Source organism: Thioalkalivibrio sp. ALE23, from assembly GCF_000378545.1.
Classification (GTDB): Bacteria; Pseudomonadota; Gammaproteobacteria; order Ectothiorhodospirales; family Ectothiorhodospiraceae; genus Thioalkalivibrio.
Genome location: NZ_KB900032.1, coordinates 1 through 228,216, shown reverse-complemented (window position 1 = coordinate 228,216; position 228,216 = coordinate 1). Strand labels below are relative to the sequence as shown.

210 protein-coding genes, 5 tRNA genes, 1 pseudogene and 1 riboswitch (1 of these 217 only partly in view) are annotated in these 228,216 nt (G+C 67.9%); of the genes and pseudogenes, 108 read left to right on the top strand and 108 right to left on the bottom strand.

Annotated elements, in window-relative coordinates:
* The 3 genes from coaBC to argB all read left to right on the top strand — a co-directional run.
* Positions 1-645, top strand: the 3' portion of a protein-coding gene (coaBC, locus tag F573_RS0104740) for a bifunctional phosphopantothenoylcysteine decarboxylase/phosphopantothenate--cysteine ligase CoaBC (protein WP_019021643.1). Its footprint begins 633 nt before the window's first position; only the last 645 of its 1,278 coding nucleotides appear in the window; its start codon lies beyond the left edge, outside the window; its stop codon occupies positions 643-645.
* Between the two features lie 3 nt (positions 646-648).
* A complete protein-coding gene (dut, locus tag F573_RS0104735; RefSeq protein WP_018946659.1) occupies positions 649-1,110 on the top strand; it encodes a dUTP diphosphatase in 462 nt (153 codons plus the stop codon).
* A 73-nt stretch (positions 1,111-1,183) separates the two neighbouring features.
* The gene (gene argB / locus F573_RS0104730) at positions 1,184-2,047 is read left to right on the top strand and encodes an acetylglutamate kinase (protein WP_019021642.1); all 864 of its coding nucleotides are present in this window, start codon (positions 1,184-1,186) and stop codon (positions 2,045-2,047) included.
* A 37-nt stretch (positions 2,048-2,084) separates the two neighbouring features.
* Here argB and F573_RS0104725 read toward each other — a convergent pair whose 3' ends face one another.
* The gene (locus F573_RS0104725) at positions 2,085-2,735 is read right to left on the bottom strand and encodes a DUF4124 domain-containing protein (RefSeq protein ID WP_019021641.1); all 651 of its coding nucleotides are present in this window, start codon (positions 2,733-2,735) and stop codon (positions 2,085-2,087) included.
* A gap of 16 nt (positions 2,736-2,751) precedes the next feature.
* Between F573_RS0104725 and F573_RS0104720 the strand changes: the two genes are divergently transcribed.
* Positions 2,752-3,513: a sulfite exporter TauE/SafE family protein gene (locus F573_RS0104720; protein ID WP_019021640.1), complete on the top strand. Its 762-nt coding sequence runs from the start codon at positions 2,752-2,754 to the stop codon at positions 3,511-3,513.
* Positions 3,514-3,515: 2 nt separating this feature from the next.
* On the opposite strand, the gene F573_RS0104715 is transcribed toward F573_RS0104720, so the two are convergent.
* The 3 genes from F573_RS0104715 to F573_RS0104705 all read right to left on the bottom strand — a co-directional run bounded on the left by F573_RS0104715 (position 3,516) and on the right by F573_RS0104705 (position 8,370).
* Positions 3,516-5,696 carry an HAD-IIB family hydrolase gene (locus F573_RS0104715; protein ID WP_019021639.1) on the bottom strand — a complete coding sequence of 727 codons (2,181 nt, stop codon included), beginning with the start codon at positions 5,694-5,696 and terminating at the stop codon, positions 3,516-3,518.
* Complete coding sequence (locus F573_RS0104710) at positions 5,693-7,090, bottom strand: glycoside hydrolase 100 family protein (protein ID WP_019021638.1); 1,398 nt, start codon at positions 7,088-7,090, stop codon at positions 5,693-5,695. Before F573_RS0104710 ends, F573_RS0104715 begins: the two co-directional genes overlap by 4 nt.
* A 191-nt stretch (positions 7,091-7,281) precedes the next feature.
* Positions 7,282-8,370: an EAL domain-containing protein gene (locus F573_RS0104705; protein WP_019021637.1), complete on the bottom strand. Its 1,089-nt coding sequence runs from the start codon at positions 8,368-8,370 to the stop codon at positions 7,282-7,284.
* Between the two features lie 77 nt (positions 8,371-8,447).
* Between F573_RS0104705 and msrB the strand changes: the two genes are divergently transcribed.
* Complete coding sequence (msrB, locus tag F573_RS0104700) at positions 8,448-8,873, top strand: peptide-methionine (R)-S-oxide reductase MsrB (RefSeq protein ID WP_019021636.1); 426 nt, start codon at positions 8,448-8,450, stop codon at positions 8,871-8,873.
* A 44-nt stretch (positions 8,874-8,917) separates the two neighbouring features.
* Entirely contained in the window at positions 8,918-9,802 is an 885-nt protein-coding gene (locus tag F573_RS0104695) for a rhodanese-like domain-containing protein (RefSeq protein ID WP_018869153.1), read from the top strand.
* Between the two features lie 339 nt (positions 9,803-10,141).
* Here the strand turns inward: F573_RS0104695 and F573_RS0104690 are convergent, their stop codons facing one another.
* From F573_RS0104690 to F573_RS0104670, 5 genes are all read right to left on the bottom strand, one after another.
* Entirely contained in the window at positions 10,142-13,273 is a 3,132-nt protein-coding gene (locus F573_RS0104690) for an efflux RND transporter permease subunit (RefSeq protein WP_019021634.1), read from the bottom strand.
* Entirely contained in the window at positions 13,270-14,343 is a 1,074-nt protein-coding gene (locus tag F573_RS0104685; protein ID WP_019021633.1) for an efflux RND transporter periplasmic adaptor subunit, read from the bottom strand. The genes F573_RS0104690 and F573_RS0104685 overlap by 4 nt, the downstream gene beginning before the upstream one ends.
* Before the next feature lie 81 nt (positions 14,344-14,424).
* Complete coding sequence (locus tag F573_RS0104680) at positions 14,425-15,438, bottom strand: glutathione S-transferase family protein (protein WP_019021632.1); 1,014 nt, start codon at positions 15,436-15,438, stop codon at positions 14,425-14,427.
* 120 nt (positions 15,439-15,558) lie between these two features.
* A complete protein-coding gene (locus F573_RS0104675; protein ID WP_019021631.1) occupies positions 15,559-16,194 on the bottom strand; it encodes a TMEM165/GDT1 family protein in 636 nt (211 codons plus the stop codon).
* A gap of 116 nt (positions 16,195-16,310) precedes the next feature.
* Positions 16,311-16,410: riboswitch (yybP-ykoY riboswitch) on the bottom strand.
* Between the two features lie 50 nt (positions 16,411-16,460).
* The gene (locus F573_RS0104670; protein WP_019021630.1) at positions 16,461-16,868 is read right to left on the bottom strand and encodes a hypothetical protein; all 408 of its coding nucleotides are present in this window, start codon (positions 16,866-16,868) and stop codon (positions 16,461-16,463) included.
* A 152-nt stretch (positions 16,869-17,020) separates the two neighbouring features.
* On the opposite strand from F573_RS0104670, the gene gshA reads away from it, so the two are divergent.
* From gshA to fliL, 4 genes are all read left to right on the top strand, one after another.
* The gene (gene gshA, locus F573_RS0104665) at positions 17,021-18,607 is read left to right on the top strand and encodes a glutamate--cysteine ligase (protein WP_019021629.1); all 1,587 of its coding nucleotides are present in this window, start codon (positions 17,021-17,023) and stop codon (positions 18,605-18,607) included.
* Positions 18,608-18,682: 75 nt separating this feature from the next.
* Positions 18,683-19,855, top strand: coding sequence for a PLP-dependent aspartate aminotransferase family protein (locus F573_RS0104660; protein WP_019021628.1), 1,173 nt, complete (start codon positions 18,683-18,685; stop codon positions 19,853-19,855).
* A gap of 106 nt (positions 19,856-19,961) precedes the next feature.
* A complete protein-coding gene (locus F573_RS0104655) occupies positions 19,962-20,792 on the top strand; it encodes a M90 family metallopeptidase (protein WP_051075368.1) in 831 nt (276 codons plus the stop codon).
* Positions 20,789-21,211: a flagellar basal body-associated protein FliL gene (gene fliL, locus F573_RS0104650; protein WP_018869132.1), complete on the top strand. Its 423-nt coding sequence runs from the start codon at positions 20,789-20,791 to the stop codon at positions 21,209-21,211. Before F573_RS0104655 ends, fliL begins: the two co-directional genes overlap by 4 nt.
* Before the next feature lie 223 nt (positions 21,212-21,434).
* On the opposite strand, the gene F573_RS0104645 is transcribed toward fliL, so the two are convergent.
* Positions 21,435-21,731, bottom strand: coding sequence for a hypothetical protein (locus tag F573_RS0104645; RefSeq protein ID WP_018869131.1), 297 nt, complete (start codon positions 21,729-21,731; stop codon positions 21,435-21,437).
* Positions 21,732-21,805: 74 nt separating this feature from the next.
* The gene (locus F573_RS0104640) at positions 21,806-23,767 is read right to left on the bottom strand and encodes an ABC-F family ATP-binding cassette domain-containing protein (RefSeq protein ID WP_019021626.1); all 1,962 of its coding nucleotides are present in this window, start codon (positions 23,765-23,767) and stop codon (positions 21,806-21,808) included.
* 280 nt (positions 23,768-24,047) lie between these two features.
* On the opposite strand from F573_RS0104640, the gene F573_RS0104635 reads away from it, so the two are divergent.
* Complete coding sequence (locus tag F573_RS0104635) at positions 24,048-24,965, top strand: GGDEF domain-containing protein (RefSeq protein ID WP_019021625.1); 918 nt, start codon at positions 24,048-24,050, stop codon at positions 24,963-24,965.
* Between the two features lie 15 nt (positions 24,966-24,980).
* Here the strand turns inward: F573_RS0104635 and F573_RS0104630 are convergent, their stop codons facing one another.
* Together F573_RS0104630 and F573_RS0104625 are read right to left on the bottom strand one after the other, a co-directional pair.
* The gene (locus tag F573_RS0104630; RefSeq protein ID WP_019021624.1) at positions 24,981-25,925 is read right to left on the bottom strand and encodes a hydrogen peroxide-inducible genes activator; all 945 of its coding nucleotides are present in this window, start codon (positions 25,923-25,925) and stop codon (positions 24,981-24,983) included.
* Positions 25,912-26,259 carry a DUF3301 domain-containing protein gene (locus F573_RS0104625; RefSeq protein WP_018869127.1) on the bottom strand — a complete coding sequence of 116 codons (348 nt, stop codon included), beginning with the start codon at positions 26,257-26,259 and terminating at the stop codon, positions 25,912-25,914. The genes F573_RS0104630 and F573_RS0104625 overlap by 14 nt, the downstream gene beginning before the upstream one ends.
* A 115-nt stretch (positions 26,260-26,374) precedes the next feature.
* On the opposite strand from F573_RS0104625, the gene F573_RS0104620 reads away from it, so the two are divergent.
* From F573_RS0104620 to F573_RS0104605, 4 genes are all read left to right on the top strand, one after another.
* Positions 26,375-27,208, top strand: a complete 834-nt coding sequence (locus F573_RS0104620) for an inositol monophosphatase family protein (RefSeq protein WP_019021623.1) — start codon at positions 26,375-26,377, stop codon at positions 27,206-27,208.
* A complete protein-coding gene (locus F573_RS0104615; RefSeq protein ID WP_019021622.1) occupies positions 27,205-28,617 on the top strand; it encodes an adenylate/guanylate cyclase domain-containing protein in 1,413 nt (470 codons plus the stop codon). The genes F573_RS0104620 and F573_RS0104615 overlap by 4 nt, the downstream gene beginning before the upstream one ends.
* Positions 28,614-29,690, top strand: a complete 1,077-nt coding sequence (locus F573_RS0104610; protein WP_019021621.1) for a tetratricopeptide repeat protein — start codon at positions 28,614-28,616, stop codon at positions 29,688-29,690. Before F573_RS0104615 ends, F573_RS0104610 begins: the two co-directional genes overlap by 4 nt.
* A gap of 64 nt (positions 29,691-29,754) precedes the next feature.
* On the top strand, positions 29,755-30,969 hold the full coding sequence (locus F573_RS0104605; protein WP_018869123.1) for a TraB/GumN family protein: 1,215 nt from the start codon (positions 29,755-29,757) through the stop codon (positions 30,967-30,969).
* A 42-nt stretch (positions 30,970-31,011) separates the two neighbouring features.
* Here F573_RS0104605 and F573_RS0104600 read toward each other — a convergent pair whose 3' ends face one another.
* The 4 genes from F573_RS0104600 to F573_RS0104585 all read right to left on the bottom strand — a co-directional run bounded on the left by F573_RS0104600 (position 31,012) and on the right by F573_RS0104585 (position 34,157).
* Complete coding sequence (locus F573_RS0104600) at positions 31,012-32,010, bottom strand: zinc-binding dehydrogenase (protein ID WP_019021620.1); 999 nt, start codon at positions 32,008-32,010, stop codon at positions 31,012-31,014.
* Between the two features lie 30 nt (positions 32,011-32,040).
* Positions 32,041-32,526, bottom strand: a complete 486-nt coding sequence (locus tag F573_RS0104595) for a Slp family lipoprotein (RefSeq protein ID WP_018869121.1) — start codon at positions 32,524-32,526, stop codon at positions 32,041-32,043.
* 47 nt (positions 32,527-32,573) lie between these two features.
* Complete coding sequence (locus tag F573_RS0104590) at positions 32,574-33,200, bottom strand: Slp family lipoprotein (RefSeq protein WP_304412362.1); 627 nt, start codon at positions 33,198-33,200, stop codon at positions 32,574-32,576.
* A gap of 63 nt (positions 33,201-33,263) precedes the next feature.
* Complete coding sequence (locus F573_RS0104585) at positions 33,264-34,157, bottom strand: HDOD domain-containing protein (protein ID WP_018869119.1); 894 nt, start codon at positions 34,155-34,157, stop codon at positions 33,264-33,266.
* Between the two features lie 155 nt (positions 34,158-34,312).
* Here F573_RS0104585 and F573_RS0104580 point away from each other — a divergent pair, with 155 nt between their 5' ends.
* Positions 34,313-35,110, top strand: a complete 798-nt coding sequence (locus F573_RS0104580) for a dienelactone hydrolase family protein (RefSeq protein WP_019021618.1) — start codon at positions 34,313-34,315, stop codon at positions 35,108-35,110.
* A 34-nt stretch (positions 35,111-35,144) separates the two neighbouring features.
* On the opposite strand, the gene F573_RS0104575 is transcribed toward F573_RS0104580, so the two are convergent.
* The 3 genes from F573_RS0104575 to metH form a co-directional block, all read right to left on the bottom strand.
* Complete coding sequence (locus F573_RS0104575) at positions 35,145-36,431, bottom strand: response regulator (protein WP_019021617.1); 1,287 nt, start codon at positions 36,429-36,431, stop codon at positions 35,145-35,147.
* Between the two features lie 158 nt (positions 36,432-36,589).
* Positions 36,590-38,140: a bifunctional GNAT family N-acetyltransferase/carbon-nitrogen hydrolase family protein gene (locus tag F573_RS0104570; protein WP_019021616.1), complete on the bottom strand. Its 1,551-nt coding sequence runs from the start codon at positions 38,138-38,140 to the stop codon at positions 36,590-36,592.
* 174 nt (positions 38,141-38,314) lie between these two features.
* Positions 38,315-42,106 carry a methionine synthase gene (gene metH, locus F573_RS0104565; protein WP_019021615.1) on the bottom strand — a complete coding sequence of 1,264 codons (3,792 nt, stop codon included), beginning with the start codon at positions 42,104-42,106 and terminating at the stop codon, positions 38,315-38,317.
* Between the two features lie 135 nt (positions 42,107-42,241).
* Here metH and F573_RS0104560 point away from each other — a divergent pair, with 135 nt between their 5' ends.
* A complete protein-coding gene (locus F573_RS0104560; protein ID WP_019021614.1) occupies positions 42,242-43,000 on the top strand; it encodes an arginyltransferase in 759 nt (252 codons plus the stop codon).
* Between the two features lie 9 nt (positions 43,001-43,009).
* Here F573_RS0104560 and F573_RS0104555 read toward each other — a convergent pair whose 3' ends face one another.
* Together F573_RS0104555 and F573_RS0104550 are read right to left on the bottom strand one after the other, a co-directional pair.
* Entirely contained in the window at positions 43,010-43,855 is an 846-nt protein-coding gene (locus tag F573_RS0104555) for a methyltransferase domain-containing protein (RefSeq protein ID WP_018869113.1), read from the bottom strand.
* The gene (locus F573_RS0104550) at positions 43,852-44,670 is read right to left on the bottom strand and encodes a class I SAM-dependent methyltransferase (RefSeq protein ID WP_018869112.1); all 819 of its coding nucleotides are present in this window, start codon (positions 44,668-44,670) and stop codon (positions 43,852-43,854) included. Before F573_RS0104550 ends, F573_RS0104555 begins: the two co-directional genes overlap by 4 nt.
* A gap of 487 nt (positions 44,671-45,157) precedes the next feature.
* Here F573_RS0104550 and purH point away from each other — a divergent pair, with 487 nt between their 5' ends.
* The 3 genes from purH to F573_RS0104535 are packed head-to-tail and all read left to right on the top strand — an operon-like array spanning position 45,158 to position 50,598.
* Positions 45,158-46,723, top strand: a complete 1,566-nt coding sequence (gene purH / locus F573_RS0104545) for a bifunctional phosphoribosylaminoimidazolecarboxamide formyltransferase/IMP cyclohydrolase (RefSeq protein ID WP_019021613.1) — start codon at positions 45,158-45,160, stop codon at positions 46,721-46,723.
* A 37-nt stretch (positions 46,724-46,760) separates the two neighbouring features.
* Entirely contained in the window at positions 46,761-48,050 is a 1,290-nt protein-coding gene (gene purD, locus F573_RS0104540) for a phosphoribosylamine--glycine ligase (protein ID WP_026300798.1), read from the top strand.
* A 55-nt stretch (positions 48,051-48,105) separates the two neighbouring features.
* The gene (locus F573_RS0104535; RefSeq protein ID WP_019021611.1) at positions 48,106-50,598 is read left to right on the top strand and encodes a glycogen/starch/alpha-glucan phosphorylase; all 2,493 of its coding nucleotides are present in this window, start codon (positions 48,106-48,108) and stop codon (positions 50,596-50,598) included.
* A 28-nt stretch (positions 50,599-50,626) separates the two neighbouring features.
* Here F573_RS0104535 and rimO read toward each other — a convergent pair whose 3' ends face one another.
* Complete coding sequence (gene rimO / locus F573_RS0104530) at positions 50,627-51,982, bottom strand: 30S ribosomal protein S12 methylthiotransferase RimO (RefSeq protein ID WP_038033190.1); 1,356 nt, start codon at positions 51,980-51,982, stop codon at positions 50,627-50,629.
* Between the two features lie 652 nt (positions 51,983-52,634).
* Between rimO and rpmE the strand changes: the two genes are divergently transcribed.
* From rpmE to F573_RS0104490, 8 genes are all read left to right on the top strand, one after another.
* Positions 52,635-52,838, top strand: a complete 204-nt coding sequence (rpmE, locus tag F573_RS0104525; RefSeq protein WP_018869107.1) for a 50S ribosomal protein L31 — start codon at positions 52,635-52,637, stop codon at positions 52,836-52,838.
* Between the two features lie 211 nt (positions 52,839-53,049).
* Entirely contained in the window at positions 53,050-53,907 is an 858-nt protein-coding gene (locus tag F573_RS0104520; RefSeq protein WP_019021609.1) for a M48 family metallopeptidase, read from the top strand.
* 32 nt (positions 53,908-53,939) lie between these two features.
* Entirely contained in the window at positions 53,940-55,160 is a 1,221-nt protein-coding gene (locus tag F573_RS0104515; RefSeq protein ID WP_019021608.1) for a malic enzyme-like NAD(P)-binding protein, read from the top strand.
* 25 nt (positions 55,161-55,185) lie between these two features.
* Positions 55,186-56,109 carry a malate dehydrogenase gene (gene mdh, locus F573_RS0104510; protein ID WP_019021607.1) on the top strand — a complete coding sequence of 308 codons (924 nt, stop codon included), beginning with the start codon at positions 55,186-55,188 and terminating at the stop codon, positions 56,107-56,109.
* Positions 56,093-57,037, top strand: coding sequence for a 5'-3' exonuclease H3TH domain-containing protein (locus F573_RS0104505; protein ID WP_019021606.1), 945 nt, complete (start codon positions 56,093-56,095; stop codon positions 57,035-57,037). The genes mdh and F573_RS0104505 overlap by 17 nt, the downstream gene beginning before the upstream one ends.
* Entirely contained in the window at positions 57,034-57,699 is a 666-nt protein-coding gene (locus F573_RS0104500) for a DUF1007 family protein (RefSeq protein ID WP_019021605.1), read from the top strand. Before F573_RS0104505 ends, F573_RS0104500 begins: the two co-directional genes overlap by 4 nt.
* A gap of 4 nt (positions 57,700-57,703) precedes the next feature.
* On the top strand, positions 57,704-58,246 hold the full coding sequence (locus F573_RS0104495; protein ID WP_019021604.1) for a pseudouridine synthase: 543 nt from the start codon (positions 57,704-57,706) through the stop codon (positions 58,244-58,246).
* 108 nt (positions 58,247-58,354) lie between these two features.
* A complete protein-coding gene (locus tag F573_RS0104490; protein WP_019021603.1) occupies positions 58,355-60,448 on the top strand; it encodes a transglycosylase SLT domain-containing protein in 2,094 nt (697 codons plus the stop codon).
* 7 nt (positions 60,449-60,455) lie between these two features.
* On the opposite strand, the gene F573_RS0104485 is transcribed toward F573_RS0104490, so the two are convergent.
* A complete protein-coding gene (locus F573_RS0104485; protein WP_018869099.1) occupies positions 60,456-60,839 on the bottom strand; it encodes a group III truncated hemoglobin in 384 nt (127 codons plus the stop codon).
* 71 nt (positions 60,840-60,910) lie between these two features.
* Between F573_RS0104485 and F573_RS0104480 the strand changes: the two genes are divergently transcribed.
* Positions 60,911-61,816, top strand: coding sequence for a fructosamine kinase family protein (locus F573_RS0104480; RefSeq protein WP_019021602.1), 906 nt, complete (start codon positions 60,911-60,913; stop codon positions 61,814-61,816).
* Between the two features lie 6 nt (positions 61,817-61,822).
* On the opposite strand, the gene F573_RS0104475 is transcribed toward F573_RS0104480, so the two are convergent.
* From F573_RS0104475 to F573_RS0104455, 5 genes are all read right to left on the bottom strand, one after another.
* Positions 61,823-62,701 carry an NAD(P)-dependent oxidoreductase gene (locus F573_RS0104475; RefSeq protein ID WP_019021601.1) on the bottom strand — a complete coding sequence of 293 codons (879 nt, stop codon included), beginning with the start codon at positions 62,699-62,701 and terminating at the stop codon, positions 61,823-61,825.
* A 9-nt stretch (positions 62,702-62,710) separates the two neighbouring features.
* Positions 62,711-64,333 (bottom strand): BCCT family transporter, encoded by a 1,623-nt coding sequence (locus F573_RS0104470; RefSeq protein WP_019021600.1) that lies wholly within the window; start codon positions 64,331-64,333, stop codon positions 62,711-62,713.
* A 96-nt stretch (positions 64,334-64,429) separates the two neighbouring features.
* On the bottom strand, positions 64,430-65,080 hold the full coding sequence (rsmD, locus tag F573_RS0104465) for a 16S rRNA (guanine(966)-N(2))-methyltransferase RsmD (protein ID WP_019021599.1): 651 nt from the start codon (positions 65,078-65,080) through the stop codon (positions 64,430-64,432).
* Positions 65,064-66,305, bottom strand: a complete 1,242-nt coding sequence (locus F573_RS0104460; RefSeq protein ID WP_231384392.1) for a pitrilysin family protein — start codon at positions 66,303-66,305, stop codon at positions 65,064-65,066. Before F573_RS0104460 ends, rsmD begins: the two co-directional genes overlap by 17 nt.
* A gap of 53 nt (positions 66,306-66,358) precedes the next feature.
* Positions 66,359-67,756 (bottom strand): pitrilysin family protein, encoded by a 1,398-nt coding sequence (locus tag F573_RS0104455; protein ID WP_038033188.1) that lies wholly within the window; start codon positions 67,754-67,756, stop codon positions 66,359-66,361.
* A gap of 55 nt (positions 67,757-67,811) precedes the next feature.
* On the opposite strand from F573_RS0104455, the gene ftsY reads away from it, so the two are divergent.
* The 4 genes from ftsY (at position 67,812) to rpoH (ending at position 71,440) form a co-directional block, all read left to right on the top strand.
* Complete coding sequence (gene ftsY / locus F573_RS0104450; RefSeq protein ID WP_019021596.1) at positions 67,812-68,816, top strand: signal recognition particle-docking protein FtsY; 1,005 nt, start codon at positions 67,812-67,814, stop codon at positions 68,814-68,816.
* Between the two features lie 7 nt (positions 68,817-68,823).
* On the top strand, positions 68,824-69,501 hold the full coding sequence (ftsE, locus tag F573_RS0104445; protein ID WP_019021595.1) for a cell division ATP-binding protein FtsE: 678 nt from the start codon (positions 68,824-68,826) through the stop codon (positions 69,499-69,501).
* Positions 69,498-70,427: an ABC transporter permease gene (locus F573_RS0104440; protein ID WP_019021594.1), complete on the top strand. Its 930-nt coding sequence runs from the start codon at positions 69,498-69,500 to the stop codon at positions 70,425-70,427. Before ftsE ends, F573_RS0104440 begins: the two co-directional genes overlap by 4 nt.
* 143 nt (positions 70,428-70,570) lie before the next feature.
* Complete coding sequence (gene rpoH, locus F573_RS0104435) at positions 70,571-71,440, top strand: RNA polymerase sigma factor RpoH (protein WP_019021593.1); 870 nt, start codon at positions 70,571-70,573, stop codon at positions 71,438-71,440.
* Between the two features lie 271 nt (positions 71,441-71,711).
* Here rpoH and ccoS read toward each other — a convergent pair whose 3' ends face one another.
* The 10 genes from ccoS to F573_RS0104380 form a co-directional block, all read right to left on the bottom strand.
* A complete protein-coding gene (gene ccoS / locus F573_RS15545) occupies positions 71,712-71,987 on the bottom strand; it encodes a cbb3-type cytochrome oxidase assembly protein CcoS (protein WP_019021592.1) in 276 nt (91 codons plus the stop codon).
* A 53-nt stretch (positions 71,988-72,040) separates the two neighbouring features.
* Positions 72,041-74,530: a heavy metal translocating P-type ATPase gene (locus F573_RS0104420; protein ID WP_019021591.1), complete on the bottom strand. Its 2,490-nt coding sequence runs from the start codon at positions 74,528-74,530 to the stop codon at positions 72,041-72,043.
* 39 nt (positions 74,531-74,569) lie between these two features.
* Positions 74,570-75,397: a FixH family protein gene (locus F573_RS0104415; protein WP_019570138.1), complete on the bottom strand. Its 828-nt coding sequence runs from the start codon at positions 75,395-75,397 to the stop codon at positions 74,570-74,572.
* A gap of 90 nt (positions 75,398-75,487) precedes the next feature.
* Positions 75,488-76,894, bottom strand: coding sequence for a cytochrome c oxidase accessory protein CcoG (gene ccoG / locus F573_RS0104410; protein WP_019021590.1), 1,407 nt, complete (start codon positions 76,892-76,894; stop codon positions 75,488-75,490).
* Between the two features lie 146 nt (positions 76,895-77,040).
* On the bottom strand, positions 77,041-77,970 hold the full coding sequence (gene ccoP, locus F573_RS0104405; RefSeq protein WP_018869083.1) for a cytochrome-c oxidase, cbb3-type subunit III: 930 nt from the start codon (positions 77,968-77,970) through the stop codon (positions 77,041-77,043).
* Complete coding sequence (locus tag F573_RS0104400) at positions 77,967-78,188, bottom strand: cbb3-type cytochrome c oxidase subunit 3 (RefSeq protein ID WP_018869082.1); 222 nt, start codon at positions 78,186-78,188, stop codon at positions 77,967-77,969. Before F573_RS0104400 ends, ccoP begins: the two co-directional genes overlap by 4 nt.
* Positions 78,189-78,212: 24 nt before the next feature.
* The gene (gene ccoO / locus F573_RS0104395) at positions 78,213-78,947 is read right to left on the bottom strand and encodes a cytochrome-c oxidase, cbb3-type subunit II (protein WP_018869081.1); all 735 of its coding nucleotides are present in this window, start codon (positions 78,945-78,947) and stop codon (positions 78,213-78,215) included.
* A 19-nt stretch (positions 78,948-78,966) separates the two neighbouring features.
* Positions 78,967-80,454, bottom strand: a complete 1,488-nt coding sequence (gene ccoN / locus F573_RS0104390) for a cytochrome-c oxidase, cbb3-type subunit I (protein ID WP_024329217.1) — start codon at positions 80,452-80,454, stop codon at positions 78,967-78,969.
* 269 nt (positions 80,455-80,723) lie between these two features.
* Positions 80,724-81,602, bottom strand: a complete 879-nt coding sequence (gene bioC, locus F573_RS0104385; RefSeq protein WP_019021589.1) for a malonyl-ACP O-methyltransferase BioC — start codon at positions 81,600-81,602, stop codon at positions 80,724-80,726.
* Complete coding sequence (locus F573_RS0104380; protein ID WP_019021588.1) at positions 81,599-82,360, bottom strand: alpha/beta fold hydrolase; 762 nt, start codon at positions 82,358-82,360, stop codon at positions 81,599-81,601. The genes bioC and F573_RS0104380 overlap by 4 nt, the downstream gene beginning before the upstream one ends.
* A 72-nt stretch (positions 82,361-82,432) precedes the next feature.
* Here F573_RS0104380 and plsY point away from each other — a divergent pair, with 72 nt between their 5' ends.
* A complete protein-coding gene (gene plsY, locus F573_RS0104375; RefSeq protein WP_019021587.1) occupies positions 82,433-83,077 on the top strand; it encodes a glycerol-3-phosphate 1-O-acyltransferase PlsY in 645 nt (214 codons plus the stop codon).
* An 18-nt stretch (positions 83,078-83,095) separates the two neighbouring features.
* Here plsY and tsaD read toward each other — a convergent pair whose 3' ends face one another.
* Both tsaD and F573_RS0104365 read right to left on the bottom strand, forming a co-directional pair.
* On the bottom strand, positions 83,096-84,115 hold the full coding sequence (tsaD, locus tag F573_RS0104370; protein ID WP_018869076.1) for a tRNA (adenosine(37)-N6)-threonylcarbamoyltransferase complex transferase subunit TsaD: 1,020 nt from the start codon (positions 84,113-84,115) through the stop codon (positions 83,096-83,098).
* A gap of 61 nt (positions 84,116-84,176) precedes the next feature.
* Positions 84,177-85,367: a class I SAM-dependent methyltransferase gene (locus F573_RS0104365; RefSeq protein WP_019021586.1), complete on the bottom strand. Its 1,191-nt coding sequence runs from the start codon at positions 85,365-85,367 to the stop codon at positions 84,177-84,179.
* Positions 85,368-85,460: 93 nt separating this feature from the next.
* On the opposite strand from F573_RS0104365, the gene F573_RS0104360 reads away from it, so the two are divergent.
* The 3 genes from F573_RS0104360 to F573_RS0104350 all read left to right on the top strand — a co-directional run bounded on the left by F573_RS0104360 (position 85,461) and on the right by F573_RS0104350 (position 88,103).
* A complete protein-coding gene (locus F573_RS0104360) occupies positions 85,461-86,183 on the top strand; it encodes a pteridine reductase (protein WP_038033199.1) in 723 nt (240 codons plus the stop codon).
* Between the two features lie 48 nt (positions 86,184-86,231).
* Entirely contained in the window at positions 86,232-86,501 is a 270-nt protein-coding gene (locus tag F573_RS0104355; RefSeq protein ID WP_018869073.1) for an accessory factor UbiK family protein, read from the top strand.
* A 90-nt stretch (positions 86,502-86,591) separates the two neighbouring features.
* Positions 86,592-88,103, top strand: a complete 1,512-nt coding sequence (locus F573_RS0104350; RefSeq protein WP_019021584.1) for a YifB family Mg chelatase-like AAA ATPase — start codon at positions 86,592-86,594, stop codon at positions 88,101-88,103.
* Positions 88,104-88,158: 55 nt separating this feature from the next.
* On the opposite strand, the gene F573_RS0104345 is transcribed toward F573_RS0104350, so the two are convergent.
* Positions 88,159-89,049, bottom strand: coding sequence for a c-type cytochrome (locus F573_RS0104345; protein WP_018869071.1), 891 nt, complete (start codon positions 89,047-89,049; stop codon positions 88,159-88,161).
* Between the two features lie 203 nt (positions 89,050-89,252).
* Between F573_RS0104345 and F573_RS0104340 the strand changes: the two genes are divergently transcribed.
* Positions 89,253-89,329: transfer RNA gene (locus tag F573_RS0104340), tRNA-Arg, on the top strand.
* A gap of 190 nt (positions 89,330-89,519) precedes the next feature.
* Here the strand turns inward: F573_RS0104340 and F573_RS0104335 are convergent.
* The gene (locus F573_RS0104335; protein WP_019021583.1) at positions 89,520-90,590 is read right to left on the bottom strand and encodes an Rpn family recombination-promoting nuclease/putative transposase; all 1,071 of its coding nucleotides are present in this window, start codon (positions 90,588-90,590) and stop codon (positions 89,520-89,522) included.
* 396 nt (positions 90,591-90,986) lie between these two features.
* Between F573_RS0104335 and F573_RS0104330 the strand changes: the two genes are divergently transcribed.
* The 5 genes from F573_RS0104330 (at position 90,987) to F573_RS15490 (ending at position 101,508) form a co-directional block, all read left to right on the top strand.
* Positions 90,987-94,565 carry an EAL domain-containing protein gene (locus tag F573_RS0104330; protein WP_019021582.1) on the top strand — a complete coding sequence of 1,193 codons (3,579 nt, stop codon included), beginning with the start codon at positions 90,987-90,989 and terminating at the stop codon, positions 94,563-94,565.
* Between the two features lie 7 nt (positions 94,566-94,572).
* Positions 94,573-95,544, top strand: coding sequence for an ABC transporter substrate-binding protein (locus F573_RS0104325; protein ID WP_026300795.1), 972 nt, complete (start codon positions 94,573-94,575; stop codon positions 95,542-95,544).
* The gene (locus F573_RS0104320) at positions 95,541-99,413 is read left to right on the top strand and encodes a PAS domain-containing protein (protein WP_019021580.1); all 3,873 of its coding nucleotides are present in this window, start codon (positions 95,541-95,543) and stop codon (positions 99,411-99,413) included. The genes F573_RS0104325 and F573_RS0104320 overlap by 4 nt, the downstream gene beginning before the upstream one ends.
* A gap of 22 nt (positions 99,414-99,435) precedes the next feature.
* Entirely contained in the window at positions 99,436-101,298 is a 1,863-nt protein-coding gene (locus F573_RS0104315; RefSeq protein ID WP_019021579.1) for a diguanylate cyclase domain-containing protein, read from the top strand.
* 75 nt (positions 101,299-101,373) lie between these two features.
* Complete coding sequence (locus tag F573_RS15490) at positions 101,374-101,508, top strand: hypothetical protein (RefSeq protein WP_018869066.1); 135 nt, start codon at positions 101,374-101,376, stop codon at positions 101,506-101,508.
* Positions 101,509-101,636: 128 nt separating this feature from the next.
* Here F573_RS15490 and F573_RS0104305 read toward each other — a convergent pair whose 3' ends face one another.
* From F573_RS0104305 to F573_RS0104295, 3 genes are all read right to left on the bottom strand, one after another.
* Entirely contained in the window at positions 101,637-102,575 is a 939-nt protein-coding gene (locus tag F573_RS0104305) for a DmsC/YnfH family molybdoenzyme membrane anchor subunit (protein ID WP_019021578.1), read from the bottom strand.
* Between the two features lie 26 nt (positions 102,576-102,601).
* Positions 102,602-103,297, bottom strand: a complete 696-nt coding sequence (locus tag F573_RS0104300; protein WP_018869064.1) for a 4Fe-4S dicluster domain-containing protein — start codon at positions 103,295-103,297, stop codon at positions 102,602-102,604.
* 73 nt (positions 103,298-103,370) lie between these two features.
* Positions 103,371-106,280, bottom strand: coding sequence for a molybdopterin oxidoreductase family protein (locus F573_RS0104295; RefSeq protein ID WP_019021577.1), 2,910 nt, complete (start codon positions 106,278-106,280; stop codon positions 103,371-103,373).
* A 223-nt stretch (positions 106,281-106,503) separates the two neighbouring features.
* On the opposite strand from F573_RS0104295, the gene moaA reads away from it, so the two are divergent.
* Entirely contained in the window at positions 106,504-107,493 is a 990-nt protein-coding gene (gene moaA / locus F573_RS0104290) for a GTP 3',8-cyclase MoaA (RefSeq protein WP_019021576.1), read from the top strand.
* A gap of 1 nt (position 107,494) precedes the next feature.
* Here moaA and F573_RS0104285 read toward each other — a convergent pair whose 3' ends face one another.
* On the bottom strand, positions 107,495-108,862 hold the full coding sequence (locus F573_RS0104285) for an NAD-dependent succinate-semialdehyde dehydrogenase (protein ID WP_019021575.1): 1,368 nt from the start codon (positions 108,860-108,862) through the stop codon (positions 107,495-107,497).
* A 116-nt stretch (positions 108,863-108,978) separates the two neighbouring features.
* On the opposite strand from F573_RS0104285, the gene F573_RS0104280 reads away from it, so the two are divergent.
* The 12 genes from F573_RS0104280 (at position 108,979) to F573_RS0104225 (ending at position 122,539) form a co-directional block, all read left to right on the top strand.
* The gene (locus F573_RS0104280; protein ID WP_019021574.1) at positions 108,979-109,932 is read left to right on the top strand and encodes a complex I NDUFA9 subunit family protein; all 954 of its coding nucleotides are present in this window, start codon (positions 108,979-108,981) and stop codon (positions 109,930-109,932) included.
* 16 nt (positions 109,933-109,948) lie between these two features.
* Positions 109,949-111,172: a multifunctional CCA addition/repair protein gene (locus F573_RS0104275; protein WP_019021573.1), complete on the top strand. Its 1,224-nt coding sequence runs from the start codon at positions 109,949-109,951 to the stop codon at positions 111,170-111,172.
* Between the two features lie 73 nt (positions 111,173-111,245).
* Positions 111,246-111,902, top strand: coding sequence for a protein-L-isoaspartate O-methyltransferase (locus tag F573_RS0104270; RefSeq protein WP_019021572.1), 657 nt, complete (start codon positions 111,246-111,248; stop codon positions 111,900-111,902).
* Between the two features lie 94 nt (positions 111,903-111,996).
* Positions 111,997-113,331 (top strand): TolC family outer membrane protein, encoded by a 1,335-nt coding sequence (locus F573_RS0104265; protein WP_019021571.1) that lies wholly within the window; start codon positions 111,997-111,999, stop codon positions 113,329-113,331.
* A complete protein-coding gene (locus F573_RS0104260; RefSeq protein ID WP_019021570.1) occupies positions 113,331-113,912 on the top strand; it encodes an isochorismatase family protein in 582 nt (193 codons plus the stop codon). Before F573_RS0104265 ends, F573_RS0104260 begins: the two co-directional genes overlap by 1 nt.
* A gap of 1 nt (position 113,913) precedes the next feature.
* Positions 113,914-114,060 carry a hypothetical protein gene (locus tag F573_RS15205; RefSeq protein WP_018936963.1) on the top strand — a complete coding sequence of 49 codons (147 nt, stop codon included), beginning with the start codon at positions 113,914-113,916 and terminating at the stop codon, positions 114,058-114,060.
* Positions 114,061-114,075: 15 nt separating this feature from the next.
* The gene (locus F573_RS0104250; RefSeq protein ID WP_019021569.1) at positions 114,076-114,927 is read left to right on the top strand and encodes a hypothetical protein; all 852 of its coding nucleotides are present in this window, start codon (positions 114,076-114,078) and stop codon (positions 114,925-114,927) included.
* On the top strand, positions 114,927-115,997 hold the full coding sequence (locus F573_RS0104245) for a homoserine O-succinyltransferase (RefSeq protein ID WP_019021568.1): 1,071 nt from the start codon (positions 114,927-114,929) through the stop codon (positions 115,995-115,997). Before F573_RS0104250 ends, F573_RS0104245 begins: the two co-directional genes overlap by 1 nt.
* 161 nt (positions 115,998-116,158) lie before the next feature.
* Positions 116,159-117,493: an MFS transporter gene (locus F573_RS0104240; protein WP_019021567.1), complete on the top strand. Its 1,335-nt coding sequence runs from the start codon at positions 116,159-116,161 to the stop codon at positions 117,491-117,493.
* Positions 117,494-117,495: 2 nt separating this feature from the next.
* Complete coding sequence (locus F573_RS0104235; protein ID WP_019021566.1) at positions 117,496-119,427, top strand: ATP-binding cassette domain-containing protein; 1,932 nt, start codon at positions 117,496-117,498, stop codon at positions 119,425-119,427.
* 212 nt (positions 119,428-119,639) lie between these two features.
* Positions 119,640-121,655: a methyl-accepting chemotaxis protein gene (locus F573_RS0104230; RefSeq protein ID WP_019021565.1), complete on the top strand. Its 2,016-nt coding sequence runs from the start codon at positions 119,640-119,642 to the stop codon at positions 121,653-121,655.
* Between the two features lie 113 nt (positions 121,656-121,768).
* The gene (locus F573_RS0104225) at positions 121,769-122,539 is read left to right on the top strand and encodes a rhomboid family intramembrane serine protease (protein WP_019021564.1); all 771 of its coding nucleotides are present in this window, start codon (positions 121,769-121,771) and stop codon (positions 122,537-122,539) included.
* Here the strand turns inward: F573_RS0104225 and F573_RS0104220 are convergent.
* Complete coding sequence (locus F573_RS0104220) at positions 122,536-124,638, bottom strand: TonB-dependent receptor (protein ID WP_231384387.1); 2,103 nt, start codon at positions 124,636-124,638, stop codon at positions 122,536-122,538. The genes F573_RS0104225 and F573_RS0104220 overlap by 4 nt on opposite strands.
* A 25-nt stretch (positions 124,639-124,663) precedes the next feature.
* Here F573_RS0104220 and F573_RS15200 point away from each other — a divergent pair, with 25 nt between their 5' ends.
* A complete protein-coding gene (locus tag F573_RS15200; protein WP_196799370.1) occupies positions 124,664-124,873 on the top strand; it encodes a hypothetical protein in 210 nt (69 codons plus the stop codon).
* Positions 124,874-124,958: 85 nt separating this feature from the next.
* Here F573_RS15200 and F573_RS0104210 read toward each other — a convergent pair whose 3' ends face one another.
* Positions 124,959-126,110, bottom strand: a complete 1,152-nt coding sequence (locus F573_RS0104210) for an OprO/OprP family phosphate-selective porin (protein WP_026300794.1) — start codon at positions 126,108-126,110, stop codon at positions 124,959-124,961.
* Between the two features lie 143 nt (positions 126,111-126,253).
* Between F573_RS0104210 and phnE the strand changes: the two genes are divergently transcribed.
* A complete protein-coding gene (gene phnE, locus F573_RS14185) occupies positions 126,254-126,799 on the top strand; it encodes a phosphonate ABC transporter, permease protein PhnE (protein WP_018869045.1) in 546 nt (181 codons plus the stop codon).
* A gap of 28 nt (positions 126,800-126,827) precedes the next feature.
* Here phnE and F573_RS0104200 read toward each other — a convergent pair whose 3' ends face one another.
* Positions 126,828-127,694, bottom strand: coding sequence for a dienelactone hydrolase family protein (locus F573_RS0104200; RefSeq protein ID WP_019021561.1), 867 nt, complete (start codon positions 127,692-127,694; stop codon positions 126,828-126,830).
* Between the two features lie 173 nt (positions 127,695-127,867).
* Between F573_RS0104200 and rpmB the strand changes: the two genes are divergently transcribed.
* Entirely contained in the window at positions 127,868-128,104 is a 237-nt protein-coding gene (gene rpmB, locus F573_RS0104195; protein WP_024329587.1) for a 50S ribosomal protein L28, read from the top strand.
* A 12-nt stretch (positions 128,105-128,116) separates the two neighbouring features.
* Positions 128,117-128,290, top strand: a complete 174-nt coding sequence (rpmG, locus tag F573_RS0104190) for a 50S ribosomal protein L33 (protein WP_018869042.1) — start codon at positions 128,117-128,119, stop codon at positions 128,288-128,290.
* A gap of 75 nt (positions 128,291-128,365) precedes the next feature.
* Here the strand turns inward: rpmG and F573_RS0104185 are convergent, their stop codons facing one another.
* Positions 128,366-128,572, bottom strand: a complete 207-nt coding sequence (locus F573_RS0104185; protein ID WP_019021560.1) for a hypothetical protein — start codon at positions 128,570-128,572, stop codon at positions 128,366-128,368.
* 71 nt (positions 128,573-128,643) lie between these two features.
* Between F573_RS0104185 and F573_RS0104180 the strand changes: the two genes are divergently transcribed.
* The 3 genes from F573_RS0104180 to mutM are packed head-to-tail and all read left to right on the top strand — an operon-like array spanning position 128,644 to position 131,640.
* Complete coding sequence (locus F573_RS0104180; protein ID WP_019021559.1) at positions 128,644-129,867, top strand: EAL and HDOD domain-containing protein; 1,224 nt, start codon at positions 128,644-128,646, stop codon at positions 129,865-129,867.
* The gene (locus F573_RS0104175; protein ID WP_019021558.1) at positions 129,864-130,820 is read left to right on the top strand and encodes a hypothetical protein; all 957 of its coding nucleotides are present in this window, start codon (positions 129,864-129,866) and stop codon (positions 130,818-130,820) included. The genes F573_RS0104180 and F573_RS0104175 overlap by 4 nt, the downstream gene beginning before the upstream one ends.
* The gene (mutM, locus tag F573_RS0104170; RefSeq protein WP_019021557.1) at positions 130,813-131,640 is read left to right on the top strand and encodes a bifunctional DNA-formamidopyrimidine glycosylase/DNA-(apurinic or apyrimidinic site) lyase; all 828 of its coding nucleotides are present in this window, start codon (positions 130,813-130,815) and stop codon (positions 131,638-131,640) included. Before F573_RS0104175 ends, mutM begins: the two co-directional genes overlap by 8 nt.
* Positions 131,641-131,648: 8 nt before the next feature.
* On the opposite strand, the gene ggt is transcribed toward mutM, so the two are convergent.
* Genes ggt through coaD form a run of 3 tightly spaced genes read right to left on the bottom strand, consistent with a single transcriptional unit; the run spans position 131,649 to position 134,172 of the window.
* Positions 131,649-133,379, bottom strand: coding sequence for a gamma-glutamyltransferase (ggt, locus tag F573_RS0104165; RefSeq protein WP_019021556.1), 1,731 nt, complete (start codon positions 133,377-133,379; stop codon positions 131,649-131,651).
* Between the two features lie 15 nt (positions 133,380-133,394).
* On the bottom strand, positions 133,395-133,646 hold the full coding sequence (locus F573_RS0104160) for a YfhL family 4Fe-4S dicluster ferredoxin (RefSeq protein ID WP_018936946.1): 252 nt from the start codon (positions 133,644-133,646) through the stop codon (positions 133,395-133,397).
* 37 nt (positions 133,647-133,683) lie between these two features.
* On the bottom strand, positions 133,684-134,172 hold the full coding sequence (gene coaD / locus F573_RS0104155) for a pantetheine-phosphate adenylyltransferase (protein ID WP_018869035.1): 489 nt from the start codon (positions 134,170-134,172) through the stop codon (positions 133,684-133,686).
* 148 nt (positions 134,173-134,320) lie between these two features.
* On the opposite strand from coaD, the gene F573_RS0104150 reads away from it, so the two are divergent.
* Positions 134,321-134,548, top strand: a complete 228-nt coding sequence (locus tag F573_RS0104150; RefSeq protein WP_018947121.1) for a hypothetical protein — start codon at positions 134,321-134,323, stop codon at positions 134,546-134,548.
* Positions 134,549-134,736: 188 nt separating this feature from the next.
* Here F573_RS0104150 and F573_RS0104145 read toward each other — a convergent pair whose 3' ends face one another.
* The 7 genes from F573_RS0104145 to F573_RS0104115 form a co-directional block, all read right to left on the bottom strand.
* Positions 134,737-135,486 carry a ThiF family adenylyltransferase gene (locus tag F573_RS0104145; RefSeq protein WP_018869033.1) on the bottom strand — a complete coding sequence of 250 codons (750 nt, stop codon included), beginning with the start codon at positions 135,484-135,486 and terminating at the stop codon, positions 134,737-134,739.
* Positions 135,473-136,264 carry a TatD family hydrolase gene (locus F573_RS0104140; RefSeq protein ID WP_019021555.1) on the bottom strand — a complete coding sequence of 264 codons (792 nt, stop codon included), beginning with the start codon at positions 136,262-136,264 and terminating at the stop codon, positions 135,473-135,475. The genes F573_RS0104145 and F573_RS0104140 overlap by 14 nt, the downstream gene beginning before the upstream one ends.
* A gap of 14 nt (positions 136,265-136,278) precedes the next feature.
* Positions 136,279-137,310 carry an NADP(H)-dependent aldo-keto reductase gene (locus F573_RS0104135; RefSeq protein ID WP_019021554.1) on the bottom strand — a complete coding sequence of 344 codons (1,032 nt, stop codon included), beginning with the start codon at positions 137,308-137,310 and terminating at the stop codon, positions 136,279-136,281.
* A gap of 28 nt (positions 137,311-137,338) precedes the next feature.
* Positions 137,339-138,475, bottom strand: coding sequence for an FIST C-terminal domain-containing protein (locus tag F573_RS0104130; RefSeq protein WP_019021553.1), 1,137 nt, complete (start codon positions 138,473-138,475; stop codon positions 137,339-137,341).
* Positions 138,472-138,933 carry a hypothetical protein gene (locus tag F573_RS0104125; protein ID WP_019021552.1) on the bottom strand — a complete coding sequence of 154 codons (462 nt, stop codon included), beginning with the start codon at positions 138,931-138,933 and terminating at the stop codon, positions 138,472-138,474. Before F573_RS0104125 ends, F573_RS0104130 begins: the two co-directional genes overlap by 4 nt.
* Before the next feature lie 164 nt (positions 138,934-139,097).
* Positions 139,098-139,988 carry a phosphoribulokinase gene (locus tag F573_RS0104120; protein ID WP_019021551.1) on the bottom strand — a complete coding sequence of 297 codons (891 nt, stop codon included), beginning with the start codon at positions 139,986-139,988 and terminating at the stop codon, positions 139,098-139,100.
* A 50-nt stretch (positions 139,989-140,038) separates the two neighbouring features.
* Positions 140,039-141,898, bottom strand: a complete 1,860-nt coding sequence (locus tag F573_RS0104115; RefSeq protein ID WP_019021550.1) for an SLC13 family permease — start codon at positions 141,896-141,898, stop codon at positions 140,039-140,041.
* A 258-nt stretch (positions 141,899-142,156) separates the two neighbouring features.
* Between F573_RS0104115 and F573_RS0104110 the strand changes: the two genes are divergently transcribed.
* Positions 142,157-143,014 (top strand): universal stress protein, encoded by an 858-nt coding sequence (locus F573_RS0104110; RefSeq protein ID WP_019021549.1) that lies wholly within the window; start codon positions 142,157-142,159, stop codon positions 143,012-143,014.
* Between the two features lie 9 nt (positions 143,015-143,023).
* Here the strand turns inward: F573_RS0104110 and trmB are convergent, their stop codons facing one another.
* The 3 genes from trmB to thiS are packed head-to-tail and all read right to left on the bottom strand — an operon-like array spanning position 143,024 to position 144,863.
* A complete protein-coding gene (trmB, locus tag F573_RS0104105) occupies positions 143,024-143,785 on the bottom strand; it encodes a tRNA (guanosine(46)-N7)-methyltransferase TrmB (protein WP_019021548.1) in 762 nt (253 codons plus the stop codon).
* Positions 143,782-144,594, bottom strand: coding sequence for a thiazole synthase (locus F573_RS0104100; RefSeq protein ID WP_019021547.1), 813 nt, complete (start codon positions 144,592-144,594; stop codon positions 143,782-143,784). The genes trmB and F573_RS0104100 overlap by 4 nt, the downstream gene beginning before the upstream one ends.
* A 59-nt stretch (positions 144,595-144,653) precedes the next feature.
* Positions 144,654-144,863: a sulfur carrier protein ThiS gene (gene thiS, locus F573_RS0104095; protein ID WP_018869023.1), complete on the bottom strand. Its 210-nt coding sequence runs from the start codon at positions 144,861-144,863 to the stop codon at positions 144,654-144,656.
* A 65-nt stretch (positions 144,864-144,928) separates the two neighbouring features.
* On the opposite strand from thiS, the gene F573_RS0104090 reads away from it, so the two are divergent.
* The 3 genes from F573_RS0104090 (at position 144,929) to F573_RS0104080 (ending at position 145,745) form a co-directional block, all read left to right on the top strand.
* Positions 144,929-145,002 (top strand) — tRNA-Gly (locus F573_RS0104090).
* 126 nt (positions 145,003-145,128) lie between these two features.
* A complete protein-coding gene (locus tag F573_RS0104085) occupies positions 145,129-145,578 on the top strand; it encodes a Fur family transcriptional regulator (RefSeq protein ID WP_019021546.1) in 450 nt (149 codons plus the stop codon).
* Positions 145,579-145,669: 91 nt separating this feature from the next.
* Positions 145,670-145,745 (top strand) — tRNA-Thr (locus F573_RS0104080).
* 81 nt (positions 145,746-145,826) lie between these two features.
* Here the strand turns inward: F573_RS0104080 and F573_RS0104075 are convergent.
* From F573_RS0104075 to F573_RS0104050, 6 genes are all read right to left on the bottom strand, one after another.
* Positions 145,827-146,243 carry a bacteriohemerythrin gene (locus F573_RS0104075; protein ID WP_019021545.1) on the bottom strand — a complete coding sequence of 139 codons (417 nt, stop codon included), beginning with the start codon at positions 146,241-146,243 and terminating at the stop codon, positions 145,827-145,829.
* 18 nt (positions 146,244-146,261) lie between these two features.
* On the bottom strand, positions 146,262-146,555 hold the full coding sequence (locus F573_RS0104070) for a CC/Se motif family (seleno)protein (protein WP_019021544.1): 294 nt from the start codon (positions 146,553-146,555) through the stop codon (positions 146,262-146,264).
* Positions 146,552-147,643, bottom strand: a complete 1,092-nt coding sequence (gene arsB / locus F573_RS0104065) for an ACR3 family arsenite efflux transporter (protein WP_019021543.1) — start codon at positions 147,641-147,643, stop codon at positions 146,552-146,554. The genes F573_RS0104070 and arsB overlap by 4 nt, the downstream gene beginning before the upstream one ends.
* A 1-nt stretch (position 147,644) precedes the next feature.
* Complete coding sequence (locus tag F573_RS0104060) at positions 147,645-147,971, bottom strand: helix-turn-helix transcriptional regulator (RefSeq protein WP_019021542.1); 327 nt, start codon at positions 147,969-147,971, stop codon at positions 147,645-147,647.
* A gap of 115 nt (positions 147,972-148,086) precedes the next feature.
* Entirely contained in the window at positions 148,087-148,215 is a 129-nt protein-coding gene (locus F573_RS15485) for a hypothetical protein (protein ID WP_255349429.1), read from the bottom strand.
* Positions 148,216-148,358: 143 nt separating this feature from the next.
* The gene (locus F573_RS0104050; RefSeq protein ID WP_019021540.1) at positions 148,359-149,657 is read right to left on the bottom strand and encodes a DEAD/DEAH box helicase; all 1,299 of its coding nucleotides are present in this window, start codon (positions 149,655-149,657) and stop codon (positions 148,359-148,361) included.
* A 117-nt stretch (positions 149,658-149,774) separates the two neighbouring features.
* On the opposite strand from F573_RS0104050, the gene trxA reads away from it, so the two are divergent.
* Positions 149,775-150,101: a thioredoxin TrxA gene (gene trxA, locus F573_RS0104045; protein ID WP_018869015.1), complete on the top strand. Its 327-nt coding sequence runs from the start codon at positions 149,775-149,777 to the stop codon at positions 150,099-150,101.
* A gap of 180 nt (positions 150,102-150,281) precedes the next feature.
* Positions 150,282-151,541, top strand: a complete 1,260-nt coding sequence (rho, locus tag F573_RS0104040; protein ID WP_019021539.1) for a transcription termination factor Rho — start codon at positions 150,282-150,284, stop codon at positions 151,539-151,541.
* A gap of 28 nt (positions 151,542-151,569) precedes the next feature.
* Here the strand turns inward: rho and F573_RS0104035 are convergent, their stop codons facing one another.
* Genes F573_RS0104035 through rph form a run of 5 tightly spaced genes read right to left on the bottom strand, consistent with a single transcriptional unit; the run spans position 151,570 to position 154,560 of the window.
* Positions 151,570-151,818, bottom strand: a complete 249-nt coding sequence (locus F573_RS0104035) for a hypothetical protein (RefSeq protein ID WP_019021538.1) — start codon at positions 151,816-151,818, stop codon at positions 151,570-151,572.
* On the bottom strand, positions 151,818-152,015 hold the full coding sequence (locus tag F573_RS0104030; RefSeq protein WP_018869012.1) for a CPXCG motif-containing cysteine-rich protein: 198 nt from the start codon (positions 152,013-152,015) through the stop codon (positions 151,818-151,820). The genes F573_RS0104035 and F573_RS0104030 overlap by 1 nt, the downstream gene beginning before the upstream one ends.
* Positions 152,012-153,199, bottom strand: a complete 1,188-nt coding sequence (gene hemW, locus F573_RS0104025; protein WP_019021537.1) for a radical SAM family heme chaperone HemW — start codon at positions 153,197-153,199, stop codon at positions 152,012-152,014. Before hemW ends, F573_RS0104030 begins: the two co-directional genes overlap by 4 nt.
* 21 nt (positions 153,200-153,220) lie before the next feature.
* A complete protein-coding gene (gene rdgB, locus F573_RS0104020; protein WP_019021536.1) occupies positions 153,221-153,835 on the bottom strand; it encodes an RdgB/HAM1 family non-canonical purine NTP pyrophosphatase in 615 nt (204 codons plus the stop codon).
* 5 nt (positions 153,836-153,840) lie between these two features.
* Entirely contained in the window at positions 153,841-154,560 is a 720-nt protein-coding gene (rph, locus tag F573_RS0104015; RefSeq protein WP_019021535.1) for a ribonuclease PH, read from the bottom strand.
* Between the two features lie 116 nt (positions 154,561-154,676).
* Between rph and F573_RS0104010 the strand changes: the two genes are divergently transcribed.
* From F573_RS0104010 to F573_RS0104000, 3 genes are all read left to right on the top strand, one after another.
* Entirely contained in the window at positions 154,677-154,898 is a 222-nt protein-coding gene (locus tag F573_RS0104010; RefSeq protein WP_018869008.1) for a DUF2835 family protein, read from the top strand.
* A gap of 241 nt (positions 154,899-155,139) precedes the next feature.
* The gene (locus F573_RS0104005; protein WP_019021534.1) at positions 155,140-155,559 is read left to right on the top strand and encodes an Hsp20/alpha crystallin family protein; all 420 of its coding nucleotides are present in this window, start codon (positions 155,140-155,142) and stop codon (positions 155,557-155,559) included.
* A 203-nt stretch (positions 155,560-155,762) separates the two neighbouring features.
* Positions 155,763-156,689, top strand: a complete 927-nt coding sequence (locus F573_RS0104000) for a DnaJ C-terminal domain-containing protein (protein WP_018869006.1) — start codon at positions 155,763-155,765, stop codon at positions 156,687-156,689.
* Positions 156,690-156,715: 26 nt separating this feature from the next.
* On the opposite strand, the gene F573_RS0103995 is transcribed toward F573_RS0104000, so the two are convergent.
* Positions 156,716-157,150 carry a molybdenum cofactor biosynthesis protein MoaE gene (locus F573_RS0103995; RefSeq protein WP_019021533.1) on the bottom strand — a complete coding sequence of 145 codons (435 nt, stop codon included), beginning with the start codon at positions 157,148-157,150 and terminating at the stop codon, positions 156,716-156,718.
* A gap of 2 nt (positions 157,151-157,152) precedes the next feature.
* Positions 157,153-157,386, bottom strand: coding sequence for a molybdopterin converting factor subunit 1 (gene moaD, locus F573_RS0103990; protein ID WP_019021532.1), 234 nt, complete (start codon positions 157,384-157,386; stop codon positions 157,153-157,155).
* 43 nt (positions 157,387-157,429) lie between these two features.
* Between moaD and moaC the strand changes: the two genes are divergently transcribed.
* From moaC to F573_RS0103965, 5 genes are all read left to right on the top strand, one after another.
* A complete protein-coding gene (gene moaC / locus F573_RS0103985; RefSeq protein ID WP_018869003.1) occupies positions 157,430-157,924 on the top strand; it encodes a cyclic pyranopterin monophosphate synthase MoaC in 495 nt (164 codons plus the stop codon).
* Positions 157,921-160,191 (top strand): AsmA family protein, encoded by a 2,271-nt coding sequence (locus tag F573_RS0103980; RefSeq protein ID WP_019021531.1) that lies wholly within the window; start codon positions 157,921-157,923, stop codon positions 160,189-160,191. Before moaC ends, F573_RS0103980 begins: the two co-directional genes overlap by 4 nt.
* A gap of 97 nt (positions 160,192-160,288) precedes the next feature.
* Complete coding sequence (mutY, locus tag F573_RS0103975) at positions 160,289-161,347, top strand: A/G-specific adenine glycosylase (protein WP_019021530.1); 1,059 nt, start codon at positions 160,289-160,291, stop codon at positions 161,345-161,347.
* Positions 161,331-161,606: an oxidative damage protection protein gene (locus tag F573_RS0103970; RefSeq protein WP_018869000.1), complete on the top strand. Its 276-nt coding sequence runs from the start codon at positions 161,331-161,333 to the stop codon at positions 161,604-161,606. The genes mutY and F573_RS0103970 overlap by 17 nt, the downstream gene beginning before the upstream one ends.
* 93 nt (positions 161,607-161,699) lie before the next feature.
* Positions 161,700-161,775, top strand: a tRNA-Phe gene (locus F573_RS0103965).
* Between the two features lie 73 nt (positions 161,776-161,848).
* Here F573_RS0103965 and F573_RS0103960 read toward each other — a convergent pair.
* From F573_RS0103960 to F573_RS0103950, 3 genes are all read right to left on the bottom strand, one after another.
* The gene (locus F573_RS0103960) at positions 161,849-162,112 is read right to left on the bottom strand and encodes a Txe/YoeB family addiction module toxin (protein WP_019021529.1); all 264 of its coding nucleotides are present in this window, start codon (positions 162,110-162,112) and stop codon (positions 161,849-161,851) included.
* The gene (locus F573_RS0103955) at positions 162,105-162,365 is read right to left on the bottom strand and encodes a type II toxin-antitoxin system Phd/YefM family antitoxin (protein WP_018868998.1); all 261 of its coding nucleotides are present in this window, start codon (positions 162,363-162,365) and stop codon (positions 162,105-162,107) included. The genes F573_RS0103960 and F573_RS0103955 overlap by 8 nt, the downstream gene beginning before the upstream one ends.
* Before the next feature lie 274 nt (positions 162,366-162,639).
* Positions 162,640-163,272, bottom strand: coding sequence for a DUF429 domain-containing protein (locus F573_RS0103950; protein WP_019021528.1), 633 nt, complete (start codon positions 163,270-163,272; stop codon positions 162,640-162,642).
* Between the two features lie 72 nt (positions 163,273-163,344).
* On the opposite strand from F573_RS0103950, the gene def reads away from it, so the two are divergent.
* A complete protein-coding gene (gene def, locus F573_RS0103945; RefSeq protein ID WP_026300793.1) occupies positions 163,345-163,881 on the top strand; it encodes a peptide deformylase in 537 nt (178 codons plus the stop codon).
* A gap of 24 nt (positions 163,882-163,905) precedes the next feature.
* Here def and F573_RS0103940 read toward each other — a convergent pair whose 3' ends face one another.
* Positions 163,906-164,226: a hypothetical protein gene (locus tag F573_RS0103940; protein ID WP_018868995.1), complete on the bottom strand. Its 321-nt coding sequence runs from the start codon at positions 164,224-164,226 to the stop codon at positions 163,906-163,908.
* Positions 164,227-164,583: 357 nt separating this feature from the next.
* Here F573_RS0103940 and F573_RS0103935 point away from each other — a divergent pair, with 357 nt between their 5' ends.
* Positions 164,584-164,835 carry a type II toxin-antitoxin system HicA family toxin gene (locus F573_RS0103935; RefSeq protein WP_019021526.1) on the top strand — a complete coding sequence of 84 codons (252 nt, stop codon included), beginning with the start codon at positions 164,584-164,586 and terminating at the stop codon, positions 164,833-164,835.
* Between the two features lie 10 nt (positions 164,836-164,845).
* Positions 164,846-165,292: a type II toxin-antitoxin system HicB family antitoxin gene (locus F573_RS0103930; protein WP_019021525.1), complete on the top strand. Its 447-nt coding sequence runs from the start codon at positions 164,846-164,848 to the stop codon at positions 165,290-165,292.
* A gap of 35 nt (positions 165,293-165,327) precedes the next feature.
* Here the strand turns inward: F573_RS0103930 and F573_RS14175 are convergent.
* Positions 165,328-167,132 (bottom strand): annotated as a pseudogene (locus F573_RS14175) (DEAD/DEAH box helicase).
* A 272-nt stretch (positions 167,133-167,404) separates the two neighbouring features.
* Here F573_RS14175 and F573_RS0103920 point away from each other — a divergent pair.
* Complete coding sequence (locus F573_RS0103920) at positions 167,405-168,778, top strand: hypothetical protein (RefSeq protein ID WP_019021524.1); 1,374 nt, start codon at positions 167,405-167,407, stop codon at positions 168,776-168,778.
* A 135-nt stretch (positions 168,779-168,913) separates the two neighbouring features.
* Here F573_RS0103920 and F573_RS0103915 read toward each other — a convergent pair whose 3' ends face one another.
* The 3 genes from F573_RS0103915 to F573_RS14775 form a co-directional block, all read right to left on the bottom strand.
* Positions 168,914-170,326: a hypothetical protein gene (locus F573_RS0103915; protein WP_019021523.1), complete on the bottom strand. Its 1,413-nt coding sequence runs from the start codon at positions 170,324-170,326 to the stop codon at positions 168,914-168,916.
* 69 nt (positions 170,327-170,395) lie between these two features.
* Positions 170,396-171,223: a macro domain-containing protein gene (locus F573_RS15015; RefSeq protein WP_155986644.1), complete on the bottom strand. Its 828-nt coding sequence runs from the start codon at positions 171,221-171,223 to the stop codon at positions 170,396-170,398.
* Positions 171,223-171,729, bottom strand: coding sequence for a TIR domain-containing protein (locus F573_RS14775; protein ID WP_081619206.1), 507 nt, complete (start codon positions 171,727-171,729; stop codon positions 171,223-171,225). Before F573_RS14775 ends, F573_RS15015 begins: the two co-directional genes overlap by 1 nt.
* 993 nt (positions 171,730-172,722) lie before the next feature.
* Between F573_RS14775 and F573_RS0103910 the strand changes: the two genes are divergently transcribed.
* The gene (locus F573_RS0103910; RefSeq protein WP_026300792.1) at positions 172,723-173,136 is read left to right on the top strand and encodes a (deoxy)nucleoside triphosphate pyrophosphohydrolase; all 414 of its coding nucleotides are present in this window, start codon (positions 172,723-172,725) and stop codon (positions 173,134-173,136) included.
* The gene (locus tag F573_RS0103905; protein WP_019021521.1) at positions 173,133-176,333 is read left to right on the top strand and encodes a DUF3427 domain-containing protein; all 3,201 of its coding nucleotides are present in this window, start codon (positions 173,133-173,135) and stop codon (positions 176,331-176,333) included. Before F573_RS0103910 ends, F573_RS0103905 begins: the two co-directional genes overlap by 4 nt.
* Before the next feature lie 18 nt (positions 176,334-176,351).
* Here F573_RS0103905 and purU read toward each other — a convergent pair whose 3' ends face one another.
* From purU to F573_RS0103860, 9 genes are all read right to left on the bottom strand, one after another.
* The gene (gene purU / locus F573_RS0103900; RefSeq protein ID WP_019021520.1) at positions 176,352-177,218 is read right to left on the bottom strand and encodes a formyltetrahydrofolate deformylase; all 867 of its coding nucleotides are present in this window, start codon (positions 177,216-177,218) and stop codon (positions 176,352-176,354) included.
* A gap of 179 nt (positions 177,219-177,397) precedes the next feature.
* Positions 177,398-177,763, bottom strand: a complete 366-nt coding sequence (locus tag F573_RS0103895) for a nucleotidyltransferase family protein (protein ID WP_018868987.1) — start codon at positions 177,761-177,763, stop codon at positions 177,398-177,400.
* A gap of 78 nt (positions 177,764-177,841) precedes the next feature.
* A complete protein-coding gene (gene ispH, locus F573_RS0103890; RefSeq protein ID WP_019021519.1) occupies positions 177,842-178,789 on the bottom strand; it encodes a 4-hydroxy-3-methylbut-2-enyl diphosphate reductase in 948 nt (315 codons plus the stop codon).
* A gap of 19 nt (positions 178,790-178,808) precedes the next feature.
* Positions 178,809-179,246, bottom strand: a complete 438-nt coding sequence (locus F573_RS0103885) for a peptidylprolyl isomerase (protein WP_019021518.1) — start codon at positions 179,244-179,246, stop codon at positions 178,809-178,811.
* Between the two features lie 34 nt (positions 179,247-179,280).
* Entirely contained in the window at positions 179,281-179,778 is a 498-nt protein-coding gene (gene lspA / locus F573_RS0103880; protein WP_019021517.1) for a signal peptidase II, read from the bottom strand.
* Positions 179,775-182,618 carry an isoleucine--tRNA ligase gene (ileS, locus tag F573_RS0103875; protein ID WP_019021516.1) on the bottom strand — a complete coding sequence of 948 codons (2,844 nt, stop codon included), beginning with the start codon at positions 182,616-182,618 and terminating at the stop codon, positions 179,775-179,777. The genes lspA and ileS overlap by 4 nt, the downstream gene beginning before the upstream one ends.
* 70 nt (positions 182,619-182,688) lie before the next feature.
* Complete coding sequence (gene ribF, locus F573_RS0103870; RefSeq protein WP_019021515.1) at positions 182,689-183,678, bottom strand: bifunctional riboflavin kinase/FAD synthetase; 990 nt, start codon at positions 183,676-183,678, stop codon at positions 182,689-182,691.
* Positions 183,679-183,729: 51 nt separating this feature from the next.
* Positions 183,730-185,289 (bottom strand): murein biosynthesis integral membrane protein MurJ, encoded by a 1,560-nt coding sequence (gene murJ, locus F573_RS0103865; RefSeq protein ID WP_026300791.1) that lies wholly within the window; start codon positions 185,287-185,289, stop codon positions 183,730-183,732.
* A gap of 119 nt (positions 185,290-185,408) precedes the next feature.
* Positions 185,409-185,939: a DsrE family protein gene (locus tag F573_RS0103860; protein WP_018868980.1), complete on the bottom strand. Its 531-nt coding sequence runs from the start codon at positions 185,937-185,939 to the stop codon at positions 185,409-185,411.
* 194 nt (positions 185,940-186,133) lie between these two features.
* Between F573_RS0103860 and rpsT the strand changes: the two genes are divergently transcribed.
* The gene (gene rpsT, locus F573_RS0103855; RefSeq protein ID WP_026279417.1) at positions 186,134-186,400 is read left to right on the top strand and encodes a 30S ribosomal protein S20; all 267 of its coding nucleotides are present in this window, start codon (positions 186,134-186,136) and stop codon (positions 186,398-186,400) included.
* Positions 186,401-186,503: 103 nt separating this feature from the next.
* Here the strand turns inward: rpsT and proB are convergent, their stop codons facing one another.
* The 4 genes from proB to rplU all read right to left on the bottom strand — a co-directional run bounded on the left by proB (position 186,504) and on the right by rplU (position 189,356).
* Positions 186,504-187,622, bottom strand: a complete 1,119-nt coding sequence (proB, locus tag F573_RS0103850; RefSeq protein ID WP_018947182.1) for a glutamate 5-kinase — start codon at positions 187,620-187,622, stop codon at positions 186,504-186,506.
* Positions 187,619-188,668 carry an Obg family GTPase CgtA gene (gene cgtA, locus F573_RS0103845; protein WP_019021513.1) on the bottom strand — a complete coding sequence of 350 codons (1,050 nt, stop codon included), beginning with the start codon at positions 188,666-188,668 and terminating at the stop codon, positions 187,619-187,621. The genes proB and cgtA overlap by 4 nt, the downstream gene beginning before the upstream one ends.
* Positions 188,669-188,749: 81 nt before the next feature.
* Entirely contained in the window at positions 188,750-189,010 is a 261-nt protein-coding gene (gene rpmA / locus F573_RS0103840; protein WP_018868976.1) for a 50S ribosomal protein L27, read from the bottom strand.
* Positions 189,011-189,044: 34 nt separating this feature from the next.
* Positions 189,045-189,356 (bottom strand): 50S ribosomal protein L21, encoded by a 312-nt coding sequence (gene rplU / locus F573_RS0103835; protein WP_018936343.1) that lies wholly within the window; start codon positions 189,354-189,356, stop codon positions 189,045-189,047.
* Between the two features lie 232 nt (positions 189,357-189,588).
* Here rplU and ispB point away from each other — a divergent pair, with 232 nt between their 5' ends.
* From ispB to recG, 7 genes are all read left to right on the top strand, one after another.
* Positions 189,589-190,557: an octaprenyl diphosphate synthase gene (gene ispB / locus F573_RS0103830; protein WP_026279416.1), complete on the top strand. Its 969-nt coding sequence runs from the start codon at positions 189,589-189,591 to the stop codon at positions 190,555-190,557.
* A gap of 365 nt (positions 190,558-190,922) precedes the next feature.
* Positions 190,923-190,999 (top strand) — tRNA-Pro (locus tag F573_RS0103825).
* Positions 191,000-191,065: 66 nt separating this feature from the next.
* Entirely contained in the window at positions 191,066-191,716 is a 651-nt protein-coding gene (gene gmk, locus F573_RS0103820) for a guanylate kinase (protein ID WP_026300790.1), read from the top strand.
* Between the two features lie 34 nt (positions 191,717-191,750).
* A complete protein-coding gene (rpoZ, locus tag F573_RS0103815; RefSeq protein WP_018947187.1) occupies positions 191,751-192,026 on the top strand; it encodes a DNA-directed RNA polymerase subunit omega in 276 nt (91 codons plus the stop codon).
* A 9-nt stretch (positions 192,027-192,035) separates the two neighbouring features.
* Positions 192,036-194,222 carry a bifunctional GTP diphosphokinase/guanosine-3',5'-bis pyrophosphate 3'-pyrophosphohydrolase gene (gene spoT, locus F573_RS0103810; RefSeq protein ID WP_019021512.1) on the top strand — a complete coding sequence of 729 codons (2,187 nt, stop codon included), beginning with the start codon at positions 192,036-192,038 and terminating at the stop codon, positions 194,220-194,222.
* 52 nt (positions 194,223-194,274) lie between these two features.
* Entirely contained in the window at positions 194,275-194,664 is a 390-nt protein-coding gene (locus F573_RS0103805; protein WP_018868971.1) for a RidA family protein, read from the top strand.
* 25 nt (positions 194,665-194,689) lie between these two features.
* Complete coding sequence (gene recG, locus F573_RS0103800) at positions 194,690-196,753, top strand: ATP-dependent DNA helicase RecG (protein WP_019021511.1); 2,064 nt, start codon at positions 194,690-194,692, stop codon at positions 196,751-196,753.
* 27 nt (positions 196,754-196,780) lie between these two features.
* Here the strand turns inward: recG and F573_RS0103795 are convergent, their stop codons facing one another.
* From F573_RS0103795 to F573_RS0103785, 3 genes are read right to left on the bottom strand one after another with little or no spacing between them, the layout of a single operon-like run.
* A complete protein-coding gene (locus F573_RS0103795; protein ID WP_019021510.1) occupies positions 196,781-198,484 on the bottom strand; it encodes an alpha/beta-hydrolase family protein in 1,704 nt (567 codons plus the stop codon).
* A 6-nt stretch (positions 198,485-198,490) separates the two neighbouring features.
* Positions 198,491-199,393, bottom strand: coding sequence for a lysophospholipid acyltransferase family protein (locus F573_RS0103790; RefSeq protein ID WP_018868968.1), 903 nt, complete (start codon positions 199,391-199,393; stop codon positions 198,491-198,493).
* Complete coding sequence (locus F573_RS0103785; RefSeq protein WP_018868967.1) at positions 199,386-200,198, bottom strand: tRNA 2-thiocytidine(32) synthetase TtcA; 813 nt, start codon at positions 200,196-200,198, stop codon at positions 199,386-199,388. The genes F573_RS0103790 and F573_RS0103785 overlap by 8 nt, the downstream gene beginning before the upstream one ends.
* Before the next feature lie 231 nt (positions 200,199-200,429).
* Here F573_RS0103785 and F573_RS0103780 point away from each other — a divergent pair, with 231 nt between their 5' ends.
* The 3 genes from F573_RS0103780 to dtd are packed head-to-tail and all read left to right on the top strand — an operon-like array spanning position 200,430 to position 202,271.
* The gene (locus F573_RS0103780; RefSeq protein WP_026279414.1) at positions 200,430-200,789 is read left to right on the top strand and encodes a hypothetical protein; all 360 of its coding nucleotides are present in this window, start codon (positions 200,430-200,432) and stop codon (positions 200,787-200,789) included.
* 52 nt (positions 200,790-200,841) lie between these two features.
* Entirely contained in the window at positions 200,842-201,825 is a 984-nt protein-coding gene (pip, locus tag F573_RS0103775; RefSeq protein ID WP_019021509.1) for a prolyl aminopeptidase, read from the top strand.
* On the top strand, positions 201,822-202,271 hold the full coding sequence (dtd, locus tag F573_RS0103770) for a D-aminoacyl-tRNA deacylase (RefSeq protein ID WP_019021508.1): 450 nt from the start codon (positions 201,822-201,824) through the stop codon (positions 202,269-202,271). The genes pip and dtd overlap by 4 nt, the downstream gene beginning before the upstream one ends.
* Positions 202,272-202,284: 13 nt before the next feature.
* Here dtd and odhB read toward each other — a convergent pair whose 3' ends face one another.
* Entirely contained in the window at positions 202,285-203,619 is a 1,335-nt protein-coding gene (odhB, locus tag F573_RS0103765; RefSeq protein ID WP_019021507.1) for a 2-oxoglutarate dehydrogenase complex dihydrolipoyllysine-residue succinyltransferase, read from the bottom strand.
* 35 nt (positions 203,620-203,654) lie between these two features.
* On the bottom strand, positions 203,655-206,489 hold the full coding sequence (locus F573_RS0103760) for a 2-oxoglutarate dehydrogenase E1 component (protein WP_019021506.1): 2,835 nt from the start codon (positions 206,487-206,489) through the stop codon (positions 203,655-203,657).
* Positions 206,490-206,564: 75 nt separating this feature from the next.
* On the opposite strand from F573_RS0103760, the gene uvrD reads away from it, so the two are divergent.
* Positions 206,565-208,760, top strand: coding sequence for a DNA helicase II (gene uvrD / locus F573_RS0103755; protein WP_026300789.1), 2,196 nt, complete (start codon positions 206,565-206,567; stop codon positions 208,758-208,760).
* 6 nt (positions 208,761-208,766) lie between these two features.
* On the opposite strand, the gene pyrE is transcribed toward uvrD, so the two are convergent.
* Complete coding sequence (pyrE, locus tag F573_RS0103750; RefSeq protein ID WP_019021504.1) at positions 208,767-209,402, bottom strand: orotate phosphoribosyltransferase; 636 nt, start codon at positions 209,400-209,402, stop codon at positions 208,767-208,769.
* Positions 209,403-209,503: 101 nt separating this feature from the next.
* Between pyrE and F573_RS0103745 the strand changes: the two genes are divergently transcribed.
* From F573_RS0103745 to F573_RS0103735, 3 genes are all read left to right on the top strand, one after another.
* The gene (locus F573_RS0103745) at positions 209,504-210,277 is read left to right on the top strand and encodes an exodeoxyribonuclease III (protein ID WP_255349428.1); all 774 of its coding nucleotides are present in this window, start codon (positions 209,504-209,506) and stop codon (positions 210,275-210,277) included.
* Positions 210,278-210,316: 39 nt separating this feature from the next.
* Complete coding sequence (locus tag F573_RS0103740; protein WP_019021503.1) at positions 210,317-211,723, top strand: AmpG family muropeptide MFS transporter; 1,407 nt, start codon at positions 210,317-210,319, stop codon at positions 211,721-211,723.
* A 178-nt stretch (positions 211,724-211,901) separates the two neighbouring features.
* Positions 211,902-213,872 carry a M48 family metalloprotease gene (locus F573_RS0103735; RefSeq protein ID WP_019021502.1) on the top strand — a complete coding sequence of 657 codons (1,971 nt, stop codon included), beginning with the start codon at positions 211,902-211,904 and terminating at the stop codon, positions 213,870-213,872.
* Positions 213,873-213,986: 114 nt separating this feature from the next.
* Here F573_RS0103735 and F573_RS0103730 read toward each other — a convergent pair whose 3' ends face one another.
* Complete coding sequence (locus F573_RS0103730; protein ID WP_026300788.1) at positions 213,987-215,000, bottom strand: porin; 1,014 nt, start codon at positions 214,998-215,000, stop codon at positions 213,987-213,989.
* 370 nt (positions 215,001-215,370) lie between these two features.
* On the opposite strand from F573_RS0103730, the gene F573_RS0103720 reads away from it, so the two are divergent.
* The 8 genes from F573_RS0103720 (at position 215,371) to asnB (ending at position 223,157) form a co-directional block, all read left to right on the top strand.
* Positions 215,371-215,886 (top strand): MarR family winged helix-turn-helix transcriptional regulator, encoded by a 516-nt coding sequence (locus tag F573_RS0103720; RefSeq protein ID WP_026300787.1) that lies wholly within the window; start codon positions 215,371-215,373, stop codon positions 215,884-215,886.
* A 5-nt stretch (positions 215,887-215,891) separates the two neighbouring features.
* Complete coding sequence (locus F573_RS0103715; RefSeq protein WP_019021499.1) at positions 215,892-216,320, top strand: fibronectin type III domain-containing protein; 429 nt, start codon at positions 215,892-215,894, stop codon at positions 216,318-216,320.
* A gap of 44 nt (positions 216,321-216,364) precedes the next feature.
* Positions 216,365-217,606 carry a Zn-dependent hydrolase gene (locus F573_RS0103710; RefSeq protein ID WP_018868951.1) on the top strand — a complete coding sequence of 414 codons (1,242 nt, stop codon included), beginning with the start codon at positions 216,365-216,367 and terminating at the stop codon, positions 217,604-217,606.
* A 31-nt stretch (positions 217,607-217,637) separates the two neighbouring features.
* Complete coding sequence (locus F573_RS0103705) at positions 217,638-218,378, top strand: cysteine hydrolase family protein (protein ID WP_019021498.1); 741 nt, start codon at positions 217,638-217,640, stop codon at positions 218,376-218,378.
* Positions 218,375-219,859, top strand: a complete 1,485-nt coding sequence (locus tag F573_RS0103700) for a sodium:solute symporter family protein (protein WP_018868949.1) — start codon at positions 218,375-218,377, stop codon at positions 219,857-219,859. Before F573_RS0103705 ends, F573_RS0103700 begins: the two co-directional genes overlap by 4 nt.
* A complete protein-coding gene (locus F573_RS15480; protein ID WP_018868948.1) occupies positions 219,856-219,978 on the top strand; it encodes a hypothetical protein in 123 nt (40 codons plus the stop codon). Before F573_RS0103700 ends, F573_RS15480 begins: the two co-directional genes overlap by 4 nt.
* A complete protein-coding gene (locus F573_RS0103690) occupies positions 219,966-221,045 on the top strand; it encodes an aspartate carbamoyltransferase (RefSeq protein ID WP_019021497.1) in 1,080 nt (359 codons plus the stop codon). Before F573_RS15480 ends, F573_RS0103690 begins: the two co-directional genes overlap by 13 nt.
* Positions 221,046-221,135: 90 nt before the next feature.
* Complete coding sequence (asnB, locus tag F573_RS0103685; RefSeq protein WP_019021496.1) at positions 221,136-223,157, top strand: asparagine synthase (glutamine-hydrolyzing); 2,022 nt, start codon at positions 221,136-221,138, stop codon at positions 223,155-223,157.
* 188 nt (positions 223,158-223,345) lie between these two features.
* Here asnB and F573_RS0103680 read toward each other — a convergent pair whose 3' ends face one another.
* The 3 genes from F573_RS0103680 to mgtE form a co-directional block, all read right to left on the bottom strand.
* A complete protein-coding gene (locus F573_RS0103680; RefSeq protein ID WP_019021495.1) occupies positions 223,346-224,938 on the bottom strand; it encodes a Na/Pi cotransporter family protein in 1,593 nt (530 codons plus the stop codon).
* Positions 224,939-225,079: 141 nt separating this feature from the next.
* Positions 225,080-225,739 carry a TorF family putative porin gene (locus F573_RS0103675; RefSeq protein WP_018936376.1) on the bottom strand — a complete coding sequence of 220 codons (660 nt, stop codon included), beginning with the start codon at positions 225,737-225,739 and terminating at the stop codon, positions 225,080-225,082.
* A gap of 85 nt (positions 225,740-225,824) precedes the next feature.
* Positions 225,825-227,210: a magnesium transporter gene (gene mgtE, locus F573_RS0103670; protein WP_019021494.1), complete on the bottom strand. Its 1,386-nt coding sequence runs from the start codon at positions 227,208-227,210 to the stop codon at positions 225,825-225,827.
* Between the two features lie 820 nt (positions 227,211-228,030).
* On the opposite strand from mgtE, the gene F573_RS0103665 reads away from it, so the two are divergent.
* A partial coding sequence (locus F573_RS0103665) for a helix-turn-helix domain-containing protein (RefSeq protein WP_196801793.1) occupies positions 228,031-228,216 on the top strand: 186 nt, incomplete at its 3' end.

Below are 228,216 nucleotides of genomic sequence, written 5' to 3'. Positions count from 1 at the left end.
CGCGAACCGGTGGACCCGGTGCGCTACCTCGGCAACCGCAGCTCCGGACGCATGGGGTTTGCCGTGGCCGCCGCCGCGCACGATGCCGGCGCCCGGGTCACCCTGGTGCACGGTCCCTGCGAGCTGGCGGTACCGCCCGGCGTACAGGCCCACGCGGTGGAGACGGCGGCGGAGATGCATGCGGCGGTGCTGGAGGCGCTGGAGGGCACGGAGGTGTTCATCGCCACCGCCGCGGTGGCCGACTACCGGCCCTCCGACCCGGCCGCGCAGAAGCTGAAAAAGACCCGCGAAGACCTGACGCTGGAACTGGAACGCACCCCGGACATCCTCGCCGACGTGGCCCGGCGGGTCGACGAGCTTGCAGCCCGGCCGCTGCTGGTCGGATTCGCCGCCGAGACCGACAACCTGCGGGAATACGCCCGCGACAAGCTCGTCGCCAAGGGCCTGGATCTGGTCGCCGCCAACCGCGTGGACGGCGGCCGGGGTTTCGGCCACGGCGACAACAGCCTGCTGTGCCTGTGGCCCGACGGCGAACGCGAACTGCCACGCCAGCCCAAGGACCGCCTGGCCCGCGAACTGATCACCCTGATCGCCGAGCGCCTGCAGACGCACCCGGCCAACCCCTCTCCGACCCAAGGAAACTGACGCATGCCCGCCCCGGAAATCGATCTGAAGGTCCTTGATCCGCGCATGGGCACGGACTTCCCGCTGCCCGCCCCCGCCACCGAGGGCTCCGCCGGCGTGGATCTGCGCGCCATGCTGGAAGAACCGCTGAACCTGGCCCCGGGCGAAGCCGAGCTGCTGCCCACCGGGCTGGCGGTGCACATCGCCGACCCGGGCTACGCCGGCATGATCCTCCCGCGCTCGGGCCTGGGCCACAAGAAGGGCCTGGTACTGGGCAACCTGGTCGGACTGATCGACGCCGACTACCAGGGCCCGCTGATGGTCTCCGCCTGGAACCGCAGTGATGCACCGATCTCCATCGACGTCGGCGACCGCATCGCGCAGCTGGTCATCGTGCCGGTACTGCAGCCGCGGTTCCGCGTGGTCGATGACTTCGAGCAAAGCGAGCGCGGCGCCGGCGGCTTCGGTTCATCCGGCCAGCGCTGACGCCGTTCGCCCGCACCGCGGCCCCGCGCCGGGTGATAAACTCCGCCCCCGAACGTCAACCGGACCCCCAGCCATGGACACCGACACCGCCCATTCCGTCGCCCATGTCCTGATCGAGGCGCTGCCCTACATCCAGCGTTTCGCAGGCAAGACCATCGTCATCAAGTACGGCGGCAACGCCATGACCGAAGACCACCTGAAGGCGAGCTTCGCGCGCGACATCGTGCTGCTCAAGCAGGTGGGCGTGAACCCGGTGGTGGTCCACGGCGGCGGCCCGCAGATCGGTGAGCTGCTGGATCGCCTCGGCAAGAAATCGGAGTTCGTCGACGGCCTGCGGGTGACCGACCGCGAGACCATGGACGTGGTGCAGATGGTCCTGGGCGGGATCGTCAACCAGGAGATCGTTTCACTGATCAACCGCTACGGCGGTCGCGCGGTGGGCCTGACCGGCAAGGACGGGCAGATGATCCGCGCCACGCCGCTGCGCGGCGAGGACCCCGACGTGGATCTGGGCCATGTCGGTCAGGTGGAAGGCGTGGATCCGGCCATCGTGCATACCCTCGACCACAGCAGCTTCATCCCGGTGATCGCCCCCATCGGCTTCGACCGCGAGGGGCGCGCCTACAACATCAACGCCGATACCGCGGCGGAAAAGCTCGCGGTGGTACTGGATGCGGAGAAGCTGTTCCTGCTGACCAACACCCCCGGGGTGCTGGACGGTACCGGCACGCTGCTGCCGAAGCTCGCCGCGCCGCAGGTGGACGAGATGATCCGTGACGGGACCATCCATGGCGGCATGATCCCCAAGATCCGCTGTGCCCTGGATGCGGTGCGCAGCGGCGTCAACGCCACCCACATCGTCGACGGCCGGGTGGAACACGCAGTCCTGCTGGAGCTGCTGACCGACGAGGGCGTGGGCACCCTGATCAGCCGCTGACCCGCTCCGCGCCCGGGCACGGCACGGTGCGGCGCGCTCAGTCCTCCTCTTCCAGGACCAGTTCGCGGTAGTCTTCGGCGTCCGCGTCGAACTGCGCGTTCATCTCGTCGATACGGGCCTGCTGGCGTTCCTGGTAGGCCCGTTCGCGCTCCAGCCGGCCCTGCACGTCCTCCAGCTCGTCGGCGTAACGTGCCCGCAGGGCGGCGCTGTCCGGATTGCGAGCCTGCTGGCGTTCGATGCGGTCGCGTTCGCGCTCGAGGACCCGCGCCTGACGCTCGCTCATGCGGATATTGTTCTCCAGCGCGGCGATGCGCCGTTCACGCAGGGAGTCGATCTCGGCGAGCGAATCGTAGACGCGCTCCAGCTGACGCTTGCGGGCCGCCTGGTCGAGGGCGGCACCCTCACCCGACTCCTGCGCCTGCTCGGCGCGCCGGCGTTCCTCGGCCGCCGCCTCGCGTTCCTCGGCGGTGGGCGGGGCCGGCACCACCTCGCGCACGAAGCCCTGGCGGTCGTACACTTGCCGCTCGCGGTCGCTGGATTCCGGCCTCGGCTTGTCCGAAAAACGTACCGTGCCGTCATCATCCACCCAGCGATGGATGTCGCCGGCCACCGCCGGTGCCACCGACATGGCCAGCAGCATGGCCAGGGCGCCGAGCAGCACCCCGACAGCCATCCCGTTCCCGTACATTGGTCCGCTTACTCTCATGTCCATCCTCGAGCATCTCGGGCTCGCGCTCGTGGCCCTCATCGCCAACGGCTTCTCCGCGCTGGCGGGCGGCGGCGCGGGGCTCTTGCAGCTCCCGGCCCTGATCTTCCTCGGCCTGCCCTACCCGGTGGCCCTGGCGACTCACAAGATCGCCACGGTGGCCCTGGGGGCGGGCGCCGGCCTGCGACATGTGAAGGAAAGCACATTTTCCCCGGGCCGACTAGGGGTCATCCTGGGGGCCGGCGTACCGGGCGTACTGCTGGGGGCCTGGCTGGTGCTGGAGATCCCGCCACGCGCCGGGGAGATCGCCCTGGGCCTGCTGACCGTCGCCCTGGGGTGGTATTCCTGGCGGCGCCCGCAGCTGGGACAGAAGCGCCGGGTCACCTCCGACAGCCTCAACCACGCCCTGATCGGTGCCGCCGGGCTGTTCGTGATCGGCGCGCTCAACGGCTCGCTGGCCTCCGGCACCGGGCTGATGGTCACGCTGTGGCTGGTGCGCTGGTACGGCATGAGCTACACCGAGGCCGTCGGCTACACCATGGTGCTGGTGGGGCTGGTGTGGAATGGCGCCGGTGCGCTGATGCTGGGCACCTTCGGCACGGTGCAGTGGGACTGGCTGCCGGCGCTGCTCCTCGGCAGCTTCATCGGCGGTTATCTGGGCGCCACGCTGGCGATCCGCTACGGCAACCGCCTGGTCAAACGGGCGTTCGAGGTGGTGACGGTCCTCACCGGCATCGCGCTGCTGCTGCCGGTCCCGTAACCTCAGCAGGTCTGGCCGTTGCCGGGCACGTCGCAGCGGTTGAGCAGATCGAAGTGCTCGATCCCCTCGAGGATGCCGCGCGCATGCGTGGCGCGGGCGAAAAAGATCCGCTTGAAGCCACGCAGGGACTGCAGCTCGGGCTGATGATTGCCCACCACCACCCCCAGCAGGCGCCCGCGCAGCATGTCCTCGTCGTTGCCCGAATCGCCGGCGACCAGTACATGCTCCAGCGGGATGCCCCACTTGTCGGCGAAGTAGCGCACCGCCAGCCCCTTGGATGCCCGCACCGGGAGCAGGTCCAGGAAGCGTTCGTGGGAATAGATCACGTGGGCATGCAGATCGGCCCGGTACAGCCGGGTCTCGATCGCCTCCACGTCGATGCTGCCGGGCGGTTCGACGAAATAGCTGACCTTGTGCGAGCGCTGGTCGATGTCCGGCTGGCGCACCAGCCCGGGCTCGCCGTCCAGTTCCTCGCGCAGGCGATCGGGTTCCCAGCGATGGCTGATATGCCGGGCCCAGCCACGATCCGGGGTCTGTTCGGACCCGTAGTGGATCTCGCTGCCCACCGAGGTGATCCAGACGTCCGGCATCGGCACGCCGTGTTCCTCCAGCACCGCGGCGGCGGAATCGATGCGGCGCCCGGTAGCCACGCCGAAGGCCACCCGCTTGCGGTTGCGCCGGAGCCAGGCGACAAACGCCCGGGTCGCCTTCGTGTCGCCGAGCAGGGTGTTGTCGATGTCGGTGATCACCGCGCGGTCCACGTTCGCCAGGCGACCGGAGACCTGGCGCTGTTCGTGCCGCACCTGACGCACCTCGCGCGACAGCGAGCGCAGCAGGCGCACGTATTTCTCCGCGTGCCCGTCCCAGGAATAGTGCTTGCGCACGCCCTTGAGCCCGTCGCGCGAATAACGCTGCCAGCGCGGGCGGTCGGCGAGGATCGCCTGGATGGAATCGGCGATCCCCTCGGGATCCAGCGGATCGATCAGCAGGCCGTTGTGGCAGCGCGAGACGATCTCGTCGGGGCCGCCGTCGTTGGTGGCGACGATGGGGGCACCGCTGGCCGCCGCCTCGATCAGGGTCAGGCCGAACGGCTCGGTCAGGGCGGGATTCACGAACACCCCGCGGGTAGCCGCCACCAGGCGGTAGAGATCGGGAACATCGTCCGAGCCGTGGTGCTTGGGGTAGGCCACCTTGCCATACAGGTCGTGGCGGTCGATGCGCAGCAGCAGATCCGTGAGGACCTCACGCGCGCCCTTTTCCAGATCGCGGATGTCGTCACGGTTGCCGGCCACGATCAGCAGGTTGGCGTTCTCGCGCAGCCATTCGTTACCGGCATACGCATCCACCAGACTGCGGATATTCTTGCGCTCGTCGGCGCGCGACAGCGCCATGATCAGCGGCCGGTCGGGCTTTTGCAGGAAACGCCGGATCTCGGCCCAGATCGGCGGTTTGCGTGCGCCGCGTTTCGGCGGATGGAAGCGTTCGAGGTCGGTCCCCGGCGGGATCACCTCCATGCGCTCGGGCTGATAGTTGTCGTAGGTGGCGTACTGCTCGTCCACCTCCTGACGCGTGCTGGCGATCACCCGGTGGGCGTGCGCCAGGGCCTCCTCCTCGGCATGGATGCGGGTGGAGATGTTGTAGCGCGCTTCGATGTCGGCATCCGACAGCCCGCCCTCGCGCAGGCGCTCGCGCTTGACCCGCCCGAGCGAGTGCCCGGTCTGCAGCATGGGCACGCCCAGCAGGTTGGAGAGCCGCACCGCGACATGGCCGGCATCGGCATAATGACCGTGGATCACGTCCGGGCGCAGCCCGACCCGCCGGATATGCGCCAGGGCGTTGTCGGCGAAGCAGTCAAGATACGGCCAGAGCTTTTCCTTGCGCAGGTAGCGCTTCGGCCCGCAGTCCAGGCGCACGATATGGGCACCGTCACCCAGATCCTCCACCGGTTCGGCATAGTCGTCGTCGACCCGGCTGTCGACCACCCGCCGGGTCAGCAGGTCTACCCGTCCGACCTGCGGATGCCGCGCCAGGGCACGCGCCAGCTCGACCACGTAGAGGGTCTGCCCGCCGGTGTCGGCATCCCGGCCGAGTTCCAGATTTTCGCCTCGAATGAGGCCATGCACGCTGATCAGAACAAGATAAAGGCCTTCGCCCTGGCGGGACTTGCTCTGAGTCTTCTTCATGGTGTTTCGGGCTCCGGACTGTCGAACAGCGACAGGGTTTCGGGGTTGTCGATCATCGCCTGGGACAGCAGCACCGCGGTGGCCGACCAGGTCTGGCGGTAGTTGGCCCGCCGCCCGATCAGACGGCCGTGGCGACCGTCATAGTATTCGGGCCAGTCGTCGCGATGCAGCCGCTCGGCCGCCACCGCATGCACGCTGCGGGCAAGGTCCGGGCGGCCCACGCGCATCGCCGCCCCGGTAAAGGCCCACAGCAGCGCCGGCCAGTTGCCGCCGTTGTGATACGACCAGGGGGTATTCTTCGGGTCCGACCCGGTCAGCAGGCGCCATTCCTCGCCCATCATCGCGGGGTAGCAGATCTTCACCGGCATGGTGCCGATCAGGTCCTCGAAGCGCTGCTCGAAGGTCTGCATGATCAGCCGCGACTCGTGTTCGTCGGCCAGCCCGAACAGCACCGCCAGCAGGTTGCCGAAACTGAAGAAGCGGAAATCCATGCGCCCCGGACCGAGGTTGCCGACCAGGTAACCACTCTCCGACGGGATCCAGTCCACCAGCCAGTCGGGGATGCTCTCGGGGTAGATGTTCAATGCGTTCTCCGACTCGTGGCCGAAGTGCTCGGTACGGTAGCGATGGATGGCGTTCAGGCGTTCCAGGTCCAGCCAGTAGTAGTGGCGGATGTAGTCCGCCAGCTGCCGGGTACGGATGGCCGACTGCTCGCACAGCTGCTCGGAGTCCGTATCGCAGGGCTCGAGCATCGCCAGCGCGGCCTTGAGCATGCCGTAAAACAGCGCCTGGATCTCCAGCGGATGCCCGTACACCCCCATGCGCCGGTCGATCATGAAACTGCCGTCGGGCACCAGCAGGGTCGGGAAGACCTCGAAGCGGTCCTGCAGACAGATACTGAGGATCAGGCGGATGCCGCGCTGCACGTCGGGCGACTTGATGAACTCGTGGTCGCCGGTGCGGTTCTGGTAGGCACGCGCCAGCAGCACCCACCACATCATTGAATCCACCGGGGCCACCCGGCCAATCGCGCGATCGCCGAAATCCGCGGCCAGGGTCTCGCGCCCCTTCGGATCGGTCACCACGCGGAAGCTGGCCGGCATCACCCGCGGCAGGCGCCGGTGACCCTCGATCTCCTCCTGGGTATCGCGGATGCGCAGGATCAGACCGAGGAAATCGCGCACCACCTCGGGTTCGTCGTGCAGCAGATAGACCAGCCCGGAGGGCACGAAGTCGCGGATGAAGCAGTCGGCATAGTTTTCCGCCGGGGCGCGGCTGTCGAGGCTGGCCACCGTGCCGACGGTGCGCCCCTGATAGCGCACCTCGGCATCGCGCAGCAGCTGGGCGGCCGCTTCCAGCGTCGGATTGCGGGCATCATGCGGCAGAGTCGTCATGTTCCTCAGTTTAGTGAAGGCCGGTCCGATGTGCACATCGGCGCCACCACAACCCGCAGGAGGCCAGCCCCCTGCCGAGCGGACACCCATCGACACCCCGTAGGAGGCCGGCCCTCCGGCCGATGTCGGCGGGAGGTCGGCCTCGGCCGTCGAGGCACCGGATGGGCCTGATCGGCGAGAGGGCTCGCCTCCTACGGCACCTCGGGATCGGGATGTACCGGCGCCGGCGGTTCGGCCGCCGGGCGGGCGAACAGGAACCCCTGGCAGTAGTCGACCCGGTCCTTCAGCCAGCGCCACTCCTCCGGGGTCTCGATGCCCTCGGCCACGATACGAATGTCCAGCTCGCGCGCCAGCTCGATGATCTTGCCGAGGATCTTCTGCTGATATTCGTCGGCGTCGATGCCGCGGACCAGTTCGCGGTCGATCTTCACGAAGTCCGGTCGCAGCTGCGACAGCAGGTTGAGCGACGCATAGCCCGCACCGAGATCGTCCAGGGCGACCCGGAAACCGGCGTTGCGATAGCGATCGATGATGCGCCGCAGGTGTTCGATGTCGGTGATCTGGTCACTCTCGATTACCTCGAACACGAAGCCCGCGGGAGCGGGGACATCCGGCGCGATGCCGCCGATCTCGCGCACGGTCGTTTCGAGGCAGAACGCCGGGTCGTAGATCGCGGTGGGATTGAAGTTGATGAACAGCTGGTCGCGGATGCCGCGTTCGGTCGCACGGCGGATCGCATTGATGCGCGCCGCGCGATCGAGGTGGAACATCATCTCCGCCGCCCGTGCCTGTTCGAACAGGATGTTCGGCGGGATCAACTCCCCCGCCGGCGAGCTGGCCCGCACCAGCGCCTCCCAGGCGAACACCTGATCCGGCCGGGCCGCGTGCACGATGGGCTGGAAATGAAAGTCCAGGGCATCACTGGCGAGGATGGCCGCCAGATCGCGCGCGTTGTGCCGGGCGATCAGCGTGGACAGCAGATGCGTGTCCTGCAGGTGCTCCACGCCGAACTGCTCACCCCCGGGGACGAAGGTCGCGCGGCACCCGTTCTGCTCCGAATGGCTCAGGGCCTCGTCGAGACGCGAAAGGGTCGCCCCCAGGTCGTGCTCCGGATCCACGGCCACCGCCAGTATCCCCGAAGCCGGTTCGCTGCAGGGGAAACGCTCCTCGATCAGCCGCTGGCGCAGAGTGGCACGGGTATGCGCCAGCACCGGCGCGAGGTAGAGAGTCCCCGCACCGGTCGGAAGGACGTTGATGCGTTCACAGTCCGGACAGCTCAATATGATCTCCTCGCCCGTGGCCATTCGCTGGTGGACCCGACTCGCAAGATAACACGAATTACCGCAGAGGCAGTGACATGAGCAACCGCCCGCATCCCGACACCCCTGTCGACGAAGACGAACTGCGCCGGCGCCTCACCCCGGAGCAGTACCGCATCGCCCGCCAGGCGGGCACCGAGCCGCCGTTCACCGGCGAATACCATGACCACAAGGCCTCCGGTCGTTATCACTGCGCGGTGTGCGGCGCGACGCTGTTCGACAGCACGGCGAAATTCGATTCCGGCAGCGGGTGGCCCAGCTACACCGCGCCGGTCACCGCCGAAGCCGTTTCCGAACACCGCGACGCCTCGCTGGGCATGGAGCGGACCGAGGTGCGCTGCGCCACCTGCGACTCGCACCTGGGGCATGTCTTTCCGGACGGTCCGCCGCCCACGGGACTGCGCTACTGCATCAATTCCGCGGTCCTGGCATTCCAGCCACGCGAAGGAAACGGCCCGGAGTAGAAACCACACGCTGAAGTGTCTAGAGTGGGAGCAGTAGACCTTTCATGGAGCAGTTCGCCATGTTTTTCAAGCCCTCTCGCCTTACTCTCGCCCTGTTCTCCGCCGGCCTGCTGGCACTCTCTGGTCAGGCTGCCGCCAGCACCGGAGACACCGCAGAGCCCGGTGACATGGAACTCGATCCCGAGGCCGAGGGGTATGAACCGCCGGGACGCTCCATCTATTTCTACGTGGACGCCCTGGATCTCGAGGAGCTGGCGGCGAAATACGCCCGCGACGAGGTCCACGTCATCGACGTGCGCACGCGCTACGAATACGACACCCTGCGCATCGACGGCGCACGGCACGTGAGCATCGACGACGAGGACTTCGTCGACAAGGTGCTCGAGATCCACGAAGAGGACCCGGACAAGCCGGTCGCCTTCTATTGCCGGGGCCATACCTGCTTCATGAGCTATCAGGCCGTGGAACGCATGAAGGCCGCCGGCTTCGACGACGCCATGGCCATGGATTACGGCATCTTCGACTGGGCCGAGCATTACCCCGAGGACACCGCCCTGTTCGGGGAAGCGCCGATCGAACGGGCCGATCTGATCGACTTCAACGAATTCCGCGAGCGCCTGTTGCCGCCGATGGAGTTCTCCGAGCGCGCGCAGCGCGACAATGCCCGGGTGCTGGACATCCGGCGCCCGTTCGAACAGGACCAGGTCGGTCTGTTCCTCAATTCCGAGACCAACATCCCGGCGGGGGACACCGAAGCCCTGGAGGATTACCTGGAACAGGCCCGCGACTCCGACGCCCCGCTGCTCGTTTATGACATCACCGGGCACGAAATCAAGGCGTTCCAGTACACCCTGGAAGAATACGGGATCGAGGATTACTACTTCATGGAAGGCGGCTTCAAGGGCTTCCAGGAGGAAGTGCTGCAATAGCCCCGCTTCCGGGTAGCGCACCGATCAGGCCATCCGGTGCCCCGACGACCGGGGCCGGTCCACCGCCGACATCGGCCGGAGGGCCGGCCTCCTACCCAACGGGCACCCATCGACACCCCCCTTGTAGGAGGCGAGCCCCCTCGCCGATCCGGCCCAACCGGTGCCCCGACGGCCGGGGGCCGGCCCACCGCCGACATCGGCCAGGGGGCTGGCCTCCTACCAACCGGGCACCCATCGACACCCCCTTGTAGGAGGCGAGCCCCCTCGCCGATCCGGCCCATCCGGTGCCCCGACGGCCGGGGCCGGCCCACCGCCGACATCGGCCGGAGGGCCGGCCTCCTACGGGCGGGTCTCCCCGTCTACATCCCTGACCTCTTCGTCCAGTGACTGCAGCCGCCGCGTGGTGGCCAGCGGGGAGGTGGTTCCGCGGGCGATCAGGTAGTAGGTGGCCGGGATCACGAACAGGGTGAACACGGTCGCGAACAGCACGCCGGAGAACACCGCCACCCCGATCACGAAGCGCGTCTCCTCGCCCGGGCCGGAGGCCAGGATCAGCGGGATGGAACCGGCCACGGTGGTCAGCGCGGTCATCAGCACCGGGCGCAGGCGCAGACGTCCGGCCTCGATCACGGCATCGCGGAACTCGCGGCCACGGTCGCGCAGCTGGTTGGCGAACTCCACGATCAGGATGCCGTTCTTCGCCGCCAGCCCGATCAGCATCACGATCCCGATCTGGCTGTAGATGTTCAGCGTCTGCCCGGTCAGGCTCAGGCCCAGCAACGCGCCCACCACCGCCAGGGGCACGGTGAGCATGATCACGAACGGGTGCACGAAGCTCTCGAACTGGGCCGCCAGCACCAGGAACACCACCAGCAGCGCCAGCGCGAACACGAACAGGATCGCCTCCGAGCCCTCGCGCAGGTCCAGCGACTCGCCCTTGTAGTCGATCTGCGCCTCGTCCGGCAGCACCCGTTCCGCCGCCGCGTCGAGGATGTCCAGCGCCTCGCCCAGGGTCAGGTCGCCGCCCACGCCGCCCTGCAGGGTCACCGCACGGCCCCGGTTGAAGCGCGACAGCGAGGCCGGCCCGGCACGTTCCTCGTAACGCACCACACTGGACAGCGGCACCAGCTCGCCGGATTCGGCGCGCAGGTGGATATTGTCGATGGCCTCGGTGGTGCGCCGCTGGTCGGTCAACCCCTCCAGGATCACGTCGTATTCCTCGCCACGGTCCTGCCAGCGGGTTACCGCGCGGCCACCCAGCAGGATGTCCAGGGTACGCCCGATGTCGCGCATGGAGATGCCCAGATCCCCGGCGCGGTCGCGGTCCACGCTCAGGCTCAGCTGCGGCTGGGTCGGCTCGTAGTCCAGCCGCAGGTTACGCAACCCGTCCACGTCGCGCACCTCGTCCAGCACCACGTTGCCCCATTCCTCCAGGGTGTCGAAATCGGGCCCGGCGATCACGAACTGCACGGGTGGTCCCGGCGCGCCGGTGCTGAGCCCCTGACGCATGAACGCGCGGACCTCCACGCCCGGCATCTCGCCGACGCTGCCCTCGATCCAGTTCATGACCTCGCGCCCGGAGGGTTCGCGGTCGTTCCAGTGCTCGAGGATCACGATCACGAAACCGTCGTTGACCGTTTCCACGCCGCCGAACCCGCGCGGCGTGCGCACCAGGGCGCGCCGGATCGGTCCGCCTTGCTCGCTCATCAGCGGCTGCAGACGCTCTTCCACCTCGGCCATCTGCCGGCTCATGTAGTCGAAACTGGCGCCCTCGGGGCCATCCACCATCACGAAGAACGCACCGCGATCCTCCTCCGGCGCGAATTCTTCGGGGAGGCTGTCGAACAGGTACCAGGCCCCGATCAGCACCCCGCCCAGCAGCGGGACCACCAGCCAGGACACGCGCAGTCCACCGGACAGCAGCTTCCCGTAACCGGTCTCGATGGCACCGAACGCGCGGCCCACCAGACGCGCCGCACCGGTCTCGTCATCGCCCTTGTGCATCAGGCGCCCGGAGAGCACCGGCGCCAGGGTCAGCGCCACGATGCTGGAGAACACCACGGCGATCGCCATCGCGATCGCGAACTCGGCGAACAGCCGCCCGACCATGCCGTCGAGGAAGGCCAGCGGCACGAACACCGCCACCAGCACCGAGGTGGTGGCGACGATCGCGAAACCGACCTGACGTGCCCCGCGCCAGGCGGCCAGCAGCCCGGGCTCGCCGCGCTCGATGCGCCGATGGATGTTCTCCAGCATGACGATGGCATCGTCCACCACCAGCCCGACCGCCAGCACCAGCGCGAGCAGGGTCAGCAGGTTTACCGAGAAGCCGAACAGGTTGATGCCGATGAAGGCCGCGGTCAGGGCCACCGGCACGGTCACCGCCGGGATCAGCGTGGCGCGCCAGCTGCCGAGGAACAGATAGATCACCGCGACCACCGCCAGGGTCGCGACGCCCAGGGTCACGTAGACCTCCTGCAACGCCCCCTCGATGAACACCGATTCGTCGTAGGTGGGGACCAGCGAGGTCCCCTCCGGCAGGCTGCCTTCCAGGTCGGCGGCCAGTGCCTTCACCGCACTGGCGACTTCCAGCACGTTGGCGTTGGACTGGCGGATGATCCCCAGCCCGATCATGTCCTCGCCGTTGCCGCGGAACTCGGTGCGCTCGGTGTCGGCGCCGATGTTGACCGCCGCCACGTCGCCCAGCCGTACCAGCTGACCGTCCGCGCCGCGGCGCAGGACCAGGTTCTCGAAGTCCTCCGGCGAGCGATAGCTGCGTTCCACGCGTATGCGGAATTCGCGCTCGTCGGAATCCAGCCGCCCGGCCGGCAGTTCCACGTTCTCGCGCTCCAGCGCGTCCTGGATCTCGAGCACGGTCAGGTCGCGCGCCGCCAGCGCCTCGCGGTCGATCCACACGCGCATGGCGTAGCTGCGTGCACCGCCCAGACGCACCAGTGCCACGCCGTCCACCACCGACAGGCGGTCGACCAGATTGCGCTCGGCATAGTCCGCCAGCTCCAGCGCGTTCATGCGATCGCTGGAGAGGTTGAGCCAGAGTATGGGGGAGGAATCCGAATCCGCCTTGGTGATGCGCGGCGGTTCGACCTCGTCGGGCAGGTTGCGCTGCGCCCGGCTGACCGCCTCGCGCACGTCGTTGGCGGCGGCGTCGATGTCGCGGTCCAGACCGAATTCGATGGTGATGCGCGAGCGCCCGTCGTCGCTGGAGGACTCCATGTAGCGGATACCCTCCACGCCGGCGATGCGGTCCTCCAGGCGCTGGGTCACCTCGCGCTCGATGATCTCCGCGCTGCCGCCGGGATAGTTGGTGTCCACCGTGACCACCGGCGGGTCGACGTCGGGGTATTCGCGCAGCGGCAGCTGATCCCAGGCAATCAGACCGAAGGTCACCAGCAGCAGGTTGAAGACGATCGCCAGGACCGGCCGGCGATTGGCGACATCGGAGATGATCATCCGTCGTCTCCGGAGTCCAGCACGCGCACGGTCATGCCGTCACGCACCCGCGAAACGCCCTCGGAAACCACCGTGTCGCCGGGTTCGACGCCGTCCAGCACCTCCACCCATCCGGGCGCGCGGCGACCGATGCGGATCCGGTCGCGACTGACCGTTTCATCCTCCTGCAGGCGGAAGACGAAGTGCTGGTCGGCGGTCTGCACCACCGCGCCCTCGGGCACCGCCGGCGCCTGCTGCGGGTCCAGCGCCAGGCGCACCGTGGCCAACATGCCCGGGCGCAGGCGTTGTTCCGGGTTGTCGGCCACCGCGCGCACGTTCAGGGTGCGCGTGGCCGCGTCGATACGGTTGCTCAGTGCGGTCACGTCGGCCGCGAAATCGCCGACCGCGCTGTGCCCGGTGACCGGCATGCCCAGTTCGATGGCCCCGGCAAAGCGCTCCGGCACCGGGAAGTCCAGGCGCACCGTGCGGATGTCATCCAGTTCCACCAGCGCGGTGTCCGGCGTGACCATGGCCCCGGGGCTCACCTCGCGCAGGCCCAGGGTGCCGGTGAAGGGCGCGCGAATGGTGCGGTCCTCGACCTGCGCCGTGGCCGCGGCCAGCGCGGCCCGGGCCTCGGCCAGCCGCGAGGCCTGCTGGTCGACCTCCTGGCGGGTCACGATGCCGTCCTCCACCCGGTCGCGCACCCGCGCCAGCTCGCGGCTGGCCTCCTCGACCCTCACGCGAGCCTCGTCGCGGCGCGCGCGCTCCTCCTCCGCGCGCAGCTCCACCAGAACATCGCCCGCCTCGACGCGATCACCGTCCTCGAACTCCAGTGATTCCACCCGTGCGGTCACCGGCGCACGCACCGTGACCGACTCGCGCGCGGCGACCGTGCCCAGCGCCTCGATCACGGTCTCGAACTCGCGCGGCGCCACCTCGCTGACGCGCACCGGCGTGCGTTCGTCACGCTCGCCGGAGTCCGGCAGGGTCGCGCGCGCGGCCCCGGCATCGTCCTGCTGCTGCAGCCACCACGCCCCGCCCGCCGCCAGGGCGAGGACCAGGATGCCGCCGATGATCCCGCTTGCCTTCACCAATGGACTCCTTTCATCACGCCACCCGCGGGGCAGGGCCGCCCGGCAGGCGGGTGCCTGTACATGACCAACCGACCCGGTTCATTCGCCCGGGTTCCGCAGGGTCCCGGGGAGGGCGCCCAACGGGCGCCCGTGCGCGGCGTCGAGATCGATGACCGGCCCCTTCGGCACGATCCCCGACGGGTTGAGCATCGGATGCGAACCGTAATAGTGCGCCTTGATGTGGTCCATGCGCACGGTCTCGGCCACGCCCGGGCGCTGGTAGAGCATGCGCAGATAGGCCGACAGCGCCGGGAAGTCGCTCAGCCGCTGGCGATTGCACTTGAAGTGGCTGTAGTACACCGGATCGAAACGCACCAGCGTGGTGAACAGTCGCCAGTCGGCCTCGGTCAGGCGGGCGCCGACCAGGAACGGCTGGCGCGCGAGGCGCTCCTCCAGCCAGTCGAGGGTCTCGAACAGGCGGTCGAAGGCGGCATCATAGGCGTGCTGGGTGGTCGCGAAGCCGCAGCGATAGACCCCGTTGTTCACGTTCTCGTACACCCGCTCGTTGACCGCGTGGATCTCCTCGCGCAGGTCTTCCGGGTAGAAATCCAGGGTGTTGCCGGTGATGTGATCGAAGGCGCTGTTGAACATGCGCACCAGATCCAGCGACTCGTTGTTCGCAATGCGGTCGCGCTCGGTGTCGAACAGCACCGGCACGGTCACGATGCCGGTGTAGTGCGGATCGGTACGGGTGTAGAGCTCGTGCATGTAACGCGAGCCGTGCACCCGGTCCCCGGTGCAGCCGTCGCAGTCATCGAACGACCAGCCGGCATCGCCCATGTAGTGGTGCACCACCGACAGCCCGATATGCGGCTCCAGCCCCTTGAGCCGGCGAAGGATCAGCGCGCGATGGGCCCAGGGGCAGGCATACGACACATACAGGTGATAGCGCCCGGATTCGACCGGGTAGCCGCCCTCGCCCAGCGGGCCGGGGCTGCCGTCGGCGGTCACGTAGTTGCGGTACTGCTGATCCTGGCGCACGAACTCGCCGTTCTCGTCGGATTCCTCCTCCAGCCAGCCTTCGCGCAGCTCGCCGTTGATCAGCAGACTCATGGCCATTCCTCCGGATGATTCGTCCGGATGATGATCCCATCGATGCAATCGAATGAAAATCGCGGATTTTCGCGAAAACCCGACGACAAAAACGAACGGTGTCGACCCTCCTCGCCGGAATCACTCGCCGCTCCGGCCGGCGGCCTCCAGCAGGGCGCCGGAGAAGTCCGGCATGCCGAGATCGGGCATCCATCCCAGCGCCTCCAGCAGGGTCCACAGACCGATCAGCAGGAACAGCGCCGCGGCGAACCAGCGCAGCGTGCGCACCGGCATGCGCTCGGCAAAACGCCGCCCCAGCAGCAGCCCGGGCACGGTAATCAGCAGGATCCCCAGGGTCGCACCCAGCACCACCGGCACCAGGCTGCCCGAGGCACCGGCCAGCGCGACTACCGCCAGCTGGGTCTTGTCCGCCATCTCGAACAGGAAGAAGGTGGTCGCAGCGGTGAAGAACAGACTGCGGGCGCAGGGGTTCTCCGGCACCCCGTCCTCGTCGTCCTCCGGGATCAGCACCCAGACCGCCATGGCGAGAAACGCGATCGCGACCAGCCACAGGTGCCAGTCGGTGTCGATCACCGAGAACAGCCACACCCCGGCCACGGCCGACACCAGCTGGTTGGCGAACAGCCCGGCAGCCATGCCCCAGAACACCGGCCACAGGCGGTTGCAGCGCAGGCCGAACAGCGCGGCGAGGAACATCGACCGGTCGCCGATCTCGGCCACGGCCACGGCGAAGACGGAAAGGAGAAAGAGTTCCATGACGGGCGATCCGGGCCGGGCGGGCGATGACCGGTGGCATCGACCCCCGCCGCCCGGCCACGAGCACGCCCGCCGCCGTTACGGCGGGCCGGAGGTCCATGCCACAGGTCTCGTCGGGCCGGATGCGGCTGCCTGCGCCACGGCCCGTGCGGGCCAATGATGTTGACGCAGGCCCCCGTCACGCGCGGACGGGGTGACTACTCCCCTGAGCAGGTGCAGAGTCTATTCACGGCCTTGCGCCCTGTCCAGAAACCGCGCTGCCCGGTTCAACGGTAGAGGCGGACCTCCTGACGCCGGCCTTCCACGCCACGGTTGGCGCAGAACGCCTGCTCCTCGCCGTCGGCGTAGCGCACCTCCATGTTGAAGCCGGCCGCCGGGGGATGGTTGAGCGCCACGTCGCGGCGCTCGCCCGGCCGGATACGACCTTCGCGCATCTCCGTCAGGCTCTGACCGTGGCTGAAACTGAAATGGATCGCCTCGATCATCTCGTCAGTGTCGTTGTGGACCGTGACCAGCAGCATGCCCTCCGGGACCTCCGGCTCGGTGAACAGGTGCATCGCCAGCCCCCCGACGACCAGGCCGACCAGGAACAGCAGGGTGGCCGGGGCGCGCAGGAAATCGATCACGCGGTCACTCAGCTCGCGCGGATCCTCCTCCTCCGGGTTCTTGCTCATGCCGGCCTCCCTCTCTAATATCAGCCAGCTCTAATATGCCGGCAGAGGCGAAAGAAGAGAACCGGCACCCCCGGCCCGGTGACCGGAGCGGCACATTCCGGTATTTTTCGCCCCTTCATCCAGCAAGTTCGATCCAGCAAGGCGGTCCGCACGTGGGAAGCGACGAACGCAATCTGCAGGCTCTGGTGGCGCGACTGGCGGAACGGCTCCCCGCCGGCAGCCTGCATGGCCGCATCGGCCTGGAGAAGGAAACCCTGCGTGTCGGCGCGGACGGCGCGCCGGCGCGCACGCCGCATCCTCCGGCACTGGGTTCGGCGCTGACCCATCCGTACATCACCACCGACTACTCCGAGGCCCTGCTGGAGTTCGTGACCCCGCCGTTCGACGACGTGCGCGAGACCCTCGGCTTCCTCCACGACCTGCAGGCGTTCGCCGCGGCCAGCGTGGGCGACGAGATCCTGTGGTCCACCTCCATGCCCTGCGTAACCGCCGATGACTCGGCGATCCCGGTGGCCGACTACGGGCCCTCCAACGCCGGCCGCATGAAGACCGTCTATCGCCTGGGCCTGGGCCACCGCTACGGGCGCAAGATGCAGGTGATCGCCGGGGTGCATTTCAACTACTCCCCGCGCGAGGAGTTCTGGCCGGCGCTGGCCGAGGTGCTGGGCGAGACCGACACCCGCGAGTTCCGCGACGCGCGCATGATGGGGATGATCCGCAACCTGCTGCGCTTTGGCTGGATGGTACCGTATCTGTTCGGCGCCTCGCCGGCGGTCTGCAACTCGTTTCTCGAGGGACACGGCACCACGCTGGAGGACTTCGACGACGACACCAGCTACCTGCCGCATGCCACCAGCCTGCGCATGGGCGACATCGGCTACACCAACCGCAAGGAGGCGGACACCGGCATCAAGGCGGACTACAACTCGCTGGCCGGGTACGTGGATTCGCTGCGCTGCGCGATCAACACCCCCAGCCCGGAATGGGAGGCACTGGGGGTCAAGGTCGACGGGGAATACCGCCAGCTCAACGCCAACATCCTGCAGATCGAGAACGAATACTACTCCACCGTGCGGCCCAAACAGCCGCTGGAGCGCTTCGAGAAGCCCACCGACGCGCTGGAGGCGCGCGGCATCGAGTACGTGGAGCTGCGTTCGGTCGACATCAACGCCCAGCACCCGCTCGGCGTGGACGAGACCCAGCTGCGCTTTCTCGAGACCTTCGCCCTCGCCTGCCTGCTGCAGCCCAGCCCCGCGTTCGGCCCGGGCGAGCTGGACGCGATCGACGCCAACCTGCTGCAGGTGGCGCATTACGGCCGGCGCCCCGGACTGGAACTCCAGCGTCCGCAGGGCGATACCGCGCTGACAGACTGGGCGCGCGAACTCCTGGCGCTGATGCGCCCGGTGGCCGCCGTGCTCGACCAGGACCGTCCGGGCGACCCCTATCGCCGCGCCCTCAGCGAGCAGTGGGGCAAGGTCGAGCAGGCCGACCTGACCCCGTCGGCGCGCATGCTGGAGGACATGATGGCGCGCGAGGAGGGGTTCCACGTGCACGCCCGGCGCCTGTCGGCCCAGCACCGCGAGGCGTTCCGCTCCAACGGGCCGCTGCCGCGCGCCGACATGCTGGAGGCCCTGGCGCGCCAGAGCCTGGCCGAACAGGCCGAGATCGAGGCCGCCGACACCCTGGACTTCGATACCTTCCTGCAGCGCTATTTCGACGGCACCCTGCGCCACGCCTGACCGACGGTTAGAATGCCCCGGCGCGGCCAGGCGTGCCTGAGCCGAACCACACCCCTCGCGACCGGGAGCCTGTCGATGGCCGAATCCGACGACCGCCGCCTGTCCACCCGCTGCGTCCACGCCGGCGAGATCGGCGATGCCCATGGCAGCGCGCTGACGCCGATCTACCCGACGACCACCTTCAAGTACCGCTCCACCGCGGCAATCCTCGACGTGGTCGAAGGACGCTCCAGCGGGAGCCTGTACACCCGCTACGGCATGAATCCGACCATCCGCAGCGTGGAATCCAAGCTCGCCAGCCTCGAAGGAGCCGAGGCCGCGCTGGTATTCAGTTCGGGCATGGCGGCGGAGACCGCGCTGTTCCTGGCCCTGGGCCGCGAGGGGGTCGTCTGCATCGGAGATGCCTACGGCGGGACCATGGAGCTGCTGGCCGAGCAGCTGCCGCAGCTCGGCATCCGCACGCAGTTCCTGCTGGGCGACGAGCTCGAGCGCCTGGACGCCTGCCTGGAACAGGGCGCCGGACTGGTGTTCCTGGAGACCCCGACCAACCCGGCGCTGGAGGTGTTTCCGATCGGCAAGATCGCCGAGCGGGCGCACGCCCATGGCGCGCTGCTCGCGGTCGACAACACCTTTGCCTCACCGGTGAACCAGAACCCGCTGGCACTGGGGGCGGACCTGGTCAGCCACAGCGCCACCAAGTACCTTGGCGGGCATTCCGACCTGACCGCCGGGGCCCTGATGGGCTCGACGGAGAACATCGGGACCGTGGCTGGCTGGCGCAAGAACCTGGGCTCCACGCCCTCCCCGGAGACCTGCGCGCAGCTGGCCCGCAGCCTGCACACGCTGGTGGTGCGGGTCCGCCACCAGAACGCCGCGGCCCGGGCCATCGCCGAGGCGATGCAGGGCCATCCGAAGGTCGCGCGCGTGCGCTACCCGGGCCTGCCGGAGGATCCCGGCCATGCGCTCGCGTGCGAGCAGATGCACGGCTTCGGCGGCATGCTGACCCTGGAGCTGGATGCCGACACTGACGGTACCAGCGCGGTGGTCGACCGCCTGCGCCTGTTCGCCATCGCCCCCAGTCTGGGCGGCACCGAAAGCCTGGTGACCCAGCCGGTCACCACCACCCATCACGGCGTGTCACCGGAGGAACGCGAACGCCGCGGGATCACCGGTTCGATGGTGCGCCTGTCGGTCGGCCTGGAAGACCCGCAGGACCTGATCGACGACCTCTGCCAGGCCCTGGGGTAACCGCAGGCCGAACCCCGCGCTTTCCCGTGCACTTCCCGGGGTGCGCTTTGCAGCGCGCCCGGGTTCTGGCAGTTTGGTCATTCATCCCTTCGGATCCGCATCCATCGTGAACCTGCCCCTGCCCCGACGCCTGGGAGACTGGCTGCGCAGCCTGGGCCGCCCGCCCCGGGCGGGCGACGGGCGGCGCGTGACCCTGGCGGACACCGAATGGACCGACCTGCGCCGGCGGGTCCCGTTTATCCGCACCCTGAACTCGGCGGAGGCCGAGCGCCTGCGTGAACGCATCGAGGGGCTGCTGGGCAGCAAGGAGTTCGTCGGGATCGACCACGAACCGGAACCCTGGCAATGCCACGTGATCGCCGCCTACGCCGCCCTGCCGGTCCTGGAACTGGGGCTGGAACCCTACCGCGACTGGCATACCGTGCTGATCTACCCCGACACCTTCGTGCCCGATCACGAATGGGTGGACGAGGACGGCATCGTGCACCGGGGGGCGATGCCCCAGGCCGGTGAGGCCTGGGAGCGCGGCCCGGTGATCCTGTCGTGGAATGACGTCCTCGAGCACGGCGCGGTGGTGGTGCACGAGGTGACGCATATCCTGGACGGCGGCAACGGCGACGTGAACGGCTTCCCGCCGCTGCCGCGCGACCGCGACCCGGCCGCCTGGACCGCCGCCTTCAGCGAGGCCTGGGAATGGTTCAATACCCGGGTCGACGCCCCGGGCGTATCCGAGGACGATCTGCCGCTGGATCCCTATGCCGCCACCGCGCCCGAGGAATTCCTCGCGGTGGCCGCCGAGGCCTTCTTCTTCGAGCCCGACCGCCTGCGGCGGGACCTGCCCGCGGTCTACGAGGAAATGGCGGGTTACTTCCGCCAGCAGCCCCATCGCCGCGCAGCGGCGGTCGCGACATCCATCCCCGAACCGAGACCGACATGATGCCCCGATCCGTGAAACAGGCCGCCTCCCGCACCGGGCTCCCGGCCCTGATCCTGCTTGTATTGCTGGCGCTGGCCGCCGTCCCGGCCTCAGCGGAAGACGGCGATTCGCGCTACGTAACCCTGGACAGCCTGGTGGTCAACCTCGAGGACCCCGGCGCGGCCCGTTACCTGCAGACGAACATCCAGCTGGAGACCGCCTCACAGGAAGACGCGGACCGGGTGCGCGACCACATGCCCGCGGTCCGCGACCGGCTGATCCACGTCATGGGCGGACGCGACCCGGCTGAAGTGCGCCGCAGCGACGGCCGCGAAGCGCTGCGCGACGAAGCCGTGGAGGAGCTGCGCGAGCTCATGGAAGAGCTTGCCGGCGCCCCGCTGATCGACGCCCTGTACTTCTCCAACTTCATCATCCAGTAGGAGGCCAGCCCCCTGGCCGATTTCGGCGCCAGCTCCCATCGGCCGGAGGGCCGGCCTCCTACGACTTAATCCGCCCCACCGCGTAGGAGGCCAACCCCCTGGCCGATCACGGCGCCAGCTCCCATCGGCCGGAGGGCCGGCCTCCTGCCGAACGGGCACCCATCCACACCCCGTAGGAGGCCAGCCCCCTGGCCGATCCGGCGCCGGACAACCCCGGCCTCGTTCAATGCGGGCGATGCAGAAACGGCATGTCGCCGCGATCGGTCATGTGCCGGATCAGCGACACGCGACCCGGCTCTTCCTTTTCCAGCTCGTCCGCGCATTCCGAGGGCTGGTGCGTGACCTCGGACAGCAGGACCTCGAGTTCGCGCAGATCCACCTTCGGCCGCTGCAGGTCCTCGGGCTTCGGGTTCTCGACCTGATTCGTCTCCCAGAACATCCGCGGATGCCACATGTGGTTCTGCGCGTCCGGGTGATGGAAGAGTTCGACACAACGGCGATTCAGCTCCTGTGCGTTCATCGCATGACTCCTCGTTTCGTTGCACTCACCCGTTTATATAGACCCGAAAATTTCCGAGTTCAAGGGTCGGCCTTTCACTTCTCCGCCGGGGAGCCTCCGGCATCGGGGCGTGCCGCTTCCAGGGCCTCCATGGCCTCCATCCATTCCCCTTCGTGGTCCTCCAGCCGGCGACGCAGCTCGCCCTGCTCGCGCGTCAGCGCCGCCAGGCGGTCCGCGGCCTCGGCATCACCGGTGTACAGCTCGCCGTCAGCCAGTTCGGCCTCGATCGCGTCCAGCCGCTCCTGCAGGCGCGCGCACTCCGCCTCGGCGCGATCGGCGCGCTGCTGCAGGGGCTTGAGGGCCTCGCGGGCCCGCGCCGCCTCGCGCCGGCGATCCTTCTGCGACAACGCCGGGCCACCCCCGGCTTCATCTCCGGAAGCCACCGCCGCACCACCCGGCCCGGCCGGTTCCGGTCCCGCTTCATCCCGGCTCCGACGCTCCTGGAGTTCACGAGCATAGTCATCGAGATCGCCGTCGAATTCGCTCAGATGACCGTCCTCCACCCGCCAGAAGCGGTCGCAGACCCGCGCCAGGAGCTCGCGGTCGTGGGCCACCACCACCAGTCCCCCGGCGTAGGCCTCCAGCGCCTCGCCCAGCGCCTCGCGCATGTCCAGGTCCAGGTGGTTGGTGGGTTCGTCGAGCAGCAGCAGCGATGGCGCCTGCCACATCAGCTGTGCCAGCACCAGGCGTACGCGCTCGCCCCCGGAGCACTCGCCCACCGGACGGTCGGCCCGCTCCCCGCCGAACCCCAGCCCACCGAGGAAATTGCGCAGGTCCTGTTCCGCAGCGCGCGGATCCTGCCGCTGCAGATGCGCCAGCGGCGAGGCCGCCAGGTCCAGCTGCTCGCGCTGATGCTGGGCGAAATAGCCGATGCGCAGGTCCGGGGCCGGCTGCCTTTCGCCGCTATCCGGCTCCAGCTCGCCGGCCAGCAGGGCCAGCAGCGTCGATTTTCCGGCACCGTTGGGACCGAGGATCCCGACCCGGTCCTCCGGGCGCAACCGCAGGCTGGCCGGATGCAGACGCCGCGACTCGCCATGGCCCACGGTCGCGTGGTCCAGGGCCAGCAGGGGGTCGGGCAGCCGCTGCGGTGACGGGATGTGCAGATGCACCGGGCGCGCCGCGCGGATCACCGCGACGTCCTCCAGTGCCTCCAGCCGCTTGAGTCGGCTCTGGGCCTGGCGCGCCTTGCTGGCCTTGGCACGGAAACGCCGCACGAACTGCTCCAGATGGGCGCGTTCCGCGGCCACCTTCGCCGCGGCCGCCTCGCTCTGCGCCATGGCCTCGGCGCGCCGGGCCTCGGCCTGGGTGTAGCCGCCGCTGTACAGGGTCAGGGCGCCGCGTTCGATATGGGCGATATGCGTGACCACGGCGTCGAGGAAACGCCGGTCGTGGGCGATCACGATCACGGTGCCGGGGTAACGTGCCAGCCAGCCTTCCAGCCAGACGATGGTTTCCACGTCCAGGTGGTTGGTGGGTTCGTCCAGCAGCAGCAGGTCGGAGCGCGTCATCAGGGTGCGCGCTAGCCCCAGGCGCATGCGCCAGCCGCCGGAGAAATCCGACATCGGCCGGTCGCCGTCCGCGTCGGAAAACCCGAGCCCGGCCAGCAGGCGCCGGGCGCGGGCCTCGGCGGTCCAGCCGTCGATCGCATCCAGGCGCGCGTACAGCCGCGCCTGTTCCGCCCCGTCCCCGTCGTGTTCTTCCTCGAGGCGCCGCTGCAGTTCGCGCAGTTCGGCGTCACCGTCCAGCACGTACTCCACCGCCGGGCGCGCGCTGCCCGGAACCTCCTGCGGCAGATGCGCGACCACCCAGTCGTCCGGCTGCTCGATGGATCCGGCATCCAGTGACAGTTCGCCCTGCAGCGCGGCCAGCAGACTGGACTTGCCGGAACCGTTCGCGCCGGTCAGGCCGACCCGCCAGCCGGGGTGCACGGTGAGTTCCGCCCCCTGCAGCAGGATCTGGCGTCCACGTCGCAGTTCAACGTTGTGCATGCGGATCATGGCGGCGCTTCTCCCACGGTGGCCTGTACGCTGCGGCAGCATAGGGAAACGCCGTTCGATGTGCACGTGGCGTGCTGCCACCCTGGATGGCGTCGAAATCCTGCCGCTTTTTGCCGGTCGACCCGGCGGATTTTTTCCGTCCCAACCGGAGAATGTGCCGACAACCCGACACTCCGCCCTCCTCGACTGGCAAAAATCCTTTCGGAAACAGCATTTTGCAAACATGGCACGGTTCTCGCTTCTGCTTCGGCCAGGAATCATCGATCACCGCGAGGCAGCCATGAACAGCGACAACAACGCCACCAATCTGCGTCTGGTCTCCAGTAACGGCGGGGGACCGCAGCGCAGCGCACCGCTGGACGCCCTGGGGTTCGTCCAGACGGTGACCGCCACCCTGGAGCTGGGCGCGGTGATCGACCGTATCAACGAGCATCTGGCCGGCCACCTGGAGCACAGCGGCTGGATCTATACCACGGACGACGGCGAGATCCGTGAAGGCGGCGAACCCGACCGTCATCGGATCGAATACGCCCTCAGCTACAACGGCACCGACCTCGGCTCCCTGGTGCTGATGCGCGGCCGGCGCTTCGACGACCAGGAGCAGGCCCTGGTGGAATCCATCCTCGGCCTGGCCGCTCCGGCCCTGCACAACGCCTGGCGCTTCCGGCGGCTGCGGGCCAACCTGGAACGCGACGAGCTGACCGGCCTGGGCAACCGGCGGGCCTTCGAGATCCAGGGCGAGCAGTGGCTGGCCGACTGTCTGCGCCAGGACCGCCCGCTGTCGCTGCTGGCGGTGGATCTGGACCACTTCAAGCAGCTCAACGACCGCTTCGGCCACACCGTGGGCGACGAGATCCTGCGCGAAGTGGCCCGCGCGCTGCGCGAATCCAGCCGTCAGTCGGACCTGTGCGTGCGCATGGGGGGCGAGGAGTTCCTCGTGATCCTGCCCGGAGCGGACCTGCGCGCCGGCATGGACTGCGCCGAACGGATCCGGCAGGCGATCGGCGGCGTGCGGGTTTGCGCGCGTGGCGAAGAGGACGCCGCCGTCGAAAGCGACGGGGTAGCCGCCGTCACCGCCTCCATCGGCGTGGCCGCACTGGGCCGCCACACGACCCTGCAGAGCCTGTATCAGACCGCCGACGAGGCCCTGTACGCGGCCAAGACCTCGGGACGCGACCGGGTACTGGCCCGACACTGACGGACCGGCAGCGGGTCAGCCGTCGCCGTCTCCCGGCCGGATGAAGTCCACGCAGGTCAGCGGGGTCTGCAGGATCGCCTGACGCAGGGCCTCCACCGCCTCCGGTCGCGGGAACCGGCTGCGCCAGGCCAGCGCCACGCGGCGCGACGGCACGGGCTCTTCGAAACGCCGGACCGCCAGCAGCCGCTGGGCGTAGCGGTCGGCCCCGGCGGCGGTGCACGGCAGGATGGTCACGCCCATCCCGGAGGCCACCATGTGGCGGATGGTCTCCAGCGAGGACCCCTCCAGGTTGCTCGGGGTGCTGCCGTCCGCGGTGACGGTTTTTTGACACTCCGGGCAGCGTTCCAGCACCTGATCGCGGAAGCAGTGTCCCGCACCCAGCAGCAGCAGGGTTTCCTGCGCCATCGCCTGCAGTTCGACCGTCTCCCGCTCCGCCAGCGGATGACTCCCCGGCAGAACGCCGACGAACGGCTCGTCGTACAGCGGCAGGGTCACGATCCCCGGCTCCTCGAACGGCAGCGACACGATGATGACGTCCAGGTCGCCCTGCTTGAGTCGTTCGCGCAGCCGGCTGGTGTAGTTCTCCTCGATCACCAGCGGCATCTGCGGGGCCTGCGCGTGCAGCACCGGGATCAGCTCCGGCAGCAGGTAGGGCGCGATGGTGTAGATCGCCCCGAGGCGCAGCGGGCCCACCAGCGGATCCTGGCTCTGCGCCGCCACGTTGCGCAGCTGCTCCACCTCGGAAAGCACCTGGCGCGCCTGAGCGATCACCCGCTCGCCGGCCGGCGTCACGCTGATCTCGCCGTGGCCGCGTTCGAACAGCATCACGCCCAGTTCGTCCTCCAGCTTGCGCACCGCCACTGACAGCGACGGCTGCGACACGTGACAGGCCTCCGCCGCCCGGCCGAAATGCCGCGCATCGGCCACGGCCACCGCGTAGCGCAACTCACTCAGGGTCATGACTGCCGCCTCCGACTTCATCCACCGTTCGCCCGCCTTCGGGCCAGTCCAGGGTGATACGCTCCAGCGCCGCTCCGCGCAGGATCAGCCAGCCCCGCCGCCGTTCCACGCCGTCGCCGGCAAACTCGAACACGTATTCGCGCCGCAGCACGGGATTGCCCCGATGACGCACGGGCCGCAGCCGTCGCCGCACCACGCTGCTGTCGAGAAACTGTACGCCGGCGCGGTCACAGGCCTGCCGCGCGATGTGCCGCGCGCGCTCGTGCGCCCGCCAGTTGGCGTTCAGGTAGGCCACCAGCGCGGCCAGGGCTAACAGGATCAACACACCGGTCATGGATCGGTATGATACGCATACTGACACCGCAAACGCCCGCCGATCCGCCGGATGTGCCGCCATCCCCGGGTCCCGGCGCCGCACAGACGAGGCCCGGCCCCGTCCAGGAAACCGCATGAACGGCAACAGCATCCCTTTCTCCGCCCTTCTGGAAGGCCTGCGGACCATCGGTCGGGAAGAGCTCCTGCCGCGTTTCGTCAGTGGCACACGGGTGGACTACAAGGCGGACGGATCGGTGATCACCCCGGCCGACCATGCCGCGGATGCCGCGGTGCGCCGTCTGTTGCGGGACTGCGGCATCGACGAACCGGTGCTCAGCGAGGAACAGGACGAACCGGAACAGCAGCGCGTGCTCGACGAAGCCCCGGCGTTCTGGCTTCTGGACCCTCTGGACGGCACCAGCAATTTCGCCACCGGGCTGCCGTTTTTCGCCATCTCTCTGGCACGCATCGAGGGCCAGCGGGTGACCCACGGGGCTACCCTCGACCCGGTGCGCGGCGAACTGTTTTCCGTCACGGAGGACGGCCCGCTGCTGCTGGACGGCAGCGAGCCGGAAACCGCGGCCACCGCTCCACCCGAAATCCGGCGCTGCATCGCCCTGGTCGACTACAAGCGCGTTCCCCGCACCCTGGGACGGGCGCTGCTGGACGCGGCCCCGTTTGCGTCGCAGCGCAACCTCGGCGCCTGCGCCCTGGAATGGGCATGGCTGGCGGCCGGGCGTGCGGATCTGTACCTGCACGGCGGCCAGGCGCTGTGGGACAGTACCGCCGGCACCCTGATGCTGGAACGGGCGGGCGGCGCGATGGCGGACCTGTCCGGCGCACCGGTATTCCGCCGCGATCTGGCCCGGCGCCCGGCGATCGCGGCCCGCGCCCCGCAGCTGCAGGCCGTCTGGCATGCCTGGATCACCGAACAACTGGACCCGCCCGGCTCCGGAGCGTCGGCATGATGCGGCTGTTCCGTCGCGGGGGGCCACCGGAACAGCGGCGCCCCGCGGATTTCACGCCCCGCTATCTGCCGATCGCCTGGAAGATCGTCGCGGTGATCGCCGGGCTCACCCTGACCGGGATCGGCGTGCTGGCGTGGGTGATCCTCAGCCAGGTCAGCACGGTGCTGAACAACCAAATCCAGGCCCAGGCCGAACTGACCGTCGCCCCGGTGGCCCGCACCTCGGGTGAACTGATCCTCGCCGAAGATCACCTCACGCTGGAGACCCTTCTCAACTCGCTGGTCGAGGACGGTCGGGTCGAGCACATCGCCGCCTACGCCATCGACCGCGGCCGGGTCGCCGAGGCCGGGTCTCCGCCGGCCGACGACGCCGACGGGGTCTGGCCGCTGACGGCCGGGGCCGAACCCTACCGGCAGGAAGTGCGATTCCAGGACGTCCAGGTCGGCTACATCGAGGCCCGGATCGACTCGGCACCGATGCAGGAACTGATGCGCAACACCATCAATGCGGGCGTCATCACCGCCGCGATCGTGTTCCTGCTGAGCCTGATCCTCGCCATCGACATCTCCAAGCGCCTGGTGCGCCCGCTGGAACGCCTGGCCGAATCCATGCGCGAACGCATGCAGCCCGGCCCGGACGACCAGGACGACCCGCGGGTGGTGCTGCGGCGCGACGAGATCACCCAGCTGACCGAGGCGTTCAACACCATGGCCCACGACCTGCTGCGCAAGGATCAGGTCGAGGCCGCGCTGCGACGCTATGTCTCCACCGGAGTGGCCGAGGACATCCTCGACAACCTGGACCGCGTGGAGCTGGGCGGCCGCGCGGTCGAGGGCTCGGTGCTGTTCGCCGACATCACCGGCTACACCGCGCTGTCCCAGCAGTGCACCCCGGAGGCACTCGGACGCATGCTCAACGAGTTCTTCGGCCCCATGACCGAGTGCATCGCGGAGCACGGCGGCACGGTGGACAAGTACATGGGAGACTGCACAATGGCGGTCTTCGGCGCGGCCCGGCCCGATCCCGACCATCGCATCACCGCCCTGCGTACCGGCCTGGCACTGCTGGACACCATCGCCGGCATCAATGCGGAGCGCGAGGCACGCGGCGAACGGCGGGTGGAATTCCGCATCGGCCTGTACGCCGGCGAGATGCTGGCGGGCAACATGGGGGCCCGGGAACGCATGCAGTTCACGGTGGTGGGCGAGACGGTCAATCTGGCCGCCCGCCTGGTGACCATCGCGCCCCCCGGGGGCCTCGTCACCACTCGCGATTTCATGGAGCATCCTCACATGAGCCAGCACAACACCGGGAAGCTGGTGCAGGAAGACCTCGGCCAGCATGCCCTCCACGGCCTGAGCGAGCCGGTCGACGTGGTGCGGGTGCACCCCTCGCGGACCACGGCATGATTCGACGCCGGATCCGTTACACCCTGCTCGCGGTGCTGCTGGCGCTCGCCACGCTGCACGGCTGCGCCCTGCTGGAACCGCTCCAGGACCCCGACACGCGCGTCGATCGGCTGGTGGCCGAAGGCGAATATCGCGCGGCACTGGAAACCCTCGACGCGCTGCCCGACGAGGAGCGGGCAGCGCGCAAAGACCGTCGCGAGACCATCGAGGCCCGCGCGGCCGAGGCCGCCGAGAACGCCCTGCGCGAGGCCGGGAACCAGGCGGCCGAAGGTGCCGTGGGGCGGGCCCTGGACATCCTTGAGGAGGCCGATGCCCGACTGCCGGCCAGCGAGGAACGCCAGCGCCGCATCGCCGAGCTGGAACGTGACCGCCGCACCGGTCTCAGCGCCCTGGAGCGCCGCCACCGAGTGATGGAGGCGCAGGCCCTGGCCGAACGCCTGCGACTGCTGGACATCATGCAGCCGCTGGCGCGTGACGACGACACCCTGCCCGAAAACATCGACGATCTGCGCCGCCGTGGCGCCCGCCTCGCCGCCGAGCTCGACCGCGATGCCCGCGACGCCGCCCCCGAGACCGCACTGGAGCGTCTGCGACTGGCGCGCGAACTCGAACCCGACCCGGAACGCGACCGGCGCATCGCCGAGCTGGAAGCCGAGCTCCGGCCGGACCCCGAACCAGTGAATCAGGAAGACAGCACGGCGTTGCTGGATGCACTGGAACGCGCGCTGGACGAGGAGGACCTGATCGCGGCCCGGCAGCATTGCCGCAACATCGCCACCGACCGCCTGGATGACAGCGCTCGCGACCGCCACGATGCCCTGTGCGAACGCTGGGAGGAGCAACGCGACGCACGCACCGCCGAATTGCTGGAACAGGGCAGCGCGCATTACGCCGCCGGCCGCATTCGCGAGGCTCTCGACACCTGGGAACGCGCCCTGGACCTCGACCCCGAACACGCCGGGCTGCGCAGCGCGCGTGAACGCGGCCGGCGCGTGCTGGAGCGTCTGGACTCCCTGCGCGGCCCGGCGGACGGGCCGGAGACCCCGGGTGAGCCGTTGCGGCCCGCCCCGTGAACCGGCAGGCGGCGAACGAGCCTGATAGGATTCGATCACCCGAAAACAGCCCACCGGCCCGAACATGACTCCGAACGTCGAGGACCTGATCGCCAGCGAACCCCATCGCGTACTGCAGCTGGGGGACACCGAGGTCGTGCTGCTGGGCACCGCCCATGTCTCGCGGGCCAGCGCGGACCGGGTACGCAGCCTGATCGACACCGAAAGCTTCGACGCGGTCGCCATCGAGCTGTGTGAAAGCCGCCAGCGCGCGATGCTGGACCCGGATGCACTGGGCCGCATGGATCTGTTCAGCGTGATCCGCCAGGGCCAGGCCCCGATGATCGCCGCGAGTCTCGCGCTGGGGGCCTATCAGCAGCGCCTGGCCGAGCAGTACGGGATCGAGCCGGGCGCGGAGATGCGCGCGGCCATGGACGGCGCCCTGGACCAGGGCGTACCGCTGGCACTGATCGACCGCGATCTGGGCCTGACCCTGCGGCGCACCTACCGGGCCGTGCCGTGGTGGCAGCGCATGGGTCTGGTCGGCGGCCTGCTGGGCAGCGTGCTCAGCCGCGAGAAGATCGACGAGAGCGAGATCGAGCGCCTGAAGGAAGGCGACATGCTGGAGAACACCTTCAGCGAGTTCGCCGAGCAGTCCGAGGCCCTGTACGGCACGCTGATCCACGAACGTGACCTGTACATGGCCGCGCATCTGCGGCGCATGGCCGCCAGCGGCGAGCACCGGCGCATCCTCGCGGTGGTCGGCGCCGGGCACCTGGCCGGCATCGCCGAACAGGTCGGCCAGCAGCAACAGCCGCCGGACGAGATCCTGGACGAACTCGATCAGGCCCCGCCGAAGGCCCGCTGGCCGAAGGTGGTCCCGTGGGTCGTGGTGGGGGTGATCCTCACCGGCTTCGTGATCGGATTCCTGCGCAACCCCGACATCGGGATACAGATGATCATCGACTGGGTGGTCATCAATGGCGGACTGGCCGCGGTGGGAGCGGCGATCGCCCTGGCCCATCCGCTGACCCTGCTGACCGCGGCGCTGGCCGCGCCGCTGACCTCCCTGAACCCCACCATCGGGGTCGGCTTCGTGGCTGCCGCCGCGGAGATCTTCCTGCGCAAGCCCCGAGTCTCGGATTTCGCCCGCCTGCGCCAGGACACCACCCACGCCCGGGGCTGGTGGCACAACCGGGTCTCGCGCGTGCTGCTGGTGTTCCTGCTGACGACCCTGGGCTCGGCGGCCGGAACGTACATCGGCGGCGCGCGGGTCTTCAGCCACCTGTTCGGCGGCTGAAGACCCGGCTCCCCGCTCAGGCCCGCCTCGGTCGGGCCCGCATCAGTCAGGGATGCGCAATACCAGCTTGCCGCGACGCCCGCCGGCCTCGATCCGCCGGTGCGCCTCCGCGGTCTGCGCCAGCGGCAAGACGTCCTCGACGTTGACCTCCAGGGTGCCGGCCTCCAGGCGTGTCAGCCCGTCGGCCACGATCTTCGCCTGACGCGCCAGCCCCGTCCGGCTGCGCTGCAGCATCGGCGTCAGCATCAGCTCCAGATGGATGGCCGCGTTCTGCAGCCGCGCCGGGTTCCAGTCCATGCCGTCGGGGGGTGCCAGCAGGGTCACCAGGCGCCCGGCAAAACGGATCTGCCCCAGTCCCTCGACGAAGGTGTCACCACCGACGGTATCCAGCACCAGGTCGAAATAACGTCCGTCGGTAAAGGCGGCGATATCCGTCGCGGCACGGTCACTTCGGATGTCGACGTGATCCGCCCCCAGGGCACGCATCACCTCCACACCGGCATCGCTGCGCACCAGCCCGAGCACCCGGGCACCGGCGGCCCGCGCCAGCTGCACCGCCATCTGCCCGACTCCTCCGCTGGCCGCATGCACCAGGACATAGTCGCCCTCCTGCAGGCCGCCGCGGTCGATCAGCGCCTCCCGGGCGGTGATCCACGCCAGCGGCAGCGCCGCCGCCTCGGCGTCGGAGACCGCATCGGGCACCGGCACCAGGGCGGCCTCGGGCACCACCGCCTGTTCGGCACAGGTCCCCGGGTCGGCGCCGGTGCCACCGAAACAGAACGCCACGCGCTGCCCCGGGCGAACGTTCTGTACCGCGTCGCCGCAGGCCTCGACGACCCCTACGCCGTCACAGCCGGGGGTGTTGTGCGGCGCGCCCTCGACCAGCATGCCGCCCGCACGGACCTTGGTGTCGACCGGGTTCACGCCGGCCGCCAGCAGGCGCACGCGCACCTCGTCGGGCTCGCGGATCACCGGGTCGGGGCATTCGCCCAGGTATAAAACGTCGGCAGAGCCGGGCTCGTTGAACTGGATGGCTTGCATGTCACTCCCTGATTGAAACGGTTGAACGGGTCACAGTCCGATCCCAATACCGATGCCGAAGTTCACCCGTCCGGGCGCGGCGGGAGTGCCCGCCGGCCACAGATGCAGCTGCCGGGCTTCCAGTACCGGGAAGCGGTATTCCGCCTCGCCGATCCGGCCAGTCTCGACCGCGGTGACCGGTCCGGTGGCCGTCACGCGGCGCCCGGGGCGATAATCCACCGGATCGAGGAAGCCGTCCACCACGACCCGGAAACGCCCCTGACTGGCCGCCCCGGTGCGTGGCTCCTGCCCCCGTAATGGATAGGCCAGAACCTCCAGCACGGTGGTTTCGGGGCCGTGGTCGACCTCGGCGATGACGCCGCCCCACATCTGGTCGGTCTGCGGCAGCCGCTCGGCGGTAACCGCGCGCGGCTCCACCGGTTCGGCGGGACGCGGCGCCTCCAGCGGCGTGGCCGCGCAACCCGCGAGGGCCAGCGCCAGCAGGGCCGCCAGCAGAGCCCGCGCAACGCCCGACACGCGACGGGACAAACAGCGGTTACCGGATCTGTCTTCGTGCATCGGATTCACCGGAAGTGCCCGTCGTGATACGGATCGTGATGCAGCAGACGGGGGTGACGCCAGCCGGGCCCGTAGTAACCGCGGGGCATGCCCGAGTGGTACCACGGGTCATACCACGGGTCGTACCGTCGATCCTGCGGCGGCGGGCGTCGTTCCCAGAGATGCACGGCCTCGGCCTCCAGCTGCACGAACTCGTAGACATGCTCGCCAATGCGGCCTTCTTCGCTGCCCGCAATCCGTCCGCGCACGGTCACCTCGCGCCCCGGGGCATGGTCCCGCGGTTCGAGGAAGTCATCCACCCACACGCGAAACCGCCCGGGAGAGACATCGGTTTCCCGCGGCCGCGCATCGCGTCCCAGAGGGCGCGCGACGATCTCCAGACGGGTCCCGTCGTCGGTATTCTCGACCCCCGCAACCACCCCGCCCCAGACCACGAGCGCACCTGCGGCGGCAGCCACATCGGCACGCACCGTAGCCAGATCCAGGCGCTGGTCGGGAAGTGGCCCCAGCCGCTCGGGCACCGAGGCGCAGCCAGCCACGCCGAGACCGACGATCAGCAGCAGTGCCAACCGGAGCACACGGCCGGAACACGGTATTCCGGGAACAGAGCGAGCGCGGGAGCAACGGGTCATGGCAAGTTCCTCACAGTCATTCCGGTAGACCGCGGCCGCCCCGCCCGGGTTCTCGCATGGCCATCAGCCGGCCGGCGTACCCACCTCCGGATCGGACAGGGCCTGCACCGCCAGGACCTCGTGCTGGGCGTCTTCCACCGCCTGCAGCAGCATTTCCGGCGAGACCCCGGCGATCGACCAGGCCTGCTCCTCCAGCGGCGGCGCGTCGGCCCAGTCGCGCGAATCGATCTCGGCGAGATGGGCGCCGGTGTTGGCCAGATGCACCAGGGCCACCGAGGGTCGATGGCGATCGCTGGCGGAAAGCGGATCGTGGTGCCAGGCAATGCCCTCCACCAGGGCCTCGGGCAGCCCCCAGCGCTCGGCCAGTGCCCCGCCCAGACGGGCGTGGTCGAAGCCCATCTGTTCGCGCTCGGCGGCCTGCGGCGACGGGCCCTGCGCGGTATCCAGGCTCGCCAGGAAGGCGCGGTGCGCCGCTTCGGGCGACTGCGAGAACAGCAGCAGCTTGCCCAGGTCGTGCAGCAAGCCCGCCAGAAAGACCACGCCGGCCGCACGCGGGGCCACCGCCTGCGCCAGCTGCCGGGCGATGACGGCGCAGTAGGCCGAATGACGCCAGAAGGTCTCCAGCGGCAGACGCTCCTGCTCGGGGAGGGTGTTCATGGAGCGCGTCACGGCACTCGCCACCACCAGACGCTGCAGGACGTCGCGCCCCAGCATCGCCACCGCCCGCTCGATCGAATCCACCGCGCGCGACGGCGCGTAGGCCGGGCTGTTGGCCAGACGCAGCACATGAGCCACCAGACCGGGATCACGCCCGAGGGCCGCAGCGATCTGCGGCTGGGTACTTTCGTCGTCGTCCAGCAGCCGCGAGACCTCGAACACCACCTGCGGCATGGCCAGCAGCCGGTCGGCCGCCTCCACCCGGGCCTCGAGGCTCGCAAAGCCCGTCTCGTCGCTCATCGGATCTCCTCCCGTGTGGCATTACCCTTCCGCGCCGCATTTCCAGCTTAGCCCCTGCGCGGCCCCGACGCATCCCGGAACGGGCGCTCTTGTTCGCATTCCGGAGCGGGACCATACTCGAATGGCCGATTCGGCGATTCGACAAGGAGACACCCATGCAACCACTGCGAACCCTGAGTGCCGCCGTGGCGCTGGCCGCACTGTTCCCTGGCCTGGCGCTGGCCGACCTGCACACCGAATCCGTGACCTACGAGCACGACGGGCAGACCTTCGAGGGCTTCATCGCCTGGGACCCGTCGGTCGACGGTCCGCGTCCGGGCGTGCTGGTGGTCCACGAATGGTGGGGGCACAACGACTACGCCCGCAGCCGCGCCGAGCAGCTGGCCGCGGAAGGCTATACCGCCTTCTCGCTGGACATGTACGGCGACGGCCGCACCGCGGACCATCCGTCCGAGGCCGGCGAGTTCGCCGGGCAGGTGCGCGAAAACCGGGACATGATGCTGGAGCGCTTCGGCGCCGCGCACGACTACCTGCGCGGCCACGATCAGACCGCGGACCAACCGGTGGCGGCCGTGGGCTACTGCTTTGGCGGCACGGTGGCGCTGGAAGCGGCACGCGCCGGAGCCGATCTGGCCCTGGTGGCAAGCTTCCACGGCGCACTGGCCACCGAGCACCCGGCGTCGGCCGACACCCTGAAGCCCGAGGTCCTGGTCTTCAATGGTGCGGCCGACCCGATGGTGCCGAAAGAACAGGTGGATGCCTTCCGCGAGGAGATGGACAACGCCGACGCGGACTGGACCCTGGTGGATTTCGGTGGCGTGCTGCACAGCTTCACCAACCCCGACGCCGACAGCATCGCCGAGCGCTTCGACATGCCGGTGGGCTATGACGAACGCGCCGACCGGGATTCCTGGCAGCACCTGCTGGGGGCCCTGGAGCGTCGTCTGAAATAGGCCCGACGCGGGCGCTGCACGAACCTCCGGGGGCTCAGAACCCCCGGAGGTAGATCAGTACGCCCAGGAAGATCACGGCCAGCACCGCAGCCACCAGCACCCCGCGGAACCATGGCCGCGACCACAGGCGATCGCTGGGGGGATCGAAGCTGGCTTTCCCGGAGCTGGTCGCGGCCGGGGTCTCCCCGCCCTGCTCCGAGGCAGGCCCCTCGGCCTCCGGCGCAGCCTTCGGCCCCCCGTTGAGCTCCAGCTCCAGATCACGGATGCGCGCGCGCAGGGACTTGTTCTTGTGCATCGCCTCCGACAGCTCGCGTTCACGCTGTTCAAGGCTGTCGCGCAGCTGGGCCAGCGTACTCTCCTGATCGGAGCACTGCGTCTCCAGCTCGTGCTGCGCGGCCTCGGCCGCCGACGCGCGCTCGCACTGCTGATTGCGCTCCCCGCGCAGGCGCTCGGCGGTCTGGTTCGCCGCGTCGCGTTCCTCACGGGCCTTGTCGCGCTCGCGCTCCAGCTCGACCAGCTCGTGCTCCAGCCGGATCACCTCACCTTCCAGCTCGGTCACCCGCTGCTGGCGGTCGTCGTCGGACGTAGCCCCGCCCTCCTCCGCCGATTGTTCCTGCGCCTGTTCCAGGGCCTCGCTGGCCTCGCTCAGGCGCTGGCGCGCCTCTTCCAGCTCCTGCTCGAGCGCACGGCTCTTTTCCTCGTATTCGTCGGCGCGCTGATAGGCGGCGGTGGCATCGTCGCGGGACTCCGCGAGGGCCTGGCGCAGCCGGTCCAGTTCGTTGTGCAGCTCGCGATCCCCGGAGGAACTCTGGCGCAGCATCAGTTCGCGCCGCAGCCGCTCGACCTCGTCACGCAGGTGGCGCAGCTCGGCCTCGGTCTCCTCGTCGGCCACGGGATGCTCGGGCAGGAGCTCGGCCACGACCTCGCGGACCCGTCCGGGGACAAACGGCTTCTTGAGCACGGCGTTCGCGCCCATGGAACGCCAGTCTTCCTCGGACTGTTCGTCGTTCTCCTGCCCCGTGACGATCCCCACGGGCAGGTCCGCGGGAACGCCATCGGCCCCGTCCCGGATGCGCATCAGGAGGTCCTGGCCGTCGAGCTTGGGCATGGAGAGATCGGTCAGCACCAGACCGATGTCGTTCTGTTCCTGCAGGCGGGCCCACGCCTCTTCACCGTCCGCGGCCTCGTAGACGGTATGGGTATCCCGGAGGATGCGCTGCAGGGCCACGCGGATCACCTTGGAATCGTCCACGACCAGAACGGCCGTACGCGGCCCGCCGGCAGACGCCCCGGGCGTTTCGCTCGTCACTGCTTCCGCCATGGTTACCCCCTGAAAACCTCGATGCCTTTCCGTGGCCTCCTGCGCCCACGGCAGCGGACGACACGTCCGTAGTTCAGATTACGGCCGATGACCGAACAATACCACCCCGCACCGGCGGGGATCCGCGGAAGATCTTCACGTTTTGGCTCCGGGTATCTCTACACGGGGCTGGATTTCCAGTCGATCGCGTAGAGATCCCGCCGGCGATCCCGCAGGTTGCGCACCGAACCGTGGTTGCGCAGCTCCTTCAGGTTGTCGAGGTCGAGATCCACGATCAGGGTCATCTCGGTGTTCGGGGTCGCCTCGGCAGCCACCGCGTCGTGCGGGAACGCAAAGTCGGAAGGGGTGAACACCGCGGCCTGCGAGTACTGCATGTCCATGTTCTCCACCCGCGGGAGGTTGCCCACCGAACCGGACATGACCACGTAGCACTCGTTCTCGATCGCCCGGGCCTGGGCGCAGCGGCGTACCCGCAGATAGGCGTTCTTGGTGTCCGTCCAGTACGGCACGAACAGGATCTGCAGGCCGTGATCGGCCATCACCCGCGGCAGCTCGGGGAACTCGACGTCGTAGCAGATCAGGATCCCGATCTTGCCGAAGTCGGTGTCGAAGACATGCACCTCGTCACCGCCCTGCAGCCCCCAGTAGCCGATCTCGTCGGGGGTCACGTGCAGCTTGTACTGGCGATCCCAGGTCCCGTCGCGCCGGCACAGGTAGGACACGTTGCGCAGCACGTCGTCGTGGTATTCGGGCATCGACCCGGCGACGATGTTGATGTTGTAGGACAGCGCCAGGCGCACCATCTCCTCGCGGATGTCCTCGGTGTATTCCGCCAGGCGGCGCACGGCCTCGGCCGGATAGTCCTGGTTGAACGCGCCCATCAGCGGACCGTTGAAGAACTCCGGGAACAGCACGCAGTCGGCGCGGTAACCCGACACCGCGTCCACGAAGTACTCCACCTGCTGGAACAGGGCATCGAGGTCGGCGGTGGGCCGCATCTGCCACTGGACCACGCCGATGCGCACGTCCGAACGGCTGCCGCCGATCAGCTTTTCCTTTTCCTCGTAATAGATGTTGAGCCATTCGATCAGCGTGGCATACGCCCCGGACTTCTCGTCGTCCGGAAGGTAGTCCGTGATGATCTTGCGCACGTGGAAATCGTTCGCCAGCTGGAAGGTCAGAATCGGATCGGTGACCTCGTGGTTCTTGACCTTCTCCACGTACTGCTGCGGCGTCATCTCGTCGCGATGGGCCTCGTATCCGGGGATGCGTCCGCCGGCCACGATCGCGCGCAGGTTCAGCTTCTCGCACAGCTCCTTGCGCGCGTCGTACAGCCGCCGCCCCAGGCGCAGGCCGCGGTAATCCGGGTGCACGAAGATGTCCACGCCGTACAGCGTGTCCCCGTCCGGATCGTGGGTGGTGAGAAAGCCGTTGCCGGTGATCTGCCAGTAGTTGTGGTGATCGCCGAAGCGCTTGTACTCGACGATCAGGCTGATCGCCGCCGCCACCACCTTCCCGTTGTCCTCGATGCAGATCTGCCCTTCGGGAAAGCGCGTGACCTGGGAGCGGAACTGCGCCTCGCTCCAGGCCCCGTCCAGGTCCTGGTATACCCGCTCCATGATTTCGCGGATGTCGTCATAGTCCTCCAGCCGGGTCTGACGCAGGGTGAGGACGTGCTGGGTGGAATCGGTTTCCTGACCTGAGGTCATGCGGGGCTCCGTTGGTATGGGGCGACGGGCGCGGGCGCCCGCCGGGACATGCCTGCAGGATACAAACATCCCGCGACGCGCGGAAACCGGGACAGGCCGTCCGCGGGATTCCGCCCACGAAAAAGGCCCCGCACGGGGCGGGGCCTGATTCGGGTCGCAGGGCGGACCCTGCGGTTACGCGCTGCGCGCCTCGCGCTCGGCCGCGGCTTCCGCCTTGGCCTCGTCGCTGTCGTCGTAGCCGATGTTCGGCGCGAGCCAGCGCTCGGCCTCCTCGAACGACATGCCCTTGCGCTTCGCGTAGTCCTCGACCTGGTCGCGGTTGACCTTGCCGAGGCCGAAGTAACGCGACTCCGGGTGCGCGAAGTACCAGCCGGAGACGGCCGACACCGGCAGCATGGCGTAGCTCTCGGTGAGCGTCATGTCGGCGTTTTCCTCCGCCTGCAGCAGCTCCCAGAGCGTGGCCTTCTCGGTGTGCTCGGGGCAGGCCGGGTAACCGGGTGCCGGACGGATGCCCTGATACTTCTCTTCGATCAGGTCCTCGTTGGCCAGCTGCTCGTCCGCGACGTAGCCCCAGTAGTACTTGCGCACGTATTCGTGCATGCACTCGGCAAAGGCCTCGGCCAGGCGGTCCGCCAGGCTCTTCACAAGGATGGCGTGGTAGTCGTCGTTGGCCTTCTCGTATTCCTCGGCCTTCGCATCCACGTCACCGCCGGCACTGACGGCGAACGCACCGATGTAGTCCGGGCCACCGGCCTCCTTCGGCATCACGAAGTCCGCCAGCGAGTGGCTGGGCTGACCGCGACGCTTCTCGGTCTGCTGGCGCAGGTGGTGCAGCTTCTTCAGCACCTGGCTGCGGTTCTCGTCGGCATAGACCTCGATGTCGTCGTCATCGACGCTGTTCGCCGGGAAGAAGCCGACCACGCCGCGGCAGGTCACCCACTTCTCGTCGATCATGCGCTGCAGCATCTCCTGGCCATCCTTGAACAGCTTGCGTGCCTCTTCCCCGACCTTCTCGTCTTCGAGAATGCGCGGGTAGGCCGCATGCAGCTGCCAGGAATGGAAGAACGGCGTCCAGTCGATGTACTCCTTGACCTTGTTCAGGTCGAAGTCGTCGAAACGCAGCAGCACCGAACCGTCGCCGTGCGGATGCAGCACGGTCGGCTCGCCCGGCAGGTCTTCGGTCTCCAGTGCCTTCGGCCTGGCCGGGGCATAGGCCGACCAGTCGATCTGCGGCTTGTTGGCGCGCGCCTTCTCCAGCGACAGCCACTGGACCTTCTTCTTGCGACCGGCATTCTGCTCGCGCAGCTTCGCGTATTCCTCGCGGATCTCGGCGGCGTAGTTCTCGCGCAGTTCGGGGCTGATCAGGCTCTGGGCCACGCCCACCGCACGCGAAGCATCCTTCACCCAGACCACCGGGCCGGAGTAGTTCGGCTCGATCTTGACCGCGGTGTGGGCGCGCGAGGTGGTCGCGCCACCGATCATCAGCGGCGTGGTCATGCCTTCGCGCTCGAGATCGGCGGCGAAGTTGGCCATCTCCTCCAGCGAGGGCGTGATCAGGCCGGACAGACCGATGACGTCGACATCATGCTCCTTGGCGGCCTTCAGGATCTCGGCACCCGGCTGCATCACGCCGATGTCGATGACCTCGAAGTTGTTGCACTGCAGGACCACGCCGACGATGTTCTTGCCGATGTCGTGCACGTCGCCCTTCACGGTGGCCATCAGGATCTTGCCGTTGTTCTCGGTGCCGGTCTTCTCGGCCTCGATGTACGGGATCAGGTGCGCCACGGCCTTCTTCATAACGCGCGCGGACTTGACCACCTGCGGCAGGAACATCTTGCCCTCGCCGAACAGGTCGCCGACCACGTTCATGCCGTCCATCAGCGGGCCTTCGATCACCTGGATCGGGCGGTCGTAGGCCTGACGGGCCTCTTCGGTGTCGTCCACCACGTAGGTGTCGATACCCTTGACCAGGGAGTGCTCGAGGCGCTTGCTGACTTCCCACTCGCGCCACTCGAGGTTCTCTTCCTTCTTGCCACCGCCCTGGCCCTTGTACTCCTCGGCCAGCTCGAGCAGGCGATCGGTCGCGTCATCGCGGCGGTTCAGGACCACGTCCTCGACCGCTTCCTTAAGCTTCGCGTCGATATCGTCGTAGACCGCCAGCTGGCCGGCGTTGACGATGCCCATGTCCATGCCCGCCTTGATGGCGTGGTACAGGAACACCGCGTGGATCGCCTCGCGCACCGGCTCGTTGCCGCGGAACGAGAACGACACGTTGGACACGCCGCCGGAGACCAGGGCGTGCGGCAGGTCCTTCTTGATGCGGCGCACCGCTTCGATGAAGTCGACGCCGTAGTTGTTGTGCTCTTCGATGCCGGTCGCGATCGCGAAGATGTTCGGGTCGAAGATGATGTCCTCGGCCGGGAAGCCGACCTTCTCGGTCAGCAGCTTGTAGGCGCGGGTACAGATCTCGACGCGGCGGTCCTCGTTGTCGGCCTGGCCATCCTCGTCGAAGGCCATGACCACGATCGCGGCGCCGTAGCGGCGGCACAGTTCGGCCTGCCGGATGAAGTTCTCCTCGCCCTCCTTCATGGAGATCGAGTTGACCACCGGCTTGCCCTGCACGCATTTCAGGCCGGCCTCGACGATCTCGAACTTGGAGGAGTCGATCATCACCGGCACGCGGGCGATGTCCGGCTCGCCGGCCAGCAGATTGAGGAAGCGGACCATCGCATCCTGCGACTCCAGCATGCCCTCGTCCATGTTGATGTCGATGATCTGGGCGCCGCCCTCGACCTGGTTCAGCGCGACTTCCAGCGCGACGTCGTATTCCTCGTTTTGGATCAGGCGCAGGAACTTGCGCGAGCCGGTCACGTTGGTTCGCTCGCCGACGTTCACGAACAGCGAGTTATCGTCGATGTTGCACGGCTCCAGACCGGACAGGCGGCAGGCCGGAGAGACCTCCGGCACCTTGCGCGGCGGGAACTTCTCGACCGCCTCGCGGATCGCGCGGATATGCTCCGGCAGGGTGCCGCAGCAGCCGCCGATGATATTCAGCAGGCCTTCTTCGGCCCACGGGCCGACGTCCGCGGCCATCTGCTCCGGGGTCTCGTCGTAGTCACCGAACTCGTTGGGCAGACCGGCGTTGGGGTGCGCGGACACGTGGGTGTCGGCAATGCGCGACAGTTCGGCCACGTACTGGCGCATCTCCTTGGCCCCCAGCGCGCAGTTCAGACCGATGGAGATCGGGTTCGCATGGCGCACGGAATTCCAGAAGGCCTCGGTGGTCTGGCCCGAAAGGGTACGACCGGAGGCGTCGGTGATGGTGCCGGAGATCATCACCGGGAGGTCCTTCCCGAGCTCGTCTTCCAGGGTCTTGACCGCGAAGATCGCGGCCTTGGCGTTCAGGGTGTCGAACACCGTCTCGATCAGCAGCAGGTCCACCCCGCCCTCGACCAGCGCCTCGGCGGCCTCCTTGTAGGCCTCGACCAGGGTGTCGAAATCGACGTTACGCGCGCCCGGATCGTTCACGTCCGGCGAGATGGAAGCGGTGCGGTTGGTCGGGCCGAGGATGCCGGCCACGTAGCGCGGACGATCCGGGGTCTTCTCGGTCCAGGCATCGGCGGCCTTGCGCGCGAGCTTCGCGGATTCGCGGTTCAGCTCGGGGACAAGATCCTCCATATGGTAGTCCGCCATCGCGATGCGGGTACCGTTGAAGGTGTTCGCCTCGATGATGTCGGCGCCGGCCTCGAGGTAATCGTTGTGGATCTGCTCGATGATGTCCGGGCGGGTCAGGGAGAGCAGGTCGTTGTTGCCCTTGAGGTCGCCTTCCCAGTCCTTGAAGCGCTCGCCGCGATAGTCCGCCTCCTGCAGATCGTACAGCTGGATGGTCGTGCCCATGCCGCCATCCAGAATCAGGATGCGTTCCTTCAGGGCGTTCTCGAGATCTTGTCGCGTTGCCGTCATGTGCCGTACACCATTGGTTTCAAATGTCATTACTTTAACATGCCGGGCATCGAACCCCGGTCATGTCCCGCCGGTGGCGGGGGGCACGGCCCGGTATGCGTTGGCGCCCCGGGCCGGAGCTGTCAGGATAGCGGAATGCAGGAATCCCCGATCCGCTGGTATCTGACTGCCCCGCAGCCCTGTCCGTACATCACGGACGGGCGCGAGATGCAGTCCCTGCTGGTCGACCCCGAGGCCCGGCTGGATGCCGCCGGCTTCGGGGCCCTGCTGGCCGAGGGCTTTCGCCGCAGCGGCCGTTTTGTCTATCGCCACCACTGCCCCGCCTGCGATGCCTGCGTGCCGGTGCGCATACCGGTGGCCGCCTTCCGCCCGAACCGCAGCCAGCGCCGCTGCCTGCGCGCCAACGCCGACCTCGATATCGATTATCGCGCCCCGCCGGGGGCGGGCGACGGTCGCACCGAGGCCGACCTGGACGAACACATGCCGCTGTTCCTGCGCTATCTGCGCAACCGCCACGCGGGTGGCGGCATGGAGCAGATGAATCGCGAGGAATACGCCGGCATGCTGACGGAACGCAGCGCCCCGGTGGAGCTACTGGAGTTCCGCCGCGCCGGACAACTGCTCGGCGTCGCCATCACCGATCGTACGCCGCAGGGGCTGTCGGCCATGTATACCTTCTACGAGCCGGACCTTCCGGCCCGTGCGCTGGGCACGTTCGGCATCCTGTGCCAGATCGAGCATGCGCGGAACCTGGGGTTGCCGCATGTCTATCTCGGGTACTGGATCCCGAACGCACCCCGCATGGACTACAAGATACGATTCCGCCCCGCCGAGGGTCGACGGGGCGGAGCCTGGCGGGCCCCGGACGACGCACGCCCGCAGGACCCGCGATAACGGGCCTTCTTATTCCGGCTTGCGGAAGCGGAAGATGCCCCAGGTCAGGTACCCGGAGTTGCCCCCGTCGACCCAGTGCTGCAGGCCCTGCTTCATGCGGTCGATGTAGTCCTGCGAGATGAAGCGCTTGAGCTCCTCCTCGCGCGACTCCAGTTCCTGCTTCACCCGACCGTAGTGCGTCGAGATCTGCCCGGAATGCTCCTCGAAACCGATCTCGCGCAGCCCGGCCTTCTGCGCCGCATCGCGGTACAGGGACGGGGAGGCCAGCGAATCGAGGTGGATGCGTGCAAGGATCGGATCCAGCACGCCCTCGGGGCAGTCATCGGTCTGCATCGGATCGGTGAAGATCAGCCAGCCACCCGGCTTGAGCAGCCGCGCTGCCTCCTGGATGACCTTGTACTTGTCCTCGTTCGGGCTGTGCAGGAACGAATCCTCGGACCACACCACGTCGTAGGACTCGTCCGGCTCGTCCACCTTCTCGAAGGAGCCGTCGACCACGGTGATCTTGTGGTCCAGCTGACGCGCCCGGTTGATCTCGCGATCGCGCTCGTTTTCCTTCTCGGAGAGGTTGAGCGCGGTCACGTCACAGCGGTAGTTCTCCACCAGGTAGCGGGCCACGCCACCGTAGCCCGCGCCCATGTCGAGCACGCGCCAGTGCGGCTCCGGCTCGCCCAGCATGTCGGCCATGTGAGCCACGGTGCGCCGGCTGGCGTCACCGATCGGCTCGTCCTGGTACTCGTACAGGCCGATGTGCAGGTCTTCGCCACCCCACACCATCTTGTAGAAGGTGTCGGCATCCTCGCTGTTGTAGTAGTCGCGCGCCGTTTCAACGACGTCGGAATAGTCCTGGCTCATCGATTCTCGTCCTCGAGATAGGTCTTGTCGGCGACGTGAATGAAGAAATCCGGATCGGCTTCGCGGTAGGTCTCCTGGAAGTCCCCGTAGGTCTCGATCTGCTGGAAACCGACCTCGCGCATCAGACGGCGGACATAGGCCTTGCGCAGCGGGAACATGTTCAGGAAGTACTCGGACCCGTCGGGGAAGCGGTACTGGAAGCGGGCCAGGCCTTCGTCGACGTGGGCCGGTTCCACCTGCACGTCGTCGCCACAGTAGTAGTACGTGTGCTTGGACGAGTAACCGTGATCCAGGATGGTGTCGTAGTTGCGCTGGTCCAGGATCAGCACGCCGTCATGGTTCAGGGCGGAGTAGAACTCGGCCAGGGCCTTGCGGCGGTCGTGCTCGTTGAACAGATGGGTGAAGGAGTTGCCCAGGCAGACCACGGCGTCGTAGCGGCCGTAGATGTCGCGGTTGAGCATGCGCCAGTCGGCCTGCACCGTGCGCAGGATGTGGCCGCGCGAACGGCCGTTCTCGAAGGCCTTCACGAGCATCTCGTGGGCGCCGTCGGCGGTCACCACGTCGAAGCCGGCCTCAAGCAGCTGCACGGAATGGAAACCGGTGCCGGCGGCGACGTCGAGCACGCGCTTGGCGCCACGCTTCTTCAGTTCCTCGATGAAGAACGTGCCCTCGCTCTTGGCGCGGCTGTCCCAGTCGATCAGGTCGTCCCACTTGTCGACAAAACCGGTGGTGTATTCCTGGTGGTAGTTGTCGGTATCGCGGCGTTCAATCGGCTCGTCGCCGAAATCCTGATCGTTCTTCACGTTCGCTGACATGCTGATTCCTCTTGGCTTTGCTGCAATGAAGTGCGTCCGGCCCTCGTGGCCACGGATGCACCGGGTTACAACGCCTGTACGACCGAAGACGATCCCGCACCCCGGGTCGCTGGCATGAAACTTCTCCTGCGAGGACCGGGTACGGGCGGCCCGTCATCGCGGGCTCCCGATACGGATGCGTTGTTTCCAGCATCCGGCGCCGGCCTGGCCGGCGGTTCCTGACACCCGGAAGGATTCGGTGGTTGCCCGGGTGCCGAGCCGTGGTCTGGCGGCTTTCGCGCGCCTGGCTCGGGGATCGCAAACGGTGCCATGCGTTGCGTCGGAACGCAGGCGTTGTGTCCGAAAGTGTTTTTATACGCTAAAGGTTTTGCGCCCAAATTACAAACCGGCCACCGGCCGCACCGTCCGGCACTGCACCCGCCCGCACGGCCGCGACATCCCCGGCACCTTCGCTATAATGGCCGTTTTGACGCGATTTCGAGGTCCCATGACTACCCAGGCTCCCGTGCGCCGCGCGCTGCTGTCCGTTTCCGAAAAAACCGGCGTGGTGGAACTCGCCCGCCACCTCCACGAACGCGGCACCGAACTTCTGTCCACCGGCGGCACCGCGCGTCTGCTGGGCGAGCACGGGGTCCCGGTGACCGAGGTCTCGGAACACACCGGTTTCCCCGAGATCATGGACGGTCGGGTGAAGACCCTGCACCCGCGGATCCACGGCGGGCTGCTGGGCCGGCGCGACACCGACGCCGGGGCGATGGAGACCCACGACATCCCGCCGATCGACCTGCTGGTGGTCAACCTGTACCCGTTCGAGAACACCGTGGCGCGCCCCGACGCCACACTGGAAGAGGCGATCGAGAACATCGACATCGGCGGTCCGGCGATGCTGCGCGCCGCCGCCAAGAACTACCGCGACGTGACCGTGGCCACCGATCCCGGCCAGTACCGCGCGATCGTCGAAGCCCTGGACGAACACGGCGGCATCCCGGCCGCGCTGCGTTTCCGCTTCGCGGTGGCCGCGTTCGACCACGTGGCCCGCTACGACGCAGCTATCAGCAACTACCTGTCGGCGCTGGATGACGACGGCCATCGGGAAGGCTTCCCCGGCCAGCTCAACGCGACCTTCCAGCGGGTGGAGGCCCTGCGCTACGGCGAGAACCCGCACCAGAACGCGGCGTTCTACCGCGACCCGCAGCCGGCCCCCGGCTCCCTCGCCAGTTTCCGCCAGCACCAGGGCAAGTCGCTGTCGTACAACAATCTGGCGGATGCCGACGCCGCCTGGGAGTGCGTGCGCCAGTTCGACGAGGCGGCCTGCGTGATCGTCAAGCATGCCAACCCCTGCGGGGTCGCGGTCGCCCCGTCGCAGCTGATGAGCTACGAGCGCGCGTTCCAGACCGACCCGACCTCGGCCTTCGGCGGCATCATCGCGTTCAACCGCCCGCTGGAGGGGGACACCGCACAGGCCATCGTCAGCCGGCAGTTCGTGGAGGTGGTGATGGCGCCGGAGATCACCTCCGGCGCCCTGCGCGCGCTGTCCGCGAAGAAGAACGTACGCGTGCTGGAGATCCCCGACGCCCCCGCGGCCCCGGGGCTGGACTACAAACGCATCGGTGGCGGGCTGCTGGTGCAGGATACCGATCGCGGCTCACTGGCCGACACGGACCTGAAGATCGTCACCGCGCGCACCCCCACCGAGCAGGAGAACCGCGACCTGGCCTTCGCCTGGCAGGTGGGCAAGTACGTGAAATCCAACGCCATCGTGTATGCCCGCGACCAGCAGACCGTCGGCGTGGGCGCCGGCCAGATGAGCCGGGTGTACTCCGCGCGCATCGCCGGGATCAAGGCCGCCGACGAGGGCCTGCAGGTGGCCGGTTCGGTGATGGCCTCGGACGCCTTCTTCCCGTTCCGCGACGGCATCGATGCCGCCGCCGGCGCCGGCATCACCGCGGTAATCCAGCCGGGCGGCTCGATGCGCGACGAGGAGGTCATCGCCGCGGCAGACGAGCACGGCATCGCGATGGTCTTCTCCGGCATGCGCCACTTCCGCCACTGATCGCGGCCGCAGGAGAACGCTCATGAACGAAACGGCCATCAACGTCCTGGTCATCGGCGGCGGCGGGCGCGAACACGCGCTGGCCTGGAAGCTGGCACAGTCCGCGCGGGTCGCGCGGGTGCTGGTCGCGCCGGGCAATGCCGGCACCGCGGGCGAGCCCGGCTGCGAGAACGTCGACTGCGCCGCCACCGACATCGACGGCCTGCTCGCCGTGGCGCAGCGCGAAGAGGTCGCCTTCACCGTGGTCGGGCCCGAGGCGCCGCTGGTCGCCGGGGTGGTGGATGCCTTCCGCGCCGCCGGCCAGCCGATCTTCGGTCCCACCGCCGACGCCGCGCGCCTGGAGGGATCGAAATCCTTCGCCAAGGATTTCATGCAGCGCCACGGCATCCCCACGGCGGCGTACGGCAGCTTCGAGGACGAGAACGCCGCGCTGGCGTTCATTGACACCCACGGCGCGCCCATCGTGGTGAAGGCCGACGGCCTGGCTGCCGGCAAGGGCGTGATCCTCGCGCAGACCACGGACGAGGCGCGTGCCGCGGTACGCGACATGCTGGCCGGCAATGCCTTCGGCGAGGCCGGCCACCGGGTGGTGATCGAGGAATTCCTGCAGGGCGAGGAGGCCAGCTTCATCTGCATGGTGGACGGCGAGCACGTGCTGCCGCTGGCCTCCTCGCAGGACCACAAGGCGCGCGATGACGGCGACCGCGGCCCCAACACCGGGGGCATGGGCGCCTACTCCCCGGCCCCGGTGGTCACCGACGCCCTGCACGACCGCATCCTGCGCGAGGTCATCGAACCGGTGGTGCGCGGCATGGCCGCCGACGGCGAGGCCTATACCGGGTTCCTGTATGCCGGGATCATGGTCGATGCCGACGGCAATCCGAAGGTGCTGGAATTCAACTGCCGTTTCGGCGACCCGGAGACCCAGCCGATCCTGATGCGCCTGGAAAGCGACCTGGCGGAGCTGGTCGAGACCGCGCTGGACGGCCGCCTCGACCGGGTGGAGGCCCGCTGGGACCCGCGCGTGGCCCTGGGCGTGGTGGCTGCGGCGCAAGGCTATCCCGATGCATATCGCAAGGGCGACGTGATCGATGGCCTGGAAGCGGTGGATCCGCTACCGGATGCCCGCGTATTCCACGCCGGCACAACGAACGACGACCACGGCCGGACGCTCACCGCCGGCGGGCGCGTACTGTGCGTGGTCGGTCTGGGCCAGGATTACGCCGATGCGCAGAAAAAGGCCTATACGGCCCTCGGGGAAATCCGCTTCGAGGGTATATACTTCCGTACTGATATTGGACACCGTGCCATCGACCGTCCCGCCTGAGCGGCGCCGGGGTCGATGACGCGCGTGTCCGGCCGCAACCCCCGGAGAAATAAAGATGTCCACCAGCGCCACCGACCCCTCGGCCCCTTCGCTCAGCCCCCTGCCGCATGACACCGAGGGGCTGAAGCAGTCCATCCGTGATGCCATGGTCCGCTTCGTCGGCAAGGACCCGCAGCAGGCCACCCCCCGCGACTGGCTCGAGGCCACCTCGTTCGCGGTGCGCGAACGCATGATCGAACGCCGGGTGCTGACCCGCCGCCAGTTCGCCGAAGAGGACGTCAAGCGGGTCTATTACTTGTCGATGGAATACCTGATCGGGCGCATGCTGGAGGCCAACCTGCGCAATACCGGCATCCTCGACGAGGCGCGCGAGGCCCTTGCGCAGCTGGGACAGGACTACGACGAGATCGTCGAGTGGGAAGACGACGCCGCTCTGGGCAACGGCGGCCTCGGCCGCCTGGCCGCCTGCATCCTCGAGTCGCTGGCGACCCAGGGCTATCCGGGCTTCGGCTACGGTATCCGCTACGAGTACGGCATGTTCCGCCAGCAGTTCGAGCCCTACCGTCAGGTCGAGCACCCGGACAACTGGCTGCGCTACGGCAACCCCTGGGAGTTCCCGCGCGCCGAGCGCAAGTACCCGATCCGCTTCTACGGCGAGGTGGTTGAGCATCACCGCAGCGACGGCTCGGTGCACTACTCCTGGGAAGACGGCGAACAGGTCCTGGCCATGGCCTACGACTATCCCACCGCGGGCTACGGCCGGCGCAACGTGAACAACCTGCGCCTGTGGGGCGCCAAGGCGACCCGCGACTTCGACCTGCGCTATTTCAACGAGGGCGACTACATCCGCGCGGTGGCCGACAAGAGCCAGTCGGAGAGCATCTCCATGGTGCTCTACCCCAACGACGCTACCGCCATCGGCAAGGAACTGCGGCTGAAGCAGGAATACTTCTTTGTCGCCGCCTCGCTGCACGACATCCTCGATCGCCACCTGGAGCTGGGCTATACCCTGGACGACCTGCCCCACCAGGTCGCGATCCAGCTGAACGACACCCACCCGGCGATCGCGGTGGCGGAGATGATGCGCCTGCTGATGGACCGCCACGAGCTGCACTGGGCCCGTGCCTGGGAGCTGTGCCGCAAGGTATTCGCCTACACCAACCACACCCTGATGCCCGAGGCCCTGGAAACCTGGTCGGTGGACCTCGTGACCCGCGTGCTGCCGCGGCACATGCAGATCATCTACCGCATCAACCACGAATTCCTCGAGATGGTGCGCCGGCGCTTCCCCGGCGACGAGGAACGCCTCAAGCGGCTGTCGCTGATCGACGAGGAAGGCGGGCGCAACGTCCGCATGGCCCATCTGGCGGTGGTCGGTTCACACCAGATCAACGGCGTCGCCGCCCTGCATACCGAGCTGCTGAAACAGACCCTGTTCGCCGATTTCTACCAGCTGTGGCCGGAACGCTTCGTCAATGTCACCAACGGCGTCACCCCCCGGCTGTGGATGATCCAGGCCAATCCGGAGCTGACCGAGTTCCTCGGCGAAAAGATCGGCCACGACTGGCAGTACGACCTTGAACGCCTGCGCGCGCTGGAGCCCTGGGTCGCGGATCCGGAGCTTCAACAGAAGTTTCAGCAGGTCAAGCGCAAGAACAAGGAGCGCCTGGCCGCGCTGGTGCGCGAACGCACCGGCATCCGCATCCGCACCGACGTCCTGTTCGACGTACAGATCAAGCGCATCCACGAATACAAGCGCCAGCTGCTCAAGCTGCTGCACGTGATCGAGCTGTACAACCGCATCCGCGACGGCGAGGACGTGCCCCCGAGGGTGGTGATCTTCGGCGGCAAGGCGGCCCCCGGCTACCAGCGCGCCAAGGACATCATCCAGGTCATCAACGAGGTCGCCGACATCATCAACCACGACCCGCAGGTGGGGGACCGCCTGAAGTGCGTGTTCATCCCCAACTACGAGGTCAGCGCCGCGACCGTGATCATCCCCGCGGCGGACCTCTCGGAGCAGATCTCCACCGCGGGCTTCGAGGCCTCGGGCACCGGCAATATGAAACTGGCCCTGAACGGCGCGCTGACCATCGGCACGCTGGACGGTGCCAACATCGAGATCCGCGACGCGGTGGGTGAAGAAAACATCTTCATCTTCGGCATGACCGAGTCCGAGGTGGTCGCCCACCGCGCCCGCGGCGAGGTCCCCGAGGCGATGCTCGCCGGGCGTCCGGCCCTGACGCGTACGGTGGAGATGATCGAGCAGGGCTATTTCACCTGCGACGACAACGCCACCCATGCGGAACTGGGACGCTACCTGCGCCAGGACGACCCGTTCTTCGTGCTCGCCGACTACCCCGCCTACCGCGAGGCCTGCGAACGGGCCGACACGCTGTATGCGCAGCCGGAATGCTGGAATGCCGCGGCGCTCACCAACATCGCGCGCATGGGCTATTTCTCCATCGACCGCACGGTGCGTGACTACGCGGAGAAGATCTGGGACGCCACGCCGGAACCGGTGGCCCCGAAGCGCAACGGCGGCTGAGCACGGCCGCCGAGCGAGGCCGCCCCGGTCACTCGTCCGGGTCGGCGACCTCGGCGATCAGGTCGTGCTCGCGAGTGTCCGTGATCCGCACCTCGATGAAGTCCCCGGCCTCCACCGAGTCGGGATCGGCATCCGGCACGCGGATCACCCCGTCGATCTCCGGCGCCTCTGCGGCCGAACGCGCGACTACGACGCCGTGTTCGTCGGTGCCGTCGACCAGCACAACCGGCTGCGTGCCCACCCGACGGCGCAGGCGCTCGGCACTGATCTGTGCCTGCACCTCCATGAAACGCGCCAGGCGTTCCTGGCGCACGGGCTCGGGCACCGGGTCCGGCAGGGCATTGGCCTCGGCCCCGTCCACCGGCGAATAGGCAAAGGCCCCGACGCGGTCGAGCTGCGCCTCGCGCAGGAAGTCCAGCAGGGTCTCGAACTCGGCCTCGGCCTCGCCGGGGAAGCCCACGATGAACGTCGAGCGCAGGGTCAGGTCCGGCACCTGCGCGCGCCAGTCGGCGATCCGCTCCAGCACCTTCTCCGCCGCAGCCGGACGGCGCATCGCCTTGAGCACCCGCGGGTGGCCGTGCTGCAGCGGCATGTCGAGATAGGGCAGCAGCCCGCCCTCCTCGCCGGACCCCATCAGCGGGATCAGGCGATCCACATGCGGATAGGGATAGACGTAGTGCAGCCGCACCCAGATCCCCAGCCGCCCCAGGGCCTCGGCGAGATGCGCGATGTCGGAACGGATCGGGCGCCCGCCGTGGAAGCCGGTACGGTATTTCACGTCCACGCCGTAGGCGGAAGTGTCCTGCGAGATCACCAGGATCTCGCGCACCCCGGCCTCGGCCAGGCGCTCGGCCTCCGCCAGCACCTCGCCAATCGAGCGGCTGACCAGGTCGCCGCGCAGGCCGGGGATGATGCAGAAGCTGCAGCGGTGATTGCAGCCCTCGGAGATCTTCAGATAGGCGTAGTGGCGCGGGGTCAGACGAATGCCCTCCGGCGGCACCAGGGTCTCGAAGGTGCCCGCCGGCGGCGGCAGGTGCTCGTGCACCGCCGTCACCACGTCCTCGTAGGCGTGCGGCCCGGTCACCGCCAGCACGTCCGGGTGGCGCTCGTGGATGGTCTCGGCATCCTTGCCCAGGCAGCCGGTCACGATCACCTGCCCGTTCTCCGCCAGGGCCTCGCCGATCGCCCCCAGCGATTCTTCCACCGCTTCGTCGATGAACCCGCAGGTGTTGACCACCACTAGGTCCGCCCCGGTGTAGTCCCCGACGATCCCGTAGCCCTCGGCACGCAGCCGGGTCAGGATGCGCTCGGAATCCACCAGCGCCTTGGGACAGCCCAGGCTGACAAAGCCGACCTGCGGCACTGCGCTTGACAATGCGGACATGTTATTCACAACGCGACTCCCGTCCTTTCACGCCGGTCCCGACCCCGGGCAGCACCGGGCCCGGGCCCATTGACATACAAGGAACACTTTATTTTCAGTAATATAAAAACTCTGGGCAAAAACTGACCAATCCAGAGTCCTGCGCCGCAGCAAGCCGCTGGCGCCATCCAGTGACAGTTCGTCCACAAAGTTTTCCACAGGTTTCGGGGAAAACTCGCGCGCCCCGGCACAACGCCCCGCAAGACAACGACTTGCCCGTACCGCCCGGAGAGCAGCCCGCCGGCCCTGTTCGCCTGCGGGCAGGCTCCCGCCATCGCGAGTCGCAGCCCCCTCGCCCCGTCATTGCGAGGAGCCGAAGGCGACGTGGCAATCGGCCGAAGCGGGCTGCATGCAGGAACAGGTGGCTTCGGATGGAGATCGCCACATCGCTTCGCGACTCGCGATGACGGGAACGTGCTCGGACGCGAACCGACCGGTTTCGGGCAAAACGCACGCCCCGCCGGAACGCCCCGCAAGACAACGAGTTGTTCGCACCGCCCGACAGCACGTCCGGATCCCGGCCGCCCCCCGCGAAGACCGCCGTCGACTTGCGCCCGGCCACAGGAGGCGGCTATGCTAGCGCACTTTTCGCCCGAACACGCGTGAGTCGACCATGAAAGCCGAGATCCATCCCCAATACCGCGAAGTCAACGTGATCTGCACCTGTGGCACGAAGTTCACGACCCGTTCCACCCTGGGTCAGGACGAGATGCACCTGGACGTCTGCTCGCAGTGCCATCCGTTCTACACCGGCAAGCAGAAGATCGTCGACACCGCCGGCCAGGTGGACAAGTTCAAGCGCCGCTTCGCGTTCTGAAGTCCCGCGCGAGGTCGCATCACGCGGCCCCGCAGGCAGGCGGCGGCCCATCGGCCCCGCCGGCGTGGCCGATCCGGCGAGGGCATCCTTCGGGGTGCCCTCGTTTGCGTGCGGGCTCCGCAGGGCGGTCCGCAGGGTGTATGCTGAAGAGGTGTCATCATCCCGCATCCCCGCGGGACCTGCAGGCAGAAACCGCATGAACTGGTCACGCATGAACTCGCTGTTCCGTCCGCTGCGCCGGCGCCTGCCGGTGCTGGCCCTGATCGCCGTACTGGGCATGGCCCTGGGCCTGCCCGCCTGCACCACCAATCCGGTAACGGGACGTTCCCAGCTGATGCTGGTCTCGGAGAACCAGGCGATCGACGCCTCGCGCGAGGCGTACGTGGAGATGCTCTCCGGCGCACGCGACGAAGGCCGGATCAACGCCGACCCCGAGATGACCGAACGGGTCCACGGGATCACCGAACGCCTGGTCGCGCAGGCCATCGAGTACCGCCCGGAGACCGCCGACTGGGACTGGGAGATCGCGGTCATCGAGGCGCCGGACACCCTCAACGCGTTCGCGATGGCCGGCGGCAAGATGGCGATCTACTCGGGCATCATCGAACAGCTGGAACTGACCGACGACGAACTGGCGCAGATCATCGGCCACGAGATCGGCCATGCCCTGTCCGCCCACAGCGCCGAGAAGATGTCGGTGGCGATGGCCTCCAATCTCGCGGTCACGACCTTCGCCATCACCGGCGACCGCTCCGAGCTGGCGCTGACCGGCGCCGCGCTGGGCGCGGTGCTGGCGGTGCAGCTGCCCCACAGCCGGCGCATGGAAACCGAAGCCGACGAGATCGGCATCGAACTGGCGGCCCGCGCCGGCTACGACCCCGACGCCGCCCCGGCGCTGTGGCGCAAGATGGCCGAGCAGTCCAATGGCAGCCGCCATCCGGTGTTCCTCAGCACCCATCCGGCGCCGGAAGGGCGCCAGCGCGAGCTCGCCCGGCTGGCCGACGAGGTACGACCGCTGTACGAGGCGGCCCGCGACCGCAATGATCTGCCGACCCACCCGGTCAACTGAACCCACCGCCCGCACAAGGCCCGTTCGCAATCATGTCCGACGATTTCAATCAGCGCGCCCTCGACTACCACGCCCGCGAACCGGCCGGGAAACTGGCCATCCACGTCACCAAGCCCACCGCCACGCAGGACGACCTGTCGCTGGCGTATTCGCCCGGCGTGGCGGCCCCGGTGCGCGCCATCGCCGACAACCCCGACGAGGTCTACCGCTACACCGGCAAGGGCAACCTGGTCGCGGTGATCACCGACGGCACCGCGGTGCTGGGACTGGGCAACACCGGTGCGCTGGCCTCCAAGCCCGTGATGGAGGGCAAGGGCGTGCTGTTCAAGACCTTTGCCGGGATCGACGTGTTCGACATCGAGGTCGACGCCGCCCAGCCCGAGGACTTCATCAATACCGTGGCGCGGATCGCCGGCGGCTTCGGCGGCATCAACCTCGAGGACATCGCGGCGCCCCACTGCTTCGAGATCGAACGCCGCCTGAGTGATCGCCTGGACATCCCGGTGTTCCACGACGACCAGCACGGCACGGCCATCATCACCGCGGCCGGGCTGCTCAACGCCCTGGCCATCCAGGGCAAGGACCTGGCCGACGCCCGGATCGTCTGCGTGGGCGCGGGCGCAGCCGGCATCGCCTCCATGCAGCTGCTGGTGCGTCTGGGCGCGAGCAAGCATCTCATCCACATGGTCGACCGCAATGGCGTGATCCACAGCCACCGTGAAGACCTCAATGAATACAAGCAGATCTTCGCGGTGGACACCGAGGACCGCACGCTGGAGGATGCCTGCCGCGACGCCGACGTGTTCATCGGGCTGTCCGGGCCGGACATCCTGACCCCCGAGATGCTGCAAAGCATGGCACCGAATCCGGTGATCTTCGCGCTGTCCAATCCGGACCCGGAGATCCGGCCGGACCTGGCCCGCGAGACCCGGGACGACCTGATCATGGCGACCGGCCGTTCCGACTACCCCAACCAGGTCAACAACGTGCTCGGGTTCCCGTTCATCTTCCGCGGAGCGCTGGACGTGCGCGCCCGCCGCATCAACGACGCCATGCTGGTCGCGGCCACCCACGCGATCGCCGACCTGGCGCGCGAACCGGTGCCGCAGAGCGTGCTGGACGCCTACGGCCGCGACCACCTGGAGTTCGGACCGGACTACATCCTGCCCACGCCGTTCGATCCGCGCCTGATCGAGACCATCCCGGATGCGGTGGCCCGGGCGGCCCGCGACAGCGGCGTGGCGCGTACCTGAACACACCGTCCGAGGAGCGCAGGCCATGCAGAAGATCGCCATTGTCGGAGCCGGGCGAGTGGGGGAATCCACCGCGCAGTTCCTCGCCCGCCGTGACCTCGCCCGCGAGATCGCGCTGCTGGATGTCCATGAAGGGATCGCCGCCGGGGCCGCGCTGGACATCCAGGAGACCGCGCCGCTGCTGGGCTTCGACACCCGCCTGACCGGTTCCCACGAGGCGGACGTCATCGCCGGTGCGGAACTGGTGATCATCACCGCCGGACTGCCGCGCAAGCCGGGCATGTCGCGCTCCGATGTCCTCGACAAGAACGTCGCGATCCTCGACGCGATCCTCGATCAGGTGCAGCAACACGCCCCGGACAGCCGCCTGCTGGTGGTCTCCAACCCGGTGGACGTGCTGACCTGGCGTGCGGCGCAGAAGACCGGCTGGAGCCGCGACCGGATCATGGGGCAGGCGGGCGTGCTCGACACCTCGCGCATGGCGGCCTTCATCGCGCTGGAGACCGGCCTGTCGGTGCACGACATCCAGGCCCTGGTGCTGGGTGGGCACGGCGACGCCATGGTCCCGCTGCTGCGCTACTCGCACGTCAACGGGATCCCGCTGGACCGATTCCTCGATCGCGAGACCCTCGACTCCATCGTCGAGCGCACCCGCCACGGCGGCGCCGAGATCCTCGCCCTCAAGCAGACCTCCAGTGCCTACGCGGCCCCGGCCGCGGCGATCGCCGAGATGGTCGAGGCGATCGCGCTCGACCGGCGTCGGGTGCTGCCCACGGTCGCGCTGCTGGACGGCGAATACGGCCAGCGCGATGTCGCCACCGGCGTCCCCTGCATCCTCGGCCAGGGGGGCATGGAACGGATCGTCGAACTGGACCTGAAACCCGAAGAACAGGCGGATCTCGAACGCTCCATCGGCGGCATCCGGAAGGATCTTGAACGCCTGCAGTGAACCCGCCCCGTGTCCGACCTGCACGGTCGTGGACACCAGCATCTTCGTGTTCCGCGCCTGGTTCGCGCGCGGCCTCGACCCCGACCCGCAGGGGCGTCCGGGTGGTGCGCTGCACGGCTTCGTCCACTCCCTGTGCCAGTGGCTGCCGCAGCGTGCCCCGGGGCCGCTGGGCTTCTGTTTCGACACCTCGCTGCGGCGCGGTTTCCGCCACCGCCTCGACCCCGGGTACAAGGCCCATCGCCCGCCGGCGCCACCCGAGCTGCGGGCACAGTTCGAGCGGATCGGCGAGCTGCTGGACGCCCTCGGGCTGGCCCGCTTCTCACACCCCGAATACGAGGCCGACGATCTGATCGCCACCCTGGCCCGCAACGCGCGCACGGCAGGGCTGCCGGTCGCGGTGATGAGCGCCGACAAGGATCTGGCACAGACCATCCTCGGCGACCGGGACCACCTGCACGACCCGGAACGCGGCCGACCCATGGATCGCCGGGCCCTGGAGAAGCGCCTGCGCGTGCGCCCCGACCAGGTGGCCGACCTGCTGGCGCTGGCCGGTGACCGCAGCGACAACATCCCGGGGATCCACGGCCTGGGCCCACGCGGAGCGGCCCGCATCCTGCGCCGCCTGGGCGACCTGGAAAGCGTGCTTGCCGATCCCGACGCGGTTCGCCGCTGCAACCTGCGCCGCGCCACCGCCCTCGCGCAGGCGATCGCCGCCGACCCCGAACGCCTGCGTCTGTCGCGCCGGCTGACCGGTCTGGTGGATCACGTCCCGGGACTCCCCCGGGGTTCCGATCTGCTCGCCGAACTGCAGCCGCGCGGACCGGTCAGGGACATATACGTCCGGCTGCATGACCTTGGCGTGCACCCCGACTACCACGAGCGGCTGCTGCATGCCGCCGCCCCGACCCCGGAGGCCATCCCGGCATGAACCCGGTCCGCATTCAAACGCGCCTGGCGACGCGCCTTGCCGCATTCCTGCTGCTGGCCGCGACGGCCGGCCTGCCCGGCACCGCAGCCGCCCATCCGCACGCCTGGATCGATCTCGAGGTCGACTTCGAGCGCGACGCCACCGGCCAGCTGGTACGCATGCATCACCTGTGGCAATTCGACCCGATGTACTCCGAATACCTCCACGAAGACGCCCTGGCCCACCAGGAGGGCGACAGCGACGCCGAGCGCCTGAACGCGCTGGCGCGCGAGATCCTCGACAACCTGGAGGAATACGACTGGTACACGCACTTCGAGGCCGAAGGCCACGCGATCGAAGTGCGGCCGGAGGGCGAGGCGCGGATGGAAAAGGACGGAGACACCCTGGAATACCGGTTCACCCTGGCGCTCGAGGGTGCGCCCGACCCGGCGCGGACGCCGGTGGATTACCGCGTCTTTGATCCCACCTATTTCATCGAGATCCTGCACCCCGATGAACGCCCTCCGCGGGTGCGCGGGGCACCGGAATGCGAGGCCGAGGTCGACCGGCCACGGCCCGATCCGGCGATGGTCGCGCGCGCCATGGCGCTCGACTACGGTGCCGAACCCGAAGACAACCTCGGCCGCCACTTTGCCGACCGTGTGACCCTGCGCTGCGACTGAGGGCATGAGCCGGATTCTTCTGTTCCACAAGCCCTGGGGTGTGCTCAGCCAGTTCACCGACCGCGAGGGCCGTCCCACCCTGGCCGATTACATCGACCTGCCCGGCGTGCACCCGGCCGGACGTCTGGACCGCGATTCCGAGGGCCTTCTGGTGCTCACTGACGATGGCGCCCTGAACGCCCGCATCACCCGCCCCGGTCCCGACTCCGCGGGCAAGACCTACTGGGTGCAGGTGGAAGGCGAACCCGACGAGGCCGCACTGGACGCCCTGCGCACCGGGGTCGAACTGCGCGACGGACTCACCCTGCCGGCGAAGGTCGACCGTATGGACCCGCCGGACCTGCCGGAACGCGACCCGCCGGTGCGCTTTCGCCGCCACACCCCCACCCGCTGGCTTGCGATCACCCTGCACGAAGGGCGCAACCGCCAGGTCCGGCGGATGACCGCCGCGGTCGGCCATCCGACCCTGCGCCTGGTGCGCTACCGGGTCGCCTCCTGGACCCTCGACGGGCTGGCCCGCGGCGAGAGCCTGCTGCTTTCCGGCTGATCGGGCGGCATTGCGCGTCATGCCGCGCAAAACACGGGCACGGGGATTGCCAGCCCGCCGGACCTGACGGATGATGGTGGAATACGCGGAGTCTCAGGAGACACAGGCATGCGCATTCGTCAGCGGCTGATCGCCGGCACCCTGGGCATGGTCCTCGCCATGACCCTGACCCTGCTGGTCGGCGGCCCTTCTGCCGCGGACTCCGGTTCCGGCGCGGAAGAAACTCGCTACGCCTTCGAGCGCGGCCTGTTCGTCACCGCCGAACGGGCGCTCAACCGGGGCCACACCGAGGCGTTCGAGCGCGCGCGCGAGACCCTGGCCGATTACCCCCTCGCACCGTATCTCGACTACCGCCGCCTTGCCCGTGACCTCGGGCGTGCGGAGCCCGAAGCGGTGCGCGAATTCCTCGAGCATCACGGCGACACCCCGCTGGCCGACCGCCTGTACGCCAACTACCTGCGCCATCTCGGCGAGGAATCCGAATGGGATACCCTGCTCGCGATGGTCGACGACCAGCGTTCCCCGGGGGTGACCCAAGACTGCTATCGCCGCCAGGCCCTGCTGGAGCGGGACGAGAACGACGCCGCCCTGGAAGACATCGAATCGATCTGGCTGCACGGCCATTCGCGGCCCTCGGCCTGCGACCCGGCCCTGGATGCCTGGCGCGCGGCCGACGGCCTGACCAGTGAACTGGCGATGCAGCGCTTCGCCCTCGCCATGGACGCCGGCCAGACCGGGCTGGCCCGCTACCTGCGCCGCTACCTCGACCGTGACGACGAAGCCTGGGCCGAACGCTGGCTGGAGCTCCGGGAACGGCCACGGCGGGTGGCGCAGGCGGACTTCGACGCCGACGACCACCCGCAGGCCGGCCCCATGGCCGAAGACGCCTGGAAGCGCTGGATCCGCTCCGATCTGGACGCCGCCCTGGACACCTGGCAGGAGCGGCCCACGAACGGCCCGGCGACCCTGGATAGCGAGGGCCGCAACGCGGTGGCCCACGCCCTGGGCCTGCGCCTGGCGGTGCGCTACCGCGACGAGGCCCCCGAGTTCCTCGCCGGACTGGACGAAGAGGTCTTCGACGCCCAGCTGCGCCAGTGGCAGGTACGCGTGGCCCTGCGGGCGGGGGACTGGGAAACCGTGCGCGACGCAGTCCGCGCGATGCCGCGCGAGACCCGCGAAGAGGCCCAGTGGCGCTACTGGTTCGCGCGCGCCGAAGAGGCCCTGGGCAATACGGACAGAGCCCGCGATCACTACGAGCGGGCCGCCACCGAACGCAATTTCCACGGGTTTCTCGCCGCCGACCGGATCGGGCAGCCTTACCGTATCGGACATCGGCGCGCGGATCTGGACAACGGCCTGCGGGTGCGCGTGCGCAACCAGCCCGCGATGCTGCGGATGCGCGAACTGCTGCGGCTGGATCGCCACGCCGAGGCGCGGCGCGAATGGCAGCATGCGGTCGCGCGCATGGACAACGACGAGCGGGTGGCCGCGGCACACGAGTTCGCCGAATGGGGCTGGCACGACCGGGCGATCTTCACCGTGGCCCGCGCGCGCCAGTGGGACGATGTCGAACTGCGCTTTCCGCTGGCCTTCGACGATCTGATCGTTGCCGGCGCCCGCGATCAGGGCATTGATCCGGCCTGGGCCATGGCGGTCGCGCGCCAGGAGAGCGCTTTCCTGCATGACGTGCGTTCACACGCGGGCGCGCTGGGCATCATGCAGATCATGCCGGCCACCGGGCGCAACATCGCCTCGGCCGCCGGCGTGCAGGTGAATTCCGACTGGGACATCCTCGAGCCCGCGAACAATGCCCGCCTGGGCACCTACTATCTCGGGCGCAATCAGGAGCGCTTCGGCGGCCACGGGCTGCTGTCCACCGCCGCCTACAACGCCGGGGCCCACCGGGTCCGGCAATGGCTGCCGGAAGACGGCGAGACCCTGGATGCGGACATCTGGGCGGAACTGATCCCTTTCTCCGAGACCCGCAAGTACATCCGCCGGGTGTACGCCTACCGCATCCTGTACGCCGTGCGTCTCGGTCAGGAACCGCCGTCGATGGCCAGACTGCTGTACCCGGTCACGGCGGAACCGCACCTGGCCGAGGCCCGTCAGGCCCATCTGCGCGATGTGCACGGCGGGGACGACATCGCCCTGAATCGCGGCTACTGCGGCTTTCCCGGCGGCGGCGCGGACCCCTGCTGACGCCGCCTCAGCCGGTCAGGATGTCCTGACGCATGCGGCTGGCGATACCCTCGGCCAGCTGCTGCCATTCCTTCGCGTGCGCCGGATCCAGCATCTCGTCGGTGGTCGCACGGAAGTGCTCCATCCACGCCTGAAGATCGTCTTCGGTCAGCTTCAGCGGCGCGTGCTTGCCCACCATGTCGATGGTCGGTGGCTGTTCCAGGCGCCCGCCCAGGTTCTGGTACCAGAAATCGCTGATCCGCCGTACGTGATCCTCGAAATCCTCGATGCGCTCGAAGTGGTGCCCGATCCGCGGATCGGCCGACACGCGGCGATAAAACTCGTCGATCACGGCGCGGATCTGCTCCGCCCCGATCTTGTCGCATAGGGGTTCCAGTTTGCGGAAGGCCATCTCGGGACTCCTGACGTTCGGGGTGTGTAGTGGTTAACCTGTCAGCCACATCCGCCACGGGAGACAGACACATGACGCGAAGCAGCGCACGGGACGACGACCTGACCGGCGCCCTGGCCCGGTGCATCACGGACCATACCGGAGTACCGTTCGAGGCGACAGGCCGCAGCGCACGTTCCGGCGGCTCCATCAACCAGGCCCTGCGTCTGGAGGGCACCGACGGCCGCCGCTTCTTCGTCAAGCTCAACCGCGGCGACCACGCCGGCATGTTCGCTGCCGAGGCCCGTGGCCTGACCGAACTGCAGCGCTGCGAGGTACTGAAGATCCCCGCGGTGATCGGCACCGGCGAGGCTGCCGGCGCCCGTTTCCTGATCATCGAGGACCTGGACCTGGGCGGCCCGCGCGACGCGGTGGCGCTGGCGCACGGCATCGCCGACATGCATGCGCACACCGCCAGCCGCTTCGGCCTCGACGAGGACAATTTCATCGGATCCACGCCACAGTCCAATCGGCCGCATGCGGACTGGGTGGATTTCTATCGCGAGGAGCGCCTGGGGTTCCAGCGCCGCCTGGCCCGCGACCGCGGGGCCCCGCGCGGGCGTCTGGACACCCTGGCCGAGCTGGAGGAGCGCCTGGACGGCTTCTTTACGGACTACCACCCGCAGCCGTCACTGCTGCACGGCGACCTGTGGAGCGGCAACTGGGACTTCCTCGGCGACGGCCGGCCGACGCTGTTCGACCCGGCCACCTATTACGGCGACCCGGAGGCCGACCTGGCGATGATGGAACTGTTCGGGCACCCCGGGCGGGACTTCTTCGCGGCCTACGCCGAACAGCGGCCGCTGGATCCGGGCTACGCCACCCGCCGCACGCTGTACAACCTGTACCACATCCTCAACCACGACCACCTGTTCGGCGGCGGCTACGGCTCGCAGGCCGAACGCATGGCCCGGCAGCTGCTCGCCGAAGTGCGCTGACGCGGGTCAGCCGCGGTTGCCGGCCTCCGGCACGATGGACGAATAGATGGCCGAGTAGTCGGCATCGCCCAGTCCCCGGTCGGCGGCCTGCTCGAGCAGATCCGCCAGCAATGGCAACCAGGGGTCGGACAGTCCCGCGTCGGCGGCTGCCTGATGGGTCAGGCGCACGTCCTTGAGCAGATGCTTGACCGGGAAGTTGGCGGTCCCGAATTCCCCGGAGCACATCTTGTCCAGCTTCTTGTCGAAGGTGGGTGCGTAGAGGGCGCTCTCGCGCAGGATCTCCATGAAGGTGTCGACCTCCACACCCTCGCGGCGCACCAGTCCCAGGCTCAGCGAGAATGCCGCCGTAAGGCTGGCGATCAGCTGGTTGAAGGCCAGCTTGAGCGCGGCACCCTGCCCCGGGCCGCCCACATGCCGGACCGTGCTGCCCAGGGCCTCCAGCACCGGGGCGACCCGCTCCACGTCCACCTCATGCTCGGCACCGGCCATGATCAGCAGCCGCCCGTCGCGCGCCTCGGGAATGGACCCCAGCACCGGGGCCTCGACATAACACCCCCCGGCCGCCCGCACGCGCTCGCCCAGGGCCCGGCTCTCGGCCGGCAGGATCGTGCCCATCTGGATGAAACAGCGCCCGTCGAGCGTTCCCGGGGAAAGATCGGCGAGCACGGACTCGATGGCACGGGCATCGCTGAGCATCAGAATCACCCAGTCCGCGCCCTGTACCGCGGCGTCCGGGGTGGAATACACGGTTGCCCCGGCGCGGGCCAGATCCTCGGCCCGCGCCGGGGTGCGGTTGTATGCCTGCAGCGGGAACCCCGCGTCCAGCAGCCGCAGGCCCATGGGGGTCCCCATCAGCCCGCAGCCCAGCAGTGCCACCTGTGACATCGATGCCTCCTAGCGGATCTTCTCGTCGAGGTCTTCGGTGTAGCCGAACAGCGTATGCGGCGGCGGTGCCTCGCGCTGATAACGGCTGGGCGTGACGGCCTCGGTCTGCTGCAGCGAGCGGTACAGCCCCACCATCATGATCAGCATCACGATGGAGAACGGCAGGCCGACACTGATGGCCGCCGCCTGCAGCGCGCCCAGCCCCCCGGCCACCAGCAGCACCGAGGCCACGATCCCTTCGGCCACGGCCCAGTACACGCGCTGGGTCACGGTGGGATTGCGCACGTCACCCGAGGCCAGGGTGTCGATCACCAGCGAACCGGAGTCCGAGGAGGTGACGAAGAAGGTGACGATCAGCAGGGTTGCCGCGCTCATCACCGCGATCGCCATCCAGTCCAGCATCGGCAGGGCCTCGATGGTCAGGAACAGCGCGGTCTCCATCTGTTCGGACACCTGCCCGGCCACGTCGGCCACGCCGTCCAGCTGGAAGCCCATAGCCGTGCCGCCGAACACCGACAGCCAGACGAACCCGGCCGCGGTGGGCGCCAGCAGCACGCCAGTCACGAATTCGCGGATGGTGCGCCCGCGCGAGACCCGCGCGATGAACATGCCGACGTACGGCGCCCAGGAGATCCACCAGCCCCAGTAGAAGATGGTCCAGGTCGTGGCCCAGCCGGAATCCTCGATGGTATCGGCCCACAGGCTCATCGCGGGCAGGTTCTGGACATAGACCCCGGTGGATTCGACCAGGGTCCGCAGGATGAACAGTGTGGGCCCGAGCACCAGCAGCAGCGCGATCAGCACCACGCTCAGGCCGATGTTGAAGTTGGACAGCCGCTTGATCCCGCGGTCCACGCCCAGGGCCACGGAGCCCACCGCGATCAGGGTGATGATCGCGACCAGCACGACCTGGTTCAGGGTGGTTTCCTCGATGCCGAAGACGAAGTTGAGGCCCGAGTTGATCTGCATGACCCCCAGACCCAGCGAGGTCGCGACCCCGAACATGGTCCCGAACAGTGCAAGGATGTCGACCAGGTGCCCCCACGGGCCGTAGATGCGGTCGCCGATGAACGGGTACAGCGAGGAGCGGATCAGCAGCGGCAGGTTGTGTCGGTAGGCGTAGTAGGCCAGCGACAGACCCACGATGATGTAGATCGCCCAGGCGTGCAGTCCCCAGTGGAAGAAGGTGTAGCGCATCGCCTCCATCGCCGCCGCGCTGGATTCACCCTCGGCATGCGGCGGCGACATGTAGTGGTACATCGGCTCGGCGATGGAGAAGAACAGCAGCCCGATGCCCATGCCGGCGGAGAACAGCATCGCGAACCAGGACGCATAGCTGAAACGCGGGGGTTCGAACTGATCGCCCAGACGCACCCCGCCGTAACGGCTGAACATCAGGTACAGGGCAAAGATCAGGAAGATCGTCACCACCAGCATGTAGTACCAGCCGAGGTAACGGGAGATGCCGTCGCGCGTCTGCACGAACAGGCCTTCGGCCGTCTCGGAAAACGCCGCCCCGAAAAGCACGAAGGCCACGATGATGATGCTGGCGATGATGAAGACCGGACTGCAGATGACCCCGAAGCCGCGCACGCGCGTCTGGGACAGACCGGGGGTGGATGATTCATCCATGGATGACTCCCCTTGTGCATGGGTAGCGTGGCGGCCGGGTCGTGGGACGCTGACGCCGGCCCCGCACGCGGATGGAAATGCCTTGAACGGATGATCCTACGGTAGCGAATGCCCCAGGGTACTGCAAAAAAGCGGCTCCGCCGGCTCCAGCAGCAGCCCCCGGGCCTGCCCTGCGGTGCGCTCGCGCAGGATGTGCCACTGCGCCCCCGTCACCTCCGCCGGGTCGCGATGGGCTTCCAGCTCGACATACACGCGCCCCCCGGGCGCCAGCCAGCCCTCACCCGCCAGGGTGCGCAGAGCCGGGGCGAGCAGGTCGCGCTCGAACGGCGGGTCGAGGAACACCACGTGGAACGGGGCGACGACGTCCGGGCCCGCCTCCAGCAGGCGCGCCGCATCGGCGCAGCGCACCTCCACGCCGCTGGCGCCCAGCTCTTCGACGGCCTGCTGCAGCCGCGCGACGGCACGCCGGTCGCGCTCCACCATCAGCACCGACTGCGCCCCGCGCGACGCGGCCTCGAACCCCAGGGCCCCGGTACCGGCGTACAGGTCCAGCACCCGCGCACCGGGCAGATGCGGCTGCAGCCAGTTGAACAGGGTCTCGCGCAGGGCGTCGGCGGTAGGACGCAGGCCCTGTACGTCGGCCACCGGCAGCCAGCGCCGGCGCCACGCGCCGCCGATGATGCGGACCCGGGACTCGTGGCCGCGGCGCCGCGCGGAACCCGCCCCGCGCCTACGGTTCTTCGCCACCAACGATCACCGTGACCAGGGCCTGCGGATCGACCCGTTCCCGTATGGCCCGCTGCACGTCGTCCGGCGTCACCGCTTCCATCCGTGCGGGGTAGTGCGTCAGATAATCCGCGCCGAGATCGTAGAAACCGATCAGGGCCAGATGCGACACGATCCCCGAGCTGGACGCCAGGCGCAGCGGGAAGCCGTTGACCACGTTGGCGCGCGAGGCCTCCAGCTCGGCCGGCTCCACGCCCTCGGCATGCCAGCGCCGGATCTGCTCGTGCAGGGCTTCCACCGCCTCGCCGGTCTGCTCGGTGCCGGTCTGCATGGAGACGCTGAACGGCCCCTCCGCGGCGCGCGACCCGAACCCGCTGCTGACGGAATAGGCCAGTCCGCGCTCGCTGCGCAGTTCGCGGAACAGACGCGAGGTGAAGCCACCTCCGCCCAGGACGTGGTTGCCCAGGGTCAGCGGGTAATAGGCATCGTCACCACGCCGCAGGGCCGGTGCGCCGATGCGGATGTGCGCCTGCTCCGAGGGGAACGGGACATGCTCCGTCACCGCACCCTCCAGCGGCGGCACCGGCGGCAGCGGTTCGGCCGGTTCACCGGGGCGCAGGGCCTGCGAGACACGCGCCGCCAGAGCTTCGGCCTGCCGGCGATCCACGCCGCCGGTGATCGCCAGCACGCCGTTGCGCGCCGTGTAATACCGCTCGAAGAAGCCGCGCGCGTCCTCGGGGCTCAGCGCCTCCAGACTCTCGCGATCCCCCGCCGGCCAGTTGGCGTACGGATGATCGGCGTAAACCAGCTCGTGGAAACGCCGCGCGGCCACGCTGCCCGGCTCCTGACGCTCCCGTTGCAGTCCCAGCAGGGCCTGGCGCCGCGCCCGGTCGAAGTCGTCCTCGGGGAAGGCGGGTTCCGCGAGGACCGTGGTCAGGGTTTCCATCGCGGTGTCGAGCCAGTCCGTCTCGGTGAGACTGCGCAGCGAGACCACGGCCATGTCCCGCTGGGAGCTGGTACTGAAGCGGGCACCGACGGACTCGAAACGCTCGGCCAGCGCATCGGCATCCATCTCCGTCGTGCCGTGACGCAGGCTCCGGCTGGTCATGCGCGCCAGCCCCGGCAATTCGCCGTCCCTCGCCGCACCGGCATCAAAGGTCAGGCGCAGGTCCACCATGGGCAGTTCGGGCGCCTCGACGTACAGCGCCTGCAGGCCCTCGTCGGTCTCCCAGCGGTCGATCTCCATCGCCGCCGCGGGCGCCGCGCACAGCGCCGCCAGCACCACTCCCGTCCAGCGAATCACAGGTCACCTCCATATTCGGCGGCCGGTTCCTCCGACTCGCGTTCATCCAGCGGCAGCGGATCCAGGATCCCCACCGTCAGGGTCTCCGGCACCAGATATTCCTGCGCGACGCGACGCACATCCTCCGCGGTGACCGCGCGCACCCGCTCGACGAAGGCGCCCAGCTCACGCCAGCCGATGCCGACCGTCTCCAGCATCGCCAGCTGCGACGCCTGCGCATGCACCGAGTCGCGGCCGTAGACCTCGGACGCCACGACCCGCGCCTGCACGCGTTCCAGTTCATCTTCGCCCACCGGCTCCTCGCGCAGGCGCTCGATCTGCTCGCGCAGGGCGGCCTCCAGTTCCCCGGGATCGGTGTCCGCCGCCGGCACCCCGCCCAGCATGAACAGCCCGTCACGGCGGGTGAACGGGCTGTAGCTGGCCGACGCGGAGCCGGCGATCTCGCGGCCGCGCTCCAGCTCGCGGGCGAGCCGCGAGGCCTCGCCGGAGGACAGCACCCCCTCCAGCACCAGCAGGGCATAGGCATCGTCCGGCTCTTCCAGCGAATTCAGCGACGGCGCCTTCCAGCCCATCATCACGTAGGGCAGTTCGGCCGGCACCTGTACGGTGATGCGCCGCTCTCCGGTCTGCTGGGGTTCGCTGCGCGCCGGGCGTTCCCCGCCCGCGCCGGCGGGGATGTCGCCGAAATGGCGTTCGGCGGCAGCCGCCACCGCGTCCGCGTCGACGTCCCCGACCACCGCGACCACCGCGTTATCCGGGGTGTACCAGGTGTCGTACCAGTCCTGCAGGGCCTCCACGCTGTACTCGTCGATGTCGCTCATCCAGCCGATCACCGGCTGGCCGTAGGGATCGGCATGGAAGGCCGTGGCCATGAACGCCTCGCGCAGGCGCGCGTTGGGCCGGTCCTCGACGCGCTGGCGCCGTTCTTCGCGCACCACCTCGCGCTCGGGCAGGAATTCCTCCTCGGTCAGGCGCAGGTGCTGCATGCGCTCGGCCTCCATCTCCAGCAGGGTCTCCCAGTGGTCGCTGCCCAGCAGCTGGTGATAGCCGGTGTAGTCGCGCCCGACAAACGCGTTCTCGCGACCACCCAGGCGCGACACGACGCGCGAGAATTCACCGGGCTCGAAGGCCTCGGAGCCGCGGAACATCATGTGTTCCAGCATGTGCGAGATGCCGGTGACCCCGCCGTATTCGTCGGCCGAGCCCACGCGATACCAGATCTGGGTGGAAACCACCGGCGCCCGCCGGTCCTCCAGCACCAGGACGGTCAGGCCGTTGTCCAGACGGGTCTCGACAACATTGTCGGTGATGGACCCGGATGCCGCGGCGGGAGCCGCGAACAGGGCCGTCAGGCAAAACAGCAACGGGGCCAACCCCGGGACGTGAACACGCATTTTGCGCTCCTGCCTCGTGCTAGGATTGTGCATCTCTCAACAGACCTCTCCGGGCATGTTCGGTTTCCGCAAAAAGAAAAAGTCCGAAGACTCCGCGAACGACGCGACACCGGCCGCCGAGGAAAAACCGGCGCGCAGCGGGTGGTTCCAGCGCCTGCGCCAGGGCCTGTCCAAAACCGGCCAGGTGCTCAACGCCGATCTCGGCAGCCTGTTCCGCCGGCGCATCGACGACGAGCTCTTCGAGGAACTGGAAGAGCGCCTGCTGATGGCGGATGTCGGCCTGGAAGCCACGCAGAAGATCATGGACCGAATCACCGGCGAGGTGAAGCGGCGCGAGCTCGACAACGCCGAAGCGCTGATGGACGCGCTGGAAAACGCGATGATCGAGGTGCTGGAACCGGTCTCCGAACCGCTGACCCTGCCCGATGATCCGGGGCGGCCGTTCTCCATCCTGGTGGTGGGCATCAACGGCGCGGGCAAGACCACCACCATCGGCAAGCTGGCCCATCACTTCCGCGCCGACGACTTCTCCGTGATGCTGGCCGCCGGCGACACCTTCCGCGCCGCGGCGGTGGAACAGCTGCAGAATTGGGGCGAACGCAACGAGGTGTCGGTGATCGCCCAGGGCACCGGCGCCGACTCCGCCTCGGTCGTCTACGACGGCCTTCAGGCCGCCACCTCGCGCGGCATCGACGTGATGATCGCCGACACCGCCGGGCGCCTGCACACCCAGACCAACCTCATGGACGAAGTACGCAAGGTCAAGCGGGTGATGGGCCGGCTGGATGCGCAGGCCCCGGACGAGGTCCTGCTGGTGGTGGACGGCGGCACCGGGCAGAACGCCCTGAGCCAGGCGCAGCAGTTCCACGAGGCGCTGGGCCTGACCGGCATCGTCGTCACCAAGCTGGACGGTACCGCCAAGGGCGGGATGATCTTCGCCCTGGCGGAACAGCTGGGCGTCCCGGTGCGTTTCATTGGCGTGGGCGAGAAGCCCGAGGACCTGCAGCCCTTCGACGCCCGCAGCTTCGTACGGGCCCTGCTCGGCCGGGACGACGACTGACCCGTCGATGATCTTCCTGCAGCGCGTCACCAAGCGGTTCGGCTCCCGCTCCGAGGCCCTCAGTCAGGTCAGCCTGAAGATCGACCCCGGGGTGATGGCGTTCATCACCGGCCCGTCCGGGGCGGGCAAGAGTACCCTGCTGCGCCTGATTGCCGGGCTGGAACGTCCGACCCGTGGCCGCCTGCGGGTCAACGGCTTTGATCTCGATCAGCTCTCCGCGCGCGACATCCCGCAATTTCGCCGCAGCATCGGACTGGTATTCCAGGATCACCGCCTGCTGTATGACCGCCCGGTGTACGACAACATCGCCCTGCCGCTGGAGATCATGGGGTACCGGCGACCCGAGATCCGCCGCCGGGTGCGCGCGGCGCTGGACAAGGTGGGCCTGCTGCAGCGCGAAGGGGCACGGCCACAGACCCTGTCGGCCGGGGAACAGCAGCGGGTCGGGATCGCCCGCGCGATCGTCCACCGCCCGGCCCTGCTGCTGGCGGACGAGCCCACCGGGAACCTCGACCCGGCGCTGTCGCGCGAGATCCTCGCCCTGTTCGCCGACTTCAACCGCATCGGCATGACCGCGCTGGTCGCCTCGCACGATCAGGATCTGGTCGAACGCATGCCGCACCCGGTGCTGCATCTGGAAGACGGGCGCATCGAGGCCCGCGCGCGCCAGGAGGCCGGCGCATGAACCGCGCCCGGGCCCTGCGCGACCGCCTGGGCGCGTGGCGCGAGGCCCACGCGGACGCCGCGCGGCGCAGCCTCGCACGGCGGCTGCAGGCCCCGGTCATGTCGCTGATCAGCATCGCGGTGCTGGGTTTCATCCTCGCGCTTCCTGCATTCCTGTGGGTCCTGCTGGACAATGCGCGGGCACTCTCCGCTCACGTCGACCATGAACCGCGCATCGCGGTCTATCTGGAAGCCGGCGAGTCCGACGCACTGCAGGAGCAGGCCCGGGAGCTGGAGCGGCTCGCGGATGTCGGCCGCGTGACGGCCATCCCGGCCGAACGCGCCCTCGAGGACTATCGCGCCGACCTGGCCGACCCGGCCCTGCTCGACTGGATGGACGGCAACCCCCTGCCGGACACCCTGGACGTGGTGCCGCAGCGCAGTGATCCGGAAACGGTCACGCGCCTCGAGACGACCCTGGCGGAGCGTTTCCCCGACGCTACGCTGGTCAGCGATGACGAGTGGGTGCGCCAGCTCAACGCGCTGTACCAGCTCGGTGCGCGGGTCCTCACGATCGTCGCCGGCCTGCTGGGCCTGGGTGCCCTGCTGGTGCTGGCGCTGGCCAGCGCGTCGGAACTGCGCGAGCGGCGCGAGGAGATCACCATCGCGCGGATCAGCGGCGCAACCCACCGTTTCCTCCGCCGACCATCGCTCTACGGCGGCATCTATGGCGGGCTGGGCGGCGGGCTGTTCGCCGTGCTCCTGCTCTACCTCGGCACCTGGCAGGCGCGCGAACCGCTGGAGTCGGCCGCCGGGGCATTCGACATCGACTACGCGCTGCGACTGCCGGGACCGGAAGTCGCGCTTGGCATCATCACGGCGGCGGTGCTGCTCGGCTGGGCCGGCGCGCGCCTGGGCAGCGGCCATGCCCTGCGCGATGCCCCCTGAATCTCCGCAGGTGAATCCCCGCGCAGCCGGCTGGCTTGAAATACGGGCCGGACACCCCATATTCCGGAACTCTTGCGGGGTTTAGCACTCCAAGGAATCGAGTGCTAAGGTTGAAACGGTTACGAACGGAGGGATGCGAATCCATGAGTCAGGCACTGATGCCCCATCGCGCGGACATGCCCGTCCCGGTGGGCGATCTCAATCATTACATGCAGGCGGTATCGCAGATCGAGGTGCTGGACGTCGAGCAGGAGCGCGAACTGGCGCTGGAACTGCACGAGCGCAACAACCTCGAGGCCGCCCGCAGCCTGATTCTGCACAACCTGCGGTTCGTGGTGCACGTGGCCCGCGGCTACAAGGGCTACGGCCTGCCGCTGGGCGATCTGATCCAGGAAGGCAACGTGGGCCTGATGAAGGCCGTGCGGCGTTTCGACCCGCACCAGGGCGTGCGCCTGGTCTCCTTCGCCGTACACTGGATCCGGGCCGAGATCCACGAGTACATCCTGCGCAACTGGCGCATCGTGAAGGTCGCGACAACCAAGGCGCAGCGCAAGCTGTTCTTCAACCTGCGCAGTGCCAAGCAGCGCCTGGGCTGGATGAACCGCGAGGAGGTGTCGGCCGTGGCCGAGGACCTCGGCGTCAGCGAGGCGGAAGTCTGGGAGATGGAGAACCGCCTGGCCAGCCAGGACACCAGCTTCGACCCGCTGCCCGAAAGCGATGACGAGGAGCGCGCGGCCCTGGCGCCGGCACAGCGCCTGAGCCTGGAGGACATGAGCGACGATCCCGCCCGGATGGCCGAGGAGGCCGACTGGGAGGCGCATTATCGCTCGCGCCTGGGCGAGACCCTGGAAGGCCTGGACGAGCGTTCGCGCGACATCCTGATGCGCCGCTACATGGGCGAGCAGAAGGCCACGCTCCACGAGCTGGCGGCGGAATACGGGGTCTCGGCAGAACGCATCCGGCAGATCGAGAATGCCGCGATCCGCAAGATCCGTACGGCCTTCGCCCACTGATTCGCGGATTTGCGCCCTTTCGCAGGGGCCGTGATCGAAAAAGCCCCCGGCGATTCGCGTCGCCGGGGGCTTTTGCGTTAGCGGTCTTCCGGTGCTCCCTCAGCCGAAGAGGATCACCGAGAAGAAGCTGAACCAGGAGAAAATGATCAGCGCCGCCGTGAAGGTCAGCGGGAAATTCTCGAAGGTAAACCAGTTACGCATGACGGCACCTCAACATCCATTACGTTTTCGGGGGCAAGATTAAGCCGGTTCGGCGGCGGGCGCAAGGGGGTCAGCCGTTGCGCGCTCCCGAACCGGCCTCCTCCGGACTCCGGGAGGTCCGGGACTGTCCGTCGTCCTCATGCCGCTCTTTCTCCGCCCCGTCCCCGCCGGACCCGCTGGCCGGGGGCTGCGTGGGAATCCTGGGGTCATCGTCGTCCATCAGGATACGGTGGGCCGGCCCCTCGAGGTCATCGTACTGTCCGGAGCGGATCGCCCACAGCAACAGCAGTCCGACCACCAGGGCGAACAGCATGGCCAGCGGAATGAGCAGGTACAGGATGTTCATGCCTCCAGTGTACGGAGGCATCCGCGGGCGTCAAAACCCCGCGCGGGTACCGCTCAGGTCGAGTCACGCGGGCGCGGCGGCCGCAGGCGCAGGGCGTTGCCCACCACCAGCAGCGAACTGAGCGACATCCCCAGCGCGGCCAGCCACGGGGTCAGGATGCCGGAAGCGGCCACGGGCAGGGCCACGACGTTGTAGCCGATGGCCCAGATGATGTTCTGCCGAATCACGTGCCGCGTCGCCCCGGCCCGCTCGAACACGCCGGGCAGGCGGTCGAGGCGATCCGACAGCAGCACCAGGTCCGCGCGGGTGCGCGCGAGGCTGCTGCCGCCGCCCATCGCCAGGGATACGTCGGCCCCGGCCAGCACGGGAGCATCGTTGACCCCCTCGCCCGCCATCAGCACGCACTCGCCACGTGCCTGACGTTCGCGCACATGGGCCAGCTTGTCGTCCGGCGACAACCCCCCGTGGGCTTCCGCGATCCCGAGCCGCTCGGCGAAACTCGCTGCCGCCTCGGGCCGGTCGCCGGTCAGCAGGACCACCCGCAGGCCGCGGTCCTGCAGGGCCCGGACCGTGTCCGCGGCCTCGGCGCGCGGGGTATCCGCCAGCCAGAAGGTCGCCACCACCCGGCCATCCACCGCCAGCCACACCGGCGAGGCCAGCGGGTCGGGCGAGGTGTTCGGGCCGGTTGGCGGGACGGCGGGCATCAGCGACGCGCCGCCGACAGCGACCGGATGCCCGTCGATCGTGCCGGTCAGACCCTCGCCGGGGTGATTCTCGACCCCGGCCGCGACCGGCTGCCCGCCCGCCTCGGCGACCAGCGCGCGTGCCAGCGGGTGTTCGGAATGCCGCTCCAGAGCCGCGGCCCAGGCCAGCGCGCGCCCGGGATCGAAAGCGGGGTCATGTACCTCGGTCGCCACCCGGCGGGGCCGCCCTTCGGTAAGCGTTCCCGTCTTGTCCAGGCACACGGTGGTGACACCGGGCAGGGCCTCCAGCGCGGAGCCCCGGGTCAGCAGAACGCCGTCGCGCGTCAGGGTCCCCGTGGTCGCGGTGAGCGCCACCGGCGTCGCCAGGGCGAGGGCGCACGGGCAGGTCGCGACCAGCATGGCGACCATCACCCACAGGGCGCGGGCCGGGTCGATCAGGAAATACCAGACAAGCCCGGCCAGCAGCGTGAGGATCAGCACCGCGGCGACGAACCACCCGGTACCGGCCTCGGCCATGCGCGCGACCCGCGGCTTTTCGGTCTGCGCCCGATCCAGCAGTCGCTGGATCGCCGCCAGGGTGGTCTCCGCTCCGACCCGGCGCACCTCCACCACCAGCGGGCTCTCGACGTTCACCGTGCCTCCGACGACGTCGGTACCGGCACTGGCCGGGCGCGGCTCGGGTTCCCCGGTCAGCAGGGCCCGGTTCACCGTCGATCGCCCATCCACCACCACGCCGTCCGCAGGCACGGATTCACCCGGCCGCACCTGCACCCGATCGCCGGGCTCGAGCTCGGCCACCGGCACCGACTCGGTTTCACCATGGGCGGTGACCCGGCGTGCGATCGCCGGGACCAGACGATCCATGCGATCCACCGCTTCGCTCGCATGCTGGCGCGCCATCAACTCGAGGTAACGCGAGGTCAGCAGGAAGAAGACGAACATCACCACCGACTCGAAATAGACATGCTCGCCGGTGCCGGAGAACACCGCCCACACGCTCGCCAGGTAGGTCGCGATGATCGCGATGCTGACCGGCACGTCCATTCCCAGTTGTCGGTGGCGCAGGTCCCGCCACGCGCTCTGATAGAACGGAATCGCGGAGTACAGCACCACCGGTGTGGCGAAGATCGCGGCCACCAGGCGCATGAAATCGTTGATCGACTCGTGCTGCGGATCTCCCTCGCCCAGCCACAGGGCCACGGCGAGCATCATCACCTGCATCATGCCGAGCGCGGCAACCCCCAGGCGACGCAGGGCGAGCCCGCGTTCGCGCGCCAGAGCCTGTTCGCGCGTGCCGGGGTCGTAGGGATGGGCGCGATAACCGATGTCCCGGATCGCACGCAGGATATCGGACAGCGCCAGACGCTCGGGGTCCCAGGTCACCCGGGCCCGATGCGTGGAGTAGTTGACGCGAAATTCCTCGACGCCGTCCAGTGCCTGGACGTGGCGCTCGTTCAGCCAGACGCAGGCCGCACAGGTGATGCCCTCGAGGATCAGCGACGCCTCGCGACGTTCACCGGAGGCGGCCTCGCGCGCCGTCACGAACTGGCGCTGAACCGCCGGGGCGTCAAACAGTTCGAGTTCGCGCAGCTCGTCGGGGACGATGCTGTCGCCCGATGCGGCCGGCGGCGCGGTGCGATGATGATAATACGACCCCAGGCCGCGCTCGATGATCGCGCCCGCAACGGCCTGGCAGCCGGGGCAGCAGGTGGGGCGCCAGGTGCCCTCGAACTCCACCGGGTAGTCGGCACCGGGGGGCACCTCGAGACCGCAGTGAAAACAGTGCTCCTCCGGCGCCGCCTCCGACGGGGCCGGTTCGTTCACCGCATGCTGGCTCACGACAGGGTCAGACGCATGGCCTCATCGGGACCCGCGCCGTCAGCCCGAGTGACCGTGAACGCGCGTGTTCGCCTGCTGTTCGACCTGCGCCCCGTCGCGTTCGACGAAGAAGCGCAGGTCCCAGCGCCCGGCCTCGGGAAGGGCCACGTCGACCTCGTAGAATCCGTCACCGCGTTCGCGCATGGCGAAGGGCTGATCCTTGCGATGGTCGGCGAGCCAGAGGAAAGTACCCGTGACCTCTGCCCCTTCCAGAGGCCGGCCCTCGGCGTCGCGGACCTCGACCCGCAGGGTCTCGGTCTCCCCCTTGCGGGGCTCTCCCAGCCACCCCTGCCGGATCTCCCAGCCACGCGAGGCCTGTTCCTCCAGTTCGCTCATGCGATGTACCGCCAGCGCCTGGTCGCGGTCCTCGAAGCCGTCGACCAGCCCCGGGAACGCCGAGGTCACACGCTCCACGGGGGCGTCCGGCTCGGGCAGCAGGGTACCGATGAAACGGTCCGGCATGCCGTTGTGGGCGAGGGTAATCAGCACGGCCTGAACCGTCGCGATGATGGTAAAGAACCCGACGATCACCATCGGGGCCCAGTGCAAACGACCCACGTGGGCCTTGCCGGCGGCTGCCTCGGCCTCCTTCTGGCTGAACACGATCCCGAGCCCGTAAGGCACAATCACGTACAGCGCCAGATGGATGGCGAAGACATCGGCCCCCTGCCAGGTAAGGATGGAAGCCGGGATGAACACGAACAGCATGACCGCCACCACGACGGCAGCCGCATGATAGGCGCGCAGGCGCGTGAAGCGGTAGATCAGGAAGAACAGCAGCGCCAGGGCGGCACTGCCCAGGCCAAGGGTAATAACCAGGTTGCTCATGATGCCTTCAACGTCCACGGGGACGGGGTTGCGTCCGGTGTTTGCGAACCCCGGCGTATCCGTTTGCCGGGGTAGAGGTCCGCCCTCCGGTCAGCGTGCGTAGCTGAACTGGGAGCCGATCGTGTAGGGGTCGATCCGACCCTGACGATCCGTAATCACGAAGTCGAACGGGATCCGGGATCCGGAGGCATCCGCCGGGACATCGTAGCGCACTCGCGCCAGCACCGTCAGGCGTTCGCCCGGCTCCAGGCGGATGTCCGACACCTGCCCCAGATCCAGCGTGGCATCGTCCAGACCAGCGATTCCCAGTTCAAAGTCGAGCACTTCCTGACTCGTATTGTTCAGGCGGATCTCGTAGGAGTTCTGGATCTGGCCGTCCGACATCTGGACGTAGAGGGGCTGGCGGACCTGATTCACGTTGGCATCCATCGGCGGACGATCCAGGATGCTCGCCACCAGGGCCCCCAGGATGACCAGCATCACCGCCCCGTAACCCACGGTCTTCAGGCGGATCGGGTGCGTCTTGCCACCTTCCAGCTCGCGTTCCGAGGTGTAGCGGATCAGGCCGCGGGGCCAGCCCTGCTTGTCCATGATCGTGTCGCAGGCGTCCACGCACAGCGCGCAGTGGATGCACTGATACTGGAGACCGTCCCGGATGTCGATCCCGGTGGGACACACCTGCACGCAATAGCCGCAATCAATGCAGTCGCCGACGCCCGCCGCCTGGCGCTCCTCGCGCGTCTGAAGCCCCTTGACCGGTTTCGCCCGCCCTGCCGAACCTTCGCCGCGGTCCTCGTCGTAGGACACGATCATGGTGTCCTTGTCGAACATCACGCTCTGGAACCGCGCGTACGGGCAGATAAAGGTGCAGACCTGCTCGCGTGCCAGCCCCGCGGCCGTGTAGGTGGTGGCCGTGAGGATACCCGCTGTCACATAGGCCGCGAAGACGGCCTCGCCGACGAAGAACTGCTGCACGATGGTGGGCGCATCCCCCCAGTAGAGGACAAACCCCAGCCCGGTCGCGAACGCAACCAGCAGCCAGGAGGCATGCGTCGCGGCATATTTCAGGATCTTTTCGCCGTTCCATGGCTGCTTCGACAGCCGGATCCGCGCCGGCCGCTCGCCCTGGATCTTCCGCTCCAGGTACATGTACACGTCGGTCCACAGGGTCTGGAAACAGAAATAGCCGCAGAACACGCGACCGGCCAGGCCGGTCACAAAGAACAGAGTGACGGCCGCCAGCATCAGGAAACCGGCCAGCCAGAAAATATCCTGGGGATATACCACGAGATCGAACAGGAAGAACTGGCGACCCGGGATATCGAAGAGGATGGCCTGGTTGGGGCCGTACTCGCGCTCCCAGCGGATCCACGGAAGCAGGAAATAGACGCTGTAGGCGACGAGCAGGATACCGGTCTTGAGGTTGCGGAACCGCCCTTTAACCGAACGCGGATGGATCGGAATACGGGCTTCGTACATCGGCTGCTGTTCCGCCATCAATGCCTCCCGGGGAACGGCCCCGGATCAGGGACGCCGCAGGTCCGGTGTCCCATGGGATTTGAATCATTAACAGCTAATGCGGGTGCGAGGTCAAGAACCTCGCACCCATGCGGTCGGATATCGACGCGGCAGAGGCAGCGGGCTTACTGCCCGCCACCGAGGGAGTGCACGTAGGCCGTCAGGATCTTGATCTCTTCATCCGACAGCCGATCCGCGAAGGCCGGCATCTCGCGCTGGGCCCCGTTGCGGATGAAACGCGCGACCTGACGCTGACGCTCGCCATCGTCGGCGGCACCGTGGACGTCCACCAGACCCCAGATGTCATTGGTCAGGTTGGGCGCGCCCTGGGATTCGATCCCCTCGCCCCCGGTACCGTGGCACTGGAAGCAGCCGCCGTCATAGCCGGTGAAGACCCGCTCGCCCGCCTCGACCGCGGCCGGATCCATATCGTAGCCGTTCATCGACAGGACGAAAGCGGAGACGTCATCCAGCTGCTCGTCCGAAAGCCTGCCCCGGTAACCGGGCATGTAACCCAGGCGCCCCTGAACCAGGGTTTCTTCGATCTGCTCGACCGTGCCGCCCCACTTCCAGTGGTCGTTCCGCAGGTTGGGATACTGGCCGATCACGCCGGCACCGCCCACCTGATGGCAGGCCGCGCACCAGGTCCCGAAGGAACCCTGCGCGTAGGCGTTCACGAAGCTCATGGCATCCGCGTCCTGCAGGATTTCGGCGTACTCCATACCCGCAACCTGCTCCAGCATGTCGCGCTGGCGCACGGCGTACTCACCGGTCTGCATGTCCCGGTAGAACAGCGCACGGGTGTTCCAGTGCGTGGTGACCTCCTCGCCGTCCTGCTCGTAGGTCACCGAGGCCAGTCCCTTGGTAAAAGTGTCGCCGATCGGCCAGGCCGGGTAGAGGACCCAGTAGACCAGGGCGAACACGACCGTGGCGTAAAAGCCCCACAGCCACCAGCGCGGCAGCGGATTGTTGTATTCGGCGAGGTCCTGGTCCCAGACGTGACCGGTGGTTTCCACCTCACCCTGACCCGGTTTGCGATTGTCCTGTGTGCTCATTGCTCGTCACTCTCGGTTTTGTCACGCCGGGACGTCGTCGGCTCCCGATGTGAATCATCATCATCCAGAGGAATGTAGCGATACGTCTCGAATTTCCGTGCACGCCGGGGGTTGGCGAACAGATAGATCACCACCCCGACGAACGTGCTCATGAACAGGATCAGGGCCAGGGTCTTGCTGTTGCCCATGTCCTGGATCCATTCCCACAAACTCAGCATGACGGAATCGAGCTCCCTGACGGCTTACCGGAATTCGGCAAAGTGGCCGTCATCGTATTCACTGAAATCGACCATGGTTCCCAGAACCTGCATGTAGGCAACAATGGCGTCCATTTCGGTAATGGTGGCGCTGTTGCCGTCAAAGTTCTCGGCCTGGGCCTGTTCGATCAGGTTTTCCTCTGCCCGGTTGATGTCGAACATGCGGGCGTGTTCTTCGCCGTACTTCTCGACGTTACGCTCGTACTCCTCTTCCGTAAGGGAGTAAGGAACGCCCACCCGCCGCAGGGCAATCATCCGGTCCTCGAGGTCGGACATGTCCAGAGGCGTCTCCGCCAGCCACGGGTAACCCGGCATGATGGATTCCGGCACCAGCGACTGCGGGTCGATCAGGTGCTGGACCTGCCACTCGTTGGAGTACTTACCGCCCACCCGGGCCAGGTCCGGGCCGGTCCGCTTGGACCCCCACTGGAACGGGTAGTCGTACTGCGACTCGGCCGCCAGCGAGTAATTGCCGTAACGCAGCATCTCGTCACGGAAGGGCCGCACCATCTGCGAATGGCAGGCGTAGCAGCCTTCCCGGATGTAGATGTCGCGCCCCCGCTGCTCCAGCGGGGTATAGGGCCGGACGCCGTCCACCTCTTCGACGGTGTCGTCGATGTAGAACAGCGGGACGATCTCGACCAGGCCGCCGACACTGATGACGGCCAGAGTCAGGACGATCAGGAGTCCGGCGTTAGTCTCTACGCTTTCGTGCTTCATGATTCCTCTTCTCCCCTGATCAGGCCGTGCGGGCTTCGGCTTCGATGGCTTCCTGACGGGCACGGGCTTCCGCCTTGATGCCCGAGCGGACCGTCATGAAAATGTTGAACGCCATGATCACCATGCCCAGGAGGAACAGACCGCCGCCGATGGCACGCACCACGTACGGCTGATGCAGGAACACCACGGACTCGGTGAAGGTGTAGGCCAGGTTCCCGTACTGGTCGAAGGCGCGCAGCATCAGGCCCTGACCGATACCGGCCACCCACATCGCAGTGATGTAAAGCACGATGCCGACGGTGGCGAGGAAGAAGTGCACGTACACCAGCTTCAGGCTGAAGAGGTTCACGTTCCACAGCCGCGGGATCAGGTGATAGAGCGAGCCGAAGCTGATCATCGCCACCCAGCCCAGGGCACCGGAGTGCACGTGGCCCACCGTCCAGTCGGTGTAGTGGGACAGCGCGTTCACGCTCTTCAGCGACATCATCGGACCCTCGAAGGTCGACATGCCGTAGAACGCCAGCGCGGTGATCAGGAACAGCATGATCGGGTCGGTGCGCAGTTTGTCCCAGGCGCCCGACAGGGTCATGATCCCGTTGATCATGCCGCCCCAGGACGGCAGCAGCAGCAGGATGGAGAAGGTCGCCGCCAGGGTGGAGACCCAGTCCGGCAGGGCCGTCCAGTGCAGGTGGTGCGCACCCACCCACATGTACAGGAAGATCAGCGCCCAGAAGTGGATGATCGACAGCTTGTACGAGTAGATCGGACGGCCGGCCTGCTTCGGCACGAAGTAGTACATCATCCCGAGGAACGCGGCCGTCAGGAAAAAGCCCACCGCGTTATGGCCGTACCACCACTGACGCATCGCGTCCTGCACACCGGAGAACATCGGGTAGGACTGCGGATTGAACAGGCCCACCGGCACTTCGATGTTGTTGAAGATGTGCAGCAGCGCGGTCGCAAGGATGAACGACATGAAGAACCAGTTCGCCACGTAGATGTGCGGCTGGTTGCGGCGCAGCAGCGTCATGGTGAAGACCAGGAAGTACACCACCCAGGTCACCAGGATGATCAGGTCGATCTGCCAGTTGAACTCGGCGTATTCGCGACCCTGCGTGATCCCGGCCATGTAGCTGATCACGCCCAGGATGAGCGCGAGGTTCCAGCCATAGAACGTGAAACTGGCCAGGGAGTCGTTCCACAGTCGCGCGTGACAGGTGCGCTGAACGACGTAATAGGACGTGGCGAACAGGGCGTTACCCCCGAAGCCGAAGATCACCGACGTGGTGTGCACCGGGCGGAAGCGCCCGAAGGTGATCTGCGCGATGTCGAAGTTCAGGAACGGCCACGCGAGCTGCGAGGCAATCCAGACCCCGGCGGCCATGCCGAACACGCCCCAGAGGACGGCGGCAACCGCGAACTTCTTGACGATCGCGTAGTTGTACTGCTCGGTTGAAGCGACTGACGCTGCGGGTGCGGCACCCGCGGTAGTGGCTGCTTGTGACATGACTTTTCCACCTTGCTGCGGGGAACACGAAGGTCCCGATGGATCGGGGGCTCAGAACTCTACCCCATTACCGGTCGACAAAAAAAACCAAGACCACCCCCTGCAGTCGGACATTCGTTCGAGAGCAGGGGAACTTTCTGGCCGCTGAAGGATACACCGGCGGATACCCCTGACGCGAGAGTGCACCGAGTGATTCCGCTCGGTGTTGAGGCAAATCACGCACCCGCGATTTTGACGCGGGATTTTCGAGGGAGTGCGAGCGGCGGGCTTCAGGAGACCGGCCGAATCGGGATGGTGCGCCCTTCCGGCGCGCGCGGCGGGGGCGCATCCGGCACCCAGGCGTGCCCGTACACGACCTCCCAGGTCGCCGGCAGGCGGCCTTCCACGCCGAATCGCTCGGCGTAGGCCTCGGCCACGGCCACCAGGCGCCGGGGGCCGGTAAGCCCGCGGCCACGCCCGGCCAGGGCGTTGCGCACCCCCACACCCCGCAGATCGCGCATCAGTCGGGTGAGATCGGGATAGGTCAGGGTCAGGGTTTCCTGATCCATCACCGGGTCGGCGAAGCCTGCGCGCACCAGGGCATCGCCGATGTCGTGCATGTCGATGAAGGCATTCACGTGGGCGGCCGCACCGCCGTCCACCGCGGCGAACGCCTCGCGCAGCTCGCTCAGGGTGGCCGGGCCGAAGGTGGTGAACATCCACAGGCCACCGGGCGCCAGGATCCGGCGGACCTCGGCAAACGCGCGATCCAGACTGCTGCACCACTGCAGCGCGGCGCTGGAGATCGCCAGATCCTGCGAGGCGTCGGCCAGCGGCAGGGCCTCCATGTCGGCACACAGCACCCGCGGGCGCCGCAGCCAGCGCCCGCGCCGGCGGGCCCGCTGCAGCATGGGCGGCGCGAAGTCGACCCCGGTCAGACGGGCGCTGCGATAACGGCGGGCCAGGTCGTCGAACGATTCGCCGATCCCGCATCCCAGATCGATCACGCGTTCCGGCTGCATGCGGATCAGGTCCAGGCGTTCGAGCAGGCGCCCCTGAACCTCGCACTGCACTGCCGCGTGCGTTTCGTAGTCGGCAGCGGCGCGGGCAAAGCCTTCACGCACCCGTGCCTTGTCGAGTTCGAAGCCGGAAGGGTCGATGTCGCTCATGCGGGGATCTCCGCCAGCGTTGCATGGATGAATTCGGCGACCGTATCGGGCGCCGCCAGCGGCAGGGCGTGCGGACCGGGCACCCGCCGAATGCGCGCCCCGGGCACCCGGGTCGCCAGATGCCGTTCCAGACCCGGCGGGATCAGGGCGTCGTCCTGGGCCAGCAGCGCGGCCAGCGGCAACCCGGCGCCCAGATCGCCACGCCGGTCCGCATCACGCAGCGCGGCGAGCCCCGCCACCAGGGCCTCGGGTCGCGCCGCCGCCGCTTCCAGCCCGCCGCGCAGGGAACGCGCGAGCGCGGCGGGCTCCCGCGCGCCCCGCGCGCACAGCGCAGCAAACTGGCGGCGCAGGCGTCCGGTGTCGCTGCCGAGCAGACGGGCAAAACCGTCCAGCTCGCGGGGATCCATTGCCTCCGGCCAGTCCGCCGCGCGCACGAAGCGCGGACTTCCCGCCACCAGGATGCGTCCCCGCGCATGCGCGCCCCGGACGGCCAGCGCGGGCAGTGCGCCCAGCGACCAGCCGGCCCACACGGGACTCTCGAGGTCGTCGGGCAACCCCGCCACCAGCTGCGCGGCGACGGCATCCGGATCGGCCAGCTCGTCACCGCCGCCGGCGGCGCCATGGCCGGGCAGGTCCGGGGCATGGATCCTCCCCGCGTACCCCCGCGCCCGCAGCGCACGGATCACGGGCTCCCAGACCGCGCCGGAGAAACCCCAGCCATGCAGCAGAACCAGCGCGGGGGCGCTCCCGTCGCTCACGAGCGCCCCCTGCCCCGGCCACGTCCCGTTGCGTATGATGGGCCCGCATTCGCCAACCGGAACCGCTCCACCATGCTCAGCGCCATTGCCATCGTCCTCGCCTATCTGCTCGGGTCCGTATCCAGCGCGATCCTGGTCAGCCATGCGCTGCGGCTGCCCGACCCGCGCACCACCGGCTCGCGCAACCCCGGCGCCACCAACGTGCTGCGCACCGGCGGACGCACGGCGGCCCTGATCACCCTGCTGGGCGACGTGGCCAAGGGCTGGCTGCCGGTCTTCATCGTCCTGCAGTGGACGGACCTGCCGGGCTGGGCCGCGGGCGCCGTGGGCCTGGCGGCCTTTCTCGGCCACGTCCTGCCAGTGTACTACCGCTTTCAGGGCGGCAAGGGTGTCGCCACCGCGCTGGGCGTCCTGCTGGCGCTGAACCCGCTGGTCGCCCTGCTGAGCGCGCTGACCTGGCTGGCGGTCGCGGCGATCTGGCGCTATTCCTCGCTGGCGGCGCTGGTGGCCGCCGGCGCGGCGCCGCTGTACCTGGCCTTCGCCCCGGGCGAGCCGGATTTCTGGATCGTCACGCTGGTCGCGGTGATGGCCCTGATCCTGTTCATCCGCCATGACGAAAACATCCGGCGGCTGATGCGCGGCGAGGAATCCCGCATCGGCGAGAAGAAAAAGCCCGCCTCCGGGGAAGACGACGCCGAAGAAGACGGCTCCGCGTAGGGCGGCTGCGGCCCGGCTTCAGCCGGTCAGCTCCGCCAGCGGCCAGCGCGCCCGGGCATGGATGACCGGGCTGCCGGCGTCGTCCACCGCCTCGGCGGCGCGCCCGGTCTGCAACCGGCGCAGGCCGGCCAGCGCGATCATCGCTCCGTTGTCGGTGCAGAATTCCGCCCGCGGAAAATGCACCGGCACACCGCTCTCGCGCGCCATGCGCTCCAGACCCGCGCGCAGGGTCGCGTTCGCGGCCACCCCGCCGGCCACCACCAGCGCCGGCGCACGGCTCTGCTTCAGCGCACGCCGGGTCTTCTCCACCAGGGTCTCGCTGACCGCCTCCTCGAACGCCCGCGCGACATCCGCCGGGGCGTGTCCGCCCTTGCGCACGGCCGTCAGCACCGCGGTCTTCAGCCCGGAGAAGCTCATGTCCAGACCGGGCCGGTCGAGCATCGGCCGCGGCAGGCGCAACGCATCCGCCTCTCCGTCGGCCGCCAGCCGCGCCAGCGCCGGCCCGCCCGGATAGCCCAGCCCCAGGAGCTTCGCGGTCTTGTCGAAGGCCTCGCCGGCGGCATCGTCGATGCTCTCGCCCAGCAGCTCGTAATCGCCCAGTGCACGCGCGTGGATCAGCTGGGTGTGTCCGCCGGACACCAGCAGCACCAGAAACGGGAAATCGAACTCGCCCTCCAGCATCGGCGCCAGCAGATGTCCCTCGAGGTGATGCACCGGCAGGGCCGGCACACCCCAGCCCCAGGCGAGCGAACGCGCCACGGCGGCGCCGGTGAGCAGCGCCCCCAGCAGCCCCGGCCCGCCGGTGTAGGCGATGGCATCCAGCTCTTCCCCGCGCATGCCGGCCTCGTCCAGCACTGCGCGCACCAGCGGCAGCAGGCGCCGCACGTGGTCACGCGAGGCCAGCTCGGGCACCACGCCGCCGTAGACCGCGTGCAGATCGGTCTGGCTGTAGAGCCGGTGCGCGAGCAGACCCTCGCGGTCGCTGATCAGCGCCACGCCGGTCTCGTCGCAGGAGGTTTCGATGCCGAGTACGTTCATCCGGGAATCATGCCCCGCGGCGCCCCGGCGGGAAAGTGCCCGCACCGGCCCCGTGTCTCCGTCACAGCCGCCCCCGGCGGTCGGGAAGGCCGGCCCGCGACAGCGAGGGGCAGTCGCGGGTCAGGGCCATGACCTGAAAGCGCTCGCCCATCTCCCCCGGCAGTGTCAGCATGCGCACCGCCTGCGCCGCGCGCAGAGTGGTCTCGGCGTCACTGGCGTCGCCCACCCGCGCATCGAAGCGCGCGGGAAGGCCGGCCGCCAGCAGGAACTCGCCCTGCGCGGCGTACACCGCGACCTCCAGCCCGGCGGCATCCGCGGCCTCCGCGACCGCGGTAAAATCCACGCTGGCGGTCAGATCCATCAGCCCCGGCTGCGCCAGTGGATCCAGCACCATCTGCTGACGGTGGTACCCCACCAGCGTCCCCTGATGCCGCTCCGGGGCGTAGAAGGCGTCGCGCGGGAAGCCGTAGTCGACGATCACCACCGCGCCGCGCTCCAGATGCTCCGCCGCGGCCGCGACCCAGGCGTTCTGGGCCGGACGCCACTCCGAGGTGTAACCCTCGGGCCACGGCCCGCAGCGCGCGTGCAGCTCATACACCGCGCTGCGCAGCGGCTCCGGCGCCGGGCGTTCGGCCAGCACCAGACCGCCCTCGTCCGCGGACACGCCCATCTGCCCCACCGCCCCGTCGCGCCAGCGGAACAGCTCCACCGGCAGGGCATCCAGCACCTCATTGGCCAGCACTACGCCGCGCCAGGGCTCCCGCGGCAGGGCATCCAGCCAGGTCACCCGCGCGAAGTCTTCCGCCGGCAGCACCGCCTGCAGATGCTCGCGCTGGCGCTGGCGCAGATCGGGGCTGACCTCCAGGATCCAGTACCCCGCCCACGGCACGCCCGCCTCGCGCAGGGTGGCCAGCACGTCGCCCGCCAGCCTCCCGGTGCCTCCGCCGAATTCCAGGATCACGCCCTCGCCGCCGAGGTCCTGCTGCAGCACCGGCGCCAGCCATGCCGCCAGGGTCTCGCCGAACAACGGCGAGATCTCCGGCGCGGTGACGAAATCCCCGCCCGCGCCCAGCTTGTGCGCCCCGTTGACGTAATATCCCAGACCCGGTGCATAAAGCGCCCGGTCCATGTATTCGACGAAGGGCAGGAACCCTCCGGCCTCGCGGATGCTCTGTTGCAGGGAGTCCACCAGCCGCGCGGAAAGGTCCGCGGCCGGGTCCCCGGGGCCTGTGCTAGATTCTGCCGGCGGCATTGGTCATTCGTTCCATGCAGGGAGTTGGCAGTGGCAGAGAGTGCCCCAGGCAAGGATTCACCGAAACCCCCGGAGGACGGCGGCGAACGCCGCGTGGTCCTGATCACCGGCGGCGCGCGGCGCATCGGCGCGGCCATCGCGCGCGAACTGCACGCCGCCGGACTGGACGTCATCGTGCACTGTCGGCGCTCGCGCGCCGATGCCGAAGCGCTGACCGACGAACTGAACGCCCGGCGTCCCGACAGTGCCCGGCCGCTGCAGGCCGACCTGCTCGACCCGCAGGCCCCGGAGGCCCTGGCCCGGGAAGCGCATGCCTGGCGCGGCCGGCTGGACTTTCTGGTCAACAACGCCTCCACCTTCTACCCCACGCCGGTGGGCGAGATCACCATGGCGCAATGGGACGACCTGATGGGCTCCAACGTGCGCGCCCCGCTGTTCCTGACCCAGGCCTGCATCCCCGCCCTGCGGGCGACCGGCGGCGCGGTGGTGAACATCGTCGACATCCACGCCCTGCGGCCGCTGAGCGGCTATCCGGTGTACTCGGCCGCCAAGGCCGGGCTGCATGCCCTGACCCAGTCGCTGGCACGCGAGCTGGGTCCGGAGGTGCGCGTCAACGGCGTGGCACCGGGGGCCATCCTCACTCCCGAAGACCCGGCCAACGTCGCCCCCCACGAGGCAATGGTGGAGCGCACGGCCCTCAAGCGGCCCGGCGACCCGGCGGATATCGCCCGCACCGTGCGCTTCCTGCTGCTGGAGTCCCCCTACATCACCGGCCAGGTGATCCCGGTGGATGGCGGCCGGTCGGCCTCGCAATGACACCGGAACGCGTTAGACTGGAAGAACCGAAACCCGGAGACCGCAGGCATGCTTGACCCGAAACATTTCGATGACCTCGCCCGACGCATCACCGAAAGCCTGCCGGAATCGGTGCGCAGCGTGCAGGAAGACGTCCACCGCCAGGTGCGCAGCTCGCTGCAGGCCGGTCTGGAGCGCATGGACGTGGTGACCCGCGAGGACTTCGACGTCCAGGTCGCCCTGCTGGAGCGCACCCGCGAGCGCCTCGCCGAACTGGAGGCCCGGGTGGAAGCCCTCGAGCAGGCCGCCCGGCCGCAGGACACCGATTCCGACAACTGACCGCCGCATGTGGCGCCGCCCGCGGCCGCGCCATCACCAACCAGTTGCCGCCGGGCCCGGAACGCCCGGCCCGAACAGGGAGAGGCAGGGATGCCCATCGCCATTGTCACCGCGCGCGCGACCGACGGGATCCGCGCACCGGCCGTCACCATCGAGACCCACCTGGCCAACGGCCTGCCGGCCTTCCAGATCGTCGGCCTGCCCGAGGCCGCGGTGCGCGAAAGCCGCGACCGCGTGCGCGCGGCCATTCAGACCGCAGGCTTCGAATTTCCGCGTCGGCGCATCACCGTCAACCTGGCGCCCGCCGACCTGCCCAAGGAGGGCGGGCGCTTCGATCTGGGGATTGCACTGGGGATCCTGGCGGCCAGTGAACAGGTCCCGCAGAGCGCCCTGGATACCCGCGAATTCCTCGGCGAACTGAGCCTCGACGGGCACATCCGTCCGGTGGGCGGCGCCCTGCCGGCCGGACTGGCCGCCGGCGAGGCGGGGCACCAGCTGGTCCTGAGCCCCGATGACGGTCGCGAGGCCGCCCTGACCGGACGTGCCGACATCGTAACCGCGCGCCACCTGGGCGAGGTCTGCACGGCCCTCAACGGTGGCCCCGCCCTGCCCGCCGCCGAACCTCCGGCAGCGTGTCCACCGGCCTACCCCGACCTGGCCGACGTACGCGGCCAGCATCGCGCACGCCGCGCGCTGGAGATCGCCGCCGCCGGCGGGCATCACCTGCTGATGGTCGGACCGCCGGGCAGCGGCAAGTCCATGCTGGCCGCCCGCATGCCCGGGCTCCTGCCGCCCATGGATGACGCCGAAGCCCTGGAAACCGCCGCGATCCACAGCCTGCGCGGTACCCGGCACCTGCACGAGGACTGGCGCAGCCGCCCGTTCCGGCAGCCGCACCACACGGCCTCGGGCGTGGCCCTGGTGGGGGGCGGCGGGACGCCCCGCCCGGGAGAGATCTCGCTGGCCCACAACGGGGTACTGTTCCTGGACGAGCTGACCGAGTTCGACCGGCGGGTGCTGGACGTGCTGCGCGAGCCCCTGGAGACCGGCGTCATCCACATCTCCCGCGCCGCCCACCAGGCCGAATTCCCGGCGCATTTCCAGCTGGTCGGCGCCATGAATCCCTGCCCGCAGGGCTTCGACTGTGACCTGGGGAACGCGTGCCAGTGCACCCCGGAGCAGCGCGGGCGCCATCGCAAGCGGCTGTCGGCGCCCCTGCTGGACCGGATCGACCTCGCAATCGACGTACCGCGCATCCCGCCGGCGGAACTCGGCCGCGACACCCCCGATCCGGACGCCGAGGACAGCACCACGGTCGCCCGCCGCGTGGCCGCGGCGCGCCGGCTCCAGCTGGAACGCCAGGGCTGTCTGAACCGGATGCTGGAAGGCCGCGCCCTGCAGCAGCACGCCCGCCTGCCCGAGGAAGAACGGGCGCTGCTGGATGCCGCCGCGGAACGTTTTCGCCTGTCGGCCCGGGCCTACCACCGGATCCTGCGCGTGGCCCGCAGCCTCGCCGACCTGGCCGGGGCACCGACGATCGGCCGCGCCCAGCTGACCGAGGCCCTCAGCTTCCGCGCCCTGGACCACTGGCGCGTGGAGTAGACACGAAAAAGCCCCGCCACGACGCGTTCGTGGCGGGGCTTTTCGCAGCCCGGCCTCAGGACTCGTCGAACGTCGCGATATAGGCAGACAGATCGGCGATATCCTGATCCGACAGATTGCGCGCGTTCGGCGCCATCAGGTGGGTGTCATCCCCCACGGTCTCGCCGGCGCGGTACGCCACCAGACGACCGGCAATGAACTCCGCCGTATTCCCGGCGATGGCCGGGAAGATGCCCACGCCCTGCCCCCGGGCGCCGTGGCAGGCGACGCACGTGCCGTACAGCTGGTTTTCCGCGCGCGTGGCGTCACCCGCAGCCAGATCGATGCCGTTGACGGTTTCACCATTGCCATTCGTGGCGGCTTCCTCCGCGGCGGCCTCCTCCTCGGCGGCGGCCTCTTCTTCCTCGCTCGCGGCTTCCTCACCGTTGCCGTTCTCCGCGGCACCGTTGTCCGGCGACCAGCCGTGATCCACGTCCGCCTGATCCAGCATGTAGGCGACCGCCTGGCGAACCTCGTCGTCGCTCAGGCTCGGGTCCCCGCCCTTCGCCGGCATCGCATTGAAGCCGTTGATGGAGTGATCAAAGAGGGTATCCATGCCCTTGTCACTGAAGCGCGAGGACCATTCGTCGGTGTCGTCCACGATGGGCGCACCCGAAGCACCCGTGTCGTGACACGCCGCGCAGACATTCTGGTAAATATCCCCCGGACTCAGATCGGCCGCTTCCTCGTCCGCCACGTCCACCGGACCGGCCTCGACCCGTCCCGCCGGAGTCAGGCGTTCCGTCAGCTGTTCCTCGGTAATGGTGGTGCGTTCCGCCGTGCCCATCTGGCCGAGCCAGTTCACCAGCTGGGCCACCAGGAAAATGACCGCGCCCGCCAGCGCGATTGCCGAGATGAACAACAGCACCTTGTTCCCGGCATCCATCTTGATCGGTTGATTCGCCACTTCTCTCCCTCCGAGATCCGGCCGAATGCGGCCTTGATTTTGGTTTCCCCTGGAATCCGGGCGCGGCCCTGAAAGCTGCGGCGCACGGGCGCGCACGAGGGGCGAGAGTATAGGGCATCCGGCGCAACCAGACCACAAACCAAGTACAGCACTCAAAAATCACTGGACGAAAAAAGCCGCGCCGCGTACCATTTCGCTTCGTAGCGCCCGTAGCTCAGCTGGATAGAGCGCCACCCTCCGGAGGTGGAAGTCAGAGGTTCGAATCCTCTCGGGCGCGCCATTTCCCGCAAGACCCAGGCCCTGCCATCCGATTCGGGGGTCATTGGTGAACCTCCCACGACGGCCGATGACTACATTGAAGACGGGGCAGGCAGGATGCACGGCTCCGAGCTTTTGTGCCGGAACCGATCCTCGGCGAGCGTACGGAGCACGCAGACGGAAGGCCATCCGGCTGGCCTGACGGCCGGCCGTCAGGCGAAGAGATCTTCCGGACGTTTTGCCGTCAGAATCCGCTCGGACCAGCGCAGCAACGTCTCCGAATCCGCCTGTTCGATTCGGGCACGATATGTTTCGGCCGCCTCGGCGCCAAAACGCATCTCCACCAGGCGCAGCAGCACGGCTTCCCCGCCTTCCTTGCGACCCTCTTCACGACCCTCTTCACGACCCTCTTCACGGCCCTCTTCACGACCCTCTTCACGGCCCAGTTCGCGTCCTTCCCTTCGCCCCTCCTCGATCCCCTGCTGCTTCCAGTCCCGGGTCCATTCCTCCACACGTTCCGCAAGCATGCTGCGTACCTCCTGCAAGTCCGCTACCTGTTCCAAGTCTACACCCGGCACGCGCGCCGGCAGCAACACGCGCTTGATCCACACCGTAAAACTCCGCCGCAGTCCCGTCTGTTCCGGGCGCCGCAACCACGCCACCAGCCTCTCCAGGACCCGTTCCATGTCCTCCGGACGACGGCTGTTCTCCAGCGCAAACAGCGCCGCCGCAAGATTGCGCACCTCCGGCAGCCCGTCGTCCCGAAAACGGCTTTCGTCCAGCAGCAGATAACGCAACTGCGGGCGATAGCGTTCCAGACCGCCCGGAACCGTCTCGATCAGCTCTGCAACCTCCTCCGGCGCCTGCCAGCGGCGCGAACCGCTGTAGAGCACCACCGGCAACACCGGCGGCAATCGACCGGAAGCCGTCAATTGAGCGCCCTTGCGCAGATCCTCGTACAGCAGCCCCAGATAGGTCATCAGCCGCAGCGCCATGAACCGCTCCGGCGAGGACTGGAACTCCAGCAGCAGATACACATACAGCCACTGCCCGTCCCCCGCCCAACGCACGCGCCAGACCATGTCGTCCTCGCGCTCGCGCAGGTCCTCGCTGACGTAGCCGTCACTCACCCGGCTCAGCGTGGAAAAATCCAGCCGCTCCACCCATGGCTCGCGGACATACCCGCGAATGAGATCCGCCACCATCTCCGGGTGACTGAACAGCAGCTTGTACCCGTAATCGTGCCCACGGGCCCGGCCCGCAGCGTCCTTGTCCTGCCCCATCCCTGGGTCCTCACTGATTGTGCGTGGCTCACAACTCTATCCCCGCTCGCGACACCGAACCAGAATCGCCGCCGAGATCACCGGCGGCGCCCGGGGCCCGCGCACCCCCCGCGCCAAACTGGCGCCCCGCATTCGAGCACTGGCAGCGGACGTTCCTGTGCATGCGCTGCGGGGACGTTCCGAAACGGGCAGGCATTGACGGAACGACTCCACTGGCTCAAGCACGCGGAATCGTGGCAGGCTCCCATGGCGCTGCCGTCCCCCGGTTTCTCAACGGGTCTTCCCGTTGCGGTCTCGGCGCACGAGGCCTTGAAAATAAGGCCGGTCGTGCAGTACATTGGAACCTTTCCGCCACGAGCGGTAGCGCATGACGTCCGGCAACCGGCACCACCCGCGATGCAGTCCCGCGACCCGCTGCCCGGGCGCACACGGGTGTACCGCGTTCGGGGGCGCATGAGGCGTTCGGGCGCGATCCGGTGGCTGCGGGCCGCCTGGCTGCTGGTGCTGCTGAGCCTGGCGGCCCCCGGGAGCCCGGCGCTCGCCGGGGCGCCCGAGTTCGAGGAGGTCTTCGATCAGCACGGGGCGGTGATGCTGTGGATCGAGCCGGAGTCCGGCGAGATCGTCGATGCCAACCCCGCCGCCGCGTCCTTCTACGGCTACTCGCGGGAAGAACTGCGTGGCATGCCGATCCAGCAGATCAACACCTTCACCCCGGAGCAGGTCGCCGAGGAACGCGAGCTGGCTGCACTCGAGGGGCGCAACTATTTCATCTTCCGCCACCGCCTGGCCGATGGCGAGATCCGCACCGTTGAAGTGCATTCCCATCCGTTCCCCTTCGGCGACCGTACCCTGCTGCTGTCGGTGATTCAGGACATCACCCCCGGCCGCAACCTCCAGCAGGGCCTCTGGCATTATCAGGAACGCCTGGAGGAAATGGTCGAGCTGCAGTCCACCGAGATCGTCGCCCGGGAGCGCCAGCTGCGGTACTGGCTGATCGGCGGCCTGGTGGTACTGTCCGTGCTGGTCGTCGCCCTGGCGCTGAACATCCGCCGGCGCCGCCGTATCGAAGAGCGCCTGCGGACCTTCAGCGAGGACTTTCACACCTTCCTCGACCAGACCACCGATTTCATCTATTTCAAGGACGCACAAAGCCGCATCCGCTTCTGCAGCCAGCCGATGGCACGCGTCACCGGGCACGATGACTGGCGCGAGATGGTGGGCAAGCATGATCGCGAGATCTTCCCCGCGGATACCGCGCGGATCTACGAGGAGGAAGAGAAAGCCATCTTTGCCGAGGGCCGGCCGATACTCAATCGGGTCGACCCGTTCTACGATGCCGATGGCCGCCCGGGTTACGTGCAGACCCACAATTGGCCGCTGTTCGACCCCCAGGGGCGAGTGCGCGGCGTGTTCGGCATCAGCCGCGACATCACCGAACACAAGCTCATCGAACAGATCCTCTCCACGCTCAACGGTGAACTGGCCCGGCTGGGCGGCGAGGAGTTCTTCCAGCGTGCCTGCCGCCTGCTGTGCGAATCGTTGGGGACCGAGATTGCCTTCGTTGGCCGCCTGGAGGAGGGGCAGCATCGGGTTGAGGCGTTTGCCGGCTGGGCAGACGGTCAGCCTCTGACACCCTTCCGCTACGATCTGGCGGGCCCCCCCTGTGCCAACGTGACGAAAGACGGTACCGCCTGTTACCCGGAGAACATCCGGAGCCTGTTCCCGCAGGACCACCTGCTCGAGGAGATGGACATCGAGGCCTATGTCGGCCACAACCTGATGGATCGGCAGGGCCGGGCGCTGGGGATCCTGGTGACCCTGAGTCGCCACCCGCTGAAAGAGCGCCTGCACGAACTGGCCCCCGCGATGCTCGGGCTGTTCGTCGACCGCGTCGCCTCCGAGATGCAGCGCAGCGAGGCCGAAGACCGGCTGATGCAGGCCGCCAGCGTCTTCCATCATGCCAACGAGGGGATCCTGATCACGGATCCGCAGGGCCGCATCCTCGACGTGAATGCCGCCTTCTCGCGCATCACCGGCTACCGGCGCGAGGAGGTGCTGGGCCGTAATCCGAGCATGCTGCAGTCCGGCAAGCACGACGAGGCCTTCTACGCGGACCTGTGGCAGACCCTCGAGGCCGAGGGAAGCTGGTCGGGCGAGGTATGGAACCGCCGCAAGGACGGCGAACTGTACGCCGAGATGCTGACCATCAGCGCGGTCCGCGATGGCGAGGGTGCGGTGCAGCGCTATGTGGGGCTGTTCTCGGACATCACCCCGCTGAAGGAGCAGCAGCGACAGCTTGAATACATGGCCCATTTCGACGCGCTCACCGAGCTGCCCAACCGGGTGCTGCTGGCGGATCGTCTGCATCAGGCCATGGCCCAGGAGGCGCGGCGTGGACAACAACTGGCGCTGGTCTACCTCGACCTGGACCGCTTCAAGGAGATCAACGACGGTCACGGCCACGAGGTGGGCGATCACATGCTGGTGGCACTGGCGGAGCGTCTGAAGGGATGCCTGCGCGAAGGCGATACGCTGGCGCGGCTGGGCGGCGACGAGTTCGTCGCGGTGCTGCTGGACCTGCCGGACATTGAATCCACCCAGCCGCTGCTGCAGCGCCTGCGCGAGACCGCATCCCGCCCGGTGCACGACGGCAGGCACCACCTGCAGGTCACCGGCAGCCTCGGGGTCAGCCTGTATCCCCAGGCCGAACCCGTGGACGCCGACCAGCTGCTGCGCCAGGCGGACCAGGCGATGTACCAGGCCAAGCTGGCCGGCGGGGACCGCTACCACCTGTTCGATGTGGCATCCGACCGCAACCTGCGCGATCAGCACGAGGCCCTGGAGGCCATCCGTCAGGGCCTGGCGAACGACGAGTTCGTGCTCTTCTACCAGCCCAAGGTGTCGATGCGCAGCGGCGAACTGGTGGGGGCCGAAGCCCTGATCCGGTGGCAGCATCCGCAGCACGGCCTGCGGCCCCCGGGCGCATTCCTGCCGCAGCTGGAAGGCCATCCGCTGATGGTGGAGCTGGGCAACCGGGTGATCGAGATGGGGCTCGCGCAGATCGAACAGTGGCGCGAACAGGGCCGCCCGCTGACGGTCAGCGTCAACGTGGATGCGCTGCAGCTGAGCGACCCCGACTTCATCGCCGGGCTGCGCGCCGCCCTCGCCCGCCATCCCGGGGTACTGCCCGGGGACCTGGAACTGGAAGTGGTCGAGACCAGCGCCCTGCACGACATCACCCACGTGTCGTCCCTGATCAAGGAGTGCCGGGAGCTGGGCGTACGTTTCTCGCTGGACGATTTCGGTACCGGCTATTCCTCGCTGTCCTATCTCAAGCGCCTGCCGGTCGAGACCCTCAAGATCGACCAGTCCTTCGTGCGCGACATGCTGTACGACCCGGACGATCTGTCCATCCTGCACGGGATCATCGGCCTGGCCGGGAGCTTCCAGCGCGAGGTGCTCGCCGAGGGAGTGGAGACCGAACTGCACGGCGAGATGCTGCTGCAGCTGGGCTGCGAGATGGCCCAGGGCTATGCCATCGCCCGCCCCATGCCCGCCGACCAGCTGCTGTCGTGGCAGGCGCAGTGGCAGCCGCACGCCAGCTGGACGCAGGCCACGCCGGTCGCGAACGAGCTGCGCCCGATGCTGTTCGGCATCGTCGCCCACCGCGCCTGGGTCAACTCGCTGCAGGAGTTCCTGCAGGACCGGACGGAATGGCCGCCCGAGCCGGATCCGCGACGGTGTCCGTTCGGTCGCTGGCTGCATGCCCATGACCCCGACGGCGACCGAATGCCGTCGATCCATGCCCTGCACGATCAGGTCCATCAGCTGGGCGACGAGCTGGTCCGGCTCAAACGCGAGGGTCACGCCGCACGGGCCCTCGCCCGGTTTGGCGAGATGGAGGCGCTGAGCCACCAGATGACCGGTACGATCCGTGGCCTGATCGGCGCGCATGCGCCCCGGCCGGCAGAATAAAGCGGACATGTACATGGATCGACGCAGCTTTCTGGTCACCGCCGGCGCCACCCTCCCCGCCCTGCTGGGGGCCTGTGGCCGTCCGGACTCGCCGCTGGAGATCGCCGGCCACGTATGGCCGGGCTACGAGCCGATGTTCCTGGCTCGGGCCATGGGCTGGCTGGACCCCGAGCGGGTCCGGCTGCGCGAGACCGCTTCCGCCAGCGAATCCATGCGCCGGCTGGCCACCGGAGAGGTCCATGGTGCGGCGCTGACCCTGGACGAGGTGCTGCGGGTGCGCGCCGGGGGTACGGATCTTCGCATCGTGCTGGTCTTCAACATCTCCGCGGGGGCCGACATGGTGCTGGCGCGCCCCGCGATCGAGACCCTGGAAGAGCTGGCCGGGCGCCGGATCGGCGTGGAAGACTCGGCCCTGGGGGCCCTGATGCTCCACCACACACTGGACACGGCGGGCCTCAGTCGCGACGAGGTCGAAACGATGTCGCTGACCATCAACGCGCAGGAAGCCGCCTGGGAGCAGGATGAGGTGGATGCCGTAGTGACCTATCAGCCCGTCGCCGACCGCCTGCTGGACGACGGCGCGCACGTCCTGTTCGACAGCCGGGCGATGCCGGACACGATCTTCGATGTCCTCGCGATCGAGGCCGGTCACCTGGAACGGCTCGAACGCTCGACCCGCCACCTGATCGCGGCGCATTTCCGTGCCCTGCATCACCTGCGCGCCAACCCGGTGGACGCGGGCTACCGCATGGCGGAACGCCTGGGGGTCCCCGGCCACCGCGCCATGGAAACCTTCCGCGGACTGGCGCTGCCGGATCCGTCCAGCAACCGGCGCCTGCTGGATGGTTCCGACTCCCGGGTCCTGCAGGCGGCACGGGAGATCGCCGGCCTGATGGGAGATGCGGACGCGCCGCTGGACCGCGACTTCGGGGATGAACTGGTACGCCCGGATCTGCTGCCGCGCGAGGAGCCCCGATGAGATACGCGATCGGGATCGCAGCCCCCCTGCTGGTCGCCGTGCTGATGCTTGCAGCGACGCCGGCGGTGGCCGAACGCCACGTGACCGTGGGGATCCTGGCCTTCGAACCGGAGGATGTGGCCCGAGAGCGCTGGGGCCCGCTGATCGAACACCTCGACGCGCAACTGGAAGACGTGACGGTGGAGGGCGTGATCGCCGATTACTCGACGATGGAGGAAAATCTGCGCCACAACCGGCTGGATTTCCTGCTTACCAACCCCAGCCACTACATTCGTATCCGCAGCGACAGCCAACTTTCGGGTGCCCAGGCGACCCTGGTCCCGCTCGAGGAGGGGACACCGGTACGCGGCTTTGGCGGGGTCGCCTTCACCCGCGCCGACGACGATCACATCCGCGACTGGGAAGACATCCCCGGGCAGCGGATCGCAGCCATATTCCGGGACTCGCTGGGCGGCTATCAGTCTCAGGCCCGGGAGATACGCGAACGGGGCGCGACACCGCGTGATGCAGACATCGAGTTCACCGGCATGCCGCATGACCGTGTGGTGGACCGGGTCCTCGAAGGCGAGGCGGACGTGGGGTTCGTACGCACCGGGATCCTGGAACGCCTGCTGGAAACCGGCCAGATCGAGCCTGAAGAACTCCGTGTCATCGGACGGCAGGACATGGTGGATTTTCCGCTGGCCCTGTCCACGCGCGTCTATCCGGAGTGGCCGTTCATTGCACTCGAGCAGGTCCCGCGCGAGCTCAGCCACCGCATGCTGATCGCCCTGCTGGAGCTGGACCCCCGCTCGGAACCCGCGCGGGCTGCGGGCATCGACGGCTTCACTGTCCCCATGGACTACGAGCCGGTGGAAGAACTGGCGCGCGAACTCCGGCTGCCGCCGTACGACGCGACCCCGGAGCTCACGGTGCAGGAATTCCTGGAAACCTACGGCCGCCAGGTGACCCTCGTACTGGTGGTCGCCAGTCTGATGCTCGTGTTGATCCTCGGCCTGGTGCTGGTCAACCGTCGCCTGACCACGGTGCGCCGGGAACTGGAAGACAAGGCGGCGGCCCTGGGAGACAGCGAAGCCCACGCCCGCGCACTGATGCGGGCCCTGCCGGACAGCCTGTTCCGGATGGACCGGGACGGCACCTTCGTCGAATGCGAGGCGGTCTCGGAGGAGATGCTGCTGATGTATCCCGAGGACTTCCTCGGGCGGCGCCTGGACGAACTGTTCCCGCCCGCCTATGCCGAACCGGGTACCCGGGCGATCCGCGAGGCGCTGGACAGCGGCGAGGTCCGCGACTTTGAATACGATGCGACGACGCTGGGCAAGCCCGGCCAATTCGAGACGCGGGTGGTCCCGCTGAACGACCGCGAAGTGCTGATGATTGTGCGCGACGTCAGCCAGCGATACGCCATCGAGGCGACACGGAACCGGGAACGCCGCTTCCGCGAGAACCTGCTTGCCAGTCTGGGCGAGGGCGTGTTCGGCATTGACCGGGATGGCCGTTTCACCTTCGTCAATCCCACCGGCTGCCGCCTGCTGGGGTTCGCCGACCAGAACGAGGCCCTGGGACGGGATTCCCACCAGACGGCGCATCACAGCCACCCGGACGGCTCCCATTATCCTGCGGAAGAATGCCCGATCCACGGAGTCCTGGTCAGCGGCGAGATGGTGGAAGGCTGGGAGGACCATTTCTGGCGTCAGGACGGCGAAGCCTTCCCGGTACTGGTCTACGCCTCGCCCATGCGGGACGACGCCGGTGAGTTGAGCGGCGTGGTGGTGTCGTTCCAGGACATTTCGATACGCAAGGCGATGGAGCGGGCCCTGGCCGACAGCGAGGCCCGCTTCCGTCTGGCCCAGGAGGCCGCACGCTTCGGTATCTGGGAATGGGATCTGGCGGAAGACCGGATCCACTGGGATGCACAGTGCTGGCGGATGCTGGGCGAGGACCCGGCGGAGGGCCGGTTGCTGGCCTACGAGGACTGGCGCAACCGGATCCACCGGGAGGATCTTGTCCAGGCGGAAGCGGAAGTACAGCGCCAGCTGGCCGAGGGCGGGAAGTTCTCCATCGAGTTCCGCTATCGCCTGGCGGACGGCGGCTGGCTGTGGACCCTCGGCCGGGGGCAGGTCATCGGGTGGAGTGCGCAAGGCGAACCGCGGCGGATGACGGGCATCCACGTCGACATCCAGCGGCTCAAGGAAACCGAGGCCGAGTTGCGCCAGCGCGAGAACGAGCTGGCCGAGGCCCAGCGCATCGCGCACATGGGCAACTGGATATCCGATTTCCGCTCCGGCGAGATCCGCTGGTCGGAGGAGGTCTACCGCATCTTCGGACTGGACCACGACCAATGGGGCGCAACCGAGGCGGCCTTCATGGAACGGGTCCACCCCGACGACCGCGACACGGTTCGCGCGGCCATCGATGCCTCGGTGAGCGGCCCGGGTGTGCCCTATCAAGTGGAACACCGGATCCTGCGCCCGGACGGCGAGGTCCGCACGGTCTACCAGCAGGGCGAGGTCGAATTCGACGACGAGGGCACGCCTCTGTGGATGCTCGGGACGGTGTTCGACATCACCGAACGCAAGGCCACGGAAGAAGCCCTGGCCCGGCGCCAGGCCGCCGACCGCGCGACCTCCGACATCGCCACTCGTCTGGTGACCCGACGCGACGTGGACCGGGCGACCGAGGAATCGCTGGCGGTGCTGGGGGAACTGCTGGGGGCCAGCCGGTCCGCGGTCCTGCTGCTGCGGCGCGACGGGTCGCTGATGGACAACACCCACGAATGGGCGGCCCCGGGCATCCCGCGGAAAAAGGATGAACTGCAGGCGCTGAACCTGGACGAACTGCCGGCGTGGCGGCAACGGATGGAGCAGGGAGAGCTGATACAAATGCCGGACGACACTCACGGCGGTGAAAGCTCCTCCACCGAACACAAGCTTGTGCGGGCTCTGGGCGTCCAGGCGATGATGGCCGCTCCGCTGCAGTTGGCCGGCGAACCCCAGGGGCTGCTGGGTGTGGTGGACGTACACGGAACGGCATCCTGGGGGCCGGAGGACGCCGAGACCCTGCGGCACGTGGCCGACCTGCTGGGCAACGTACTGGAACGTCACCGGGTGCAGCAGGCCCTGGAAGGGCTGAACCTGGAGCTGCGCCGCTCCAACGAGGAGCTGGAGCAGTTCGCCTACGGGGTGTCCCACGACCTGCGACAGCCGCTGCGCATGGTCAGCAGCTACCTGCAGCTGCTGGAGCGCAGCCTGGGCGAACGGCTGGATGCGGATCAGCAACGTTTCCTCGGTTACGCCACCGAGGGCGCCCGACGCATGGACCGCATGATCGTGGGCCTGCTGGAATATTCCCGGGTGGGACGCAAGACCGACCCCATGGCGCCAGTGGACACCCGCGAGGCCCTGGACACCGCTCTGGCGTTCCTGCAGCCGGCGGTGTCAGAAACATCGGCGCGCATCGACGTCGAGGGCGGCTGGCCGCGCCTGGTTGCCAGCCAGGACGAGCTGGTACGCCTGCTGCAGAACCTGATCGACAATGCACTGAAGTATGTGCCGGGCGACACACGCCCCGAGGTCCGCGTCGACGGACGCATCGACGACGACCACTGGGAGGTCCGCGTGCGGGACAACGGGGTCGGGATCCCGCAGGACCAGAAGGATCGCCTGTTCCGGGTCTTCTCGCGGCTGCACGGTCACGGGGAATATGAAGGCAGCGGCATCGGTCTGGCGCTGTGCCGCCGAATCGTGGAACATCACGGCGGCCGCATCGGCGCCGAATCGGACGGACCGGGACACGGCAGCACCTTCTGGTTCCGGATACCCCGCCGGACTCCGGAAGACGAGCGGACTGAAGACAACGCAGGCGCATGAAGGGGCCCGTGGAGAACACCCGATGAACGAGACCGCCGAACCGGTCACCGACGTCCTGCTGGTGGAAGACGAACCGGCGGACGTCCACCTGACGCGCATGGCCTTCGAGGAAGCCGGGGTCACCGCGCGCCTGCATCACGTGAACGACGGGCGCGAGGCCCTGCGGTTCCTGGCCGGCGAGCCACCGTACGACGAAGCCCCGCAGCCGGGGCTGATCCTGCTGGACCTGAACATGCCGCACATGGGCGGCCTGGAGTTCCTGCAGCGCCTGCGCGAGACCGACCAGGCCGACGCGATCCCGGTGGTCGTCCTGTCCACCTCGGATCTGGAACGCGACATCCGCGCGAGCCGGCAAAACGGGGCGGCCGACTACATGGTCAAGCCGCTGGACATGGAACAGTTCTGCGACCGTGTTCAGCGCCTGGCGAAGGACTGGAACCTGCCGCTGGTGGAGCACGCCCCGTCTCCGACGCCCGCCCCTTCCCCGACCGGGCATCGCGACGCCTCGCCGGAAGTGCCCCGAAAAGGCGGCGACCATGCAACGGCCCCGGCGGACACCCGCGGGGAGGGCGTGCCAGTGCTGCTGGTGGAAGACGACCCCGGGGACGCGGATCTGGTGCGCTTCGGCCTGCGCGGCTCGGCCCGCGAACACTTCGAGGTGACCTGGGTCGACCGGTTGTCGGCGGTGCCGCAGGCCCTGGACAAGGTTTCGCCCGCCATCGTTCTGCTCGACCTGTCACTGCCTGACAGCACCGGGGTGGACACCGTGCGCGCCGCACGCGAGTGGTTCCGGGACACGCCAATCATCGTGCTGACCGGTTACGACGACGAGGATTTCGCTCTCAGGACACTGGAAGCCGGGGCGGCGGACTACTTGGTCAAGGGTCGTATCGAGACCTCCGCCCTGGTGCGCGCGATCCGCTATGCCCGCAGCCGCGCGAGTCTGGAGGGACGTGTCCGCGAATCCGAGGCGCGCATGGCCGCCGCACTCGAAGGGGCCCATCTGGGCCTGTGGGACTGGCGGATCGACGAGGATTTGATGTTTTTCGACCGTCGCTGGGGCGAGCTCACCGGTCTGGCGGAGACGGAAGGTACGGGGTCCGTAGCGCTGTGGGACGGGGCGGTGCATCCGGATGACCGCGAGCGGCGGGACACCGCCCTGCAACGACACCTGAAAGGCGAAACCCCACGCTATTCGACGGAGTTCCGTGTACGTCGCCCGTCCGGCTCCGAGGCCTGGCTACAGGATGCCGGGCAAGTGATCGAACGCGACCGTGACCAGCGCGCCCGGCGAATTGTGGGCGTGGTCCAGGACATCACCGAACACAAACGAATGGAGCAGCGACTGGAAACGCTGGCGAGCACCGACCCCCTGACCGGGCTGGCCAACCGTCGGCTGTTCATGGACGAATTGGAGCGCGAATACGCGCGGATGCGCCGGGAACCGGGCTATGCCGCCGGCCTGCTGATGCTGGACATCGACCACTTCAAGCGTTTCAACGACCGTTACGGTCACGAGATCGGAGATCAGGTGCTGGTCCAATTCGCCGACTGCATCGCCTCGTCGCTGCGGGCCGGCGACCGCGCCGCACGCCTGGGCGGCGAGGAAGTCGCAATCCTGCTCCACGGGACCTCGCCGGAAGACACCGAGCACACCGCGGAGCGCGTACGGGCGCGGGTGGAGGCGATGGAGCCGCAGCCCGACCGCCCGAACACCACCGGGGTGACGACCAGCATCGGGGTGACCATCCTTCGCGCGGACGACAGGGGCGCCGACGATGCGCTACGGCGGGCCGATGACGCCCTCTACGCGGCCAAATCCCGGGGACGCAACTGCGTGGTCATGAACGGCAGCACCCGAGAGGAAGAGCCTCCGAAAGATTGAGACAGGTCATGGCAGCCCTGTGGGGAACCGGTCTATTTTTGTAGCAGGTGCGGCATTTACCACAGGGAGAGCGCCATGATTACCGAAATCCTGTTTCAGTCCCCGATCGGCATCCTGACCATTGCGACCCTGCTCGGCATCGTTGTCTTCCTCGGCTGGGTGGGCTATGTGGTCGTGCACAACGTGCGCGAGGCCGGCAAGAACAAGTAACCCGGCATCCCCGAACGCCCCGACGGGCATCGGCGTCGGATTCCCCTGAACGAAAAGGCCCCGCATCCGGGAACCCGGATGCGGGGCCTTTTGCTGCGGCACCACGGCCGCTCGGCGGGTCAGACGGGTCAGGTGTGCTGATCGCCGTGGTACAGACGCACCACGTGCTTCGCCTCGGCGAAGAACAGCCAGCGCTCCATTCCGACGCCGATCAGGGACGAGACCACCGCCAGCCAGGCGGTCGCTGCCGGGGCCCCCGTCAGGACCGCGGCGAACACCAGGGCCGGCACGATGAAGCCCAGCAGGAACACGGCCATCTTCAGCGTGTCGGTGGTGTTCTTGCCCGGGTCGTAGCCGAACTCGTCGGTCAGAAAGGTGCCGGCGGTGTGGCCGGTATCCAGCAGCCGGACGGTGGCGCGGTTAAAGGTGGTGGCGGTGTTGATGGTCGGGCCGCTCACGCGCGAGATCCAGAAGTAGTAGATCCCCTTGAGGACCGCGGCGATCAGCAGCATCACGATGGCCACGCCGGCGTGCATCGCGGTGGCGTTGTCAAAGGCGCTGGCAATGGCTGCATAGGCGACCGCGCCGGTGGCCACGCCCAGCATGATGTAATTGGCCGGGGTCAGCGCGGTGTTCCACTGGCGGATGGTCTTCAGGCAGCCGTAGATCATGCCGGTCGAGAACAGCGTGATCACGGCGAGGATCGCGGCCACCAGGCCGGCCACCATGCCCAGCGGGCCGATCTCCGGACCGAACAGCAACACGCAGAGGCCATAGACCAGCGCAAACGGATAGAACAGCACGGCAAACACCGCCTCGCGCGAGAGCCAGGAGGTCCTGAAGCGCATGAACGAACGCCAGGCGTTCTTCTTGTTCGCCAGGTGGCCGGTGGAAAGGAGCAGGCCGAAGGTAATCAGGCCCAGCGCGGCAACGCCGTGGGCGATCAGTTCACCGTGGCTCATCGCCGGACCGATGCCGGCCAGATGAAAGATTACCAGCAGGACGAACAGACCATAGCCGGCGCCCGAAGTGACCGTGAACAGGATGACGGAAAGTGCAGGATGCATGGTGTTTTCTCCCCGGATGCGGCGCCTTAGCGCGCCACCATCTTGTTGACCCAGTCCTTCACCGAGCTGATCAGCGTATTGGCACGCACGTCGTCGGTGGGGATGGGGCGGGTGACTCGCGGCGGCAGATACGTATTGACCGGCTTGTAGCCCAGCTCGGGCATCTGCTTCACCCCGCCGCGTTCGCGCACCAGACGGCTCACCTCGGATTCTTCGTCGTCGAAGTCACCGAAGAAGCGCGCATGCGCAGGGCAGGTGATCACGCAGGCCGGCTGGCGCTCTTCCGGCGGCAGGGCCTCGTCGTAGATGCGGTCCACGCACAGGGTGCACTTCTTCATCACGCCGTCTTCGCGGTCCAGCTCGCGGGCACCGTAGGGGCAGGCCCAGGCGCAGTAGTTGCAGCCCATGCACTTGTCCTGGTCGACCAGCACGATGCCGTCTTCCGGGCGCTTGTAGGAGGCGCCGGTCGGACAGACGTTCACGCAGTCGGCATGCTCGCAGTGCATGCAGGACATGGGGATGTTGACGGTCTTGTTGTTGGGGTAGTCCCCGACCTCGTAGTGGCGGATGCGGTTGAACCACACGCCGCTGGGGTCTTCGCCGTAGGGCTGATAGTCGGTCAGCGGCCCGGTGGTGCCGCTGGTATTCCACTGCTTGCAGGCTACCGCGCAGGCATGGCAGCCCACGCAGGTATCCATGTCGATCACGAGTCCAAGACGCATGGTTGGTACTCCCTCAAATCGTTCGTGCGGGCGAACCCCGTGACGGCGCCGGGCCGCCACGGGGCGGGCCGGCTCAGTTCTTGTCGTCGTCCAGCGAACCGCGGGTCAGCACGTCGCGGATGTCGCGGTTCAGGTGCACGGGCTTGTGCGCGTGGTAGCGCAGCTGGTCCGGCGATTCGGACATGCCCGGCGTGGCCTTGACCTTGTCGAACTGCGGCCAGGAGCCCTGCTCCTCCGGCTCGGCCGGCGTGATCCTGACCTTCAGGTCGTACCACGCGGCCTGGCCTGTGACAGGGTCGGAGTTGGTGATGTCGTCCACCGGGTCGCCCTTCTCCGGCAGCAGCTCGCTGATGAGGTGATTCATCAGGAAGCCCTTCTGCGACTCGTTGGCGTCGTCCTTCAGACCCCAGGCGCCCTTCTGCTTGCCGATCGCGTTCCAGGTCCAGACAGTGTTGGGTTCGCAACCCTCGATCAGCTTCACCTGCACGCGGATCTTGCCGTTGTGCGACTCCAGCCACACCCAGGACATGTCGGCGATGCCCATGGACTCGGCCTTCTGGCGGTTCATGTACAGGTAGTTCTGGGCGCAGATCTGACGCAGCCAGGCGTTCTGCGAATCCCAGGAGTGGTACATGAACATCGGGCGCTGGTTGACCGCGTAGAACGGGTACTCGTCCTCGTCGATCCGGGTCTGCTCCAGCGGCTTGTGCCAGATCGGCAGCGGATCGAAGAACTCGGCCAGACGATCCTTGTGCTCCTGCTTGGTCGGCTGCGGGCCGTCATACAGGCCCTGGCCGGCCAGCTTGAAGCGCTGCTGGGTCTCGGAGTAGAGCTCGATGGTGATCGGGTCGGTCTTGCCCACCCAGCCGGCGTGCTTCGCCAGCTCCAGGTACTCCTGGTTGGCGTAGCGGTAGAACTGCTGGCTCTCCGGCAGGTGATACATGAAGAACCCCTGGTTCTCGATGTACGCCTCCCACTGCTTCGGATTCGGCTCACCGCGCAGGTGGCTCTGACCGTCCTTGCCGCGAAAGCCCGACAGGAAGCCGATGCCCGGCTCCTTCTCGAAGTTGACGATGAAGTCCTTGTAGTCCTCGAACTTGCGGCTGCCGTCGTCCTTCGTGAATGCCGGGAACTTCAGGCGGCTGGCCAGCTCGACCATCACCTCCTGCCACGGACGCACGTCGCGATCCGGTTCCAGGATCGGGTGGCGGATGGAGTCCGCCGCCGCGGCCGGCTCGGAGATCGGGCGGTCGAGCATGGAGATGGTGTCGTAGCGCTCCAGATAGGTGGTATCCGGCAGCACCAGATCGGCAAAGCTGACCATCTCGGAGTTGAACGCGTCCGAGACCACGAGATACGGGATCTTGTACTCGCCGTTCTCGTCCTTGGCCCGCAGCATGTCCATCACTTCATCGGTGTTCATCGTGGAGTTCCACGACATGTTCGCCATGAAGAAGATGAGCGTGTCGATCGGGTACGGGTCGCCCTTGACCGCGTTGGTCACGACCATGTGCATCATGCCGTGGTTGGAGATCGGCGCATCCCAGGAGAAGGCCTTGTCGATGCGCAGCGGGTTGCCGTCGTCATCGATCACCAGGTCTTCCGGCGCGGTCGGGAACCCCAGCGGCGGGCTCTTCAGCGGGGTGTTCGGCGCGCATTCCTTCGCCGGCTTGATGCCCGGCGGGACGTGCTTGGGATACGGCGGCTTGGCCAGGTGACCGCCGGGGCAGTCCACCGAACCCAGCATGATCTGCAGGAAGTGGATCGCGCGGCAGGTCTGGAAGCCGTTGGAGTGCGCCGAGATGCCGCGCATCGCGTGCATGGACACCGGACGCCCGACGACCTTGTCGTGCTTGCGGCCCCAGGAGTCGGTCCACTCGACGTCCAGCTCGATGGTCTCCTTGAACGCGACGTGGGCCATCTCCAGCGCCAGGCGCTCGGTCTGCTCGGCCGGCACGCCGGTGATCTCGGCGGTGTTCTCCGGAGAGTACTCGTCATCCAGATAACGCTCGGCCAGCAGGGTCATCACGGTCTTGACCGGGCGGCCGTCCGGGGCGGTGTACTCGCCGAACAGCGCCGGCTTGATGTCCACCTGGCTGCCGTCGACGAAGTCTTCCTTCTCCAGCTCCCAGACCAGCGGGTTGTCGTTGTCGTCGCGCAGGATCAGGCCGTCGCCCTGCTGCCCCGGGGTATGCACCACCAGCTGGGTGGCATTGGTGTAGCGCACCAGGAAGTCCCAGTCGAACTGGCTGTTCTTCAGCAGCACGTGCAGCATCGACAGCGCGAACAGGCCGTCGGTGCCGGGCTTGATGCCCACCCATTCGTCGGCGATCGCCTGATAGCCGGTGCGCACCGGGTTGATGGCCACGAACTTGCCGCCGTTGCGCTTGAGCTTCTCCAGCCCGATCTTGATCGGGTTGGAGGCATGGTCCTCGGCCACGCCCCACAGCATGTGGTACTTGGTGCGGTCCCAGTCGGGGTCGCCGAATTCCCAGAAGGCAAAGCCCGTGGTGTACAGGCCGCCGGCGGCCATGTTCACCGAACAGAAGCCGCCGTGGGCCGCCCAGTTGTAGGTGCCGAACTGGGTCGCCCACAGGCCGGTCAGGGCCTGCATCTGGTCACGGCCGGTAAAGAACGCCAGCTTGCGCGGATCGGTCTCGCGGATCTTCTTCAGGCGCTCGGACAGGGTGTCGATGGCCTCGTCCCAGGAGATCGGCTCGAACTCGCCGGCGCCGCGCTCGGTGCCCGGCTTGCGGCGCATCGGCTGATGCAGGCGGGCCGGGGACTGCTGCTTCATGATCCCGGCGTTGCCCTTGGCACAGAGCACGCCCTTGTTGATCGGATGATGCCGGTTCCCCTGGATGTAGCGGACCTTGTTGTCCTCCACGGTGACCTTGATGCCACAGCGACAGGCACACATGTAACAGGTGGTGTACTTGATCTCCTGCTTGCCGTGATCTTCGAATTCGGGCAGGGCACTCATGGGCGCGACCTCGTTGACTGTCGGTTCAGTTGTCCACGGCGTATTGTGGACCCCGCCGGAAGGCTTGGCCAACGAGAAGTACTTATGCTCGGATAACCCATATTAATCCCAGAAAGAATTTATTTATTCTCGTGCCGGAACTGGGCATTTTCCGCGCGACCCGCCGCATGGGCTACGATGTTCCCTCGCAAACATAACGCCTCGCCCGAGGCCGGGGGCCTGGATGAACGACCGCGGACTGGTGGATCCCTTTGGCCGGAAGATCGAATACGTGCGCGTATCGGTCACCGACCGCTGCGACCTGCGCTGCTTTTACTGCATGCCGGAGGGCTTTCGCGATTTCGAAGTGCCCGAGCACTGGCTGACCTTCGACGAGATCGAGCGGGTGATGGCGGCCTTCGGGCGCCTCGGCACCCGGCGGGTGCGCCTGACCGGCGGCGAGCCGCTGGTGCGTCACGAACTCCCGGACCTGGCCGCACGCCTGAACGCCCTGCCGGGGATCGACGACATCTCGCTGTCGACCAATGCGGTGCGCCTGGCGAAGCACGCCGACGCGCTGGCCGCGGGCGGGGTCGGGCGCATCAACGTCAGCCTGGATACCCTGCGCCCGGAGGTCTTCAAGGACGTGACCGGCGGCAAGCTGGAGAAGGTGCTGGACGGGCTGATGGCGGCGAAGCGCGCCGGGCTCGATCCGATCAAGATCAACATGGTGGTGATGGGCGGCATCAACGATACGGAGGTCGGCGACATGGTCGACTTCTGCATCGAGCACGGCTTCACCCTGCGCTTCATCGAGACCATGCCGGTGGGCGACACCGGGCGCGCGGCGAACGAAGGCCACTACGTGAACCTGCAGGACGTGCGCCGCGACCTGGAGCAGCGTTTCGAGCTGATCCCCGGGGTGATGCCCGGCGGCGGCCCGGCGCGCTATGTACAGGTGGCGGGCACGGACATCCGGATCGGCTTCATCACCCCGATCTCCCAGCATTTCTGCGACACCTGCAACCGCGTGCGGCTGTCGGTGGACGGCACCATCCACACCTGCCTGGGCAACGAGCACAGCCTGGCGCTGCGTCCGCGGCTGCGCGACGGCTGCAGCGATGCCGAGCTGGAAGAGGCGATCCTCGAGGCGATTGCGCTAAAACCCGAGCGCCACGAATTCAACGAGCGCCCGGAGAAGGTCATGCGCTTCATGTCCATGACCGGCGGCTGACTCAGGCCACCCAGACCGTCTTCGCATTCACGAACTCGCGGATCCCCAGATCCGCGAGTTCGCGCCCGTAGCCGGAATCCTTTACCCCGCCGAAAGGCAGACGCGGGTCGCTTTTCACCACCGCGTTCACGAACGCACAGCCGCATTCCAGCTGCCGCGCCAGCGCCTCGCCGCGAGCGCCGTCGGCGGTCCACACCGACCCGCCAAGACCAAAGCGCGAGCGGTTGGCCAGCTCCACCGCCGCCGCGGCATCCGCGGCCCGCGTGATCGCGGCGACCGGCCCGAAGGTCTCCTCGTCGAACGCCGCCATCCCCGGCTCGACGTGGTCCAGCACGGTCGGCGCATAGTAGAAGCCTTCGCCCTCCAGCGGCTGACCGCCGGTGCGGCACACCGCGCCGGCCGCGACACTGCGCTGCACCTGGTCGTGCAGTTCGTCGCGCAGATCGCCGCGCGCCAGCGGGCCCAGATCCGTCCCGTCTTCCATCGGATCACCCGTGCGCAGGTCCGCCACCGCCCGGCTCAGACGCTCCGCAAAGGCCTCGGCGATCGATTCCTCGACGATGAACCGCTTGGCCGCGATGCAGGTCTCGCCGTTGTTCTGGAACCGCCCGCGCAGGGCCTCGCGCACCACGGTGTCCAGGTCCGCATCATGCAGGACGATGAAGGCGTCCGAACCGCCCAGCTCCAGCACCGAGGTCTTCAGGGCCTTGCCCGCGGCCGCACCCACTGCACGCCCGGCGCGCTCCGAACCCGTCAGGCTCACGCCCTGCACCCGCGGATCGGCGATCAGATCCTCGACCGCATCGGAGCCCACCGCCAGGTTGCGGAAGACCCCGTCGGGGAACCCGGCCGCGCGGAACACCTCCTCCAGCGCCTGCGCGCAGCCGGGCACATTGGAGGCATGCTTGAGCAGCACGGTGTTGCCGGCCAGGGTCGCCGGAATGGCCTGGCGGAAGGCCTGCCAGTAGGGAAAATTCCACGGCATGACCAGCAGCACGGTGCCGAGCGGCTGCCAGGCCACGTACGAGCGGGCCGCCTCGGTGGCCACCGGGACGTCCAGCAGGAAGCCCGGCCCGTGCTCGGCGTAGTATTCGCAGGCCACCGCGCATTTCTCCACCTCGGCCAGCGCCTCGACCCGCCGCTTGCCCATCTCGCGGGTCGCGGTCACCGCCAGCTCCTCCCGGCGCCCGCGCAGGACCGCGGCCAGCTCGCGCAGCAGGGCGGCCCGTTCGTGCACCGGCTGCAGGGCCCAGGCCGCGCGGGCGTCCACCGCGCCCTGCAGCGCGGCCTCCACGCCGGCGGCATCCAACCGCGGGTAACTCGCCAGCACCGTGCCGGTGGCCGGATTGACGGCAGTCAGTTCAGTCATCTTCGGGCCTCTCTCTCGGGACTCGCCGGGCCAGCGCCCGCCCGGGTGGATTGATCACGCGCCCACAGCCGAGTATAAGACGCACACATCCGTATTCGGTAAGGGCCTTCGCAATCATGTCGACTCTCTCGATTCGCAACGTCTGCCTGCTGGGCGGAACGGGCTTCGTCGGGCACCACATCGTGGCGCGGCTGATCGACCGTGGACTGAATGTACGCGTGGTGACGCGCCACCCGCACCGTCACCGCGAGCTCATGGTGAACCCCGAGGTCGACCTGATCGCCGGCAACGTCCACGACCCGGAGGATCTCGACCGGGTCCTGCGCGACCAGGATGCCGTGATCAACCTGGTCGGGATCCTCAACGAGCGCGGCCACGACGGCTCCGGCTTCCGCCGCGCTCACACCGAGCTGACGGAAAAGGCCCTGGCCGCCGCCGAGCGCCAGGGCGTGCGCCGCTTTCTGCAGATGAGCGCGCTGAAGGCCGACATGCCGGACCCGCCCAGCCACTACCTGCGGACCAAGAGCGAGGCCGAACAGGCCGTGTTCGCGGCCACGGCCTTCCCGGTCACGGTGTTCCGCCCGTCGGTAATCTTCGGCCCGGAGGACAGCTTCCTCAACCGCTTCGCCACCCTGCTGCGCTTCTCCCCGATGATGCCGCTGGCCCGCGCCGAAGCACGCTTCGCCCCGGTGTTCGTGGGCGACGTGGCCGACCACTTCGCCGCGGCCCTGAACGATCCGGGGACTTTCGGTCAGGGGTTCGAACTGTGCGGCCCGCGGGAATACGGCCTGGGCGAACTGGTGCGCTACGTCGGCCGGGTCTCCGGCCACCGGCGCCCGGTCCTCGGCCTGCCGGACTGGGCGGGCCGCCTGCAGGCGAACGTCCTGGAGTACGTGCCGGGCAAGCCGCTGTCGCGCGACAACCTCGCCTCGCTGTCGATCGACAGCGTATGCGCCGGACAGACCCTGCACTGCCCCACACGGCTGGAGAGCATTGCGCCCACCTATCTGGGCAAGGGCGGCCGCGAGGCGCGCATGCAGCAGCTGCGCACCAGCTACGAGCGCGACTGAGGCGCCCGCGTCCGGGATGCACATCTATCTGGTCGGTGGCGCGGTCCGCGACCGGCTCCTGGGCCGCCCGGTCAGTGAACGCGATTACGTAGTGGTGGGCGCCACGCCCGAGGCCATGGAAGCGGCCGGCTATCGTGCCGTGGGGCGCGACTTTCCGGTGTTCCTCCATCCGCGGACGCAGGAGGAATACGCCCTCGCCCGCACCGAGCGCAAGACCGCGCGCGGCTACCACGGCTTCCAGTTCAACGCCGCCCCCGATGTCCCGCTGGAACAGGACCTGGAACGGCGCGACCTCACCATCAACGCCATGGCCGAGGACGACGGCGGCGAGCTGATCGACCCGTTCGGCGGCCGCGATGACCTGGAAAACCGCATCCTGCGGCATGTCTCCCCGGCCTTCGCCGAAGACCCGGTACGCCTGCTGCGTCTGGCACGCTTCGCCGCCCAGCTGGCCCCCTGGGGGTTCGAGATCGCCGACGAGACCCGCGCCCTGCTGCGCGAGCTGGTCGCCTCGGGGGAAGTTGACGCCCTGGTACCGGAACGCGTCTGGGCCGAGTTCGAAAAGGCCCTGGCCAGCCCCGCTCCGCGCCGGTTCATCGAGGTGCTGCGCGAATGCGGGGCGCTGGAGGTACTGCTGCCGGAACTGGAACGGCTGTTCGGCGTACCCCAGCCAGCGAAATACCATCCCGAGATCGACACCGGCGTACACACCCTGATGGTGCTGGACCAGGCCACGCGCCTGAGCGACGCGCCCGAGGTCCGCTTCGCCGCGCTGACTCATGATCTGGGCAAGGCGGATACCCAGGAGGACATCCTGCCCGCGCACCACGGGCACGAGGAACGCAGCGTCACCCACATCAAGGCGCTCGCCGAACGCCTGCGCATTCCCCGGCGCTACCGCGACCTCGCGATCCGGGTGGCGCGCCATCACGGCCTCGCGCATCGCCTGTTCGAACTGCGCCCGAAGACCGTGATGAAACTGATCGAGGGCCTGGATGCCCTGCGCCGCCCGGAAAACGTCGAGCCCTTCCTGCTGGCGGTCGAGGCCGACTTCCGCGGGCGCACCGGCTGGGAGGAGCGCCCCTACCCCCAGGCCGACGCTCTGCGCCGCGCCGTGGAGGCCGCCGCGGCCGTCAGCCCGCAACCCCTGATCGAGGCCGGCCACCAGGGCCCGCAGCTGGGCGAGGCTCTGCGCCACGAGCGCATCCGCGCAATCGCCGACGCGCTGGCCAAAGACTGAAACCGGCACCACTTGCCTGCAACGCGCAGCGGCCGTACTCTTCACGGTTCGTTGCCGCACAGAGGATCCCGCAATGGATTTCGCCAAGGCCCGGATGAACATGGTGGAACAGCAGGTACGTCCCTGGGACGTGCTGGACATGCGCGTGCTGGGGGTGATGGAGACGCTGCCGCGCGAGCGCTTCATGCCCGAGCCCTACCAGGCCCTGGCCTACGCCGACACGGAGATCCCCCTGGGCCACGGCGAGGAGACCCTGCCGCCGCGCGTCATCGGACGCATGCTGCAGGCGGTCGCCCCGCAGCCCACCGACACCGTGCTGGAGATCGGCACCGGTTCCGGCTATGCCACCGCCTGCCTCGCGAGCCTGGCTGCGCATGTAGACAGCGTGGATCGCCATGACGACCTGCGTCTGGCCGCGCGCAACCGCCTGCACGACCTGGGGCTCACCAATGCCGCCCCGCGCACCGGAACGGTGACCCCGGGCTGGCGCCCCCCGCGCGAACGCTACGACGTCATCGCGCTTAACGGGGCGATGACCGAATACGACGATTTCCTCGAACAATTCCTCGCCCTGGGCGGCCGCCTGTTCGTGATCACCGGGGAACCGCCGATCATGGAAGCGCGCCTGATCACCCGCACCACCGAGGACAACACCCGGCACGAGGACCTTTTCGAAACCCGCGTGCCGCCGCTGGCCGGGTTCGAGCCGCGTCCGGCCTTCGAGTTCTAGATCCCGCGAAACCCGCGGATCCACCGGGCCCGCCCGCCTTCGGCGGCGGGCTTTGCTAGTATCGAGAACTTCGCCAGCCCGGAATCGAATCGCCATGAAACGACTGCATCCCCTGATCGCCGCCGCCGGTCTCGCCCTGTTCACGGCCGCCCCCGCCCAGGGCGCGAGCCTGATGGAAGTCTACGAACAGGCCGCGCAAGAAGACGCCGAACTGCAGATCGCCGAGGCGGAATACCGCAGTGCCCTGCAGAATCGCCCGGCCGCCCGCTCCGGTCTCCTGCCCCAGCTGCGCGGCGAGATCGAAGGCGGTGCGTTCTACAACGACCCGGACGGACGCGACAGCACCGATGGGCGGCAGAGCCGTTTTGCGCTGTTGCTGGACCAGAGCATCTACGACCGGCGTAACTACGTGGAACTGAGCCAGGCCGACCTGGAGATCGCCCGGGCCGAGGCGGAACGCGATGCCGCGCGCCAGGACCTGATGCTGCGGGTGTCCGAAGCCTATTTTGACGTGCTCGTGGCCCAGGAAGGCCTGGAATTCAGCGTCGCCGAACTGGAGGCCATCGAGCGCCAGCTGGAGCAGACCGAACGCCGCTTCGACGTCGGCCTGATCGCCAGCACCGACGTAAAGGAAGCCCGCGCCCAGCGCGACCTGGCCGAGGCCCAGCGCATCGGCGCCGAAAACGAACTGGACGTGGCCCGCGAACAGCTGGCATTGATCACCAACCGCTACTGGGACGAACTCGATACCCTGGCCCCCGATGCCGAACTCCAGCTGCCGCAGCCGCGGGATGCCGAGGCGTGGGTGCAGCGTGCCCTGGAGAACAACCTGGAGCTGGCCGCGCAGCGCCTCGCCACCGAGACCGCGCGCGAGCAGATCGACCGCCAGCGGGCCGAAGGTCTTCCTCGTCTCGGCCTCAACGCCTCAGTCAGCGAAAACCGCTTTCATTCGGTGGACGAACCAGCCATGCCTCCCGGCCAGAGCTCCCAGTTCAACGACTCCACCGAAGCTCAGATCGGCATCCGTCTGGAGATCCCGCTGTACACCGGCGGCCGGGTCACGGCGATGACCCGTCAGGCGCGCGAGGACTTCCAGGCCGCGCAGCAGGGGCAGACGCAGGTCGAGCGCATGACCCGGCGCGACACCCGCAACGCCTATCTCGCCTCGGTGGCCGCCGAATCCCGCGTGCGCGCACTGAACCGGGCACTGGAATCGACCCAGGCCGCGTTCGAGGCGGCCGAGGCCGGCTTCGAGGTCGGCACCCGCACCCAGGTGGACGTCCTGCTGGCCCTGCGCGAAGTATTCGGCGCCGAGCGCGACTTCGCCGAGGCGCGTTACGAGTTCCTCGCCAACACCCTGCGCCTGGAACGCGCGGCGGGTCAGCTGGCCGAGGAAGACCTCGAATCCATCGACGCCATGCTGGAGTGATGAACGGGGCTGCGCGAGCTCGCTGCGAGCGCTCCGAACGCTCGCCGCTGCTGCTGGTCGACCTGCAGGAGCGGCTGATGGCGGCGATGCCGGAAACCGATCGTGAACGCACCGTGCGCAACGCCGGGCGGCTGGTGGAAGCCGCGCGCCAGCTGGGTATTCCGGTGGAGGTGTCGCGCCAGTATCCGCAGGGGCTGGGCGACACCGTTGAACCACTGCGCTCCGCGCTCGAGGATCTCGGCGATCTGGCCACCGTGACCGACAAGACCGCCTTCTCCTGCTGCGGCGAGGCGGCCCTGGAGCAGCGCCTGGCGGGTTGCCACAGCGTGGTCATCGGCGGTGCCGAGACCCACGTGTGCGTGACCCAGACCGCGCTGGACCTGCTGGATGCCGGGGTCACGGTGTTCGTGGCGGCCGATGCGGTGTGCTCGCGCAACCCCGAGCTGCGCGGCAACGGCCTCGAGCGCCTGCGCGCGGCGGGGGCGATCATCACCAATCACGAATCGGTGCTGTTCGAATGGCTGGGCGATGCCCGCGCCGCGGAGTTCAAGTCGGTCAGCCAGCTGCTGCGCGAGGTCTGAGATGCGCGTTGTCGGCAACATCCTGCTGGGGATCTGGCTCGTGCTGTACGGCCTGCGCGGCCTGCTCGGGCTGCAGTTCCAGTACGATCACTACGTCATGAGCGCCCTGGCGCTGGCTGCCGGTGTGCTCTTCATCCTGCGTCGCTAGAGGGACCCCGATCGCATGCGCCTGACCCCGGACGAGTACCGCGAACTGGACGGCCGCCGCATCACCCTGCTGGGGATGTCCGGTGTCGGCAAGACGCGGCTGGCCAACATACTGCGCCACGAGGAATGGTTCCATTACTCCGGCGACTACCGCATCGGTACGCGCTACCTGAACGAGCCGATCCTGGACAACATCAAGTCCCAGGCGATGCAGGTGCCGTTCCTGCGCGAGCTTCTGCGTTCGGATTCCATCCAGATCATCAATAACATCACATTCAACAACCTGCACCCGGTCTCCAGCTTCCTGGGCAAGCTGGGGAATCCGGAACAGGGCGGGCTGCCACTGACCGAGTTCAAGCGCCGTCAGGCCCTCCACCACGAGGCCGAGGTGCAGGCGATGCTGGATGTCCCGGACTTCATCCAGAAGGCGCGCACCCTGTTCGGCTACCCGCATTTCGTCAACGACGCGGGGGGGTCGGTGTGCGAGCTGGACACCCCGGGCGTACTGGAGACTCTGGCCGAACACACGATCATCCTGTATATCCAGGCCACCGACGAGGACGAGCGCGAACTGATCGAACGCGCCGAGTCCAACCCCAAGCCGCTGTACTACCGCGAGGCCTTCCTCGACCAGCAGCTGGCCGAATACATGCGCATCGAGGAGCTGGACTACGTCGCCCAGATCGACCCCGATGCCTTCGTGCGCTGGGTGTTCTCGCGCCTGTTCCGCGCGCGCCTGCCGCGTTACGAACAGATCGCCGAGACCTGGGGCTACACCGTCAGCACCACCGAGGTGGCCCGGGTGCGTAATGCCGCCGACTTCGACGAGCTGGTCTGCATGGCCCTGGAACGCGAGAGGCGACTGTAATGCCCCTGGTTGCACACTCCGAACTCCCTACCTTCGAACGCCTGCGCAGCGAGGGCGAATCGGTCCTGCCGAACGATTTCGCCCGCCAGCAGGAGATTCGCGCGCTGCACATCGGGCTGCTGAACATGATGCCGGATGCCGCGCTGGCGGCCACCGAGCGCCAGTTCTTTCGCCTGATCGGCGAGAGCAACCAGATCGCGCAGTTCTACATCCATCCGTTCACGCTGCCGCAGCTCAAGCGCGGCCGGAAGGGGCGCGAGCACGTCGAGAACTACTACGAGGACTTCGACAAGCTCAAGGAAGAAGGCCTGGATGCGCTGATCATCACCGGGGCGAACGTGACCCAGCCGGATCTGGCCCTGGAGCCGTTCTGGGAGCCGCTGGCCGAGGTGGTGGACTGGGCCTGGGAGAACGTGACCTCCACGCTGTGCTCCTGTCTCGCGACCCATGCGGTGCTGCAGTCGCATTACGACGAACACCGCCAGCACATGGGCGAGAAACTGTGGGGCGTATTCCCGCACCGGGTGGTGGACCGCGGGCACCCGCTGGTCACCGGGGTTAACACCCGTTTCGACGTGCCGCACTCGCGTTACAACAAGGTCACCCGCGAGCAGTTCGAACGTCACGGCCTGCGCGTGCTGGTGGAAAGCGAGGAAGCCGGCATCCATCTGGGCGCCTCGCCGGACGGTTTCCGCATGGTCTTCTTCCAGGGCCATCCGGAGTACGACTCGATCAGCCTGCTCAAGGAATACAAGCGCGAAGTGGTGCGCTACATCGAGGGCGACCGCAAGGCCTACCCGCCGCTGCCGGAGAACTACCTGATGCCGCAGGCGGCCGCCATCCTCGATGAACACCGCGAGCACGTGGAGGCGGCGCTGGAGCACTGCACCGAGATCCCGGCCCTGCCCGAGGCGCTGCTGCTGGACCGCCTGGACAACACCTGGCACGACACCGCGCTGGCGGTCATCAACAACTGGCTGGGCAACGTGTACCAGCTGACCAACCTCGACCGCCGCAAGCCCTTCCGCGACAGCGTCGACCCCGACGACCCGCTGGCCGGGCGGCGGTAGAACGTTACGCCGGAACCCGACCCCGGTCATTGCGAGGCGCCGCAGGCGCCGTGGCAATCTTTTCTGCGGAGGCACCCGAGCCGAACGCCCTGTCGGTGTCCGGAGATTGTCACGGCGCCCTCGGCGCCCCGCAATGACGGGCGACACAACGGAAGGACTGCATGACCGAGACCGATCGCGACAAACGCCGACGCCCCCTCGTCAGCCTGTACGAGACCATCGCCGGCGACGAGGATGCCCGTGCCTGCAAGGACATCCCCGAGGGGGCGTGCAACGCGCAGCCACGCAATTTTTTCGTCCACCTGGTCGCCAATACCCTGTCCAAGATCGGCGACGAACTGGCCTCCGCGCGCCTGGTCCTCGCCTGGCTGCTGAGCGCGCTGGGGGCCCCGGCCGCGTTCGCCGGTTTCCTGGTCCCCATCCGTGAATCGGGCTCGCTGCTGCCGCAGCTGTTCGTGGCCGCCTCGATCCGCCGCCGCGCCATCCGCAAGGGGTTCTGGGTGCTGGGCAGCGCGCTGTCCGGGTTTGCGGTCGCGGGCATGGCCATCACCGCCCTGACCCTGGAGGGGGCCGCCGCGGGCTGGGCCATCATCGCCCTGCTGATCGTGTTTGCGCTGTCCCGCGGCATCAACTCGGTGGCGTCCAAGGACGTGCTGGGCAAGACCATCGCCAAGCAGCGCCGCGGCACGGTAATGGGCTACGCCGCCTCGGCCGCCGGCTTCTTCACCCTGGCCCTGGGCGGGTACCTGACGCTGGCCAGCCTGGACGATGCCGGTGTCGGCCTGTTCGTGGCCCTGCTGGCGGCCTCGGCCGGCGCGTGGTGGATCGCGGCGGCGGTGTTCGCCCGCCTGCACGAGGATCCGGGCGCTACCGAAGGGGGCGTCAACGGATTCGGCGAGGCCCTGCGCTCGCTGCGCCTGCTGTGGAGCGACCGCGCCTTCGGCCACTTCGTGCTGACCCGCGCACTGCTGATGAGCACCGCGCTGGCGCTGCCGTTCTACGTGCTGCTGGCCGAGGATGCGACCGAGGGGGCACTGGCAACCCTGGGCCTGCTGATCCTCGCCAGCGGGCTCGCGTCCGCGCTCAGCGCGCCGGTGTGGGGCCGGATGTCCGACCGTTCCTCGCGCGGGGTGCTGGTGCTGTCCGGCGGACTGGCCACGCTGCTGGGCTTCGTCGTCGCCCTGGGCAGCTGGTTCGCCCCGGCCGAAGCCGCCCTGCTGGACATGGGCTGGGTGCACGCGGTGCTGTTCTTCCTGCTGGGCATCAGCCACGCCGGCGTGCGGCTGGGGCGCAAGACCTATCTGGTCGACATGGCCACGCAGGAGACCCGCGCGGCCTTCACCGCGGTCAGCAACACGGTCATCGGCGTGCTGCTGCTGGTCGGGGGCCTGTTCGGCCTGGTGGCCCAGCTGGCCGGCACCGAATTCGCCATCTTCGTACTGGCGCTGATGAGTCTGGCCGGGGCCCTGAGCGCCTGGCGCATGAAGGAGGTCTGAACATGGCCCTGATCACCCTGCGCGACATCCACCTGGCCTATGGCATGGCCTCGCTGCTGGACGGCGCCGGGCTGAGCCTGGAGCCCGGCGAGCGGGTGGCGATCGCCGGGCGCAATGGCGAGGGCAAGTCGACCCTGCTGCGCATCCTCGCCGGCGAGGTGGAGCCGGATGCCGGCGACATCACCCGCCGCGACGGGCTGACCGTCGCGTGGCTGACCCAGGAGCTGCCGCCGGGCATCGAGGGGAGCGTGTTCGACGTGGTCGCCGAAGGCCTGGGCGAGTCCGGGCGGCTGCTGGAACGCTTTCATCACCTGAGCCAGGCGGCGGCCGGTGGCGACCCCGAGGCGCTGGAAAAGATGGGGCCGGTGCAGGCGCAGCTGGACGCGATCGACGGCTGGAGCCTGCAGAACCGGGTGGAGACCACCCTGTCGCGGCTGGAGCTGGACCCGGAGGCGGAGTTCGCCACCCTGTCCGGCGGGCTCCGGCGCCGGGTGTGGCTGGCCCGCGAACTGGTGCGCGATCCCGACATCCTGCTGCTGGACGAGCCCACCAACCACCTGGACGTGGCCGCGATCCGCTGGCTGGAGGGCTTTCTGACCGGAAGCCGCATGACCGTGGTGTTCATCAGCCACGACCGCCAGTTCATGGAGAACGTGGCCACCCGCATCCTCGAGCTGGACCGGGGCCAGCTGTACGAACACCCGCCGTCCATCGCCGCGTTCCGCGAGCGTCAGGCCGAGCGGCTGGAGGTCGAAGCCCGCCAGCAGGCGGAATTCGACCGCAAGCTGGCACAGGAGGAGGCCTGGATCCGCCAGGGGATCAAGGCCCGGCGTACGCGCAACGAGGGCCGCGTGCGCGCATTGCAGCAGCTGCGTCAGAAACGCGCGGAACGCCGCGAACGCGCGGGGCAGGTGCGCATGCAGCTGAGCCCCGAACAGCGCTCCGGCAAGCGGGTGATCGAGGCCGAACACGCCAGTTTCGGGCACTCCGGCAAGCCGGTGCTGCGCGACGTGAACCTGCTGCTCCAGCGCGGCGACACCCTGGGCGTGATCGGCCCCAACGGCGCCGGCAAGACCACCCTGCTGCGCAGCCTGCTGGGCGATCTGCCGCCGCTGGCCGGCACCGTCAAGCTGGGCACCCAGCTGACCATCGCCTATTTCGACCAGACCCGCGCCCACCTGGACGAACAGACCACGGTGCAGGATGCCGTGGGCGAGGGCCGCGAGCAGGTAACGGTCAACGGCGAGACGCGGCACGTGCTGAGCTATCTGGGCGATTTCCTGTTCCCGCCGGCGCGCGCCCGCCAGCCCGTCTCCGCGCTGTCCGGCGGCGAACGCAACCGCCTGCTGCTGGCAAAGCTGTTCCTGCGTCCGGCCAACCTGCTGGTGCTCGACGAACCCACCAACGACCTCGACGTGGAGACCCTGGAGCTGCTGGAGTCGCTGCTGATCGAATACAAGGGCAGCGCCATCGTGGTCACCCACGACCGCGCATTTCTCGACAACGTGGCCACCAGCACCCTGGTGGTCCCCGGCGATGGCAGCATCGAGGAGTTCGTCGGCGGCTGGTCGGATCTGCCCGAGCGCGTGACCCGGCGCCTGATCGAGGGGGACCCGGCGCCGGACTCCGGGGCCGCCGCGGACGCGGCATCCCGGGCCACAACCCGGACCGCCCCGGCGCCGGAGCCCGCCGTCGCGGCCTCGGCCTCGGGCTCGGGCTCGGGCAAGCTCTCCTACAAGGATGCCCGCGAACTGGAGGCCCTGCCGGGCCGCATCGAGGCGCTGGAGACGGAGCAGGACTCGATCAACCAGGCCCTCTGCGACCCCGAAACTCAGCGGGACGGCGAGCGCGTGCGCGAACTGCAGGCGCGCCTGGCCGAAGTGGAACAGGAGCTGGAAGAAGCCTACCAGCGCTGGGAAGAACTGGAATCCTGAAGCTCTCGCCCGCGTCTCTCCTCTCCGAGCGCCGGGCCGAGTCATCCGCTGCCCGGCCCCGGCAACCGATGCCCGCCAACAAAACACTCAACTCCGGGGCATCTTTGCCGTAACAGCAGGAGAAACGACACGACCCGCGGGTCACCCTTTCCGTGTACGCCCGTACGCGGTGGTAGCAAGCGCCCGCAGAGGCGCCGGCGGAGGAGCAACTCATGCTGGACAAGTTTTCGATCCGCGGACTGCTGACGGCCGGTTTCGGTCTGGTGGTCCTGATCCTCGTCATCAATTCGGTCATGGCCCTGCATGCGCTGCAGACCGGCGCCCGGGACGTACAGAACCTGACCGGAGAAGATTACCCGGCCGTCGCCCGGGTCAACGAAGTCCAGCAGCGACTGCAGGAAAGCGCGGCCTTCCTGGGCTTCTACCTGATGAGCGACGAGCAGGGCCACCATGACGCCTGGCTGGAATCCATGGACGCCCTGCAGGCCGCGGCACGGGAGCTCAACAACGACCCGGTGGTGGCGGCCGACCGCGACATGGCCCGCTCGGCCGAAGCGGTCCGTGAACACGTCGACCGCTTCCACGGCCACGTCGACCGTCTGACCGAACTGGCCACCGACGACGCCGCCAACATGCCCGCGCTGGACATCGCCAACCAGCGGGCCAATCCCGCCACCCGCGCCATGGCGCAGCAGGCGTCCACGATGATCGACGCCGAGACCAACCTGCCGGAGTTCCAGCGTTCCCTGGAACGTCTGCAGCAGTTCCATAACCTGCGCATGAGCGCACTGCAGGTCACCTCGAACCTGCGCGGCTTTCTCGCCTTCCGCGACGACGCCTTCGTCCAGAACGTGAATCTCTATCTCGGCCAGCTGGAAAGCATCGTGGAGGATCTCGAAGGGCAATCCGCCACCCTGGACTTCGAACAGGAAATCGCGCTGGAAGATTTCGCCGGATCACTGGAAACCCTGCGGGGTGCGCTGGACGACATCTTCGAGGTCCACGGCTCGCCCGAGGCATTCCAGGATGCCGACATGATCCGCACCGAAATCGGCCCGCTGCTGATGGAAGCCCGCGGGGAACTGGATGGGCTCAGCGAGGCCATCACCCGGCGTGCGGAGACCCGGGCCGGTGAACTGACCACCACCATGCGCAACACCCAGGTGGCGCAGATGGTGCTGGCCATCGCGGGCATCATCCTCGGACTGGCCGGCGCGGCCACCATCATCATCACCATCCGCCGGGCCATGAACCGCTCGTCCACCGCGCTGGAGGAGATCGCCGACGGCGACGGCGACCTGACCCGCCGGCTGGAAGAGCACGGACTGAAGGAGACTGCCGCGCTGGGGCGCGCCTTCAACCGCTTCACCGACAAGATCGCCAGTGCCGTGGGCAAGGCCCGTGGCAGCACCGAGACCCTGCGTCAGGCCACCGACAACCTGAACCAGGAGGCCTACGGGGCGCGCGAGGCGGTTTCGCGCCAGCGCGACGAGACCGAACGCGTGGCCACCGCCATCAACGAGCTGCAGAGCAGCGCCGAGGAGATCGCCCGCAACACCGACGCCACCTCGCAGTCGGGCCAGGAGGCCGGTAACGCCGTACACCAGGGCATGGAGGTGATGGAACGCAACGTGGCCTCGATGTCCTCCCTGCTGGGCACGGTGGAACAGGCCGCCGACACGGTCTCGAACCTGGGCGAGGATTCCCGCCAGATCGGCACCATCCTCGAGGTGATCCGAGGAGTGGCCGAGCAAACCAACCTGCTGGCGCTGAACGCCGCGATCGAGGCGGCCCGCGCCGGCGAACATGGCCGCGGCTTCGCGGTGGTCGCCGACGAGGTGCGCAAGCTCGCCACCCGCACCCAGGAGTCCACCGACGAGATCGAGGGCATGATCTCGCGGCTGCAGAGCGCCACCAACAACGCGGTCTCGGTGATGAAGAAGGGCCAGGAAGAGGCGGAGACCACCATGGAACACACCGCCGAAGTGAACGGCGCGCTGCAGCAGATCCGCCAGTCGGTGGACACCATCTCCGAGATGACGGATCAGATCGCCGTCGCGGCGCGCGAGCAGACCACGGTGGTCGAGGACATCAACCGCACCATCGTGCAGATCTCCGACGGCGCCGACCAGTCCGCCGAGACCGCCGACCGCGTCAGCGCGGCCTCCGACGAGCTCAAGCAGGTGGAAAGCGAGATCCAGCGCGCCCTGGCGCAGTTCCGCCTCTGAACGCCGGCCCCGGGGGTAGCCGGGTCCGCCGCCGGGGCTGCCCGCGCGGACCCGAAACCGCTGCCCCGGGCGGTGCATTGTTCCCCGTCACGCCCCCGTGGCAGTCTTGTTCGATGCTGAACCTGCGACGCCCGGCACCCCCGACGGACCCCGCGGCCGATCGCGAACGCTTCCGGCGCGCGCTGCTGTGGCCCTTTGTCGGGGTGATGGCCCTGGTCCTGATCCACGCCCTGCAGGAGGTGCTGGGCGCGGATTTCTCGCGTCTGGGCATCCTGCCGCGCGACGGCGTCGGCGCGCTGGGGATCTTCACCTCGCCCCTGATCCACGGATCCTGGGGGCACCTGATGGCCAACGCCCCCACCCTCTGGGTGCTGGGCATCCTCACGCTCTACGGCTTCCCGCAGGCCACGCGCACCGCGGTCCCGCTGATCTGGATCATGGGCGGGCTGGGGGTCTGGCTGTTCGCCCGCGAGGGCCTGCACATCGGCGCCAGCGGCCTGACCCATGGCCTGATGTTCTTTGCTGTGGTCATCGGCATCCGCCGCCGCGATGCGCTGTCCATCGCCCTGACGATCATCGTGCTGTTCCTCTACGGCAGCATGATGTGGGGTGTGTTTCCGACCGCACCGAGGGTCTCGTTCGAGGCACATCTGTTCGGCGCGACCGTGGGCGCGGTCTGCGGCTGGTTCCTGTACCGCCGCGATCCCTTCCCGGTGGCGCACCGCTACGACTGGGAAGAAGACCCCGACGACCCCACCGATGCCGAGACCCTGCGCAAGATCGAGCAGGGTCGCCTCGACGAGATCGAACCGCCCCGACACCGCGACGAGCATGGCCCCGGCGGACCCGATGGCCCCGACGATCCGCCCGACCGCCGGGGTTAATCCCCGAAGGTCACCCGCAGACCCGCGCGCAGGGTCAGGCCCGGAGCGGGTTCGTAGTAGCGCCGGTTGCCGTCATTGATGCGGATATTGTCGATGTTGTCGGCATCCAGCAGATTGTTCGCGCCAACGAAGGTCTCGATGTTCGCGGCGTTGCGCGTCCACTCACGCCCGGCGCGCAGGTTGACCGTGGTCTGCGAGCCGACGCGCTCGTCGTTGGCGTCATCGGCGTAGCGCGCCCCGGCGTGCAGGGCATCCACGGTGACGAACCAGGGACCGTCGCGCCAGTCGGCCTCCAGGAACAGCTGTTCGCGTGGCAGCCCGGGCAGACGGTTGCCATCCTGGCGCTCGCCCTCGCTGTCGACAAAATCACGATAGCGAAAGTCGTTCAGGGTCAGCGCCCCGCTGAAACTCCATTGCGGCGTCGCCTGCCAGTCCAGCGCCAGTTCCAGCCCGTCGCGCGCGGTGCGCCCGGCGTTGGTGTAGAAGGTACGCCCGGCCTGGTTCGGCTCCTCGAACGGGGCGATCTCGTCGCGCACCCGGGTGCTCCAGAGCACCGCCTCCCAGCCGAGGGCATCGCCTTCCCCACGCCAGCCCAGCTCCAGGCTGCGCGCCTTCTGCGGCTCGAGGTCCGGGTTGAAGCCGCCTCCGCCCCCGGGATTGGCGAATTCGGTGAAGGTCGGGGTCTCGAAATTGGTGGCCACGTTCACCCACGCCCGCTGCCCCGGGCGGAAATGCCACACCAGCCCCGCCATCAGGCTCTCCTCGCGATAGGTCCGGCTGTCGGAACGGTCCGGCTCGTCGATCTCCTCGGACTCGGCGAAGTCATCGTCGATGCGGAAACGGATTCGATCGTGACGCGCCCCCAGCACCAGGTTCCAGTCCTCGCCCAGCAGGGTGTCGGTATGCAGGAAGGCGCCGCGGGTGCGGGCGCGTTCGGTCTGTTCCAGGGCAAGATTGGTGACGGGATCATTCGGGTCCGCGGAACAGCCGGGAGCCTGGTCATCTTCCTCGGGATCACGGTCGAACAGCTGTCCGGCGGAACAGCGTCGCGTCCGCTCGTCGCGTTGTTCCTCCAGATCCACGCCCGCCAGCCAGCGCGTCGGCCCGAGATCGCCTTCCAGCTGGGCATTCAGCCCGTAGAAGTCGCGCTCGTATGCCACCCGGCTCGACCCCGGGAACGGCAGCTGCTGGGCGTAGTCGCGCTGCGTCCAGAATCCGCCGACGCGCAGATCCAGCTCACCCACCGGCTGTTCCCAGCGCAGCCCGGCGGTCAGCTGTTCGGCCTCCTGGGTCGCATCCAGCGACTCGGCGAACGGCGCCGCCTGGCGCCGGTCCGAACGCATCTCGTCACGGGTCAGCCCGCCCGGGTCGTCGGTGCGCGGGGCGTCCAGGTAGCGCAGGTGGGCACGCAGCGTGCCCGCGCCCAGTTCGCTTGCCGTATGCAGGCGCAGATAGCGCTTTTCCGCCCGCGACTGGTCGCGGTAGCCATCCATGCGGAAATCATGCGCGGTCAGCGAGTAGCGGTGCCCGCCGAGATCCGCCTCGCTGGTCGCCTCCAGCCGACGAAACCCGTGCGAGCCTGCCAGCGCCCCGCCCCCATGCCCGCGCGGCTCGCTGCCGTCCCGGGTGCGAACCGAGATCACCCCGCCGGAGGCATTGCCGTACAGCGCCGCGCTGGGCCCGCGCAGCACCTCGATGTCGCGGATGTTCAGCAGGTCGATCGCATCCACCTGCGACTGCCCGTCCGGCGTGGTCTCGGGGATCCCGTCCTGCAGGATGCGCAGCCCGCGCACGCCGAACGGCGCCCGCGAGCCGAAGCCGCGGATGGAGATCCGCACGTCCTGAGCGAAGTTGTGGCGGTTCTGCGCATACAGCCCGGGCACCCGGTTGAGGGCCTCGTCCAGCTGCAGCCCCTGACGCGCCTCGGTGGCCTGACGCCCGTCCACCCGGCTGACCGATGCCGGCAGCTCCGCCAGCGGTGTCGTCAACCGCGGCGCCGACACCTCCACCGGATCCAGCACCACGGGCTCGTCCGCCAGCCCTGCCAGGGGCAGGAGCACGGACAACGTCCCCGCGACACGCAAAAGACAGCTCGACATGACCCCCTCCCGTTCTTGAACGTCCGTGTTACCGAGTCGTCATCGCCCGGCAACACATGCGTCATTTCCGTTCTCCAGGGAAACACTGATCAATGTACACGCTCAGACCATCAATGCCGACGATCATCGGCTGGAGGCCAGCCGCGGCGAATGGCTGAAGGTCGCTGACGAAGCGCTGCTGCTGGCCCAGCCTCAGGCGCTCACCCTGGCCAGCGGCGACGGGGCTGCGCCCTGAGTGGCTCACCGTTCTGGCGCGCACAAAAAAGGCCACCGGACGGGATGTCCGGTGGCCGAAGGTCCCCGAAGACGTTACGAGGGGATCAGAAGCTGTACTGCATGCGGGCGAGGAAGATGTCCGGACTGTCGTCGCGGAAGGCGCCTTCCGAAAGGGCGTCCACGGCATCGCTGTCATCCACATCCACCATCACGTAGTTCGCCATGAAGCGCAGATTGGGATTGACGTAATAGTTCACCCCCAGAGTGAAATTCTTCTGCTCCCCTCCCAGGATCCCGGAATCTCCCAGATCCACCGAGCTGTAACGCGCGGCGATCTCCCACGCACCGGACGAGCGCTCGGGCTCGACGGTGCGGAAACCGGTCGGACGATAGCCACGCGTCTCGCCGGTCAGGACCCAGCCGGCCTGGACATGCCAGCCATCAAAGCTGACGTCCGAACCGGAGTCACGATCCACCTCGGCCCGCATGTATTCCGCGCTGGCGTGGAACGGTCCGGTGAGAAAACCGAGCTCCAGGCCCGCCTTGGTGGTGGAGCGGGCATCGATGCTGCCCGTATCGATCAGGCGATTCCCCTCGGTCGGGCGAGATTCCGGACGATCACGAAAGCGCACGCTGCCCTCGCGCGCATTGCTGGCAATGCGTTCGTGGGACAGGGAACCACCAAGGTGGACGACCTGATCGCCGCGAACCGGATTGAAAGTCACGCGGCCGGCGGCGCCCAGCGGTGCGTCGCCATCCGGATCCCCTTCGATGGAGTGCGAGTACCCCATCACGGAATAGTGATAGTTATCACCGGACTGATCGAATCCGACACCGATGCGACGGGAATCGGTGAAAACCTGAGATGAAGCCCGCTCGATGAAAGTCATGCGATTGGAACTGGTCAGTGTTTCCATGCCCTGCGGCACCTTGAACTGACCCATCTGGAGTGTACCGGCATCCGTGTCATACGAGATCTTGAGATCGTTGTAACTGATGCTGCCACCGGCGAAATCAAACTCGATCTGATAGCCCCAGCGGCCACCCAGATCACCACTGCCACCAAGACGCGCACGCCGCACCAGGAACCCGTCCTGAAAGGCTTCCTCTCCGAGGTTGTCAGTGTTGTGCATAGCAGCGTCCAGATGCAGACGACCGCGTGGATCGAACGTCAGATCAGCCGAGGCCGGGGCGCTAACTGCAACCCCCAGGCCGAGGATGAATGCGGTATTTACGGTGTACTTAATGCCTTTCACGTTCTGTCCCTCCCGTCATTGAAATTGGCAGGAACAGAAGCTACCGGGGCCGAATGGCAGCCCCGTTACGTCCGGAAGACGCTCCGTTTACATGACACGCAGAGCGCGAGAACGGTCATGCCGACGTCATCACGGCGCCAGGCGTGACGGTCGGTGTCATCCTGAGCGTGCCGATGGCCCTGCTGTGTGCCTCGAACACCGCCCCGAACCGTCTGGTTCGGACCCTCAGCCGGACCATCGTGGCCACCATGCGCACCATCCCGGAACTGGTCTGGGCGCTGATCTTCGTCGTCGCGGTCGGGCTCGGCCCGCTGGCCGGGATCCTGGCCATCATCATGGACACCATCGGCTTTTGCGCGCGCTTCTTCTCCGAGCGCGTGGAGGAGGTCTCGAAGGGGCCGTCCGAGGCGCTGACCTCCACCGGCGGGGGCCGGCTCTCGGTGATCTTCGGCGCCATCCTCCCCGAGTCGATGGCCTCGATGACCGCGACCAGTCTGTACGGCGTGGAAAAGGCGATCCGCTCGGCCGTGGTGCTGGGTCTGGTCGGCGCCGGCGGGATCGGGGTGGAGCTTTCCACCGCGATGCGCATGTTCCAGTTCGACCAGGCACTGACCATCATCCTGGTGATCCTGGTCGTTGTTATCGGTTTCGAGCAGATCTCCTCGGCCATCCGCCGCCGCGTAATCTGACCACCGGAACACGCCCTTTATGTGTACCTCAGTCGCGCAGGTGCTCGTTGACGAAGCGGGTCACGCGGACCATGGCATCGCGCGCGGCCAGGTCATCGGCAAAGGTGCGGTTGTCGCCGTTGCGGAAGTCGAAGCCACGACCCACGCCCGGGTATTCGATCCACGTGACGTCGCCACCACGATCCTCGAGCCCGTCGGCGGCCATCTTTGCGGTCCGGTGGCGCTGGTACTGCTCCTCGTCCCCGATCAGGATCATCACCGGGATCTCCAGCTGATTGAATTCGCTGGCATAGCGATACACCTGGTGGGGTTCGCCCAGGTTGGGGTCCTGCACATGCGGGTAATAGCCCGCCCAGCAGGCCACGTCATCCACCTGGCGTTCATGGGTCACCGCGACCTTGAGGGTCTTGTACCCGCCCCGGGTGATCGACACCAGGCAGGCGCGGTCGCCGAGGATGTCTTCCCGCGCGAGCAGCTCGTCCAGACCGCGGTCCAGATCCCCTTCCAGTTCGTAGTCGTGGTCCAGCGGGTGGGTCTCGATGAAACGACCGGTATAGAGGTCCGGCGCCAGCACCACGAATCCGCGCGCGGCCAGGCGTTTCACGTGCAGCTCGGCCAGATGGTCCAGCCCGCGCCGCCCGTGCGACCACAGGATGGCCGGATAGTCCTCGCCGTCGGCCGGGCGCGCGACCATCGCCGGAACGATCACGCCGTCACGCTCGTATTCCAGGCGTTCAACCTCGACCTCGTGGTTCTCGATGTCGGGATTCAGCTGGCCTTCCTGCCACCAGCCATCGTCCCACCACCACTGGCCGTCGCCGGTCTGCGCCTCGTTGGCTGCCAGCGGCCCTGCCATCATGCCGGCCAGAAACGCGCCCGCGATACCCCGTACCATTGCTCCCTTCATGCTCTTCCCCCGCTGGTTGCAGCTCATGGTTCACTTCGCATCGAAAGATAGACGCAACGGACCGCCTTCGCCGTCCATGACGCCCGACCCTTGCGCGCGGCCCCGGTATCCGCTAGTATCCGCGATCTTTCGTCCCGACCCGAACATCTGGAGTAGCCCCGATGTCCCGAGTATGTCAGGTGACGGGCAAGCGCCCGGCTACCGGTAACAATGTCTCGCATTCCCAGCGGAAGACGCGGCGTCGCTTCCTGCCGAACCTGCACACCCATCGTTTCTGGGTGGAAAGCGAAAAGCGGTTCGTGAAGCTGCGCCTGAGCAGCAAGGGCATGCGCATCATCGACAAGCGCGGCATCGAGGCAGTCCTGGCCGACTGCCGGGCCCGCGGCGAAAAGGTCTAAGGAGGCAGCACGATGGCAGCCAAGAATCAGGGGCGCGAAAAGATCCGGCTGGTCTCCAGCGCCGGCACGGGTCACTTCTACACCACGTCCAAGAACAAGCGGAACATGCCCGAAAAGATGGAGATCAAGAAGTTCGATCCCGTCATCCGCCAGCACGTGATGTACAAGGAAGCCAAGATCAAGTAAGCGCGGCCCGTCGGGCGCATGAAAGAGCCCGGCCATGCCGGGCTTTTTTGTGGCCGGACTTCGAGCGGGGCGGGGTCAGCTGTCGCCGCCCTGCGCCTCCACCACGTCCTCGGCCCAGCGGGTCATCAGCCTGCCCCAGCGATGGGCCGTGGCCGGATCCAGCTCGATCTTGGTGTAACGTTCACCATCGCGGATAATGACCCGCAGCAGGGGCATCCCGGAGTCGTGCAGGATCTGGCGCAGCTCCACGATCTCCCCGAACGGCGCGTTGATGGAATCCATGTCGCGTTTCCTCTTGTTGCGGCCCGTGTCCCGCAGGAAGGACCGATCCACATCGTTTGCAGACAATAAGCATGCAGCCAATTTTTGTCGGACGGCAACCCATTTTCGATGGCGAGGAACGCACCATCGGGTTCGAACTGTTGTTCCGGGCCGGGGCCAATGCCAGCGAGGCCAACGTGGTGGACGGCGATCTCGCGACCTCCGACCTGCTGCACAGCGCCTTCATCGACATCGGCATGGAGAACCTCGTCGGGGAACACCTCGCGTTCGTGAACCTGCCGCGCGGCTTCCTCGAGCACGAGGTCCTGCAAAGCCTGCCGCCCGAACAGGTGGTGCTCGAGATCCTCGAGGACATCGTGGTGGACGACGAGGTCATCACCGCCGTGCGCCGGCTGAAGGAGCACGGCTTCCGCATCGCTCTCGACGATTATCAGTTCCGCGAGCAGGACTCGCCCCTGATCGAGCTGGCGGACATCGTGAAACTGGACCTGCTGGCGTTCGATGGTGACAGCCTGCGCGCCGAGATCGAGCGCCTGCGACCCTTCAACGTGGAGCTGCTGGCGGAAAAGGTCGAGGACGCCGCTACCTACGCGACCTGCCGCGAGCTGGGCTTCCTGTACTACCAGGGCTTTTTCCTGTCCTACCCCAACGTGGTGGAAGGCCAGCGCCTGGAGCAGCTGGAAGTCGGCCTGCTGCACCTGATCGAGAAACTGCAGGACCCGGAGATGTCGGCCGAGCAGCTGGCCGCACAGATCAATGCCCACCCCGATCTGGCCATCCATGTGCTGCGCCAGGCCAACAGCCCGTTGCTGCGGCACCGCCGCCCGATCGAGACCCTGCGCGAGGCGATTGTGCTGCTGGGGACCGACCGCGTGCGCTCGCTGGCGATGGTTGCCGCCCTGCGCACCAGCACCCCGCAGCGCCAGGGCCTGGAACAGGTGATGATCCGGGCACGCATGGCCGCGCTGCTCGCCGCGCCTTCGGGCGTGCCGAACGAGTCCGAGCGCTACTTCACCCTCGGCCTGCTGTCGGGGCTGGACCGCGTGCTGGGCATTCCTCTGCACCGGGTACTGGGCGAGCTCAACCTGAGCCCGGCAATGGAGGATGCCCTGCTGGAGCACAGCGGGGAGCTGGGCGCCGTACCCCGGATCATCGAGACCTTCGAGGACCCGGATCGCCGGTTCCCGTTCGAGGTTTCGCCGGTGTCACCCCAGGTCGCCGGGCGACTGTACATGGAAGCGGTACGCTGGACGGAGAGCATGCTGGTGGAGATGCAGGGAGCGAGCAGCGCATGACCATTGATCTGGACACACGCCTGACGCCCGCGGATACCGCATCCGCGGAGCCCGCGGGCCTGAGCCTGCGGCCCGCGAACGATCCGGGTATCCGCTGCGCGGGAGCGAACGGCACGACCCTGGCGATCGATCCGGGGCTGGCCTCGCTGGACCCCGACCCGCCGGAGGAACGCTGGTTCGCCGGGCCGGCGAGCAGCGCCCCGTCCGGAGAAGGGGGCCTCTATCGGATGGTCTGCGGCGACGTCCTGTTCCTTGCGCGGGAAGGCCCCGACGACGACCTGCGCGAACGCACCCGGGACGTATACCGGGACCTGGTCGCGGCCTGCCGCGAGGCAGGTTATCCGTACCTGCTGCGCATGTGGAACTTCTTCGGCCGCATCCACGAGCCGGAGCAGGGGCTGGAACGCTATCAGGCCTTCTGCACCGGGCGCGCCGAGGCCCTGGAGGCCCTGGAAATCCCGCTGGGCGGCATGCCCGCCGCCACCGCGATCGGATCCGACCACGCCGGCCTGTTCGTGCACGCCATCGCCGCGCGCGAACCCGGAACTCCGGTGGAGAACCCGCGCCAGGTCAGCGCGTACCACTACCCCGAACGCTACAGCCCCAAAAGCCCCAGCTTCGCCCGCGCCACCCGCATCGAGACGCCGCGCGGCCCGATGCTGCTGATCTCCGGCACCGCCAGCATCACCGGGCACGAGAGCCGGCATCCGGGTGATATCGCCGCGCAGACCCGCGAGACCCTGGCCAACCTGGACACCCTGCATGCCGAGGGCGGCACCGATCTGCCCGGACTGCGCTGGCTGCGGGTCTACCTGCGCCACCCGGAGCATCGCGACACCGTGGAGGCGATCCTGGGCGAGCACTACGGTGAACGGACCCCGCCGGTGCAATGGGTACGCGGCGATGTCTGCCGCCAGGAGCTGCTGATCGAGATCGAGGGCGTGCATGCCTGAGCTGCCGGAGGTGGAGACCACCCGGCGCGGCCTCGAACCCCTGCTTCGCGAACGGCGGATCCTGCACCTCGAGGTGCGTGACGCGCGGCTGCGCTGGCCGGTCCCGGCGGATCTCCCGGCACGGATCGCCGGCGCCACCGTGCGCAGCCTGCGGCGGCGGGCGAAGTACCTGCTGCTGGATACCGATGCTACCGGGCTGCTGCTGCATCTGGGGATGTCGGGCAGCCTGCGCCACTGCGCCCCGGATACGCCGCTGCGGCGCCACGACCACCTGCACCTGATGCTCGACAGCGGCAGCGAGATCCGCCTGCACGATCCGCGACGCTTCGGCTGCTGCCTGCCACTGGATCCCGCGCCGGACGGCGGTCCCGCCAGCCATCCGCTGCTGGAGGGCCTGGGGCCGGAACCGCTGGACGCGGACATGGACGGCGACTACCTGTTCCGGCGCAGTCGCGGCCGGCGCGGGCCGGTCAAGGCCTTCCTGATGGATCAGGCCACGGTGGTCGGCGTTGGCAACATCTACGCCACCGAGGCACTGTTCCTCGCGGGCATCCGTCCGGGGCGCGCGGCGGGCCGCGTGACCCGCGCCGAATACCGCCGTCTGGCCGGCCACGTGAAGGCCGTGCTGGCCGCCGCCATCGAACGCGGCGGCACGACCCTGCGCGATTTCCTGCGCGAGGACGGCAGCCATGGCTACTTCCGTCAGGAACTGCAGGTCTACGGGCGCGCCGGGGAGCCCTGCCGGGTGTGTGGCACGCCGATCCGCACCCGCAGCGTGGGTCAGCGGGCCAGCGCCTACTGCCCGAGCTGCCAGCGCTGACCCGGGGCTCAGCGTTCGAAGACGCGCGCCTCGCCCTCGCCGCGCGGATCCGAGGCCGCCTCCAGCCGTCCGGCCTCGCGCTCCCACAGCACCGCCTGCATGTCGCCGAACGGGCGCACCTGCGGGGTCAGACGATGGCCACGCTGCACCAGCTTGCCGCGCAGCTCGGTGTCGAAGGCCCCGGTCTCGAATTCGACCCGGTCGGGCAGGTACTGGTGGTGCCAGCGCGGGGCCTCCACCACCTCGTCGATCGACTGACCGTCGACCACACCGAGGATGCCGTGCAGCACCATGGTGATGATGCGGCTGCCCCCGGGCGTGCCAAGGATGGCCACGCGATCGCCGGTGTCCACGAAGGTGGGGCTCATGGACGACAGCGGCCGCCGCTGCGGGGCGATGGCATTGGCCTCGAAGCCGATCAGGCCGTAGGCGTTGGGCTCGCCCGGTTTGGCGGAGAAGTCGTCCATCTCGTTGTTCAGCAGGACACCGGTGCCCGGGACCACGTAGCCGGAGCCGAACGGGTAGTTCAGCGTCAGGGTCGCGGCCACGCGGTTGCCGTCGGCGTCCATCACCGAGAAATGCGTGGTCTGCGGGCTCTCCGCCGCGCCATCGATCCCCGGACGATTCCCTGGCTCCACCACCGGCGGCCGGCCGTCGCTGGGGGTCGCCTGGTCGGGGTGGATGCCGGCGCGCAGGCCGGCCGCGTAATCGCGTGACAGCAGCCGCTGCAGCGGCATGTCGACATGATCGGGGTCGCCCAGGTACTCGGCGCGATCACGGTAGGCCCGGCGCATCGCCTCCAGGATCAGATGAATGCGGGCGTCCTCCTCCATCGCGTCCAGATCGTGGAAGGACAGGATGTTGAGGATCTGGCCGATGGCCACGCCCCCGGAAGACGGCGGCGCGGCGGTCACGATCTCGGCGCCGTTCCACTCCAGGCGCACCGGATCGCGCTCCACCACCTCGTAACCCGCGAGGTCCTCGGTGCTCCAGATCCCTCCGGCCTCGCGCACGCCCTCCACCAGGGTCTGCGCCAGCTCGCCGGTGTAGAAGCCGTCGCGCCCCTCGGCGGCGAGGCGCCGCAGGGTATCGGCCAGATCCGGCTGCACCAGCTCCGTGCCGGCCTCCGGCGGCCCGCCGTCGCGCAGGAAGATCCCTGCGGCATCGGCGCCGTCGCGCAGCGCCTGATGCCGGAACTCGGCCATCTGCTGATAACGCGGCCCGACGGTCACGCCTTCGTCCGCCAGGCGAATCGCCGGGGCCAGGCTGCGTTCCAGCGACAGCGCACCGTACTCCGTCGCCAGATGATCCATGCCCGCCGGCATCCCCGGGATACCCGCGGCCAGCACCCCGTCCAGCGACAGCCCGTCGACAACCTCGCCGTCCTCGTCCAGGTACATGTCGCGATCGGCCGCGGCGGGCGCGGTCTCGCGCGCATCGAGCATCAGCGTGCGGTCGCTGTCCGCCTCGTGCAGCAGAAAGAAGCCCCCGCCGCCCAGCCCGGAGCCATAGGGCTCCGCGACACCCAGCGCCGCGGTGATCGCCACCGCCGCATCGAACGCATTGCCGCCGCCGGCGAGGATCGCCTCGCCGGCCGCGGTGGCCTCGGGATGGGCGGTGGCGACGGCATGTTCGCCGGGCGTATCGGCAGACGTGTCGGCGGGCCCGGCAACAACCGGGGAGGCCAGCGGGGCCGCAAGCAGCCCGAACAGCGTGACGGTCAGGAGGTGGCACCGCATGACAGGCCGCCCCGGCTATTTCGCCGCCATCAGGGCTTCGTATTTCGCCATCAGCTGCTCGCGGGTCTCCTTGTGGTCCGGATCCAGGGGGATGCAGTCCACCGGGCAGACCTGCTGGCACTGCGGCTCGTCGTAGTGCCCCACGCACTCGGTGCACAGGTTGGGATCGATCTCGTAGATCTCGTCGCCCGGGTAGATGGCCTCGTTCGGGCACTCGGGTTCGCAGACGTCACAATTGATGCATTCGTCGGTGATCATCAGGGCCATGGCTTTTCCTCCTCGGGCCAGGAACGGGTGCGAGCGGTCAGTCGGCCACCCCGGGATCCCGGGCCAGCATGCGCGCCACCCCGGGGCTCACGAATTTTGAGACATCGCCGCCCAGGCGCGCGATTTCCCGTACCAGACTGGACGAGACAAAGCTGTATTCCTCGGCGGGTGTCAGGAACAGGGTTTCGACCTCGGGCGCGAGCTGACGGTTCATGGCCGCCAGCTGGAATTCGTGCTCGAAGTCGGAAACCGCACGCAGGCCGCGCAGGATCACCGTGGCCTGCTGTTCGCGCACGAAATGGGCCAGCAGGGAGTCGAACCCGATCACCTCCACCCGCGGAACGTCCTTCAGCGCCTCGCGGGTCTGTTCCACGCGGGTCTCCAGCGGGAACGCCGGGCTCTTGCCGGGGTTCGCGGCCACCGCCACCACCACCCGGTCGAACAGGCAGGCGCCGCGACGCACGATGTCGGTGTGCCCGTGAGTAACGGGATCGAAGGTCCCGGGATAGATGGCGGTAATCGGCATGCGGCTCGCAGACAGTACGGTTCGGGGGCGCCATTACACCGCAACCCGCCGCCGGAGGGAAACTCGCGGGTCGCCGGCAGGCCGACAGGCGCGCCTCTAGCCGCTACACTGCGGCGCACACACACGCCGGGCCCACCGGGAGACACGCATGACCGACGACTACCGCCCGCCGCTGGCCGACTACTGGGACGAACTGGAATCCCGTTACGGCGGCGGCTTCAACTTCCAGCAGATCAGCCGCGAGGAACTGGATCAGCTGATCGGGCACCTGCGCCAGGCCGTGAACCAGGACCCGCAGGTGACCGAGGTGGAAAAACAGAACCTCGCCCTGGTGCTCAAGCACGCCGAGGAAAGCCGCAAGCGGCGCAAGGGCTGAGTACCCCGGGGCCCTGCCGGTTCGCGTGCGAGCACGCTCCCACAGATGGATTGATGGGGCGACGGGGCGATGCAACCGGAAAGGTGGGAGCCTGCTTGCAGGCGAACCAGGCGTGCGAGCGCGCTCCCGCAGACGGGGCGATGCAACCAGATAATGTAGGAGCCTGCTTGCAGGCGAAAGAGCCAGCCTCAGCGGTCGATCAGACTGCGGATCACCTCGCCGGCGGCGGTCAGGCCGAACAGCGCCGGCAGATAGGAGATGGTGCCGTTGACCGAGCGCGGCCGCCCGCCCAGCGGCCCGTCCACCGGCCGGTGCTCGGTGCCCTTGCTCGGGTTCTCGATGGAGAACACCACCGGATAGTCCAGGCGCGCATCCAGCCGCCGCAGGCGCTTGCGCATCTGCCGCGCCAGCGGGCATACCCGGGTGCCGTCCAGCGGCCCCACGCGCACCGCGCGCGGGTCGATGCGGCCGCCGGCCCCCATGGCCGAGATGACCCGCACCCCGCGAGCCTGCGCGCCGGCCACCAGGGCGGCCTTGCAGGCGATGGAATCGATTGCGTCCAGCACGTAATCGGCATCCTCCGGGATCAGCTCCGCGACCGTGTCCGGGTTGAGGAACTCGCGCCGGACGGTCACCGCGATCGCCGGATCGATGTCGCGGATGCGTTCGGCCATCACGTCGGTCTTGGGATGCTGCACCGTGGAGCGCAGGGCCACCAGCTGGCGATTGAGATTGGACGGCGCGACCACATCGTGGTCGACCAGGGTCATGCGGCCGACCCCGGCACGGGCGACGGCCTCCGCGGCATAGCTGCCAACCCCGCCCAGCCCGGCAATGAAGACATGCCGGTCGCGCAGGCCGGCAGTGACATCCGCCCCCAGCAGGAGATCGGTGCGTTCGGTATAGGCGTCGTGTGGCAGTTCGTCAGTGCCGCTCATTGGTCCGGACCGTATCCAGCCGGAAGACCCGGCGTGCATTCCGGGTTGTGAGTATAGCGGTACTGACGGGGTCCGTGTTGCGCAAACGCGCCACGGCCGCGTTGACCCCGGCGATCATCGCCGGTTCGTTGCGCTCGCCGCGATGCCCGGCCAGCGGCTGGTCCGGCGCGTCGGTCTCCAGCACCAGGGCCTCCTCCGGCAGGTCGCGCACGATCCGCTGCAGGCGCCGCGCACGATCGAAGGTCACCGGCCCGCCGAACCCCAGCACGCAGCCCAGATCCACCGCCTGTCGCGCCTGCTGTTCGCTGCCGGAGAAGCTGTGCAGGATGGCGGTCACGCCCGGGTGCTGGCGCAGCCCCTTGAGGATCGCATCCACCGCGCGCCGGCAGTGCAGGATCACCGGCAGGTCGTGGTTATGCGCGATCGCCAGCTGCGCGATGTAGAACCGCCACTGGGTATCGAAGTCGAGCCCCGCCACGAAGCCGTCGAGCCCGGTCTCGCCCACCGCCACCGCCTGCGGATCGGCATCCAGGGCGGCGTCCAGGGCGTCCAGATCCGCGTCGGCGTGCTGTTCAATAAACACCGGATGCAGGCCGCGGGCCACGTACAGCCCCGGCTCGCGCCGGGCCAGGGCATCCATGTCCGCCCAGCGCTCGCGGGTCACGCCGGGCAGGACCATCTGCGTGACCCCGGCCGCGCGGGCACGATCCAGCACCGCCGGGCGGTCCGGATCGAACGGATCCAGATCGAGGTGGACGTGGGTATCGAACAGCTCCACGTCGCCGCCCCCGGCTACGGACTGGGATAGGTGTAACGGGCGTGGATGTCCTCGATGGCCTGCAGGATCTCGTCCGACAGCGCCACGTTCACCGAGTCGATGTTCTCGCGCAGCTGTTCCATCGTGGTCGCCCCGATCAGGTTGCTGGTCACGAACGGCTGGCGGTTGACGAAGGCCAGCGCCAGCTGCGTCGGCGTCAGCCCGTGGTCCTCGGCCAGCCGCGCGTATTCCTCGGTGGCCGCCAGCGCCTGCGGATTGCTGTAGCGCTGGAAGCGCTCGTACAGCGTGAGGCGCGCCCCCTCGGGCTTGCGTCCGTCGCGATACTTGCCGGAGAGCATGCCGAAGGCCAGCGGCGAATAGGCCAGCAGACCGGCATCCTCGCGGATGGCCATCTCGGCGAGACCGGCCTCGAAGCTGCGGTTCAGCAGGCTGTAGGGGTTCTGGATGGAGACGATGCGCTCGGCCAGCCCGCGCTCGTGCTGGCGCAGCCATTCCATGAAGCCCCAGGGCGTCTCGTTGGAGATGCCGATGTAGCGCACGCGCCCGCTGGCGACTATGTCCTTCAGCGCGGCGGCGGTCTCCTCGATCGGCGTGGCCCGGTCATCCGGATCGTGGACGTAACCCAGCTTGCCGAAGAAGTTGGTCGAGCGCGCCGGCCAGTGCACCTGATAGAGGTCGATGCAGTCGGTCTGCAGGCGTTCCAGGCTGGCATCGACGGCCTGTTCGACGTGCTCGCGGGTCAGCTGCGTGCCGCCGCGCAGATAGTCCATGCCCGGCCCGGCGACCTTGGAGGCCAGCACCACGCGGTCGCGGCAGCCGCGCGAGCGCAGCCAGTTGCCGATGTAGCGCTCGGTCAGCCCCTGGGTCTCGGCCCGCGGCGGCACCGGGTACATCTCCGCGGCATCGATCAGGTTGATGCCGCGCTCCAGCGCATAGTCCAGCTGCTCGAAGGCCTCGTCCTCGGTGTTCTGTTCGCCCCAGGTCATGGTGCCCAGGCCGATCAGGCTCACGTCGATGCCGGTGCGTCCCAGCTTGCGATACTCCATGCCTCTCCCCTGCCCCGGCGGGGCGTTGTCAGGTGAACAGCGTCAGCACGCCGGTGTAGGCGTACAGGCGATTGGAAAAGATCTCGCCGTTGGCGAAGAAGCCGACCAGCGGCACGTCCCCCAGGGCCCGCTGCACGGTGCCCAGCTCCACGTCCGCGTGCACGAACTGATGCCGTCCGCGCCCCAGACAGGACACGTAGATCGCCCCGCGGATCCCTTCCGGGCACTGCTCACGGATCTGCTGCAGCATGCGCTCCAGGTCCTCGTGCGCCGACTGGCCGTCGCGGCGCACGAACAGCACCCGTGACCCCTGCTCCAGGGTCTCGCCCACGGCCAGTAGCTCCTGGTCCATATCGACGCCGGTGATATTGCGCACGCGATAGTCCCCGGTATCCGATGCGGGGATGGGGAACCCGATCTGGATGTACCCCAGGGCCCGCTTCAGATCGCGCGAAAGCACGTCGCCGATGATCCGCCGGAACGCCGGCAGTGCCGGTTCGCCATTAAGACGGACGATGATGTTGCGCCAGGTCTCGGTCAGTTCGTGCTGCCCGGGCAGCGGCGTGCAGCCCTGGGTGTGGCGGGCCACCAGCGGCACGTCGTCGCGCAGCACGAGGCCGGTGATGCCCGAGCTCATCACGCCATCGGCGATCTGGACCGCGTCGTCCGCGCCGGAGTTGATCCCGCCGGTCGCGAACCATGCGGTCTCTTCGCCGATACGGGTCAGGATCCCCTCGACGTCTTCCAGGCGCGGATCGGCGTTGAGAATCAGTCGCGCCGGCGTGGCCGGATCGACAAAGCCCTCAAGGGCCCGGGTCAGTTCATCGAAGGAGCGCACCGGATGCCGGATCAGGCGCACGGAGTCCGCCGGCAACTCCCCGACCATCAGGGTGACGGCGGGATCGTCGTAATACTCGTGCTCGCGGCCCATGACCGCGATCCCCATGCCGCCGACGAAGTGATCGATGGGGGCCTTCTTGCGCAGCTCGCGCAGCAGCAGCCGGGCGTTGCGGGCGATGTCATCGGAGACGTAGATGAAGCCCACGCGCACGCGGCCGTCCGGGGCCGGCGACAGCTCGCCAAGCTGACCGGCGAGTTCGGCGGCCAGTGTCCGGGGCTCGTCGCCTGTGGCACTGGCACAGAGGAAAGGTTCGGTCGCGCTCATAGTCCGAGATGCTCCAGCATGCTGAGGGCCTCGTTGTCCTCGACCGGAATACCGACCTCCGCCCGCATGTGTTCGTTCCCGACAAACTCCAGACGGGCGTGATGCCGCGTGTCCAGCTCTTCCTGGAACCAGGCGATCTCCGAGGGGTGCACCACGTGCTCGCCGCGCACCAGATGCCGCGCCAGCACCGCGTCCTCGCGGATGTCGAGGAACAGCGGCTGCGGCAGCTCCAGCGGCAGAACATGGGTTTGCACCAGCCATTCCACCGGGGTCGCGCCCCGACCGGCCGGCAGACGACGGCTGTCGATGCGGAAATGTCCGCCTCCTCCGGGCTGCTTGAGCAGCTCCTCCAGCCAGTCGCCGGAAAATCCCCGGTGCACGATCAGCGAGCGCCCGGTGTAGCGGGCGCGGAAACGCTCCATCTGGCGCGCCGGACGCGGGCCGAACAATCCGAACACGGCAACTCCGTAATCTCGGGAACAGGCAGGCAATCCTATCCGAAAGCGGCGGCGCGTTGAAAAAGAGCGCCCCGGCGCCGTGCGATCCGCAGCAACAAAAAGGGCCGCGACCCGAAGGTCGCGGCCCCTGCAACGGGCCCGCAGCCCGCGCCATGCACTCGCGATCAGCCGCGACGCGCCAGCATGTCGTGGATGATCGGGGCAAGGATGACTTCCATGGCCAGAGCCATCTTGCCGCCGGGCACCACGATGGTGTTGCGCCGGGACATGAACGAGTCCGGGATCATGTTCAGCAGGTAGGGGAAGTCCACGCCGAACTTCTTGGGATCGCTGAAGCGGATCACCACCATGCTCTCGTCCGGGGTGGGGATGTCGCGGGCGATGAACGGGTTGGAGGTGTCCACCGTCGGCACGCGCTGGAAGTTGATGTCGGTACGCGAGAACTGCGGGGTAATGTAGTTCACGTAATCCGGCATGCGCCGCAGGATCGTGTCCACGGTCGCCTCGGCAGAGTAACCGCGCTCGAGGTTGTCGCGGAAGATCTTCTGGATCCACTCGAGGTTCACGATCGGCACCACGCCGATACCCAGATCGACATGCTGCGAGGCATCGATGTTGCCGTCCGCCACCAGCCCGTGCAGGCCTTCGTAGAACATCAGGTCGGAACCCGGCTCGATCTCTTCCCACGGGGTGAACTCGCCCGGACCGAGGCTGGTGCCGAGACGCTGGTTGTGTTGCTCGGCTTCCTCGTCGGAATGCAGGTAGTAGCGCTTCTCGCCCTGGCCGGTCTCGCCGTAGGTCTTGAACAGATCCTCGATGCGGTCGAACAGGTTGGCCTCGGGGCCGAAGTGGGAGAAATGCGGGTTCCCCTCGTCGGCCGCCTTCTGCATGGCTTCCTTCATCGCCTTGCGGTCATAGCGATGGAAGCTGTCGCCCTCGATCACCACGGGGTTGATCTGCTCACGGCGGAAGATCGACTCGAACGAGCGCTTCACGGTGGAGGTGCCGGCACCCGAAGAACCGGTGACGGCGATCACGGGATGTTTCTGGGACATGAGAGTCTCTCCTTACGCAATCAAGCGTTACAAACGTCAGCAAATCGGGGTCAGAAGACCAGATTGATCATGAACATGGCCACCACGCCGAACAGGATCGTCATGATGCTGCCGGCCTTCATGTAGTCCTTCACCCGGTAGCCGCCGGGGCCCATGATCAGGGCGTTCACCTGGTGGGTCGGGATCAGGAACGAGTTGGAGGTGGCGATGGCCACGGTGATGGCGAACACGCGCGGGTCGGCGTCCATGCCCGCGGCCTGGGCCGCGGTCGCAAAACTGATGGCCAGAGGCACCAGCAACACGGTCGCGCCCACGTTGGACATGACCAGGGTAAAGAACGTGGCCAGCGCGAAGATCGTGGCCTGCAGCACCCAGGGTGGCACGGTGCCCAGCATCTCCAGCGTGTTCTGCGCGATCCAGGCCGCGGTGCCGGTATTCTCCACCGCCATGCCCAGAGGGATCAGCGAGGCCAGCAGGAACACGGTCTTCCAGCTGATGGAATTGTAGGCGTCGTCCAGGCTCAGCACGCCGGTCAGGATCATGCCCATGGCCCCGGTCAGCAACGCGATCGACAGCTGCAGGTCGGTGAACAGGATCAGCGACACTGCCACCGCGAGGAAGCCCAGCGCGTGCGGGACCTTGCTCGGGCGCAGCTCCTCGCGCGGGTAGTCCGAGGTGATCACGACGAAGTCGCGGTCCTTCTCCAGACGCGCCAGCGAGGTCCAGGTGGTGTGCACCACCAGGATGTCACCCGGCTCCAGCGGGATGTCACGCAGGCCCTCGCGGTAAACCTCGCCGCCGCGCTGCATGCGCATCACCGACAGCCCGTAGGTCTGACGCATGGCGACCTCGGTCACCGTCTTGCCGGCCAGGTTGGACCCCGGCGAGATCGCGACCTCGGCGATCCCGGACTGGGAAGAGTCCAGGGCGCTGGCGAACACGTCCAGGTCGCTGGACGGCGGGTGCTTCAGGTGCCGGCTCAGCTCCTCCATGCGCCGCGGGCTGGCCAGCACCGCCAGGCGCGAATTGGGCTGGATCTCGTAGCCGGTCCAGGGGGCCATGCGCAGCTCGTCGCGCGCATGCGAGCCGACGATCGCCACGCCGGTCTCGCGTTCGACATCGGCGACCGTCCGGCCCACCAGCGGATCGCTCTCGGCGATGCGCACTTCGTGGATCCCGTAGGACAGGCCGTAGACCCGCTGGAAATAGTCCCGTGTGCCTTCGGTCGCGACCGGCTGCGCGCCCACCGACGGCAGGACGTAGCGCCCCAGCAGCACGAAATAGACGATCACCGTGGCCAGCAGCGCCAGGCCGATGGGCGTGACATCGAACAGCTCGAAACGCTCCATGTCATCCGGCAGCAGATCGTTCAGCAGGATCAACGGGCTGGAACCGACCAGGGTGATGGTTCCACCCACGATCGCGGCGAAGCCCATTGGCATCAGCAGGCGCGACAGCGGGATACCCAGACGGCTGGAGATGCGGCTCATCACCGGCATGAACAGCGCCGCCGCACCAATGTTCTGCATGAAACTGGAGATGACGCCGACCGTGCCCGACACCGTGGGGATGATGCGTTTCTCCCCGGTGCCACCCACGCGCATGATGAAACTGGCGACCTTGTGCATCACGCCGGTCTTGTCGAGCCCGGCGCCGATGATCATCACCGCGATGATCGAGATCACCGCATTGGAGGCAAACCCGCTGAACAGCTCGTCCTGCGCCACCAGCTCGCCGAGCTCGGGCAGCAGCGGCACCACGCCGAACACCAGCGGGATCAGCCCGATCAGGACCATCACCAGGATCGCGGCCAGATCGACCCGCACGATCTCGGAGACGAACAGGAAGATGGTGAAGGCGAGCAGGCCCAGCACCACGATCATTTCGGTGGTCAGCGTCAGATTTTCCATGAACCGCCAGTCCTGAAGGAGCGAGGCCGGCGGACCAGTCCGCCGGCACAGGAAGCACGGGCGCGTCGTCCGGTCACGACACCGCGCGGAGCACCGGGCCACGCAGGCCGGGCGGAGCTCCGCAGACAACACCCATTGAGAGCGCGCGATTATTCCATCCCGGCGGGCCGGACGCAAAAACGGGCCCGTGCCGAAGGCGTGCGCAGGCCGTGTCCCCTCCGGTATGCTGGGGAAATCGATCGAGAAGGAGAAACCGCCATGGCCGAAGCGTCGTCCACCGGCAACCAGCCCCAGTTTCGCACCATCGTCGTCGCCACCGACGGCTCGGAATACAGCACCGCCGCCGAGAACGTGGCCCTGGAGCTTGCCGGCCGCTGCGGGGCGCGGTTGCGGATCGCGCGCATCATCCCGACCGACACCCAGCACGACGCCCTCTCGCCGCGGCGCAGCCACGACGCCAGCGTCGCGGCCCAGAGTGATCTGGACGCGCTGGAAAAACGCGCCCGCGAGGCGGGGCTGGAAGTCTCCGCCATCCTGCGTCACGGGGTCGACCGGCATCAGGAGATCGTCAGCGTGGCGGAAGAGCACGAAGCCGACCTGATCGTGATCGGCCGGCGCACCCGCGGCGAGATGGCCCGCCTGATGGTGGGCGACGCCACCGCCAAGGTGATCGGACTCGCGCCGTGCAACGTGATGGTCGTCCCGCGCGACACCGAAGCCCCGCGCCAGGGCCTGCTGGTAGGGACCGACGGTTCCGACCTGGGCGACAAGGCCGCGCGTGCGGCCGTGGAGCTCGCGCAGCACTGCAGCCTGCCGCTGACCGTGGCCTCGGTCGCCGTGCCCGGACAGAGCGAGGCCCGGCGCCAGGAGGGCGTGGACGCGATCCAGCGGCTGCAGGGCGAGGCCCGCGAAGCGGGCGTGGAAACCGATGCGCTGTTCGAGGAAGGCCGCCCGGAGGTCACCCTGATCGAGATCGCGGAGCGCCAGCATCGCGACCTGATCGTGCTGGGCAGCCACGGCCGCACCGGGCTCAAGCGGCTGCTGATGGGCTCGGTCTCCGAACGCGTCGTCGGTCAGGCGCGCTGCCCGGTCCTGGTGGTCAAGAAGAAGGGCTGAGCCGCGGCTTCACTCCGCCGGGGCGGGGGCCTCGGTGCGCCGGTAGACCAGATCCGCCACCGCATGCCCGCGCTGCAGCCCGCGGCGCTCGAATTTGGTCTCGGGGCGCCAGGCCGGGCGTTCCGGGCGCGGCACCGGGCCGTCCGGCGCGAACCACTCGGTCGCCCCGGCCATCACCTCCTGCATGTGTTCGGCGTAGTCCGCCCAGTCGGTGGCCAGATGCAGCCAGCCGCCCGGCCGGATCCAGCCCGCCAGCGCGCGCACGAACCCGGGCTGGATCAGGCGGCGCTTGTGATGGCGCTTCTTGTGCCAGGGGTCGGGGAAATACACCTGCACGGTGTCCAGACTGGCTGGCGCGAAATGCGCCTCCAGCAGCTCCACCGCGTCGCGGTCGGAGACCCGCAGGTTGGTCAGCCCCCGACGCTCGATTTCGGCCAGCAGGTGCCCCACTCCGGGGCGATGCACCTCGGTGCCGATGAAGTCGCGCTCCGGCGCCGCCGCGGCCTGTTCGGCCAGGCTGTCGCCGTCGCCGAAACCGATTTCCAGGGTCACCGGCGCCTCGCGGCCGAAGACCGCCGCCAGATCCAGCACCCCGGCGTCGGGCGCCGGATCCAGGCCGAAGCGCGGCCAGAGCTCATCCAGCGCGCGCTGCTGGCCGGTGGTCAGACGCCCCTCGCGGCGCACGAACGAGCGAACCCGGCGATGGTGCGCCGGGCGCCCCCCGTCCCCGTCAGCGGGCCGGTTGTCGTGCGATTCGTGCGGGACCGTCATGAGCCGGCGAAGAACAGCCCGGTCTCGGGCGAGGAGGCCGAGGCATAGCGCCGTGCCGGCATGCGTCCGGCGCGCCAGGCCTCGCGGCCCGCCACGATCGCGTGACGCATCGCCCGGGCCATGCGCACCGGATCGTCGGCTGCGGCGATGGCGGTGTTCATCAGCACGCCGTCGCAGCCCAGCTCCATCGCGATGGCCGCATCCGACGCGGTGCCCACCCCGGCATCCACCAGCACCGGCACCGACGCGTTCTCCACGATCTCGCGGATGTTATAGCGGTTCTGGATCCCCAGACCCGAGCCGATGGGCGCGGCCAGCGGCATGATCGCCCGGCAACCGATGTCCTCCAGACGCTTCGCCAGCAGCGGATCGTCGGTGGTGTACACCATCACCTCGAAGCCGTCGTTCACCAGGATCTCGGCGGCCTTCACCGTCTCGAACACGTCCGGGTACAGGGTCTTCTCGTCGCCCAGCACCTCCAGCTTGACCAGGTTGTGCCCGTCGAGCAGCTCGCGCGCCAGCCGGCAGGTACGCACCGCGTCCTCGGCGGAATAGCAGCCGGCGGTGTTCGGCAGCAGGGTGTAGCGATCCGGCGGGACCACGTCCAGCAGGTTCGGCTCGTCGGGATTCTGGCCGATGTTGGTGCGGCGAATGGCCACGGTCACGATCTCGGCACCGCTGGCCTCGATCGCCTCGCGAGTCTGCTCCAGATCGCGGTACTTGCCCGTACCCACCAGCAGGCGGGACTCGAAACGGCGCTCGCCGACGTGAAACGGATCGTCGGCGGATCCGGCGGCCATCTGGCTCATGCATGCTCCTCGGTTAACGGTTGCGGGTGCGGATGCGGATACGACTGCGGGCAAGAATATCAGCCACCGCCGATGGCCTGAACGACCTCGACACGATCACCCTCCTGCAACCGCCGCTCGGCGTGCTCGCTGCGGGGCACCAGGGTCTCGTTCACCTCCACGGCCAGTCGCCGACCGCCAAAGCCGCGCTGCCGGATCAGGTCCGCCACCGTCGGCGGCTCCTGATCCGAAGAGATTTCGCAGGTTTCTCCGTTCAACTTGATCTGCATGGGTCATACCGTCGGTGATTCGGGCATTGAGCCGGGGCGCGTACGCGCATACAATTCGTGGCCAGGCGGGTGTAGTTCAATGGTAGAACATCAGCTTCCCAAGCTGAGAACGTGGGTTCGATTCCCATCACCCGCTCCATCCCTTGCTCGTTCCCGGCTTCGTTCTGTCGGCGGCATTCTACCAGCTTGCCGCGCCGCGTCGGCGTATGCCTTCTTCCCAAAACAGAACTGGACTCTGTCCAATTCGCTGTTATATGTTGGAGATATGAGCACCCGAACCCCCCAACCCGATCTGCTGGGAATCGACGACGCGCGCGCCCTGCTGCGCGATTACCGCATCTCGCCGACCGAACAGCGAATCGAGATCGTCCGAGTGCTGTTCGCCCGCAACCAGCACCTCAGCGCCGACCACATCCTCGCGCAGCTCACGCGCCAGGAGTCGCGCGTGTCCAAGGCCACGGTGTACAACACCCTCAAGCTGTTTGCCGAGAAGGGCCTCGTGCGCGAAGTGATCGTCGACCCGTCGCGGGTCTTCTACGACTCCAACCGCGCCCCGCACCACCACCTGTTCCACGTGGACAGCGGCCAGCTCGAGGACGTGGAACCGGCCCAGGTACAGGTGAACGACCTGCCGCCGCTGCCCGAAGGTACCGACGTGCTCAGCGTGGACGTCATCGTCCGCGTCGGCCCGGGGCAGAGCTCCGACGAAAACTGATCTCCGAAAGCGCCCGCTATGCCGGGAGACGCCCCGTCGCCGGCCCGGGGCATTGTTGGTAACGCCCCGCTTCGCTATGATGTCGCGCTCAGCCGACGTAGCTCAGCAGGTAGAGCAATCGATTCGTAATCGATAGGTCGGGGGTTCAATTCCCTCCGTCGGCACCAGACCAGAGAAAAGGGCCGGCACTGCGTGTGCCGGCCCTTTTTCCGTTCCAGCTTCGTTCAGCGGATTCCCTCCGGCAGGGACTACTCCCCCGCGGCACGCTCGGCGAACCGCGCCAGCAGGGCATCCATGGTGGTGAAATGGCGCTGGTACCAGGGAATGATCTCGTCATCCAGCGCCGAGAGCAGATCCGCGCCCCGCATCGACCCGTCCTCCAGCCCCGCCAGCAGGGCTTCCCAGCGCGCCAGATGGGCCGCATGTTCCTGCCGGTGGTAGTCCTTCTGCGGAAAACTGACCCGCTCCATCAGCTCATCCTCGCGCGCGAAATGCTCGCGATTGAACTCGACGAAGGCCGCGAACGCCTCCCGTACGGCGTGGTCGTCGCCCTCCTCGCGGGCCCGGCCCACGGCTTCCAGCAACCGGGCGGCTTCGTGGTGATCATCGTTCATGAAGGCCTCCTCCAGCTCCGGGACCTTCAGGCTGCGCTGCACTTCAGTCATGGCTCACTCCAGCATCGTCTACTCCTGCACCTGGCCCATCTCGCCTTCCACCACCAGACGCCGCCAGTGGAAGAAGCCCTCGAGGTCGACCCGGTACGGACCCGGGCCCATGTCTTCGGCCACATACACGTGAATGCCCTCGATCTGCGTCCTTGCGTACCCCTCCGTCGAGCGCGGCGCGCCCGGCTCGGCCACCGGCACACCCGCCTGGCCACCGCAGCAGCCGTGGCGGGCGGACAGCCGCAGCGTCATCTCGCCGCCCCGGCCGGCGAGCCAGTCGCGTGCCGCGTCGCTGAGGGACACCGTGGTCACGTGCCCGGCGCCTCGTTGTTGGTCGGGAACCAGTGGCGCGTGCGATTCGCAATGCGCACCAGCGCCAGCATCAGCGGCACCTCCACCAGCACGCCCACGACCGTCACCAGCGCCGCACCGGACTGCAGGCCGAACATCGCGATCGCGGCCGCCACGGCCAGCTCGAAGAAGTTACTGGCGCCGATCATCGCACCGGGGGCCGCCACCGCGTGACGCACGCGCCACGCCTTCGCCCAGTAATACGCAATGTAGAACACCAGAAAGGTCTGGATGATCAGCGGAACGGCGATCAGAGCGATATGCCCCGGATTCGCCAGGATGCGCTCGCCCTGGAACGCGAACAGCAGGACCAGCGTCACCAGCAACCCGATGGGCGTGACCGGGCCGATGCGTTTCATGAAGACGTTGTCGAACCACTCGATGCCCTTTCTGCGGATCAGCCAGATGCGCGACAGGTAGCCGGCAGCGAACGGGATCACGATATACAGCAGCACCGACAGCGCGACCGTGTCCCACGGCACGTAGATATCGGAGATCCCCAGCAGCAGGACCACGATGGGCGCGAAGGCGAACAGCAGGATGATGTCGTTCACCGCCACCTGCACCAGGGTGTAGGCCGCATCGCCGCGCGTGAGATAGCTCCAGACGAACACCATTGCGGTACACGGCGCGGCACCCAGCAGGATCGCCCCGGCCAGGTACTCGCGGCCCAGATCCTCCGGGATCCAGGCGGCGTAGACCACCATGAAGAAGAACCAGGCGATCGCGAACATGGTGAACGGCTTGATCAGCCAGTTCACCGAGGTGGTGACGGTCAGGCCCTTCGGCTCGCGGCGCACGCCGAGGATGGCGGAGAAATCGATCTGCACCATCATCGGGTAGATCATCGCCCAGATCAGGATGGCCACCGGGATCGAGACCTGCGCGTACTCCCATTGCGACAGCGTCTCCCGCACCGCGGGGAAGAACTGCCCCAGCGCGACGCCCGCCACGATGCACAGCGCTACCCACACGCTCAGGTAGCGCTCGAAGAGGCCCATGCCTTCTTTCGCCGAGATCTCCTCGGCGGACTGGTTGCGATCGTTCATGTCAGCAGGAGGTCTCCACCCCGGAAAGCTCGCACTCGCCCTCCTCGGCCGCGCAGCAGTGCGCGGTCAGGTAGGCCACCAGATCCTGCATCGCGGCCAGATCCGCCCGGTAGCGCTGGTAACGCCCCTCCTGGGTCACGGTGACGAGGCCGGCCCGGGTCAGAGTCTTGAGGTGGAACGAAAGGTTGCTACGTGGCAGCTCCAGTTTCCGGGCGATCTCGCCGGCGACCAGCCCCTCGCGTCCGTGACCAACCAGCAGACGCACGATGTCCAGACGGACACCGGAGGCCAGCGACTCGAACATGGAGGTGGCGGTCAGCTTGTCCATTTTTCAATGGTTCAACGATTATTGAATCATTGTCAACAAGCGGGCGGACATCGGACCGGAATCCCTGATGGAACCGCCGCGCCGAAGAGGAAACGACAGGCGGGGGAAGGGTCGCTCAGCGGGCGTCGCCGCGGATCACGGTGACGGGCGTGGCGGACTCGACCAGGACCCGGCCGGGGTGGCTCTCGTCGAAGCGCACGCGGATGTGGCGGTCGATCAGCAGTTCGTTGTCGACCCACTGCACGCGGTGACCCGGGGGCATTCGCAACCAGGCGTATCTGCCCGTCGCACCCGGCCTGCACCACGACGACCTCGATATCCGCACCCAGGCGAAAGGAATCGCCAACCTGCAGGTCCAGGGTCTCCATCGCGGGCGGCGCGCCGGACTCAGCGGCCGCGGCCGTTCCCGCGGGAACGCCCCGAGGAGCCACCGCGCCGCGGCCCGCCACGGCCGCCGCCGGGCCCGCCGCGCGGCTTGCGCTCGCGCGGTTGCGGCCGGGTCAGGTCCTGCGGCAGGGCGGCGCGTTCGATGTTCTCGGTGGGGATGCGCTCGCCCAGGTAGGACTCGATATCGGGCAGGTAGAACGCCGAGTCCTCGCAGCCGAAGCTGATCGCGTCGCCCTCGGCACCGGCGCGCGCAGTACGCCCGATGCGGTGCACGTAGTCCTCCCCGGACTGCGGCAGGTCGAAGTTGAACACATGCGTGACCTCGGGGATGTGCAGCCCGCGGGCCGCCACGTCGGTCGCCACCAGGAAGGTGTATTCACCCGCGGCGAAGCCCTCCAGCAGCTTCGAGCGCTTCTTCTGCGGCACGTCGCCCGAGAGCAGCGCGGCGGCGTGGCCGTTGGCATTCAGCCAGTCGGCCACCTTCTCCGCCCCGTGCTTGGTGTTGGAGAACACGATCGCCCGTTCCGGCGCCAGATCCCGCGCCAGCGCCAGCAGCAGCGGGATCTTCTCGTCGTTGGCCGGATAGTAGACGGTCTGGCGCACCCGGTCGGCGGTCATGGTCTCCGCCTCGATCTGCACCTTCTCCGGGTTGTTCATGTGCTCGTAGGCCAGCTCCATCACCCGCCACGACAGCGTCGCCGAGAACAGCATGGACAGCCGTTCCTGCGGCGGGGCGCAGCGGCGCATCAGGAAGCGCACGTCCTTGATGAAGCCCAGATCGAACATCCGGTCGGCCTCGTCCAGCACCACCACCTCGGTGTGCTTCAGGCCGAAGACCTTCTGCTTGAAGTAGTCGATGATGCGCCCCGGGGTGCCGATCAGCACGTCGGCGCCGGCGGCCAGCGCTTCCCGCTGGCGATCGTAGTCGGTGCCGCCGTAGGCCAGTGCCAGCTTCAGGCCGGTATCGGCGCCCAGCAGTTCGGCGTCGCGGTGGATCTGCACCGCCAGCTCGCGCGTCGGCGCGAGGATCAGGGCGCGCACGTCGGTGGCGCGACGGTGTTCCGCCGGGGCCTGGCGCAGCAGCCGGTTGAACGTCGCGATGAGGAACGCGGCGGTCTTGCCGGTTCCGGTCTGCGCCTGCCCGGCCACATCGCGCCCCGCCAGGGCCACCGGCAGCGCCTGCGCCTGGATGGGAGTACAGGTATCGAATCCGGCACGGCGCACCCCCGCGCGCACCGCCTCGGGCAGATCGAAACGGTCGAATGCGGGCTGGGCGGGTTCGTGCGCGGCGTCTGTCATGGGGCTCCCGGGCGGGCTTCGCTGTTTTACTTGAACTTTCCCGTCATCTTCGTCGATAGTACGGCGTACGCGGCCCTGAAGAAGGCCGGTGCCAACCCAACGTCATGAGGACGCGGAGTGAGCGACAAGATCATTTATACATCGGACGCGAGTTTCGACGAGGACGTCCTGAAGTCCGACCAGCCGGTCCTGGTGGACTACTGGGCGGAATGGTGCGGTCCCTGCAAGATGATCGCGCCGATTCTGGACGAAATCGCCGAAGAATACGCCGGCAAGGTCAAGGTTGCCAAACTGAACATCGACGAGAACCCGTCGACGCCGCCCAAGTTCGGTATCCGCGGCATCCCGACGCTCATGCTGTTCAAGAACGGGGACGTGGAGGCCACCAAGGTCGGCGCCCTGTCCAAGTCGCAGCTGACCGCCTTCCTCGATCAGCACACCTGAGCGGAATCACGGTCACCTTCCGTTGCGGGGCGGGCTTGCAACAGCCGCCCGCCCCGCTTAATATTCGAGCGTTTCGTCGGCGCCGGGCCTCTCCCGGGGTCGTCCCCTGCCCCGTCATCATTGCAATCCTGCGGCCATCCCCGGCCGCCGTTCATCCACGTTGAGCACAGCGCCCCACGCATGAATCTGACCGAACTGAAGCGGATGACCGCCGCCGACCTCGTTGGCCTCGCCGAAAACCAGGGCATCGAGAACATGTCCCGTGCCCGCAAGCAGGACATCATCTTTGCCCTGCTGAAGGCCCACGCGAAAAGCGGCGAGGCGATTTACGGCGACGGCGTCCTGGAGATCCTCTCCGACGGCTTCGGCTTTTTGCGCAGCCCGGACGCCTCCTATCAGGCCGGCCCCGACGACGTCTACGTCTCCCCCAGCCAGATCCGCCGCTTCGGCCTGCGCACCGGCGACACGGTGGCCGGCAAGATCCGCCCGCCGAAGGACAACGAACGCTACTTCGCGCTGCTGAAGGTCTCGGAGATCAACTTCGAGCCGCCGGAAAATGCCAGACACAAGGTCCTGTTCGAGAACCTCACGCCGCTGCATGCCAGTCACCGCATGCGCATGGAGCGGGGCAACGGCTCCACCGAGGACATCACCGCGCGGGTCATCGACATCGTCGCGCCGTTCGGCAAGGGCCAGCGCGGCCTGATCGTCTCGCCGCCCAAGGCCGGCAAGACCCTGATCCTGCAGAACATCGCCCAGAGCATCGCGACCAATTACCCGGAGTGCTATCTCATCGTCCTGCTGGTCGACGAACGGCCCGAGGAAGTGACCGAGATGGACCGCATGGTGCAGGGCGAGGTCGTCTCCTCCACCTTTGACGAACCGGCCCAGCGCCACGTGCAGGTGGCCGAGATGGTCATCGAGAAGGCCAAGCGCCTGGTGGAGCACCGCCGCGACGTGGTCATCCTGCTGGATTCCATCACCCGCCTGGCACGCGCCTACAACACCGTGGCCCCCAGCTCCGGCAAGGTGCTCACCGGCGGCGTCGACGCCAACGCCCTGCACCGGCCCAAGCGCTTCTTCGGCGCCGCGCGCAATGTCGAGGAAGGCGGCAGCCTCACCATCCTCGCCACGGCCCTGGTGGACACCGGCTCCAAGATGGACGAGGTGATCTACGAGGAATTCAAGGGTACCGGCAACATGGAGGTGCACCTGGAGCGGCGCATCGCCGAGAAGCGCATCTACCCGGCGATCAACGTCAACCGTTCCGGCACCCGCCGCGAGGAACTGCTGACCGACCCGGAAGAGCTGCAGAAACTGTGGATCCTGCGGAAGTTCCTGCACGGCATGGACGACATCGAGGCGATGGAATTCCTGCTCGGCCGCATGCAGTCGTCGAAGACCAACAGCGAGTTCTTCGACCAGATGAAGCGCTCCTGAGGCGACGCCCTGACGCCCCGGCCCGGGCTCAGGCGCCGGCCGCCAGCGGCGCGAACTCCAGCAGACGGTCCAGCCGGCGCCACTGGCGCCGGCCCTCGGCATCGCGCAGGATCAGATACTCCACGCCCCGGCGGGTGCGCAGATCCAGCGGCCACACCCGCGCCACCTCGTCGAGGCCCCGGTGGCGCCAGCGGATCCGCAGCGCCTCCCCGTGCATGATGCAAAGCTCCAGCTCGGAGTAGCGCGCGCAGGGTATGGGGACGTAATCCGCGGCCATCAGCCACCTTCCCTCTGAGCATCGACCACGGGGATATCATCCTCGGTGGTCGTCAGGTGACGGAACACGATGGGCGAGCAGCACACGCCACAGTCCTCCACCCATTCATCCTCGTCACTCATCACATCCACCGTCGTCTCGCCCGGTTCTCCGCACCAGGGACAAGCAAACGCCACGAATTCGATCGGTCGGGTCATCGCGACACCTCCTCGACATCGTTGGCAGCCTCCGGCAGAAACCCTTCCAGGACATCATTGAGAAACTGCAGGCCCTCCGTGGTGGTTCGCAGGACGCCGCTTCCGGCGGGATCCATCAGGCCGCGCTGACGCGCACGCTCCAGCCCGGGCTCCAGTGCCTCCAGGGGCAGCCCGGTCCGCTCGCGGAACCGCGCCTCGGGCACGCCATCGACCAGCCGCAGGACGTTCAGCATGAACTCGAACGGCCGCTCGCCGGCTGCGACCGGCGTATCCCGCCCGCCGGTCGGATCGGCGAGGTAGGCCTGCGGCTGGCGCGGTCGCACGCGGCGGATGATGGAGCCGTCGTGGACCTGCGTCAGCTTGCCGTGGGCACCGGCACCGATGCCGAGGTAGTCCCCGAAGGTCCAGTAGTTCAGGTTGTGCCGGCACGCTTCACCCGCCCTCGCGTAAGCGGACACTTCGTAGCGAGTATAGTCCGCCTCCGCGAGACGCAAGCTTCCGGCGGCAAAAAGTTCGGCCACGGTGTCATCCTCCGGCAGCTCCGGCGGGCGCGCGGCGAACAGCGTATTGGGCTCCAGGGTGAGCTGATACCAGGAAATGTGCTCCGGCTGCTGCGCGATCGCCGCCTCCAGATCCGCCATGCCCTGCGCCACCGTCTGCCCCGGCAGACCGAACATGAGATCCAGGTTGATCCGCTCGAAGCCGGCGGCCCGCGCATGTTCCACCGCCGCGGCCGCCTCCTCCGGCCCGTGGATGCGACCGAGACGCTGCAGCATCGCGCCGTCGAAGCTCTGCACCCCCAGCGACAGCCGGTTGATCCCGGCCTCGCGGTAGCCACGGAAGAAATCGCGGTCGGCGGTGCCGGGATTCGCCTCCAGCGTGATCTCCACGTCCGGGCGCAGCGGCAGCAGCGCCCGCAACCCGGACATCAGCTCCGCCATCGCCTCGGGCGGGAACATGCTGGGGGTCCCGCCACCGATGAACACGCTCTCGATACGCCGCCCCCAGACCTCGGGCAGCTGCGCCTCCAGATCGCGCAGCAGCGCGGCCACGTAGTCGGCGAACGGGGGCTCGCCGCTACGGGGTTCGTGGGAGTTGAAATCGCAGTACGGGCACTTGCGCACGCACCACGGCAGGTGGACGTACAGCGCCAGCGGGATCGGGGTATCGAAGCTCGGGGTCATGCCGGGAGCATAGCCCCCGGCTCAGCTCCCGGCACGTTCCCGCAGGGCCCGGGCCAGTTTCGCCAGCGCCCGGCCGCGATGACTCAGACGATTCTTCTCGCTCGGCTCCAGCTCGGCCGAGGTGCAGCCGTGCTCCGGCAGCTCGAACAGCGGATCGTAGCCGAACCCGCCATCGCCGGACGGTGCCGTGGCGATGCGCCCGCGCCACACGCCCTCGGCGATCAGCGGGGCGGGATCGTCGGCATGGCGCAGGAACACCACCACCGCGCGGAAGCCGGCGCCGCGGCGTTCCTGCGGCACATCCGCCAGCGCGTCCAGCAGCTTCGCGTTGTTGGCGGCATCGGCGCCGTCACCGCTCTCCCCGGCATAGCGCGAGGAATAGATACCCGGCTCGCCGCCCAGGGCATCCACCTCCAGCCCCGAGTCGTCGGCCACCGCCGCCAGCCCGGTGTGCCGGGCCGCGTTGCGTGCCTTCAGCAGCGCGTTCTCGACGAAGGTCAGGCCGGTCTCCTCGGCCTCCGGCACGCCCAGCCCGGTCTGCGTCACGACCTCCATGCCCAGCGGCTCCAGCAGCGCCGCCAGCTCGCTCCGCTTGCCCGGGTTGCCGGTGGCCAGGACCACGCGCTGCGCCGCCATTCCGCTCAGCCCTCGCCCAGGACCGCGCGTTGCGCGTCGATGATGTTACTCACACCCTTCTCGCCCAGATCCAGCATGCTGTCCAGTTCGTCGCGGCGGAAGGCATGGCCCTCGGCCGTGCCCTGGATCTCGATCACCCCGCCGGCCTCGTTCATCACCAGGTTCAGATCGGTCTCGGCCGCGGAGTCCTCGTCGTAGTCGAGGTCCAGCACCGGCGTTCCCTGGAAGATCCCCACGGACACCGCCGCGAGATGTCCGTGCAGCGGATCCTTCTTCAGCAGGCCGATCTCGCGCCCGTGCGCCACCGCGTCGCGCAGGGCCACGAAGGCACCACTGATCGAGGCCGTGCGCGTGCCGCCGTCGGCCTGGATCACGTCGCAGTCGACAATGATCTGGCGCTCGCCCAGCGCTTCCATGTCGACCACCGCGCGCAGGGCGCGACCGATCAGGCGCTGGATCTCCATGGTCCGTCCGCCCAGCTTGCCGCGGGCCGCCTCGCGCGCCATGCGGTCATGGGTGGAACGCGGCAGCATGCTGTACTCGGCGGTGACCCAGCCCTTGCCCTTGCCCTTGAGCCAGGGCGGCACGCGGGGCTCGATGGTGGCATTGCACAGCACCCGGGTGTCACCGAACTCCACCAGCACCGAACCTTCGGCGTGGCGGGTGAAGTGCCGGGTGAAACGGACCGGGCGCATCTCGTCGGGCTGTCGACCGCTGGGGCGCATGGCGATTCCTTGCTAAATTTGTCAGGCGCGCAGTATACGGGAGACCGGGGGTCGCGGGGCCAGCCCCACCCGGCCGATCCCGCCCCGCGCGCTCCGCCCCATCGGACTGACCCGCCATGCAGCGTTTCCGCATCCGCCTGGACATCTCCCCGGACATGATGGAGCAGTACTATTCCGGGCGCTCCACCACCGTATTCGCGATCTCCGAGGCGGGGGTCAGCGTGCAGTTCCCGGCGCGGCTGCTGCGCCCGTACATGACCCACGACGGAATCCACGGCCTTTTCGAACTGGTTACCGAAAATGACTACCGCCTGCGCGATTTTCGCCGCCTGGCTTGAAATCTCCCCGGAACGCCCCTACTTCGATTACTGAGTCAACAAGACACCCGATGAAGGAGGGGATTGCCATGAACATGATGCGTTACGAACCCTGGAGCCTGCTTAAGGAAACACTGATCAATGTACACGTTCGCGTTGGCACCCCAGGTTTTCCGAGACAAGGCGCGATGCGCAGCCGGTAGTGGTTCTACCGGCAAGGGCCGCAACGCAGGATCGGGGAACCTGGGGTGCCAACGCGAACGTGTACATTGATCAGTGTTTCCTTGACCAGCTCTCGCGTGAACTCGGCCGCCTGCCCGACGTACCCGGCGACGAGGACTCGGTGAGCGCGGCCGACTGGAGCCCTGCGGTGGACATCCGCGAGGAGACCGATGCCTACGTGCTGCATGCCGACGTCCCGGGCGTGGATCCCAAGGACATCGAGCTGCACATGGAGAACGGCGTGCTGACCCTGCGTGGCGAACGCAAGTACGAAAACGCAGAAGAGAAGGAAGGCTACAAGCGCGCGGAGCGCATGCGTGGCACCTTCTTCCGCCGCTTCTCGCTGCCGGACACCGCCGATGCGGAGAACATCTCCGCGCGCAGCCAGAACGGCGTGCTGGAGGTTCGCATTCCCAAGCAGGCCAGGGTGCAGCCGCGCCGGATCGAGATCGAGAGCTGATCCGCATCCGGCGACGTTCCCGGCCCCGGCCGGGACGGGCCTCCCAACGGGCGCTGCCGGCGCGAGCGGGCAGCGCCTTTTGATTGGTGCCGGTAGCACCCGAATCCCGGGTATGATGGCCCGGGATTCGGGTGGTACCCGAACGCGAACGCATACACACCGGCTTCGCCGGTCGCCGAAAGGGTTCCGACTCGAGGCAGGAGATGGAATACAAGGATTACTACAAGATCCTGGGCGTGGACCGCAACGCCAGCCAGGACGACATCAAGAAGGCCTATCGCAAGCTGGCGCGCAAGTACCACCCCGACGTCAGTGACGACCCGCAGGCCGAGACGCGCATCAAGGAGGTCAACGAGGCCTACGAGGCCCTCGGGGACCCGGAAAAGCGCAAGGCCTACGACCAGCTGGGCGCCAACTGGCGCCAGGGGCAGGACTTCCGTCCGCCGCCGGGCTGGGACGGCTGGACCGGTGCGGGTGCCGGCGGCCGCGCACGGGGCGCCGGACCGGGCGCCGGCGGGGCCGATTTCGGCGGCTTCTCCGACTTCTTCGAGTCGATCTTTGGCGGCGGCGGCATGGGCGGCGGCGGTCGCCGGCGCGGCTTCGACGTGCGTGGTGCCGACCGCGAAGGCGCGGTGGAAGTGACCCTCGAACAGGCCATGCACGGCGCCGAGCTGTCGGTGACCGACCCGCGCGGGCGCCCGCAGCGCGTGCGCATCCCCGCCGGCGCCAAGGACGGCTCGCGGGTCCGGGTACGCGGCCAGGGCGACCCCGGCGTGGGCAACGGCGCCCCGGGCGACCTGCTGCTGGAGATCCGCATCAAGCCGGATCCCAACTACCGGGTGGAAGGGCGCGACCTGTACCGCGACATCCCGATCACCCCGTGGGAGGCCGCGCTGGGCGCCACGATCGAGGCGCCCACCCCGCACGGACCGGTCAACCTGAAGGTGCCGAAGGGCTCGCAGTCGGGCAAGCAGGTGCGCCTGAAGGGCAAGGGTCTGCCCGGCAAGACCCCGGGCGATCTGTATCTGCGGCTGATGATCCACGTGCCGCCGGAAGACGAAGCCGGCGACTGGTATGAAAAGATGGCGGAGTCATCCAGCTTCAACCCGCGCGAGCTGCTGGACGGCTGATCCCCCTCGCGCGCGACGCGCGGGATTCAGCCGGGCGTGTTGCGCTCCACCCAGCGGCTGCTGCCGTCGGCCAGGCGCTCGCGCTTCCAGAACGGGGCCTCGTGCTTGAGCCGCTCCAGGATGTCGCTGCAGGCATCGCGGGCGGCCGCACGATGGGCCGACCAGGTCGCCACCAGCACCAGCGCATCGCCCGGCCGCACCTCGCCCACGCGGTGCGCAACATGCACGCCCAGCAGGGGCCAGCGCTGCTGGGCGGCCTCCACGATGCGCTCCAGCTCCTGCTCGGTCATGCCCGGATAATGCTCCAGAAACAGCCCGGTGACCGTGTCGTCCTCGTTGAAGTCGCGCATGCGGCCGACGAACACGCTGGCCGCCCCGCGGGCCTCGGCGGGGATGTCCTGCTCCGCCGCGCGCAGCACGCCCCAGGGGTCGAAATCCTCGGAGTGGATGGTCACGGTCATGCTCAGCCCCCGGTCACCGGCGGGAAGAAGGCCACCTCGTCGCCATCACGCACCGGGGTTTCGAGATCGGCGCGGGTCTGATTGACCGCGCTCATCAGCCGCTGCGGCGGGGGTTCGCCATGCAGGTGCTCCCACAGGCCGGCCACGGTAAAACCCTCGGCCGGGAGTTCGGCCCGGTCGCCCTCACGGCCCAGTTCTTCGCGCAAACGCGCGAAATACAGCACTTTTACCGCCATGCAGCCCCTACACGTGTGGCTTTCAAACAAGCATTATAGCCGGATGACCGACTTCACTCATTTTGACGCCCACGGCCATGCCCACATGGTCGATGTCGGCGACAAGGCCGTCTCCCACCGCGTGGCCATCGCCGAGGGCCGCATTCGCATGCAGCCGGAGACCCTGCAGAAGGTCCGCGAAGGCAATCATTCCAAAGGGGATGTTCTGGGCATTGCCCGCATCGCCGGTATCATGGGGGCCAAGCGTACCGGGGACCTGATCCCGCTGTGCCATCCCATCGGACTCAGCCGCGTGGCGGTCGAATTCGATCTGGAAGATGACGCGGTCGTGGCCCGGGCAACCTGCGAAGTACATGCAGTCACCGGCGTGGAGATGGAGGCCCTGACTGCGGTCTCCGCCACCCTTCTGACCATCTACGATATGTGCAAGGCCGTGGACCGGGGCATGGTGCTGGAAACGGTCCGGCTTCTGGAAAAACACGGCGGTCGCAGCGGCAGCTGGAAGGCCCCCGACCCGCAAGGAGATTCCCGAACATGAAATGGATCAAGCGCCTGTTTGGCCTGATCGGCATCCTGATCCTCGTGGTGATCGTCGTCGCCGCGTATCTGCTGGTGACGTTCGACGCCAACGATTACAAGGAGCGCATCGAGGCCCAGGTGCACGAACAGACCGGGCGCGATCTGGAACTGGCCGGCGATGTCAGCCTGACGCTGTTCCCCATTCTCGGCCTGCGCCTGGAAGACGTGCGCTTCGGCAACGCCGAGGGCTTCGGCGACGAACCCTTCGCCGAGCTCGACGTGGTGGACGTGGCTGTCGCGGTCATGCCGCTGCTGCGCCGCGAGCTGGAAGTGCAACGGGTTGAAGGCGACGGCGTGCGCCTGAACCTGGCGCGCGACGAGGACGGCCGCAACAACTGGGACGACCTCGCTGCCCGCGCCGACGAGGCCCGTGACGAGGCCGTGACCGGCAACGAAGAAGAAGAACGCACCGCCACCGAATCGCGCCTGGCCATGGAACGGATCGATATCGCCGGCGTCAGCCTGACCAACGCCCGCGTGGTGTGGGACGACCGCGAGACCGGGATGCGCGCGGTGCTGGACCCGTTCAGCCTGCAGGTGGGCCGCTTCCAGCCCGGCGTGGAGACCCGGCTGGAAATGTCCGCCGCGCTGGAGGCCGAGGGCGGCGCGCTGGAGCAGCCGCTCAGCACCACCATGGACCTGACCGGACTGGTCAACCTCGACCTGCTGAACAATCGCTATGCAGTGCGTCGTCTGGACCTGAACCTCGACGTGGAAGGCGGCCCGGTGCCGCAGCCGATGACCGTCATCTTCCGCAGCGACGTGGCGCTGGAGGTGGACGAAGACGACACCCGCCTGCGCATGGAGCGCCTGACCCTGGAGGCCTCCGAAGTCACCCTCACCGGGTTTGCCGAACTGGGCAACCTGCAGGGCGACCAGCCACAGATGCGTGGCGAACTGCGCTCCAACACCTTCAACCTGCGCTCGGTCATGGACGATCTGGGGCTGGAAGCCCCGGCCACCGCGGATCCGGATGCCCTGCAGCGGGTCGCGTTCGACCTTTCCGCGGCCGGTACGCCGGGCAACCTGGAACTGTCGCCGTTCCTGTTCACCCTCGACGACACGACCCTCAGCGGTGACGCCACGCTGGACACCACCGGCGAGCGGCCGCATTTCGGTTTCGACCTGCGCGGCAACGAGCTCAACGTCGACCGCTACCTCCCGCCGGAGGTCGAAGAGGCGCGCACCGGCGAAGCCAACGGCACCCCCGACGAGGAAGAAGCCGAGGAGCTGCGGGTCGAACTGCCGATGGAAGCCCTGCGTTCCGTCGACGTGGACGGCAGCCTGGCCCTCGATGGGCGCCTGATCCTGATGGGCCTGGAACTGCGCGACATCGCGCTGGACATCCGGGCGCGCGGCGGCGACTGGGTGATCGACCCGCTGTCCGCCACCGGCTACGACGGCGAACTGACCAGCCGCATCCAGCTGGACGCCTCGGGCAGCCAGCCGCGCTACGGCCTCACCACCGACCTGACCGGTCTGGACATCGGCGCCCTGCTGGACGACCTGCAGGGTGACGACGCCATGCTGCTGGGCACCGGCAACCTCGCACTCGATATCACCACGCACGGCGAGGCGCTGTCCGACCTGCGAGCCAACCTCAACGGCGATGGCGACATGCGCTTCGAGGACGGCGCGGTGCGCGGCATCAACGTCGCCGACATCATCCGCCGCGCGGAGGCCCGCATCCGCGGCCGTGAATACGAGTCGGACGAGCCGCGGCAGACGGACTTCAGCGAGATCTCCGGCAGTTTCGACATCGAGAACGGCGTGGTCTCCAACAACGACCTGGAAGGCAACTCCCCGCTGCTGCGCGTCCGCGGGGAGGGCTCGGCCGACCTCAACGACGAGTCGCTGGACTACCGCGTGGACACGACCCTCGTCGGCACCCTGGAAGGCCAGGGCGGACGTTCGCTGGAAGACCTGCGCGGCGTCCGCCTGCCGATCCGGATCAGCGGCACGTTCGACGACCCCAGCTTCCGCCTCGACCTCGAATCCATCCTGCGTGAACGCGCCGCCCAGGAGCTGGGCGTGGACGAGGACGAACTGCGCGACGAGGCCACCCGCCGCCTGATGGAGCGCCTCGGCGTCTCGCGCGACGAAGCGGACGAGGAAGAAGCAAACGACGAACAAGCCGAAGAAGCTGACGAAGACGAGGAAGACGAAGAGGCCGAACGCAGCCTCGAGCAGGAAGCGGAAGACCGCATGCGGGAACTCCTCGAGTAAACCGGGGAACCCGGGTCACCCGCACTCGTTCAACCCGACCACGAACACCGACGCCCGGGCACATCGCCCCGGGCGTCGGCGCCTCCTCCCCGCCATCATGCAACCCTTCGCCCAACGCCTGCTGGACTGGTTCGACCACCACGGCCGTCACGACCTCCCCTGGCAGCAGCACCCGCGCACGCCCTACCGCGTATGGGTCTCCGAGATCATGCTGCAGCAGACCCGGGTCGAGACCGTCATCCCGTATTTCGAGCGCTTCACCGCGCGCTTCCCGGACGTGCAGAGCCTGGCGGCCGCCCCCGTGGACGACGTCCTCGCCCTGTGGGCGGGCCTGGGCTATTACGCCCGTGCCCGCAACCTGCACCGCTGCGCCCGGACCATCGTGGAAGACCACGACGGCCATTTCCCGCGCGAACGCGTGGCGCTGGAGGCCCTGCCCGGCATCGGCCGCTCCACCGCCGCCGCCATCCTCGCCCAGGCACACGACGCCCCCGAGGCCATCCTCGACGGCAACGCCAAGCGCGTACTCGCCCGCCACGCCGCGGTGGACGGCTGGCCCGGCAGCACCGCCAGCCAGAAAACCCTGTGGCGCGAGGCCGAGGCCCGCACCCCCGCCAGCCGCTGCGCCGACTACACCCAGGCGATCATGGATCTGGGCGCGCTGGTATGTACCCGCAGCCGCCCCGACTGCCCCGCCTGCCCGGTGGCCGAAGACTGCGGCGCCCGCCTGCAGGAACGCACCACCGAGCTGCCGCACCCGCGGCCGAAGCGCGAACGCCCGACACGCACGCGCTGGGCCGCCCTGCTGCACGCTCCCGAGGGCATCTACCTGGAACAGCGCCCGCCCAGCGGCATCTGGGGCGGGCTGTACACCCTGCCCGAGGCCGAAGACCCGGAGCATCTGGAAGCCTGGGTGCGCACCCACTGGCCGCACGCCGAGGCGCTGGAAGGCGACGCACTGAGCCACGGCTTCAGCCACTACCAGCTCGACCTGCGCGTGCAGCGCTACCGGCTCCCGGCGGGTGAGTGCGGGATCATGGATGCCCCCGGGGTGATCTGGTATAAACCGGGCCAGTCGCGGCCGGCAGGCATCCCGGCCCCCATACAAGGCTTACTCCAAAGCGAAAAGGATTCCGGCCATGGCACGAACCGTTAACTGCGTAAAACTCGGCAAAGAGGCCGAAGGCCTGGACTTCCCGCCCTACCCGGGCGAGATGGGCAAGAAGATCTACCTCAACGTCTCCAAGGAAGCCTGGAACGCCTGGCTGAGCCACCAGACCATGCTCATCAACGAGTATCGCCTGACCCCGGTGGACCCCAAGGCGCGCAAGTTCCTGGAAGAGGAAATGGAGAAGTTCCTGTTCGGCGACGGTTCCGAAAAGCCCGAAGGCTTCGTCGACCCCAACCAGTCCTGAAGCCGGCCCCGGGGCGCGCCCTTGACGTGAGCGCCCCGGACCGCTTTAATACTGCCCTTCGCCTCGCGGCGAACCCCGCAACAAGTCAGCACTGGCCGGGTAGCTCAGTCGGTAGAGCAGGGGATTGAAAATCCCCGTGTCGGCGGTTCGATTCCGTCCCCGGCCACCATTTCCTTTCCGCAATCGTCTTCTCGCGTCCGCATGCCCCGTTCGGCGAGGGCCAGCGGTCGCATCTATCGCGCTCAATAGTGGTATCTGCAGGAGATGACGGTGATGGACGAACCGTCCACGGCATAGACCAGGCGATGGGTGTCATCAATACGGCGCGACCAGAAACCAGCCAGGTTCTCCTTGAGAGGTTCCGGCTTGCCAATGCCTTCCAGCGGTGACCGCTTCACCTCCGCGATCAACTTGTTGATCCGCCTGAGGGTCTTCCGGTCCTGGGCTTGCCAGTAGATGTAGTCGTTCCATGCTTCGTCCGTCCAGCAAAGGAGCCGACTACTCATCCCCGTCTACCAGCTCACGCTCGGTGGCCTTTCCTGCCTTGTATTGCGCAATGGACTTGTTGAGATGCTCGGCATTCGCCGGGGAACGCAGAAGATGCACGGTCTCCATCAGGCTGTTGTAGTAATCCAGCGACATTACCACGGCGTCTTCCGAATCGCGGCGCGTAATCACCGTGGTGTCGGCATCATCAACCACGCCATCGAGTACGGCTTTGAGGCCGTTGCGAGCCTCAGTGAATGACACAATCTTCATGGAGCCCTCCTGTACAGTCACCCGTACAAGTATAGAGCGTGCAGCCTACATGTACAATTTACGGGACAGGCCACGGCATCGGCTCGCCGGGAAGCTCCGTTTGCACTTGTGTAGACGATGGGCCCGGGCCGCCAGCGTGGTTGACCGTCCCACGCCACCCTTCAGGCTCAAGGCCACCGCCGTTGGCAGCGGGGGCAAACCGTCCGAGGCGCGCATTCAGATCGCCGGCGCCTTGACCAGCCCACCTCCGTCCACAATGCGCTGAGTCACAAACTCAACAGGCGAAATCGTACGGGTGTTGCGGCGGCTCGGCCGGGTGAATCCATGCGGAGCGGCCCCGGCTCCACTGCCAGGCGGCCCATGCCGCGGCGCAGGCGGCCACCGAATGGTCGCTGGCATCGGCGAGATCGAGCACCCCGTCCAGACCCTGCCGATCCAGCCAGGCCAGCAGGTCCCGTCGCGCGTCCGCCGCGTGCTTCATCGCCTTCAGGCTCTCGACCGAAGCGCCGCCCAGCGCCATGGCCACCGTGGGGTGCACCTCCGCCACGCGTGCATCCGGGCGCTCGGAGGCGAGCATGCGGCTGACCGCGACACCGCGCAGCGTCAGGTAGCTCATCCTCGGCGCGGAAGGCGCCATCACGGTGCCGGCCGGCAGGCCGCACTCCACCGCCAGGCGGCGCAGGGACTGATCGGACGTGCGACTGCCCCCGGCGGGCGAATACGACAGGGGGGCATCCAGACCCACCACCGCCTCAGCCGGCACACGGTCCAGGATCGCCTGATCGTCCGCCCCCGCAAGCAGCTCCCGCAGCCGGAGCGCCCCGTCCCGTTCAGCGAACACGGCCACGGACGTCTGCCCGGCACTCCCGGGCCCGGACAGATCCACTCCGACGATCCACTGCCCCATGCGGTCTCCTTTGGCCGGCTACGAACCCGGCGGGCTGCGAACGTTCTTCTTCGCTGTGGCACCATCGATGCCATGAGCGTTCGTCGAATCCTGCGTATGGGGCACCCCGACCTGCGTCGCGTCTGCGACCCGGTGGCCGATAGCGACTTCGGCAGCCCCGGGCTGCAGGCACTGGTGGACGACCTGGTGGATACCATGCACGCCAGCGAAGGGCTCGGCCTCGCCGCCGCCCAGATCGGTGATACCCGACGCGTGGCCGTGATCGAGATCCAGCCCGGCAACGCGCGCTACCCCGATGCCGTACCCACCGGCCGCCTGGTGCTGGTGAACCCGGTGGTCACCGTGCTGGACCCGATGCCGCAACGCTACTGGGAAGGCTGCCTGTCCGTGCCCGGCCTGCGCGGCGAAGTCGCCCGGCCGCGCCACATCGCCGTCGACTACCACGAGCCCGACGGCACGCCCCGCCGCCTGGACCCCGAAGGCTTCCTCGCCACCGTGTTCCAGCACGAGATCGACCACCTCGAGGGCACCCTGTTCATCGACCGGGTGACCGACACCACCCGCCTCGCCTTCCTCGAGGAATACCGCGAGTTCCACGCAGAAGCATAGGGCTCACGCCCGGCACAGGGCCGGTCAGTCGTGCACGATGATGCGGGAGCCAGCGGCGTCGATGTCCACGCGGGAACTGGAGTAGTCGCAGGCCTTCGCGATGTCCTCCAGCGCCGGCATGTCATTGAGCTCCGCCAGACGATGCAGCAGGCTGCCGCCCTCGCAGTCACGCGGCATCCCGCCGTCGTCCAGCGTGCAGCCGAACTCGTCCCCGTTCACCGACCAGTCCATGTCGGCGGGCATCTTCAGCACCACCGGTTCTTCGTGCATCACCTGGAACTTCGCCCGCATGGCGTTCCTGCCGTTTTCCCAGTCCAGGGCCGGCATGTTGTCTACGCTGCGCATGGTATGCCTCCTTCGCGATTCCGCGAGGTTGCAACGGGTTTGCCGGAGCCGTTCCCTGCCCCTCTCCTTTGACGCTAGACGCCGTCCACGAGGCGGTCAAAGGTGACCCCGGCGGCGATGGGGAAGGATTCGTGTGGTCCATTACCGTTTGGTGGACTCCTTCAACAGGTGGCACACCGCAGGGCAAGCGGCAATTGCCCCCGAAGTTCTCGCTCCCGATCAAGCTATTTGGCGGTCCAGGACGTCGGTTCAAGGGCCCGCCCACGCGCATGGAGAGCCGTAGGTCCCTGACTACGGTGAAAAACTGGAGCCCGGACCGAGCATCAGCTACACAACAGCTTGACGACTCGTACACAAATGTACGAGTCTATGGGCAAGGGATTAGTGGGCCGCAACATGAATGGAAACGAGTACCTGAAGCGGCTGCAGAAGCTGGGAAAGAAAACCGGCACGCCGGTTCAACTGGTCGAGCACCAAGGGAAAGGGAGCCATGGCCGAATCTACTACGGTGACCGCTTCACGACACTGAAGGACCGTAAGAAGGAGATCGGCCCCGGGCTGCTGAAAGCCATGTGCAAGCAGCTCGGTATCGACCCGAACGACATTTGAGGACAGAGCCATGCGCTACGCATACCCCGTACAACTCGAACGCGACGAAGGCGGCCACTACCTGGCCACGTGCCGGGACGTGCCCGAGGCCCTGACGGACGGGGAATCTCAAGAGGAGGCGCTGCGCGAAATGGGCGATGCCCTGGGCGCGGCGCTCGCTGGCTATGTCATGGAGGGGCGCCCCATCCCCTCCCCCACCGACCCAGAACCGGGCGAGGCCATCGCGCCGGTGTCGCCCCTGATCGCCGCCAAACTCGCGCTCCGGGTCGCCATGCGGGCGGAAGGGGTCAGCAACTCGGAACTGGCACGCCGAATGGGCAGCCATGAGGGTGCGATCCGGCGGCTAATCGACGTGGATCACCGCTCCAGGATCGAGGCGGTCCACGCCGCGATCGCCAGTCTGGGTCATGGTCTCGTCGTGGAGGATGCTCGCCCCTTTAAACCCGTCGCAGCATAGAGGGTAACCGCCAGCGCCCGCCCGGGCCCGCGGGTTCAGGCCTGCGCGGCCTCGCCGATGCGGCGGAGGAAGGGGGCCTGCGGCGGGCCGGTGACGATCAGTTCGTCCATGGCCCGGGTCATGGCCACGTAGAGCAGGCGGGCCTCTTCGGCCTCGCGCTCCTCGGCGGTGTCCATCTCGCCCAGGCCGGTCAGGGCCACCACGGGAAACTCCAGGCCCTTGCTGGAGTGCATGGTCACCATCTTCACCGTATCGGCCGGGGTGGCCGACTTCTGGCGATTGCGGTCCCCGAGGTTTTCCAGCGGGATGCCCGCACGCTCGAACACCGCGCGGATCTTGCCGGCGGCGGGCACGCGGCGGTGCAGCACGGCCATCTCGCTCCAGGGGCGGCCCTGTTCGTGCAGCCGCTTGAAGTGCCCGGCGATGTATTCGATCTCCTGCGGCTGGCCGGGCAGGGGGATGATCGCGGGCTCCGGGCCTTCGCGGCCCGCGCTTTCCGGCGGCACCAGCGGGATGCCGTCCTCCTCGGCCTCCTGCGGGTCCAGCAGTTCGCGGGCGAAACGGGTGGCCAGGTCCAGCACCTGGCGGGTGTTGCGGTAACTCACCCGCAGGATGGTGGTGCGCCCGCGGGCCTCCACGCCCACGCTCGAGAAGCTGAACCGGCTCTGGCTGCGGCCGTAGATCGACTGGGCGTCGTCGTACAGCACCAGCACCGAGTTGGTGTCCGGATCGACCATCTGCGTGGCCAGCCGGAACCAGTGCGGCTCGAAGTCGTGGCCCTCGTCGATCATCACCGCGCCGTACTGCCCGCCGGGGATCTGCCCCTGGTCGACGCCGTCGATCACCTGCTGCACCAGCTGGTCGAAGAAGGCCCGCTTGTCCGTGTTATTCGGCGGTGGCGGCACGTTGTAGGTGCGCAGCTGCGCGTGGCACCAGCGATGGAAGTTGTACACCACCACCTGATCGCCCGCGCCCTTCTCCGCCAGGATGGCCTGCAGGCGGTCGGCCAGGGTGCGGTTGTAGCACAGCACCAGGATCGGCTTGCGCAGGGCCCGCGCCAGATGCAGGCAGCGGTAGACCAGGATCAGCGTCTTGCCCGCCCCGGCCGCGCCATGGATCACCCGGTGCCCGGTTCCCAGGCTGCGCGCCAGCTGCTCCTGCTGCAGGTCCATCACCCGCATCAGGTCCGGGAGCACTTCGGCCGGGGATTCGGTCTCGTCCGCGTCGGGCGCATCGTCGAACAGGCTGCCCTGGCGGATGCGGATCTCGGGGAACAGATGCCCGCGGATCCGGTCGATCTGCGGCAGCGACAACCGATGCGGAACTGCACGGTGAACATGTCCCACAGCCGCTTCTGGAATTCCTCCGGATCCTGGGACTCGGTCATCTCGTCGCGACAGATGACCCGATTACCCGGAATCACCTCGCCCAGCTCCTGCTGCTCGAACTGCGCGCGGGTGATATTGGCCAGCACCACCCCGTGCCCGAACGGCAGCATCAACCGGCCCTGCAGCGAAGACCCCGGCGGATGCACCAGCTGCGGATCGCGCTCCAGTGGCTTGATGACCTGGTAGGCATACTGGCGCGCCTGCTCCAGCGGGTTGGGCACCACCTTCAGGCCCCGGTCCGTCAGGATGGTCGCCTCCTGGCGATCGATCTGCCGGATGGTCTCCAGCCGCCAGTCCTTCACCTCCAGGATCAGCAGCCCACGCTGCGGATGCAGCACGATGAAATCCGGATGCTCCGACCGCCCGCCCAACGGCACGTCGTACCAGCACAGGTAGTCATCCTCCAGGAATTGCTCCAGGCGCCGCGCGAAGCGCTTCTCGCCCGACGTCATGCGCGGCAGGCAGCTGTTCAGCGAAGGTATGAGTGTTGTCACTTCCGGGGCTCTCCCAAAGTTGCGCGGAATGGCCCCCGCTCGTCGCGACAGCCCCGCCACCGCAATCGATCTCTATCCCTCGCTACGGCCCGAAAGATCCCACTGACCGGCCCGCCGGCAAAGCGCAACTACCGAGATCGACGCTGAACCACACATAGGCTATGGTTTCCACAAGCTGACACGCAAGGATGCCGCGAAACCGATTCGCCCGGAGCCAGGAGGAGCCAACCATGACCGAGCTACCCGAATTCATCGAGTCAAGCGAACCCGCCCGGCTGATCCCCGTTACCGCCGACTCCAACAAAGAACAACGAGCGGCCTCCATCGTCCTGGCGGCCATGCGAAGCATCTACGAGCTCCGCCAAGCCATGCTGGGCTCCCTCAACGTCCGCGTCGGCAACCGTGCAAGGCTCGGCGCCTGGACCGAAGTCACCTTCAAGGAAGAGAAAAGCGCGAAATCGAGCTCCAAAAAGAACGACCGCCCCGACGGCCTTCTCGTCCTCGACACAGGGAAGAAGCGTTGGACCGCCCTGATCGAAGCCAAGATCGGCAATGCCGAAGTGGACGAGGAACAGCTCCAGTCCTACGTCCAGCAGGCCCGCGCTCACAAGATCGACGCGGTGATCACCATCACCAACCAGTTCGTGGCCCAGCCTACCCACCATCCGATCAAGCTGCCGAAGAACCAGACGCGCAACGTCGAGCTCTATCACTGGTCCTGGATGTACATCCTCACGCAGGCCACCCTCCTGCTGGAGGCGGACGGGATCAGCTCACCCGACCAGCGCTTCATCCTCGAGGAAGTGACCCGTTATCTGAATCATGACTCGAGCGGCGTCAGCCGCTTCGACAGCATGAACCGGGAGTGGAAGGACGTCGTCGCCAAGGTAAAGAACGGCGCGAAGCTGAACAAGAACTCCGAAGAGGTCGAGAACACCGTATCCAGCTGGCACCAGGAACAACGCGACCTGAGCCTGGTGCTTTCGCGGAAGCTCGGACAGGCCGTCAAACTGCGCCTGAGCCGTACGCACCGGACCGACCCTCAGGCCCGGCTGAAAAGTGATTGCGAGCTCCTCGCCTGCGAACACGTACTGCGCTGCGAACTGGACATCCCGCACGCCGCGGCAGAGCTCCACGTAGAAGCCAACCTCGAGAAGCGCGTGATCGTTACGAGCATGCGACTCGACGCACCGAAGGACAAAAAGAAGACCAGCGCCCGCGTCAACTGGCTACGCCGCCAGCTCGACAACGTGGAATCCGAGGGCTTCTTCGTGAAGGCGATCCGTCCGGGCAAAGCCGAAGCCACGCAGGCCCCTCTCGGCCTCGTACTGGAAGACCCTGAACACCTCGAGTCCGAGAATACCGACGCCGTTCCAACTGCCTTCGAAGTGCGCTATGTGACCGATCAAGCCTCCCGTTTCTCCGGCAACAAGGTCTTCATCGAGGAACTTGAGCGGGCCGTGCCCCACTTCTACGAGCAGGTTGGCCAGCGACTCAGGGCGTGGGTGCCACCGCCGCCGAAGATGAAATCCGACCCCGTCAACTCGGCATCCGAAACCGAACAAGAAGAAGAGCCCACCCCACAAGACGACAGGCCGAACTAAGGAGACGCGGCTCAATGGACCTGTGCATGGGACCGTCACTGCACACCCGGGCCGCTTTAACGCGCGGGTTGAGCCGCCGGGGAAGGCCGCCGTGCGGCTTTCCCCGGTCTGCTCCAACCCGATGTTATAGCTTTCTCACATCGGCAGCTTCCAATCCGATGCGATCTGACGAAACCTAGGATCTTCGGTCTTCGGAGGAAGATAGTGCTCTTCGTCAATCTCAAACCCTGCGGCAAGAAGGTCCCTCAATCCACCGAGACGATCTACCGACGTCAACTCTTGTGCGATGTCCTTGTAGATGTTTGTGAAACCGCTGTCGCGTCTCCAACGCAAGAAGTCTGGCCACGGAAGCTGGGTATCCACCTCTGGCACATTAGGAAGCTCGGCAACGGTTGCCACAGCGTTGTAGACCCGCGCGATCTTGCTGACCGAAATTCCTTGCGCTGTTTCGACGCCATATGCCTGGCGCAGGTGACCGGACGCCTTTTCAAGCTCACGCTTCCACTTCTGGATAGCGCGGTTTGCTTCCTTCAAACCATCCTCATCGAACGCATTTCGGATTTCCCTGAGCATGCCTCGGATCTCCTCGAAATCTGAAGTCCGCTTAAGCTCAAGCGCTGCATCGACCACTCCACGAACATCTCCGGCCTGCTGCACCAAGTAGGCGGAGAACACAGGCACATCAAACGCCACCGCTGCAGTTCGACCTTCGTCTACAATCGCCGAAACGGAGCCCTTTATATCTTCTTGGAGGGTCCCAACTAGTTTCTCCGTAAAATCATGACCATACGCCCCGGACTTTTTCATCCAATGTAACTGGTACGCGTGGCGGATCGGATGGAGAAACGTATCTGCATGAAGTGTGCGCGCGAGGAGGCTGTAGTAGATAGTCTTGTAGGACAACCAATTAAGTGAGGCGATGAACATCTCCAGCGCCCGAGTGGTACCTCCCAAGCCCCGGTTAGCCTCCTTGGCAGCGTTGACCATTTCCGCAAGCGTATGCCTCTTACCCGCCGAGGAATACAGCTCGACTCCAGTAGACCAGCGCCCGCGGGTGTCACCGGCATCGGCGAGCTCATTGAATATCGCGGCGCTCAGCTCGCTATACTTCGCGTACTCCTCCGTATTCGGCTGTCCGAGCATTTTCATCGTCAGGTAATAGACACTAGATCTCAGATCCCATGTGCAGACCATGTTCATCTTTAATTGATGTAGAAGCTCGCGGAAGTCTTCATTCACGAACTCCCCTCCACGAATCTCAGGTCGGATATTGGCTGCTTCCCGAGCCGCCTTATCTTCGACCCCTTCGAGCTTGAAATTTTTGGGGTCTATGAACCTGACGAAGTGAAATCGCGCCTCTCTTTCTTCTCGGTGTTCTTCCTTGTAGTTGTCAAGGCACACAAGGTCATCATAGAAAAGAATAGCTTGAACAAAGCTCTCCAAAGCCGCGATGTCACCGTTCACCGTGTCAGGTGTTCGCACGACGACATCGCCCATGGCCCGCTGCACCGCAGTGAGCGACGCGTTATCGATCAGAGCGTAGGACATCGTCTTCCTCTATAACGCCTGCCATCAGCCGCGCGAGGTACGAGCGTCGGTTGCATGGCTTTGTTGGATTTATCCTTCACCAGTACCCAAACGGGTTTGAGCTGGGGCCGGTGTTGTATACTCACAGCTATGTGCGATAAACTTCTGCACTCTTTCGATATCAATCTTGTACTGTTTAACATCCTTCGGATGAATTACGATGCGCATCCGGTCGCAGAAATTACTTTCGGTCAGCGCTGCAAGAAACGAGAGCACAATTTCGCGAATAAGCTCCTCTCTTGACGCCGTAATGCGTGAGTAACCCGAACCAAGCACGGGGACATTGACAGTACCCTTATCCGCACTCTCGGCCAAGTACGACCATAGTCCACCCAACGCCTCTCGGAGGTTCTCGATGGTGCCTTGGGCCACGCCCGCATTGTTCATTTCCGCGATTGCGCAAAAATAGGCTGTCCGCTCCGTTCCATGAACCGTGACGGTAGCACCAAAGTCTGTGGGAAACGCCCGTACTTGCGCGTTGATTTGCTGGTTCACGGACTTCATATCTTTGCAGTACTTAGCGGTAAATAGTCCCTGAACACTGTTTGGTGCGATAACCGCAGGATTGATTTCAAATCGAGTATTTGAGCCTATGACAACTGCACCGGACTCTTTAAAGATATCGCCAATGACCAACTCAATGGCGATGTCCCTGCCGCTTACCAAGAATTCGATACGCTTCCGCGGCCAAAGCTGATAGGCAATTAACCCTATGGCTACGAGAAGGAATACCCACCAAAAGGAACGGATAGTATCCGCATGATCAGGACCCCCGAAAAACCGAACTAGCTCGATCAGAAGCCATAGGGCCCCAAGGACGCTCAGCGTGGTCGATATGACAGTTTTTAAGAGGTTCATCACTGCAGACCAAGCCTCTGATAGACGCTGTTCTTGTAATAGTAGGGGCCCGACTCGTTATTCCTTCTATGCTCACGATGGCTATCTGGCCAATTATCTAGTGCGTATTGAACGATTGACTGTTTGAATGGCACGTGCATCGCAAGTGCGTCGCGAAGTAACGGTGGGCAACGACTTTCATCCATGGCCTTTTTATTGTTTAGGTTTACCACAATGATTGGCAAATCCAGACGAATGGCTTGTTCAATCTCCCACTTCACGAACTTACGCAGGTAGCGCGTCCCCTCCCCGACAAGAAGCACAAAAGCCTTGGAGTTCTGAAATCTCTTCCGCAGATTGGCCTTTATGGATTGTTCCTGGCTCGTATCCCTTGATGTATTAAGGTCATGCGCATCATGAAAATTGAAGGTATCATTATCTCGGTCACGCCACGCCTTCATGAGGTAGTAATACCGAATATCTCTGTCGGCATCGAATGCAACGTAGGTCTTGTTCCGATACGCCATACTCTATTCCTTTCGATCAATCCAACGTAGAACTAAGCTGCTGGGTGGAGCGAAGCGTAACCCAGTCAGCTTGAGTGACGTGTTAGAGCTATCCGTACGCAATTTGTTTAAGTGCCGGGCTGGTTCCGGTCTTCGTTACGCCACACTCCGTGCTTGCATATGCGCATTTTATGGGACGTTCGGCACTTCCATCTGGCTTGTGGCCGTATACCGTCACTGACGCGCGCGACTCCAGGCGGCGGGGCCACCCTCCATTGTCAATTAGAACCGGCTGCGTATATGCACCTCGACTGTTTGTCCCATGGTAGAAGACCCCAACATCACAGACGGTTACCGGAAACGCGCTCAGGTTCGTCACCTCGATGCAAAAGTTCAAATTCTCGTTGACATTGCCTACCGGTATCGCATGAGCAGGACGCACTCGCAGCTTTACACGAGATCGATCGAGCATATGCCAAGTATTTATTATGCCTAGAACGGCACCGAGTGCCGCAATAGCCATTGTTACTGCCTGTACGAGTGTTACGTTTTCCATAAATAGCTCTAACAGTAGATTAGACAGAATCTGTCATATTGGTGATATACAGATTCTGCATAACATCTCGGCGTTCTCCTCTCGGTGGCACACCGCCACAGCTAAACCATGCTTTTATCATGGTAGTGTGCGTCGCGTCGAGTGGCATGGCGCCTCACGCGCTGGGACGAGAACTTTGCGGCGCTTGTTCAAAGACTTACAGCGGCTCACTAGCCCAAGATAGGGGAGACGGAGGGGCCGACCTTAAAGGCTTGCGGGTGAGCTGATTCGGGGCAAGACGTGGAAGGGGCTGCTCGGGCGTAACAGAGCGCGGTGCTATACAGAATCGGGATATCACCGTTACCCGGTGTGGCGTGACGGGAGGAGCGACCACGTGGGGCCCGGGAATCGGGCTTCCGGCGAGAGCCGTGGCGGCGTTCCCTGGTACGATCCGGCCAGAGGTTAACGGAGAGCCGGTGCTGGAAACGCTCATAGAAGCGAATCAGGCGGTGGTGGTCTGCGGCATTCTGGAGGACGCGCAGGGGCGGATCTTTCTGGCGCGTCGTGGGGCCGATCAGGCGCTGGCGGGGTATTGGGAATTTCCCGGTGGCAAGGCGGAACCGGGTGAGAGCCTGGAGGCCGCGTTGTGCCGCGAATTTCGCGAGGAGCTGGCGCTGGAGCTGCGGGTGGGGGAAGAGATAGGGCGCACGCCGATTCCGGGTAATGGGGGCCTTGAGTTGGTGGCGCTGCGGGCGTGGACGGACGACGAGAGCCCGGTTCTGACGGTGCACGATCGCTGGTGCTGGGTGTCGCCGGCGGAGGCGCGCGGACTCGAACTCGCACCTGCGGACATCCCGTTGCTCGAAACCTTTCTTTCGGGACGTTCCGCATGAGCCGGGAAAACGCTGCCAAGTCCCTGCCCGGGGGTGAATGGGTCGGCCTGCATGAACGGCTGGACACGCCGCGGGTGCGGCAGGCGCTGGAGGCCCTGGGGCTGGAGGACCATGCCCGCTGGAGCCAGGGGCTGGAAGGCGACGATCTGGCGATGAAGCTAGCCGCCGAACTGGCCCAACGGCTCGCGGAGCGCGCGGGGGAACTGCGCGAGAAGGGGCATGAGGACTGGACGCAGGCGGTGCAGATCCTGGCGGATGCGCTCGCGGCGGCCGGGCATCCGCTGTCGGGCATTGAGGAGGACCTGCCCCAGCCGCCGTTTCGGCAGTTGTTGGAGGTGCGCGCTCCGGCTGCCGATCAGGTGGGGCAGCAGGAGACACCGCGGCCGGATATACCGTTGGCCCTGTCCAGCCTGCTCACGGGGTCCGATCGCACACCCAGCCTGGTCACGCAGATCGAGAAGGAGCTGGCGAGCGCGGAGCGGGCCGACTGGCTGGTGTCGTTCATCAAATGGAGCGGGATTCGCGCCCTGCGCGAGACGCTCAAGCGCTTTACCGAGACCCCGACGGCCGATGGCTCGCCCAGGCTGCGGATCGCGACGACCTCGTACCTCGGGGCCACGGATCTGAAGGCGATCGAGTTTCTGCTGGGCCTGCCGAACACCGAGATTCGGATCTCGTACGACACGCATCGCACGCGCCTGCACGCCAAGGCCTACCTGTTCCATCGGGGCACGGGGTTTGGCAGTGCCTACATCGGCTCGGCGAATGTCTCGCGCGTGGCGATGGATGAGGGGCTGGAGTGGACGGCCAAGGTCAGCGAGTACGAGCTGCCGCACATGTGGCGCCAGATCGAGGCCTCGTTCGAGGCGCACTGGGCAGACCCGGCGGAGTTTGAACCGCTCACCACGGATGACCTCCCTCGCCTGCAACAGGCGCTGGAGTCGGAATCCAGCTCGGGGCCAGCAGCGCAGAAAGACGCCACTGCGTTCTTCGACCTGCGGCCGTATGCCTTCCAGCAGGAGATCCTGGAGGACATCGAGCGCGAGCGCCGTTCGGGGATCGACCGCCATCTGGTGATCGCCGCCACCGGGACCGGCAAGACCATGGTCGCAGCGTTCGACTATCGCCGGTTTGCGCGCGAGCAGGCGGACAAGGGGCGCCCGTCGTTGCTGTTCATCGCCCACCGCGAGGAGATCCTGCGGCAGGCGATGGCCAGCTTCCGTCAGGTGCTGCAGGACAACGAATTTGGCGACGTGCTGGTGGGCGGGGCGCGCCCGAGTCAGGACCGCCATCTGTTCTGCACGGTGGCGAGTTGGAATGCGCGGGACCTCGATCGCCTCGACCCGGCGCATTTCGATTACGTGGTACTGGATGAGGCGCACCACAGTAGCGCCGGGAGCTACCAACGCATCCTGGACCATGTTCGACCCAAGTGCCTGCTGGGCCTGACGGCGACCCCGGAGCGCACGGATGCCGACGATATCCGCCAGCACTTCGGCCAGCGTTACACCCACGAGATCCGTCTGCCGGATGCGATCGAGCGTCGCCTGCTGGTGCCGTTCCATTACTTCGGCGTGGCCGACCATGAGTCCGTGGACCTCAGCCGGGTGAGCTGGCAGCGCGGGGCCTATGACGCCCAAGAACTGGAAGGGGTGTTCACCGGCAACCGGGCGCGCGCCGACTGGGTGTTGCGGCAGGCCCATGAACACGCGACCGACCTGGGCTCGGTTCGGGGCCTGGGGTTCTGCATCAGCCGCGCCCATGCGCGGTTCATGGCGGAGCATTTTTCGGCCAGGCAGGTGCCCAGCGCGGTGCTGACCGGCGAGAGCCCGGACCACGAGCGCGAATCGGTACAGCGCGACCTGCGCGAGGGGCGCATCCGCTTCATCTTTACCGTGGACCTCTACAACGAGGGCGTGGACCTGCCGGAGGTGGACACCCTGTTGCTGCTGCGCCCGACCGAGAGCCTGACGGTCTACCTGCAGCAGCTCGGGCGCGGGCTGCGGCTGCATGAAGACAAGCCGCACCTCACGGTGCTGGATTTTGTCGCGCCGCAGGATCGGCGCTTTCGCTACGCCGCCCGGTTCCGGGCGCTCAGCGCGCGGCCGGAGAAGCGGGTGGATCACCAGATCCAGGAGGGCTTCCCCTGGCTGCCCAGTGGCTGCCTGATCCATCTCGACCGGTTGGCCACCCAGCGGGTCCTCGACAACATCCGCGCGCAGATCAACCGCCAGCGCCCGCAGATCGTGCGCGAGCTGAAGGGCTGTTTCCAGGAGGACATCGACTCGGCCAGCCTGCCCAAGATGCTGGACTGCCTGCATATGGACGATGCCGAAGACCTGCTGCGCAAGGACCTGCCCTCACGGCTGCGCGCGGACTGTGGAGGGGAGTCGACCGAGGCACTGAAACCGTATGCCAACGGCCTCAAGCGTGGGCTGCAGCGCCTGGTCCGCTGTGATGACCAGCAGTTGCTGGAAACCCTGCAAAGCCATCTGGAGGAATCCACGGCGAACGTGGATCAGCTCAGCGAGGAAGAACGGCTGCGGCTGGCCCTCATCCACAGCACGCTATGGGGCAAGACGCGCCCGGGGAACGGCGACCTCTCGTCGGTGGACCGCTTCGTCCGCGAACAACGCCCGCTGTATCGGGACCTTCAGGAGGTCGCCGAATGGCGGCGCGAGCGCATGGTGCCGGCCAGCGGCATCACTTTCCCGGAGCAGACGGGGCCGCTGGAACTGCATGCGTCCTACACCCGCGAACAGATCCTGCTGGCGCTGGGCCTCGGGAGCCTGGAGAAGCCGATTACTCAGCAGGAGGGTGTGCGGCATGTGCCGGAACGGCGAGTGGATGCGCTGTTCGTGACCCTGGAGAAATCCGAGCAGGAGTTCTCCCCCACCACCATGTACGAGGACTACGCCCTCAACGAGCGGCGGTTCCACTGGCAGTCCCAGTCCGGCACCTCACCCACGTCCGAGACCGGAAAACGCTACATCCACCACGAACAGCTCGGCTACACCCCCATGCTGTTCATCCGCCCGGCCAAGCGCGACGCCACCGGCCTGAGCCAGCCGTTCACCTTCTGCGGCCCGGTGCGCTACCAGCGCCATGAAGGCAGCAAGCCGATGAGCATCATCTGGGAACTGGATTACGAACTGCCCGCCCGACTCCTGCACCTCGCCCGCCGCACGGTCCTGTAAGCGCTCAGCGCTCAGCGCTCAGTCAAAGACGACGGTCTTGTTGCCGTGGGTGAGCACGCGGCCTTCGAGGTGGTAGCGCAGGCCGCGGGCGAGGACCCAGCGTTCCACGTCGCGGCCCTTGCGGATCATGTCCTGCACGCTGTCGTCGTGGCGTACGCGGGTCACGTCCTGTTCGATGATGGGGCCGGCGTCCAGTTCTTCGGTCACGTAGTGGCTGGTGGCGCCGATCAGCTTGACGCCGCGGGTGTGCGCCTGGTGGTAGGGGCGCGCGCCGGAGAACGAGGGCAGGAAGCTGTGGTGGATGTTGATGATGCGCTGCGGGTAGCGCTCGCACATCCACGGCGGGAGGATCTGCATGTAGCGGGCGAGGACCACGGTGTCGGGCTGCAGGTCGTCGAGGCGTTCCTGCAGCCGGGCGAAGGCGGTCGCACGGTCGTCGCGCGGGACGGGGATGTGCTCGAACGGGATGCCGTAGCAGCGCGCCAGGGGTTCGTGGTCGGTGTGGTTGGAGAGGATGGCGGGGATGTCCATGGGCAGCTCGCCGGCGTGCCAGCGGGCGAGCAGGTCGCTGAGGCAGTGGCCTTCGCGGCTGACCATGAGCACTACGCGCTGGCGGCTGCACGAGTCGGCCAGGACCCAGTCCATGCGCATGTCTTCGCCCAGATGCAGCAGGCGGTCGCGCAGTTCGCCCTCGCGCGCGGGGTCGAGGGCGAAGACCCAGCGCATGAAGAACCAGCCGGCCTCGGCGTCGGTGTGCTGGGCGGCTTCGGTGATCCAGCCGTCGGTGCCGGCAATGGCCTCGGCCACCCGGGCCACGATGCCGTGCTGGTCGGGGCAGACGATGCTGAGGCGGAAGTCGTGGCGCGCGGGCGTGGTTTCGGTCATGGTCGAGATATTCCGGGGAGATTGAAGCGGTCAGGGTACACCGGGGCGCCCGGGAGACCGATACCCGGCAGGAATGACTACGGGCTCGACCGGACGCGCTCCCCGGCCCAGCTGGCAAAGGCGGAATACACCTCCAGGGCGTCGGGCACGGCATCGGTATCAGGAGGCATCCGTGCCCTCTACCGTAGTTGCTGGAAGAGTACGGAGTCGGCGTGCAGGAAGAAGGCCCGGTCCTGCTCGGCGTGGAAGCGCCCGGCCTGTGCTTCGTACAGGCAGACGCCATCCCGGAAGACCTCGAACCGGGTCAGCGGGGAAGTACCCTCGCTCAGGACCAGCAGATCAACCGGGCAAGGCTCCAGGATCTCTTCCAGTTGCCGTTGCCAGCGACCCTGGGTCATCAGGCCCGGCATCTCCGCCGGCTGAACGGCAAGGTCGATGTCCCGGCCGGTGCCGTCCCGCGCCGTGGAGCCGAACAGGACAAGCAGCTCCCAGCCATGCTCTCTGGCGAGGCGCTCGAGCTGCGAAGTTTGTTCGGGAGAAAGCATGGGGCACCGCGGCAGCGAATCCGAAAGGGTCCAGATTAGGACAACTCCAGTTCGCGGCCAAGGCCGCTCCTACCGGGGTCAGGCGGTGTCGCGCAGGCCGGGGGGGATGGAGAAGGTGATGGTCTCTTCCTGGCCGGCGACTTCGCTGACCTCGTTCACGCCGCGCTCGCGCAGGTAGTCGATGACTTCCTGCACCAGCAGTTCGGGGGCGGAGGCGCCGGCGGTCACGGCGATGCGGTCGCGGCCTTCGAGCCAGGCGGGGTCGATGTCGGCGGCACCGTCCACCAGATACGACGGCACGCCGGCGCGCGCGCCGATCTCGGCGAGGCGGTTGGAGTTGGAGCTGTTCTTCGAGCCGACCACCAGCAGCAGGTCGCAGTCGTCGGTGAGGGTCTTCACCGCGTCCTGACGGTTCTGCGTGGCGTAGCAGATGTCCATCTTGCGCGGCCCCTCGATGTTGGGGAAGCGCGCGGTGAGGGCATCGATGATGTCGGCGGTGTCGTCCATCGACAGCGTGGTCTGGGAGACGAACGCCAGCCGGTCGGGCTCGCTCACTTCCAGGCGTTCCACGTCTTCCACGGTTTCCACCAGCATCATGCGCCCGCCGTTCGAGGTGTCGAACTGGCCCAGGGTGCCCTCCACCTCGGGGTGGCCGGCATGCCCGATGAGGACGACTTCGCGCCCCTCGCGGGCGTGCTTCGACACCTCGAGGTGGACCTTGGTGACCAGCGGACAGGTGGCGTCGAACACGGTCAGGCCGCGTTGCTCGGCCTCTTCCTGCACGCGGCGCGGCACGCCGTGCGCGGAGAAGATGACCACGTTGCCGTCCGGGACCTCGTCCAGTTCCTCCACGAACACCACGCCGGCGTCTTCCAGCCGCCCGACCACGTGGCGGTTGTGCACCACCTCGTGGCGCACGTACAGCGGGGCGCCATGGATCTCCAGGGCGCGCTCCACGGTCTCGATGGCGCGTTCGACGCCGGCGCAGAAGCCGCGGGGGTTGGCAAGCTGGACCTGCATGTTCATGGCCGGTTCTCCTCGCGGATCACTCGTCCGCCGGGTGCACTTCCAGGATCTCCACCTCGAAGGTGAAGTTCTTGCCCGCCAGCGGGTGGTTGAAGTCCACGGTAACGGTCTCCTCGCTCAATTCGCTGATGCGGCCGGGCACGGCCTCGGCCGAAGGACTGGTGAACTCGTAGATCTGACCCTCTGCCAGCTCCGCGTCGGGCGGGAACTGGTTGCGGGGCACCGACTGGAAGGCCTCTTTCTCGGGCCAAGGAAACATGGTCCCGGCCTCGATCGCAAATTCCCGCTGATCGCCCGGCTGCAGGCCGATCAGCAGGTCTTCCAGCCCGGGCAGGATCTCGCCGGCGCCGACCTCCAGCTCGGTCGGTTCCTCGCCGGTGGAATCCACCACCAGGCCGTTTTCCAGCACCAGCCGGTAGTGCATGCGTACGCGCTTTTCTTTTACTACGGTCGTCATCTTTGCTCCAGTTCGCTTGCGGGCGTGGGGCGGTTCAGTCGCGGCGGGTGGCCTCGCCTTCGGTGAAGGCGGCCACGATCAGCAGCACCGCGCCCACGGTGATCGCCATGTCGGCGACGTTGAATGCGGGCCAGTGATGCCCGGCCCAGTGGAAGTCGAGAAAATCCACCACCTTGCCGATGCGCAGGCGGTCCACCAGGTTGCCGATGGCCCCGCCCACGATCAGCCCCAGCGAGGCGATGGTCAGCCAGGCATCGCGCGGCAGGCGAGCCAGCCACACGGTGATCAGCACCCCGGCGGCGATCGCGATCCCGGACAGCAGCCAGCGGCCCCAGTCGCCGGCGTCCGCCAGCAGGCTGAAGGCCGCCCCCGGGTTGTACAGCAGGGTGAAGTTGAAGAACGGGGCCACTTCCACCGAGGCGAACTGGGTGAGCGCGCGCTCGGCCCAGAACTTGGTGATCTGGTCGAGGACCAGCACCACCGCGGCCAGGGCGAGCCCCGGCGCCAGTCCGGAATGCCCCGGCAGCCTCACGCGAACCGCCGGGTCTCGCCCGGCCCCTCCACGTTGGTCACGCAGCGCCCGCACAGCTCGGGATGCGCCGGGTTCTCGCCCACGTCGGGACGCAGGTGCCAGCAGCGCACGCACTTGGCGTGTTCACTGCGGTGCACCACCACGCCGATCGCAGTGCCGTCCTCCAGGGTCGCGGCATGCGCCTCGGCCGGGGCGGGCTCGCTACTCAGGCGCACCTCCGAGGTAATGAACACGAAGCGCAGTTCGTCACCCAGGCGCTCCAGCGGGCCGCGCACCGGAGCATCGGCGGGTACGTGCAGGTCGATCTCGGCGGTCAGCGAGGCACCGATGCGCTGCTCGTTGCGGGCGGTCTCCAGCGCGCGCGCGGCGTGTGTGCGCATCTCGAGGATGCGGTCCCAGTCGGTGTTACTGAACGCGGCGTCGTCCGGCAGCGGGGCCAGGCCCTCGTACCAGGTGGCGAACAGCACCGAGTCGGCGCGCTCGCCCGGCAGCAGCTCCCAGATCTCCTCGGCGGTGAAGGTCAGGATCGGCGCGATCCACCGGGTCAGGGCCTCGGCCACGTGGTACAGCGCGGTCTGCGCGGAACGCCGCGCGTGCGAATCGCCCGGGGTGGTGTACTGGCGGTCCTTGATCACGTCGAGGTAGAAGCTGCCCAGCTCCACCGAGCAGAAATTGTGCACCCTCTGGTAGATCGGGTGGAACAGGAACTCGTCGTACGAGCGGGTGACCTGCTCCTGCACCTGCAGCGCGCGCGCCACGATCCAGCGGTCCAGCGGCAGCAGCTCGTCCAGCGGCACCGCGTGCTGCTGCGGATCGAAGCCGCTGAGGTTGCCGAGCAGGAAGCGCATGGTGTTGCGGATGCGCCGGTAGGCGTCGGCGGTGCGCTCGAGGATGTTGTCGGAGATCGCCATCTCGCCGGCGAAGTCGGTCGCGGCCACCCACAGGCGCAGGATGTCCGCCCCCAGGGTGGAGACGACTTCCTGCGGCGCGACGACATTGCCGCGCGACTTCGACATCTTCTCGCCGTTCTCGTCCACGGTGAAGCCGTGGGTCAGCACCCCGCGGTAGGGCGCCTCGCCGCGCATGGCCACGCTGGTCAGCAGGCTGGACTGGAACCAGCCACGGTGCTGGTCGGAACCCTCGAGGAACAGATCCGCCGGCAGGCCACCCAGCTCGGGGCGCTTCTCCACCACCGTGCTGTGCAGCACGCCGGAATCGAACCACACGTCCAGGGTATCGGTGAGCTTGACGTAGTCGGCGGCTTCCTCGCCGAGGAATTCTTCGGGGTCCAGGCTGAACCAGGCCTCGATGCCCTGCTCCTCGATGCGCCGGGCGACCCGCTCGGTGAGCTCCGGGGTGCGCGGGTGCACGCGCCCGGTTTTGCGGTTGAGGAAGAACGGGATGGGCACGCCCCAGTGGCGCTGACGCGAGATGCACCAGTCGGGCCGGTTGGCCACCATGCCGCGGATGCGCGCCTCGCCCCAGTCGGGCATCCAGCGCGTCGCGCCGATCGCACGCAGGGCATCGGCACGCAGTTCCGCGCGGTCCATGCTGATGAACCACTGCGGCGTGGCGCGGAAGATGATGGGGGTCTTGTGCCGCCAGCAGTGGGGGTAGCTGTGGTGCAGCTTGCGCGCCACGATCAGCGCGGCCTTCTCGTGCAGCACGTCGATCACGTGGCCGTTGGCCTGGTGCACGTTCTGCCCGGCGAAATACGGCGTGCCCTCCACGAACACCCCGTCGGGGCCCACCGGGTTGTCCACCGGCAGGTTGTACTGCAGGCCCACGGCGTAGTCATCCTGACCGTGGCCGGGGGCGGTATGCACGCAGCCGGTACCGGCCTCGGTGGTCACATGGTCGCCGAGGATCAGCGGCACTTCGCGCTCCAGGAACGGGTGCTGCAACATCAGGCCTTCCAGCGCGGCACCCTTCACCCGTGCCAGCACACGGCCTTCGCCCAGATCGTAGCGACCCAGGCAGTCCTCCAGCAGTTCTTCCGCCAGCAGCAGGCGCTCGTGTTCCAGCTCCACCAGCGCGTAATCCAGCTCCGGATGCACGGCCACCGCCTGGTTGGCCGGCAGGGTCCACGGCGTGGTGGTCCAGATCACCACGCTCACCGGGCCGTCGGCATCCGCACCGGAGAAACGCCGCACCAGATCCACGTCGTCCACCACGCGGAAGCGCACGTCGATCGCCTGCGAGATCTTGTCCTCGTACTCCACCTCGGCCTCGGCCAGCGCGGAGCCGCAGTCCACGCACCAGTGCACCGGCTTCTCGCCCATCTGCACGTGGCCGCGCTCGTAGATGCGCGCCAGCGCGCGCACGGTGTCCGCCTCGACCTGGTAGTCCATGGTCAGGTACGGGTGGTCCCAGTCACCCAGCACGCCCAGGCGCTGGAAGTCGGCCGACTGGCCGGCCACCTGTTCCGCGGCGTAGGCACGGCAGGCCTCGCGGAACTCGGCGGCGTCCACCTCGTGGCCGGGCTTGCCGATGTTGTGCTCCACCTGCAGCTCGATCGGCAGGCCGTGGCAGTCCCAGCCGGGCACGTACGGGGCATCGAAACCCGCCAGCGTGCGGCTCTTGACGATGATGTCCTTGAGGATCTTGTTGACCGCGTGCCCCACGTGGATGGAGCCGTTGGCGTACGGCGGGCCGTCGGCCAGCACGAAGCGCGGCCGTCCGGCGCAGTGCTCGCGCAAGCGGCGGTAACGATCCTCCGCGCGCCACTGCTCCAGCCATTCCGGCTCGCGCTTTGCCAGGTTCGCCCGCATGGGGAACGCGGTCTGCGGCAGGTTGAGCGTATCCTTGTAGGGATTCGGCGGTGCCTGTTTCTTGGCCATGGCTCTTCCGGATGGGCCCCGCGGGGCCGGTTGCTGTGGAGTTGGAGGAATTCGGCGATCTGGACCGGTGTCAGCAGACGGTACGGGGCACGCGGCCCGGTTCGTCGCCCGCCAGGCATTCGCGCGCCGTGTCGGCGTCCCGCGCGATCTGCGCCTTGAGGGCATCCAGCCCGTCGAAGCGCTGTTCGCCGCGAACCAGCGCGCGCGGTTCGAACGCCACGCGCGCGCCGTAGAGTTCGGGGGCGGCGTCCAGCACATGGATCTCCAGGCGCTGTTCGGTGCCCTGCACCGTGGGCCGCCAGCCGATGTTCGCCACCGCGGCCAGTGGCTCACCGCCCGCGCCGTGCAGCCAGCCGGCATACACCCCGCGCAGCGCCAGCGGCCAGCGCCCGAGGCGCACGTTGGCCGTGGGGAAACCGATGGTGCGCCCCAGGCGGTCGCCATGCGCCACCCGCCCGTGCAGCCGGTACGGCCGTCCCAGCAGCCGCGCCACCTCGTCGAAGCCGCCCTCGCGCGCGGCGGCGCGCACCCGGGTGCTGCTGATGCGCCCGTCGGCATCGCTGACCGTGGGCGTGGACTCCACGCTGAAGCCCAGCCGCTCCCCTTCGGCGCGCATCAGCGCACTGTCGCCCTCGCGCCCGCGGCCGAAGCGGAAATCATCGCCCACCAGCACATGGCGCGCGCCCAGCCGCCGGTACAGGACCTCCTCGAGGAAGTCGCGCGCCGGCAGCCCCGCCAGGCGGGCATCGAAGCGCAGCACCCAGGCGGCGTCCAGTCCGCGGCCGTCCAGCGCCACCAGACGGTCGCGCAGGCGCTGCAGCCGGCCGGGCGGCGTGGGCGCTCCGGCGTGCTCGGCGAAATATTCGCGCGGCAGCGGTTCGAAGGTCATCAGCACCGACGGCGCCGCATGCTCGCGCGCGGCCGCCAGCAGGCGGTCCACCACCGCCTGATGCCCGCAGTGCAGACCGTCGAAGTTGCCGATGGTCACCACGGCGCCACGCACCGCGGCCAGCCCGGAATCCGCACCGTCGGACCTGCCCAGCCCTCGAATCAGCCGCATTGCCCCGTATCCAGGAAAAACGGCAAGTATAACCCGGCGTGCCCCGCGAGATCAGGCCTCGCGCAACAGGAAATGCCGCGGACGCAGCCCGGCCAGCCACAGGGTCACCCCGAGACTGGCCACCCCGGCGACGATCAGCCCGGTCAGCGCGGTCCCGCGCTCGGGGATGGACCAGTCCGTCCATGCGTCCAGCGCCGGCGACAGCAACACCAGCACCGCCACCATCACCGCCAGGGCCACGGGCAGCCCGTAGCGCAGGCGCCGCAGGGCCGGCCCCGGCCGGTAGATCCCTTCGCGCACCAGCCCGCGGTACAGCAGCCCGGCGTTGATATAGGCCGAGGCCGAGGTCGCCAGCGCCAGCCCGGCATGCGCACCCGGCACCCCGGACAGATACCACGGCAGCACGAACAGGCCGTTGAGCAGCATGTTCCACAGCATGGCAATGATCGCGATGCGCACCGGGGTCTTCGTGTCCTGGCGGGCGAAGAAGCCCGGCGCGAGCACCTTGATCAGGATGAAGCCCGGGAGCCCCAGCGAATAGGCGGCCAGCGCCAGTGCGGTCATGTGGGTGTCGTGCGGGGTGAACTCCTGATACTGGATCAGCGTCGCGAGGATCGGCACCGCCAGCACCACCAGCCCGGCCATCGCCGGCAGCGCCACCAGCATCGCCGTGCGCAGCGCCCAGTCCAGGGTGCGGCCGAAGGCCTCGGGTCGCTCCTCGTTGAACTGTTTCGCCAGGCGCGGGAGGATCACCGTGCCGATGGCGATGCCGAACAGCGCCAGCGGCAACTCGACGAAGCGATCGCCGAAATACAGCCAGGAGATCGACCCGGCCACCAGGAACGACGCGATCAGGGTGTCCACCAGCAGGTTGATCTGCACCACCGAGGTCCCGAGGATCGCCGGCAGCATCAGCTTGACGATCCGGCGCACCCCCTCGTGCGCCCGGCGGAAACGCGGCCGCGGCAGCAGCCCCGCGCGCCACAGGAACGGGATCTGGAAGGCCAGCTGCAGCGCCCCGGCGATGAACACGCCCCAGGCCAGCGCGACCACCGGCTCGGCAAACAGCGGCGCCAGCCACAGCGCCGCGGCGATCAGCGCGAGGTTGAGAAATACCGGGGTGAAGGCCGGCACCGCGAAGCGCCCGATGCTGTTGAGAATGCCCGCCGCCATCGCGGTCAGCGAGATGAACAGCAGGTACGGGAAGGTGATCCGCAGCATGTCCGCCGCCAGGTCCTGGCGCCCTGACTCCTGCGCCAGCCCGGGGGCGAAGATCCAGATCAGGGCCGGGGCCGCGAGGATGCCCAGCAGCGTAACGACGGCCACCGCGCCCAGCAGCGCCCCGGCGGTATGGTCCAGCAGATCGCGCAGGGCCTCGCGCCCGCGCTTCTCGCGGAATTCGGCGAACACCGGCACGAAGGCCTGGTTGAAGGCCCCCTCGGCGAACAGCCGGCGCAGGAAATTGGGGATGCGGAAGGCGACGAAGAAAGCGTCGGTGGCCGCGCTGGCCCCGAAGGTCACCGCCAGCACCATGTCGCGCAAATAGCCCATGATCCGCGAGATCATGGTCATGCCGCTGACCACAGCGGTGGATCGGAACAGTCGGTTCATGCGGAAGCCGGCACCACACAGACAATGAGCGGACCGGAGTGTAACCGACTCGCCCGGCGCCAGGCCCGGCGACGGCTGCCCCCGGGGAACCGCGGGCAGCCGTCAGGAGGGAGGGAGGATTACTCGATCTTCAGGTAGGCGAAGTCTTCGTCGTTCTGCAGCTCGGTCAGGCGCACCACGCCGGAGGGCACCAGCTCGATATCCACGCCATCCATCAAATCCTCTTCCGGAAGGCCGATGTCACCACGGGTGATGTCGCACAGCTCCAGCTGCACGTCATAGGTATTGGCCAGGGAACGCAGGCGGCTCTGCAGCCGTTCGCGCTCCTCCAGCAGCTCTTCGTCGGCCTCGAACGGGGTGTCCTCGAGGTTGTCCTCGGTGAGGAACCGGATGCCGTGCGAGACGAACACGATCCGCACATCCGCCTCGATGAACTCGCGCTCGTAGTGGGTGACCATGTTGTTGATGCTGGTGAGCATTGCCGAGAAGCGCCGCGGATCGGCGAAATCGGCGTGGTAGGCGACCTTGGCCTCGGGCTCGAAGGCGCGCGCCTGCTGCGGGACCAGGACCAGGCTGGCGGCAAACAGGGCCAGCAGCACCAGCACGAAGCCGGGGACCAGGGCGTTGTTGCGGGCGGCGGGGTATTTCATCTCCATGCTCCTTTCTTGTGTTGTGATGCCTGCAATGTAGACGCACGGGCTCCGGGATTCCATTCCGGGGCGCCCGGGCCCGGTTCGCCTGCAAGCAGGCTCCTACGGCGAAGACGAGCTTGACCCTGACCGGGGTCCCGAGTATGCTTTGTCGCCTTTCAGAGAACCCGGCGAATCACGCGAGGGATAGAGTTTTGGCGAATATTGCTTCTGCCCGTAAACGGGCCCGTCAGTCCATGAAGAACCGCGCCCACAACATGGCGCTGCGGTCGCGTTTCCGTACGTACATGAAGGCGGTCCTCAAGCCGCTGCGTCAGGGAGACGTCGAGGCTGCCCGCGAGGCGTATCGCCAGGCGGTCCCGATCATCGACAAGACCGCGAACAAGGGTCTGATCCACAAGAACAAGGCGGCCCGCCACAAGAGCCGCCTGAACCAGCGGATCCGCGCCCTGCAGGCGTAAGACCCTCGGGCCTGCGGGCCCGGCCGGCAGCCTGAAGACCGAACGGGCCCGCCCCTGTGCACAGGGGCGGGCCCGTTTGCGTGCGCATGTCGTGCGCGTGTCGCTACAGCAGGACCATGTTGTCGCGGTGCACCAGCTCCGGCTCGAACTGATAGCCCAGCTCCGCCTCGATCTGATCGGCGCGCAGACCGCGGATGCGCTCCACCTCGGCCGCCGAGTAGTTGACCAGTCCACGCGCAACCCCGGAGCCATCCGGGGCCACGCAGGTCACCACCTCGCCGCGGCGGAATTCCCCCTCGACCCGCGCCACGCCCACCGCCAGCAGGCTGCGACCGGATTCGCGCAGCACCCGCGCGGCGCCCTCGTCCAGATGCAGCACACCGCGCGAATGCAGCTGGTCGGCGATCCAGCGCTTGCGCGCGGCCAGCGGCTCGCGGTCCGGCTGCAGCCAGGTCCCCACGTCTTCGCCGGCCAGGACCCGCGCCATCACGCGCTCCTCGCGCCCCGAGGCGATCACGGTATGAGTACCGGAACGCGCGGCACGCTCCGCGGCGTACAGCTTGGTGGCCATGCCGCCGCGTCCCAGCCGCCCGAACTCCGGAGCCACGAACTGCTGCAGCGTCACGTCGGAGGCGCGGCCTTCGGCGATCCGCCGGGCCTGCGGGTCACGCCGCGGATCGGCGTCGAACAGGCCCTCCTGATCGGTCAGGATCAGCAACAGATCGGCCACCACCAGGTTGGCGACCAGCGCCGCCAGGGTGTCGTTGTCGCCCAGCCGGATCTCCTCGTAGGCCACGGTGTCGTTCTCGTTGACCACCGGGATGGTGCCGAGGGTCAGCAGGGCCTGCATGGTCGAACGCGCATTCAGGTAGCGCTCGCGGTCGGCCAGGTCGTCATGCGTCAGCAGGACCTGGGCGGCGTGCAGCCCGTGCGCCGCGAATTCCTGCTCGTAGGCCTGCACCAGCCCCATCTGACCGACCGCGGCCGAGGCCTGCAGCTGATGCAGCTGGTGCGGCCGCTCGGTCATGCCCAGGCGATACATGCCCTCGGCCACCGCCCCGCTGGACACCAGGATCACCTCCAGCCCCTGCTCCCGCAGTTCGGCCATCTGCCGGGCCCAGGCCTGCAGAGCCGGGCGGTCGAGGCCGGTGCCATCGGCGGTGATCAGCGCGCTGCCGATCTTCACCACCACGCGCCGCGCCTGCGGCAGGGCGCGGCTCATGCTTCGGCCTCCGGCTCGCCCTCCGCCGGGTCGAGGCGCCGGCGCTCGACTTCGCGCATCACGGCCTGCAGCAGACCGTCCACGCCGTCGCCGGTGGCGGCGGAGATGCGGTACTGGGGTACGTCCCCGCCCGGCACCGCCTGCATGCGCTCGCCCAGCGCATCCAGCGCCTCGGCGTCCAGCAGCTCGCACTTGTTGAGCACCAGCCAGCGCGGACGCGCCGCCAGCTCTTCGCTGTGCCGCTGCAGCTCGGTGAGCGCGGTCTGCATGTCGGTGACCGGGTCCGCCTCGGGATCCGGCGGGGCCACATCCACCAGGTGCAGCAGCAGCTCGGTGCGCCCCAGGTGCTTGAGGAAGCGGGTGCCCAGCCCGGCACCCTCGGCCGCGCCCTCGATCAGCCCGGGTATATCGGCCATCACGAAGCTCTGCTCGGGCCCCACGCTGACCACGCCCAGTTGCGGATAAAGCGTGGTGAACGGGTAATCGGCCACCCGTGGACGCGCGGCCGACGCGCGCGACAGCAGGGTCGACTTGCCGGCATTCGGCAGCCCCAGCAGCCCCACGTCGGCCAGCACCCGCAGCTCCAGCTGCAGGCGCCGCTGCTCGCCCGGCGTGCCCGGCTTGCTCTGGCGCGGGGCCTGGTTGGTGGAGCTCTTGTAGCGGGTGTTGCCGAGGCCGTGGTAGCCGCCCTGGGCGACCAGCAGACGCTGGCCGTCCGCAGTGATGTCGCCCAGCAGCTCGTCGGTCTCCGCATCGCGCACCACGGTGCCCACCGGCACCGCGATCTCGAGGTCTTCGCCGGACGCGCCGGTGCGGTTCTGGCCCATGCCGTTTTTCCCGCGCGGGGCGTCGAAACGCTTCTGGTAGCGGAAGTCGGCCAGGGTGTTCAGGCGCTCGGTCCCGACCAGCCACACCGAACCCCCGTCCCCGCCGTCGCCGCCATCCGGCCCGCCGAAGGGGATGTACTTCTCGCGGCGGAAGCTCACGCAGCCATTACCGCCATCGCCGGCCCTGACCACGATGTTCGCCTCGTCGATGAACTGCATCCTTCGCCTCCGGAGGGGATAGAAACAAAAAAAGCCCCGCAGAACGGGGCTTTACGGCGATCCGGACTGCGGACGGCCGGATTACTGCTGCGGCTGGACCGTCACGAAACGGCGGTTGAAACGACCGCCCTTCTTGAACACGACCTCGCCATCCACCTTGGCGAACAGCGTGTAGTCCTTGCCGCAACCCACGTTCTCGCCGGGATGATACTGCGTACCGCGCTGACGGACGAGGATGTTCCCGGCGCTCACGGTCTGGCCGCCAAACCGCTTGACGCCAAGGCGTTTACTCTCGGAATCGCGCCCGTTCTTGGAACTGCCGCCTGCCTTCTTGTGTGCCATGTTCTCGTTCTCCCGAGTACTGTCGTGCCGCAGCTCAGCCGGCGATGCCGGTGATGCGCACGGTGGTGTAGTGCTGCCGGTGGCCCGCCTGCTTCATGCTGTGCTTGCGGCGCCGGAATTTGATGATGCGGACCTTGTCGCCGCGGCCGTGGTCCTCGACTTTGGCGGTGACCTTGCCGCCATCGACCACCGGGGCCCCGACGCGGACATCGTCACCCGCACCCACCATCAGCACCTGGTCGAAATCGACCTCGGAACCGACTTCGGCGTCGAGCTTTTCGATGCGGATCACGTCACCTTCGGCGACGCGGTACTGTTTACCACCTGTTGCGATGATCGCGTACATTTCCCTGGGACTCCGTTGCGATGACCTGTATGGACCAGGTGCTGATGACTGGTCTCGCGAAAGGGCGGCAATGCTAGCAGCACCCCCGCCGGGGGTCAACGTTTCCGCCACCCGTATTGCTTGACACCCCGCCACCCCCTTTCTAGCATGCCGGGCTCGTCATTTGCTGGAGGCGGCGCGCGCGTGCGGGCCTGCCGAAACCGACCCCACCCTCACCGGCCTGCCGAACCGCATGTCCATAGACGCCATCCGAGAGCTCGCTGCCGACGACATGCAGGCAGTCGACGCCTGCATCCGCGACCGGCTCAGCTCCCCCGTGGTGCTGATCAACCAGCTCGGACACTACATCATCCACAGTGGCGGCAAGCGACTGCGGCCGTTGCTGGCGACCCTGTCGGCCCGGGCCTGCGGTTACGAAGGCGACAAGCACGTCACCCTGGCGGCGCTGGTGGAGTTCATCCACACCGCGACCCTGCTGCACGACGACGTGGTGGATGCCTCGGAGATGCGCCGCGGCAACGAGACCGCGAACCACATCTTCGGCAACGAGGCCGCCGTGCTGGTGGGTGACTTCCTCTACACCCGCGCCTTCGAGATGATGGTCGAGATCGACTCGATGCGGGTGATGGAGATCCTGTCGCGCGCGACCAACGTGATCGCCGAAGGCGAAGTGATGCAGCTGATGAACTGCCACGACGCGGATGTCGACGAGGCGCGCTACATGGACGTGATCCAGTCGAAGACCGCCAAGCTGTTCGAGGCGGCCTGCCAGATCGGCGGGATCCTGGCGCAACGCGACGCCGCCGACGAGGCCGCACTGGCACGCTACGGCATGCACCTGGGCACCGCGTTCCAGCTGATCGACGACGTGCTCGACTATTCGGCCGACCCCGAGGTGACCGGCAAGCAGCTGGGCGACGATCTCGCCGAGGGCAAGCCGACCCTGCCGCTGATCCACGTGCTGCGCGAGGGCAACGACGCCGAAAAGGCCGTGGTGCGCCGGGCGATCGAACAGGGCGGGCGCGAGGAAACCGACGCGGTAATCGCGGCGATGCACTCCACCGGCGCTCTGGATTACGCCCGGGCGCGCGCGGAAGCCGAGACCGACGCGGCCATCGACGCCATCGCCGGGCTGCCGGACAACCCCCACCGCCGCGCGCTGGCGGACATCGCCCGCTTCGCCGTGGGCCGCGATCACTGACACCGCGTTCACCGCCCACGCGCCCCGTTCACCCCCCATCATCATTCGTGCCCCGTCATTGCGCGGAACCCCTCCGCGTCATTGCGAGGAGCCGAAGGCGACGTGGCAATCGGCCGAAGCCGACTGCATGCAGGATCAGGTGGCTGCGGATGGAGATCGCCACGTCGCTGCGCGACTCGCGATGACAAGGGGGAAGCTTCGGGACTCGCGATGACGAGGGGGGAAGCCTCGCGACTCGCGATGACGAGGGGGAAGCCTCGCGACTCGCGATGACAGGGAAAGGTCTCGCGACTGGCGATGCCGGACCGGGCGCCCGGGGGCATGGACAACTCCGGATCAACACGGCACAATACTCAGCTCAGCGTCGGAGTGTAGCTCAGCTTGGTAGAGCACTGCCTTCGGGAGGCAGGGGTCGAAGGTTCGAATCCTTTCACTCCGACCATTTCCCGATTTCTCCGGTCGGGCGGTGCATCCGGCACCGCCCGGTCCTCCTTCGGCGGACGCCAGCATGACCGTTTCTTCCCGGCCCGCACGTGGCACGCTGTACATCGTTTCCGCACCCTCCGGTGCCGGCAAGACCAGCCTGGTCGGCGCACTGCTGGACAGCGTCGAGGACGTCGAGGTCTCGGTCTCGCACACCACGCGTCAGCCGCGCCCGGGCGAGGTCGACGGCATCGACTACCATTTCGTTTCGGCGGAGACCTTCCTCGGCATGATCGAGGACGGCAAGCTGCTGGAACACGCCAAGGTGTTCGACAACTTCTACGGCACCGCACTGGCCAGCGTGAACGAACGCCTGGACGCCGGTTTCGACGTGATCCTGGAGATCGACTGGCAGGGTGCCCGGCAGGTCCGCGCCGCGGTGCCGGACTGCCGCTCGGTCTTCATCCTGCCGCCTTCGCGCACCGAACTGGAACGTCGGCTGCGCGGCCGTGGTCAGGATAGTGAGGAGGTGATCGAACGCCGCCTGCGTGATGCCGAGTCGGACTGCACGCATTACCGCGAATACGACTACACCGTGGTCAACGCGGAGTTTGATCAGGCTCTGCGGGATCTCGCCAGCATCTTCCGCTCCAACCGGCTGCGCACGGTGGAGCAGGAGATCCGCTCGGCGGACACCCTGAACAACCTGCTGGCCGGTGCCCGGGCATCGGCCTGACATACGCAACAGACGCAACAGCCGGAGCAAGACCATGGCCCGCATAACCGTCGAGGACTGCCTCGAAAAAGTCGACAACCGCTTCGAGCTGGTGATGATGGCCGCCCGTCGCGCGCGTCACATCGCCCACGGCAAGGAACCCCGAGTGCCCGAGAACAACGACAAGCCAACGGTCATCGCCCTGCGCGAGATCGCAGCGGGCGTGGTCGGGGCCGAGGTGTTCGACGAGCACGACGAGCGTCCGCAGAACCAGATGCTGGATTTCTCCACGATCCGGCACCTGGAACAGCTCGAAGCCGACGAACGGTAGGTGGAGCCCATGGCCGCTGGGCTGTCCGCGCCCGGGGCCGTCTCCTCGGCTCCCTCGGGCTCCGCACGTTTCCTGATCAGCGACCTGTGCGCTGAGCTCGAGGCGTATCTGGAGCCGGAGCAGGTCGAGGAGGTCTATCGCGCTTACCTGTTCGGCGCCGAGGCCCACGACGGCCAGACGCGCAAGACCGGCGAGCCGTACATCTACCATCCCCTGGCCGTGGCCCGCACCATGGCCGAGATGCGCATGGACCACCGCGCGATCTGCGCGGCCATCCTCCACGACGTGATGGAGGACACCCCCACCAGCAAGGACCGCATCCACGCCGAGTTCGGCGAGGAGGTCGCGGAGCTGGTCGACGGGGTCTCCAAGCTGACCCACCTGCAGTTCCAGTCGAAGGCCGAGGCGCAGGCAGAGAACTTCCGCAAGATGATGCTGGCGATCACCCGCGACATCCGGGTGATCCTGGTCAAGCTGGCCGACCGCCTGCACAACATGCGCACCCTGGGCGTGATGCGCCCGGACAAGAAACGCCGCATCGCCAACGAGACCCTGGAGATCTACGCCCCCATCGCCCAGCGCCTGGGCATGAACGCGATGCGCCGCGAGCTGGAGCACCTCGGGTTCACCGCCAAGCATCCGTGGCGCGCGGCGGTGCTGGAGAAGGCCATGCGCGAAGCCCGCGGCAACCGCCGCGAGCCGATGCGCAACATCGAGCAGGCGATCTGCTCGCGCATGGAGGCCGCGGGCATCGAGGGCCGCATCACCGGGCGCGAGAAATCGCTCTACAGCATCTACCGCAAGATGCGGTCGAAGCGCAACACCTTCGAGGACGTCTTCGACGTCTTCGCGATCCGCATCGTGGTCGACAGCATGGACACCTGCTATCGCTCGCTGGGGGTCGTGCACAACCTGTACAAGCCGGTGCCGGGGCGCTTCAAGGACTACATCGCGATCCCCAAGTCCAACGGCTATCAGTCGCTGCACACCGTGCTGTTCGGTCCGCAGGGCATCCCCATCGAAGTGCAGATCCGCACCACCGAGATGGACCGCGTGGCGGAGAGCGGCATCGCCGCGCACTGGCAGTACAAGGCCGGCGGCGAACTGGCGCAGACCGCGCAGAGCCGCGCGCGCGAATGGCTCAAGGACGTCCTCGAGATCCAGAACAGCGTGGGCAACTCCATCGAGTTCCTGGAGAACGTCAAGGTCGACCTGTTCCCCGACGAGGTCTACACCTTCACCCCGAATGGCGACATCCTGGTACTGCCGCGCAATGCCACGCCCATCGATTTCGCCTACGCGGTGCATTCGGATGTGGGCAACCGCTGCGTAGCGGCCAAGATCGACCGTCAGCTGGCGCCGCTGTCCAGTCGCCTGCAAAGCGGCCAGACGGTGGAGATCGTCACGGCGGAGGGCGCCCGGCCCAACCCGGCCTGGCTGTCCTTCGTGGTCACCGGCAAGGCCCGCAGCGGCATCCGCCACTGCCTGAAGTCGATGCAGACCGACGAGGCCCGCGCCCTTGGGCGGCGACTGCTGGAAAAGGCCCTGTCCGCGCTGGACACTAGCCTGGCGCGGGTTTCCCCGGCGCAGCTGGACCAGCTGCTGGACGCCATGCAGCTGCCGGATCTGGACGCCCTGCTGGCCGAGATCGGCCTCGGCAACCGCATGGCCGGCCTGGTGGCCCGCCAGCTGACGGGCCTGGAGACCGCCGAAACCGCGGAAGTCGAGGGCGAGACCAGCGGCGACGAGACCCCGACCCTGGCCATCCGCGGGACCGAGGGCATGGTCCTGAATTACGGGCGCTGCTGCTATCCCATCCCGGGCGACCCGATCGTGGGCCAGCTGAGTGCCGGACGCGGGCTGGTGATCCATCGCGAGAACTGCCGCAACCTGCACGAAGGCCGCGAGCGCCCCGACCGCACCATCGACCTCCAGTGGTCGCACGAACCGGGCCTGCAGTTCACCGCCGCGATCCGCACCCGCACCGCGAACCGTCGCGGGGCGCTGGCGGAGATGGCCGCGAACATCGCCGATCAGGGCTCGAACATCGAGCACATCTCCTTCAACGAGCAGGACGGGCATTCCACCGCGATGACCTTCCTGCTCACGGTGCGCGACCGCCGGCACCTGGCGCAGATCATGCGCATGCTGCGGCGCCTGCCCGACGTCCTGAAGATCTCCCGCCCGCGAGGCTGATGCGGTAAGGTGCCGGTCGCACAGTTATGGCGCACAGCAATCAGGAGACCTCATGTCCCGCGAAGTGATCCAGACCGAAACCGCCCCGGCCGCCATCGGCCCCTACTCGCAGGCGGTGCGTACCGGCGACACCCTGTACCTGTCGGGCCAGATCCCGCTGGACCCGGCCACCATGGAACTGGTGGACGGAAGCATCGAGGCCCAGATCCGCCGGGTGTTCGACAACCTCGCCGCGGTGCTGGAAGCCGCCGGCGCCGGGCTGGGCGACATCGCCAAGCTCAACATCTACCTCACCGATCTGACCCATTTCCCGCTGGTCAACGAGCTGATGAGCGAATACTTCGGCGAGCCCTACCCGGCGCGCGCGGCCATCGGCGTGGCCGCCCTGCCCAAGGGTGCCCAGGTGGAGATGGACGCCATCGCCTGGTGCCCGCGGGGCTGAGGCCCCGCGCCCCGGAGCACTGCAGATGGACCTGCAGGCCCCGCTGACCGAACTCACCGGCGTGGGACCGCGCCAGGCCGAGCGCCTGGCGCGGCTGGGCCTGCATGTCTGCGGCGACCTGCTGTTCCACCTGCCGCTGCGCTTCGAGGACCGCACCCGCATCACCCCGCTGGACCGTCTGCGCCCGGGCCGCGCCGCCCTGTTCGAAGGCGTGGTCGAGCGCAGCGAGGTGGTGATCCGCCGCCGGCGCATGCTGGTGGTCACCCTGGGGGACGGTCAGGGCCTCATTACCCTGCGCTTCTTTCACTTCGGCAACGCGCAGCAGAAACGCCTGGCGACCGGGACCCGGGTCCGCGCCTTCGGCGAACCACGGGGCGTGCCCGGGGCGCTGGAATGCGTGCACCCGGAGACCGAGATCGTCGATCCGGACGCCCCGCCGGCGCTGGAACAGCGCCTGACCCCGGTCTATCCGGTCACCGACGGCGTGTCGCAGCCGCTGCTGCGCAAGCTGGTGCGCCAGGCCCTGCCCGGTATCCGGCAGCTGCCCGATCTGTTGCCGGAACTGGAGCGTGACGGCCTGCCGCCGCTGCAGCAGGCCGTGCAGGACCTCCACCAGCCGCCACCCGACGCGCAGACCGCGACGCTCGAGCCTGGCATCGACGGACGCTCGGCCGCGCAGACCCGGCTTGCGCTGGAGGAACTGGTCGCGCACCAGCTCGCCCGCCTGCAGCATGCCCGCAGCGAACCCGACGAATACGCCTCGGCGCTGGATCCGCTCGGCGATCTGTGGGAACGCCTGCATGCCGGACTGCCGTTCCCGCTGACCGGGGCCCAGCAGCGCGTGATCGGCGAGATCCGCGCGGATCTCGCCCGCCAGCAGCCGATGAACCGTCTGCTGCAGGGCGACGTGGGCTCGGGCAAGACCCTGGTGGCGGTGGCCGCGGCGCTGGCCGCGGTGGAGGCCGGCTACCAGGTTGCGTTCATGGCCCCCACCGAGCTGCTGGCCCGCCAGCACGCACGCAACCTGGCCGCCTGGCTGGAGCCCATGGGGATCCCCGTCGCCTGGCTGGGAGGACGCCAGGGGCGCAGCGAACGCGGCCAGCTGCTGAACGAACTGGCCAGCGGGGCGCGGCCGGTGGCCGTGGGCACCCATGCGCTGTTCCAGGAGGACGTGCATTTCCATCGCCTCGGGCTGGCGGTGGTGGACGAGCAGCACCGCTTCGGCGTGCATCAGCGCATGGCGCTGCGCGAGAAGGGCAACGGCCACACCCCGCACCAGTTGATCATGACCGCCACGCCCATCCCGCGCACCCTCGCGATGACCCTGTACGCCGGGCTGGAGACCTCGATCATCGATGAACGCCCGCCGGGGCGCACGCCGGTGCGCACGGCGCTGATCAGCCACGAACGCCGCGACGAGGTGATCGAACGCATCCGCGTGGCCTGCGGCGACGGCACCCAGGCCTACTGGGTGTGTCCGCTGGTGGAAGACTCGGAGCAGCTGGAGGCCGAATCCGCCGAGGCCACCCGCGAGCGCCTGGCCGAGGCCCTGCCGGGGCTGCGCATCGGGCTGGCACACGGACGCATGAAGGGCAGCGAGCGCGACCAGGTGATGGAGGAATTCCGCCGCGGTGCGATCGACCTGCTGGTGGCGACCACGGTGATCGAGGTCGGCGTGGACGTGCCCAACGCCAGCCTGATGATCATCGAGAATGCCGAGCGCATGGGCCTGTCGCAGCTGCACCAGCTGCGCGGGCGCGTGGGGCGCGGCAATGCCGCCAGCGCCTGCGTGCTGCTGTACCGCCCGCCGCTGGGCGACACCGCGCGCGAGCGTCTGGAGGCGATGCGGCGCACCGACGACGGGTTCGAGATCGCCGAGGTGGACCTGCGCCTGCGCGGGCCGGGCGAACTGCTGGGCACCCGCCAGACCGGCGACCGCAGCTTCCGCGTGGCCGACTGGTCGCGTGACCAGGACCTGCTGCCGCGCGCTACCCGCATCGCCGAGGGGCTGCTGCAGGATCCGCCGCGCGGCGGCGCGCTGATCGAGCGCTGGCTGGGGGATGCGACCCGCTACGGCCAGGTCGGCTGACGCCGCACCACGGGCTCTGCCCCCGGCTCAACCACCACCCAGGTGGTCCTTGAGCCGCTGCAGCTCGTCTTCCGACCAGCCTTCGGGATCCGTCACGTGGCGCCAGGCGTAGACATAGTGTTCCGGGGCATACACATGGCCGTAGCCCACCGGGGCATCATCCGCGGCGGCCACGTCGATCGCCAGCTGCAGCATGGTCACGACCGGGTACCATTGCAGCTTGTCGGTCACGTCCGGGCCGCGCGGTTCTTCCATCCATTCCGGCTGGCGGTAGAAGGCCTCGGGCTCGAAGAAGGTGACGGGGTCACTGGCGTACTGCAGGTACACGATGCGCATGGCCCCCCATTCGGCACCGGGGATCTCCAGGTGCGGATCCTGGTTGGTGAAACGCACGATGGAGCTGTCGCGAAAACGCGGCAGCCACGCGGGCGAATCCGGTTCGCGCTGCGCGGTGATCTCGCGCCAGGCCTCGGACCGGAACGGCGGCCCGCTCCACAGCGCACCGGAGAACGGATCGCCGACGATGTCGTACAGATCCGCCGCGCGCTCGGAATTCAGCGCCCCCAGGCTGAGACCATGGAGATACAGCTCGGGGCGCTCCTCGGCAGGCAGCTCGCGCCAGTAGCCGTAGATCTCGGCGAACACCGCCTGCGCGGTCTCCAGCCCGTAGGATGACTCCGACATCAGCGACAGCCAGCTGGGCAGGTAAGAGTACTGTACCGCCACGGAGGCCACGTCGCCGCGGTGCAGATATTCCACCGCCTGCATCGCGTCGCGATCCACCCAGCCGCGCCCGGTGGGCGTGGCCAGCACCAGCACCGAGCGGTCGAAGGCATCGGTGCGCCGGAGTTCGTCCAGCGCCAGGCGGGCCCGCTCCTCGATGGTCTCCGCCGCGTTCAATCCGACATAGACCCGCTGCGGCGCCGGGGTCGGCTCGCCGAAAAATTCGCTCATCTCGCCGCGGGTGGGGGTGAAGCCCACGTAGCGCCGGCCGTGCTGGCCGAGGTCCTCCCAGCCGATCAGCGATGCCTCGCTGCCCGACAGCAGCGGGTCGCCCGGGTGCTCCACGTCCGCTTCCATGCGCACGTCGAACTGCTGAAAGGTCCGGTCGGCCGTGCGCAGACCGTATTCCAGCAGCACCCCGTCGATCACCGCCCAGAACAGCGACAGCGCGACGATGACGCCGGTCACGTTGGCCAGCCGCCGCGGAATGAAACGGCGCAGACGCACGGCCACGAAGCGGAAACTGAGCAGGAACAGCCGCCCCACCGCCAGCGCTGCCGCAAACACCGCCAGGCCGATCATCCCGGTACGGAACGGATGCGCGCTGTCCACCGGGTCCAGCTCCATCAGCTCGCGGATCGAGTTCTGCCACTGGGCCGCCTGCATCAGGAACGCGACCGCGATGATCGCGCACAGCACGGCGGCGACGCTGACCATGATCCGGTGCACCCGCTCGCCGGCCTCCGGCAGCTCGAGGTAGGCCCACAGCCAGTGCAGGAAGACCCCGAGCAGATAACCCGCCGACAGGGAGATCCCGGACAGGATGCCCTGCATCTCCCAGGTGCGCGGGATCAGGCTGGGCGACAGCGAAGCGGCGAAGAACAGCGTGCCCAGCAACAGCCCCGGCACCGACAGCGAGGCCGCCAGGCGCCGCGCCCAGCCCGGCGCCAGCCAGCGGGGCAACGGGATGCGGGCGGCCAGACGGGCCACGGAATCGGGGAACGACATGACGCGTCAGCGGCGGGCGTACACCGACGGCTGTCCCGGCGGTGGTGGGTGGAAGCGCTTGTAGGCCCAGTTGTACTGCTCCGGGCAGCGCCGCACCAGGTCCTCGACGATGCGGTTGATCGCCGCGGCCGCGCGCGCGGGATCCGGGTCCCGCACCCCGGGCCCGGCCTCGATCTCGTGGTAGCGAAAGCCGCGCCCGCGCGGCAGGCGTTCGGCGAACAGGAACACCACGTGGTCGTCGCGCCCGCGCAGCAGGCGCGGCAGCAGGGTCATGGTCAGGGCCTGGCGGCCGAAGAACGGCGCGTGCACGCCCGAGGCCCCCTTCGGGCTCTGGTCGGGCAGCACGCCGATGATCTCGCCGGCATCGCGGGCCTTCTGCAGGATGCGCAGCCCGGAGCGGTCGGCCGGCGCCAGTTTCGCCCCGGTGGCGGCGCGCGCCTCGCGCACCCAGCGGTCGATCTCGGGGGTGGCGAGCGGACTGTAGAGCGAGGCCATCGGCCCGTGCATCGCCGCGTGCAGGCCTGCGAATTCCCAGGACCCCAGATGCGGCGTGGCCAGGAACAGCGCCCGCCCGGGGGCGCGCTGCTGCAATCGTGTATAGCGCGGCGGCGCCTCCGCCAGCGCCGCCAGGCGCTCGGGCGAGGCCCGCCACAGCCAGGGCGATTCGGTCAGCGAACGCGCCATGGCCTGCAGCGAACGCCGCGCGGTGCGCCGGTGCCAGGCCGGGTCCATGTCCGGGAAACACAGCGCCAGATTGATGCGCGTGAGCCGCGCCGAACGCGTGGGCAGCAGCCAGACCAGGGTGCCGAGCAGCCCGCCCAGCGCGTGATTGACCCGCAGCGGCAGGCGCCCCAGCACCCGCAGGACCATGCCGATCAGGCGGTCGCGCAGCTGCCGCCGCTCAGCCATCGGCCGGCTCCCCGCGGGGCACCGGTTCCGCGGACCGCGGCCCGTTTGAAGCGGCGGGGGCCTCGTCCGGCCCCGGAATCCCGCCCTCGGTCATCAGCGGGCGCAGGGTGGTGCGCAGGTTGCGGAACAGTTCGCCGAACTCGCCCTCCTCGCGCGCCAGCAGCGCCTTCATGTGCTCGCGCCGGGTGGGCATGGAGAAGCAGGCCGGGCAGTTGTCGAGGATCACCGGCAATCCGGCCGCCTCGGCAAAGTCGCGGGTCTGGCGCTCGCGCACGTAGACCAGCGGTCGGATCACGCGCAGGTCGCCGGCGTCGATGCGGTAATGGGCCTTCATGGTGCGCAGCTGACCACCGTGGAAGGCACTCATCAGGAAGCTCTCGGCGAGGTCGTCCAGGTGCTGGCCCAGCGCCAGCACGTTGTAGCCGTGCTCGCGCGCGGTGCGATACATCAGGCCGCGTTTCATGCGCGAGCAGAAGGAACAGAACGAGTCGTTATCCATGTGCTCGCCGGCCAGCTCGGCGATCGGCTCGGAGACGAAGTGATACGGGATCCCGTAGCCGCCGAGGTAGTCCTGCAGGCGCTCCGGGTCGAAGCCGTCGATCTCCGGGTCGATGGTCACCGCACCCACCTCGAAATGCACCGGCGCGCGACGCGCCAGCTCGTGCAGCAGCCACAGCAGGGTCAGCGAGTCCTTGCCACCGGACAGACCGACCAGCACGCGGTCGCCGTCACGGATCATGTCGAACTCGCGAATCGCCTGACCGGCCAGACGGCGGATGGAGCGGGGTACGGACGGTGTTTCCATCCCCGCAACATAGGGACGGGGCGCGGCCCGCGCAAGCCCCGGCGCCGACCGCGAGGGGATGCACCGGGGCGGTGCGGCTGCCCTTGAGCGCGCGGGCGTCTGCACCAGCCCGGTTCACCCGCGCGATCGGGGTCCGGCACCCGGGCGCCCCGGACGGGAAAGACGGGGCGCCCCCCCCCGTGGCACCGGGGTTGCATGGGGACCGGGACGGACACCGCGCGGAACTTCGACATGTACGACCGCAAGACCCTGACCCTCGCCGGCGAGCTCAAGCGCGCCCTGCGCAGCGAGTTCCCGGCGGTGGGTCGCCTCTCGTTCGCCGACCCGGATTTCATGGAGGTGCTGCTGGATTATGCCGGCCGCAGCCGATCGAGCATGGTGCAGGCGGCGGCGATGACCCTGCGGGGGCATCTGAGCGCCCCGGCGGCATCCCGATCCGAGGCCGATGCGGACGCCGACAACGCGCGGGAAGAAGGTTCGGCCGCGGAGCCGGGGGAGACACCGGACACCCCGGGTACAACCGATGCCGCCGAACCCGCGAAGAAGAAGGGTCGCCGGGTCTATCGCGGGAAGGTGATCGACGACGACTGACAGCCGCGCCGTTTTTGGCCAGACTTGGGGCTCGTGTAACTCGAGGCCTGCCATGGACGCGCTCTACCCCCCGACCGAACCCCATACCACCGGCACCCTGGAGGTTGGCGACGGCCACCGCCTGTACTACGAGGAATGCGGCAACCCGGAGGGCATCCCCGCGGTATTCCTGCACGGCGGCCCCGGGTCCGGCTGCGAGCCCTGGCATCGACGGTTCTTTGATCCGGCACGCTATCGCATCGTGCTGTTCGACCAGCGCGGCTGCGGCCGCTCCACCCCGCACGCCAGCCTGGAGGCGAACACCACGTGGCACGCGGTGGCCGACATCGAAAGGCTGCGGGAGGAACTGGGGATCGAGCGCTGGGTAGTGTTCGGCGGGTCCTGGGGCTCCACCCTGGGGCTGGCCTATGCGCAGACCCAGCCCGGCCGGGTGCTGGGCCTGGTGCTGCGCGGGATCTTCCTGTGCCGGCCGCGCGACATCCAGTGGTTCTACCAGTCGGGGGCCGACCGCCTGTTCCCCGAGGCCTGGGCGGCCTATCGCGACCACATCCCTGCGGAGGAACGCGACGACCTGGTGGCGGCCTATCATCGGCGCCTGACCGACCCGGACCCGGCGGTGCGCGAGGCGGCCGCGCAGGCGTGGTCGGCCTGGGAGGGGCATGCCTCCTGCCTGATCCCCAACGACGACGTGATCGACCACTTCGAGGATCCGGAGGTGGCCCTGAGCCTGGCGCGCATCGAGTGCCACTACTTCAGCCACGACACCTTCCTGGAACCGGACCAGCTGCTGCGCGATGCCGGGCGCCTGCGCGACATCCCGGGCTTCATCGTGCACGGGCGCTACGACGTGGTGTGCCCGGTGGAGCAGGCGGTGGCGCTCGCCGAGGTCTGGCCCGAGGCGGATCTGCAGATCGTCCCGGATGCCGGGCATTCGGCCGCCGAGCCGGGGATCGCGCGGGCGCTGGTCGCCGCCACCGATCGCCTGACCCACCTGGCGGGCGGGCTGGAGCCGGGCAGTGGCAGGGCGCGGACATGATCAGCCTGATCCAGCGGGTCAGCCGGGCGCGGGTGGAGGTCGCCGGGGAGATCATCGGCGAGATCGACACCGGACTGCTGGCACTGGTGGGGGTGGAACCGGACGACGACGAATCGGCGGCCGAACGCATGCTCGACCGCCTGCTGGGCTATCGCGTGTTCCCGGACGAGGAGGGACGCATGAACCGCTCGCTGGGCGAAGCCGGCGGCGGGCTGCTGCTGGTGCCGCAGTTCACCCTGGCCGCGGATACCGGCAAGGGCATGCGCCCCAGCTTCACCACGGCCGCTCCCCCGGAGCGTGGCGAGGCCCTGTTCCACCACCTGCTGCAGCGGGCGCAGCGGCGCCACGAACCGGTCGCGACCGGGCGCTTCGGCGCCGACATGCAGGTGAGCCTGACCAACGACGGCCCGGTCACGTTCTGGCTGCAGGCCCGGCCCCGGGGCTGAACCGCGTTCGGACTCAGACGTCCAGCACCAGGCGCGCCGGGTCCTCGATGGCCTCCTTGATCGCCACCAGGAACTGCACCGCGTCGGCGCCGTCGACCAGGCGGTGGTCGTAGGACAGCGCGACGTACATCATCGGCCGGATCACCACCTCGCCGTCCACCGCCACCGGGCGCTCCTTGATCGCGTGCATGCCAAGGATGGCGCTCTGCGGCGGATTGACGATGGGCGTGGAGAACAGCGAACCGAACACCCCGCCGTTGGTGATGGTGAAGGTGCCGCCGCGCAGCTCGTCGATATCCAGCTTGCCGCTGCCGGCACGCTCGGCGAAGTCGCGGATGCGGCGTTCGATGTCGGCAACGGAGGCGTTGCCGGTATCGCGCAGCACCGGCACCACCAGTCCGCGCGGGGACGACACCGCGATGCCGATGTCGGTGTAGTGGTGGTAGACGATCTCTTCGCCGTCCAGCGCGGCGTTGATCACCGGGAAACGCTGCAGGGCTCGGGTGGCCGCAGCCACGAACAGCCCCATGAAGCCGAGCTTGATGCCGTGGGTCTGCTCGAAGGCATCCTTGTAGCGCCCGCGCAGGGCCATGGCCTGCGACATGTCGATCTCGTTGAAGGTGGTCAGCATCGCAGTGGACTGCTTCGCCTCCAGCAGGCGTTCGGCGATGCGCGCCCGCAGGCGGCTCATAGGTACCCGCTCGGTGCCGCGCTCGCCGGCCGCACGCGGCCCGCCGACGGGCGGTTCCGCGCCAGCGGCAGCCCGCGCGCTGTCGCGTCCGGCGTCGCCGGCCTCCGGGCGACGGGGCGCGTCATCGCCCTGCCCCCCGGCTCCGGAACCGGCCGCCGCCTGTTGCGCGCGTTCCACGTCCTCGCGCTGGATACGGCCATCGGGCCCGGTGCCGCGCACCTGATCCTCGCGCAGGCCGGCCTCCTGCAGCAGGCGGCGTACCGCCGGGCTCGGCGGGGGCGGCGAGCCGGCATCCGCGGCCGGTTCGGACTCGGGGCCTTCGTCCGCTTCGTCAGCCTCGGCCGAGGCGGGGTCGGGTTCGGGCTCGACGTGCTCCCCGGCCGCCGGGGCCTCCTCGGCGGCCTGTGCCGGGGCCGGGCCCAGATGGCCGAGCACGTCATCGGCGTGCACGGTGTCGCCTTCGGCCACGGCCAGGTCGACCAGGGTTCCGTCGGCGGGGGCGTTGACTTCCAGCACGACCTTGTCGGTCTCCAGCTCGGCGATCAGTTCGTCGCGGCGTACGGCATCGCCCGGCTTCCGGTGCAGGGCGATCACCGTGGCGTCGGCCACGGATTCGGGGAGTTGCGGAACCTGGATCGGGGTCTGCTCGGCGGACATCGGGCTTCCTTGTTCGGCGGTTTTGCGGGACGGACTCAGGGTGTCGGGTGCGGCAGGTCACGACTGCCCAGCGGGCCGAAGGCGCGCTCCAGCAGTTCCTCGTGCTGCGACCGGTGGACCTCGGGATAGCCCACCGCCGGGGCCGCCGCCGGCGGGCGCGCAACCGCGTGCAGGGCATGACCGCGCTCGGCCAGCAGCGGGGCCAGGCGCGGATACACGAAGCCGAGATACCCCTGGTTTTCCGGCTCGTCCTGGATCCAGACGAATTCCTCGGCCTGCGGATAACGCTCCAGTACCTCGCGCATGCGGTCGCAGGGGAACGGGTAACACTGCTCCAGGCGCACCACGGCGACATCCTCGCGTTCGTCGGTCTGGCGGGTGGAGACCAGATCGTAGTGGATGCGGCCGCTGGTCAGCAGGACCCGACGGACCTGCTGCGGATCGGTCACCTCCGGGTCGTCGAGGACGGTCTCGAACCGTCCTGTCGCGAGGTCCTCCAGCGAGGACACCGCCTGACGGTGCCGCAGCAGGCTCTTGGGCGTCATCACCACCAGCGGCTTGCGGTAGGGGCGCACCATCTGCCGGCGCAGCAGATGGAAGATCTGCGCCGGCGTGGTCGGCACGCAGACCTGCATGTTCTCCTGCGCCGCCAGCTGCAGGAAGCGCTCGGGCCGCGCGGAGGAATGCTCCGGTCCCTGGCCCTCGTAGCCGTGCGGCAGGAACAGGGTCAGGCCACACAGCCGCCCCCATTTCTGCTCACCGGAGGAGATGAACTGGTCGATCACCACCTGGGCGCCGTTGACGAAGTCTCCGAACTGCGCCTCCCAGATCACCAGCGCCTCGGGGGCCGCGGTGGCGTAACCGTATTCGAACGCGAGCACGGCCTCCTCGGACAGCAGCGAGTCGATGACCAGGAAGCGCGGATGGTCCGGATCCAGTCGGCGCAGCGGGACGTAGGTGTCGCCGGTGTTGCGTTCGTGCAGCACGCTGTGACGATGGAAGAAGGTCCCGCGCCCGGAGTCCTGTCCGGACAGGCGCACGCGATAGCCGTCCTGGATCAGGCTGCCGTAGGCCAGGGTCTCCGCAGCACCCCAGTCCAGCGACTGTTCACCGCGCGCCATCTGGCGCCTCGCCTCGAGGATCTTGTGCACCCGCGGGTGGGGCTCGAAGCCCTCCGGCGGGGTCGACAGGTGTTCCAGCGCGGTCGCCAGACGCTCGCGGTCGACGCCGGTATCGACCGGCTGATCCCAGGGCTGATGCAGGTACGGACCCCAGTTGGTGCCGCCGGCGCGGGTCTCGCGGGTGCGATCGCGCAGCAGCGAGTCGGCCACCGCCTCGCCGGCATCCAGCCGGTCGCGGTAGGCGTCGAGGATCTGCTCCTGCTGCTGCGCGTCGGTCAGGCCTTCCTCGATCAGCTGACGGGCATAGCGCTCGCGGGTAGTCGGCAGGTCGCGGATGCGGTGGTACATGCGCGGCTGGGTCGCGGCGGGTTCGTCGGCCTCGTTGTGCCCCTGACGGCGATAGCAGACCAGGTCGATGACCACGTCCTTGCCGAACCGCATGCGGTAATCCAGTGCGATCTGGGTGACGAAGACCACCGCCTCGGGGTCGTCGCCGTTCACGTGGAGGATGGGTGCGTTCACCATCTTGGCGACATCGGTCGCGTAATGCGTCGAACGCGCATCCTTCAGCGTGCTGGTAGTGAACCCGATCTGGTTGTTCACCACCACGTGCACGGTGCCCTTGGTGGAGAACCCGCGGGTCTGCGACATGTTGAGGGTTTCCATCACCACGCCCTGCCCGGCGAAGGCCGCATCGCCGTGGATCACCACCGGCATCACCCGGTTGCCCTGGCGGTCGCCCAGACGCACCTGGCGCGCGCGCACCGAACCCTCGACGACCGGCGTCACGATCTCCAGATGCGAGGGGTTGAAGGCCAGCGCCAGATGCACCGCCCCGCCGGGGGTCTCCACGTCGGAGGAGAACCCCATGTGGTACTTGACGTCACCGGTACCCCGATCATCGCGCGGGCGCCCTTCGAACTCGTCGGCGAGCTCGCCCGGCGATTTGCCCAGCAGGTTCACCAACACGTTGAGACGGCCACGATGCGCCATGCCCAGCACGAGCTCGGTCAGGCCGCGGGCGCCACCGCGCTGGACCAGGGCATTGAGCAGCGGGATCAGGCTCTCCGCGCCCTCCAGCGAGAAACGCTTCTGGCCCACGTAGCGCTTGTGCAGGTAGCGCTCCAGGCCCTCGGCGGCGGTGAGGCGCTCGAGGATCGCCAGGCGCGTGTCGTCGCCGAAACCGAAGCGCCCGTGCGCCGACTCCAGGCGCTCCTGCAGCCAGCGCTTCTCGTCGGTGGCCGTGATGTGCATGTATTCCGCGCCGATGCTGGCGCAGTAGGTCTCGCGCAGGACCTGTTCGATGGTGTCCAGCGGTGCCGGACCGTCGAGGAACAGCGAGCCGGGGTCGAAGGTCATGTCCGGGCTCACGCCTTCCAGCCCGTGGTATTCGCGGCTCAGCTCGCGCGGCGCCACCGGGGCCTCGCGCTCCAGCGGATCCAGACGCGCGCCGAAATGCCCGAGGTAACGATAGGCGTTGATGAACTGCAGCACGCGGATCTGCAGGCGCTCGTGCTCGAGATCGGGGCGGTCAGTATGCCGGCGGCGCTCCTCGCCCCGCGCCGGCGCACGCGCCTGCGGTGCCGCATCCTCCAGGGCCCGGAAATAGTCGGCCCAGGCCGCCGGGACCGAAGACGGATCCTCGCGGAAGCGCTCCAGCAGCGTCTCGGCAAACGCCAGATTGTCCGGGTGGGGGTCCTGTCCGGAAACTGGTTGATCCAGCCGATGGCGGGATGACATGTCGTTCATGGTGGTCCTGTGACGTCGGGCGTGCGCGCGAAGTTCTGCAGACCTCGACTGTACCGCGTTTGCTACCATGCGCGCATGGACGTTTCTCCCCTTCTTGAAGGCCTCAATCCGGCGCAGCGCGAGGCCGTGGCCGCGCCGTCACAACCCGTTCTGGTGCTGGCCGGTGCCGGCTCCGGCAAGACCCGCGTGCTGGTCCACCGCATCGCGTGGCTGATCGGCGTGGAGAACATCGCCCCGCACGGGCTGCTGGCGGTGACCTTCACCAACAAGGCCGCCAGCGAGATGCGCGGGCGCATCGAGGAACTGCTGGACTATCCGGCCAGCGGGCTGTGGGTGGGGACCTTCCACGGTCTGGCCCACCGCCTGCTGCGTCAGCACTGCCAGGAGGCCGGGCTGCCGCAGAGCTTCCAGATCCTGGATTCCGACGACCAGCTGCGCATGGTCAAGCGCGTGCTGCGCGGGCTGGAGCTGGAGGAGTCCCACTGGCCGCCGAAACAGGCGCAGGGCTACATCAACGCGCGCAAGGACGAGGGCTCGCGCCCGGAACACCTCCCGGACACCGGCGACCCGATCGCGCGGCAGTGGGTGCGCATCTACACCGCGTACCAGCAGGCCTGCGAACGCGCCGGGGTGGTGGACTTCGCCGAGCTGCTGCTGCGCTCGCTGGAACTGCTGCGCGACAACCCGGGGCTGCTGGAGCATTACCGCACGCGCTTTCGCCACGTGCTGGTGGACGAGTTCCAGGACACCAACGACATCCAGTACGCCTGGCTGCGGCTGATCGCCGGCGGCAGCCCGGTGTTCGCGGTGGGCGACGACGACCAGTCGATCTACGGCTGGCGCGGGGCGAAGATCGAGAACATCCAGCACTTCCAGAAGGACTACCCCGGCACCCGGCTCGTGCGGCTGGAACAGAACTACCGCTCCACCGCCAGCATCCTCAACGCCGCCAACGCGCTGATCCGCCACAACAGCGGCCGTCTGGGCAAGGAGCTGTGGACCGAGGACCTCGAGGGCGCGCCGGTGCGGCTGTACACCGCGCTGAACGAGCAGGAGGAGGCGCGCTTCATCGCCGAGACCATCGCCCGGCACATCGAGGACGGCGGCCAGCACCGCGAATGCGCGGTGCTGTACCGTTCCAACGCGCAGTCGCGCGTGCTGGAAGAGACCTTCATCGCGCGGCGCCTGCCGTACCGGGTGTACGGCGGGCTACGCTTCTTCGAGCGCCAGGAGATCCGCGACGCGCTGGCCTACCTGCGCCTGGCCGGCAACAGCGACGACGATCCGGCCTTCCTGCGCGCGGTCAACCAGCCGCCGCGCGGGATCGGCGAGAAGACCCTGGACGACCTGCGCGCGGTGGCCGCGGAACAGGACATCTCGTTGCTGCGCGCGGCACAGCGGGCGGTGCAGGCGAACGCGCTGCCCGGACGCGCGCGCAACGCGGTGTCGGGTTTCCTGCAGCTGGTAGAACAGATCCGCGACGCCCTGACCGGGCGCCCGCTGGGGGAACAGGTGGAGCAGGCCATCGCCCTGTCCGGGCTGCGCGAGCACTACGCGAAGGAGAAGGGCGAACGCGGCGAGGCCCGTCTGGAGAACCTCGACGAGCTGGTGGGTGCGGCAAGGGCCTTCGACATGGAGGAGATCCGCGAGGAGGAAACCACCGGCGACCGCCTGACCAATTTCCTGTCGCACGCCGCGCTGGAGTCGGGCGAGGGGTCGGCGGACCCCGACGAGGACGCGATCCAGATGATGACCCTGCACTCGGCCAAGGGCCTGGAGTTCCCGCTGGTGTTCCTGACCGGGCTGGAGGACGGACTGTTTCCCAACGCCCGCTCGGTGGACGAGCCCGGGCGCCTGGAGGAAGAGCGCCGCCTGGCCTACGTGGGCATGACCCGCGCGGAACGCCAGCTGTACCTGACCCACGCCGAAACCCGCCGGCTGTACGGCCGCGATGCCTCCAACCCGGCCTCGCGCTTCCTCAACGAGATCCCGGAAGACATGCTCGAGGTTCTGCGCCCGCAGTCCTCGCCCTACGCCTCCGGGCGCTTCGCCGCCGCGCGCCAGCGGACCAGCGGCATGGACGCACGCGCGGAATCGGCCCGCGAGGAGGGCCTGGCGATCGGCACCCGGGTGCACCACGCGCGCTTCGGCGAGGGGCTGGTCACGGCCTTCGAGGGCTCGGGATCCTCGGCCCGGGTACAGGTCAACTTCGCCGACGCCGGCGCCAAGTGGCTGGTGGTCGGCTTCGCCAAGCTGGACGTGCTGGCCTGACCCGGCTCAGACGCCGTATTCGGCGCGGTAGGCGCGCAGGGCCTCGAGGTGTTCCGGCGCGCGGCCGGTCTGCTCCAGCAGGGTGACCAGGTCGGTCAGCCGCGCCACGCGCACCACCTGCATGCCCAGGTCACTCTCCACTTCCTGGATGGCCGAGCGCTCGCCCGCGCCGCGCTCCTCGCGGTCCAGGGCGATGGCCACCCCCACCGGCGCGGCGCCGGCGGCGCGGATGATGTCCACCGATTCGCGGATGGCGGTACCGGCGGTGATCACGTCGTCCACGATCAGCACGCGGCCCTCCAGCGGGGCGCCCACGATGTTGCCGCCCTCGCCGTGGTCCTTGGCCTCCTTGCGATTGAAGGCCCAGGGGCGATCCATGTCGTGGTCGCGGTAAAGCGCTTCGGCCACGGCCGCCGCCAGCGGGATGCCCTTGTAGGCCGGGCCGAAGATCAGATCGAAGTCGATCCCGGAATCCACGATCGCCTGCGCATAGAACTCGCCCAGGCGGGCCAGGTCGGAACCGCGGTTTAACAGCCCGGCGTTGAAGAAATAGGGGCTGGTGCGGCCCGATTTCAGCGTGAACTCGCCGAACCGCAGGACGTCGCGCTGCAGGGCGTATTCGAGGAAGGCGTGGGCGGTCATGACGGCTCCATGGTCGTTTGCGAGGGGAAACGGCCCCTATTCTGACACAGCGTCCGGGCGGGTCTTTTCGCCGGCCGCGCGCGCGGGTATCGTTGCGCGCCATGCGCATAATGTCCATGAACGCCAACGGCATCCGTGCCGCCGCCCGCAAGGGCTTCTTCGACTGGCTGCCCGCCACCGAAGCCGACGTGGTCTGCATCCAGGAGACCAAGGCCCAGATCCACCAGATCCAGGGCGAGCCCTTCCATCCGCCCGGTTATCACAGCGCCTACGTGGACGCGGTGAAACCCGGCTACAGCGGTGTGGCCATGTACAGCCGGATGCAGCCGGACGAGGTCATCACCCGGCTGGGCTTCGAGGAGGCGGACAACGAGGGGCGCTACGTGGAGATGCGCTTCGGCAACCTGTCGGTGGTGTCGCTCTACCTGCCGTCGGGCTCATCGGGCGACCACCGTCAGGACTCGAAATGGCGCTTCCTCGATTTCTTCCGCCCGTGGCTGGCGGAGCGCATGCAGGACGGGCGCGAATGGGTGATCTGCGGCGACTGGAACATCGCGCACAAGGAGATCGACCTGACCAACTACCGCTCCAACCGCAAGAACTCGGGCTTTCTGCCCGAGGAACGGGCGTGGCTGGACCACCTGTTCGACGAGATCGGCATGGTGGATGTGTTCCGCCGGCTGGACGACCGCCCCGGGCAGTACACCTGGTGGTCGAACCGCGGTCAGGCCTGGGCGAAGAACGTGGGCTGGCGCATCGACTACCAGATCGCCACTCCGGGCATCGCCGCCACCGCGCGCGACCCGTTCATCTATACCGAGCAGCGCTTCTCCGATCACGCGCCGTTCTGGATCGACTATGACTACGCGCCCTGACAGCCGCACCGGGCTCGCCGCCCGGCACATGCCCCGTCGATGAGCGCCGCCGACGACGCGCAGGCCGCACCGCGCCGTGACTGGCGCGCGGCACTGGCGGTGTACCGCCATCCGCGTGTCATCGGCATGCTGTTCCTCGGCTTTGCCGCCGGGCTGCCGCTGCTGCTCACCGGCGGCACGTTCACCGCCTGGCTGCGCGACCTCGGGGTGGAGCTGTCGTCGATCGGCTTCCTCAGCTGGGTGGGCATGGCCTACAGCATCAAGGTGCTGTGGGCGCCGATCGTGGACCGCCTGGCGCTGCCGGTGCTGACGCGGCTGTTCGGCCGGCGCCGCGCGTGGATGCTGCTGGCGCAGGCCCTGATCATCATCTCGCTCACCGGCATCGCGCTCACCGACCCCACCGAGCAGCTGTGGCTGGTCGCGGTGTGGGCGGTGATCACGGCGTTCGCGGCGGCAACCCAGGACATCGCCATCGACGCCTACCGCATCGAGGCGGTGAGCAAGGAACGCCAGGGGGCGATGGCCGCGGCCTACGTGACCGGCTACCGCGTGGCCCTGCTGACCGCCGGGGCCGGGGCACTGCACATCGCCGCGGTGGGGACCTGGGGCCTGGCCTACGGCACCATGGCCGCGCTCATGCTGGTGGGCGTGATCTGCACCCTGATCGTGCGCGAGCCCGAGGTGGCCGAGCGCGACCGCAGGACCGCGCAGATCGAGCAGCGCGTGCTCGACTACATCAACAACACCTCGGACACCGGCTACTGGCGCGCCTTCAAGGCCTGGTTCATCGGCGCCTTCGTCTGCCCGTTCGTGGAGTTCTGGAAGCGCTTCGGCAAGATCGCCCTGCTGCTCATCGCGTTCATCGCGATCTTCCGCATCAGCGACATCTTCATGGGGGTGATGGCCAACCCGTTCTACCTGGACATCGGCTTCAGCAAGGATCAGATCGCCAATATCGCCGCGGCCTTCGGCCTGGCGATGACCCTGGGCGGGGCCGCCGTGGGCGGACTGCTGGTCGCGCGCTTCGGCATCATGCGCATGCTGATCGCCACCGCGCTGCTGGCGCCGATCACCAACCTGACCTTCTCCTGGCTGGCCCTGCTGGGTCCGGAGCTCTACGGGCTGGTATTCGCCATCATGGCCGACAACGTGACCGGCGGCATGGCGATCTCGGTGTTCATCGCCTACCTCTCCAGTCTCACCAACAGCGCCTACACCGCCACCCAGTACGCCCTGTTCAGCTCCCTGATGACCCTGCCCGGGCAGTTCCTCGCCGGTTTCACCGGGGTGATGGCCGAGTTCATGGGCTGGTTCTGGTTCTTCGTCAGTTCGGCCGCGATCGGCATCCCCGCGGTCCTGCTGGCGCTGTGGATCGCGCGCGTCGCCAACCCCGACCGCTTACCCCAGCCCGGGCGCGAAGAGGCCCCCGCCGAACGGGCCGACTGACCGTGGGAGCCTGCTTGCAGGCGAACAGGGCCGGTGCAAGCAGGCTCCCACCGTTCCGTGCGCATCCTCCCATCCATGGAAGCGTGCTGGCACGCGATGCCGGCAGCGGCCTTGCCCCCGCGCACCAAACCCGGTTGTATACGGGGGAGCAGGGAACACAACCGGGGACGGCGAAGGAATGCGCTTCTTTGAATACCAGGACCGGGCACGCCGGCGGCTGACGCTGCTGCTGGGGCTGTTCGCCCTGGTGGTAGTGCTGATGGTGGCGCTGCTCAACCTCCTGCTGCTGTATACCCTGGTCGAACCCTGGCAGGAGCTCCGGCAGCTCATGCCCACCGCCGAGATGCTCGCGGAGCACCGTGGCTTCCTGCTGTGGACCACCGGCCTGGCGATCGCGGTCATCGCCGGGGCCAGCCTGTGGCGCCTGTACCAGCTGCGGCGTGCCGGCGGCGGGCGCGGCATCGCCCGCGAGATGGGCGGCGATCCGGTGGACGCCGAGCCCGAGGACCCGAAGAACCGGCGGCTGCGCAACATCGTCGAGGAGATGGCGATCGCCTCCGGGCTGCCGGTGCCGGCGATCTTCGTGCTGGAACGCGAGCTGGGCATCAACGCCTTCGCCGCCGGCTTCACACCGCATGACGCGGCCATCGCGGTGACGCGCGGGGCGATCGAGAGCCTCAACCGGCAGGAACTGAAGGCGGTGGTCGCCCACGAGTTCGGCCATATCCGTGCCGGCGACATGCGCCTGAACACGCAGCTGGTCGGCATCCTGTTCGGCATCGAGATGATCGCGCTGCTGGGCCTGGGCATGCTGCCCGGACGGCGCGCGCGCAGCGACCCGGGAGAGATGCGGGGGCCGGTGTGGTTCAACTTCGCGCTGGTGGCCGCCGGTGGGATCGGCCTGCTCGGCGGGCGCCTGATCCGCGCAGCCATCGCGCGCGAACAGGAGTACCGCGCGGATGCCCACGCGGTGCAGTTCACCCGCAATGGGGACGGCATGGCCGGGGCCCTGCGCAAGGTGGCCGCGCGCTACGCCGGGCTCAACGCCAGCCCGGCGATGGTCGGACACATGCTGTTCGCCAACGGCGCCATCGATCAGCTGCTGGCCACCCATCCACCGCTGGAGCAACGCCTGGAGCGACTGGGGCAGCCGCTCGACGAGGAGGCCCTGGAACGCCTGGGCCGCGAGGCCACCGACCGGGTGCGCCGTGCGGTGACCGAACGCGAGCGCCGACGCCGCGAGCAGGAGGCTGCCGCCGAGCAGCAGCGGGAAGAGGAGGAGAACGGCCCGCTGGGCGAGGCCTTCGGGGCCGTCCCCGGCTCGCTGGCCGCCGCCCTGCTGGCCGCACTGCCGGGCGAGCTGGCACGTTCCGCCCGCAATCCGCACTGGGTCGCGGATCTGGTGCTCTACCTGATCCTGCATCCGGATCCGGAGATCCGCGAACAGCAGCTCCACATGATCCTGGAGACCCGCGGCCCGGAGAGCGAGGAACGCGTGCGCCAGCTCCGCGCGATGGTCCCCGAACCCGCGGCCGAACACCGTCTTCCGCTGACCGAGATGGCTTTCCCTGCGCTGGCTCGTCTGAGCCGCGACGAACAACGGACCCTGGCCGGACTCGTGGAACGCCTGATCCATGCCGATGGCCGTCTGTCGGCCACCGAATACGCCCTCGGCCGCATGTTGATCGAACACCTCGACCGGCGTCACGGGCACGGGGGCAAAACGACGCACGGGCGCAAGGACCCCGCCGAGAAGAACGCCCGGCACCGCGAAAACGCCGCACGCTACCTGCTGGCGACCCTCGCGCTGCATGGCCACCCGGATGACCCCGAGGCGGCCGAGGCCGCGCTGATCGCCGGTCTGGGCCGCTTCACCGGCAGCCTGCCATTCAGTGCCCCCATCCCCGAGGAGCTGCGTCAGGCCAGCCAGTCCGCGGCCTGGGCACGGATCCTCGACCGCGCGCTGGAGCGCCTGGCGCGCATGCCGCGCAATGACCGCGAGCGGCTGCTGCAGGCCATGGACGATACCATTCAGCAGCGCGGCGACCCCACCGCGGAACAGCGCGAGCTGGTACGCATGATGGCCGCCTCGCTGCACCTGAACGTGCCGCTGCCGGATGCCGGCGAACTGTTCGACGCCGGACACTGAAGGGGCTTCGGGGCACACTGCGCCCCCGGCCCTGCCCGCAACGAAAGAAGGCCCGCATCTCGCGATGCGGGCCTTCCCGTTACAGCCGCTCGCTGAAACTCGCGCGGTGCGCGATCAGAAGCTGTAGTGCATGCCGGCCATAAACACATCACCAGTATCGCCGATGACTCCCTCGTCTTCATCCATGTCCCGCGCACGCACCTGGCCGATCGCTCCGGAACCAATGTCGTCGCTTTCGCTCTCGCGATAGTACTCGGCGAAGAAGGTCAGGGCATCGTTGACGTGGTAGTCATACCCCAGGTGCGCGACGTCGCCACCCCAAGTATCCATGGTCGCCAGCATGCCCTTGAAGGTGTGCTGACCCCAGTCGTAGGACGCAAAGACGTTGAAGGAATTGTCACCGTCCACGTCATCGTCTGCGCTGTCCACGGTTTCGGCCTTGGCACCGATATACAGATCTCCCATGGTGTGCATCACGGAGAAGCCCCAGTCGCGGCGGCGTTCATCCGCATTCGCATCCTGCACACCCACGGAGAAGGTGGTATCTCCCAGAGAGTAGCTACCGGTCAACTGATAGGGATTGTCGTCATTGGCTCCGTCGGTCACGTACGCACCACCAAACGAGAATCCGTTGAAATCGGGCGAGTAGTAGAACAGGGTGTCGCTCTCACGGAACGCCGCATAGGTGATGAAGCCGGACTGGAACGAGTTGAACATGTCCACCGGGAACGCAATGGCGTTGTAGTACGGCAGCCAGTCGCGGCCGTAGGCGAAGGTGCCCGCCACGTCGGATTCAATTCCGATCTTGCCGATGCGGACATCCTCATTCTGACCATTGAACGGATCCTGGACCCGCCCGTTCGCCAGATCCAGCGGCAGCTCCAGCTGGGCAAAGGCGCTCAGTCCTTCGTTGAATTCCATGGAGCCCATGAAACCCACCCGCGTATAGGCATCGCGGAAGCCATCATAGCTGCTGTTGTTGTCCGGATCGGCGGCTTCGTACTGGATCCGCAGGGAGCCGTAGAAATCCCAGTCGATCGGACCGGCGCCTTCTTCCTGGGCCATGGCCATGCCGGGGGCGGCCAGGGTCGCGGCCACGGCCGCGGCAAGCATCTTCCTGTTCATCATCTTCCTGTCCTCGCGCTCAATTGAATTTTTTCGGGATGTCCGGAACCGGCTCCGCCGTCCGGTCGGTGTGCGGCTTTTGCAACAGCTGCGCGCGGAACATCGCGGACGATCCATTCCACTGCACACCAGTACGGGTATATAAACGAAGTCTAATTCGTTGTAAAGGGCCGACACGCATGTATCCGGTGTGTCTGTTGTGCGCCACAAGCGGAAGGACCGCCTGCGGGTCCCGAAGTTCCGCCGAACGCACGGCGGCATGGCGCGGTCGCACGGGGTGAAGGCCACCGGGCCGTGTTTTCGTGACACGGTTTGCGCCGGAGGTATTTTTGCGCAAAAATAATGTTCGTTGACCATCACTGCCGAGAAACGCATGTCATCCGCCAGCGCCGCCACGCAAACGTCCGCCGCCCCGTCCGGGGGCGAGGACCCCGCACGCTCGGTCATCCGCCAGCTGCGGGTGATCATCCGGGCGCTGCAGGGGCATTCGCGCGCGGTGGAGCGGGCCTGCGGGATCAGCGCCTCGCAGCTGTGGGCGCTGTGGGAGCTCCAGCGCACGCCGGGCCTGAACGTGAGCGACCTGTCGCGGCGGCTGTCGGTGCATGCCTCCACCACGTCCAACCTGCTGGACAAGCTGGAGCAGCAGGGCCTGGTCGAACGTCGCCGCCCGGAGCGCGACCAGCGCATCGTTCGCCTGTACGTCACCGAGACCGGGCAGGAACTGCTGGACCGCGCCCCGGCGGCCCCCCAGGGCGAGCTCAACCGGGCGCTGGAGGCGATGCCCCCCAAGGAACTGGCCGATCTGGACCAGAACCTGGCGATACTGGTGGAAACCATGCAGTCCACCGAGCAGCGCGCCGGGCTCAAGCCGTTCGAGGGCGGGGCCTGAACGGGATGCTCCGCCTCGCCGCCAGCTTCGGCCGACTCGCGGTGCTGGCGCTGACGCTCGTCCTGCTGGCCGGCCCGGTCCTGGCCGAACCCCGCTTCGACGATCCCCCCGAGCACTCCGCCGACGGCGGGTTCACCCTGCACTGGGAGGCCCCCGGGGCGGTGGTGCTGGAACGCGCCAGCGGCCCGGATTTCGACGATGCCCGCGTGATCTACGAAGGCGGCGACACCAGCAGTGTGATCAGCGGCCTGCCGGACGGCGAATACCGTTTCCGGCTGCGCGCGGCCGACGCCGACCAGGACGACTGGAGCGACCGCATCACGGTGGAGGTCGAGCATCACAGTCTCGCCCGCGCGTTTGGTTTCTTCGCCGTCGGCGGAGTGGTGTTCCTGGTGCTGATCGTCGTGCTGCTGCGGGGCCGCCCGCGCGGCTGACCCCCCATGCCCCGGGCCATTGGCCCGGCCAACCGGAGACCTTCATGCCCGATTTCACCATCAACATGCCGCGCCTGCAGCAGGACATCAACGACCTCGCGCAGATCGGTCGCGATGCCGACCGCGGCCTGCACCGCCGCGCATTCTCCGACGGCGACCGCGCCGGGCGCGAGTGGTTCCGCCACCGCCTGGAGGCGGCCGGTCTGGATGTCTGGCAGGACGGGGCCGCCAATCTGCACGGTCGCCTGCAGTACGACGGCCGGCGGCCGGTGGTGGCGATGGGCTCGCATCTCGACACGGTGCCCGGTGGCGGCCCGCTGGACGGCGCGCTGGGCGTGCTGATCGGACTCGAGGTCCTGCGCACCACGCAGGAGCAGGGCATCGAGCTGCAGTACCCGCTGGAGGTAATCGACTTCACCGACGAGGAGGGCCGCTTCGGCGGGATGTTCGGCTCCCAGGCGATGGCCGGCAAACTGACCCCGGAGAGCATCAGCCATGCGCGCGACCTGGAGGGCGTGACGCTGGTGGACGCGATGGCGGCCTGGGGCCTGAACGCCGACGACGCGCTGGCCGCGCGGCGCGACCCGAACACCCTGCACGCCTTTATCGAGACCCACATCGAACAGGGGCCGGTGCTGGACCGGCGCGGCCTGAGCGTGGGGGTGGTGGAGGCCATCACCGGGCTGTTCAAGTGGGAGGTGCGCCTGAAGGGCCAGCCCAACCACGCGGGCACCACGCCCATGGACATGCGCGCGGATGCCTTCCAGGGACTGGCCGAGTTCGGCGGCGAGATCGATCGCCTGCTGGAGGAACACGGCAGCCCGAACTCGCGCGCGACCATCGGCCGCGTGGAGCTGTCGCCGGGGGCGCCGAACACCGTTCCCGGCACGGCGACCTTTTCGTTCGAGGTGCGCGACACCGACGAGAAGGTCCTGACCGCCCTGGCGCATGCGGCGCGGCGCACGCTCTCCAGCCTGGCCCGGCGGCGCGACCTGATGTTCGAGTTCGACGTGCTCTCGGAGATCGACCCGGTGCGCTGCGACACCGGGATCGTGCAGACCATCGAGGGCCAGGCCGAACGCATGGGACTGGAATACATCACCATGCCCAGCGGCGCGGCGCACGACACCCAGAGCATGAGTGCGATCACCCGCACCGGGATGATCTTCGTGCCCAGCCTGCAGGGGCGTTCCCATTCGGCCGCGGAATGGACAAACTGGGAGGACATCGAGACCGGCGCCAACCTGGCCCTGCACAGTGCGCTGGCACTGGCGGCCCCGCAGTAGCGCCACCCCAACCGATCAAGGAGCCCGCGGCATGGCCGACGACAACGTTTCCCGCCTGACCGACTACGACTCCCTGGATCCGCTGCGCGAGCAGTACCAGGAGAGCCTGATCAGCAAGCCGGTACTGCGGCGCGAGCTGCGCGAGCACCATGTCGCCCTGCTGTGCATCGACCTGCAGTACCTGGACGCCGCGCGCGGCCACGGGGTGTTCGCGGATTCGGCCGAATCCGGCATCCCGCTGGAGGCCCAGGAGTACTATTTCCATCGCCTGGAGGAGACCGTCCTGCCCAACGTGCGCCGCCTGCAGGATGCCTTCCGCGCCGAGGAGATGGAGGTCATCCACACCCGCATCCGTTCGCTGACCCGCGACGGGCGCGACCGCAGCCCGGGCCACAAGCGTCTCGGACTGCATGCGGCCCCCGACAGCAAGGATGCCGAATTCGTCGACCAGGTCGCGCCGCAGGGCGACGAGATCGTCCTCGACAAGACCGCGAGCGGCGTGTTCAACTCGACCAATCTGCACTACATCCTGCGGAACCTGGAGATCTCCTCCCTGTTCATCGTTGGCGTGTACAGCAACGAATGCGTCTCCACCGCGGTGCGCGACGCCTGTGACCTGGGCTTCTACGTGACGCTCATCGAGGACTGCTGTGCGACGGTGACCCCCGAGATGCAACGCGCCACCATCACCACCATCAAGGACCGCTACGCCCGCGTGATGACCACGGACGAGGCGATCCGCGAGATCACGAGGGTGCAGGAGGCGTCGTGACCGCCCTCGAGGAGCCCATCCTCCCGACTTCCGTCGCCTGGGGGCTGCTGGCGGCCTTCAGCGTCCTGTGGGTCGCGCTGGGCGCCTGGCTGGGACGCCGCAACTACACCGCCGCCGACCACATGCTGGCCGGGCGCAACGTGGGGCTGGCCCTGGCCAGCGCCACCGCGATGGCCACCTGGGTCACCGCCAACACCACCATGACCGCCCCGCAGCTGGCGCTGGAGCTGGGCGTGTGGGGCATGCTGGGCTACTCGCTGGGGGCGCTGGGTCTGATCCTGTTCGCCCCGCTGGCCCGGCGCATCCGCGAACTGATGCCGCACGGCTTTACCTCCGGGGACTTCATCCGGCTGCGCTACGGGACCTTCACCTGGCGGGTGTTCCTCGGGGTCTCCCTGATCTACGCCTTCGGCTGGCTGATCTCCATGGCGATGGCCGGCGGCGTGCTGATCAACGCCCTGGCCGGGATCGACTACCGCGTGGGCATGACCGTGATCCTGACGGTGTGCGTGATCTACACCCTGCTGGGCGGACTGCGCGCGGTGATCGGCACCGACTTCATCCAGACCGTGATCATCATCGGCGGCGCTGCGTTCCTCGCCTGGATGACCATCGACCGGGTGGGTTTCGAGGCGATCCATTTCGACCTGATGGAAGAACGCCCAGAACTGCTGAGCCTGCTGTTCCCGGCGGCGATCATGTTCCTGTTCAACAACCTGCTGTTCGGCGTGGGCGAGATCTTCCATTCCAACGTGTGGTGGTCGCGCGCCTTCGCCTTCGGCCGCAACGTGGGCTTCCGTGCCTACCTGCTGGGCGGGCTGCTGTGGCTGCCGATCCCGATTGTGGCCGGCTTCGTGGCGCTGGCCACCCCGGCGCTGGGCATCAACGTGCCGGCGGCGGACATGGTCGGCCCGCTGGTGGCCGCCGAGGTGCTCGGCCTGACCGGGGCGATCGTGGTGTTCATCGTGGTGTTCGCTGCGCTGGCCTCCAGCCTCGACTCGCTGCTGGCGGCCACCTCCGACCTGGTCACCCGTGACATCTACCGCGGGCACATCCATCCGCGCGCCTCGCAACAGACTCAGCTGCGGGCGACGAAGGTGATCGTGGTGCTGCTGGGGCTGCTGACCTGGCTGGCCGCCAGCTACCGCGGCGAGGTTCCGGTGGTCGGCTCGCTCGCGGCCCTGCTGTATTTCACCGGGGCCTTCGTGGCCAGCGCGATCTGGCCCATCGTGGCCGGGCTGTACTGGCGCCGCGCCAACCCGCAGGCGGCCGCCTGGGCGATGCTGCTGGGCTCCGGGCTGGGCCTGGCCAGCTACTTCATGATCGGCTGGTACGTGGCCGCACTGGTGGGCGCGGCGGTCTCGCTGGTGGTGATGGTCGCCGGCACCTGGCTGTTCCCGCGGCCTTTCGACTGGGACCGGCTGGCGCAGGATGACCACGACGCGCCCGCCGGCCGCGACACCCCGGAGGTGGCGACATGACGATCCCGGTAACCGCACTGGCGACCATCGTGATCATCGCGACCACGGTCGCGACCCTGACCCCGATCCTGCTGATCGCCCTGTTCATCCGTGACTGGAAGAGAGGATGCCTCTGGTGAATCCCGATGACCCGCTGAATACCCTCAAGCCACGGGACGGTGCCGCCGGCACCGATCGCCCGCGCGCCCTGCTGGAGGCGGTGGAGGAAAACCCCGACCCGCTGCTCAAGCTGGCCGCCTCCCACGTGGTCTCCAGCCGGCAGTTCACGCGCGAAGAGCTGCTGCAGCTGTTCCGCCTGGCCGCGCAGTACGAGACCACGCCGGCGCTGGTCCATCTGCCGCTGGCCGGCAAGATCCTGATCAGCGCGTTCTACGAGCCGTCCACCCGCACGCGGCTGTCGTTCGAGAGCGCCTGGCACCGGCTCGGGGGATCGGTGATGTCGATCACCGACCCGAAGAGCACCGGCATCGCCAAGGGCGAGTCGCTGGCCGACATCGCCGAGATGTTCAACAACTACGGCGACGTGCTGGTGCTGCGTTCCTCGGACGGCGAGGCCGTGCACAACATGCTCGAGAACCTGCGCATCCCGCTGGTCAACGCCGGCAACGGGATCGACGAGCACCCGACCCAGGCGCTGGCGGACGTGTACACCCTGGCCAAGTGGCGCCCGGAAGTGTTCCTGCCCGACTGCCCGCCGGAAAAGCACATCAAGGTGGGGATCGTGGGCGTGCCCTCGCGCATGCGCACGGTGCGCAGCCTGCTGAGCATGCTGAGCCTGTTCCCCGAGGCGATCGACGAGATCGTGGTGATTTCGCGCGAGGAGGAGAACTTCGACCCCGAGCAGCGCGAGCTGCTCGAGGGCGCGGGCCTGAAGCTGCGCGTGGTGAACGACCTGGACCCGGTGCTCCCGGAACTGGACGTCGTCTACATCAACGCCATCGCCTGGGTCGGCGACACCTTCGAGTCCATGGGCGAGGGCCTCAACCTGAACCGCGAGTCGCCGCTGAAGGAAGGTGCCATCATCATGCATCCGCTGGCGCGCGGCGCGGAGCTGTCGACCGATCTCGACGACACCCCGCACAACTGGTACTTCGCCCAGGCGCGCGGGGCGGTGTTCGTGCGCATGGCCCTGCTGACCACGGTGGTGCGCCGGATCAGCGCGGTGATGGACACCCCGGAGGGCTGACCCCCGGTTGTATGATTGCCTGACTGACGGCGAGCGGCGCGGCGACCCGGCCCCGCTCGCCCCCGATGGATAACCCAAGGAGACACCCCCATGTGCGGCATTGGCGGCATCTTTCACGCCGACCCGGAACGTCCGGTCGATGCACAGACCCTGGTCAACATGGCCGCGATCCAGTACCACCGCGGCCCCGACGGCTTTGGCTACAAGATCCAGGATGACCGCGGCGTGGGCTTCAGCCACGCGCGGCTGTCGATCATCGACCTCGACGAGAACCGCGGGCGCCAGCCGTTCACCATGGGCAACGGCGAGATCATGACCGCGGTCAACGGCGAGCTGTACGACTACAAGCGCATCCGTACCGATCTGACCTCGCGCGGGGTGAAGTTCCGCACCAAGAGCGACTCCGAGATGGTGATGCACCTGTACCAGCGCGAGGGGCTGGAGGATGCGCTGAAGTACTTCCGCGGCGAGTTCGCGATCTCGCTGTATGACCGCAAGCACGACCGCCTGGTGCTGGCACGCGACCGCTTCGGCATCAAGCCGCTGTACTTCACCGAGACCGCCGGCGGCAGCTTCGTGTTCGGCTCCGAACTGAAGGTCCTGTTCGCCAACCCCGACGTGCAGCGGCGCTTCTCCGACGACGGCCTGTACCACCAGCTGATGCAGACCATGGTACCCGGCACCACCGCCTTCGAGGGGATCCACCAGGTCAAGCCCGGCCACGTGGTCATCGTTGAGCGTGCCCACGGCAAGCTCAAGATCCGCCAGGAGAAATACTGGGACATGGACTTCCCGCTGGCCTCCGAGCGCCCGCCGGAGAGCGAGACCGACGAGGAGTACTGGATCGAGGGGGTGCGCGACAAGCTGATGGAGGCCACCCAGCTGCGCCTGGAGGCCGACGTGCCGGTCGCCTGCTACCTCTCCGGCGGGATCGACTCCTGCATCACCCTGGGTCTGGCCTCGGCCAGCCAGCAGGCGCCGGTCAAGGCCTTCACCATCGGCTTCGACAACGACGACTACGACGAGACCGCCATCGCCCGCGAGATGGCCGAGAGCGTGGGCGCCGACCAGGACATCATGTCGCTGGACGCCGACCACCTGTACGACAACTTCGAGGAGGCGCTCTGGCACGCCGAGCGCACCATCTACAACACCCTGGCGGTGGCCAAACTGCTGATGAGCCGGCACGTGAACCGCGCCGGGTACAAGGTGGTGGTGACCGGCGAGGGCTCGGACGAGCTGTTCGGCGGCTACCCGGCGTTTCGCCGCGACATGTTCCTGCACGGGCTGGACACCCTGCCGGAGGCCGACCGTCAGGCCTGGCAGCAGATGCTCAACGAGTCCAACGAGCTGGTCTCCGGCGCGATGCTGGCCGAGGACGAGGTCTCCGACCCCGACTTCAACCGCATGATGGGCTTTACCCCGTCCTGCCTGCAGCCCTGGCTGGCGGCTGCCGAGCACGTGCCCGGCCTGCTGCATCCGAAGCGGCGCAAGCGGATGAAGGACTACAAGCCGGGCAAGGCCATCGCCGACGCCCTGGACGACGACATGCTGGAAGGCCGCCACCCGCTGGACAAGGCCCAGTACGTGTGGATCAAGACCATGCTGGAGGGCCAGATCCTCACCTGGGGCGGCGACCGCATGGACATGGCCAACTCCATGGAGGCGCGCCCGCCGTTCCTCGACCACCACCTGGCCGAGTTCGCCGCGCAGCTGCCGCCGACCATGCGCATCAAGGGCCGCAACGAGAAATACGTGCTGCGCGAGTCGATGAAGGGCCTGCTGCCCAAGGTGCTGTACGAGCGCGAGAAATTCCCGTTCATGGCACCGCCGGCCCACACCGACCCGACCAAATGGGCGGCGATGAAGGCGCTGGCGGATCGCTACCTGTCGGAGGACAAGGTCGCCGAGGCCGGGCTGCTGGACCCCGAAGGCGTGCGCCAGGTGTTCGAGATCCACGAGTCGGAGGAGACCCCGGCGGCGACCCAGGTGCAGCTGGACGCGGTGATCAACCACATGATCGGCGTGCAGGTGCTGCACGAGCAGTTCGTGGCCACCGACATCCCGGCGCTGGCGGCGCAGAAGGCCCGCGAATTCGGCTGGAGCGCCTGACCCCCTAAGGGGGGCCGGAACGCCCGAAGGAACACCGTGAGCGAAGACACCGGAGCCGCCGACACCCTGCGCGGCTTCGGCTGCACCTCGGCCCGGGGCGTCCTGTTCTCCCGGCCGGTCCCGGCCGAACAGCTGCCCGCCACCCTTCAGCGCCTCACGGAGCAACCCCCGGCCGGCCGGGCTCGTGGTCAGTCTTCGTCTGCCACCTCGGGTTCAGTGCGCGAATAGACGTACGCCACGCCGCTCAGGCGGCGATTCAGCTCCTGGAAGCCATCGAGCACCTCCCAGGCCGGATAGGGCAGCCCGGCCTGGGCCCGTTTCGCCCCGATCAGCCAGCGGCTGTTCTCCTGCTTGCGCGCGAGGATCTTGCGGCCCAGCTCGGGACGTTCGCGCATCAGCATCCGCGCCACGGTGTTCATCTGCTGGGAGAGCCGGTTGGCGGCCTCCTCCAGCAGCGGATGCGCGGAGGCCACCGCCTCGGGATGGTCGCGCACCAGGCGTTCGACGTCGTGGTAGAGACCGGGCCCCAGCGTACGCACGATCACCGGCAGCTCGCGCATCAGATCATCCAGCGTCTCCTTGAGGGTCTGATCCTCTTCGTCCAGCGCATCGTCGGGGATCGCATCCAGGAACTCCACCAGCTCGTCACGGGCCTCCAGCACGTGCCAGCGGCGTTCGTCCATCTCCCGTCGCAGGACCGGCGGCGCATCGCCCTCGGAAAGGGCGTGCATGGCCCGGTCGCGGAGCAGATGCAGCTGGTCGAAGACCTTGAGCGTTTCGCGCAATACGGCATTGATGGCCAGCGCCGGGTTCTGCAACAGGAGCGGATCGAGGCTGGTGGGCGCGGAGGGCTCGGCGGCCACCGGATCGGGAACCAGCGAACGGACCACATGGCCCAGCACCGCTGCGAACAGGATCGCGCCGCTGGCCACCAGATTGAACAGCGTATGGCCCCAGGCCGCCTGCTGCGGGAGCGTACCGGGCAGGATCTCCGGTAATTCCGCGGGGAGGTGCAGCAGCACGGCGGCGAGAGCCACAACCAGCGGTCCTTTGACCAGCAGACTGGCCAGCCCCAGACGGCGTCCCTGCAGGTCACCCCAGCCGGCGATCAGTACCGTGAGGACCAGACCGATGTTCGCCCCCAGGACCCACAGGAGCAACATGGTGAGATCCACCTGGCCGGTGGCCACCAGTGCCAGGGCAAGCGCGATCGAAGCGGTCGCGCTCTGCATCAGCAGGGTGAGCAATGCGGCCCCGATCAGGAACAGCAGCGGGAGTTCGCCCAGCGCGGCGAACAGATTGACCACGGCCGGATCACTGCCAAGGGTGCGCGCGGCATCGCCCAGCAGCCCCATCCCCAGCAGCATGAAGCCAAAGGCCAGCAGGGCCTGACCGATCCCGCGCGGGCGCGGCGCCTCCACGTAGAGGAACAGGATCGCGCCCGCGGCCACGAACAGGCCGGCAAACGCCTGCAGGTCGAAGGACAGCACCTGGATCAACGCGGTCGTGCCCAGCTGCGCCCCCAGCAGGACCGCGAGCACGTTCTCCCAGGCGACGTTCCCGCGCCGGGTCATCTGCACCGACAGCAGCGCCGCGGCCGTCGACGACGGCATCACGACCCCGCCGGCGACTCCACCGATCCATGCCCGCGGACGGGTGCGCGTGAACCCCTGCAGCCAGTCGATCAGGTCGCCGCCCATCACGCGTGCGAACCCCTTGCGCAGAAAGCGCAAGCCGAACAGGATCAGCAGGACGCCAGCGACGAGATTGATCGTTTCCATCAAGGCACCTCGGGATGGTTGGCTCCCGGTTCAAGGGTATCGGGGCCTTGCCGGTGGCGCAGGGCGGACAAAAAGGAAACGGGCCGTTTCCGCGTACGACTCGGAAGACGGCCCGTCAGCGGATACCCTGTTGGCCGGGTGTCAGAAGGTGAAAGTGTACCCCGCGGCCAGCAGGTCGTCCGCGCCGCTCTCGTCGCGCGAGGCGTAGGTCAGCGAGAAGGTGCCGTAATCGGAGGCGTAGGCCGCACCCAGCTCCCAGAACTTCGCACCGTTGTCGTCGGCCGGATCGTCATAACCCAGGGTGCCGAAGAGCTCGGTGCGCGGAGCGACCTCGTGCTCGGCACCCAGCGACCAGACCCGGCTGCCCTCGGCGTCGCGGTCATCGGCATGGGCGACGTAGGCCACCTCGGCCGACAGCATCTGCCAGCCTACCCCGAAGAACACCTCGCCCTCGTCTTCGTCGTCGAGGCTGGAGTGATACGCGTATTCATACCCGAACTCGATTCCCACCGGGCCGGCATCGAAGCCGTAGCCGACGAACGGAATCACCTCGGTACCGTTGCCACTGCCGAGGCTGGAAGCCTCCCAGCCGGTGAAGATGCCGTTGGCGAACCCAAGCTCGAGACCGCCCTGCACCACCGGGTCGTTGTCGGACGCGCTGGCGCCGTCGTCGATATAGTCGGTGAACACGCCGACGTGGAACTCGGCGTCCACGGCCTGGGCCGCCGGGGCCCCGAAGACCAGGGCGCCGGTGATGGCGGCGGCCAGCAGGCCGCGCCGGAAGTTGCGATGCTGCGTCATGTCGATGTCCCTCTTGTTTTCCGTAGATCGTCGGGGTCGTGCCGCCGGTGGTGGGCCACCGGCGGCACGCCGGGTTATTGCCGGATTACACCGGCATGTGGCCGCTCAGCAGCCAGGCCGCCATGCCGAAGTAGACCGCCAGACCGGTGAAGTCCTTGATGGTGGTGATGAACGGGTCGGCACCGGGCGCGTGGTCCACCCCGATCTTCAGCAGCACCCACGGCAGCAGGAAGCCCAGGATCGAAGCGGTGAACACGGAGAAGAACAGCGCCGTGCCGACCACGAAGCCCAGCTCCGGGATGTCGTTCGGTGCCCCCTGCCAGAAGTGGGCAATGATCCCGGCCAGCACGGCCATGATGACCCCCATGACCAGGCCGACACCCCCTTCGCGCAGCAGATGGTTGCGGAAGAAGCGGCTCAGGTTGATATGCCCCAGCGCCAGCCCGCGGGCAAAGATCGTGGTCGACTGGGTACCCACGTTACCGCCCATGTCCATCACCAGCGGGATGAAGATCGCCAGCGCAACCACCGCCGCCAGGGTGTCCTCGAAGAAGTCGATCACCCCGCCCACGGCCAGACCGCCTGCCAGCGTCACCATGAGGAAGGCCATGCGCACCTTGACCGCGTAGCCGATCCCCCCGGAAGTGAGCTTCTCCGAGCGCACGACATCCTTGTGGTGCAGCAGGTCGCCGATGCCCGCCTTCTTGTAGAAGTCCTCCGAGGTGTCTTCCTCGAGCACGTCCATCGCATCGTCGATGCGCAGCACGCCCACCAGCACGCCGTCGGCATCCAGCACCGGCAGCCAGGGCAGATCGGTACGCTGCAGGAGGCGCGCGGCCTCTACCTTGTCGCCATCCGGCGTGGTGTAGAAATCCTCCATTTCGAGAAGTTCGCCCACCGGCTGTTCCGGTTCGGCGCGGCACACCCGACCCAGGCGTACGAGCCCGCGGTAGTGGTGTTCGCGGTCGGTGATCAGCAGCGCCGCCCCGACATCCTCGGGCATCCGGCGGTCCTCACGCAGGCGCGCGGTGACCTCGCCCACGGTCTCCTCCGGGGTCACACAGAACAGCGGTCGCCGCATGACCCGGGCCACGGTGTCCTCGTCCTGGCGCCACAGGGCGTGGACCTTGTCGCGCTTCGGTGCCGGAAGGGCGTTCAGCAGATCGGAGGACAGGGATTTGCTGGCCAGGTTCAGGGCACGCGCGAGGGTGTAGGCCGGCAGGCGCTGTACCAGTTCACGCGCCTCGCTCTGCGGCATGTTCTCCAGCAGGATCGCCTGCTCTTCATCGTCCATCGCGAGGAAGACGGCGCGGCGCTCGGCGGCGTCCACGCCTTCCAGCAGGGTCCAGCGGGTACGCGGGTCCAGTTCGGCCAGGCGTTCAGCCGTGATCGCCGGCACCGGGTGCATCAGTTCGGTCCGGGCGCGCTCCAGCTCGCCCGCATCGATCATTTCAAGAATGGTGTCGTTCATTGCAATGCTCCTCGTACTTGTAAAGTAAAAGTCACGCGGGGCATTGCAAAAGACAAAACATTCCCGTGACCGCCGACGGCGGCCCCTTTACCGGACCCCCTTCAGCGATGTGAACATTTTTACTTTTTCATTACTGCCCCGCGACGGGATTAAAAGTCGCGATCCGGGGTCGTCGTCATCGTCCTGTGGCATACAGGCCTCCTGTTTTGACTGTGAACGCAGTTCCGGGACATGCGGCCGGAACGGCCACGCGCATACACACGCGCCGACATCGGCAACGGTCCGAAGGGGGCTGGGACGACACGGCAATGGCCACACGGGCTCGCATACGCAGACGCCGCGCGTGACGCAGAAGGCCGGTTCGGGAAGAGAAGAGAGCCCGGAGGGGGCTTCAGGAAGGGGACAGAGGATTTCGACCGTCCCCGGAGTCACACATATCGCTGACACCGGGGACCGTCGTGGCCCGATCAACGGGCGAGGAGGCTCCGATGGCAACGATATGCATGCTCGCTCCGGTCACCGACCCGGCGATCATGCAAGTATCGACAACAACAACCCATCATCGGGACCTCTGCTCTGGAACACGGGAGCAATTTTACATATCCGGGGCCGGAACACAAACCCAAAACAAAATTTCCGTATCCCGCAGGACGAGGGCCAGCACCCGCCGCACCGGCCGCCAAAGGAAATACTGAGTACGGGCAGCCGGGACCTAACTGTCAGGTCTCGTCTGATTGCATACCGCGAGAGAAGGCACCCCTGTTTCATGCCCGGGAGTGGATGCGTATTGTGCCCGATGAGCGAACGGGAGGCTGACCGCATGGCGAGTACGATCCATTCCAACGCCCGCACCACACCCCGGATCCGGCAGGAACTGCAGGAGGCGCCGGCCGGCGTCAGCGACCCGGAACTGGCCCGGCGCTACGGCATCAGTCGCATGACGGTGCGCAAGTGGCGCCGCCGGCGCACCGAGGTGGAAGACCGTACCCATCGTCCGAAGACGATG

Coding starts and splice junctions, on each gene's coding strand:
- F573_RS0104325 (WP_026300795.1), top strand. CDS start 94,573: ATGTACATGGATCGACGCAGCTTTCTGGTCACCGCCGGCGCCACCCTC.
- F573_RS0104620 (WP_019021623.1), top strand. CDS start 26,375: ATGAACGGCAACAGCATCCCTTTCTCCGCCCTTCTGGAAGGCCTGCGG.
- F573_RS0104115 (WP_019021550.1), bottom strand. CDS start 141,898: ATGGAAAATCTGACGCTGACCACCGAAATGATCGTGGTGCTGGGCCTG.
- F573_RS0104185 (WP_019021560.1), bottom strand. CDS start 128,572: ATGGATTCCATCAACGCGCCGTTCGGGGAGATCGTGGAGCTGCGCCAG.
- F573_RS0104495 (WP_019021604.1), top strand. CDS start 57,704: ATGAGCCGGATTCTTCTGTTCCACAAGCCCTGGGGTGTGCTCAGCCAG.
- coaD (WP_018869035.1), bottom strand. CDS start 134,172: ATGCCGATTACCGCCATCTATCCCGGGACCTTCGATCCCGTTACTCAC.
- F573_RS0103980 (WP_019021531.1), top strand. CDS start 157,921: ATGAAATGGATCAAGCGCCTGTTTGGCCTGATCGGCATCCTGATCCTC.
- F573_RS0103735 (WP_019021502.1), top strand. CDS start 211,902: ATGCGCTTCTTTGAATACCAGGACCGGGCACGCCGGCGGCTGACGCTG.
- F573_RS0104440 (WP_019021594.1), top strand. CDS start 69,498: ATGAACCGCGCCCGGGCCCTGCGCGACCGCCTGGGCGCGTGGCGCGAG.
- F573_RS0104000 (WP_018869006.1), top strand. CDS start 155,763: ATGGAATACAAGGATTACTACAAGATCCTGGGCGTGGACCGCAACGCC.
- rho (WP_019021539.1), top strand. CDS start 150,282: ATGAATCTGACCGAACTGAAGCGGATGACCGCCGCCGACCTCGTTGGC.
- F573_RS0104475 (WP_019021601.1), bottom strand. CDS start 62,701: ATGTCACAGGTGGCACTGCTGGGCTGCGGGCTGATGGGGACCCCCATG.
- F573_RS15480 (WP_018868948.1), top strand. CDS start 219,856: ATGACGATCCCGGTAACCGCACTGGCGACCATCGTGATCATCGCGACC.
- mgtE (WP_019021494.1), bottom strand. CDS start 227,210: ATGAACGACACCATTCTTGAAATGATCGATGCGGGCGAGCTGGAGCGC.
- F573_RS0103745 (WP_255349428.1), top strand. CDS start 209,504: ATGCGCATAATGTCCATGAACGCCAACGGCATCCGTGCCGCCGCCCGC.
- F573_RS0104625 (WP_018869127.1), bottom strand. CDS start 26,259: ATGACCGGTGTGTTGATCCTGTTAGCCCTGGCCGCGCTGGTGGCCTAC.
- rpmE (WP_018869107.1), top strand. CDS start 52,635: ATGAAAGCCGAGATCCATCCCCAATACCGCGAAGTCAACGTGATCTGC.
- rph (WP_019021535.1), bottom strand. CDS start 154,560: ATGCGCCCCAGCGGTCGACAGCCCGACGAGATGCGCCCGGTCCGTTTC.
- F573_RS0104680 (WP_019021632.1), bottom strand. CDS start 15,438: ATGAGTCTGCTGATCAACGGCGAGCTGCGCGAAGGCTGGCTGGAGGAG.
- rdgB (WP_019021536.1), bottom strand. CDS start 153,835: ATGGCGGCGCAGCGCGTGGTCCTGGCCACCGGCAACCCGGGCAAGCGG.
- dtd (WP_019021508.1), top strand. CDS start 201,822: ATGATCAGCCTGATCCAGCGGGTCAGCCGGGCGCGGGTGGAGGTCGCC.
- F573_RS0104135 (WP_019021554.1), bottom strand. CDS start 137,310: ATGGAGTATCGCAAGCTGGGACGCACCGGCATCGACGTGAGCCTGATC.
- F573_RS0104480 (WP_019021602.1), top strand. CDS start 60,911: ATGACGCGAAGCAGCGCACGGGACGACGACCTGACCGGCGCCCTGGCC.
- hemW (WP_019021537.1), bottom strand. CDS start 153,199: ATGACCCCGAGCTTCGATACCCCGATCCCGCTGGCGCTGTACGTCCAC.
- F573_RS0104275 (WP_019021573.1), top strand. CDS start 109,949: ATGCACATCTATCTGGTCGGTGGCGCGGTCCGCGACCGGCTCCTGGGC.
- F573_RS0104725 (WP_019021641.1), bottom strand. CDS start 2,735: ATGTACGGGAACGGGATGGCTGTCGGGGTGCTGCTCGGCGCCCTGGCC.
- ccoN (WP_024329217.1), bottom strand. CDS start 80,454: ATGTCACAAGCAGCCACTACCGCGGGTGCCGCACCCGCAGCGTCAGTC.
- F573_RS0103720 (WP_026300787.1), top strand. CDS start 215,371: ATGTCATCCGCCAGCGCCGCCACGCAAACGTCCGCCGCCCCGTCCGGG.
- dut (WP_018946659.1), top strand. CDS start 649: ATGCCCGCCCCGGAAATCGATCTGAAGGTCCTTGATCCGCGCATGGGC.
- F573_RS0104485 (WP_018869099.1), bottom strand. CDS start 60,839: ATGGCCTTCCGCAAACTGGAACCCCTATGCGACAAGATCGGGGCGGAG.
- F573_RS0104600 (WP_019021620.1), bottom strand. CDS start 32,010: ATGCAAGCCATCCAGTTCAACGAGCCCGGCTCTGCCGACGTTTTATAC.
- F573_RS0104200 (WP_019021561.1), bottom strand. CDS start 127,694: ATGGTACGGGGTATCGCGGGCGCGTTTCTGGCCGGCATGATGGCAGGG.
- F573_RS0103860 (WP_018868980.1), bottom strand. CDS start 185,939: ATGAAATACCCCGCCGCCCGCAACAACGCCCTGGTCCCCGGCTTCGTG.
- bioC (WP_019021589.1), bottom strand. CDS start 81,602: ATGAGCGACATCGACCCTTCCGGCTTCGAACTCGACAAGGCACGGGTG.
- moaC (WP_018869003.1), top strand. CDS start 157,430: ATGACCGACTTCACTCATTTTGACGCCCACGGCCATGCCCACATGGTC.
- F573_RS0103780 (WP_026279414.1), top strand. CDS start 200,430: ATGTACGACCGCAAGACCCTGACCCTCGCCGGCGAGCTCAAGCGCGCC.
- argB (WP_019021642.1), top strand. CDS start 1,184: ATGGACACCGACACCGCCCATTCCGTCGCCCATGTCCTGATCGAGGCG.
- pyrE (WP_019021504.1), bottom strand. CDS start 209,402: ATGACCGCCCACGCCTTCCTCGAATACGCCCTGCAGCGCGACGTCCTG.
- F573_RS0104675 (WP_019021631.1), bottom strand. CDS start 16,194: ATGGAACTCTTTCTCCTTTCCGTCTTCGCCGTGGCCGTGGCCGAGATC.
- F573_RS0104470 (WP_019021600.1), bottom strand. CDS start 64,333: ATGGATGAATCATCCACCCCCGGTCTGTCCCAGACGCGCGTGCGCGGC.
- F573_RS0103705 (WP_019021498.1), top strand. CDS start 217,638: ATGGCCGACGACAACGTTTCCCGCCTGACCGACTACGACTCCCTGGAT.
- rpoZ (WP_018947187.1), top strand. CDS start 191,751: ATGGCCCGCATAACCGTCGAGGACTGCCTCGAAAAAGTCGACAACCGC.
- tsaD (WP_018869076.1), bottom strand. CDS start 84,115: ATGAACGTACTCGGCATCGAAACCTCCTGCGACGAGACCGGCGTGGCG.
- odhB (WP_019021507.1), bottom strand. CDS start 203,619: ATGTCCGCCGAGCAGACCCCGATCCAGGTTCCGCAACTCCCCGAATCC.
- metH (WP_019021615.1), bottom strand. CDS start 42,106: ATGACGGCAACGCGACAAGATCTCGAGAACGCCCTGAAGGAACGCATC.
- arsB (WP_019021543.1), bottom strand. CDS start 147,643: ATGAACGATCGCAACCAGTCCGCCGAGGAGATCTCGGCGAAAGAAGGC.
- trmB (WP_019021548.1), bottom strand. CDS start 143,785: ATGACGGTCCCGCACGAATCGCACGACAACCGGCCCGCTGACGGGGAC.
- moaA (WP_019021576.1), top strand. CDS start 106,504: ATGAACGACCGCGGACTGGTGGATCCCTTTGGCCGGAAGATCGAATAC.
- F573_RS0104175 (WP_019021558.1), top strand. CDS start 129,864: ATGACCATTGATCTGGACACACGCCTGACGCCCGCGGATACCGCATCC.
- F573_RS0103915 (WP_019021523.1), bottom strand. CDS start 170,326: ATGTCCTACGCTCTGATCGATAACGCGTCGCTCACTGCGGTGCAGCGG.
- rpmG (WP_018869042.1), top strand. CDS start 128,117: ATGGCAGCCAAGAATCAGGGGCGCGAAAAGATCCGGCTGGTCTCCAGC.
- F573_RS0104285 (WP_019021575.1), bottom strand. CDS start 108,862: ATGACTGAACTGACTGCCGTCAATCCGGCCACCGGCACGGTGCTGGCG.
- ispH (WP_019021519.1), bottom strand. CDS start 178,789: ATGAACATGCAGGTCCAGCTTGCCAACCCCCGCGGCTTCTGCGCCGGC.
- mdh (WP_019021607.1), top strand. CDS start 55,186: ATGCAGAAGATCGCCATTGTCGGAGCCGGGCGAGTGGGGGAATCCACC.
- spoT (WP_019021512.1), top strand. CDS start 192,036: ATGGCCGCTGGGCTGTCCGCGCCCGGGGCCGTCTCCTCGGCTCCCTCG.
- F573_RS0103760 (WP_019021506.1), bottom strand. CDS start 206,489: ATGAACGACATGTCATCCCGCCATCGGCTGGATCAACCAGTTTCCGGA.
- F573_RS0104605 (WP_018869123.1), top strand. CDS start 29,755: ATGACTCCGAACGTCGAGGACCTGATCGCCAGCGAACCCCATCGCGTA.
- F573_RS0104060 (WP_019021542.1), bottom strand. CDS start 147,971: ATGGACAAGCTGACCGCCACCTCCATGTTCGAGTCGCTGGCCTCCGGT.
- ccoG (WP_019021590.1), bottom strand. CDS start 76,894: ATGGCGGAACAGCAGCCGATGTACGAAGCCCGTATTCCGATCCATCCG.
- ggt (WP_019021556.1), bottom strand. CDS start 133,379: ATGCGGTGCCACCTCCTGACCGTCACGCTGTTCGGGCTGCTTGCGGCC.
- F573_RS15490 (WP_018869066.1), top strand. CDS start 101,374: ATGATTACCGAAATCCTGTTTCAGTCCCCGATCGGCATCCTGACCATT.
- F573_RS0104120 (WP_019021551.1), bottom strand. CDS start 139,988: ATGTCCCAGAAACATCCCGTGATCGCCGTCACCGGTTCTTCGGGTGCC.
- F573_RS0103675 (WP_018936376.1), bottom strand. CDS start 225,739: ATGACGCAGCATCGCAACTTCCGGCGCGGCCTGCTGGCCGCCGCCATC.
- F573_RS0104695 (WP_018869153.1), top strand. CDS start 8,918: ATGGAGCAGTTCGCCATGTTTTTCAAGCCCTCTCGCCTTACTCTCGCC.
- F573_RS0103940 (WP_018868995.1), bottom strand. CDS start 164,226: ATGCGCAGCGTAGACAACATGCCGGCCCTGGACTGGGAAAACGGCAGG.
- F573_RS0103950 (WP_019021528.1), bottom strand. CDS start 163,272: ATGGGGCAGTGGATCGTCGGAGTGGATCTGTCCGGGCCCGGGAGTGCC.
- F573_RS0104350 (WP_019021584.1), top strand. CDS start 86,592: ATGCCCATCGCCATTGTCACCGCGCGCGCGACCGACGGGATCCGCGCA.
- F573_RS0104560 (WP_019021614.1), top strand. CDS start 42,242: ATGCAGGAATCCCCGATCCGCTGGTATCTGACTGCCCCGCAGCCCTGT.
- F573_RS0104035 (WP_019021538.1), bottom strand. CDS start 151,818: ATGGCCGCGGATTACGTCCCCATACCCTGCGCGCGCTACTCCGAGCTG.
- F573_RS0104295 (WP_019021577.1), bottom strand. CDS start 106,280: ATGAGTGCCCTGCCCGAATTCGAAGATCACGGCAAGCAGGAGATCAAG.
- F573_RS0104260 (WP_019021570.1), top strand. CDS start 113,331: ATGAACGGGGCTGCGCGAGCTCGCTGCGAGCGCTCCGAACGCTCGCCG.
- F573_RS0104610 (WP_019021621.1), top strand. CDS start 28,614: ATGATTCGACGCCGGATCCGTTACACCCTGCTCGCGGTGCTGCTGGCG.
- F573_RS15015 (WP_155986644.1), bottom strand. CDS start 171,223: ATGAACCTCTTAAAAACTGTCATATCGACCACGCTGAGCGTCCTTGGG.
- F573_RS0104640 (WP_019021626.1), bottom strand. CDS start 23,767: ATGATCCGCATGCACAACGTTGAACTGCGACGTGGACGCCAGATCCTG.
- F573_RS0103920 (WP_019021524.1), top strand. CDS start 167,405: ATGACCGAGCTACCCGAATTCATCGAGTCAAGCGAACCCGCCCGGCTG.
- F573_RS0104235 (WP_019021566.1), top strand. CDS start 117,496: ATGGCCCTGATCACCCTGCGCGACATCCACCTGGCCTATGGCATGGCC.
- F573_RS0103960 (WP_019021529.1), bottom strand. CDS start 162,112: ATGAGTAGTCGGCTCCTTTGCTGGACGGACGAAGCATGGAACGACTAC.
- F573_RS0103710 (WP_018868951.1), top strand. CDS start 216,365: ATGCCCGATTTCACCATCAACATGCCGCGCCTGCAGCAGGACATCAAC.
- F573_RS0104245 (WP_019021568.1), top strand. CDS start 114,927: ATGCCCCTGGTTGCACACTCCGAACTCCCTACCTTCGAACGCCTGCGC.
- F573_RS0104710 (WP_019021638.1), bottom strand. CDS start 7,090: ATGACGACTCTGCCGCATGATGCCCGCAATCCGACGCTGGAAGCGGCC.
- F573_RS0104645 (WP_018869131.1), bottom strand. CDS start 21,731: ATGAACGCACAGGAGCTGAATCGCCGTTGTGTCGAACTCTTCCATCAC.
- F573_RS0104110 (WP_019021549.1), top strand. CDS start 142,157: ATGGCCGAAGCGTCGTCCACCGGCAACCAGCCCCAGTTTCGCACCATC.
- F573_RS0104715 (WP_019021639.1), bottom strand. CDS start 5,696: ATGAAGAAGACTCAGAGCAAGTCCCGCCAGGGCGAAGGCCTTTATCTT.
- purH (WP_019021613.1), top strand. CDS start 45,158: ATGACTACCCAGGCTCCCGTGCGCCGCGCGCTGCTGTCCGTTTCCGAA.
- F573_RS0104230 (WP_019021565.1), top strand. CDS start 119,640: ATGCTGGACAAGTTTTCGATCCGCGGACTGCTGACGGCCGGTTTCGGT.
- F573_RS0104490 (WP_019021603.1), top strand. CDS start 58,355: ATGCGCATTCGTCAGCGGCTGATCGCCGGCACCCTGGGCATGGTCCTC.
- proB (WP_018947182.1), bottom strand. CDS start 187,622: ATGAGCCGCGCCCTGCCGCAGGCGCGGCGCGTGGTGGTGAAGATCGGC.
- F573_RS0104220 (WP_231384387.1), bottom strand. CDS start 124,638: ATGTCGAGCTGTCTTTTGCGTGTCGCGGGGACGTTGTCCGTGCTCCTG.
- F573_RS0104460 (WP_231384392.1), bottom strand. CDS start 66,305: ATGGAGATCGACCGCTGGGAGACCGACGAGGGCCTGCAGGCGCTGTAC.
- rpoH (WP_019021593.1), top strand. CDS start 70,571: ATGAGTCAGGCACTGATGCCCCATCGCGCGGACATGCCCGTCCCGGTG.
- F573_RS0104355 (WP_018869073.1), top strand. CDS start 86,232: ATGCTTGACCCGAAACATTTCGATGACCTCGCCCGACGCATCACCGAA.
- F573_RS0104280 (WP_019021574.1), top strand. CDS start 108,979: ATGTCGACTCTCTCGATTCGCAACGTCTGCCTGCTGGGCGGAACGGGC.
- F573_RS0104050 (WP_019021540.1), bottom strand. CDS start 149,657: ATGACAGACGCCGCGCACGAACCCGCCCAGCCCGCATTCGACCGTTTC.
- F573_RS0104455 (WP_038033188.1), bottom strand. CDS start 67,756: ATGCGTGTTCACGTCCCGGGGTTGGCCCCGTTGCTGTTTTGCCTGACG.
- F573_RS0103905 (WP_019021521.1), top strand. CDS start 173,133: ATGAGCCGGGAAAACGCTGCCAAGTCCCTGCCCGGGGGTGAATGGGTC.
- F573_RS0104635 (WP_019021625.1), top strand. CDS start 24,048: ATGAACAGCGACAACAACGCCACCAATCTGCGTCTGGTCTCCAGTAAC.
- rpmB (WP_024329587.1), top strand. CDS start 127,868: ATGTCCCGAGTATGTCAGGTGACGGGCAAGCGCCCGGCTACCGGTAAC.
- F573_RS0104330 (WP_019021582.1), top strand. CDS start 90,987: ATGCAGTCCCGCGACCCGCTGCCCGGGCGCACACGGGTGTACCGCGTT.
- F573_RS0104585 (WP_018869119.1), bottom strand. CDS start 34,157: ATGAGCGACGAGACGGGCTTTGCGAGCCTCGAGGCCCGGGTGGAGGCG.
- ccoO (WP_018869081.1), bottom strand. CDS start 78,947: ATGAAGCACGAAAGCGTAGAGACTAACGCCGGACTCCTGATCGTCCTG.
- F573_RS0103715 (WP_019021499.1), top strand. CDS start 215,892: ATGCTCCGCCTCGCCGCCAGCTTCGGCCGACTCGCGGTGCTGGCGCTG.
- ccoP (WP_018869083.1), bottom strand. CDS start 77,970: ATGAGCACACAGGACAATCGCAAACCGGGTCAGGGTGAGGTGGAAACC.
- F573_RS0104240 (WP_019021567.1), top strand. CDS start 116,159: ATGACCGAGACCGATCGCGACAAACGCCGACGCCCCCTCGTCAGCCTG.
- F573_RS14775 (WP_081619206.1), bottom strand. CDS start 171,729: ATGGCGTATCGGAACAAGACCTACGTTGCATTCGATGCCGACAGAGAT.
- F573_RS0104160 (WP_018936946.1), bottom strand. CDS start 133,646: ATGGCCCTGATGATCACCGACGAATGCATCAATTGTGACGTCTGCGAA.
- F573_RS0103955 (WP_018868998.1), bottom strand. CDS start 162,365: ATGAAGATTGTGTCATTCACTGAGGCTCGCAACGGCCTCAAAGCCGTA.
- F573_RS0104535 (WP_019021611.1), top strand. CDS start 48,106: ATGTCCACCAGCGCCACCGACCCCTCGGCCCCTTCGCTCAGCCCCCTG.
- ftsE (WP_019021595.1), top strand. CDS start 68,824: ATGATCTTCCTGCAGCGCGTCACCAAGCGGTTCGGCTCCCGCTCCGAG.
- ftsY (WP_019021596.1), top strand. CDS start 67,812: ATGTTCGGTTTCCGCAAAAAGAAAAAGTCCGAAGACTCCGCGAACGAC.
- F573_RS0104320 (WP_019021580.1), top strand. CDS start 95,541: ATGAGATACGCGATCGGGATCGCAGCCCCCCTGCTGGTCGCCGTGCTG.
- F573_RS0104575 (WP_019021617.1), bottom strand. CDS start 36,431: ATGGCGGAAGCAGTGACGAGCGAAACGCCCGGGGCGTCTGCCGGCGGG.
- F573_RS0104515 (WP_019021608.1), top strand. CDS start 53,940: ATGTCCGACGATTTCAATCAGCGCGCCCTCGACTACCACGCCCGCGAA.
- rpmA (WP_018868976.1), bottom strand. CDS start 189,010: ATGGCACACAAGAAGGCAGGCGGCAGTTCCAAGAACGGGCGCGATTCC.
- recG (WP_019021511.1), top strand. CDS start 194,690: ATGGACCTGCAGGCCCCGCTGACCGAACTCACCGGCGTGGGACCGCGC.
- def (WP_026300793.1), top strand. CDS start 163,345: ATGAGCGTTCGTCGAATCCTGCGTATGGGGCACCCCGACCTGCGTCGC.
- F573_RS0104300 (WP_018869064.1), bottom strand. CDS start 103,297: ATGCGTCTTGGACTCGTGATCGACATGGATACCTGCGTGGGCTGCCAT.
- F573_RS0103805 (WP_018868971.1), top strand. CDS start 194,275: ATGTCCCGCGAAGTGATCCAGACCGAAACCGCCCCGGCCGCCATCGGC.
- F573_RS0103930 (WP_019021525.1), top strand. CDS start 164,846: ATGCGCTACGCATACCCCGTACAACTCGAACGCGACGAAGGCGGCCAC.
- F573_RS0104085 (WP_019021546.1), top strand. CDS start 145,129: ATGAGCACCCGAACCCCCCAACCCGATCTGCTGGGAATCGACGACGCG.
- moaD (WP_019021532.1), bottom strand. CDS start 157,386: ATGGCGGTAAAAGTGCTGTATTTCGCGCGTTTGCGCGAAGAACTGGGC.
- F573_RS0104270 (WP_019021572.1), top strand. CDS start 111,246: ATGGATTTCGCCAAGGCCCGGATGAACATGGTGGAACAGCAGGTACGT.
- uvrD (WP_026300789.1), top strand. CDS start 206,565: ATGGACGTTTCTCCCCTTCTTGAAGGCCTCAATCCGGCGCAGCGCGAG.
- pip (WP_019021509.1), top strand. CDS start 200,842: ATGGACGCGCTCTACCCCCCGACCGAACCCCATACCACCGGCACCCTG.
- F573_RS0104660 (WP_019021628.1), top strand. CDS start 18,683: ATGGCCGAATCCGACGACCGCCGCCTGTCCACCCGCTGCGTCCACGCC.
- F573_RS0104555 (WP_018869113.1), bottom strand. CDS start 43,855: ATGAGCCAGGACTATTCCGACGTCGTTGAAACGGCGCGCGACTACTAC.
- mutM (WP_019021557.1), top strand. CDS start 130,813: ATGCCTGAGCTGCCGGAGGTGGAGACCACCCGGCGCGGCCTCGAACCC.
- F573_RS0104150 (WP_018947121.1), top strand. CDS start 134,321: ATGACCGACGACTACCGCCCGCCGCTGGCCGACTACTGGGACGAACTG.
- F573_RS0103995 (WP_019021533.1), bottom strand. CDS start 157,150: ATGACCGTGACCATCCACTCCGAGGATTTCGACCCCTGGGGCGTGCTG.
- F573_RS0103680 (WP_019021495.1), bottom strand. CDS start 224,938: ATGGAAACGATCAATCTCGTCGCTGGCGTCCTGCTGATCCTGTTCGGC.
- F573_RS0104670 (WP_019021630.1), bottom strand. CDS start 16,868: ATGAGCAAGAACCCGGAGGAGGAGGATCCGCGCGAGCTGAGTGACCGC.
- F573_RS0104630 (WP_019021624.1), bottom strand. CDS start 25,925: ATGACCCTGAGTGAGTTGCGCTACGCGGTGGCCGTGGCCGATGCGCGG.
- F573_RS0104305 (WP_019021578.1), bottom strand. CDS start 102,575: ATGCATCCTGCACTTTCCGTCATCCTGTTCACGGTCACTTCGGGCGCC.
- F573_RS0104365 (WP_019021586.1), bottom strand. CDS start 85,367: ATGCCGCCGGCAGAATCTAGCACAGGCCCCGGGGACCCGGCCGCGGAC.
- F573_RS0104580 (WP_019021618.1), top strand. CDS start 34,313: ATGCAACCACTGCGAACCCTGAGTGCCGCCGTGGCGCTGGCCGCACTG.
- F573_RS0104520 (WP_019021609.1), top strand. CDS start 53,050: ATGAACTCGCTGTTCCGTCCGCTGCGCCGGCGCCTGCCGGTGCTGGCC.
- F573_RS0104145 (WP_018869033.1), bottom strand. CDS start 135,486: ATGAGCGGCACTGACGAACTGCCACACGACGCCTATACCGAACGCACC.
- F573_RS0104590 (WP_304412362.1), bottom strand. CDS start 33,200: ATGACCCGTTGCTCCCGCGCTCGCTCTGTTCCCGGAATACCGTGTTCC.
- F573_RS0104030 (WP_018869012.1), bottom strand. CDS start 152,015: ATGACCCGACCGATCGAATTCGTGGCGTTTGCTTGTCCCTGGTGCGGA.
- F573_RS0104010 (WP_018869008.1), top strand. CDS start 154,677: ATGCAGCGTTTCCGCATCCGCCTGGACATCTCCCCGGACATGATGGAG.
- msrB (WP_019021636.1), top strand. CDS start 8,448: ATGAGCAACCGCCCGCATCCCGACACCCCTGTCGACGAAGACGAACTG.
- fliL (WP_018869132.1), top strand. CDS start 20,789: ATGATGCCCCGATCCGTGAAACAGGCCGCCTCCCGCACCGGGCTCCCG.
- ileS (WP_019021516.1), bottom strand. CDS start 182,618: ATGGCCAAGAAACAGGCACCGCCGAATCCCTACAAGGATACGCTCAAC.
- thiS (WP_018869023.1), bottom strand. CDS start 144,863: ATGCAGATCAAGTTGAACGGAGAAACCTGCGAAATCTCTTCGGATCAG.
- asnB (WP_019021496.1), top strand. CDS start 221,136: ATGTGCGGCATTGGCGGCATCTTTCACGCCGACCCGGAACGTCCGGTC.
- mutY (WP_019021530.1), top strand. CDS start 160,289: ATGCAACCCTTCGCCCAACGCCTGCTGGACTGGTTCGACCACCACGGC.
- F573_RS0103885 (WP_019021518.1), bottom strand. CDS start 179,246: ATGACGACCGTAGTAAAAGAAAAGCGCGTACGCATGCACTACCGGCTG.
- ccoS (WP_019021592.1), bottom strand. CDS start 71,987: ATGAACATCCTGTACCTGCTCATTCCGCTGGCCATGCTGTTCGCCCTG.
- F573_RS0104265 (WP_019021571.1), top strand. CDS start 111,997: ATGAAACGACTGCATCCCCTGATCGCCGCCGCCGGTCTCGCCCTGTTC.
- F573_RS0104315 (WP_019021579.1), top strand. CDS start 99,436: ATGAACGAGACCGCCGAACCGGTCACCGACGTCCTGCTGGTGGAAGAC.
- rplU (WP_018936343.1), bottom strand. CDS start 189,356: ATGTACGCGATCATCGCAACAGGTGGTAAACAGTACCGCGTCGCCGAA.
- F573_RS0103795 (WP_019021510.1), bottom strand. CDS start 198,484: ATGTCGTTCCCCGATTCCGTGGCCCGTCTGGCCGCCCGCATCCCGTTG.
- F573_RS0104550 (WP_018869112.1), bottom strand. CDS start 44,670: ATGTCAGCGAACGTGAAGAACGATCAGGATTTCGGCGACGAGCCGATT.
- F573_RS0103935 (WP_019021526.1), top strand. CDS start 164,584: ATGTACGAGTCTATGGGCAAGGGATTAGTGGGCCGCAACATGAATGGA.
- F573_RS0104570 (WP_019021616.1), bottom strand. CDS start 38,140: ATGACCTCAGGTCAGGAAACCGATTCCACCCAGCACGTCCTCACCCTG.
- F573_RS0103785 (WP_018868967.1), bottom strand. CDS start 200,198: ATGGAAACACCGTCCGTACCCCGCTCCATCCGCCGTCTGGCCGGTCAG.
- F573_RS0104615 (WP_019021622.1), top strand. CDS start 27,205: ATGATGCGGCTGTTCCGTCGCGGGGGGCCACCGGAACAGCGGCGCCCC.
- F573_RS0104690 (WP_019021634.1), bottom strand. CDS start 13,273: ATGATCATCTCCGATGTCGCCAATCGCCGGCCGGTCCTGGCGATCGTC.
- F573_RS0103895 (WP_018868987.1), bottom strand. CDS start 177,763: ATGCTTTCTCCCGAACAAACTTCGCAGCTCGAGCGCCTCGCCAGAGAG.
- F573_RS0103740 (WP_019021503.1), top strand. CDS start 210,317: ATGAGCGCCGCCGACGACGCGCAGGCCGCACCGCGCCGTGACTGGCGC.
- rimO (WP_038033190.1), bottom strand. CDS start 51,982: ATGTCCGCATTGTCAAGCGCAGTGCCGCAGGTCGGCTTTGTCAGCCTG.
- ispB (WP_026279416.1), top strand. CDS start 189,589: ATGTCCATAGACGCCATCCGAGAGCTCGCTGCCGACGACATGCAGGCA.
- F573_RS0104720 (WP_019021640.1), top strand. CDS start 2,752: ATGTCCATCCTCGAGCATCTCGGGCTCGCGCTCGTGGCCCTCATCGCC.
- F573_RS0104400 (WP_018869082.1), bottom strand. CDS start 78,188: ATGCTGAGTTTGTGGGAATGGATCCAGGACATGGGCAACAGCAAGACC.
- purU (WP_019021520.1), bottom strand. CDS start 177,218: ATGACCGAAACCACGCCCGCGCGCCACGACTTCCGCCTCAGCATCGTC.
- F573_RS0104100 (WP_019021547.1), bottom strand. CDS start 144,594: ATGAGCCAGATGGCCGCCGGATCCGCCGACGATCCGTTTCACGTCGGC.
- ribF (WP_019021515.1), bottom strand. CDS start 183,678: ATGCGGCTGATTCGAGGGCTGGGCAGGTCCGACGGTGCGGATTCCGGG.
- F573_RS0104335 (WP_019021583.1), bottom strand. CDS start 90,590: ATGGGGCAGGACAAGGACGCTGCGGGCCGGGCCCGTGGGCACGATTAC.
- murJ (WP_026300791.1), bottom strand. CDS start 185,289: ATGAACCGACTGTTCCGATCCACCGCTGTGGTCAGCGGCATGACCATG.
- plsY (WP_019021587.1), top strand. CDS start 82,433: ATGCTCAGCGCCATTGCCATCGTCCTCGCCTATCTGCTCGGGTCCGTA.
- F573_RS0104075 (WP_019021545.1), bottom strand. CDS start 146,243: ATGACTGAAGTGCAGCGCAGCCTGAAGGTCCCGGAGCTGGAGGAGGCC.
- F573_RS0103970 (WP_018869000.1), top strand. CDS start 161,331: ATGGCACGAACCGTTAACTGCGTAAAACTCGGCAAAGAGGCCGAAGGC.
- F573_RS0104250 (WP_019021569.1), top strand. CDS start 114,076: ATGCGCCTGACCCCGGACGAGTACCGCGAACTGGACGGCCGCCGCATC.
- F573_RS0103790 (WP_018868968.1), bottom strand. CDS start 199,393: ATGGCTGAGCGGCGGCAGCTGCGCGACCGCCTGATCGGCATGGTCCTG.
- F573_RS15205 (WP_018936963.1), top strand. CDS start 113,914: ATGCGCGTTGTCGGCAACATCCTGCTGGGGATCTGGCTCGTGCTGTAC.
- cgtA (WP_019021513.1), bottom strand. CDS start 188,668: ATGCAGTTCATCGACGAGGCGAACATCGTGGTCAGGGCCGGCGATGGC.
- gmk (WP_026300790.1), top strand. CDS start 191,066: ATGACCGTTTCTTCCCGGCCCGCACGTGGCACGCTGTACATCGTTTCC.
- F573_RS0104415 (WP_019570138.1), bottom strand. CDS start 75,397: ATGAGCAACCTGGTTATTACCCTTGGCCTGGGCAGTGCCGCCCTGGCG.
- F573_RS0103730 (WP_026300788.1), bottom strand. CDS start 215,000: ATGATGAACAGGAAGATGCTTGCCGCGGCCGTGGCCGCGACCCTGGCC.
- F573_RS0104225 (WP_019021564.1), top strand. CDS start 121,769: ATGCTGAACCTGCGACGCCCGGCACCCCCGACGGACCCCGCGGCCGAT.
- F573_RS0104130 (WP_019021553.1), bottom strand. CDS start 138,475: ATGAGCGCGACCGAACCTTTCCTCTGTGCCAGTGCCACAGGCGACGAG.
- F573_RS0104180 (WP_019021559.1), top strand. CDS start 128,644: ATGCAGCCAATTTTTGTCGGACGGCAACCCATTTTCGATGGCGAGGAA.
- F573_RS0104500 (WP_019021605.1), top strand. CDS start 57,034: ATGAACCCGGTCCGCATTCAAACGCGCCTGGCGACGCGCCTTGCCGCA.
- F573_RS0103690 (WP_019021497.1), top strand. CDS start 219,966: ATGCCTCTGGTGAATCCCGATGACCCGCTGAATACCCTCAAGCCACGG.